194 protein-coding genes, 2 tRNA genes and 3 pseudogenes (2 of these 199 only partly in view) are annotated in these 230,686 nt (G+C 63.2%); 88 read left to right on the top strand and 111 right to left on the bottom strand.

Features of this window, described 5'->3' with window-relative positions:
* On the bottom strand, nt 1-313 hold the beginning of the coding sequence (locus N430_RS01610) for a 3-deoxy-7-phosphoheptulonate synthase (protein WP_110631655.1). Its footprint begins 764 nt before the window's first position; only the first 313 of its 1,077 coding nucleotides appear in the window; its start codon is at nt 311-313; its stop codon lies off the left edge, out of view.
* A 204-nt stretch (nt 314-517) separates the two neighbouring features.
* On the opposite strand from N430_RS01610, the gene N430_RS01605 reads away from it, so the two are divergent.
* The 3 genes from N430_RS01605 (at nt 518) to cysB (ending at nt 3,171) form a co-directional block, all read left to right on the top strand.
* A complete protein-coding gene (locus tag N430_RS01605) occupies nt 518-1,465 on the top strand; it encodes a putative 2-dehydropantoate 2-reductase (RefSeq protein ID WP_110631658.1) in 948 nt (315 codons plus the stop codon).
* Nucleotides 1,466-1,569: 104 nt separating this feature from the next.
* A complete protein-coding gene (locus N430_RS01600; RefSeq protein ID WP_110631661.1) occupies nt 1,570-2,067 on the top strand; it encodes a universal stress protein in 498 nt (165 codons plus the stop codon).
* Between the two features lie 129 nt (nt 2,068-2,196).
* Complete coding sequence (cysB, locus tag N430_RS01595; RefSeq protein ID WP_027593928.1) at nt 2,197-3,171, top strand: HTH-type transcriptional regulator CysB; 975 nt, start codon at nt 2,197-2,199, stop codon at nt 3,169-3,171.
* A 52-nt stretch (nt 3,172-3,223) separates the two neighbouring features.
* On the opposite strand, the gene N430_RS01590 is transcribed toward cysB, so the two are convergent.
* The 5 genes from N430_RS01590 to N430_RS01570 all read right to left on the bottom strand — a co-directional run bounded on the left by N430_RS01590 (nt 3,224) and on the right by N430_RS01570 (nt 8,568).
* Nucleotides 3,224-3,958, bottom strand: coding sequence for a phosphoadenylyl-sulfate reductase (locus N430_RS01590; RefSeq protein WP_110631664.1), 735 nt, complete (start codon nt 3,956-3,958; stop codon nt 3,224-3,226).
* Between the two features lie 90 nt (nt 3,959-4,048).
* Nucleotides 4,049-5,392, bottom strand: a complete 1,344-nt coding sequence (gene pabB, locus N430_RS01585; protein ID WP_110631667.1) for an aminodeoxychorismate synthase component I — start codon at nt 5,390-5,392, stop codon at nt 4,049-4,051.
* A 118-nt stretch (nt 5,393-5,510) separates the two neighbouring features.
* Complete coding sequence (locus N430_RS01580; RefSeq protein ID WP_079227226.1) at nt 5,511-6,491, bottom strand: alpha-L-glutamate ligase-like protein; 981 nt, start codon at nt 6,489-6,491, stop codon at nt 5,511-5,513.
* Nucleotides 6,491-8,026, bottom strand: a complete 1,536-nt coding sequence (locus N430_RS01575) for an inactive transglutaminase family protein (RefSeq protein ID WP_110631670.1) — start codon at nt 8,024-8,026, stop codon at nt 6,491-6,493. The genes N430_RS01580 and N430_RS01575 overlap by 1 nt, the downstream gene beginning before the upstream one ends.
* A 5-nt stretch (nt 8,027-8,031) precedes the next feature.
* A complete protein-coding gene (locus N430_RS01570) occupies nt 8,032-8,568 on the bottom strand; it encodes an ATP-dependent zinc protease (RefSeq protein ID WP_027919647.1) in 537 nt (178 codons plus the stop codon).
* 300 nt (nt 8,569-8,868) lie between these two features.
* Here N430_RS01570 and N430_RS01565 point away from each other — a divergent pair, with 300 nt between their 5' ends.
* The 6 genes from N430_RS01565 to prpD all read left to right on the top strand — a co-directional run bounded on the left by N430_RS01565 (nt 8,869) and on the right by prpD (nt 17,275).
* Nucleotides 8,869-9,585, top strand: a complete 717-nt coding sequence (locus N430_RS01565; protein WP_103448145.1) for a GntR family transcriptional regulator — start codon at nt 8,869-8,871, stop codon at nt 9,583-9,585.
* On the top strand, nt 9,582-10,472 hold the full coding sequence (gene prpB, locus N430_RS01560) for a methylisocitrate lyase (protein WP_027919649.1): 891 nt from the start codon (nt 9,582-9,584) through the stop codon (nt 10,470-10,472). The genes N430_RS01565 and prpB overlap by 4 nt, the downstream gene beginning before the upstream one ends.
* A gap of 62 nt (nt 10,473-10,534) precedes the next feature.
* Complete coding sequence (gene prpC / locus N430_RS01555) at nt 10,535-11,662, top strand: 2-methylcitrate synthase (protein ID WP_060483892.1); 1,128 nt, start codon at nt 10,535-10,537, stop codon at nt 11,660-11,662.
* Between the two features lie 165 nt (nt 11,663-11,827).
* Entirely contained in the window at nt 11,828-14,416 is a 2,589-nt protein-coding gene (gene acnD / locus N430_RS01550; protein WP_110631675.1) for a Fe/S-dependent 2-methylisocitrate dehydratase AcnD, read from the top strand.
* Nucleotides 14,417-14,429: 13 nt separating this feature from the next.
* The gene (gene prpF, locus N430_RS01545) at nt 14,430-15,620 is read left to right on the top strand and encodes a 2-methylaconitate cis-trans isomerase PrpF (protein WP_110631677.1); all 1,191 of its coding nucleotides are present in this window, start codon (nt 14,430-14,432) and stop codon (nt 15,618-15,620) included.
* A gap of 170 nt (nt 15,621-15,790) precedes the next feature.
* A complete protein-coding gene (prpD, locus tag N430_RS01540; RefSeq protein ID WP_110631680.1) occupies nt 15,791-17,275 on the top strand; it encodes a 2-methylcitrate dehydratase in 1,485 nt (494 codons plus the stop codon).
* A gap of 72 nt (nt 17,276-17,347) precedes the next feature.
* Here the strand turns inward: prpD and acnB are convergent, their stop codons facing one another.
* Nucleotides 17,348-19,957, bottom strand: a complete 2,610-nt coding sequence (gene acnB, locus N430_RS01535) for a bifunctional aconitate hydratase 2/2-methylisocitrate dehydratase (RefSeq protein ID WP_110631683.1) — start codon at nt 19,955-19,957, stop codon at nt 17,348-17,350.
* Between the two features lie 404 nt (nt 19,958-20,361).
* Between acnB and N430_RS01530 the strand changes: the two genes are divergently transcribed.
* Complete coding sequence (locus N430_RS01530; protein WP_165837331.1) at nt 20,362-20,829, top strand: DUF1289 domain-containing protein; 468 nt, start codon at nt 20,362-20,364, stop codon at nt 20,827-20,829.
* Nucleotides 20,830-20,903: 74 nt separating this feature from the next.
* Complete coding sequence (locus tag N430_RS01525) at nt 20,904-21,542, top strand: hypothetical protein (RefSeq protein ID WP_110631689.1); 639 nt, start codon at nt 20,904-20,906, stop codon at nt 21,540-21,542.
* 55 nt (nt 21,543-21,597) lie between these two features.
* Here the strand turns inward: N430_RS01525 and queD are convergent, their stop codons facing one another.
* Together queD and N430_RS01515 are read right to left on the bottom strand one after the other, a co-directional pair.
* Nucleotides 21,598-21,954, bottom strand: a complete 357-nt coding sequence (gene queD, locus N430_RS01520) for a 6-carboxytetrahydropterin synthase QueD (RefSeq protein ID WP_043202104.1) — start codon at nt 21,952-21,954, stop codon at nt 21,598-21,600.
* 51 nt (nt 21,955-22,005) lie between these two features.
* Complete coding sequence (locus tag N430_RS01515; protein ID WP_110631692.1) at nt 22,006-23,085, bottom strand: patatin-like phospholipase family protein; 1,080 nt, start codon at nt 23,083-23,085, stop codon at nt 22,006-22,008.
* A gap of 152 nt (nt 23,086-23,237) precedes the next feature.
* Here N430_RS01515 and N430_RS01510 point away from each other — a divergent pair, with 152 nt between their 5' ends.
* From N430_RS01510 to N430_RS01490, 5 genes are all read left to right on the top strand, one after another.
* Nucleotides 23,238-23,546, top strand: coding sequence for a PepSY domain-containing protein (locus N430_RS01510; protein WP_110631695.1), 309 nt, complete (start codon nt 23,238-23,240; stop codon nt 23,544-23,546).
* A complete protein-coding gene (locus N430_RS01505) occupies nt 23,546-23,860 on the top strand; it encodes a PepSY domain-containing protein (RefSeq protein ID WP_110631698.1) in 315 nt (104 codons plus the stop codon). Before N430_RS01510 ends, N430_RS01505 begins: the two co-directional genes overlap by 1 nt.
* A gap of 1 nt (nt 23,861) precedes the next feature.
* The gene (locus N430_RS01500) at nt 23,862-24,530 is read left to right on the top strand and encodes a response regulator transcription factor (RefSeq protein WP_110631701.1); all 669 of its coding nucleotides are present in this window, start codon (nt 23,862-23,864) and stop codon (nt 24,528-24,530) included.
* Nucleotides 24,527-25,846 carry a sensor histidine kinase gene (locus N430_RS01495; protein ID WP_110631704.1) on the top strand — a complete coding sequence of 440 codons (1,320 nt, stop codon included), beginning with the start codon at nt 24,527-24,529 and terminating at the stop codon, nt 25,844-25,846. Before N430_RS01500 ends, N430_RS01495 begins: the two co-directional genes overlap by 4 nt.
* A 259-nt stretch (nt 25,847-26,105) precedes the next feature.
* Nucleotides 26,106-27,263 carry an HPP family protein gene (locus tag N430_RS01490; RefSeq protein WP_110631707.1) on the top strand — a complete coding sequence of 386 codons (1,158 nt, stop codon included), beginning with the start codon at nt 26,106-26,108 and terminating at the stop codon, nt 27,261-27,263.
* Here the strand turns inward: N430_RS01490 and N430_RS01485 are convergent.
* The gene (locus N430_RS01485) at nt 27,237-28,103 is read right to left on the bottom strand and encodes a LysR family transcriptional regulator (RefSeq protein ID WP_110631710.1); all 867 of its coding nucleotides are present in this window, start codon (nt 28,101-28,103) and stop codon (nt 27,237-27,239) included. The two genes, N430_RS01490 and N430_RS01485, sit on opposite strands and share 27 nt — an antisense overlap.
* A gap of 174 nt (nt 28,104-28,277) precedes the next feature.
* On the opposite strand from N430_RS01485, the gene N430_RS01480 reads away from it, so the two are divergent.
* Complete coding sequence (locus tag N430_RS01480) at nt 28,278-30,173, top strand: propionyl-CoA synthetase (RefSeq protein WP_256592053.1); 1,896 nt, start codon at nt 28,278-28,280, stop codon at nt 30,171-30,173.
* Between the two features lie 95 nt (nt 30,174-30,268).
* On the opposite strand, the gene zapE is transcribed toward N430_RS01480, so the two are convergent.
* Together zapE and N430_RS01470 are read right to left on the bottom strand one after the other, a co-directional pair.
* Nucleotides 30,269-31,354: a cell division protein ZapE gene (gene zapE, locus N430_RS01475; RefSeq protein ID WP_110631716.1), complete on the bottom strand. Its 1,086-nt coding sequence runs from the start codon at nt 31,352-31,354 to the stop codon at nt 30,269-30,271.
* A gap of 106 nt (nt 31,355-31,460) precedes the next feature.
* The gene (locus N430_RS01470) at nt 31,461-31,703 is read right to left on the bottom strand and encodes a hypothetical protein (protein WP_110631719.1); all 243 of its coding nucleotides are present in this window, start codon (nt 31,701-31,703) and stop codon (nt 31,461-31,463) included.
* A gap of 270 nt (nt 31,704-31,973) precedes the next feature.
* On the opposite strand from N430_RS01470, the gene N430_RS01465 reads away from it, so the two are divergent.
* Nucleotides 31,974-32,048 (top strand) — tRNA-Gln (locus N430_RS01465).
* Between the two features lie 146 nt (nt 32,049-32,194).
* Here the strand turns inward: N430_RS01465 and N430_RS01460 are convergent.
* Genes N430_RS01460 through N430_RS01450 form a run of 3 tightly spaced genes read right to left on the bottom strand, consistent with a single transcriptional unit; the run spans nt 32,195 to nt 37,325 of the window.
* Nucleotides 32,195-34,582, bottom strand: coding sequence for a hybrid sensor histidine kinase/response regulator (locus tag N430_RS01460; RefSeq protein ID WP_110631722.1), 2,388 nt, complete (start codon nt 34,580-34,582; stop codon nt 32,195-32,197).
* Nucleotides 34,583-34,595: 13 nt separating this feature from the next.
* The gene (locus N430_RS01455; RefSeq protein ID WP_110631725.1) at nt 34,596-35,057 is read right to left on the bottom strand and encodes a response regulator; all 462 of its coding nucleotides are present in this window, start codon (nt 35,055-35,057) and stop codon (nt 34,596-34,598) included.
* Between the two features lie 15 nt (nt 35,058-35,072).
* Nucleotides 35,073-37,325, bottom strand: coding sequence for an ATP-binding protein (locus tag N430_RS01450; protein ID WP_256592008.1), 2,253 nt, complete (start codon nt 37,323-37,325; stop codon nt 35,073-35,075).
* Between the two features lie 267 nt (nt 37,326-37,592).
* Between N430_RS01450 and N430_RS01445 the strand changes: the two genes are divergently transcribed.
* From N430_RS01445 to N430_RS01415, 7 genes are all read left to right on the top strand, one after another.
* Nucleotides 37,593-38,120 carry a spore coat U domain-containing protein gene (locus N430_RS01445; protein WP_110631733.1) on the top strand — a complete coding sequence of 176 codons (528 nt, stop codon included), beginning with the start codon at nt 37,593-37,595 and terminating at the stop codon, nt 38,118-38,120.
* Nucleotides 38,121-38,140: 20 nt separating this feature from the next.
* Nucleotides 38,141-38,677 (top strand): spore coat U domain-containing protein, encoded by a 537-nt coding sequence (locus N430_RS01440; protein ID WP_110632526.1) that lies wholly within the window; start codon nt 38,141-38,143, stop codon nt 38,675-38,677.
* A 19-nt stretch (nt 38,678-38,696) separates the two neighbouring features.
* Nucleotides 38,697-39,230 (top strand): spore coat protein U domain-containing protein, encoded by a 534-nt coding sequence (locus N430_RS01435; protein ID WP_110631736.1) that lies wholly within the window; start codon nt 38,697-38,699, stop codon nt 39,228-39,230.
* Nucleotides 39,231-39,245: 15 nt separating this feature from the next.
* Nucleotides 39,246-39,749, top strand: coding sequence for a spore coat U domain-containing protein (locus N430_RS01430; protein ID WP_110632529.1), 504 nt, complete (start codon nt 39,246-39,248; stop codon nt 39,747-39,749).
* 40 nt (nt 39,750-39,789) lie between these two features.
* Nucleotides 39,790-40,566: a molecular chaperone gene (locus N430_RS01425; protein WP_110631739.1), complete on the top strand. Its 777-nt coding sequence runs from the start codon at nt 39,790-39,792 to the stop codon at nt 40,564-40,566.
* A 165-nt stretch (nt 40,567-40,731) separates the two neighbouring features.
* Nucleotides 40,732-42,972 (top strand): fimbria/pilus outer membrane usher protein, encoded by a 2,241-nt coding sequence (locus N430_RS01420; RefSeq protein ID WP_371922749.1) that lies wholly within the window; start codon nt 40,732-40,734, stop codon nt 42,970-42,972.
* The gene (locus N430_RS01415; protein ID WP_371922746.1) at nt 42,969-43,928 is read left to right on the top strand and encodes a spore coat protein U domain-containing protein; all 960 of its coding nucleotides are present in this window, start codon (nt 42,969-42,971) and stop codon (nt 43,926-43,928) included. Before N430_RS01420 ends, N430_RS01415 begins: the two co-directional genes overlap by 4 nt.
* Before the next feature lie 58 nt (nt 43,929-43,986).
* Here the strand turns inward: N430_RS01415 and N430_RS01410 are convergent, their stop codons facing one another.
* Nucleotides 43,987-45,135, bottom strand: coding sequence for a M14-type cytosolic carboxypeptidase (locus N430_RS01410; protein WP_110631748.1), 1,149 nt, complete (start codon nt 45,133-45,135; stop codon nt 43,987-43,989).
* 197 nt (nt 45,136-45,332) lie between these two features.
* Here N430_RS01410 and N430_RS01405 point away from each other — a divergent pair, with 197 nt between their 5' ends.
* On the top strand, nt 45,333-46,544 hold the full coding sequence (locus tag N430_RS01405; RefSeq protein WP_110631751.1) for an MFS transporter: 1,212 nt from the start codon (nt 45,333-45,335) through the stop codon (nt 46,542-46,544).
* A gap of 1 nt (nt 46,545) precedes the next feature.
* Here the strand turns inward: N430_RS01405 and N430_RS01400 are convergent, their stop codons facing one another.
* Both N430_RS01400 and N430_RS01395 read right to left on the bottom strand, forming a co-directional pair.
* Nucleotides 46,546-47,061 carry a DUF4880 domain-containing protein gene (locus N430_RS01400; RefSeq protein ID WP_110631754.1) on the bottom strand — a complete coding sequence of 172 codons (516 nt, stop codon included), beginning with the start codon at nt 47,059-47,061 and terminating at the stop codon, nt 46,546-46,548.
* Between the two features lie 431 nt (nt 47,062-47,492).
* Nucleotides 47,493-47,804 carry a DUF6124 family protein gene (locus N430_RS01395; RefSeq protein ID WP_110631757.1) on the bottom strand — a complete coding sequence of 104 codons (312 nt, stop codon included), beginning with the start codon at nt 47,802-47,804 and terminating at the stop codon, nt 47,493-47,495.
* 130 nt (nt 47,805-47,934) lie between these two features.
* Here N430_RS01395 and N430_RS01390 point away from each other — a divergent pair, with 130 nt between their 5' ends.
* Entirely contained in the window at nt 47,935-48,588 is a 654-nt protein-coding gene (locus N430_RS01390; protein ID WP_110632532.1) for a S24 family peptidase, read from the top strand.
* Nucleotides 48,589-48,725: 137 nt separating this feature from the next.
* Here the strand turns inward: N430_RS01390 and N430_RS01385 are convergent, their stop codons facing one another.
* The 4 genes from N430_RS01385 to N430_RS01370 are packed head-to-tail and all read right to left on the bottom strand — an operon-like array spanning nt 48,726 to nt 54,284.
* Nucleotides 48,726-50,678, bottom strand: coding sequence for an acetyl/propionyl/methylcrotonyl-CoA carboxylase subunit alpha (locus tag N430_RS01385; protein ID WP_110631760.1), 1,953 nt, complete (start codon nt 50,676-50,678; stop codon nt 48,726-48,728).
* The gene (locus N430_RS01380; protein WP_110631763.1) at nt 50,675-51,490 is read right to left on the bottom strand and encodes a gamma-carboxygeranoyl-CoA hydratase; all 816 of its coding nucleotides are present in this window, start codon (nt 51,488-51,490) and stop codon (nt 50,675-50,677) included. The genes N430_RS01385 and N430_RS01380 overlap by 4 nt, the downstream gene beginning before the upstream one ends.
* A gap of 3 nt (nt 51,491-51,493) precedes the next feature.
* Nucleotides 51,494-53,101, bottom strand: coding sequence for a carboxyl transferase domain-containing protein (locus tag N430_RS01375; protein WP_110631766.1), 1,608 nt, complete (start codon nt 53,099-53,101; stop codon nt 51,494-51,496).
* 19 nt (nt 53,102-53,120) lie between these two features.
* Entirely contained in the window at nt 53,121-54,284 is a 1,164-nt protein-coding gene (locus N430_RS01370; protein WP_110631769.1) for an isovaleryl-CoA dehydrogenase, read from the bottom strand.
* A 323-nt stretch (nt 54,285-54,607) separates the two neighbouring features.
* On the opposite strand from N430_RS01370, the gene N430_RS01360 reads away from it, so the two are divergent.
* A complete protein-coding gene (locus N430_RS01360) occupies nt 54,608-56,290 on the top strand; it encodes an AMP-binding protein (RefSeq protein ID WP_110631772.1) in 1,683 nt (560 codons plus the stop codon).
* 98 nt (nt 56,291-56,388) lie between these two features.
* Here N430_RS01360 and N430_RS01350 read toward each other — a convergent pair whose 3' ends face one another.
* Together N430_RS01350 and N430_RS29395 are read right to left on the bottom strand one after the other, a co-directional pair.
* On the bottom strand, nt 56,389-56,625 hold the full coding sequence (locus tag N430_RS01350) for a hypothetical protein (RefSeq protein WP_110631775.1): 237 nt from the start codon (nt 56,623-56,625) through the stop codon (nt 56,389-56,391).
* A 96-nt stretch (nt 56,626-56,721) separates the two neighbouring features.
* On the bottom strand, nt 56,722-56,883 hold the full coding sequence (locus N430_RS29395) for a hypothetical protein (RefSeq protein ID WP_165837328.1): 162 nt from the start codon (nt 56,881-56,883) through the stop codon (nt 56,722-56,724).
* A gap of 140 nt (nt 56,884-57,023) precedes the next feature.
* Here N430_RS29395 and N430_RS01345 point away from each other — a divergent pair, with 140 nt between their 5' ends.
* The 3 genes from N430_RS01345 (at nt 57,024) to glgB (ending at nt 64,757) form a co-directional block, all read left to right on the top strand.
* Nucleotides 57,024-59,042 (top strand): alpha-1,4-glucan--maltose-1-phosphate maltosyltransferase, encoded by a 2,019-nt coding sequence (locus tag N430_RS01345; protein WP_110631778.1) that lies wholly within the window; start codon nt 57,024-57,026, stop codon nt 59,040-59,042.
* A gap of 186 nt (nt 59,043-59,228) precedes the next feature.
* Nucleotides 59,229-62,546: a maltose alpha-D-glucosyltransferase gene (treS, locus tag N430_RS01340; RefSeq protein WP_110631782.1), complete on the top strand. Its 3,318-nt coding sequence runs from the start codon at nt 59,229-59,231 to the stop codon at nt 62,544-62,546.
* On the top strand, nt 62,547-64,757 hold the full coding sequence (gene glgB, locus N430_RS01335) for a 1,4-alpha-glucan branching protein GlgB (protein WP_110631785.1): 2,211 nt from the start codon (nt 62,547-62,549) through the stop codon (nt 64,755-64,757).
* A 139-nt stretch (nt 64,758-64,896) separates the two neighbouring features.
* On the opposite strand, the gene N430_RS01330 is transcribed toward glgB, so the two are convergent.
* Nucleotides 64,897-65,976 (bottom strand): autotransporter outer membrane beta-barrel domain-containing protein, encoded by a 1,080-nt coding sequence (locus tag N430_RS01330; protein WP_110631788.1) that lies wholly within the window; start codon nt 65,974-65,976, stop codon nt 64,897-64,899.
* Nucleotides 65,977-66,426: 450 nt separating this feature from the next.
* Here N430_RS01330 and N430_RS01325 point away from each other — a divergent pair, with 450 nt between their 5' ends.
* Nucleotides 66,427-67,422, top strand: a complete 996-nt coding sequence (locus tag N430_RS01325; RefSeq protein WP_110631791.1) for a hypothetical protein — start codon at nt 66,427-66,429, stop codon at nt 67,420-67,422.
* A 12-nt stretch (nt 67,423-67,434) separates the two neighbouring features.
* Here the strand turns inward: N430_RS01325 and N430_RS01320 are convergent, their stop codons facing one another.
* Nucleotides 67,435-68,229 (bottom strand): endonuclease/exonuclease/phosphatase family protein, encoded by a 795-nt coding sequence (locus N430_RS01320; RefSeq protein ID WP_110631794.1) that lies wholly within the window; start codon nt 68,227-68,229, stop codon nt 67,435-67,437.
* Nucleotides 68,230-68,286: 57 nt separating this feature from the next.
* Nucleotides 68,287-68,421, bottom strand: coding sequence for a hypothetical protein (locus N430_RS29615; protein WP_256592003.1), 135 nt, complete (start codon nt 68,419-68,421; stop codon nt 68,287-68,289).
* Between N430_RS29615 and N430_RS01315 the strand changes: the two genes are divergently transcribed.
* Both N430_RS01315 and N430_RS01310 read left to right on the top strand, forming a co-directional pair.
* Complete coding sequence (locus N430_RS01315; RefSeq protein WP_116583632.1) at nt 68,420-71,272, top strand: RHS repeat domain-containing protein; 2,853 nt, start codon at nt 68,420-68,422, stop codon at nt 71,270-71,272. The two genes, N430_RS29615 and N430_RS01315, sit on opposite strands and share 2 nt — an antisense overlap.
* Before the next feature lie 56 nt (nt 71,273-71,328).
* Nucleotides 71,329-74,190 carry an RHS repeat domain-containing protein gene (locus N430_RS01310; RefSeq protein WP_116583631.1) on the top strand — a complete coding sequence of 954 codons (2,862 nt, stop codon included), beginning with the start codon at nt 71,329-71,331 and terminating at the stop codon, nt 74,188-74,190.
* Nucleotides 74,191-74,331: 141 nt separating this feature from the next.
* Here N430_RS01310 and glgX read toward each other — a convergent pair whose 3' ends face one another.
* From glgX to N430_RS29390, 7 genes are all read right to left on the bottom strand, one after another.
* Nucleotides 74,332-76,485 carry a glycogen debranching protein GlgX gene (glgX, locus tag N430_RS01305; protein WP_110631801.1) on the bottom strand — a complete coding sequence of 718 codons (2,154 nt, stop codon included), beginning with the start codon at nt 76,483-76,485 and terminating at the stop codon, nt 74,332-74,334.
* 153 nt (nt 76,486-76,638) lie between these two features.
* Nucleotides 76,639-76,902: a DUF2934 domain-containing protein gene (locus N430_RS01300; RefSeq protein ID WP_371922745.1), complete on the bottom strand. Its 264-nt coding sequence runs from the start codon at nt 76,900-76,902 to the stop codon at nt 76,639-76,641.
* Between the two features lie 17 nt (nt 76,903-76,919).
* On the bottom strand, nt 76,920-79,694 hold the full coding sequence (locus N430_RS01295; RefSeq protein WP_110631807.1) for a malto-oligosyltrehalose synthase: 2,775 nt from the start codon (nt 79,692-79,694) through the stop codon (nt 76,920-76,922).
* On the bottom strand, nt 79,691-81,760 hold the full coding sequence (gene malQ, locus N430_RS01290; RefSeq protein ID WP_110631809.1) for a 4-alpha-glucanotransferase: 2,070 nt from the start codon (nt 81,758-81,760) through the stop codon (nt 79,691-79,693). The genes N430_RS01295 and malQ overlap by 4 nt, the downstream gene beginning before the upstream one ends.
* Entirely contained in the window at nt 81,757-83,499 is a 1,743-nt protein-coding gene (treZ, locus tag N430_RS01285; protein WP_110631812.1) for a malto-oligosyltrehalose trehalohydrolase, read from the bottom strand. Before treZ ends, malQ begins: the two co-directional genes overlap by 4 nt.
* Before the next feature lie 13 nt (nt 83,500-83,512).
* On the bottom strand, nt 83,513-85,072 hold the full coding sequence (glgA, locus tag N430_RS01280; RefSeq protein ID WP_110631815.1) for a glycogen synthase GlgA: 1,560 nt from the start codon (nt 85,070-85,072) through the stop codon (nt 83,513-83,515).
* Between the two features lie 523 nt (nt 85,073-85,595).
* Nucleotides 85,596-85,763, bottom strand: coding sequence for a DUF6026 family protein (locus N430_RS29390; RefSeq protein ID WP_165837327.1), 168 nt, complete (start codon nt 85,761-85,763; stop codon nt 85,596-85,598).
* Nucleotides 85,764-85,967: 204 nt separating this feature from the next.
* Between N430_RS29390 and gnd the strand changes: the two genes are divergently transcribed.
* The 7 genes from gnd to N430_RS01245 all read left to right on the top strand — a co-directional run bounded on the left by gnd (nt 85,968) and on the right by N430_RS01245 (nt 91,992).
* The gene (gnd, locus tag N430_RS01275) at nt 85,968-86,948 is read left to right on the top strand and encodes a phosphogluconate dehydrogenase (NAD(+)-dependent, decarboxylating) (protein ID WP_110631818.1); all 981 of its coding nucleotides are present in this window, start codon (nt 85,968-85,970) and stop codon (nt 86,946-86,948) included.
* Entirely contained in the window at nt 86,948-88,453 is a 1,506-nt protein-coding gene (gene zwf / locus N430_RS01270) for a glucose-6-phosphate dehydrogenase (protein ID WP_110631822.1), read from the top strand. Before gnd ends, zwf begins: the two co-directional genes overlap by 1 nt.
* An 18-nt stretch (nt 88,454-88,471) precedes the next feature.
* Nucleotides 88,472-90,268, top strand: a complete 1,797-nt coding sequence (locus tag N430_RS01265) for a glycoside hydrolase family 15 protein (protein WP_110631825.1) — start codon at nt 88,472-88,474, stop codon at nt 90,266-90,268.
* Between the two features lie 106 nt (nt 90,269-90,374).
* The gene (locus tag N430_RS01260) at nt 90,375-90,653 is read left to right on the top strand and encodes a type II toxin-antitoxin system RelE/ParE family toxin (RefSeq protein ID WP_110631828.1); all 279 of its coding nucleotides are present in this window, start codon (nt 90,375-90,377) and stop codon (nt 90,651-90,653) included.
* Nucleotides 90,654-90,668: 15 nt separating this feature from the next.
* On the top strand, nt 90,669-90,956 hold the full coding sequence (locus N430_RS01255; RefSeq protein ID WP_110631831.1) for a HigA family addiction module antitoxin: 288 nt from the start codon (nt 90,669-90,671) through the stop codon (nt 90,954-90,956).
* Between the two features lie 59 nt (nt 90,957-91,015).
* Nucleotides 91,016-91,372: a VOC family protein gene (locus N430_RS01250; RefSeq protein ID WP_110631834.1), complete on the top strand. Its 357-nt coding sequence runs from the start codon at nt 91,016-91,018 to the stop codon at nt 91,370-91,372.
* On the top strand, nt 91,372-91,992 hold the full coding sequence (locus N430_RS01245) for a TetR/AcrR family transcriptional regulator (protein WP_110632534.1): 621 nt from the start codon (nt 91,372-91,374) through the stop codon (nt 91,990-91,992). Before N430_RS01250 ends, N430_RS01245 begins: the two co-directional genes overlap by 1 nt.
* A gap of 164 nt (nt 91,993-92,156) precedes the next feature.
* On the opposite strand, the gene preA is transcribed toward N430_RS01245, so the two are convergent.
* The 3 genes from preA to hydA form a co-directional block, all read right to left on the bottom strand.
* Nucleotides 92,157-93,431, bottom strand: coding sequence for an NAD-dependent dihydropyrimidine dehydrogenase subunit PreA (gene preA / locus N430_RS01235; protein WP_110631841.1), 1,275 nt, complete (start codon nt 93,429-93,431; stop codon nt 92,157-92,159).
* Nucleotides 93,432-94,799 carry an NAD(P)-dependent oxidoreductase gene (locus N430_RS01230; protein ID WP_110631844.1) on the bottom strand — a complete coding sequence of 456 codons (1,368 nt, stop codon included), beginning with the start codon at nt 94,797-94,799 and terminating at the stop codon, nt 93,432-93,434. It lies immediately after the preceding gene.
* Between the two features lie 94 nt (nt 94,800-94,893).
* Nucleotides 94,894-96,333 carry a dihydropyrimidinase gene (gene hydA / locus N430_RS01225; RefSeq protein WP_110631847.1) on the bottom strand — a complete coding sequence of 480 codons (1,440 nt, stop codon included), beginning with the start codon at nt 96,331-96,333 and terminating at the stop codon, nt 94,894-94,896.
* Between the two features lie 618 nt (nt 96,334-96,951).
* Here hydA and N430_RS01220 point away from each other — a divergent pair.
* Both N430_RS01220 and N430_RS01215 read left to right on the top strand, forming a co-directional pair.
* Nucleotides 96,952-98,451 (top strand): NCS1 family nucleobase:cation symporter-1, encoded by a 1,500-nt coding sequence (locus N430_RS01220; protein ID WP_110631850.1) that lies wholly within the window; start codon nt 96,952-96,954, stop codon nt 98,449-98,451.
* An 11-nt stretch (nt 98,452-98,462) separates the two neighbouring features.
* Nucleotides 98,463-99,746: a Zn-dependent hydrolase gene (locus N430_RS01215; protein ID WP_110631854.1), complete on the top strand. Its 1,284-nt coding sequence runs from the start codon at nt 98,463-98,465 to the stop codon at nt 99,744-99,746.
* 114 nt (nt 99,747-99,860) lie between these two features.
* On the opposite strand, the gene N430_RS01205 is transcribed toward N430_RS01215, so the two are convergent.
* From N430_RS01205 to N430_RS01185, 3 genes are all read right to left on the bottom strand, one after another.
* Entirely contained in the window at nt 99,861-100,823 is a 963-nt protein-coding gene (locus N430_RS01205) for an MBL fold metallo-hydrolase (RefSeq protein ID WP_110631857.1), read from the bottom strand.
* A gap of 60 nt (nt 100,824-100,883) precedes the next feature.
* Nucleotides 100,884-101,447 (bottom strand): lipocalin family protein, encoded by a 564-nt coding sequence (locus N430_RS01200; RefSeq protein WP_110631860.1) that lies wholly within the window; start codon nt 101,445-101,447, stop codon nt 100,884-100,886.
* A gap of 427 nt (nt 101,448-101,874) precedes the next feature.
* Complete coding sequence (locus N430_RS01185) at nt 101,875-102,510, bottom strand: dihydrofolate reductase family protein (protein WP_110631866.1); 636 nt, start codon at nt 102,508-102,510, stop codon at nt 101,875-101,877.
* A gap of 162 nt (nt 102,511-102,672) precedes the next feature.
* Between N430_RS01185 and N430_RS01180 the strand changes: the two genes are divergently transcribed.
* Both N430_RS01180 and nudC read left to right on the top strand, forming a co-directional pair.
* Nucleotides 102,673-103,485 carry a crotonase/enoyl-CoA hydratase family protein gene (locus N430_RS01180; protein ID WP_110631869.1) on the top strand — a complete coding sequence of 271 codons (813 nt, stop codon included), beginning with the start codon at nt 102,673-102,675 and terminating at the stop codon, nt 103,483-103,485.
* A gap of 34 nt (nt 103,486-103,519) precedes the next feature.
* Nucleotides 103,520-104,350: an NAD(+) diphosphatase gene (gene nudC / locus N430_RS01175; RefSeq protein ID WP_110631874.1), complete on the top strand. Its 831-nt coding sequence runs from the start codon at nt 103,520-103,522 to the stop codon at nt 104,348-104,350.
* Here the strand turns inward: nudC and N430_RS01170 are convergent.
* The 5 genes from N430_RS01170 to N430_RS01150 all read right to left on the bottom strand — a co-directional run bounded on the left by N430_RS01170 (nt 104,318) and on the right by N430_RS01150 (nt 109,490).
* Nucleotides 104,318-105,097 carry a TSUP family transporter gene (locus tag N430_RS01170; RefSeq protein ID WP_110631877.1) on the bottom strand — a complete coding sequence of 260 codons (780 nt, stop codon included), beginning with the start codon at nt 105,095-105,097 and terminating at the stop codon, nt 104,318-104,320. The two genes, nudC and N430_RS01170, sit on opposite strands and share 33 nt — an antisense overlap.
* A 159-nt stretch (nt 105,098-105,256) precedes the next feature.
* Nucleotides 105,257-106,087, bottom strand: coding sequence for an alpha/beta fold hydrolase (locus N430_RS01165; protein ID WP_110631880.1), 831 nt, complete (start codon nt 106,085-106,087; stop codon nt 105,257-105,259).
* A gap of 207 nt (nt 106,088-106,294) precedes the next feature.
* The gene (locus N430_RS01160) at nt 106,295-107,647 is read right to left on the bottom strand and encodes a glutamine synthetase family protein (RefSeq protein ID WP_110631882.1); all 1,353 of its coding nucleotides are present in this window, start codon (nt 107,645-107,647) and stop codon (nt 106,295-106,297) included.
* A 9-nt stretch (nt 107,648-107,656) separates the two neighbouring features.
* Nucleotides 107,657-108,208: a helix-turn-helix domain-containing protein gene (locus tag N430_RS01155; RefSeq protein ID WP_103448078.1), complete on the bottom strand. Its 552-nt coding sequence runs from the start codon at nt 108,206-108,208 to the stop codon at nt 107,657-107,659.
* Nucleotides 108,201-109,490: an FAD-binding oxidoreductase gene (locus N430_RS01150; RefSeq protein WP_110631885.1), complete on the bottom strand. Its 1,290-nt coding sequence runs from the start codon at nt 109,488-109,490 to the stop codon at nt 108,201-108,203. Before N430_RS01150 ends, N430_RS01155 begins: the two co-directional genes overlap by 8 nt.
* A gap of 237 nt (nt 109,491-109,727) precedes the next feature.
* Between N430_RS01150 and N430_RS01145 the strand changes: the two genes are divergently transcribed.
* The 3 genes from N430_RS01145 to N430_RS01135 all read left to right on the top strand — a co-directional run bounded on the left by N430_RS01145 (nt 109,728) and on the right by N430_RS01135 (nt 112,915).
* The gene (locus tag N430_RS01145; RefSeq protein ID WP_110631888.1) at nt 109,728-110,615 is read left to right on the top strand and encodes a LysR substrate-binding domain-containing protein; all 888 of its coding nucleotides are present in this window, start codon (nt 109,728-109,730) and stop codon (nt 110,613-110,615) included.
* A 93-nt stretch (nt 110,616-110,708) separates the two neighbouring features.
* Entirely contained in the window at nt 110,709-111,818 is a 1,110-nt protein-coding gene (gene aguA / locus N430_RS01140) for an agmatine deiminase (protein ID WP_110631891.1), read from the top strand.
* Nucleotides 111,818-112,915 (top strand): extracellular solute-binding protein, encoded by a 1,098-nt coding sequence (locus tag N430_RS01135; protein ID WP_110631893.1) that lies wholly within the window; start codon nt 111,818-111,820, stop codon nt 112,913-112,915. The genes aguA and N430_RS01135 overlap by 1 nt, the downstream gene beginning before the upstream one ends.
* A 133-nt stretch (nt 112,916-113,048) precedes the next feature.
* On the opposite strand, the gene N430_RS01130 is transcribed toward N430_RS01135, so the two are convergent.
* From N430_RS01130 to N430_RS01095, 8 genes are all read right to left on the bottom strand, one after another.
* The gene (locus tag N430_RS01130) at nt 113,049-115,007 is read right to left on the bottom strand and encodes a DNA topoisomerase III (protein WP_110631896.1); all 1,959 of its coding nucleotides are present in this window, start codon (nt 115,005-115,007) and stop codon (nt 113,049-113,051) included.
* A 228-nt stretch (nt 115,008-115,235) separates the two neighbouring features.
* Entirely contained in the window at nt 115,236-115,664 is a 429-nt protein-coding gene (locus tag N430_RS01125) for a GNAT family N-acetyltransferase (RefSeq protein WP_110631898.1), read from the bottom strand.
* Nucleotides 115,657-116,823, bottom strand: a complete 1,167-nt coding sequence (locus N430_RS01120; RefSeq protein ID WP_103448072.1) for a cupin domain-containing protein — start codon at nt 116,821-116,823, stop codon at nt 115,657-115,659. Before N430_RS01120 ends, N430_RS01125 begins: the two co-directional genes overlap by 8 nt.
* A gap of 81 nt (nt 116,824-116,904) precedes the next feature.
* The gene (gene purB, locus N430_RS01115; protein ID WP_103448071.1) at nt 116,905-118,275 is read right to left on the bottom strand and encodes an adenylosuccinate lyase; all 1,371 of its coding nucleotides are present in this window, start codon (nt 118,273-118,275) and stop codon (nt 116,905-116,907) included.
* 216 nt (nt 118,276-118,491) lie between these two features.
* Entirely contained in the window at nt 118,492-119,118 is a 627-nt protein-coding gene (hflD, locus tag N430_RS01110) for a high frequency lysogenization protein HflD (protein ID WP_060511164.1), read from the bottom strand.
* Entirely contained in the window at nt 119,115-120,239 is a 1,125-nt protein-coding gene (mnmA, locus tag N430_RS01105) for a tRNA 2-thiouridine(34) synthase MnmA (protein ID WP_110631900.1), read from the bottom strand. The genes hflD and mnmA overlap by 4 nt, the downstream gene beginning before the upstream one ends.
* Nucleotides 120,240-120,298: 59 nt before the next feature.
* Complete coding sequence (locus tag N430_RS01100) at nt 120,299-120,739, bottom strand: NUDIX hydrolase (protein WP_110631903.1); 441 nt, start codon at nt 120,737-120,739, stop codon at nt 120,299-120,301.
* A gap of 204 nt (nt 120,740-120,943) precedes the next feature.
* Entirely contained in the window at nt 120,944-123,169 is a 2,226-nt protein-coding gene (locus N430_RS01095) for an NADP-dependent isocitrate dehydrogenase (protein WP_110631907.1), read from the bottom strand.
* Nucleotides 123,170-123,582: 413 nt separating this feature from the next.
* On the opposite strand from N430_RS01095, the gene icd reads away from it, so the two are divergent.
* On the top strand, nt 123,583-124,839 hold the full coding sequence (icd, locus tag N430_RS01090; RefSeq protein WP_110631910.1) for an NADP-dependent isocitrate dehydrogenase: 1,257 nt from the start codon (nt 123,583-123,585) through the stop codon (nt 124,837-124,839).
* 70 nt (nt 124,840-124,909) lie between these two features.
* Here icd and cspD read toward each other — a convergent pair whose 3' ends face one another.
* Nucleotides 124,910-125,176 (bottom strand): cold shock domain-containing protein CspD, encoded by a 267-nt coding sequence (gene cspD, locus N430_RS01085; RefSeq protein WP_110632537.1) that lies wholly within the window; start codon nt 125,174-125,176, stop codon nt 124,910-124,912.
* Nucleotides 125,177-125,406: 230 nt separating this feature from the next.
* Here cspD and clpS point away from each other — a divergent pair, with 230 nt between their 5' ends.
* Together clpS and clpA are read left to right on the top strand one after the other, a co-directional pair.
* Nucleotides 125,407-125,769, top strand: a complete 363-nt coding sequence (gene clpS / locus N430_RS01080; protein ID WP_016488124.1) for an ATP-dependent Clp protease adapter ClpS — start codon at nt 125,407-125,409, stop codon at nt 125,767-125,769.
* A gap of 30 nt (nt 125,770-125,799) precedes the next feature.
* Nucleotides 125,800-128,070, top strand: coding sequence for an ATP-dependent Clp protease ATP-binding subunit ClpA (gene clpA / locus N430_RS01075; protein ID WP_110631913.1), 2,271 nt, complete (start codon nt 125,800-125,802; stop codon nt 128,068-128,070).
* A 165-nt stretch (nt 128,071-128,235) separates the two neighbouring features.
* On the opposite strand, the gene infA is transcribed toward clpA, so the two are convergent.
* From infA to aat, 3 genes are all read right to left on the bottom strand, one after another.
* Entirely contained in the window at nt 128,236-128,454 is a 219-nt protein-coding gene (infA, locus tag N430_RS01070; protein WP_002553999.1) for a translation initiation factor IF-1, read from the bottom strand.
* Between the two features lie 101 nt (nt 128,455-128,555).
* Complete coding sequence (locus N430_RS01065) at nt 128,556-129,263, bottom strand: arginyltransferase (protein WP_054886817.1); 708 nt, start codon at nt 129,261-129,263, stop codon at nt 128,556-128,558.
* A gap of 56 nt (nt 129,264-129,319) precedes the next feature.
* A complete protein-coding gene (aat, locus tag N430_RS01060; protein WP_110631916.1) occupies nt 129,320-130,000 on the bottom strand; it encodes a leucyl/phenylalanyl-tRNA--protein transferase in 681 nt (226 codons plus the stop codon).
* A gap of 302 nt (nt 130,001-130,302) precedes the next feature.
* Between aat and N430_RS01055 the strand changes: the two genes are divergently transcribed.
* From N430_RS01055 to cysG, 6 genes are all read left to right on the top strand, one after another.
* Nucleotides 130,303-132,876 carry a DNA translocase FtsK gene (locus N430_RS01055; protein ID WP_371922748.1) on the top strand — a complete coding sequence of 858 codons (2,574 nt, stop codon included), beginning with the start codon at nt 130,303-130,305 and terminating at the stop codon, nt 132,874-132,876.
* A 62-nt stretch (nt 132,877-132,938) separates the two neighbouring features.
* Nucleotides 132,939-133,562 (top strand): outer membrane lipoprotein chaperone LolA, encoded by a 624-nt coding sequence (gene lolA, locus N430_RS01050; protein WP_060511141.1) that lies wholly within the window; start codon nt 132,939-132,941, stop codon nt 133,560-133,562.
* Between the two features lie 12 nt (nt 133,563-133,574).
* On the top strand, nt 133,575-134,900 hold the full coding sequence (locus tag N430_RS01045) for a replication-associated recombination protein A (RefSeq protein WP_110631922.1): 1,326 nt from the start codon (nt 133,575-133,577) through the stop codon (nt 134,898-134,900).
* Nucleotides 134,897-135,271, top strand: a complete 375-nt coding sequence (crcB, locus tag N430_RS01040; RefSeq protein ID WP_110631926.1) for a fluoride efflux transporter CrcB — start codon at nt 134,897-134,899, stop codon at nt 135,269-135,271. The genes N430_RS01045 and crcB overlap by 4 nt, the downstream gene beginning before the upstream one ends.
* A gap of 30 nt (nt 135,272-135,301) precedes the next feature.
* On the top strand, nt 135,302-136,582 hold the full coding sequence (serS, locus tag N430_RS01035; RefSeq protein WP_110631929.1) for a serine--tRNA ligase: 1,281 nt from the start codon (nt 135,302-135,304) through the stop codon (nt 136,580-136,582).
* Nucleotides 136,583-137,974, top strand: a complete 1,392-nt coding sequence (gene cysG, locus N430_RS01030; RefSeq protein WP_110631932.1) for a siroheme synthase CysG — start codon at nt 136,583-136,585, stop codon at nt 137,972-137,974.
* A gap of 133 nt (nt 137,975-138,107) precedes the next feature.
* On the opposite strand, the gene N430_RS01025 is transcribed toward cysG, so the two are convergent.
* From N430_RS01025 to N430_RS00990, 8 genes are all read right to left on the bottom strand, one after another.
* Nucleotides 138,108-139,067 (bottom strand): glutathione S-transferase family protein, encoded by a 960-nt coding sequence (locus N430_RS01025; RefSeq protein ID WP_110631935.1) that lies wholly within the window; start codon nt 139,065-139,067, stop codon nt 138,108-138,110.
* Between the two features lie 93 nt (nt 139,068-139,160).
* Nucleotides 139,161-140,165, bottom strand: coding sequence for a glycosyl transferase family protein (locus N430_RS01020; protein WP_110631939.1), 1,005 nt, complete (start codon nt 140,163-140,165; stop codon nt 139,161-139,163).
* Nucleotides 140,162-140,497, bottom strand: a complete 336-nt coding sequence (locus N430_RS01015) for a TusE/DsrC/DsvC family sulfur relay protein (RefSeq protein ID WP_110631942.1) — start codon at nt 140,495-140,497, stop codon at nt 140,162-140,164. The genes N430_RS01020 and N430_RS01015 overlap by 4 nt, the downstream gene beginning before the upstream one ends.
* Entirely contained in the window at nt 140,494-140,790 is a 297-nt protein-coding gene (gene tusB, locus N430_RS01010; RefSeq protein WP_110631945.1) for a sulfurtransferase complex subunit TusB, read from the bottom strand. The genes N430_RS01015 and tusB overlap by 4 nt, the downstream gene beginning before the upstream one ends.
* Nucleotides 140,790-141,149 carry a sulfurtransferase complex subunit TusC gene (gene tusC / locus N430_RS01005; RefSeq protein ID WP_110631948.1) on the bottom strand — a complete coding sequence of 120 codons (360 nt, stop codon included), beginning with the start codon at nt 141,147-141,149 and terminating at the stop codon, nt 140,790-140,792. The genes tusB and tusC overlap by 1 nt, the downstream gene beginning before the upstream one ends.
* Nucleotide 141,150: 1 nt before the next feature.
* Entirely contained in the window at nt 141,151-141,543 is a 393-nt protein-coding gene (gene tusD, locus N430_RS01000) for a sulfurtransferase complex subunit TusD (RefSeq protein ID WP_110631951.1), read from the bottom strand.
* 87 nt (nt 141,544-141,630) lie between these two features.
* A complete protein-coding gene (locus N430_RS00995; RefSeq protein ID WP_103448050.1) occupies nt 141,631-143,010 on the bottom strand; it encodes a nucleobase:cation symporter-2 family protein in 1,380 nt (459 codons plus the stop codon).
* A 180-nt stretch (nt 143,011-143,190) separates the two neighbouring features.
* Nucleotides 143,191-143,862, bottom strand: a complete 672-nt coding sequence (locus N430_RS00990; protein ID WP_060511118.1) for a Bax inhibitor-1/YccA family protein — start codon at nt 143,860-143,862, stop codon at nt 143,191-143,193.
* 132 nt (nt 143,863-143,994) lie between these two features.
* On the opposite strand from N430_RS00990, the gene N430_RS00985 reads away from it, so the two are divergent.
* Both N430_RS00985 and N430_RS29575 read left to right on the top strand, forming a co-directional pair.
* Nucleotides 143,995-144,082 (top strand) — tRNA-Ser (locus N430_RS00985).
* Nucleotides 144,083-144,304: 222 nt separating this feature from the next.
* A pseudogene (locus N430_RS29575) lies at nt 144,305-144,891 on the top strand (DNA adenine methylase); the annotation flags it as partial.
* 176 nt (nt 144,892-145,067) lie between these two features.
* Here N430_RS29575 and N430_RS00970 read toward each other — a convergent pair.
* The 11 genes from N430_RS00970 to N430_RS00920 all read right to left on the bottom strand — a co-directional run bounded on the left by N430_RS00970 (nt 145,068) and on the right by N430_RS00920 (nt 156,338).
* Nucleotides 145,068-147,059, bottom strand: a complete 1,992-nt coding sequence (locus N430_RS00970) for an acyltransferase family protein (RefSeq protein WP_110631957.1) — start codon at nt 147,057-147,059, stop codon at nt 145,068-145,070.
* Nucleotides 147,060-147,224: 165 nt separating this feature from the next.
* Entirely contained in the window at nt 147,225-148,361 is a 1,137-nt protein-coding gene (rffA, locus tag N430_RS00965; RefSeq protein ID WP_110631962.1) for a dTDP-4-amino-4,6-dideoxygalactose transaminase, read from the bottom strand.
* Between the two features lie 83 nt (nt 148,362-148,444).
* A complete protein-coding gene (locus N430_RS00960; RefSeq protein ID WP_110631994.1) occupies nt 148,445-149,311 on the bottom strand; it encodes a class I SAM-dependent methyltransferase in 867 nt (288 codons plus the stop codon).
* Nucleotides 149,304-149,672: a hypothetical protein gene (locus tag N430_RS00955; RefSeq protein ID WP_110631997.1), complete on the bottom strand. Its 369-nt coding sequence runs from the start codon at nt 149,670-149,672 to the stop codon at nt 149,304-149,306. Before N430_RS00955 ends, N430_RS00960 begins: the two co-directional genes overlap by 8 nt.
* Nucleotides 149,673-149,696: 24 nt before the next feature.
* Nucleotides 149,697-150,383 (bottom strand): formyltransferase family protein, encoded by a 687-nt coding sequence (locus tag N430_RS00950; RefSeq protein WP_110632000.1) that lies wholly within the window; start codon nt 150,381-150,383, stop codon nt 149,697-149,699.
* Nucleotides 150,380-151,309 carry a glycosyltransferase family 2 protein gene (locus tag N430_RS00945; protein WP_110632003.1) on the bottom strand — a complete coding sequence of 310 codons (930 nt, stop codon included), beginning with the start codon at nt 151,307-151,309 and terminating at the stop codon, nt 150,380-150,382. Before N430_RS00945 ends, N430_RS00950 begins: the two co-directional genes overlap by 4 nt.
* Nucleotides 151,306-151,995, bottom strand: coding sequence for a WbqC family protein (locus N430_RS00940; protein ID WP_110632540.1), 690 nt, complete (start codon nt 151,993-151,995; stop codon nt 151,306-151,308). Before N430_RS00940 ends, N430_RS00945 begins: the two co-directional genes overlap by 4 nt.
* Before the next feature lie 8 nt (nt 151,996-152,003).
* Nucleotides 152,004-153,269 (bottom strand): hypothetical protein, encoded by a 1,266-nt coding sequence (locus N430_RS00935; protein ID WP_110632006.1) that lies wholly within the window; start codon nt 153,267-153,269, stop codon nt 152,004-152,006.
* 969 nt (nt 153,270-154,238) lie between these two features.
* Nucleotides 154,239-155,525 carry a chloride channel protein gene (locus N430_RS00930; RefSeq protein WP_256592052.1) on the bottom strand — a complete coding sequence of 429 codons (1,287 nt, stop codon included), beginning with the start codon at nt 155,523-155,525 and terminating at the stop codon, nt 154,239-154,241.
* Between the two features lie 179 nt (nt 155,526-155,704).
* Nucleotides 155,705-155,968, bottom strand: coding sequence for a DUF3077 domain-containing protein (locus tag N430_RS00925; RefSeq protein WP_110632009.1), 264 nt, complete (start codon nt 155,966-155,968; stop codon nt 155,705-155,707).
* A 127-nt stretch (nt 155,969-156,095) separates the two neighbouring features.
* A complete protein-coding gene (locus N430_RS00920; protein WP_110632012.1) occupies nt 156,096-156,338 on the bottom strand; it encodes a hypothetical protein in 243 nt (80 codons plus the stop codon).
* 369 nt (nt 156,339-156,707) lie between these two features.
* Between N430_RS00920 and N430_RS00915 the strand changes: the two genes are divergently transcribed.
* Entirely contained in the window at nt 156,708-157,217 is a 510-nt protein-coding gene (locus N430_RS00915) for a hypothetical protein (RefSeq protein ID WP_110632015.1), read from the top strand.
* Between the two features lie 52 nt (nt 157,218-157,269).
* Here N430_RS00915 and N430_RS00910 read toward each other — a convergent pair whose 3' ends face one another.
* Complete coding sequence (locus N430_RS00910; RefSeq protein ID WP_110632547.1) at nt 157,270-157,524, bottom strand: hypothetical protein; 255 nt, start codon at nt 157,522-157,524, stop codon at nt 157,270-157,272.
* A 133-nt stretch (nt 157,525-157,657) separates the two neighbouring features.
* A complete protein-coding gene (locus tag N430_RS00905; protein ID WP_110632020.1) occupies nt 157,658-157,837 on the bottom strand; it encodes a hypothetical protein in 180 nt (59 codons plus the stop codon).
* 143 nt (nt 157,838-157,980) lie between these two features.
* Between N430_RS00905 and N430_RS00900 the strand changes: the two genes are divergently transcribed.
* Complete coding sequence (locus N430_RS00900) at nt 157,981-158,859, top strand: LysR substrate-binding domain-containing protein (protein WP_110632023.1); 879 nt, start codon at nt 157,981-157,983, stop codon at nt 158,857-158,859.
* A 153-nt stretch (nt 158,860-159,012) separates the two neighbouring features.
* Here the strand turns inward: N430_RS00900 and N430_RS00895 are convergent, their stop codons facing one another.
* Nucleotides 159,013-160,230 carry an amidohydrolase family protein gene (locus tag N430_RS00895; RefSeq protein WP_110632026.1) on the bottom strand — a complete coding sequence of 406 codons (1,218 nt, stop codon included), beginning with the start codon at nt 160,228-160,230 and terminating at the stop codon, nt 159,013-159,015.
* A gap of 285 nt (nt 160,231-160,515) precedes the next feature.
* On the opposite strand from N430_RS00895, the gene N430_RS00890 reads away from it, so the two are divergent.
* Together N430_RS00890 and N430_RS00885 are read left to right on the top strand one after the other, a co-directional pair.
* Nucleotides 160,516-161,670, top strand: coding sequence for an MFS transporter (locus N430_RS00890; RefSeq protein ID WP_110632029.1), 1,155 nt, complete (start codon nt 160,516-160,518; stop codon nt 161,668-161,670).
* 115 nt (nt 161,671-161,785) lie between these two features.
* Nucleotides 161,786-162,166, top strand: coding sequence for an NUDIX domain-containing protein (locus N430_RS00885; RefSeq protein ID WP_110632032.1), 381 nt, complete (start codon nt 161,786-161,788; stop codon nt 162,164-162,166).
* A 48-nt stretch (nt 162,167-162,214) separates the two neighbouring features.
* Here the strand turns inward: N430_RS00885 and N430_RS00880 are convergent, their stop codons facing one another.
* Entirely contained in the window at nt 162,215-162,400 is a 186-nt protein-coding gene (locus tag N430_RS00880) for a hypothetical protein (protein ID WP_110632035.1), read from the bottom strand.
* A gap of 340 nt (nt 162,401-162,740) precedes the next feature.
* On the opposite strand from N430_RS00880, the pseudogene N430_RS29875 reads away from it, so the two are divergent.
* Both N430_RS29875 and N430_RS00870 read left to right on the top strand, forming a co-directional pair.
* Nucleotides 162,741-162,836 (top strand): annotated as a pseudogene (locus N430_RS29875) (LysR family transcriptional regulator); the annotation flags it as partial.
* Between the two features lie 63 nt (nt 162,837-162,899).
* Nucleotides 162,900-167,225: an NEL-type E3 ubiquitin ligase domain-containing protein gene (locus N430_RS00870; protein WP_110632038.1), complete on the top strand. Its 4,326-nt coding sequence runs from the start codon at nt 162,900-162,902 to the stop codon at nt 167,223-167,225.
* 18 nt (nt 167,226-167,243) lie between these two features.
* Here the strand turns inward: N430_RS00870 and N430_RS00865 are convergent, their stop codons facing one another.
* From N430_RS00865 to N430_RS00855, 3 genes are all read right to left on the bottom strand, one after another.
* Nucleotides 167,244-168,017: a helix-turn-helix transcriptional regulator gene (locus tag N430_RS00865; protein ID WP_110632550.1), complete on the bottom strand. Its 774-nt coding sequence runs from the start codon at nt 168,015-168,017 to the stop codon at nt 167,244-167,246.
* A gap of 34 nt (nt 168,018-168,051) precedes the next feature.
* Nucleotides 168,052-169,287 (bottom strand): MFS transporter, encoded by a 1,236-nt coding sequence (locus N430_RS00860; protein WP_110632040.1) that lies wholly within the window; start codon nt 169,285-169,287, stop codon nt 168,052-168,054.
* 109 nt (nt 169,288-169,396) lie between these two features.
* A complete protein-coding gene (locus N430_RS00855; protein ID WP_110632043.1) occupies nt 169,397-170,446 on the bottom strand; it encodes an NAD(P)-dependent alcohol dehydrogenase in 1,050 nt (349 codons plus the stop codon).
* Nucleotides 170,447-170,741: 295 nt separating this feature from the next.
* Here N430_RS00855 and N430_RS00850 point away from each other — a divergent pair, with 295 nt between their 5' ends.
* Entirely contained in the window at nt 170,742-171,029 is a 288-nt protein-coding gene (locus tag N430_RS00850) for a DUF3303 domain-containing protein (protein WP_110632047.1), read from the top strand.
* 6 nt (nt 171,030-171,035) lie between these two features.
* On the opposite strand, the gene N430_RS00845 is transcribed toward N430_RS00850, so the two are convergent.
* Together N430_RS00845 and N430_RS00840 are read right to left on the bottom strand one after the other, a co-directional pair.
* Complete coding sequence (locus tag N430_RS00845; protein ID WP_110632050.1) at nt 171,036-171,275, bottom strand: hypothetical protein; 240 nt, start codon at nt 171,273-171,275, stop codon at nt 171,036-171,038.
* Nucleotides 171,268-172,047 (bottom strand): VacJ family lipoprotein, encoded by a 780-nt coding sequence (locus N430_RS00840; protein WP_110632055.1) that lies wholly within the window; start codon nt 172,045-172,047, stop codon nt 171,268-171,270. Before N430_RS00840 ends, N430_RS00845 begins: the two co-directional genes overlap by 8 nt.
* Before the next feature lie 167 nt (nt 172,048-172,214).
* Between N430_RS00840 and N430_RS00835 the strand changes: the two genes are divergently transcribed.
* Both N430_RS00835 and N430_RS00830 read left to right on the top strand, forming a co-directional pair.
* On the top strand, nt 172,215-172,925 hold the full coding sequence (locus N430_RS00835) for a response regulator (RefSeq protein WP_110632553.1): 711 nt from the start codon (nt 172,215-172,217) through the stop codon (nt 172,923-172,925).
* On the top strand, nt 172,922-174,277 hold the full coding sequence (locus N430_RS00830; protein WP_110632058.1) for an ATP-binding protein: 1,356 nt from the start codon (nt 172,922-172,924) through the stop codon (nt 174,275-174,277). The genes N430_RS00835 and N430_RS00830 overlap by 4 nt, the downstream gene beginning before the upstream one ends.
* On the opposite strand, the gene N430_RS00825 is transcribed toward N430_RS00830, so the two are convergent.
* Both N430_RS00825 and N430_RS00820 read right to left on the bottom strand, forming a co-directional pair.
* On the bottom strand, nt 174,278-174,742 hold the full coding sequence (locus tag N430_RS00825) for a DUF1348 family protein (RefSeq protein ID WP_110632061.1): 465 nt from the start codon (nt 174,740-174,742) through the stop codon (nt 174,278-174,280). It abuts the gene before it with no gap.
* A 178-nt stretch (nt 174,743-174,920) separates the two neighbouring features.
* Nucleotides 174,921-176,372 (bottom strand): carboxylesterase, encoded by a 1,452-nt coding sequence (locus tag N430_RS00820; RefSeq protein WP_110632064.1) that lies wholly within the window; start codon nt 176,370-176,372, stop codon nt 174,921-174,923.
* 80 nt (nt 176,373-176,452) lie between these two features.
* Here N430_RS00820 and N430_RS00815 point away from each other — a divergent pair, with 80 nt between their 5' ends.
* A complete protein-coding gene (locus tag N430_RS00815; RefSeq protein WP_110632067.1) occupies nt 176,453-176,926 on the top strand; it encodes a sn-glycerol-3-phosphate transporter in 474 nt (157 codons plus the stop codon).
* Between the two features lie 42 nt (nt 176,927-176,968).
* On the opposite strand, the gene dkgB is transcribed toward N430_RS00815, so the two are convergent.
* The 3 genes from dkgB to N430_RS00800 form a co-directional block, all read right to left on the bottom strand.
* The gene (dkgB, locus tag N430_RS00810; RefSeq protein ID WP_110632072.1) at nt 176,969-177,772 is read right to left on the bottom strand and encodes a 2,5-didehydrogluconate reductase DkgB; all 804 of its coding nucleotides are present in this window, start codon (nt 177,770-177,772) and stop codon (nt 176,969-176,971) included.
* A 234-nt stretch (nt 177,773-178,006) separates the two neighbouring features.
* Nucleotides 178,007-178,501 carry a DUF934 domain-containing protein gene (locus N430_RS00805; RefSeq protein ID WP_110632075.1) on the bottom strand — a complete coding sequence of 165 codons (495 nt, stop codon included), beginning with the start codon at nt 178,499-178,501 and terminating at the stop codon, nt 178,007-178,009.
* Nucleotides 178,485-180,137, bottom strand: a complete 1,653-nt coding sequence (locus N430_RS00800; protein ID WP_110632078.1) for a nitrite/sulfite reductase — start codon at nt 180,135-180,137, stop codon at nt 178,485-178,487. Before N430_RS00800 ends, N430_RS00805 begins: the two co-directional genes overlap by 17 nt.
* A 214-nt stretch (nt 180,138-180,351) precedes the next feature.
* On the opposite strand from N430_RS00800, the gene N430_RS00795 reads away from it, so the two are divergent.
* A complete protein-coding gene (locus N430_RS00795; RefSeq protein WP_110632081.1) occupies nt 180,352-181,428 on the top strand; it encodes an ABC transporter substrate-binding protein in 1,077 nt (358 codons plus the stop codon).
* Nucleotides 181,429-181,705: 277 nt separating this feature from the next.
* Here N430_RS00795 and N430_RS00790 read toward each other — a convergent pair whose 3' ends face one another.
* Both N430_RS00790 and metH read right to left on the bottom strand, forming a co-directional pair.
* Nucleotides 181,706-181,924, bottom strand: a complete 219-nt coding sequence (locus N430_RS00790) for a DUF2970 domain-containing protein (protein WP_110632084.1) — start codon at nt 181,922-181,924, stop codon at nt 181,706-181,708.
* Between the two features lie 170 nt (nt 181,925-182,094).
* Nucleotides 182,095-185,802, bottom strand: a complete 3,708-nt coding sequence (gene metH / locus N430_RS00785) for a methionine synthase (protein WP_110632087.1) — start codon at nt 185,800-185,802, stop codon at nt 182,095-182,097.
* Between the two features lie 189 nt (nt 185,803-185,991).
* Between metH and N430_RS00775 the strand changes: the two genes are divergently transcribed.
* The 5 genes from N430_RS00775 to N430_RS00755 all read left to right on the top strand — a co-directional run bounded on the left by N430_RS00775 (nt 185,992) and on the right by N430_RS00755 (nt 191,543).
* Complete coding sequence (locus tag N430_RS00775; RefSeq protein ID WP_110632092.1) at nt 185,992-188,292, top strand: fatty acid cis/trans isomerase; 2,301 nt, start codon at nt 185,992-185,994, stop codon at nt 188,290-188,292.
* 105 nt (nt 188,293-188,397) lie between these two features.
* Nucleotides 188,398-189,432, top strand: a complete 1,035-nt coding sequence (locus N430_RS00770; protein WP_110632095.1) for an acyltransferase — start codon at nt 188,398-188,400, stop codon at nt 189,430-189,432.
* A 58-nt stretch (nt 189,433-189,490) separates the two neighbouring features.
* Nucleotides 189,491-190,075, top strand: a complete 585-nt coding sequence (gene nfuA, locus N430_RS00765; protein ID WP_027919855.1) for a Fe-S biogenesis protein NfuA — start codon at nt 189,491-189,493, stop codon at nt 190,073-190,075.
* Nucleotides 190,076-190,451: 376 nt separating this feature from the next.
* The gene (locus N430_RS00760) at nt 190,452-191,060 is read left to right on the top strand and encodes an SCO family protein (protein ID WP_060511040.1); all 609 of its coding nucleotides are present in this window, start codon (nt 190,452-190,454) and stop codon (nt 191,058-191,060) included.
* Nucleotides 191,061-191,543 carry a copper chaperone PCu(A)C gene (locus N430_RS00755; RefSeq protein WP_110632098.1) on the top strand — a complete coding sequence of 161 codons (483 nt, stop codon included), beginning with the start codon at nt 191,061-191,063 and terminating at the stop codon, nt 191,541-191,543. It abuts the gene before it with no gap.
* A gap of 48 nt (nt 191,544-191,591) precedes the next feature.
* Here the strand turns inward: N430_RS00755 and N430_RS00750 are convergent, their stop codons facing one another.
* The 8 genes from N430_RS00750 to N430_RS00715 form a co-directional block, all read right to left on the bottom strand.
* Complete coding sequence (locus N430_RS00750) at nt 191,592-191,819, bottom strand: hypothetical protein (protein ID WP_027593874.1); 228 nt, start codon at nt 191,817-191,819, stop codon at nt 191,592-191,594.
* 73 nt (nt 191,820-191,892) lie between these two features.
* Nucleotides 191,893-192,726, bottom strand: coding sequence for an AraC family transcriptional regulator (locus N430_RS00745; protein WP_110632100.1), 834 nt, complete (start codon nt 192,724-192,726; stop codon nt 191,893-191,895).
* Entirely contained in the window at nt 192,723-193,037 is a 315-nt protein-coding gene (locus N430_RS00740; RefSeq protein ID WP_027919859.1) for an AzlD domain-containing protein, read from the bottom strand. The genes N430_RS00745 and N430_RS00740 overlap by 4 nt, the downstream gene beginning before the upstream one ends.
* Nucleotides 193,034-193,735 (bottom strand): AzlC family ABC transporter permease, encoded by a 702-nt coding sequence (locus N430_RS00735; RefSeq protein WP_110632103.1) that lies wholly within the window; start codon nt 193,733-193,735, stop codon nt 193,034-193,036. The genes N430_RS00740 and N430_RS00735 overlap by 4 nt, the downstream gene beginning before the upstream one ends.
* 90 nt (nt 193,736-193,825) lie before the next feature.
* Entirely contained in the window at nt 193,826-194,515 is a 690-nt protein-coding gene (locus N430_RS00730; protein WP_110632106.1) for a sel1 repeat family protein, read from the bottom strand.
* Nucleotides 194,516-194,672: 157 nt separating this feature from the next.
* Nucleotides 194,673-195,767, bottom strand: coding sequence for a hypothetical protein (locus tag N430_RS00725; protein ID WP_110632110.1), 1,095 nt, complete (start codon nt 195,765-195,767; stop codon nt 194,673-194,675).
* Nucleotides 195,768-195,806: 39 nt separating this feature from the next.
* A complete protein-coding gene (locus tag N430_RS00720; RefSeq protein WP_110632113.1) occupies nt 195,807-196,436 on the bottom strand; it encodes a LysE family translocator in 630 nt (209 codons plus the stop codon).
* Nucleotides 196,437-196,438: 2 nt separating this feature from the next.
* A complete protein-coding gene (locus tag N430_RS00715; protein WP_110632116.1) occupies nt 196,439-197,221 on the bottom strand; it encodes a YqcI/YcgG family protein in 783 nt (260 codons plus the stop codon).
* Between the two features lie 162 nt (nt 197,222-197,383).
* Here N430_RS00715 and N430_RS00710 point away from each other — a divergent pair, with 162 nt between their 5' ends.
* The 8 genes and pseudogenes from N430_RS00710 to N430_RS00675 all read left to right on the top strand — a co-directional run bounded on the left by N430_RS00710 (nt 197,384) and on the right by N430_RS00675 (nt 212,675).
* Complete coding sequence (locus tag N430_RS00710; protein WP_110632119.1) at nt 197,384-198,304, top strand: LysR substrate-binding domain-containing protein; 921 nt, start codon at nt 197,384-197,386, stop codon at nt 198,302-198,304.
* A 62-nt stretch (nt 198,305-198,366) separates the two neighbouring features.
* The gene (locus tag N430_RS00705; RefSeq protein ID WP_110632122.1) at nt 198,367-200,727 is read left to right on the top strand and encodes a DNA polymerase II; all 2,361 of its coding nucleotides are present in this window, start codon (nt 198,367-198,369) and stop codon (nt 200,725-200,727) included.
* A gap of 76 nt (nt 200,728-200,803) precedes the next feature.
* Nucleotides 200,804-205,261 carry an NEL-type E3 ubiquitin ligase domain-containing protein gene (locus N430_RS00700; protein ID WP_110632125.1) on the top strand — a complete coding sequence of 1,486 codons (4,458 nt, stop codon included), beginning with the start codon at nt 200,804-200,806 and terminating at the stop codon, nt 205,259-205,261.
* 100 nt (nt 205,262-205,361) lie between these two features.
* Nucleotides 205,362-209,864, top strand: coding sequence for an NEL-type E3 ubiquitin ligase domain-containing protein (locus N430_RS00695; RefSeq protein WP_110632128.1), 4,503 nt, complete (start codon nt 205,362-205,364; stop codon nt 209,862-209,864).
* 233 nt (nt 209,865-210,097) lie between these two features.
* Nucleotides 210,098-210,658 carry a DUF4174 domain-containing protein gene (locus N430_RS00690; protein ID WP_110632131.1) on the top strand — a complete coding sequence of 187 codons (561 nt, stop codon included), beginning with the start codon at nt 210,098-210,100 and terminating at the stop codon, nt 210,656-210,658.
* A gap of 121 nt (nt 210,659-210,779) precedes the next feature.
* Nucleotides 210,780-211,049 (top strand): annotated as a pseudogene (locus N430_RS00685) (hypothetical protein); the annotation flags it as partial.
* Between the two features lie 110 nt (nt 211,050-211,159).
* Nucleotides 211,160-211,996 (top strand): DUF692 domain-containing protein, encoded by an 837-nt coding sequence (locus tag N430_RS00680; RefSeq protein ID WP_178083362.1) that lies wholly within the window; start codon nt 211,160-211,162, stop codon nt 211,994-211,996.
* The gene (locus N430_RS00675) at nt 211,977-212,675 is read left to right on the top strand and encodes a DUF2063 domain-containing protein (protein ID WP_110632134.1); all 699 of its coding nucleotides are present in this window, start codon (nt 211,977-211,979) and stop codon (nt 212,673-212,675) included. The genes N430_RS00680 and N430_RS00675 overlap by 20 nt, the downstream gene beginning before the upstream one ends.
* 34 nt (nt 212,676-212,709) lie before the next feature.
* On the opposite strand, the gene N430_RS00670 is transcribed toward N430_RS00675, so the two are convergent.
* The 4 genes from N430_RS00670 to N430_RS00655 form a co-directional block, all read right to left on the bottom strand.
* A complete protein-coding gene (locus tag N430_RS00670; protein ID WP_110632137.1) occupies nt 212,710-213,198 on the bottom strand; it encodes a DoxX family protein in 489 nt (162 codons plus the stop codon).
* 15 nt (nt 213,199-213,213) lie between these two features.
* Nucleotides 213,214-213,834 (bottom strand): ferric reductase-like transmembrane domain-containing protein, encoded by a 621-nt coding sequence (locus tag N430_RS00665; protein ID WP_110632140.1) that lies wholly within the window; start codon nt 213,832-213,834, stop codon nt 213,214-213,216.
* A 144-nt stretch (nt 213,835-213,978) separates the two neighbouring features.
* Nucleotides 213,979-215,262: a HAMP domain-containing sensor histidine kinase gene (locus N430_RS00660; RefSeq protein WP_110632143.1), complete on the bottom strand. Its 1,284-nt coding sequence runs from the start codon at nt 215,260-215,262 to the stop codon at nt 213,979-213,981.
* Complete coding sequence (locus tag N430_RS00655) at nt 215,259-215,999, bottom strand: response regulator (protein ID WP_110632146.1); 741 nt, start codon at nt 215,997-215,999, stop codon at nt 215,259-215,261. The genes N430_RS00660 and N430_RS00655 overlap by 4 nt, the downstream gene beginning before the upstream one ends.
* A gap of 223 nt (nt 216,000-216,222) precedes the next feature.
* On the opposite strand from N430_RS00655, the gene N430_RS00650 reads away from it, so the two are divergent.
* Both N430_RS00650 and N430_RS00645 read left to right on the top strand, forming a co-directional pair.
* The gene (locus N430_RS00650) at nt 216,223-216,498 is read left to right on the top strand and encodes a DUF2790 domain-containing protein (protein ID WP_110632149.1); all 276 of its coding nucleotides are present in this window, start codon (nt 216,223-216,225) and stop codon (nt 216,496-216,498) included.
* Nucleotides 216,488-217,027 (top strand): thioredoxin family protein, encoded by a 540-nt coding sequence (locus tag N430_RS00645; RefSeq protein WP_110632152.1) that lies wholly within the window; start codon nt 216,488-216,490, stop codon nt 217,025-217,027. The genes N430_RS00650 and N430_RS00645 overlap by 11 nt, the downstream gene beginning before the upstream one ends.
* Nucleotides 217,028-217,141: 114 nt before the next feature.
* Here N430_RS00645 and N430_RS00635 read toward each other — a convergent pair whose 3' ends face one another.
* Together N430_RS00635 and aroQ are read right to left on the bottom strand one after the other, a co-directional pair.
* Entirely contained in the window at nt 217,142-217,990 is an 849-nt protein-coding gene (locus N430_RS00635) for a shikimate dehydrogenase (RefSeq protein WP_110632158.1), read from the bottom strand.
* Nucleotides 217,987-218,436, bottom strand: a complete 450-nt coding sequence (aroQ, locus tag N430_RS00630; RefSeq protein ID WP_110632559.1) for a type II 3-dehydroquinate dehydratase — start codon at nt 218,434-218,436, stop codon at nt 217,987-217,989. Before aroQ ends, N430_RS00635 begins: the two co-directional genes overlap by 4 nt.
* A 217-nt stretch (nt 218,437-218,653) precedes the next feature.
* On the opposite strand from aroQ, the gene N430_RS00625 reads away from it, so the two are divergent.
* From N430_RS00625 to N430_RS00615, 3 genes are read left to right on the top strand one after another with little or no spacing between them, the layout of a single operon-like run.
* Nucleotides 218,654-219,907: a TolC family protein gene (locus tag N430_RS00625; RefSeq protein WP_110632161.1), complete on the top strand. Its 1,254-nt coding sequence runs from the start codon at nt 218,654-218,656 to the stop codon at nt 219,905-219,907.
* A complete protein-coding gene (locus tag N430_RS00620) occupies nt 219,900-221,111 on the top strand; it encodes an efflux RND transporter periplasmic adaptor subunit (protein WP_110632164.1) in 1,212 nt (403 codons plus the stop codon). The genes N430_RS00625 and N430_RS00620 overlap by 8 nt, the downstream gene beginning before the upstream one ends.
* Nucleotides 221,112-221,127: 16 nt before the next feature.
* The gene (locus N430_RS00615) at nt 221,128-224,265 is read left to right on the top strand and encodes an efflux RND transporter permease subunit (RefSeq protein WP_110632166.1); all 3,138 of its coding nucleotides are present in this window, start codon (nt 221,128-221,130) and stop codon (nt 224,263-224,265) included.
* Between the two features lie 132 nt (nt 224,266-224,397).
* Here the strand turns inward: N430_RS00615 and N430_RS00610 are convergent, their stop codons facing one another.
* The 5 genes from N430_RS00610 to uvsE all read right to left on the bottom strand — a co-directional run.
* The gene (locus N430_RS00610) at nt 224,398-225,732 is read right to left on the bottom strand and encodes an MFS transporter (protein ID WP_110632169.1); all 1,335 of its coding nucleotides are present in this window, start codon (nt 225,730-225,732) and stop codon (nt 224,398-224,400) included.
* A gap of 383 nt (nt 225,733-226,115) precedes the next feature.
* Complete coding sequence (locus tag N430_RS00605; protein ID WP_110632173.1) at nt 226,116-228,266, bottom strand: TonB-dependent siderophore receptor; 2,151 nt, start codon at nt 228,264-228,266, stop codon at nt 226,116-226,118.
* A gap of 68 nt (nt 228,267-228,334) precedes the next feature.
* Nucleotides 228,335-228,745, bottom strand: a complete 411-nt coding sequence (locus N430_RS00600; RefSeq protein ID WP_110632177.1) for a DUF2946 domain-containing protein — start codon at nt 228,743-228,745, stop codon at nt 228,335-228,337.
* 64 nt (nt 228,746-228,809) lie between these two features.
* Complete coding sequence (locus tag N430_RS00595) at nt 228,810-229,586, bottom strand: ParA family protein (RefSeq protein ID WP_110632180.1); 777 nt, start codon at nt 229,584-229,586, stop codon at nt 228,810-228,812.
* A gap of 143 nt (nt 229,587-229,729) precedes the next feature.
* Nucleotides 229,730-230,686, bottom strand: partial view of a UV DNA damage repair endonuclease UvsE gene (uvsE, locus tag N430_RS00590; RefSeq protein ID WP_110632183.1) — the 3' portion only. The gene runs 63 nt beyond the window's last position; only the last 957 of its 1,020 coding nucleotides appear in the window; its start codon lies off the right edge, out of view; it ends in the stop codon at nt 229,730-229,732.

The raw sequence follows: 230,686 nt of genomic DNA, 5'->3' as shown, positions 1-230,686 counted from the left end.
AGCCAACGGTGGTGCGTGGCTTTTCAAAGTACACACGCATGACCAGGTACAGCGTATCGGAGACTTCTTCGGCCAGCACCTTGAGGCGTGCGGCGTATTCGTGGGCGGCCTTGATGTCATGGATGGAGCAGGGGCCGACCACCACGAACAGGCGATGATCCTTGCCGTCGAGAATATTGCGCACCACTTCGCGGCCGGCAGTCACGGTCTGCAGGGCCTTGGCGCTGAGGGGGATTTCCTTCTTGAGCTGATCGGGGGTGATCAAGGTCTCGTTGGAGGCAACGTTAAGGTCGTCGATCGGTAAATCAGCCATCGTGTTACTCGTCAGGTCACGGGTGCCGGCCGCCAGCAATCCCCGTGCGGCCCAGCAGCAATAATGTTCGCAGCGGGGAGCCGAACCTTAGCGCGTTACAGGGGGGCGCGACAATGGGATTCGCTACGTGTTGACACACTTGTGTCTGCCCAAGGCGGCCCTGAAGGGTGTAAAAAAGCGGATCAACCCATCAAGGAGATTTTCATGGCTTCTCGCAGTCCACGCATTGGCATCATTGGCAGCGGCGCTATCGGTGGCTTCTACGGCCTGATGCTGGCGCGCGCCGGTTTCGATGTGCATTTTCTGCTGCGCAGCGAATATGACGTGGTGCGCGAACACGGCCTGAAGCTCGAGCACGCCGTGCATGGCGCGTTGCAGATGCCGGTCAATGCCTACGCCAGCGCTGCCGACATGCCGCCCTGCGACTGGCTGCTGGTGGGCGCCAAGGCAACCAGCAACAGCGAGCTCGCACCGCTGATTGTCCAGGCTGCCGCCAGCGACGCCAAGGTGGTGGTGTTGCAGAACGGCCTTGGCGTCGAGGAGCAGATGCGGGCGGTCTTGCCAGGTAACCTGCATTTACTTGGAGGCCTGTGTTTCATCTGCGTCAATCGCCAGGCCCCAGGGGTGATTCGCCACCAGGCGCTGGGTGCGGTAAATCTCGGCTATCACAGCGGCCCGGCCGAAGATGGCGGTGCGGCCATCGTCGAGGAGGGTGCCGGGTTGTTTCGTGCGGCGGGCATTGACTCCCAGGCCATGGCCAATCTTGGCCAGGCGCGCTGGCAGAAACTGGTATGGAACGTGCCGTACAACGGCCTGTCGGTGTTGCTGGGGGCCAGTACCACGCCGCTGATGGCCGATGCCGACAGTCGCGAACTGATCCAGGCGCTAATGGCTGAAGTGGTGCAGGGTGCCGCCGCGTGCGGGCATGAGCTACCGGCGGGCTATGCCGAGCAGCTGTTCCGCATGACCGAACAGATGCCCGATTACTGGCCGAGCATGTACCACGACCATGCCCAGCAACGCCCGCTGGAACTGCAGGCGATCTATGCCGAGCCGATTGCCCGCGCGCAGGCAGCCGGCTGCAGCCTGCCGCGGATGCACATGCTGCATCAGGCCCTGGCCTTCATCGACCGCACCAACCGGGCTGGCTGAATCCTCTGCAGGCCGCATCAGCAGTGCGCCGGACGGCAAAGCGCGGGTCCGGCGCGCTGCTAAGCTGAAGCTTGCTCTGCCGCAACGGCAGTCGAGGAGGTCGAATGATCCGCTCCATGCTGTACGCCACCGACCTCGGTGTCTACGCACCTTTTGTCATGCAGCACGCCCTGACCCTGGCTCGCGCCTTCAGCGCAGAGCTCTACGTGATTCACGCGGTGGAGCCCATGGGGCAGTTCGCCGAGTCCCTGCTGCAGAGTTACCTCGATGAGCAGACCCTGGATGAATTGCACAGCGAAGGCGTCAACACGGTGATGGCCAATATCGAACAGCGGGTGCTGGAAAACTTTCGAGACGAATTGGGCGAGGATGCAGATCTGGCATTAATCAAGGCGGTAAGGGTGCGCCAGGGTGACCCGGCACAAGTCATCCTCGATCAGGCGCAGCGGCTGAGCGTCGACCTGTTGATCTTCGGCAGCCACACGGCCGGTGCCGGGGTGGATGTGCCGATTGGCCGGACAGCGGTGCGCTTGCTGCAACTGTCGCCGGTGCCGGTATACATGGTGCCGCTATCGCAGCACCTTGGACGTAGGAAATCGTGAAGCTGGCGGTAGTCCGTTTCGGAGGCGCGTGTAACAAAATAGTTCTAGTTTTATTTCGAGAACCACTAATATAGTTATATCTCGTCGCTGCCTGCTGCCGCTGACTTACCGCCGATTCGAGGGAAACCTATGAAGCTTCAACAACTGCGCTACATCTGGGAAGTGGCGCACCATGACCTCAACGTCTCCGCGACGGCGCAGAGCCTGTACACCTCGCAGCCGGGGATCAGCAAGCAGATCCGCCTGCTCGAGGACGAACTGGGTGTTGAAGTCTTTGCCCGCAGCGGCAAGCACCTGACCCGCGTAACTCCGGCCGGTGAGCGCATCATCAACACCGCTGGCGAGATCCTGCGCAAGGTCGAAAGCATCAAGCAGATCGCCCAGGAGTTCTCCAACGAGAAGAAGGGCACGCTGTCCATCGCCACCACCCACACCCAGGCACGCTATGCGCTGCCGCCGGTGATCAGCAGCTTCATCAAGCAGTACCCGGAAGTGGCCCTGCACATGCACCAGGGCTCGCCGATGCAGATCGCGGAAATGGCGGCCGACGGCACCGTCGATTTCGCCATCGCCACCGAGGCGCTGGAGCTGTTCGGCGACCTGATCATGATGCCGTGCTACAAGTGGAACCGTTGCGTGGTTGTGCCGCAAGGCCACCCGTTGACCAAGCTGCCAAAGCTGACCCTGGAAGCGGTCGCCGAGTACCCGATCGTCACCTACGTGTTCGGCTTCACCGGCCGTTCGAAGCTGGACGAAGCCTTCAACCACCGAGGCCTGACGCCAAAAGTGGTGTTCACTGCCGCTGACGCCGACGTCATCAAAACGTACGTGCGCCTGGGGTTGGGCGTGGGTATCGTGGCCAAGATGGCGGTCGACACCAAGCTCGACAGTGACCTGGTGGCATTGGATGCGAGCGAGCTGTTCGAAGCCAGCATCACCAAGATCGGCTTCCGTCGCGGCACCTTCCTGCGCGGCTTCATGTGCGACTTCATCGAGAAATTCGCACCGCACCTGACCCGTGAAGTGATGGCCAAGGCCATCCAGTGCCACAACAAGCAGGAGCTCGAAGAGCTGTTCGAAGGCGTCGAGCTGCCAGTGCACTGATTGGCAGAAATGAAAAAACCGGCCCTGGGGCCGGTTTTTGTTTGCCTGCGAATCAGGCCTTGCTGATCAGGTTGCCGGCGTGCAGCCCGCATTCCTTCTGGGTCGACTCTTCCCACCACCAGCGGCCTTCGCGTTCGTGCTGGTTCGGCAGCACCGGGCGCGTGCAAGGCTCGCAACCGATGCTGATGAAGCCGCGTTCGTGCAGGCTGTTGTACGGCAGTTCGAGCATGCGGATGTAACCCCACACTTCCTCGCTGGTCATCTGTGCCAGCGGGTTGAACTTGTACAGGGTGCGCTCGGGCGTGGAGAACGCGCCGTCGATTTCCAGCGCTGCCACCTGGCTGCGGGTGCCCGGGCTCTGGTCGCGGCGCTGGCCGGTGGCCCAGGCGCTGACGGTGGCGAGCTTGCGCCGCAGCGGTTCGATCTTGCGGATGCCGCAGCATTCGCCGTGGCCGTCCTTGTAGAAGCTGAACAGGCCCTTGTCCTTGACGAACGGGTCGAGCTTGGCGCGATCCGGGCTGAGGATTTCGATCGGCAGGTTGTATTGCTCACGCACCTGGTCGATGAAGCGGTAGGTCTCCGGGTGCAGGCGGCCGGTGTCGAGGCTGAACACCTTGACCTGCTTGTTCAGCTTCCAGGCCATGTCGACCAGCACCACATCCTCGGCGCCGCTGAAGGAGATCCACAGGTCATCGCCAAAGTGCTCGAAAGCGAGCTTGAGGATGTCCTGTGGGGACTTGTTGGCATAGGTCGCGGCCAGGGCGGCGACGTCGAAGGGTTGGCTCATCAGGCGGTTTCCATCTTGGCTATGGCGCTGTGCGCTCGTAATGGGGTGATGGTAACAAAAAATGGCGGGGTAGACGCCTGGCGATGAGCCTCAGAGGCTCTGCAGCGTTTCCATCAGCACCCGCACCTTGGCAATCGATTCTTCGTATTCGGCCTGCCAGTTCGAGTCGGCCACCACCGCGCCGCCGCCCCAGCAACTGACCTGGCCATCCTTGACCAGCAAGCTGCGGATGGCGATGGAGCTGTCCATCTCGCCGCGCACGTCCACGTACAGCAGCGAGCCGCAGTACAGTGCGCGGCGGGTCGGCTCCAGCTCGTCGATGATCTGCATGGCACGAATCTTCGGTGCGCCGGTGATCGAGCCGCCAGGAAAGCTGTCGCCGATCAGGTCCAGGGCGTCCTTGTCGCGGGCCAGCTGGCCGGTGACGCTGCTGACCAGGTGATGGACGTTGGGGTAGCTTTCCAGGCTGAACAGCTCCGGCACCTTTACCGAGCCGATTTCGCAGGTGCGCCCCAGGTCATTGCGCAGCAGGTCGACGATCATCAGGTTTTCCGAGCGGTCCTTGGCGCTGTGGCGCAGCTCTTCGGCATTGCGAGCATCCTCGACGGGGTCGGCCGAGCGCGGACGGGTGCCCTTGATCGGGCGGGTTTCCACCTGGCCCTGGCTGACACGGATGAAACGCTCCGGGGAGAAGCTCAGCAGTGCACTGCCGTCAGCCAGTTGCTGGTAGCCGGTGAATGGTGTCGGGCAGGCTGTGCGCAGGGCTTGGTAGGCGTGCCATGGGTCACCCTGGCAGGGTGCGCGGAAGCGTTGCGTGAGGTTGATCTGGTAGCAGTCACCGGCCTGGATGTAGCGCTGCACCTGGTCGAAGGCAGCCTTGTACTGTTCCGGATGCAGGTCGCCCTGCATCGGCGCGAGCAGTTGGAAATCGCCGCACGTCGAAGTGTCGACAGTTTCGAACAGAGCCGTCAGGTGCGCCTGCTCTTCAAGTGTCAGGCTTGGGTGGAACACCAGTTGGCTGGTGCCGAGCTGGTGGTCGGTCACTATTGCCCAGGCGTACAAGCCCAGCTGTGCATCGGGCAAACCCAGGTCGTCACTCGACAGATGCGGCAGCTGTTCCAGGCGGCGGCCGAAATCGTAGCTCAGGTAGCCGATCAGCCCGCCGGCGAAGGGCAGCTCGCTGCCGGCGGGCAGTTGTGCTTCACCCAATTGTGCCAGGCTGGCGCGCAGGCGTTCGAGGAAGGTGCGGCCATCCTCGTCGGGCAGGGCTTGCAGGTGCTGCACGGGCCAAGCGCTGAGCAGGTCGAAGCGACCACGTTCGGCACCGGGGCGGGCGCTGTCGAGCAGGATCGCGCCGGGGGCCTGGCGCAGGCGGGCGAAATAGGCAGCGGGGTCGGGCTGGTAGGGCAGGGGGTGAAGCGTACAGGTCGGCATCAGTGTGGACGGCGATGTAAAAGCGAGGAGGGCGATTGTAGACCTGTGTAGGAAAAGCGCCTAGCTTTGGGGCGACATTAAACATCCTGTTTGGCCCGCAAAGCGGGCCCTTGGGGCGTCAGCGCGGATGCACGTGCCCGAACAGGTTCTGGGTCACCCGCACACGCTGTTCGGCGTCTTCGGTGATCCCTTCCTTGGCCAGTGCTTCGATGTGCGCCTCGATGGCGTGGGTGCGCTGGGTCAGCCCGGTGTCGTTGGCGATCTGGATGTTCAGGCCGGGGCGGGCGTTGAGTTCGAGAATCAACGGCCCCTTGTCCTGGTCCAGCACCATGTCCACGCCGATATAGCCCAGCCCGCACAGCTCGTAGCAGCCGGCAGCGAGTTTCATGAAGCCGTCCCAGTTCGGCAGCTGTACACCGTCCACTGCGTTGGTGGTGTCCGGGTGCTTGCTGATGATGTTGTTCAGCCAGGTGCCGCGCAGGGTTACGCCGGTGGCCAGGTCCACGCCCACGCCAATGGCGCCCTGGTGCAGGTTGGCTTTTCCGCCGGACTGACGGGTCGGCAGGCGCAGCATGGCCATCACCGGGTAGCCCATCAGCACGATGATGCGGATGTCCGGCACGCCCTCGTAGCTGATGCTCTTGAAGATCTGGTCCGGGGTTACCCGGTATTCGATCAGCGCACGGTCACGGTGGCCGCCAAGCGAGTACAGGCCAGTGAGGATGCTCGACACCTGGTGCTCGATTTCCTCGTGGCTGATGATCTTGCCGGAAACCGTGCGATAACGGTCTTCGAAGCGGTCGGCGATCACCAGGATGCCGTCACCGCCAGCGCCCTGCGCCGGCTTGATGACGAAGTCGTTGCGCCCGCCGATGATCTCGTGAAGCTTCTCGATCTGCTTCTCGGTCTCGATGATGCCGTACATTTCCGGCACATGGATGCCGGCGGCCAGGGCGCGCTCCTTGGTGATGATCTTGTCGTCGACGATCGGGTACAGGCTGCGCTTGTTGTACTTCAGCACGTAGTCCGCGTTACGCCGGTTGATCCCCATGATGCCCCGGGCCTCCAGGGCTTTCCAGGTCTTGATCAGGCCAAACATCAGGCGTCAGCCTTCTTCAGGAATGCCTTGAAACGCACGAGCTCGGTCAGGCGGTAGCCGCGGTAGCGACCCATTGCCAGCATGAAGCCCACCAGGATCAGCAGCACGGCCGGGAAGGTGAAGACGAAGTACACCAGCTCCGGCACCATCATCAGCAGGTGCGCCAGGGAGGCGGCGAACAGGGTGCCGATCGCCACTTTCATGGCATGGCCACCGCCGCGCTCTTCCCAGGTGATCGACAGGCGTTCGATGGTCATGGTCAGGATCACCATCGGGAACAGCGCCACCGACAGGCCGCGCTCCAGGCCCAGCTTGTGGCTAAACAGGCTGATGGCGGCAATCAGGACCACGACGAAGGTCAGCACCACCGACAGGCGCGGCAGCATCTGCAGCTTCAGGTGTTCAAGGTACGAGCGTAGCGACAGGCCCAGCGCGGTGATCACCGTGAACAGCACGATACCGAAGCCCAGTTGGGTCTCGCGGAAGGCCAGGGCGATCAGCACCGGGGTGAAGGTACCCAGGGTCTGGATGCCGATCAGGTTACGCAGGATCAGGATCACCAGCACGCCGATCGGGATCATCACCATGATCATGAAGGTTTGCTGGGTCTGCAGTGGCAGGCCGTACAGCGAGTACTCGAGGAAGTCGGCGTCGGTGTTCTCGTCGGTCAGCTTGGCCAGGCGGATGGCGTTCATCTCGCTGTTGTTCATGCTGAAGGTGACGTTGGCCTTCTTGCCGCCATCGACGGTGATCAGGTTGTCGTCACCGGTCCACCACAGCAGGCGGTCGGCCGGCAGGCCCTGCTCGCCGGTATCCGGGTTGAAGTACAGCCAGTCGTTGCCGTTGAAGCTGCGCAGCCACAGTTCAGGCGTTTGCGGGGTGTCGGCCACCAGCCGGATGGTGTGGACCTTTTCCATCGGTACATGGGCGATCGACAGCAGCAGGTCGATGACCTGGGCCTTCTTCATCGGCGAGGTGTCGCCGGCCAGCAGCAGCTTGACGTTGTCGTCGTTGAGGTTGTTGACCCGCTTGATGGTCTCGCTGACAAAGGTTTCGACGTCGGCCGAGTGCTGGCGGATCGGTGCCATCAGGGCTTCGGCGGCGATCTTCTCCGGGCCGTCGATGGCCAGGCTGTCGCGGAAGGTCGGGCCCTTGATGGTGGATTTTTCATTGCTGTAGCGCTTGGTCAGCACCAGGCGGTAGTACAGGGTCTGGTTGCCGCTGACACGGCGTGCCGACCAGGTCACCTTGCGGTTGCCGTCGGCGCGGTTGACGCTCACCCCATAGTTGTTGGAGATGAAGCTCTCGTTGAGGCTGACGTAGTCGCGGTTCAGCGGCGGCACGAACATCTGGATCTTGACCGGGTCCTTGGAGCTGGCGACGAACTCGACCTTGGCGTCGATGTTCCACAGGTCGTCGGTCTCGTCTTCGGTCACCGGGATGCCGAGCACGAAGATCTGATAGGCCGTGACCGCCACGCCGAGCAGCACCAGCACGGTGATCAGGACTTTCAGATGGAGGGTAAGAGAGCGCATCGGGATTACTCTGCTTTGGGAGCGTCGGTGGCACAGGCAGGTTTGCCGGCCGCGTATTTAAGGCTTGGGTCGACCAGCGCGTCGAAGTGCTTGAGCGCCTCGGAGCCGATCAGCAGCGGGAACTGGAAGGCGCTGCGGTCGGTGAGGTTGACTTCGATGGTGCGCCGGGCCTGGCCCATGCAGATTTCAAGTTCGATGACCGGGCGGGCGGTGTAGGCCTTGCCGGATTCCGCATCATAGTCGCCGGCGCGGCGCTTGATCTTGCTCACGCGCGCCAGGGGGCGTTCGATGGGGTGCGAATGGGCGGCGTCGATGGCCAGGTAAAAGCGCACCCAGCTTTCGCCGTTGCGCTTGAAGCGTTTGATGTCGCGGGCACTGAGCGACGCGGTCTTGGCCCCGGTGTCCAGCTTGGCGGCCACTTCCAGGTCGAGGTCGCCGAGCCGGGCGTATTCGTTCAGACCGTACACGGTCTTGCCCGCCGCCTGGCCAAGGGCCGGCAGCAGGGTGAGGCATAACAGCAATAGTACGGGTGTAAGTCTCATAGTCCTGGCGCGGTGCTTAGCTGTGCAGTGTTCGGGGGTAAAGGTGACTGGCAACGACTGCGCAAGCTTCCTCGTTCATCTGTCAACAACATGAATTGATGACAAATACACTATCGATACCCCGTTGGAGGCGCGGCATTCTATCACGCCGACGTCTTGACGCCAGCGTGAAGCGATCTGACAACGCCATCACTGGGTAAGTTCGTTCTTAGACGATTGTCGACAATATTCATTTTTTCTTTGACTGTGCGCCTCTGATTCGCTAGTTTCTGCTCAAGCGATTAGCAAGGTGTCGACAATATGCTGGACCTCACCACCCCAAGCCCCGTCGAGTCAGACGAAACGGAAACCTTGTCCGAGAATGTCTTCAGGCGCATCCAGGCGGCGATCGTCAAGGGCGATATCGCCCCGGGCAGCAAGATCTCCGAGCCGGAGCTGGCGCGCACCTATGGCATCAGCCGCGGCCCGCTGCGCGAGGCCATCCATCGGCTGGAGGGCCAGCGCCTGCTGGTGCGCGTGCCGCATGTCGGCGCACGGGTGGTGTCGCTCAATCACGCCGAGCTGATCGAACTCTACGAAATCCGCGAATCGCTGGAAGGCATGGCCTGCCGCCTGGCGGCCGAGCGCATGAGCCAGGCCGACATCGATGAGCTGCGTCGGGTGCTCGATACCCATGAGCGCGATGCCGCTTTCCAGGCCGGGCTTGGCTATTACCAGCAGGAAGGCGACTACGACTTCCATTACCGGATCATCCAGGGCAGCGGCAACCAGACCCTGGTCAAGATGCTCTGCGGCGAGCTGTACCAACTGGTGCGCATGTACCGCATCCAGTTTTCCGCCACGCCCAACCGGCCGCGCCAGGCCTTTGCCGAACACCACCGCATTCTCGATGCCATCGCCGACCGTGACGGCGAACTGGCCGAACTCCTGATGCGCCGCCACATCGGCGCGTCCAAGCGCAACATCGAGCGTCACTACCTGGACGCCAACAACAACAGCCCACGAGGTGAGAAATGACTGTGAAGAGCACCCCCGGTCAGCGTTTCCGCGACGCCGTTGCCGCCGAACACCCCCTGCAAGTGGTCGGCGCGATCAACGCCAACCATGCGCTGCTGGCCAAGCGTGCCGGTTTCAAGGCCATCTACCTGTCCGGTGGCGGCGTTGCCGCTGGCTCCCTGGGCCTGCCTGACCTGGGCATCAGTGGCCTGGATGACGTACTGACCGATGTGCGCCGCATCACCGACGTCTGCGACGTGCCGCTGCTGGTGGATGTCGACACCGGTTTCGGTGCGTCGGCCTTCAACGTCGCCCGTACTGTGCGCTCGATGTGCAAGTTCGGTGCTGCGGCCATCCACATCGAGGACCAGGTCGGCGCCAAGCGCTGCGGCCATCGCCCGAACAAGGAGATCGTCACCCAGCAGGAGATGGTCGACCGCATCAAGGCAGCAGTGGACGCCCGCACCGATGACAGCTTCGTGATCATGGCGCGCACCGACGCCCTGGCGGTGGAAGGCCTGAACGCTGCCCTGGACCGTGCCGCTGCCTGCATCGAGGCGGGTGCCGACATGATCTTCCCGGAAGCCATCACCGAACTGTCGATGTACAAGACCTTCGCCGACCGGGTGCAGGCACCGATCCTGGCCAACATCACCGAGTTCGGCGCCACACCACTGTACACCACCGAAGAACTGGCCTCGGTCGACGTGTCGCTGGTGCTTTACCCGCTGTCGGCGTTCCGCGCCATGAACAAGGCGGCGGAAAACGTCTACACCGCATTGCGCCGCGACGGCACGCAGAAGAACGTGATCGACACCATGCAGACCCGCATGGAGCTCTACGATGCCATTGGTTACCACGCTTTCGAGCAGAGCCTCGACGCGCTGTTCGCGCAGAAGAAAGGTTGAGCGTACCGCTCCCGAATTAGCCAGATCGCTTCCTATAACAAATTCAAGAAAGGAGAAACACCATGGCCGAAGCAAAAGTACTCAGTGGCGCTGGCCTGCGCGGCCAGGTGGCCGGCCAGACCGCACTGTCGACCGTTGGCCAGGCCGGTGCAGGCCTGACCTATCGTGGCTACGACGTCCGTGACCTGGCCGCCGGTGCCGAATTCGAAGAAGTCGCCTACCTGCTGCTGTACGGCGAGCTGCCAAGCAAGGCCGAACTGGCCGACTACAAGCGCAAGCTCAAGGGCCTGCGTGACCTGCCGCAGGCGCTGAAGGAAGTGCTCGAGCGCATCCCGCGCGATGCCCACCCGATGGACGTGATGCGCACCGGTTGCTCGGTGCTGGGTACCCTGGAGCCCGAGCTGACCTTCGACGCCCAGCGCGAGAAGACCGACCGCCTGCTGGCGCTGTTCCCGGCGGTGATGTGCTACTGGTACCGCTTCACCCACCACGGCGTGCGCATCGACTGCACCAGCGACGAAGACACCCTCGGCGGCCACTTCCTGCACCTGCTGCACGGCAAGAAGCCGAGCGAGCTGCACGTCAAGGTGATGAACGTGTCGCTGATCCTCTACGCCGAGCACGAGTTCAACGCCTCGACCTTCACCGCACGGGTCTGCGCCTCGACCCTGTCCGACCTGTATTCCTGCGTCACTGCTGCCATCGGCTCGCTACGCGGCCCGCTGCACGGTGGTGCCAACGAAGCGGCGATGGAACTGATCGAGCGCTTCCAGAGCCCGCAGGAGGCCACCGCCGAACTGCTGCGCATGCTCGAGCGCAAGGACAAGATCATGGGCTTCGGCCACGCGATCTACAAAGAGTCCGACCCGCGTAACGAGGTGATCAAGGGTTGGTCGAAGCAGCTGGCCGACCAGGTGGGTGACACGGTCCTGTACCCGGTTTCCGAAGCCATCGACAAGACCATGTGGGAGCAGAAACGCCTGTTCCCCAACGCCGACTTCTACCATGCCTCGGCGTATCACTTCATGGGCATCCCGACCAAGCTGTTCACCCCGATCTTCGTCTGCTCGCGCCTGACCGGCTGGGCCGCGCACGTGTTCGAACAGCGCGCCAACAACCGCATCATCCGCCCGAGCGCCGAGTATGTCGGCGTCGAACAGCGCCAGTTCGTGCCGATCGAACAGCGCTGACTCATAAATCGCCGGGGCTGCTGCGCAGCCCTTTCGCGACGCAAGGCCGCTCCCACAGGTGCGGCGCAGTCCCTGTGGGAGCGGCCTTGCGTCGCGAAAGGGGCGCGCAGCGCCCCCCAGGGCCAGACCTGCACACCGAATACCGTGACCGAGCCTGATAACGATATGAACATTGCCTACCGCAAGAACCTGCCAGGCACAGCCCTGGACTACTTCGATGCCCGCGCTGCCGTCGAGGCCATCAAGCCCGGTGCCTACGACAGCCTGCCGTATACCTCCCGCGTGTTGGCCGAAAACCTGGTGCGCCGCTGCGACCCAGCCACCCTCGACGCCTCGCTGGGCCAGCTGATCGAGCGCAAGCGCGACCTCGACTTCCCCTGGTTCCCGGCTCGCGTGGTGTGCCATGACATCCTCGGCCAGACCGCCCTGGTCGACCTCGCCGGCTTGCGTGATGCCATCGCCGACAAGGGCGGTGACCCGGCCCAGGTCAACCCGGTGGTGCCGGTGCAACTGATTGTCGACCACTCCCTGGCCGTGGAGTGCGGTGGCTTCGACCCGCAGGCGTTCGAAAAGAACCGCGCCATCGAAGACCGCCGTAACGAAGACCGTTTCCATTTCATCAACTGGACCAAGAAGGCGTTCAAGAACGTCGACGTGATCCAGCCTGGCAACGGCATCATGCACCAGATCAACCTGGAGAAGATGTCGCCGGTCATCCACAGCGACCGCGGCGTGGCCTACCCGGACACCTGCGTCGGCACCGACAGCCACACCCCGCATGTCGACGCCCTGGGCGTGATCGCCATTGGGGTCGGCGGCCTGGAAGCTGAAAACGTCATGCTGGGCCGTGCCTCGTGGATGCGCCTGCCGGAAATTGTCGGCGTCGAGCTGACCGGCAAGCTGGCACCGAACATCACCGCCACCGACCTGGTGCTGGCCCTGACCGAATTCCTGCGCAAGCAGAAAGTGGTCGGCGCCTACCTCGAGTTCCATGGCGAAGGCGCCCGCGCCCTGACCCTGGGCGACCGCGCCACGATCTCCAACATGGCCCCGGAATACGGTGCCACCGCTGCGATGTTCGCCATCGACCAGCAGACCATCGACTACCTCAAGCTGACCGGCCGCGATGATCAGCAGGTGCAACTGGTGGAAACCTACGCCAAGGTCGCCGGCCTGTGGGCCGACAGCCTGGCCAAGGCCGAATACGAACGTACCCTGAGCTTCGACCTGTCGAGCGTGGTGCGCAACATGGCCGGCCCGTCCAACCCGCACGCCCGCGTCGCTACCAGCGACCTGGCAGCCAAGGGCATCGCCGATGCCTGGGAAGAAGTGCCGGGGCAGATGCCGGACGGTGCGGTGATCATCGCCGCCATCACCAGCTGCACCAACACCAGCAACCCGCGCAACGTGATTGCCGCCGGCCTGCTGGCGCGCAATGCCAATAAGCTCGGCCTCAACCGCAAGCCGTGGGTCAAGTCGTCGCTGGCACCCGGCTCCAAGGCCGTGCAGCTGTACCTGGAAGAAGCCGGGCTGGAAAAGGAACTGGAGCAACTGGGCTTCGGCATCGTCGCGTTCGCCTGCACCACCTGCAACGGCATGTCCGGCGCACTGGACCCGGTGATTCAGCAGGAAATCATCGACCGTGACCTGTACGCCACCGCCGTGCTGTCGGGCAACCGCAACTTCGACGGGCGTATCCACCCTTACGCCAAGCAGGCGTTCCTCGCCTCGCCGCCGCTGGTGGTGGCCTACGCGATTGCCGGCACCATCCGCTTCGACATCGAAAAGGACGTGCTGGGCGTGGTCGACGGCAAGGAAATCCGCCTCAAGGACATCTGGCCGAGCGACGAGGAAATCGACGCGGTCGTGCGTGCGGCGGTCAAGCCGGAGCAGTTCCGCAAGGTCTATATCCCGATGTTCGCCATCGAGGAAGACCGCGGGCCGAAAGTCGCGCCACTGTACGACTGGCGCCCGATGAGCACCTATATCCGCCGCCCGCCCTACTGGGAGGGCGCCCTGGCCGGCGAGCGTACCCTGCGCGGCATGCGCCCGCTGGCGGTACTGCCGGACAACATCACCACCGACCACCTGTCGCCGTCCAACGCCATCCTGCTGGACAGCGCCGCAGGTGAATACCTGGCGAAGATGGGCCTGCCGGAAGAGGACTTCAACTCCTACGCCACCCACCGTGGTGACCACCTGACCGCGCAGCGCGCCACCTTCGCCAACCCTAAGCTGTTCAACGAAATGGTGCGCAAGGACGACGGCAGCGTGAAGCAGGGCTCGCTGGCGCGCATCGAGCCGGAAGGCAAGGTGACCCGCATGTGGGAGGCCATCGAGACCTACATGGAGCGTAAGCAGCCGCTGATCATCGTCGCCGGTGGCGACTATGGCCAAGGCTCGTCCCGTGACTGGGCGGCCAAGGGCGTGCGCCTGGCCGGTGTCGAGGCGATCGTCGCCGAGGGCTTCGAGCGCATTCACCGCACCAACCTGGTGGGCATGGGCGTGTTGCCACTGGAGTTCAAGCCGGGCACCGACCGCAAGACCCTGGGCCTGGACGGCAGCGAGACCTATGACGTGCTCGGCGAGCGCAAGCCACGGGCGACGCTGACCCTGGTGGTGACGCGACGCAATGGCGAGCGTGTCGAGGTGCCGGTGACCTGCCGCCTGGACACTGCCGAGGAAGTGTCGATCTATGAGGCGGGCGGGGTGCTGCAGCGCTTTGCCCAGGACTTCCTCGAAGCGACCGCTTGAACAGGACTTGAACATGGCACATGTACCCCAAGTAAAAATTCCCGCCACCTACATCCGTGGTGGCACCAGCAAGGGCGTGTTCTTCCGCCTGCAGGACCTGCCGGAAACGGCTCAGGTCCCAGGCCCGGCCCGCGATGCCTTGCTGTTGCGGGTCATCGGCAGCCCCGACCCTTATGCCAAGCAGATCGACGGCATGGGCGGCGCCACTTCGAGCACCAGCAAGACGGTCATCCTGTCGAAGAGCATCAAGCCCGGGCACGATGTCGATTACCTGTTCGGCCAGGTCGCCATCGACAAGGCTTTCGTCGACTGGAGCGGCAACTGCGGCAACCTGTCTGCAGCGGTCGGCTCGTTCGCCATCAGCAACGGCCTGGTCGAGCCGGCGCGCATTCCGCGCAACGGCATCGCCACCGTGCGCATCTGGCAGGCCAACATCGGCAAGACCATCATTGCCCATGTGCCGATCACCGAAGGCGAAGTGCAGGAAACCGGCGACTTCGAGCTCGACGGCGTGACCTTCCCGGCCGCGGAAGTGCAGCTGGAGTTCCTTGACCCGGCCGCCGACGAGGATGGCGATGGTGGGGCGATGTTCCCCACCGGCAACCTGGTGGACGACCTGGAAGTGCCGGGTGTCGGCACCTTCAAGGCGACCTTGATCAACGCTGGCATCCCGACCGTGTTCGTCAATGCCGCCGATATCGGTTACACCGGTACCGAATTGCAGGATGCGATCAACGGCGACCCGCAGGCGCTGCAGCGTTTCGAGACCATCCGCGCCTACGGCGCCGTGCGCATGGGCCTGATCGAGCATGTCGACCAGGCTGCCGGGCGTCAGCACACGCCGAAGGTGGCTTTCGTTGCGCCGCCGAGCACCTACACTGCGTCCAGTGGCAAGGCGGTTGCGGCCGGTGACATCGACCTGCTGGTGCGTGCATTGTCCATGGGCAAGCTGCACCACGCGATGATGGGCACCGCAGCCGTGGCCATCGGCACCGCCGCGGCCATTCCGGGCACCTTGGTCAACCTCGCTGCGGGTGGGGGTGAGCGCAGTGCCGTGCGTTTCGGTCATCCGTCCGGCACTTTGAGGGTCGGGGCCGAGGCGCGCCAGGTGGATGGTGAATGGACGGTGACCAAGGCAATCATGAGCCGCAGTGCTCGCGTGCTGATGGAGGGCTGGGTTCGCGTGCCTGGCGATAGCTTCTAACGCACCAGTGGCGCTCGGCTTTAGTTGATGGGGCCGCTTTGCGGCCCTTCGCGGGCACGCCCGCTCCCACAGGTATTGCACGACTTTCAAGTTCAGTGTGATCCCTGTGGGAGCGGGCAAGCCCGCGAAGGGCTGCAACGCAGCCCCGGCAATTCTGAAGGGAGCTGGCTATGAGCGCCAACGTGGACCTGAACGACCGCCCGGACTACGACCGGGTGCTGCAAACCCTCGCCGACTACGCCCTCACATACCGGGTCGAATCCCCTGAAGCCCTGGACACCGCGCGCAACTGCCTGATGGACACCCTCGGCTGCGGCCTGCTGGCCCTGCGCTTCCCTGAATGCACCAAACTTCTCGGCCCGCTGGTGGAAGGCACCGTGGTGCCTAATGGCGCACGCGTTCCCGGTACCGCCTACCGCCTCGATCCGGTCAAGGCCGCCTGGGACATCGGCTGTACCGTGCGCTGGCTGGACTACAACGACACCTGGCTGGCCGCCGAGTGGGCGCACCCCTCGGACAACCTGGGCGGCATCCTGGCGGTTGCCGATCACCTGTCGCAGAAGCGCGTGGCCAGCGGCGAAACACCGCTGCTGATGCGTGACGTGCTCGAAGCCATGATCATGGCCCACGAGATCCAGGGTGTGCTGGCGCTTGAGAACTCCTTCAATCGGGTGGGCCTCGATCACGTGATACTGGTCAAGGTGGCCTCGACCGCCGTGTGCGCCAGGCTGATGGGTGCCAATCGCGAGCAGATGCTTTCTGCCTTGTCCCATGCCTTCGTCGATGGCCAGGCGCTGCGCACCTATCGCCATGCGCCCAATGCCGGCTCGCGCAAGTCCTGGGCGGCCGGCGACGCTTCCAGTCGCGGTGTGCGCCTGGCCGATATTGCCCTACGCGGCGAAATGGGCGTGCCTGGGGTGCTGACGGCGGCGCAGTGGGGGTTCCATGACGTCTCGTTCAGTCACACCAACAAGGACCTGGCGGTAAAGCCGGCCGGCCAGTATGAACTGCGACTGCCGCAACCCTTGGCCAGTTATGTGATGGAGAACGTGCTGTTCAAGGTCAGCTTCCCGGCCGAGTTCCACGCCCAGACGGCGTGCGAGGCGGCGGTCACCCTGCATCCGCTGGTGCGTAACCGCCTGCATGAGATCGACCGCATCGTCATTACCACCCAGGAGTCGGCGATCCGCATCATTTCCAAGCGCGGCCCGTTGGCCAACGCCGCTGACCGTGACCATTGCCTGCAATACATGGTGGCGGTGCCGCTGATCTTCGGTCACCTGGTGGCCGAGCATTATGAAGATGCCTTCCATGCCAACCACCCGAGCATCGATCGCCTGCGCGAGAAGATGGAGGTGGTTGAAGACCCGCGCTTCAGCCGCGAATACCTGGAGGCGGACAAGCGCTCGATTGCCAATGCCGTGCAGGTGTTCTTCAAGGATGGCAGCAGCACCGAGCAAGTGCTGGTGGAGTATCCGATCGGGCATCGGCGGCGGCGGGAAGAGGGGATACCGTTGCTGGAGGCGAAGTTCAGGGAAAACTTGGCGACGCGTTTTGTGCGACAGCGCTGTCAGCAGATCTTCGAGTTGTGCAAGGACCAGCAACAGCTGGAGCAGATGGCCGTGCACCAGTTTGTGGATCTGTTTGTGATCTGAGGCCGGCACAGGAGACATAAAAAAGCCCCGGCATTTCTGCCGGGGCTTTGTTTTACAGCCTACAACCGATGCTTACGCCTGAACCACCGGGATCTTGGCGTTGGCAGCCGCTTCACGGAACTCGGCGATCTGGTCGAAGCTCAGGTAGCGGTAGACGTCGGCAGCCATGCTGTCGATGTCCTTGGCGTACTGCATGTACTCTTCAACGGTCGGCAGCTTGCCGATGATCGAAGCGACCGCAGCCAGCTCGGCCGAGGCCAGGTACACGTTGGTGGCGTCGCCCAGACGGTTCGGGAAGTTACGGGTCGAAGTGGAAACCACGGTCGAACCGGTCTGCACACGTGCCTGGTTACCCATGCACAGCGAGCAGCCTGGCATTTCCATGCGCGCACCGGCTTTGCCGTAGATGCCGTAGTAGCCTTCTTCGGTCAGCTGGTGGGCGTCCATCTTGGTTGGCGGGGCCAGCCACAGACGGGTCGGGATACCGCCCTTGACCTTGTCCAGCAGCTTGCCGGCAGCGCGGAAGTGACCGATGTTGGTCATGCACGAACCGATGAACACTTCGTCGATCTTCTCGCCCTGTACCGAGGACAGCAGGCGGGCATCGTCCGGGTCGTTCGGCGCGCAGAGCACTGGCTCTTTCACGTCGGCCAGGTCGATTTCGATGATTTCGGCGTATTCGGCATCGGCGTCGGCCGACAGCAGCTCAGGCTTGGCCAGCCAGGCTTCCATGGCCTGGGCGCGACGCTCCAGGGTGCGGGCATCGCCGTAGCCTTCGCCGATCATCCAGCGCAGCAGGGTGATGTTGGACTGCAGGTACTCGGCGATGGCCTTTTCCGGCAGCTTGATGGTGCAGCCGGCAGCGGAACGCTCGGCCGAGGCGTCGGACAGCTCGAAGGCTTGCTCGACGGTCAGGTCGTCCAGGCCTTCGATTTCCAGGATGCGGCCGGAGAAGGCGTTTTTCTTGCCTTTCTTCTCGACGGTCAGCAGGCCCTTCTGGATGGCGTAGTAAGGGATGGCGTGGACCAGGTCACGCAGGGTGATGCCTGGCTGCAGTTTGCCCTTGAAGCGCACCAGGACCGACTCTGGCATGTCCAGCGGCATGACGCCGGTGGCGGCGGCGAAGGCCACCAGGCCGGAACCGGCCGGGAACGAGATGCCGATCGGGAAGCGGGTGTGCGAGTCACCACCGGTACCGACGGTGTCAGGCATCAGCATGCGGTTCAGCCAGCTGTGGATGATGCCGTCGCCTGGGCGCAGCGACACGCCGCCACGGGTGCGGATGAAGTCTGGCAGGGTGTGGTGGGTGTTGACGTCGATCGGCTTCGGATAGGCCGCGGTGTGGCAGAACGACTGCATCACCAGGTCAGCGGAGAAGCCCAGGCACGCCAGGTCTTTCAGCTCGTCGCGGGTCATCGGGCCAGTGGTGTCCTGGGAACCGACGGTGGTCATCTTCGGCTCGCAGTAGGCACCTGGGCGCACGCCCTGGCCTTCTGCCAGGCCGCAGGCACGGCCGACCATCTTCTGCGCCAGGGTGAAGCCCTTGCCGGTGTCGGCTGGCTGCTCTGGCTTCTTGAACAGGTCGGAAGCACCCAGGCCCAGTTCGGCACGGGCTTTTTCGGTCAGGCCACGGCCGACGATCAGCGGGATACGGCCGCCAGCGCGGACTTCGTCGAGCAGCACTTCGGTTTTCAGCGCGAACTCGGTTACCAGCTCGTCGCTGCCGTGACGGCGCACTTCACCTTTGAACGGGTAGACGTCGATGACGTCGCCCATGGCCAGGTTGGTGCAGTCGAATTCGATCGGCAGGGCGCCGGCGTCTTCCATGGTGTTGTAGAAGATCGGGGCGATCTTGGTGCCGAAGCAGAAGCCACCGGCGCGCTTGTTCGGCACGTACGGGATATCGTCGCCGAAGAACCACAGCACCGAGTTGGTGGCGGATTTACGCGAGGAACCGGTACCGACCACGTCACCGACGTAGGCCACCGGGAAGCCCTTGGCCTTGACTGCTTCGATCTGTGCCAGCGGGCCGACCGAGCCAGGCTGCGACGGCTCGATGCCGTCACGGGCCATTTTCAGCATGGCCAGGGCGTGCAGCGGGATGTCAGGGCGCGACCAGGCGTCCGGAGCAGGGGACAGGTCGTCGGTGTTGGTTTCGCCAGGCACCTTGAACACGGTCAGGGTGTACTTGTCGGCGATGGCCGGACGCGAGGTGAACCACTCGCCGGCAGCCCAGGAGTCCAGCACGGCCTTGGCGTGAACGTTGCCGGCCTTGGCCTTTTCGGCCACGTCGTGGAAGGCATCGAACATCAGCAGGGTGTGCTTGAGCTGTTCGGCCGCGACGGCGCCCAGTTCGGCGTCGTCGAGCAGCGCAACCAGCGTCTCGATGTTGTAGCCGCCCTGCATGGTGCCCAGCAGTTCAGCAGCGTGCTTGCGGTCGATCAGTGGCGACTTGGCTTCGCCCTTGGCCACGGCGGAGAGGAAAGCGGCCTTGACGTAGGCAGCTTCGTCGACCCCTGGCGGAACGCGGTTGGTGATCAGGTCTACGAGGAAGGCTTCTTCGCCGGCTGGCGGGTTTTTCAGCAGCTCGACCAGGCCTGCAGTTTGTTCGGCGTTCAGCGGCTGGGGCACGATACCCAGGGCGGCACGCTCTTCGATGTGTTTGCGGTAGGCTTCAAGCACAGTTATTACCCTCATCAGTGGTCCCTAAAGGGAGTCCGGGACGCTCATCCAGCATTCAATGCACCCATGCGCTGCCACGGCTTTGTGGGCCGCCCAGCCAGAGTCGCAGAGAATCCTTACAGAAGCTGCTTTCAAAGTTTTACGCCTGCAGAACGGGAGCTGATGAGGGCTGGCGCGGGCATGCGAGGGTTGCATGGCCCGGGCCAACGCCGTTCTACCGGATGAACTGTGCTCGTGACGCTTTGAAAACAGCTTCCAACGGACATTGTTGCCTTGAAAAGGCGGGATGATTCTACGGCAAAAAAAGCCCGAAGGTAAGGCAGCGATCATGACTTTAACGGGTGACCCTGGTTAGACAAAGGGCTAACATGACCCCGTGTTCCACCGCCAAGCCGTTGTTTTCAATGTCCAACCAGTCCATCAAGACCCCTTGCGTCGGCCTTTGCTCCACTGTCTACGGAGACACGGTTTGCCGTGGCTGCAAGCGTTTCCACCACGAAGTGATCAACTGGAACGGCTACGACGACGAGCAGAAGCGTGCCGTCTGGCTGCGCCTTGAGCAACTGTTGGTGCAGGTGATGATGGCCAAGCTGGAAGTGTTCGACAAAGGCCTGTTGCGCCAGCAACTGCAGCAACGCTCGATCCGCTTTGTCGAACAACAGTCGGAATACTGCTGGGCGTACCAGCTGATCGCCCGCGGTGCCCGCATGATCCGCGATCTGGAAGCCTACGGCATGGTGTTGTTGCCGGAGTTTCGCGACTGGGAACTGCCGCAGTTGCGCGATGCCATCGACCGCGAATTTTTCTTGTTGTCCGAAGCGCACTACCAGCGCTACATCGCACCGTCGTTCCTCCATCAAGGGATGGAGTGAGTTGCTTCCTGCTGCTTCATGTCTGCGTGGTTTCTTAACGTACCCGCTCCATTGGCCTGACGAGGAGCGTCAGCATGAGCGGCTACATCTACAACTCCAGAGACACTTTCCTGGCCCGATGCTGGTGGCAAGGCGCGGGGCATCGTATCCAGTCACAGGCCTGGGGCGACTCGAAACGCCACCTGGCGGCGATCTGGATCGAAACCGGTAGTCGGGGTAACCAGGGGCATTACGACGAATACCTGATGAGTGAAGAGGGCGGTGTACTGGAAAAACGCCCTGACCCGATAGACTTCCTTTCCCCGGATCAGCAGTACTTCGACCTGTTCTGGTTTGGTGCCTATACCAAAGGGAACGTCAGGCCAGGCGAGCGCCGTTACTACGAGATCAGGCCGGTAAACCGGTTGTGGGCGGTTGCCAATTGGGCAGTGGATTGCACGTCCTTCTCTGGCTACGTGGGTATGTGGAAGACCCAAGAAGAGCAAGGTGCCCCGCGCAAGCCGGAAGGGGCCCGGCTATGGACAATCGAAGGGCTGGCTGCAGAGTTGCAGCCAGGTACCCGGCAATTCAATCTGCAATTTGTGACGCCAACGGGGAAAAAGATAAGACGCCACCAAAGGTACAGCGATCGCTTTTTCAACACCGACAAAGGTGAGGACGGCTTCGTTGCGCTGGAAGAGCTGAGCATTCCCCACCAGATCGGTGAAATCTGAACGCTGCCGCCAGCCTGCATGCGTTGAATCATGGGGCTGGGCTTGGCAGCCTGGCTCAGTCGCCGGTGTATTCGCAGCCGCTGGTGCAGGTTTCGTGGATACGTACCTTTGAGAGCTCCGGCATCAGCGGTTTGACCTGTTCCCAGATCCACTTGGCGATCACTTCGCTGGTGGGGTTTTCCAGGCCTGGGATGTCGTTCAGGTAGTTGTGGTCCAGTTGCTCGTAGATCGGCTTGAAGATCGCCTTGACCTCGGCGAAGTCACGGATCCAGCCGGTGTGCGGATCGAGCGGGCCGGTCAGGTGCAGGCCGACCTTGAACGAGTGGCCGTGCAGGCGGCCGCACTTGTGCCCTTCAGGAACGTGGGGCAGGCGGTGGGCCGATTCGAATGTAAATTCCTTGAAGATTTCCACTGTCATAACTCTGTGTGAATCAATAATGCGCGCAGTCTACCAGCATGGCCGCTACAAGGCTTGCAGGCGTTCGTGCAACCGCCCGGTGGCGATCAGTTCGAGCAGTTCGTCACCTAGCCGCTGGCTTTCGGCAATGGCCTTGTACCAGTAACGCTTGCGGCTCGGCGCATCGCCCATGAAACGCTTGAAATCGTTGCGGTCGGGCAGCTTGCCGAAGGGCAGGGCGGCCAGGTACTGCGGCGATGGCGTCATCAGCAGCACGTTCTGCAGGCGTGTGGCATCGCCCTTGCGCCAGGGCAGCGCCTTGTCGAACCAGCCGGGCACCACTTTGTCGGTGAAGTGCGGGTACAGCACCAGGTCGTCGCCACGGTAGGGCAGGTCGAGGTGGTAGTCGAGCAGGCCGCCGTCGCGGTAGGTGCCAGCACCTGCACCTGGAATGTCACGTACACCTTCCATCACCATCGGGATCGAGCCCGAGGCGAGCAGGGCCTGGCGCAGGTTGTTCAAGTCCAGCGGCAGGCAGCGCGAGGGGAAATCGGTCAGCGCATCGAGCGGCGGCGCGCTGCGCTCATCATGCAGGATGATCCGTTCAAAATGCCGGGCCAGGCGCGAGCGCCCCAGCAGGTTGCTGGCAATCACCGAGCCCAGGCCCATGCCCAGGCGGCCACGGTGGTCGTGCGCGAGCTGGCCGTGGCTCTTCACCACCAGGATGTTCAGGCGGTAGTGCGGGTTCGCGAGGATCTGCCCGTCGCGGCCTTGCAGCAGGTCGTCAAGCATGCGCTGGCAACTGCGGCTGATCTCGGCGGGGGTGACGCCCTTGGCGAAGTCCTGTTCGGTATACAGCTCGCCCAGGCGGCGGATGCCGGCGACCGGGTCGTCGAGGCAGGCACTGGCGAAGCGCCAGGAGCCGATCGAGGCGCCGATCAGCGCGCGTTGTCGTGGTGCCGAAGGTAGCCATTCACCGAACAGTGCCAGGTCCAGGCCCTGGATGCCCAGGGGCTTTGGGCCACCTGCCGCGCCTGGCAGCACACCGACATCGCTTGCCTGCAGCCCCTTTTCGCGAATCTGGCATAGTGCGCGCTGGCCAGCCTTGAAGGTGAGTGCAGGGTATTTGATGTGAATGGCGCTCATGACGGATCTCGCAGGTGACAAGGCGGTCATTATAGGGGCTTGAAACCCTTGCAGCTGCGCTATCATGGCGCCAGCTGTTTTCAGGTTGAATTAAGGACCGCTGGTTAGTCTTAACCCCGTAGACAACTTGAACGTCGCTCAGGAGAGCCACCATGAAAACCTTGACTGCCCTGTTCACCGCCGCTGCCCTCGTCATGGGCGCCAATGCCGCTTTCGCCAAGGACGTCCAGCCTGACGAAGTGGTCAAATTGGTCAATGCCAAGACCATCAAGTCGCTGGATGAACTCAAGGCCACCGCCGTGGCCAAGCACCCAGGCGCCACTGTCAAAGATTCCGAGCTGGAAAACGAATACGGCCGCTACATCTACAAGGTCGAACTGCGCGACACGCAGAACGTCGAGTGGGATGTCGACCTGGATGCCAAGACCGGTGAAGTGCTGAAGGACGAGCGGGACAGCTGATGATCCACTTGCCCCGGCCGGCGCGATACCTGGCGCTGTCGTTGCTGGCCGTGTGCTCCCTGGCCGTTGCCCGCGACCTGGACCAGGATGAAGCCCTGAAACTGCGCCAGAAGGGCGTCATCCTGCCGCTCGAGCAATTGCTGGAAACCGCCCTGGGGCGTTACCCCGGGGCGCGCCTGCTGGAGGCCGAGCTGGAAGAAGACGACGGCCGCTACGAATATGAAGTCGAACTGCTGACCCAGGAAGGCGTGGTGCGCGAGATCAAGCTCGATGCCAGCAGCGGTGCCCTGCTCAAAGACGAGGAAGACGACTGACATGCGCCTGCTGCTTGTCGAAGACAACGTGCCCCTGGCCGACGAACTGACCACCAGCCTGCAGCGCCAGGGCTATGCCGTGGACTGGCTGGCCGATGGCCGCGATGCGGTGTACCAGGGCCAGAGCGAACCGTATGACCTGATCATCCTCGACCTCGGCCTGCCGGGTGTGCCGGGCCTGGAGGTGCTGGCACAGTGGCGTGCCGGCGGCCTGGTGACGCCGGTGCTGATCCTCACGGCGCGAGGCTCGTGGGCTGAACGGATCGAAGGCCTGAAAGCCGGGGCCGACGATTACCTGAGCAAGCCGTTCCACCCCGAGGAACTGCAGCTGCGCATTCAGGCGCTGCTGCGCCGTGCCCGCGGCCTGGCCAACCAGCCCACGCTGGAAGCTGCAGGCCTGCACCTGGATGAAAGCCGTCAGTGCGTAAGCCGCGACGGTGTCGACATCCAGCTCACCGCTGCGGAGTTCCGCCTGTTGCGCTACTTCATGCTGCACCCGCAGCAGATCCTGTCCAAGAGCCACCTGGCCGAGCACCTTTACGACGGCGAGACCGAGCGCGACTCCAATGTGCTGGAGGTGCACGTCAACCACCTGCGGCGCAAGCTTGGCCGCAGCGTCATCGAGACACGCCGCGGACAAGGCTACATCTATGCCGGGAGCAGCGGATGAAGTCGATCCAGGCGCGCCTGAGCCTGGGCCTGGTCGCCGTGCTGGTGGTGGTCGGGGTGGTGCTCGCGCAGCTGACCCTGTGGCTGTTCGAGGCAGGCTTGCAGCGCTACCTGGAAAACGGCCTGCGCAAGGAAAGCGAGAACCTGCTGGTGGCCTTGGTGCGCGGGCCGAATGGCCTGCAGCTGGATGAGCGGCGTATTTCCGCTGCCTATCAGCGGCCTTTTTCGGGTTACTACTTCCGTATCGATTTCGACCAGGGCACCTGGCGCTCGCGCTCGCTGTGGGACCTGGACATGCCCAGGCCGGCCGCGCCGGGGTTGTCCGACAGCCACGAGCTGGGTCCGGAAGGGCAGCAACTGCTGGCCTTGCGCGCCGATTACCGGCGCCTGGGCCAAGACATCTCGATCAGTGTGGCGCAGGATTACTCGCCAGTGCGTGATGGTTTCCGGCGTCTGCAGCAGATCGGCCTGGGCATGGGCCTGGTGGCGCTGCTGATCGTGCTGGTGTTGCAACGCATCACCGTCACCCGCTCGCTGCGCCCGCTGGAGCGTGCGCGCCAGCAGATCGCCCAGTTGCAGCAGGGCCAGCGTTCGCAGCTCGATGCCGAGGTGCCCAGCGAGCTGGCGCCGCTGGTGGACCAGATCAACCACTTGCTCAGTCATACCGAAGACAGCCTGCGCCGCTCGCGCAATGCCCTGGGCAACCTCGGCCACGCGCTGAAGACACCGCTGGCGGTGCTGCTCAGCCTGGCGTCCAGCGAGCGCTTGCAAGACCTGCCCGAAGTACAGGCGCAGCTGCGTGAACAGCTGGAGCAGATCCAGCAGCGCCTGGCCCGTGAGCTGAACCGCGCGCGCCTGACGGGCGATGCCTTGCCGGGGGCGCAGTTCGACTGTGATGCCGAGCTGCCGGGCTTGCTCGCGACCTTGGGCATGATCCATGGCGAGGGCTTGCTGCTTGAGCACGATGTAGCGCCGGGCCTGCTGCTGCCGTGGGATCGCGAAGACGTGCTGGAGCTGCTCGGCAACCTGCTGGACAACGCCTGCAAGTGGGCCGACAGCGAAGTGCGGCTGGGGATTGCGCAGGCGACCGAGGGCTATTGGTTGTGGGTCGATGATGACGGCCCCGGCATTCCGGAAAACCAGCGCCTGCAGGTGCTGGGGCGCGGCTCGCGGCTGGATGAACAGGTCGATGGGCATGGGCTGGGGCTGGGGATCGTGCGCGACATCGTCGAGGCGTGGGGCGGGCAGCTGGCGCTGCTGCAGAGCCCGATCGGCGGGTTGCGGGTGAGCATTGAATTGCCGCGCAAGGCTCGCTAGCGCCGGGGCCGCTTCGCGAAAGGGTCGCGAAGCGGCCCCCGTGGACAGATCAGCACTGCAAAAAAATTGCAGTACAGCCGCATTTTTTTGAATTAGCCCTATCTCCCCCCACCCGGCACAATCCCTCTCACGAAACCTTGCGGTTTCCATCTCTCCACGGACGGAGCCCCTTGTGCTATTGCATCCGCAATACGAGGCCCAGGCCACTTCGGCTGGGCTTTCTTTTTAATCAAAAAAACTACAGATCCCGATTACTTAAATGTCTGCCATGCGTTCCGAAAGTCGTCTGCAGCGGCTGTTGCCAGCGCCCCTGAATATCCCCCCCAAGCAATGGTTGCGTGCCGGTATCGGCGCATTGCTTGGCCTGTTTCTCGCCGGCTGGCTGACCAGCCTGGCCTATGGCCCGGGCATCGCCCTGCACCTGCTCGGCCCGTTGGCGGCTTCGGCGGTGCTGGTGTTCGCCGTGCATTCCGGGCCCTTGGCGCAGCCGTGGCCGGTACTCGGCAGTTATGCCCTGGCCGGTGCGGTCGGCCTGGCCATGCGCCAGGGCTTCGGCCCTGAACTGTGGGTGGCGGCCGTGGCCCTGGGCATTTCGATCCTGGTGATGTGCCTGCTGCGTTGCCTGCACCCGCCCGGTGGTGGTGTGGCGGTGAGCGCGGTATTGGCCGACCCTGGGCTGACGGCCATGGGCGATCACCTGCTTGAGCCGGTGTTGCTCAACGTATTGATCCTGGTGGCCGTGGCCGTGGTCTACAACCGCCTCACCGGCGTGCACTACCCGAAAGGCGTGGCGCCGCGCAAGGACTTGCACCACACCCACGACCCGCTGCCCAGCGAGCGCGTGGGCATCAGTGGTGCCGACCTGGATCAGGCCCTGGAAGAGTTGGGCGAAGTTGTCGACGTCACCCGCGACGAGCTGGAGCGCATCATCCTCGCCACCGAGCAGCACGCGCTGCAGCGCAGCCTCGGCGGCATCTCTGCCGGAGCTGTGATGTCCCGCGACGTGCAGTTCGCTACGCCCGACACCACCCTGGAACAGGCCTGGAAAATGCTCGCCGACCACCACCTGAAAACCCTGCCGGTGTTGCATCACGGCAAGCTGGTGGGCATGGTCAGCCTCAGTGACCTGGTGGGCCCGGCCATGCAGCGCGGCCGGTTCAGCTGGCGTGGCCTGTTCGGCCGCAAGGCGGTGCGCATGGAACAGGTGATGAGCCGGCGGGTGGTCAGCGTCAGCAGCCAGCACCCACTGGAGCGCCTGCTCCCGCTTTTGTGCGAGCAGGGTTTGCACTGCTTGCCGGTACTCGACGGCGAGCAGTTGGTTGGCGTGGTCACCCAGACCGACCTGATCGCCGGCCTCAAGCGCCAGTTGCTCAGTGCTGCCAGCGCTGCCTCAGATAACCGGGTCCCAGCGTTGTGACCAATCGCTGGCGCCGGCTGCCACCAGCCGGCGCAGCACTGCGAAGGCCTGCTGCAGCGCCTCGCTGTCGCGCTTGCGCGGGTAGACCAGGTAAGTCGGGTAGGTGAACTCCGGCGCTTGAGGCACCCGCTCGAACACGCCGCTCTCCAGGTAGGCCTGCACCACGCGGGTACGGAAATACCCGCTCCCCCCCTGGTCGAGGATGAACTGCAGGGCCAACGGCCCGAGGTTGAAGCTCAGCGCCGGGCGCGCGCAGTCGGGCAGGGCGGCGTCATGCTGGCGGCGGAAGGCTTCGCCCCAGTCGATGTAGATGTAAGGCTCGGGTTGATCGACCCGGCGCACGCGGATCAGCTTCTCTTCCATCAACTGCTCCACCTGCAGCCCTGGGCCGTAGGTCGGCTGGTACACCAGTGCAGCGTCGAGCAGGCCCATCTCCACCTTGCGCAACAGCGACTCGCCATCGCTCACCTCGCTGCGGATGGCATGGCTGGGCAGTTCGCGGTGCAGGGCGCCGACCCAGTCGAGCAACATCGGGTTGCCCAGGCTCACTTCCGCGCCCACATGCAGCACCTGCTGGCAGCCTTCGGGCAGTGGCAGGTCGCGGCGTGCCGCTTCCCAGGTCTGCACCAGCTGGTTGGCGTAGCTGACGAAGGCCTCACCGTCACTGGTCAGGCTGGCGCCGTTGCGGCTGCGCACGAACAGCTGGCAGCCCAGTTGCTGCTCCAGACGTTGCACACGGGCGGTGATGGCGGTCTGCGACACGAACAGGCGTTCGGCGGCGGCGACCAGGCTGCCGCAACGCACGATTTCCAGGAAGGTTCGGGCCTGATCGATGTCCATGGGCTGCTCTGTGGCGGGAAGGGCGGCCTATTCTAGAGGCTTTGCACTGTTGTGGGGCATTTTTGCCTTGTCTGCAAATTTGCAGGTCCGTTGTGACTTTAGTCCCATGGCGGCCCCGGTGTGGCGGGCCATACTCACTATTCGCCCTTCAATAACAACAAGTACCGGGTTTTCATCAACATGACCTACCAGCACAGCTACGCCCAATCCATTGCCGACCCTGCTGCCTTCTGGGCCGAACAGGCCGAATCCCTGGCCTGGTACCGCAAACCCTCGCTGACCTTGCAGGACAACCCCGACGGCACTCACCGCTGGTTCGCCGACGGCCGCCTGAACAGTTGCTACCTGGCCCTGGATCGGCAGATCGAACTGGGCCGTGGGGAACAGCTGGCGCTGATCTACGACTCCCCCGTGACCGGTGTGCAGCAGGCCTTCACTTACCACCAACTGCGCGACGAAGTGGCACGCCTGGCCGGCCTGCTGCGGCAGCTGGGCGTGGGCAAAGGCGACGGTGTGATCATCTACATGCCGATGGTGCCCCAAGCGGCCATGGCCATGCTCGCCTGCGCGCGGATCGGCGCGGTGCATTCGGTGGTGTTCGGCGGTTTTGCCGCCAACGAGCTGGCGCTGCGTATCGACGATGCCCGGCCGACGCTGTTGCTTACCGCGTCCTGTGGCCTGGAATTCGACCGGGTGATCGAGTACAAGCCGCTGGTCGATCGCGCCCTGCAGGTGGCCCGCCATCAACCGCGCAATGTGCTGGTGCTGCAGCGGCCCCAAGCCCGTGCGCAGCTGCAGGCAGGCCGTGACCTGGACTGGCAGCAGGCCTTGGCCAGTGCCGAGCCGGTGGCGCCCGTCGAGCTGGATGCCGGCGACCCGCTGTACATCATGTATACCTCAGGCACCACCGGCAAACCCAAGGGTATCGTCCGCGAAAACGGTGGCAACGCGGTCGCCCTTTGCTATGCGATGCGGCATATCTACGGCATGCAGGCTGGGGATGTGTGGTGGGGCATCTCCGATGTCGGCTGGGTGGTCGGCCATTCGTTGATCGTCTACGGGCCGCTGATGAGCGGCTGCACCACGGTGTTGTATGAGGGCAAGCCAATCCGCACGCCGGATGCCTCGGCGTACTGGCGGGTGGTCGAGCAGTACCAGGTCAGTGCCTTGTTCTGCGCACCGACCGCCATGCGTGCGATCCGCAAGGAAGACCCGGATGGCGAACGGATCCGCAAGCATGACCTGAGCTCGTTGCGCCAGTTGTTCCTGGCTGGGGAAAAACTCGATTCCAGCACCCATGAGTGGCTGGAGCGGGTCACCGGCAAACCGGTACACGACCACTGGTGGCAGACCGAAACTGGCTGGCCGGTCACCGCCCCTTGCGTGGGGCTGGAGGGCAGTGCGGCGCGGCCTGGATCGAGCAACCGCGCGGTGCCGGGTTATCACGTGCGCGTGCTGGATGATGACGGGCATCTGCTGGGCCCTGACCAGCAAGGCTCCATCGTCATCGCCCTGCCGCTGCCGCCGGGGTGCAGCCAGACCTTGTGGGGCGACCACGAGCGCTACCTGCAGGCATACCTGCAAACCTACCCGGGCTACTACCACACCGGTGACGGCGGTTACCTGGACGAGGATGGCTTTGTCTACATCATGGGCCGCACCGACGACGTGATAAACGTCTCCGGGCATCGGCTGTCCACCGGTGAGATGGAAGACCTGGTCGCCCGTCACCCGGCGGTGGCCGAGTGTGCGGTGATCGGTGTGCATGACGAGATCAAGGGCCAGGTACCGCTGGCGCTGGTGGTGCTCAAGGATGGCGAGGGCATTGCCGAGGCACAGCTGCTGGTGGAGCTGGTGGGCAGCGTGCGTGAGGAAATCGGCGCGCTGGCGTGCTTCAACCAGGTGCGGCTGGTGAAGCGTTTGCCCAAGACCCGCTCGGGGAAAATTTTGCGGGCGGTGCTGCGCAAGATTGCCGATGGGCAGGCGTATGTGCCGCCTTCGACCTTGGATGACCCGGCGGTGCTGGGGGAGATCGAGGCGGTGCTGGCGGATTTGCCCAGGGCTGGCTGATAGGTTGACCTGTTCCGGCTTCTTCGCGGCTAAAGCCGCTCCCACAGGTACAGCGCTAGCCCTGTAGGAGCGGCTTTAGCCGCGAAGAGGCCGGGTCAGGCAATAAAACTTTCGGGGCCAGCCTGATGCAGTTGCCCTAATCGGCTCCGTGTCCGCATCAGGTCAGCCAGCGGCCCGCCGAGGCTTTCTTCCAGTGGCCGCTTGCCGATCACGGTCACCTGCCGATCCTGGTCATACAGCACGTCCACCAGGTTGACGAAGCGCTGCTGCGCCGCCAGCGAACACTCCGCCAGATCATCCAGCCCATCGATGATCCACTCGTCGTACTGCCCGGCCAGCACCAGGTAGTCGATCACTGCCGTGGCCTTTTCGCACAAGTCGTCAAAGGCCAGCACCACCCGCCGGCCATCGATGGCCAGGGCACGCAGCGGGCGTTTGTTGACCTCCAGCACCACCGGTTGCTCATCCGGTACTTTCAGCGCCTGGCGCTGTGCCGCGTCCCCCGGCCACACATAGTGCCCCTGGGTGAAGCGCTGGTGCTCGCGGTTGGCCGGCAGGCTGCGAAAATCCGTATCGCCACCGACTTCAAGCACCTCCATCGAGCTGTTGATCAGGCGGATCACCGGCAGGAAGCGCTCGTGGTACAGCGGGTTGGGCAGCAACCCTTCAGGGGCGTAGTTGGAGGTCACCAGCAGGAAGATGCCACGGGCGAACAGGGCGTTGAACAGGCGTGTGAGCAACATGGCATCGCCGATGTCATGCACGTGGAATTCGTCAAAGCACAGTACCCGGCAGTCGCCCAGCAACTCGTCCAGGGTGGCGCCCAACGCATCGTCCAGCAGGCGGTGCTGGTGCATGCCCTGGTGCAGGCGGGCAAAAAAGTCATGGAAGTGCAGGCGCTTTTTGGCCTCGACCGGCGCAGCCTGGAAGAAGCCATCGAGCAGCCAGCTCTTGCCGCGGCCCACCGCGCCATACAGATAAAGGCAGCGTGGCTGGCCACCGTCGAGTTGGGCAAGTTGCAGGGCCATGCTGTGGATGACCCGGCGCTGGCCATCGCTGAGCTGGTAGCCGCGGCTGGCGGCCTTGTCTTCGAACCAGCTGAGCAGTTCGCTCTGTTGGGGCGCGGCGGTGCGCAGGCGCTGGCTGAGCTGGCGCAGCGGGGCAGGGATCCAGGCGGACAAGGCGAAGCCTCCTTGGGCAAATACGGGGCTGCGCGCAGCTTGCCCGAGGCGAGCGGTTTTGAGCAATACAAAAAGTGCCAGGCATCCATCGCCTGGCACGATGTTTTCAGGCCTTGCGCTCCAGCTGCCGCTCGATCATGTACTTCACGGTCAACCGGCGCTCTTTCAGATGGCGCAGGTCTTCATCGACGAAATTGCCAGCCGAAATCGATTCGGCAGCCAGCACCTGGTTGTCGATGTCCATGTACTCGTCAAGCAGGCGGTCCAGGGTCTTGTCCTGCTGGCGCCGCTGCTGGACGATTTCGCGCGGATAGTGCAGGTCCTGGTAGAGGTCGTGGGAAACGGGCATGGGGTCCTCCTTGGTCTATGCAGTTCGCTTATCTGATTGGAAGGGAGGAATGCGATTGTGTTGAAGCGCAGCGGTGGAAAAACGACGGGTGGTTGCTCGCACTGCCCGTGAAATCGGCTTGGGAGCACTAACTTGCTGTTTTAAAGCATTTTTTTTCGCATTAGGGGTTTACAGGCTGAATCTATGTGTTAAAGTGCCGCGCATTCCAAGACAACAACCCAGTTGTCACTCAGTTGGAATTGTCAGAGCAGCATCAGCTGCATCCGATACAGGGGCGTCGCCAAGCGGTAAGGCAGCAGGTTTTGATCCTGCCATGCGTTGGTTCGAATCCAGCCGCCCCTGCCATTTTCTCTCTTCAAATACCTATTTTTGATTCAGTGCAGACGACAGTCGGCGCTGGGTTTTGCTGTTTCTGTTTCATACGCCGGCCTCTTCGCGGGCGCGTCGGGGCGCCGAACCGCCGCGAAGAGGCCGGTGCAGGCAAAGCAAATCTAACCGGCCACCCGCAGCAGTTCATGCAGCACTCTGGCCAGCTCATCGGCCTGCACCGGCTTCTGCATCACCAGGCTCCCCGGCACTTCCAGCCCTTCCAGCTCCGCATACCCGGTCAGGAACACCACCGGCAACCGCGGATAGCGGTCGCGCGCCGCCAGGGCCAGTTGGCCGCCGTTGAATTCAGGCATGGCAAAGTCCGTCAGCAGCAGGTCGATATCGTCGTCCAGCAAGGCCAGCGCCTGCTCCCCGCTGTGTGCCTGGCGCACCTGGTAGCCATACTGGCGCAGTACGTCACCGAGCATGTCGCGCACCAGGTGATCGTCATCCACCAGTAGCACCGTGCGGTCTCGGCCACTGTCGTCGATCGCCAGGGTGGCGGTGGGCGCTACCGGGTCGATTGCCAGCGCCTGCTTCACCGCCGGCAAGTACACCGCCACCTGGGTGCCATGCCCAGGCTCGGTATCGATGCGCACGCCGCCGCCGGATTGCTTGGCAAAGCCGAACACCTGGGCCAGGCCCAGGCCGGAGCCCTTGCCGATGTCCTTGGTGGTGAAAAACGGCTCGAACACCTTGGCCAGCACTTCTTCGCTCATGCCGCAGCCGGTGTCACGGATGCTCAGCATCACGTACTCGCCGGGCTCCGGGTCTTCCGGGCGCTGCGGGCGCGTCTTGATCCGTGTATTGCGGGTCGACAGGGTCAGTTGGCCGCCTTCGGCCATGGCGTCGCGGGCGTTGATTGCCAGGTTGAGGATGATCATCTCGGTCTGGGTCGGATCGGTTAGCGCCTGCCACAGGCTGTGGTCCAGGTCCAGACGCACCCGGATGTTGCCGCCGAGGGTGCGGCGCAGCAGTTCTTCCAGGCCGGTGAGGGTGCGGTTCAGGTTTAGCGGCACCGGCTCCAGGCGCTGGCGGCGGGAGAAGGCAAGCAGTTGCGAGGTCAGCTTGGCGCCGCGGTCACCGGCTTCGCGGATATGCGTGAGGCGGCTGCGGGCCTTGTCCAGGTCGCCCTTGGCCAGGTCGCGCTCAAGGAAGCTGGCGCCGGTGAGAATGACCGTGAGCAGGTTGTTGAAGTCGTGGGCGACCCCGGCGGTGAGCTGGCCGACGGCCTCCAGCCGCTGCATCTGCTGCAGCGCCGCCTCGACGCGCTCGCGTTCGGTGATCTGTTCACGCAGGCGGGTATTGGCTTCGGCCAGGCCCAGGGCGGTTTCCCGCTCACTGGTGATGTCCCGCGCCACCACGTAGAGCAGGGTGTCTTCCGGTACCACCACCCAGGACAACCAGCGCAACTGGCCGCCGGCGTGCTGGATACGGCCGACGAAACGGGCGCTGGTACGGCCATGGGCGAGGGCGGCCAGCTCGGTGAGCAACGCCTCCTGATCCACCTCAGGCAGCAGGTGCAGCAGCGATGTCTGGCTCAGGCGCTCGCGGGAAAAGCCCAGACTCGCCTCCCAGGCCGGGTTGAGGGCCACCGGGGTCAGGTCCTTGTTGAGCACCGCCAGCAAGTCCTGGGACAGCTCCCAGGCGCGATCGCGCTCACGGGTACGGCGCTCGACCCGTTCGCCGAGCATTTCGTTGAGCTGCCTGAGCGCCTGGGTCGCCTGGCGCTGGGTATGGATGTCCTGCAGCACCCCGGAAAACCGCGTGCACTGGCCGTCGACGAACCGACACTGGCCACTGCTGAGCAGCCAGCGCGGTTCCAGGCCATTGGGCTGGGCAATGCGGAATTCGACCCGGTACAGGCCGTCACTGTCCGGGCGCATGGCCTGCTCCACGGCTTCGCGTACCTTGGCCTGATCGTCGGGGTAGATGCCGGCGTAGAACACCTCAAGGGTCATCTCGGTCTCGACCGGCAGGCCGAACAGGGTCTTGCAACGGTCGTCCCAGACCAGCTGGCCTTGTTGCGGCCGGAAGTCCCAGGTGCCCATGCCAGCGGCATCGATGGCAATGCGCGCGCGTGCCTCGACATCGGCCAGGGCTTCTTCGGCACGGCGCCGGCGCTGGCGTTCCTGCACTTCGGACAGGGCCCGGCGCACGGCCTTGGGCAGTAGCGGCAGGTTCTTCTTCAGTACGTAGTCGGTGGCGCCCAGGCGAATCATCTCTACCGCATGTTCTTCGCCATAGATGCCCGAGAGGAAAATGAACGGTGTGTCGGGCGCCAGGCGCTGGGCGATGGCCAGTACTTCGGTGCCGGAGGAACCGGGCAGCACGCAGTCGCACAGGATCAGGTCGAAACGGGTTTCAAGCAGGGCGTGTTCGACCCCGACATGGTCGAACATCAGTTGCGATTGCACGTGCAACCCGCTGCGCTCCAGGCGCATCAGGGTCAGCTCGGCGTCCATCGAGCTGTCTTCGACCATCAACAGTTTGAGCGGTGTCGGCAACATCTTTGCGGGGGCCTCAGTGGCTGCCACGGCGGTTCAGGCGCAGCGAGCCGGGTGGTGGTTCGTTGAGCACTGCCCAGAACACGCCCAGGTCGGAAATCGCCGCGACGAACTCCTTGAACTCCACGGGCTTGACCACATAGGCGTTGACCCCCAGCTCATAGGCACGCAGCAGGTCGGGCTCCTCCCGCGAGGAAGTCAGCATCACCGTGGGAATGCTGCGCAGCTCGGGCGTGGCACGCACCACCTTGAGCACTTCCAGGCCGTCGACCTTTGGCAGCTTCAGGTCCAGCAGCAGCACCGCCGGGTTGCCATCGGCACGCTCGCTGTAGGCGTTGCGGCGCAACAGGTAGTCGAGGGCATCGGCGCCGTCGCGCAGGACGATCACTTCGTTGGCCAGCTGGCTGCGCTCCAGGGCCAGCAGCGTCAGCTCCAGGTCTCGAGGGTTGTCTTCGACCAGCAGGATGGGCTTGAGCATGGTGATACGGGTACCTCAGGTAGTTGCCGGGTTGCGGGGCAGGGTGAAGTGGAAGCTGGCGCCTTGGTCGACCTGGCCTTCGGCCCAGACTCGCCCGTCATGGCGCTCGATGATCCGCCGCACGCTGGCCAGGCCGATCCCTGTGCCTTCGAAGTCTTCCATGCGGTGCAGGCGCTGGAACACCCCGAACAGCTTGTTGGCGTAGGCCATGTCGAAGCCTACACCATTGTCGCGGATGTAGATCTCCGTCTCGTCATGGCTTTGCCGGGCACCGACCGCGATGTGCGCGGGTTCACGGCCGCGGGTGTACTTGATGGCGTTGGCGATCAGGTTGTGCAAGGCCAGGTTGATGAATGCCGGGTCGGCGATCACCTTCGGCAACGGCGCGATATCCCAGACGATTTCGCGGCCTTCGTAATCCGGAGCCAGGTCCTGGCGGATGGTGTCGACCAGGGCGTTGAGGTCGACATCCGACAGGCGCAGGGCCGAGCGGCCCATCTGCGAGAAATTGAGCAGGTTGTCGACCAGGCTGCCAGCAAAGCGCGCCGCTTCCTCGATGTGTTGCAGGAAGCGTTTGCCACGCTCGCTCAGGCCCTGGCCCTCGATTTCGCCCAGCAGCTCGGTGTAGCCGGCAATGTGGCGCAACGGGGCACGCAGGTCGTGAGAGACACTGTAGGAGAAGGCTTCGAGTTCCTTGTTCGAGCGGCGCAGTTCGTTGGCCAGCTGCGCCAGCTCCTCGGCCTTGCGCAGCACGATACCCAGCACGGCCGTGCGCAATTCGAGCACGCCTTCGATGACCAGCGGGTCCCAAGGGTCGCAGTAGCCGCTGATCTGTTCCTGCCAGTGATCGAAGCTGTGCCGCGGGTTCAACGTACCCTGGGCGCCGATCTGCTTGTCGGGGCGCCCGGCCCAGTCGACCGTGCGCACTTGCTCGGGGCGGAACCATAGCAAGTAGTGCGAGTGGATCTGCGAGATGGCCACTGCCAGCACTCCGCCGGCGTGGGCTGCCAGCTCTGGCAGATCATCGATGTCACGGCGCAGGTTGTCGCTGTGGAATACCGTTTCCTCGCCGCGTTGCTCCAGCCAGTGCACCAGGGCCGTGACCTGCGCCGCAGGCGGGGTCTGGCCGATCAGGTCGCAGCGCTCGGCGGAGATGACCGCCGCGCCGCTGGCGCCGGCGAAGGCCAGCAGCACCTCGGGCAAGTCGCGCAGGCCATCGCTGACGCTATCGTGGTCGGCCATCGACGAGATCATGCGCACGATGTGCTGGCGCAGGTCGAGCAGTTGGCGGGTTCTGGCGTGGGACTCGCGGGTCTCGATCTGCAACGACAGCACGCTGGCCAGCAGTTCGCAGGCCGTGCGGGTACGGAACTCGACCGCACGCGGCTGGGCGTGGTGGCAGGAGATCAGGCCCCAGAGCTGGCCATCGACCACGATCGACAGCGACATCGACGCCAGGGTGCCCATGTTGCGCATGTACTGCAGGTGCACAGGCGACACGCTGCGCAGGGCGGCGAAACTCATGTCCAGCGGCTTGCCGGTGCGTGGATTGGTGGCCGGCAGCAAGGGGGATGCCTGGTAGTTGGCATCCTCGATCACGCGGATGCGGTTGACGCGGTACAGGTCGCGGGCCTGGCGCGGAATGTCTGCTGCGGGAAAGCGCAGGCCGAGGTAACGCGGGTAACCGGCGTCGGCCAGCTCGGCGAGCACCTGGCCATTGCCCTCGGCATCGAAGCGGTAGGCCTTGACCCGGCCAAAGCCGGTAATGCGCTTGACCTGTTGCACGCACTGCTGGAGCAACTCTTCGAGGCTGTCGGCGTTGTGCAGGCTGCTGACGAAACCGCGCACGATCGGGTAGTAGTCGCTCTGGCCGGCCAGGTCTGCAGGCAGGCGGAAGGGTTCGAATTCGGCGATCAGTACCTGGTCGTGACGATGGGTCAGCAGCCGCAGCGTGTCGCTGCAGGGCGCGCCTGGGCGCAAGCGCACGTCGCCGATATGGAAGGGGAAGGCCTCGTCGTCAGGCAGGCGCTGGAGCTGGGCGCGCAGGTCGAAGCTTTCGCTGACCACGTCGGCGAAGGTGCAGCCTATCAGCTCCCTGGCCGGTACACCCAACCAGCGTTCGATGTTCTCGCTGGCCTGGAGGATGCGCAGGTCGTGTTCATCCAGTACCAGCAGAAAGCCGTGCGGCTGAATGCTGCCGGGCAGCTGGATCGGCTCTTCTGCGCAGCGCTCCACGGCGGCGGCGAGGGCATCGTCTGCAGTCGTCAATGGAAAGGCTCCTGTGATGTTCTTCCATGCATGTCACCGGCTTCAGGTGCCGGCTATTGGCTAGCGGGCACCGTAGCAGAATGTCGACAGATTTGCCGGCCCATGGCCATTGGAGGCATGGGAGGCCCGCGGGTTCGCCTGGATCGGGAAATTTCTTCTCGACTCGCCAGCGCTTTGTCGTTAGCACAAAAGAATGGCACCCAGCCATCACGGTTCTGCCACCTGCTGCTACGCTCAAATTCATAATAGAGGAACAAGGAACATCCAGTGACGGAACGCTTTGTGGCCGCGCTGTTTGGCCTGTTGTTGAGCGGCAGTGCCGTAGCAGCGGACTTCCTGGTCGAGGTGCGGGTACTGGTGCAGCGTGGTTGCATGCTGATCACCCAGCAGCGTGACGCAGGTGCCCAAGCCCTGGGGCGGATCGACCTGGGTGCTACCGCTCGTCTGGACGGCCCGGATGCGCCATTGAGTGGCGTATTGCTCAGCCAGCGCCCGCCACGCCTTGAATGCAACCCCGACACGGCGTACCAGGTGCGCGTCGACGGTGGCCAGCACGGCGGCGTTGGCGAACTGCGCTTTCTCGCCAGCCACGACATCAAGGCCAAACCCATTCCCTATCGCCTGTTCCGTGATGCCGCCTGGCGCGAGCCCGTGGTGGTCGGCGAACCGCACGCCGCACGTGTGCCGGGCACCGGGTCGGTCGAGCTGCCGCTGTACGCCCGCATCGACAAGCTGGCCTGGGTGCCACGCGCCGGGCAGTACGGCGACCTGCTCAAAGTCACGGTCACCTGGTAGCGAGGCCCGCCATGCACACGTTGAACCGCACATCGATCCTCTTGCTCAGCCTTGGCCCGCTGTTGTTGCCCGGTGGCGCGGCGCATGGCACCACCACCGGTTTCATCCAGGCCCGCCTGGTGATCAGCGCCGCCTGCCAGATCAACAGTGGTGACCAGCCGCCGGCGACCCTGGGCAATCCGGGCCTGATGGATTTCGGCGAGCGCGGCCCGAACTGGGACGCGCCGCTGCGCAGCCGGGTCGACGAGGCGGGTGGCGAGGGCAGTTTGCAGATCAGTTGTACGCCCGAGGTGCGGGCATTCAATGTGCGCATCAATGGCGGCCTGAATGGCGACGATGGCGTGCGCCGGCTCAGCAACGGCCGCGAAATGATCCCCTATCAACTGGCGGTCGACCCGGGTGGCAACAGCCGCTACGGCATCGGCCAGGCCCGAGCCTTCACCATCAGCAGTTCCGCGCAGATCCCTATTCCCATCTACGGTGTGGTAGTGGCGCAACCGCGTGCGCTGCCGGCCGGGCTGTATCGCGACACCCTGAGAGTGACCCTGGACTGGTAAACGACGCAAGGAGACTCCGATGCGAACGACTTTCACCCGTTGCATGCTCGCCGGCCTCGGCCTGGCCATGGCAGCTCACGCCCAGGCCGCCACGGTGACCGGGACCATCACCTCGACCCTGACCCTGACCTCGGCATGCCAGGTCAATGGCGCTGGCGGCACCTCAGGGTTGAACTTCGGTGCCCTGAACTTCGGTACCCAGGAAGCCCTGTTCACCACGGCCAATGCCCAAGTACTGGGCGGTGGCGGTGGCGCCATGAGCATCCTCTGCTCGGCCGGCACGGTACCGGCGATCCGTGTGCGCGCCGGGTCCCACGATGGCCAGTCGACCGGCGGCACGCGTGCGCTGGCCGACGGCGCCGGCAATTTCGTGCCCTACGACTTCTACACCGATGCCGGGCGCACCACGCTGCTGGCCATTGACGGCACCATTACCTTGCCGACCAGTACCGGTGTGGCGCAGACCGTCAACCTGTATGGCCAGGCACGTGGCAAGGCGGGTCTGCCGGCCGGGACGTACACCGACACGGTGGCAGTCGAGCTATCGTTCTGAGCCATGTTCACCGCCATGCGCGCCTGGCTCACGGGTTGCCTGACGGGGCTGGGCTTGCTGCTGGCCGCGCCCCTGGATGCGGCGACCACCAGTACCTTCCAGGTGACCGCGCAGATCGTCGCCGGCTGCTTGGTGGTGGGCGGGGTGACCAGCTATGGCACGCTCGATTTCGGCACCCAGTCGGCGCTGTCCACCGGCATTCTCAGTACCTCGCTGGGCGGTACCACGGTGACCTTCCAGTGCACCCCCGGGGTGGCCATGAGCATGAGCCTGGACGGCGGCCAGAACAGCGCCAGTGGGACGCGCAATCTCAAACGCACGGGCGGCACCCAGGTGCTGGCCTACCAGTTGTACCAGGACGCGGCCTACAGCCAGGCCCTGGGCATCGGCCAGAGCGTGACGGTGAGCTACACCGACGCCACGGCCATCAAGTTGCCGGTGTATGGCCGTACCCAATTGCCTGGCACCTTGCCGGCCGGGACCTACACCGATGTGGTGCAAGTATCGGTGACCTGGTGAGCACACCAGCACCCAAGAAAAAGAGACCAAGGAGAGTGGCATGTGGGTAGGCGCGAAGTGGGCGCAAGGTGTGATCGGTCTGTTGTTGGTGGTGAGCCTGCCGGCGGGGGCGGCCACCTCGGTGCTGATCTGGCCGATCGACCCGGTGCTGGAGGCTGACCAGAAGGCCGGTGCCCTGTGGCTGGAAAACCGCGGCACGGCGCCGGCCAGCCTGCAGGTACGGGTGTTCGCCTGGCGCCAGGGTGACTATCAGGAACAGTTCCAGGCTCAGCGCGAAATCATCGGCAGCCCGCCCGTGGCAAACATCCCCCCGGGGCAAAAGCAGCTGATCCGCCTGACCCGCACGGGCAGCTCGCCAGCCGGGCAGGAGCAGGCCTACCGCATCATCATCGACGAGATCCCCTCGCCAATGCCCACCGATACCGCCAGCCAGGGCACCACGGCGGCGATCCGCCTGCAGATGCGCTATTCGGTGCCGTTGTTCGTCTATGGCGAAGGCTTGTGGGGCAAGCCCGACCCGCAAGGCAAGCGCAATGCCGATGGCGTCGGCAAGCCGCAGCTCAGCTGGCGCCCGGTGACGGTGCAGGGCAAACCCTATGTGGAAATGCGCAATACCGGCCCTGTGCATGCCCGCCTGACCGATGTGGTGGTGCAGCAGGGCGGCCAGGGCAAACCCTTGGCCGAAGGCCTGCTTGGCTATGTGCTGCCCGGTGCCAGCATGCGCTGGCCGGCGCCGGTGGTGCCGAACGCAGGCAGCGTGATCAAGGGGAGGGTGAACGGCCAGGAAGTGGCCGAAGCGATCCGGCAAGGGCAATGAGCCCGTTACTGAATGAAGGGCAAGGGCCATGGAGGACCCGGCAATGGTCGGAATCCGTGTGTGAGATGGCTGTCGCGGGCTTCGCGCCGCTGGTGCCTGGGGCTGACCCTGTTCGGCCCCTGCCTGGCGCTGGCCGACGACCTGCCGCCGCCGTCCAGCGAATCCATGGCCATCGCCGACGCCACGCTGTACCTCGACCTGCTGGTGAACCAGATGCCCAGGGCTGAACTGGTAGCGGTGCAGCAACGTGCCGGGCGCCTGTACCTGGACAGCGATGTGCTGCGCAACCTCGGCGTCCAGCTGCCGGGCGACCCGCAGGGTGAACTGGCGTTGGACGATGTGCCGGGCCTGCACAGCGATTACGACAGCCAGAACCAGCGCCTGCTGCTGCAAGTGCCGCCGGCCTGGCTGCCGGACCAGCAGGTCGGTGACCGCGGCCTGTACCCGGCCACTGAGGCGCGCAGCAGCTTCGGCGCCTTGTTCAACTACGACCTGTACCTCAACGACACCGACGATGGCGGTTCTTATCTGGCGGCCTGGAACGAACTGCGCCTGTTCGACAGCTGGGGCACGTTCTCGACCACCGGCCAGTGGCGCCAGTCCTTCAATGGCGCGCAGAGCGATGCCAACCGCCAGGGTTTCCTGCGCTACGACACCACCTGGCGTTTCACCGATGAACAGCGCCTGCTCACCTACGAGGCAGGCGACTTCGTGACCGGGGCCTTGCCCTGGACCAGCTCGGTGCGGGTGGGTGGCTTGCAGCTGTCGCGTGACTTTGGTGCCCGGCCGGACCTGGTGACCTATCCGTTGCCGGCCTTTGCCGGCGAAGCAGCAGTGCCGACCTCGCTGGACCTGTTCATCAATGGCTACAAGTCCAGCACCACCGAATTGCAGCCGGGCCCCTACACCCTGACCAACGTGCCGTTCATCAACGGTGCCGGCGAGGCTGTGGTGGTGACCACCGATGCCCTGGGCCGGCAGGTGTCGACTACCTTGCCGTTCTATGTCACCAGCAGCCTGTTGCAGAAAGGCCTGTCGGACTTCTCCGTGGCCGCCGGCAGCCTGCGCCGTGACTATGCCGTGGAAGATTTCGGCTACGGTACCGGTGTTGCCTCGGCCAGCCTGCGCCATGGCATCAGCGACAGTTTCACCCTGGAAACCCATGTTGAAACCGCGCAATCGCTGCTGCTCGGCGGCCTGGGCGGCAACATGCGCCTGGGTAACTTCGGTGTGCTCAATGCGGCCCTGGCGCAGAGCCAGTTCGAAGGCGAGAAGGGCCACCAGGTCGCCCTCGGCTACCAGTACAACAGCCAGCGCTTCGGCTTCAATTACCAGCGCCTGCAGCGCCATGGCGAGTATTCGGACCTGACCCGGGTCGACATCCCCGACATGCAACTGAGCCAGCGCAGCGAGCAGGTGACCCTGAGCGTCAACCTCGACCAGTACGGCAGCCTTGGCGCCGGCTATTTCGATGTGCGCGCCGGCGACGACACCCGTACCCGGCTGATCAACCTGAGCTGGAGCAAGCCGCTGTGGGGCAACAGCAGCCTTTACCTGTCGGCCAACCGCGAGGTCGGCGACAGCAACTGGGCGGTGCAGGCGCAGGTGGTGATTCCGTTCGACTTCGGCAGCACCCTGGCGGTGAGCACCGAACGCAGCAAGGACGGCGAGAGCCTGCAGCGGGTCAACTACAGCCGCGCCGTGCCGGTGGGCGGTGGCGTCGGCTACAACCTCGGCTACGCCAGCGGCAGCGACCGCGATGCCTATCGCCAGGCTGACGTCACCTGGCGCCTGCAGTCGGTGCAACTGCAGGCCGGTCTGTATGGCAGCAGCGGCGAGATGACTCGCTGGGCTGACGCCAGCGGTTCGCTGGTGTGGATGGATTCTGGCGTGTACGCCGCCAACCGCATCGATGATGCCTTCGTGGTGGTCAGCACCAGTGGCTACGCCGATGTGCCGGTGCGTTACGAGAACCAGGAAATCGGCCGCACCGACCGTAGCGGCCACCTGCTGGTGCCGTACAGCAGCGGCTACTACCGCGGCAAGTACGAGATCGACCCGATGAACCTGCCGCCCGATGTGCTGGCCGCCGAGGTGGAGCAACGGGTGGCGGTGCGCCGTGGCAGCGGCTACTTGCTGGAGTTCCCGCTCAAGCGCGTGCTGGCGGCGAGCATCGAGCTGGTCGACGCCAATCAGCAGCCGCTGAAACTGGGCAGCAAGGTCACTCATCAGGAAAGCGGTAGCCAGGCGGTGGTGGGCTGGGACGGGCTGGTGTACCTGGAAAACCTGGCGCCGCACAACCGCCTGCAAGTGACGGTGGAAGCAGGCGGGCAGTGCCAGGTGGCGTTCGATTTGCCTGAATCGTCAGGCTCGATCCCGTTGATTGGTCCGCTGGTATGTCGATGAAGCGCTGGTTGTGCAGCCTGCTACTGGTACCGGCAGGTCCCGCCTGGGCGCTGTGCTCGTCGGTGGCGACCACGCCCGCAGCGTTCGGCACCATCAACTCGACCTTGGTACGTACCACGGTACAGAGCGCTTCGAGCAGCAACTCCGGGCTGCAATGCACCGGTTCGCTGCTGAGCCTGCTGACCTCCACCGACCACTTCTACGCCACCATTACCTCGAGTACCAGCGGGCTGGTTGGCCCGACGGGCGACGTCATCCCCTATACCGTGTATGGCGACGCGACCACCAGCTACCCGATTGCCCGCGGTGTTGCCTATGACTTTGCCCGCACTGGCATCCTCGACTTGCTGGGATTGCTCGGCGGTACCACGCCCAAGGCGGTGCCGCTGTATTTCCGCACCCAGATCGGCAGCAATGTCGCGGCCGGGGTGTATACGGAAACGCTGAATGTGGCCTGGAGCTGGAATTACTGCTCCGGCATTGGCATTGGCGCCATCTGCCTGGGGCGTGATATCGGCAGTGGAACCCAGACACTGCTGGTGACGTTGACCGTGAGCAACGATTGCCAGATCACCACGCCCACCATCAGCTTCGGCAGTGCGCCGGTGGTGGCTGGGTTCGGTACGGTGAGCCAGAGCGTAAGCCTGTCGTGCACCAAGGGCAGTGCTTTCACGGTGGGTTTGAATGACGGGGAGAATGTGTCGGGCGGGCGGCGGCGGATGAAGTCCACGGCCGGTAACTATCTGGCCTATGACATTTTCAAGAGCGCCGGCACCGTGCGCTGGGGCTCGCTGAGCACGGCCCGGCGTTCCAGCAGCGATGCCGACGTGAACCCCGGTAATGGCACCGGCACCGGGAGCCAGGTGTTCAACTACAACGCCAAGGTCTATACCGACCAGGCCACACCACCGGCGGCCAGTTATCTCGACAATGTGATTCTGGATGTGCAGTTCTGAGGGGTGTAGTCCTGTACTGGCCCCTTCGCGGGCAAGCCCGCGAAGAGGCCGGTCCTGCTCAGCGCAGATCGTCGACCACTTTCAGCAATGTCTCCAGCACCGCCCCGGCCAACGCCTTGGACCGCGCCCCTGACCACTGGGCCACCGGCTCCGGCGCATCCTCATGGTCCTTGAACGGCATCTCCAGGGTCAGCGACAGGCAGTCATACGCCATCCCCACCGCATTGCACGCCAGCGTGGTATTCGCCTGCCCCGGCTCGTCCCGCGTGTAGCCATGCACCGTCTGGAAGTCCTGGGTCACGCTGCACAAGGTCGTGCGGAACTGCTCTTCCAGCTTGGCCAGTCGTGGCGTGTACCCCGGGTTACCCTCGCAGGCCGCGGTGAACACATGGGGGATTTCCTCATCCCCATGCACGTCGATGAACGCATCCACCCCGTACTGCTTCATCTGCGCCTGAGCAAAGAACACCTCCGGGCTGAACTCGACACTGGCATCCTGCCAGGCCCGGTTCAGGTCCTTGCCCTTGAAGTTGGTGCGCAGATGGCCGAGGAAGGCGCCATCCGGGTTCATGTTCGGGATGAGGTACAGGTCGGCCTTGGCCAGCAGTTGCTGCACCGTCGGGTCATTGCCTTGCAGCCGGTCGATCACCCCTTCCATGAACCACTCGGCCATGTGCTCGCCCGGGTGCTGCTGGGCAATCAGCCACAACTTGCGCTTGCCCGCCGCGCCGTCACCGGCACGCAGCAGCGGGATATCCCGGCCTTGCACGCTGCGGCCGTGGGCCAGCAGTTCGACGCCAGGGATTTGCTGGGCACGTTCGATCAGCTGGTTGTGGCGGGCGCGAGGGTAGGGCTCGAAATAGGCGAACCAGACTTGCTCCTGCTCGGCCTTCAGTTCGAAGTGCAGCGCCTTGCCATCGAACTGGCTAGGCACGCGGAACCAGGTCTGCTGGTCGTAGGAGGCCACGGCGTTGTAGCCGCTCCAGGCATTCTTGTAGGAAGACTCGCTGGCGTTGTCCAGGCTGAAGCGGTGGACCTGGCCCGGGGTGAGGCCGCTGACCTTGAAGTGGAACCACTGGAAGTGGCCGCTGTTCGTGTCCGGGCGGATGGCCAGGTGCACCTGGGCCGGGTTGCTGGCATCCAGGATCAGGATGTTGCCGGAATCGAAATCGCAGTCGATTTGCAGGGGGGACAGCGTCACGGTCATGGGCGGGCTCCTTGGGATTTGTTGTGGGGGTACTGTACACCGCTTGAGAGGACGTGTGCGGGTGAGTATCAGGCTCACGAAGCCAGAGGTGCTGGAACTTTCCTACAGATATTTAGGGATTTTCGCTCTGTATTTTGTCTTGTACATCTTGCTCGAATACATCCCAATTTATCTGTTTGAAATTGAGGGTTGGTTACATGGATAGGCAAGACGCTTCGCAGTCCACTAGTTGCTATGTTTTATTACTCTTTCTCATCAGCCTGCTGGGTGTATTTCCGCTAGATGTCATTTTGCCCTCTGTGCCTTCGCTCGCCCAGGACTTTGGTGTCGATGCACAGTACATTGCATATTCGATCAGCCTGTTCGCCATCGGTGTAGCCATTTCACAATCCTTCATCGGTCCGTTCTCCGACCGGATGGGTCGAAAACGTCTGCTGATTGCGGGTCTATTGGTTTCCATCGCAGGTGCGGCGGGATGCATAGTCACAACCAGTTACGAAGGCTTCATGGCTTTTCGTTTACTACAGGCGTTGGGCTGCGGGTGCTTCGTGCTTAGCCAAGCCTTGGTGCAGGATAAGTTCAGTGGTCAGCAGCGCAATGCGATGCGTATCCTGATGACCAGCGCAAGTGGCTTGTTTATTTCTTTATCGCCGCTTGCAGGCAGCGTGATCCAGCAGTATCTCGGGTGGGCAGGCAGCTTTCAGGTCTTTGTGGTGCTAGCCGTTATTGTGATGGTGCTTGCATTGAAGTTATTGCAAGAGAAACCGACATCACCTGGCAGTGCAGGTGTATTGAATAGTTATCAGGTTTTGCTCAAGGACCGCGTCTTTCTCGTCAGCTCGCTATTTTCTTGCTTGGCGTTCGCCTGCCATTTTTCATTTGTGGTCGTCTCGCCATTGTTGCTCATCGAGCACCTGGGCCTGACGGAGTTCGCCTTCTCCATGGTATTTCCCGGTTATGGGCTGGCGTACCTGATCAGCGGCTTCATCGCCAGCTGGCTGAATGGCCGCATGGGGATGCAGGCGCAGGTTGGTTGGGGGTTCGCACTCATCGGTCTGGCTGGGGTTGCGCTCTGCCTGGTTCTTACCCTGCATGAGCTCGAGGTTCTCAGTCTTCTGCTTCCATTGGTGCTCTGTACCATCGGTACAACCCTCGTTCGGCCAGCTGCAACAACTCATGCGCTGGGCCGGCACCCAGAGCGGGCAGGTGCAGCGGCTTCGCTCAACAATACGATGCTGTTTGCATTCGGTGGGGGCGCCAGCATGCTGGTGGCTTCGATCAGTGGCAGCTTGCCGATGAGTCTGGCGCTCGGCTTTATTGCTTCCAGCCTTGCAGGCTGGTATTTGCTCGTCTATCTGAAAGGTTTGAAGCGTAAAGCGCGGGTGGCTGCGGCCCCGGCGGCTATGTAAATCAGGCCCAATAGCCAAACAGCAGAACCGCCGCCACACCCAAACCAACCGCTACCGAACACCCACCCACCGAAATCGCCGCACGCCCTTGCCGATACCAGCCATCCTGCCCCAGCTCCCGCGCCGGGGCGAGCAGGCTGCGCCAGCGCAGCTCGGTGTCATGAAACGCCTGCAAATGCGCAGGTGCCGCATCCAGCCAGCGGCGAAAATCGATGCGCTCGCACGACGTCACGTCTGGGCTCTGCAACCGTACATACCATTGCCCGGCCACACTGGCCAACGCATCCCCGCGTGGTTGTACCACCTGCAGGGCCTGGTTCATGTTGCGTTCGATGCTGAGCAGCGGGAGGTCGAGGCGTTTGGCGATGCTGGCGAAGTCCAGCTGATCGAGGCGGTTGAGCAGGAACACTTGCTGCACGCGCCGGGGCAGGCGCTTGAGTGCGAACAGCAGCTCAGTCTCGGCAGCCTGCTCGCGGGAAGGCGTGGGATGCTCAAGGGGCAGCAGCAGACGGCTCATGGACAGCTCCTTGCTCGGGGTAGGGGTGGGGGCATCGTCCTTGATGCAGAAACAGCGTAGTCAAAACGAGATTGATTCTCAAGTGCTGATTCCGCAAAGATTTGTAATGAGCATTCACGCTCTGAAACACTTTTGCTATCATGCGCGCCATCAACGATCTTCATTAGCCTGAAGAGCCAAAAAAAATGACCCGGCAAAAAGCCGGGTCAAAAACCGTGATTAGCCTGATGAGGAGATAATCTGGAGCGACCTAAGCTCCGGGTTATCCAGCAGATCTCGCGATCAGCTGAGTGCAATAATAATCGTTATCATTTGCCAGTCAAATGATTTTTCAGTTATCCGGTGAAAAATTTTACCGGTGCACTGCCTCATCCCGGTAAACGGGGCCTTTCGCCGGTATCCGGCCATCACGTTTCTCCCTTCTTTTTTGCCTATAAGCCGTTCTGCAGGGCGCGTCTGTGCTCCAGCAGGGCTCTGGCCATGTCGATCATGTGCATCAGTGCGAACGTCAGCTCGCGGGTGCTGCCTTCCTGGTGGGTGGCGGTTTCGTGGGCAGTGGCGGCGGCGCAGCGCAGCAGCTCGATGGCGTGGTCCTGGGCCTGCTCGGCGGTGACGCCTTCGTGCAGGGTCCAGATCCGGTTATGCGCGCTGGGGCGTGTTGGGTTGGGGTTCAGGTAGTAATCGAGGGCGCGGCGGGCTGCTTCGCTGTCGAGATCTGTTACATCGTCTTTCGGTGCTTTCATCGCGGTACCTGCTGATTTCCCTTCAAACACAATGAATGTCGAGGATAGGTCAATCTGTACTATATATCTCGCCTGAGATAATTCAGGATGTGTATTGAAGCGGCTAGTACAGTCCGTATTGTTTGCGCTCATGGAAAATTGGAACGCATTTCTCAAGCGCTACAAGCGCGAACACAACCTCAGCCAGCTAAAGCTTGCGGAGCGCCTGGCCATGACCCAAGGCGGCGTCGGCCACTGGCTACGTGGAACCCGACGGCCGACGCTGGCGACCATCAATGAGAAGCTGGACAAGCTCGGGCTGGTGTACCTGGAGGCCCAGGTGATGGTGGTGGAGCGCGACATGGTGCGCGAACCTCAGGCTGCCTATGCTGCCGAGAGGCCTCTGTCTGCTGAGGCACTGCGCTATGCGAGCTTTCGTTTCCCGGTGCTGACGTGGGCTGATCTACAGGGGCCATTGCCAGATACCAGCGAAATCAGCGAGCAGACCGACTATATGCCGGCAGGTAATGCGTTCTGGCTGGCGGTGGAAAACGATTCGATGAATGCGGCCAGTGGTAAGAGTGTGCCGGAGGGTATGCGCATCTTGGTCGATACCGGGCTGCCAGCGGAGCCGGGCAGGTTGGTCATTGCTCGGCAGCCTGGGCGCTCGGCGGTTCTGAGGCAATTGATCGAGGAGGGCGGGGAGCGCATGTTGAAGCCGCTCAATACCCGTTATCCGACGGTCTTGTGCGAGGAATGCTGCGAGTTTCTCGGGGTAGTCGTGCGGGTGCACGGAGCCTTCTAGAGTGCCGGGGCTGCTGCGCAGCCCTTTCGCGACACAAGGCCGCTCCCACAGGGACCGCGCAAGTCTTGAACCTGGCGCTGAACCTGTGGGAGCGGCCTTGTGTCGCGAAAGGGCCGCAAAGCGGCCCCTTCTATGTCTCACTCGGTCAATTCGACCAGCACCGTCCCTTCGCTGACCATATCCCCTTCTTGGCAGAACAGCGCCTTCACTGTCCCACCATGGGGTGCACGAATGCTGTGCTCCATCTTCATGGCTTCCAGCACCACCAGTGCAGTTCCGGCCTCCACCACCTGCCCAGGCTCCACCAGCACCCGCACGATGCTGCCGTTCATCGGCGCACCGAGCCCGCCCTGATGGCAGTGGCTGGCCTCAGCCTCGGCGATCGGGTCGAAGGCTTCGACGGCATGCATTTCGCCGTCCCAGCGCAGGAACAGCGTGCCCTCGCGACGTACCGCCAGATAGCGACGACGGATACCGTCCTGGTCATGGCCCAGCTGTTCGCCTTCCAGCTGCCAGGTCGAAGCGGCGTTGTGCTCTAGGGCAACCGCCTGGCTTTCGCCACCACTGGCCAGATGCAGGCTGCTGCGCGCCGGCAGCCCCAGGCGCAGGCCATTGCGCTCGGCCCACGGTGAACGGCCATCGTCGGCCCGCTGGTGCGGCGCCTGGCCTTGCAGCCAGGCTTCTGCTGCGGCCTCCCAGAAGCCCGCAGGCAGCGACTGGGGGGCTGGCAGCAGCACGTCCTGATGCCGGGGAATGAAGCCGGTATCCAGTTCTGCGGCGGCAAAGGACGGGTGGGCCAGAATGCGCCGCAGGAAAGCAATGTTGGTCTTAAGCCCACCAATGGCGAATTCATCGAGCATGGCCAGCAAGCGCAGGCGCGCCTGCTCGCGGTCCTGGCCCCAGGCGATCAGTTTGCCCAGCATCGGGTCGTAGAACGGCGACACCACATCGCCTTCGCTGACTCCGCTGTCCACCCGGCGGCCTTCGCCCGGTGTCGACTCGCGGTACAGCGTCAGCGTGCCAGTGGCCGGCAGGAATTCATTGGCCGGATCTTCGGCATACAGCCGCACCTCGATGGCATGGCCGATCAGCGGCACCTGGTCCTGGGTGATCGGCAGCGGCTCACCGCAAGCCACGCGAATCTGCCAGGCCACCAGATCGAGGCCGGTGATGGCTTCGGTGACCGGGTGTTCGACCTGCAGGCGGGTGTTCATCTCCATGAAGAAGAACTCGCCACGAGCATCGAGCAGGAACTCGACGGTGCCGGCACCGACATAGCCAATGGCTTGGGCCGCACGCACCGCTGCTTCGCCCATGGCCCGACGCAGCTCAGGCGACAGGCCCGGCGCTGGCGCTTCCTCGACCACCTTCTGGTGCCGACGCTGGATCGAGCAGTCACGCTCGTTAAGGTACAGGCAGTTGCCGTGCTGGTCGGCGAACACCTGGATTTCCACATGGCGTGGCTTGAGCACGTACTTTTCCACCAGCATGCGCGCATCGCCGAACGACGACTGCGCCTCACGCTGGGCCGAGGCCAGGGCGTCGGCCAGTTGGCTTTCGTCCTCGACCACTTTCATGCCCTTGCCGCCACCCCCGGCGCTGGCCTTGAGCAGCACCGGGTAGCCGATGCGCTCGGCGGCGGCGCGGAAGGTATCCAGGTCTTGCGCTTCACCGTGGTAGCCGGGCACCAGCGGCACGCCGGCGTCTTCCATCAGGGCCTTGGCCGCCGACTTGCTGCCCATGGCATCGATGGCACTGGCCGGTGGGCCGAGGAAGATCAGCCCGGCCTGTTCGATGGCGCGGGCAAAACCCGCATTCTCGGACAGGAAGCCGTAGCCCGGGTGAATGGCCTGGGCGCCGCTGGCCTTGGCTGCGGCGAGGATCTTGTCGACCACCAGATAGCTATCGGCGGCCTTGCTCCCGCCGAGGTCGACGCGGATATCCGCTTCGCGGCTGTGGCGAGCGTCACGGTCGGTGGCGCTGTGCACGGCGACAGTGGTCAGGCCCATGGCCTTGGCGGTGCGCATCACCCGGCAGGCGATTTCGCCACGGTTGGCGACCAGCAGGGTGGTCAAAGCGGGGCGGCTCATGGGCGCGGCTCCTTCTTGTCGTCGGTTTGCCAGGCCGGGCGGCGTTTTTCCAGGAAGGCGCGCAAGCCCTCCTGGCCTTCGGCGCTGACCCGGATGCGGGCGATGGTGTTTTCACAGTAGCGGCGCAGGGCCGGGCTGAGTTCGCCATCGTCCACTTCGCGCAGCAGGTCCTTGGTGGCGCGCAGTGCTTGCGGGCTGTTCTGCAGCATATTGCTCACCCAGGCTTCGACCTGTGCATCCAGCTCGCTGGCCAGGTACACCTCGGCCAACAGGCCCAGCTCGCGGGCCCGCACGCCGCTGAAGCGCTCGGCGGTCAGGGCGTAGCGGCGCGCGGCGCGTTCGCCGATGGCCTTGACCACGAACGGGCTGATCACTGCCGGGGCCAGGCCGATGCGCACTTCCGACAGGCACAGCTGGGCGTCTTCGGCGCCGATGGCCATGTCACAGCAACTGATCAGGCCCAGCGCGCCACCAAAGGCCGCGCCTTGCACCACGGCCAGAGTCGGCGCCTTGAGGCGGTGCAGGGCGTACATCAGCTCGCCGAGCTCGCGTGCGTCATCCAGGTTGGTGTTGAAGTCCAGCTGCGCCGATTGCTGCATCCAGGCCAGGTCGGCACCGGCACTGAAGTGCCGGCCGCGGCCACGCAGCACCAGGAAACGCAGGCTGGCGTCTTCGGCCAGCTGGTCGAGGGCGACGATCAGCTCGCGGATCATCAGCGCGTTGAAGGCGTTGTTCTTGTCCTCGCGGCTCAGCCACAGGGTGGCGAAGCCACGTGGGTCGCGAATCACTTCGAGGGTGCTGAAATCGCTCATGGGTCACATCCGGAAAATGCCGAAGCGGCTCTGTTCGATCGGGGCGTTCAGCGCGGCGGACAACGCCAGGCCGAGCACATCGCGGGTTTGCGCCGGGTCGATGACACCGTCGTCCCACAGGCGGGCGCTGGAGTAGTAGGGGTGGCCCTGGTGCTCGTACTGGTCGAGGATCGGTTGCTTTAGCTTGGCCTCGTCTTCGGCGCTGAAGGCCTGGCCGCTGCGTTCGCTCTGCTCGCGCTTGACCTGGGCCAGCACCCCGGCGGCCTGCTCGGCGCCCATCACGCCGATGCGGGCGTTGGGCCACATCCACAGGAAGCGTGGGTCGTAGGCGCGGCCGCACATGCCGTAGTTGCCAGCGCCGAAGCTGCCACCGATGATCACCGTGAACTTCGGCACCTGGGCGCAGGCCACGGCGGTGACCAGCTTGGCGCCGTGCTTGGCGATACCGCCTTCTTCGTACTTCTTGCCGACCATGAAACCGGTGATGTTCTGCAGGAACAGCAGCGGGATGCCGCGCTGGCAGGCCAGTTCGATGAAGTGCGCGCCTTTTTGCGCGGCCTCGGCGAAGAGGATGCCGTTGTTGGCCAGGATCGCCACCGGGTAGCCGTGCAGGTGGGCGAAGCCGCACACCAGGGTGGTGCCGAACAGCGCCTTGAACTCATCGAACGCCGAGCCGTCGACCAGCCGCGCAATCACTTCGCGCACGTCGAACGGCTGCTTGGCATCGGCCGGCACCACGCCATACAGCTCGTCGGCGTTGTACAGCGGTGCCACCGGCGCCTGGCGCTGCAGCTTGCCGAGCTTGTGCCAGTTGAGGTTGGCCACGCTGCGCCGGGCGATGGCCAGGGCGTGCTCGTCGTTGTCGGCGTAGTGGTCGGCGACGCCGCTGGTACGGCAGTGCACGTCGGCGCCGCCGAGGTCTTCGGCGCTCACCACTTCACCGGTCGCCGCCTTCACCAGCGGCGGGCCGGCGAGGAAGATGGTCGCTTGCTGGCGGACCATGATCGCTTCGTCGGCCATGGCGGGCACATAGGCGCCGCCCGCGGTGCACGAGCCCATCACCACGGCGATCTGCGGGATGCCCAGGGCACTCATGTTGGCCTGGTTGAAGAAGATCCGCCCGAAGTGTTCGCGGTCAGGGAACACTTCATCCTGGCGTGGCAGGTTGGCGCCGCCGGAGTCCACCAGGTAGATGCACGGCAGGCGGTTCTGCAGGGCGATGGTCTGTGCGCGCAGGTGCTTCTTCACCGTCAGCGGGTAGTAGGAGCCGCCTTTGACCGTGGCGTCGTTGGCCACGATCATGCATTCCACGCCTTCGACGCGGCCGATGCCGGCGATCACGCCTGCGGCCGGCACGTCCTCGCCGTACACCTCATGGGCGGCCAGTTGGCCGATTTCGAGGAACGGCGAGCCCGGATCGAGCAGGCGGTCGATGCGCTCGCGCGGCAGCAGCTTGCCCCGCGAGGTGTGCCGCTCCTGTGCCTTGGGCCCGCCGCCCTGAGCCACCTGGGCGAGCAGGCCACGCAGGGCCTGGACTTGTTCGAGCATGGCCGCGCTGTTGTCGGCGAACTCCGCCGAACGCGGGTTGATCTGGGTGTGCAAGGTAGCCATGTGCGCCCGTCCCTTGTGCTCAGCGGGTTTCGTTGAACAGTTCGCGGCCGATCAGCATCCGGCGGATTTCGCTGGTGCCGGCACCGATCTCGTACAGCTTGGCGTCGCGCAGCAGGCGGCCAGCCGGGAATTCGTTGATGTAGCCGTTGCCGCCGAGGATCTGGATCGCTTCCAGGGCCATTTGCGTGGCGCGTTCGGCGGTGTAGAGGATCACCCCGGCGGCGTCCTTGCGGGTGGTCTCGCCACGGTCGCAGGCCTGGGCCACGGCATACAGGTAGGCGCGGCTGGCATTGAGCTGGGTGTACATGTCGGCGATCTTGCCCTGGATCAGCTGGAACTCACCGATGCTCTGGCCGAACTGCTTGCGGTCGTGGATGTACGGCACCACCAGGTCCATGCAGCTTTGCATGATGCCGGTCGGGCCGCCGGACAGCACCACGCGCTCGTAGTCCAGGCCACTCATCAGCACGCGCACGCCACCGTTCAGCTGGCCGAGGATGTTTTCTTCCGGCACTTCGACGCCGTCGAAGAACAGCTCGCAAGTGTTGGAGCCGCGCATGCCCAGCTTGTCGAACTTGTTGCTGCGGCTGAAGCCTTTCCAGTCACGTTCGACGATGAACGCGGTGATGCCGTGGGCGCCCTTGTCCAGGTCGGTCTTGGCGTAGATCACGTAGGTGTTGGCGTCGGGGCCGTTGGTGATCCAGGTCTTGCTGCCGTTGAGCACGTAGTGGTCGCCACGTTTTTCGGCGCGCAGTTTCATCGACACCACGTCGGAACCGGCGTTGGGCTCGCTCATGGCCAGGGCACCGATGTGCTCGCCGCTGATCAGCTTGGGCAGGTACTTGAGCTTCTGCTCGTGGGTGCCGTTGCGGTTGATCTGGTTGACGCAGAGGTTGGAGTGGGCGCCGTAGGAGAGGGCGACCGAGGCCGAGCCGCGGCTGATTTCTTCCATCGACACCACGTGGGCCAGGTAGCCCAGGCCGGCGCCGCCGTATTCTTCCGACACGGTGATACCCAGCAGCCCCATGTCGCCGAACTTGCGCCACATGTCGGCGGGGAACAGGTTGTCATGGTCGATCTGCGCGGCGCGCGGGGCCAGTTCGGCGGCAACGAAGGTGCGCACCTGGTCGCGGAGCATGTCGATGGTTTCGCCCAGGGCGAAGTTCAGGGTGGGGTAATGCATGCTGGGGCACCTTGTTGTTCTTGAAATATGGGTAACACCGTAGCTCAAGGATCCGGCACCGAACCCTGTGGGAGCGGGCTTGCCCGCGAATGTATCAGCAGGACCACCGTCATTGCCTGAGTGATCGCATTCGCGGGCAAGCCCGCTCCCACAGGGTTCGGCGTCAAGCCTGGGGTCGGTGTCGTTTGTCACCTTTACGTTAACGTAAACCTGCCTTCGGTCACTGTCAATCGGCTCATCACCTTTACGTAAACGTAAATCTGCGCCAGAGTATTCCCTGCTCGCTTCAGCCGTGCCCAGAACAACCACAAGAAGGGACACCCATGAGTCAACCAAGCTACACCCGCGGCCGTCAGGACCAACCGCTGCTGACCCTGACCATCGGCCAGGCCTTCGATGCCACCGTGGCTCGCTGTGCCGACGGCGAAGCGCTGGTGGTGCGCCACCAGGGCGTGCGCTACAGCTGGCGGCAGCTGGCCGAACAGGTCGACCTGCATGCCCGTGCCCTGATGGCCCTGGGCGTGAACACTGGCGACCGGGTCGGCATCTGGTCGCCCAACTGCGCCCAGTGGTGCATCCTGCAGCTGGCCAGCGCCAAGGTCGGCGCGATCCTGGTCAACATCAACCCGGCCTATCGCGTGGGTGAACTGGAGTACGTACTACGCCAGTCCGGCTGCCGCTGGCTGGTGTGTGCCGATGCCTTCAAGACCTCCGATTACCATGCCATGGTTCAGGAGCTGGTACCGGACTTGGCGACCACCACCCTCGGTGAGTTGGCCAGCGAACGCCTACCCGAACTGCGCGGGGTGATCAGCCTGGCGGCCAACCCGCCCAGCGGCTTCCTGCCCTGGCCGGCATTGGCCGAGCGGGCAGGGCAGGTCTCGACCGAAGCCTATGCGGCGCGTCAGCAGGGCCTGCAGTTTGACCAGCCGGTGAACATCCAGTACACCTCCGGCACCACCGGTGCGCCCAAGGGCGCCACGCTCAGCCACTACAACATCCTCAACAACGGCTTCATGGTCGGCGAAAGCCTGGGCCTGACCGAGCGTGACCGCATGGTGATCCCGGTGCCGCTGTACCACTGTTTCGGCATGGTCATGGCCAACCTCGGCTGCATCACCCACGGCAGCACCATGGTCTACCCCAACGATGCCTTCGACGCCGAACTCACCTTGCGCGCGGTGGCCGAGGAGCGTGCCAGCATCCTCTATGGCGTGCCGACCATGTTCATCGCCATGCTCGACCATCCGTCGCGCACGCAACTGGACCTGTCGACCTTGCGCAGCGGCATCATGGCCGGCGCCACCTGTCCGATCGAGGTCATGCGCCGGGTGATCGACCAGATGCACATGGCCGAAGTACAGATCGCCTATGGCATGACCGAGACCAGCCCGGTATCCCTGCAGACCGGCCCGGACGACGAACTGGAGTTGCGCGTGACCACCGTCGGCTGCACTCAGCCACAGTTGGAAACCAAGCTGGTGGACGCCGAAGGCTGCATCGTCGGCCGTGGCGAGATCGGCGAACTGTGCACCCGTGGCTACAGCGTGATGCTCGGCTACTGGGACAACCCCCAGGCCACGGCGGACGCCATCGACCCGGCCGGCTGGATGCACTCGGGCGATCTGGCAGTGATGGACGAGCAGGGCCATGTGCGCATCGTCGGGCGCAACAAGGACATGATCATTCGCGGCGGCGAGAACATCTATCCGCGGGAGTTGGAGGAGTTTTTCTACACCCATCCGGCGGTGGCCGATGCGCAGGTAGTCGGTATTCCGTGCAGCCGTTATGGCGAGGAGATCGTGGCCTGGATCAAGCTGCATCCGGGGCATAGCGCCACGGTCGAGGAATTGCAGGGCTGGTGCAAGGCGCGCATTGCGCACTTCAAGGTGCCGCGGCATTTCCGCTTCGTTGACGAGTTCCCGATGACGGTGACGGGGAAAGTGCAGAAGTTCAGGATGCGCGAGATCAGTGTGGCGGAAATTACCACTGCCACTGCCGGTTGATGTGTTGGCTTGTCCGGCCCTTTCGCGGGCACGCCCGCTCCCACAGGTACTGCGCGGTACCTGTGGGAGCGGGCGTGCCCGCGAAGAGGCCGGTAGGGTCAGCGCAGATCCATTGCCTTGCAAAGCCCCGCGGCAAGCTCGGCAACGGTCTGGTAATCACGGCGCAAGTGCACGCCGTAACGTGCCTCCAGCCCCATCAGCGCGAATTCGCATTTATCCCTGTCCTGATGCGCAAGCCAGGTTCCCAGCCACGGATCGACCACCCCGGCATCCTGCAAGTAGTCGATCACTTGTCGCTCGAATTCCATGCGCAGCCAACGGGTCGCGATATGCACGATAGGGGCTCCTTGGCATCAATAGGGAGCCCTCATCTTCAACACCGCCGGCAAACCGCGCTACTGGCAAAAATATCAGTCCGTCCTCGTCTACCCTTAAGCCTTCACCGGAGGTTCATCACTCGGCGGATCACCCACTGTCGGCGGCACGGTCGGCTTGATCGGCAACTCGTCCGGCTCTTGCTCCGGCACGGGCGGCGGCAAGCTTGGGTCGTCGATATTGGGATCGGGTGTTTCCGGTGGAATCGGGATGTTCATTGCCTGACCTCGCGTGGATGAATTGAAGAGGTGCTGCAGGCTCTGACCGCTGGCAGCTGCCGTTCGCTCAATTTTTTTGAACCCCATGCCTGTGCCCGGCTCTGAACCCTTACCGCCACCAGCCTGAGGGAGCAAGGTCGATGTCACGAAACGAGCCCTTTGAAAGCGTGCCCATGGCGAACGATCACCCGGACCAGGCCATCAGCCTGTCCCAGGCGCTGCTGGCCCCGCGCCTCGTGATCGAAGACACCCAACCCGTGCTCGAAGCCGGCACCTTCGCCGCCAAGACCGTCAGCGGCCAAGCGGTCGCAGTCAGCAGCAAGGTCTACGGCGACGGCCACGACCGCCTGGCGGTAATGCTCAACTGGCGCCAGGCCAACAGCCGCCGCTGGCACTGCGTACCGATGCAGTCGCCGGGCAACGACCTGTGGCTGGCCGAGTTCACCCCCACCGAACTGGGGCTGCACCTGTTCAGCATCGAGGCCTGGATCGACCCGTTCGCCACCTACTGTCACGACCTGGAGAAGAAGTACCACGCCGGGGTCGAGGTCAAGCTGGAGCTGGAAGAGGGCCGGCTGATGCTCGGCCAGGGTATCGACCTCAGCGAGGGCGCGCTGCGCGAAGAGATCAGTGCCCTGCAACAGCAGCTGGCTGCGCTCAAGGCCGATGACCAGGTGGCATTGTTGCTGCACCCCGACACTGCCCGGCTGATGGCCGAAGCCGAGCACCGCAGTTACCTGACCCGCAGTCGCGAATACCCCGTCGATGTCGACCGGCCGGCAGCGCTGTTCGCCAGCTGGTACGAGCTGTTCCCGCGCTCGGTCACCGACAGCCCCGAGCGCCACGGTACCTTCAACGACGTGCACGAACGCCTGCCGATGATCCGCGACATGGGCTTCGACGTGCTGTACTTCCCGCCGATCCACCCGATCGGCACCCAGCACCGCAAGGGCCGCAACAATGCTCTGCGCGCCGAGCCCGGCGACCCCGGCAGCCCTTATGCCATCGGTAGCCCCGAGGGTGGCCACGAGGCCATCCACCCGCAGCTTGGCACGCGTGAGGACTTCCGCCGGCTGGTCGCCGCCGCCGCCGAGCATGGCCTGGAAATCGCCCTGGACTTCGCCATCCAGTGCTCCCAGGACCACCCCTGGCTGAAGGAGCACCCCGGCTGGTTCAGCTGGCGCCCCGACGGCACCATTCGCTACGCCGAGAACCCGCCGAAGAAATACCAGGACATCGTCAACGTCGACTTCTACGCCGCCGACGCCGTACCGAGCCTGTGGCTGGCCCTGCGTGACGTGGTGGTCGGCTGGGTCGAAGAGGGCGTGAAGACCTTCCGCGTCGACAACCCGCACACCAAACCGCTGCCGTTCTGGCAATGGCTGATCGCCAATGTGCGCAGCCAGTACCCCGAGGTGATCTTCCTCGCCGAGGCCTTCACCAAGCCTGCGATGATGGCGCGCCTGGGCAAGGTGGGGTATGCGCAGAGCTACACCTACTTCACCTGGCGCAACAGCAAGCAGGAGCTGCGCGAATACTTCGAGGAACTCAACCAGCCGCCGTGGTGCCACTGCTACCGGCCGAACTTCTTCGTCAACACGCCAGACATCAACCCCTATTTCCTGCACACCTCGGGCCGCGCCGGGTTCCTCATCCGTGCCGCACTGGCGACCATGGGTTCGGGTTTGTGGGGCATGTATTCGGGCTTTGAACTGTGCGAAGGCACACCGCTGCCGGGCAAGGAGGAGTACCTGGATTCGGAGAAGTACGAGATCCGTCCGCGCGACTTCAACCAGCCCGGCAACATCGTCGCCGAGATTGCCCAGCTCAATCGCATCCGTCGGCAGAACCGGGCGTTGCAGACGCACCTGGGCGTGGCGTTCTTCAACTGCTGGAACGACAACATCCTGTACTTCGCCAAGCGCACGCCCGAGCGCGACAACTACATCCTGGTGGCAATCAGCCTCGACCCGCACAACGCTCAGGAGGCCAGTTTCGAGCTGCCGTTGTGGGAACTGGGGCTGGACGACAACGCCGACACCCTGGGCGAGGACCTGATGAACGGCCACCGCTGGACCTGGCATGGCAAGACCCAGTGGATGCGTATCGAGCCCTGGCACCAGCCGTTCGGCATCTGGCGCATCGAAAAGGCCCGTTAATGCAACGCGAATCTCTGTAGGAGCGGCCTTGTGTCGCGAAAGGGCTGCGAAGCGGCCCCAGGGTTTGCGTATCACACAAGATTGCCGGGGTCGCTCTGCGACCCTTTCCGACCGGTCCGGCGCCCCGGCAAGGCCGCTCCCACAGGAGATCGTGCAAGCCTTAGAGAGATCTGAAAGGAGTCACCCATGGCCAAGCGTTCCCGCCCGGCAGCCTTCATCGATGACCCGCTGTGGTACAAGGACGCCGTGATCTACCAGCTGCACATCAAGTCGTTCTTCGATGCCAACAACGACGGCATCGGCGATTTCGCCGGCCTGATCAGCAAGCTCGACTATATCGCCGAGCTCGGCGTCAACACCCTCTGGCTGCTGCCGTTCTACCCCTCGCCACGGCGCGACGACGGCTATGACATCGCCGAATACAAAGCCGTGCACCCGGACTACGGCAGCATGGCCGACGCCCGCCGCTTCATCGCCGAGGCGCACAAGCGCGGCCTGCGGGTGATCACCGAGCTGGTCATCAACCACACCAGCGACCAGCACCCGTGGTTCCAGCGCGCCCGCCACGCCAAACCCGGCAGCAAGGCGCGGGATTTCTACGTGTGGTCGGATGATGACCAGAAGTACGACGGCACACGGATCATCTTCCTCGACACCGAGAAGTCCAACTGGACCTGGGACCCGGTCGCCGGCCAGTACTTCTGGCACCGTTTCTACTCGCACCAGCCGGACCTCAATTTCGACAACCCGCAGGTGCTCAAGGCGGTGATCGGGGTGATGCGCTTCTGGCTCGACCTGGGCGTCGACGGCCTGCGCCTGGATGCCATCCCGTACCTGATCGAGCGCGACGGCACCAACAACGAGAACCTCCCCGAAACCCACACGGTGCTCAAGGCGATCCGCGCCGAGATCGACGCCAACTACCCCGACCGCATGCTGCTGGCCGAGGCCAATCAGTGGCCCGAAGACACCCGTCCATACTTCGGTGAAGGCGATGGCGACGAATGCCACATGGCCTTCCACTTCCCGCTGATGCCGCGCATGTACATGGCCCTGGCCATGGAAGACCGCTTCCCGATCACCGACATCCTGCGCCAGACCCCGGAAATCCCCGCCAACTGCCAGTGGGCGATCTTCCTGCGCAACCACGATGAGCTGACCCTGGAAATGGTCACCGACCGTGAGCGCGACTACCTGTGGAACTACTACGCCGAAGACCGCCGCGCACGTATCAACCTCGGCATCCGCCGGCGCCTGGCGCCGCTGTTGCAGCGTGATCGGCGGCGCATCGAACTGCTCACCAGCCTGCTGCTGTCGATGCCCGGCACGCCAACGCTGTACTACGGCGATGAACTGGGCATGGGCGACAACATCTACCTCGGCGACCGCGACGGCGTACGCACCCCGATGCAGTGGTCACCGGACCGCAACGGCGGTTTCTCCCGGGCCGACCCGCAACGCCTGGTGCTGCCGCCGATCATGGACCCGTTGTACGGCTATCAGACCGTCAACGTCGAAGCCCAGGCCCACGACCCTCACTCGCTGCTGAACTGGAATCGCCGCCTGCTGGCCGTGCGCAAGCAGCAGAAGGCCTTTGGCCGCGGCAGCCTGCGCACGCTGACGCCGAGCAACCGGCGCATCCTGGCGTATATCCGCGAATACACCGACGAAGGCGGCAACACCGAGGTGATACTCTGCGTCGCCAACGTCTCGCGTGCCGCCCAGGCTGCCGAGCTCGAACTGTCGCAATACGCTGACAAAGTGCCTGTGGAGATGCTCGGTGGCAGCGCCTTCCCGCCGATTGGCCAACTGCCGTTCCTGCTGACCTTGCCACCTTATGCCTTCTACTGGTTCCTGCTGGCTGCCCACGACCGCATGCCCAGCTGGCACATTCAAGCTACCGAGGGGTTGCCGGAATTGACCACGTTAGTACTGCGCAAACGCATGGAAGAACTGCTCGAATCCCCCTCCAGTGACACCCTGAACGACACGGTCCTGCCGCAATACCTGCCCAAGCGTCGTTGGTTCGCCGGCAAGGAAGGCCCGATCGACCAAGTGCGCCTGCGCTACGGCGTGCGCTTTGGCACCGCCACCACACCCGTGCTGCTCAGCGAGATCGAAGTGCTCAGCGACGGCGTGGCCACCCAGTACCAGCTGCCGTTCGGCCTGCTGCCGGAGGAGCAGATCAACACGGCGCTGCCGCAGCAGCTGGCGCTGTCGCGGGTACGCCGTGGCCGTCAGGTGGGCCTGATCACCGACGCCTTCGTCCTCGAACCTTTCATCCGTGCTGTGCTGCGCGCCTGTCAGGACGGCATGCACCTGCCTTGCGGCAACGGCCAGGGCGAGCTGCGCTTCGCGTGCACGGCCCAGTTGGCCGGCCTTGAACTGAACGACGAGAGCGAAGTGCGCTACCTCAGCGCCGAGCAGTCCAACAGCTCGGTGGTGATCGGCGACCGCGTGGTGCTCAAGCTGATTCGCCGGGTCAACCCGGGTATTCACCCCGAGCTGGAAATGAGCGCCTACCTCACCGACGCCGGCTTCACCAACATCTCGCCGCTGCTGGCCTGGGTCAGCCGCGTGGATGAGCAGGGCGCGCCGCACCTGTTGATGATCGCCCAGGGTTACCTGAGCAACCAGGGCGATGCCTGGGCCTGGACCCAGAATACCCTGGAGCGGGCCATCCGCGACGAGATGGAACCGAGCAGCACCGACCCTGAAGCACACACCGACGCGCTGGCCGAACTCAACGGCTTCGCTGCCTTGCTCGGCCAGCGCCTGGGCGAGATGCACCAGCTGCTGGCGGCACCGAGCAGCGATGAAGCCTTCCAGCCACGCCCCAGCAACGCCGACGACAGCCAGCGCTGGAGCGCGCAGATCAGCGCCGAACTGACCCACGCCCTCGACCTGCTGGCCCAGCACCGCGAACACCTCGACGCCGACAGCCAGGCCCTGGTCGATGACCTGCAACAACAGCGTGACGGCCTCGCCCAGCACATCGCCAGGCTCGCCCAGCAGGCCCAGGGCGGCCTGCTGATGCGCGTGCACGGCGACCTGCACCTGGGCCAGGTGCTGGTGGTGCAGGGCGATGCCTACCTGATCGATTTCGAGGGCGAACCGGCCCGCCCACTGGACGAACGCCGGGCCAAACACAGCCCGTACAAGGATGTCAGCGGCGTGTTGCGATCCTTCGACTATGCTGCTGCGATGATCTTGCGCAGCGCGTCTGCCGTGGACCTTTCCGACCCGGCGCGGCAAGCCCGGCAACGGGTTGCCCGGCAGTACCTGCACCAGTCGCGGCATGCCTTCGTCGAAGCCTATGGGCTGGCCACCGCCGCCATGCCCCACGCCTGGCAACAGGCCGAGGGTGAGCGCGCCGCACTGGAGTTGTTCTGCCTGGAAAAAGCCGCCTACGAAATCACATACGAAGCCGAGAACCGTCCGAGTTGGCTGGCCGTGCCCTTGCATGGCCTGCATGGACTGATCAGTACCTGGGGAGAGTCATAGATGAATGCAACCACGCGTGAAAACGGCGGCCTTCGGCAACGGGACCTGGATGCCCTGGCCCGCGCCGAGCACGCCGATCCATTTGCAGTGCTGGGCCCCCACGGTGACGGGCAGGGTGGCTTGCTCGTCCGTGCCTTCCTGCCCAATGCCCTGAACGTGCGGGTGCTGGCGCGCCACGATGGGCGCATCCTCGCCGAAATGGTGCAGGGCAGCCTGCCCGGCCTGTTCAGCGCGCACCTCGATGAGGCACAGCCGTACCTGCTGCACATCAGCTGGGCCGGTGGCGAGCAGGTGACCGAAGACCCCTACAGCTTCGGCCCGCAACTGGGCGACATGGACCTCTACCTGTTCGCCGAAGGCAACCACCGTGACCTGTCCGGGCGTTTCGGCGCCCAGCCGATCCAGGTCGAGGGTGTTGATGGCGTGTGCTTCTCGGTGTGGGCGCCGAATGCGCGGCGGGTGTCGGTGGTGGGTGACTTCAACAACTGGGACGGTCGCCGCCACCCCATGCGCCTGCGCCACAGTGCTGGCGTGTGGGAGCTGTTCGTGCCACGCCTGGGGGTGGGTGAAACCTACAAGTTCGAAGTGCTCGGCAAGGACGGCATACTGCCGCTGAAGGCCGACCCGCTGGCCCGCGCCACCGAGCTGCCGCCGAGCACCGCATCGAAGGTGGCCGCCGAACTGAGCCACGACTGGCAGGACCACGACTGGATGGAACATCGTGCCCAGCGCCACGCCTACAGCGCGCCGTTGTCGATCTACGAGCTGCACCCCGGCTCCTGGCAATGCGAGCTCGACGAGCTGGGTGAAGTGTCGCGCTACTACAACTGGCGTGAACTGGCTGAGCGCCTGGTGCCTTACGTGCAGCAGCTGGGCTTCACCCATATCGAGCTGCTGCCGATCATGGAACACCCGTTCGGTGGCTCGTGGGGTTACCAGCCGCTGTCGATGTTCGCGCCGACTTCGCGCTATGGCAGCCCTGAAGACTTCGCGGCATTCATCGATGCCTGCCACCAAGGTGGCATCGGCGTGATCCTCGACTGGGTGCCGGCGCATTTCCCCACCGACGAACACGGCCTGGCCCGGTTTGACGGTACCGCGCTGTACGAGTACGACAACCCGCTGGAAGGCTACCACCAGGACTGGAACACGCTGATCTACAACCTCGGCCGCAACGAGGTGCGTGGCTTCATGATGGCGTCGGCCTTGCACTGGCTCAAGCATTTCCACATCGACGGTTTGCGCGTCGATGCGGTGGCCTCGATGCTGTACCGCGACTACTCGCGCAAGGCCGGCGAATGGGTGCCCAACCGCCACGGCGGGCGGGAGAACCTCGAGGCCATCGACTTCATCCGCCACCTCAACGGCATCGCCGCCCACGAGGCGCCGGGCGCGCTGATCATCGCCGAAGAGTCCACTGCCTGGCCGGGCGTGAGCCAGCCGACCCAGCAGGGCGGCCTGGGCTTTGCCTACAAGTGGAACATGGGCTGGATGCACGACACCTTGCATTACATCCAGAACGACCCGGTGCACCGCACCTATCACCACAACGAGATGAGCTTCGGCCTGATCTACGCCTACTCCGAACATTTCATCCTGCCGATCTCCCATGACGAGGTGGTGCACGGCAAGCATTCGCTGATCGACAAGATGCCCGGCGACCGCTGGCAGAAGTTCGCCAACCTGCGCGCCTACCTGACCTTCATGTGGACCCACCCGGGCAAGAAGCTGCTGTTCATGGGCTGCGAGTTCGGCCAGTGGCGCGAGTGGAACCATGACCACCAGCTGGATTGGTACCTGCTGCAGTATCCCGAGCACCAGGGCGTGCAGCGCCTGGTCGGTGACCTCAACCGCCTGTACCGCGAGCTGCCGGCGCTGCACGAGCAGGACTGCCAGCCCCAGGGCTTCCAGTGGCTGATCGGCGATGACGCGCACAACAGCGTGTATGCCTGGTTGCGCTGGAGCAGCCAGGGCGAGCCGCTGCTGGTGGTGGCCAACTTCACCCCGGTGCCGCGCGAGGGCTACCGGATTGGCGTGCCGTTCGGGGAGCGTTGGCAGGAGTTGCTGAACAGCGATGCCGAGCTGTATGCCGGGTCGAACGTGGGCAATTTGGGGGCGGTGGTGAGTGATGAGATGGCCAGCCATGGGCAGCCATTGTCATTGGCCCTGAACCTGCCGCCGTTGGGTGTGCTTGTGATGAAGCCGGCTTGAGATTGCGGGGGCTGCTTCGCAGCCCTTTCCGACCGGTCCGGCGCTCCGGCAAGGCCGCTCCTACAAGGAAACGCGATCTCCTGTAGGAGCGGCCTTGTGTCGCGAAAGGGTCGCGAAGCGGCCCCAAATTGGCACAGGCCTACCACCGCATCCGCACTCCCAGACTGCCAATCAACCCATTAATATCGTTGCCATCCACATCACTGCTGTAATCGGCACTGACAAACAGCGCCACCGTCGGTGTCACCCGTGCCACCAAGCCCAAGCCCAACTCCACCGTGGTCGAATAGCGCGAGCTGGAGATCTTGTCGACCTGGTCCAGCTTCACATCGCTGGTATCGTTGAAGTCATACCAGACGTTGGTTCGTACATAGGGCTCGATCGGCATGCCTTTCACCTCGTAGCGCCCGGACAGTTTGGCCCCGACCCGGCCGCTCCAGCTGGGCTGGCTGTCGAAGGCCTGCAAGGTCTCTGCCTGCACCTGATTGCCCGGGAAGAACTGCTGGTTGATCAACTGCGCCTGAGGCTCGATCACCCAGCCACCCCCCAGGCCGATCGGGTAACCGCCTTCCACCGAAAAGGTCATCGCATGGCCGCTGTCATCCAGGCGCTGGCCGCTGTCGCCGCGGCCCATCACCTCGATGCGCGAGCCCATGGCCACGGCATCCAGGTGCCAGCCTTGCTCATGGGTCATGCTCCAGTACACCCCCAGGCTCTCGCCACTGAGGTTGACCGCGTTACGTTGCTTGTCCCCCAGCAACGGCCGCGCACCGCTGAGGCTGCTCTGCAGGTTGTTGTGCCCCACAAAAATCCCCGCACGGTGCACGTTGCCATCGGCGGTTTCACGCACGAACAAGTCCGGGCCGATCATCAGTTGCTGACTGGGCGCTTCCAGCTGGTCTGGTGCCCGCGCACCAGGTTGCGGTGTGGCGCCAGGGAAGAACTGCGCCCACTGGCCGCCCACCAGGTCAGGGGCTGGCAGGCTGTGCCGCTCGCCCATCTGCTCGCTGAAGGCGTTCAGCGCACCCATGTTCAGGCCGCTGGCGCTGACCGGGTCGAGCGACAACGTCGGCACCGTCGCTTGTTGCAGGTAGCTGGGGGACATCGGATCTTCCTGCAGTTCGAACGCGAAAGTTTCCACCGGGGTTGCCAGAAGCATCGACGTGGAAACCGCGTAGAAAATACGATCGAAGCGCAAGGGATTCGAGGTTGTTTTCATGGCGGATCTCCTCTGTTTTCTTGTTGTACAGCCCAAGGACCTGGCCTGCGTGTCACGAGCTGTACGGCAAAAACAGAGGGCGACCCAAACCAGCACGCCAGCTTTCGCAGGCGCGAGCAAAGGCGCGAGCTAGAGGCCCGGCGCGAGTTTTTACGTCTAGTGATACTGTTCAGCTAAGGAGAGACCGGCGCTTGCGTCAAGAAAGCGTGAACACGCTGTGTAAATACCGTGAGTTCCTTCAACTCATTGATTTCTAGTGTAATGACCTTGTTGATATGGGCCTTCGCTATTTGCCCGGTGAGGGCTATGCCGAATCATTGCTAACCGATCCGAAGGAGAGATTGGGGAGGGCAAGCTGTGACCTGATTCCAACTGATACCTGGACGTTCGCACTCGCAGGATGAAGGTCGGCTGCTCAGCCGGCCCTTCCCATAGCGACTGGAGAACGTCATGAAACACTATTTTCTACTGGCCTCGGCATTGATCCTGCCTGCCTTCCAGGCCCAGGCTTCCCACAGCGTCTGTGAATCGAATCTGGCTATTGGCGCCTGGAATATCGAATGGCTGGGTTCGGACGTGCGAAACAACCTGGGTCGCCAACTCCCGGCGGATATCGCGTCGTACATCCAGGCGTCCAGGGTCGATGTACTTGCCATGTCGGAGATTTCAGTTACCCGATCCAGCACGGGTGAGGCGGTCAATGCTCAGCTGGATGAAGCCTTCGCCTTGCTCAACAGCCAGGGAGCGGCGTGGCACTACAAACTGTTCGAAAAGCACCCGCTGGCGTCCAGGCAGAATGATCAGTGGACCGGATTGGCCTGGAACGGCAATCACGTGCAATTGACGGGAGGGCCGTGGAGCGTCGCAGGCAGTGACCAGCAGCGGCAAGTCGAGCTGATGGGGGCTGATTGGAAAAAGGTACCGCTCAATCGTACGCCGTACGCAGTGAAGCTGTCGGCAGGTCAGGGCAAAAGCGACTTCCTGTTCGTACCGCTGCATTTGAAGGCCAATGGCGGCAAGAACACCGAGGTGCAGCGCGAGCTTGAAGTTCATCTGATCCTCAAGGGCCTGGAAACCGTGCGCTCCCGGGAGGGAGAAGACGATGTCATCCTTATGGGCGACAGCAACATGCTCAGCACGAACGAGCCCGGTGCAAGGCTGCTTAAAAGCAAGGGCATGAGGGATTGCAACAGTTCGGAGCAGGCCACCTGGCTGACAACCGACGAGCGCTACACGGATGCGCCGTTCGACCGGATTTTCCTCATGAGCGATCAACCTGAAACGAGCGGGAGCTGTGTCATGGAGACTGCTGACCCCTCAATGGCCTTCGATGTCGTGGCACCCGGGGACTGGATTCCGGGCTTGAGCGCACAAGCGTTTCGTCAGCGACTCTCCGATCATCAGATGATTCGCACCTCGGTGTGCATCGGGCCCGATGACGATTGAGTGCTTGCGACACTACAGCCTGACCTCGACACTCAGCGGCAAATGGTCCGATAGATGCGTCCAAGGTTTGTGCCCCAGAATCTGCGGTGCATGGCTATCGGCGTTGCGCAGGTAAATGCGGTCCAGGCGCAGCAATGGCAGGCGGGCAGGGTAGGTGCGAGCGAGCAGACCATGGTGGCGCTCGAAGGCCTCGTGCAGGCCGCGCTGCAGGCGCAGGGTGCGGTTGCCGTGCTGCTGCCAGTCGTTGAAGTCGCCGGCGATGATCACCGGCGCATCAGCAGGCAACCCATCGAGCAACTGGCGCAGCAGCTGCAGCTGCTTCTGCCGGTGGCTTTCCAGCAGCGACAGGTGCACGCAGATGGCATGCACCTTGTGCTGGCCAGGGACGTCGAGGATGCAGTGCAGCAGGCCGCGGCGCTCGGGGCCGGTGATCGATACGTCGAGGTTGCGATGTTCGATGATCGGGTATTTGGACAGCAGCGCATTGCCGTGATGGCCGTCGGGGTAGACCGCATTGCGGCCATAGGCGAAGTCGCTCCACATGCTGTCGGCGAGGAATTCGTACTGCGAGGTCTGCGGCCAGCCGGGGTAGCGCGCGGCATGGCGGTCGTGGCTGCCGAGCACTTCCTGAAGGAACACGATATCGGCCTGGGTGCTGCGCACCGCCTCGCGCAGCTCAGGCAGGATGAAGCGCCGGTTGAAGGCGGTGAAGCCCTTGTGGGTGTTCACCGTCAGCACCCGCAACCGATGCACGGCGGGGGCCTGGCTAGTGCTGGCGAAACCTGGGCTGCCGGCTTCGAGGTTCACGGTGGCTCCTCATAGGCTGCTGGGGTTAATGCTGGGACAGGCCACGGGCAGGCGCGTTCACTCAACCTCGCGCAACCGCCTTGCATTGGCTACGCTGTCGGCAAGGGAGGCGTATGGCTGAAGTGTTGCAGAGCTTGCATTGATGCTTACCGAGCGGATCAGTGCACACATCACTTGAGCGATCTTGGCCATGGCTTCTTTCAATGCCCCTGCTTTGCACGCTGGCACTCCCAGATTGGCGGTACTTTGCGTGCGCGGTCTACCGGTACGCGAGGTCGACAGTTATCGTAACGATGCCGCAGACATCGTTGAATTGCACATCACCCGGCATCGGCACGATACCCGTGGCAACCTTGCACAAAGCCTTGATCCGCGTCTTGCCGAAACGGCTATCCCGAACTTTCGCTGGCACAGCGACCTGGCTGGGCGAACGCTGTACACCGAAAGTGTCGATGCCGGCTCGAGCGTGGCCCTGCCTGACGTGGCCGGGCGTCCGTTGCTGGCGGTCAGTGCGACTGGAGTCAGCCAAGCCTGCTTCCATGAAGCACCTTCGCTACCAGGCCGGCTGCTGGTCGTGACGGAGCAGGGCGCCGGAGAAGCGCTGCCGCGTGTTGCAGAGCGCTACCGCTGGGCGGGTTTAAGCCCAGCCGAGAAGAACCGCAACCTTGCCGGTCAGTGCGTGCGCCACTACGACACCGCAGGCCTCATCGAACTGCAAAACGTCGCGCTCAGCGGCTCAGCGCTGGCCCAGATTCGACGCGTGCTTGTAGGCGAAGACGAGGCGGACTGGGCGGGTGACGACGAGCAAGCATGGCAGACCACACTGGAGCCAGAGCGCTACGTGACGTTGCGTACGCTTGATGCCACGGGAGTCCAGTTGACCCTGACAGATGCGCGGGGCCACCAGCAGCGCCAAGCCTATGACGTTGCCGGGCAGTTGCAGGGCAGTTGGTTGACCCTGCAAGGCCAGGCAGAGCAGGTGATCGTTGCCTCCCAGCGCTATACGCCGGCGGGGCATAAGCAGCAGGAGGTCCATGGTAATGGAATGGTCACGTACTACGCCCTCGATCCAATGACCCAAAGGCTGACTGGCATCCGTGTGCAGCGCTCAGGCATAAGGACGCTGCAAGATCTGCACTATCGTTACGACCCGGTGGGCAATGTGCAGAGTGTGCGCAATGACGCCGAAGCCATCCGCTTCTGGCGCAATCAGAAGGTAACGGCAGAGAGTACCTTCACCTACGACAGCCTGTACCAGCTGGTGCAGGCAACGGGGCGGGAGATGGTCGGACGTGGTGCTCAGGGGCCACAGTTGCCTGATGTACTGGTTCCCTTGCCAACCGACGAGAGCGCCCTCACAAATTACACGCGCCGCTACAGCTACGACCGCGCAGGCAACCTCACCCAGATTCAACACAGCGCCCCGGCCAGCAACAACGCCTACACCACTCGAATGACCGTCTCCAACCGCAGCAACCGCGCGGTGCTGGCGCGTGAGGGCCTGTTGCCTGAGCAGGTGGATGAACTGTTCGATGCCGGTGGCCATCAACTGGAGCTGCTGGCCGGGCAGGATCTGCGCTGGAATGCGCGGGGTGAGTTGGCGCAGGTGAAACCGATCGAACGTGAGGCGGGCGTGGATGATCGCGAGTGGTACCGCTATGGCAGTGACGGGATGCGCCTGCTCAAGGTGAGCGAGCAGCAGGCGGTGAACCTGATACAGGCTCAGCGGGTGCTGTATCTGGACGGCCTGGAATTGCGCGACACCCATGAAACTAGCCGCCTGCATGTCATCAAGGTCGCAGCAGGGGGAGGCGCAGAAGTGCGGGTGCTGCACTGGGCCAGTGGCTTGCCGGAAGGCCAGGACAATGATCAGGTCCGCTACAGCTATCACAACCTCATCGGTAGCAGTGGGCTGGAGCTGGATGGGCAGGGAGCAGTGATTAGCCGAGAGGAATACTACCCGTTCGGCGGCACTTCCGTGTGGGCGGCCCGCAGCCAGATCGAAGCCGAATACAAGATCCTTCGTTACTCCGGGAAAGAGCGCGATGCGACAGGCCTGTACTACTACGGTTATCGCTATTACCAGCCTTGGGCTGGCCGTTGGTTGAGTGCGGACCCTGCGGGAACGACAGATGGGCTTAACGTGTTCAGGATGGTCAGGAATAATCCGCAAACATACCACGATCCTAAGGGGAGTAACTCAAGGGAGGGATTTATATTTACATTTTTCGAGGAAGGGGATGCTCTCTATCAAATTATAGGTGAGAATTATTCGCGCCAGTTGAAAGGCAAGCCGTTACGACCAGTTATTGCGCGTGATGATAAGGCGAAAGCCAAGTTGGAGAGCGCTGTTCATGCTGAGAAATTAAAGCTGTCGAATAAATTAAGTGAGATATGGGCGAGTTATAGGGTTGCACTGGCCAGGCAGAAAATGAGTTGGGCGGATTTGAAGGCGAGGTTGCCGCGGAAGTATAGTGATTTTAAAGCTGTTCGGGAAATAATTATTACGCGCTACCGTGTTTTGGGAGGCATTGAGATTCAAAGCAACGAAAATGGCCGTGCATTAGCTGCGCTTGAATCTCAGCGCTCAAAATTATATATAATCGGGCATGCGTTAGCAGGAGAAAACATAGTTACTGCTAGTGCAAGTGGCGCGGGTGGGGTCCTCGACACAATTCAGATTGCGCAGTTACTTGTGGAGGGCGGGCTGCCCAAGGACTTTCAGGATATTCGCGTTGCCGGGTGTGGCAGTGCAGACGCCATCCCTGCGGCTTCATTTGACCCTGCAGTGTTAGAGGGTGCCGCTACTCCTGTTATTGATACGTCGAAATTTTACTTGGGTATGAGTTGGGAGCAGATACCAGGAAAGAAACCTGTTGCCCTCTCACTTGCAGAAGGCATGAGGGCCAATGGATACATGCAGATGGGTGTGACTGGCTATCATGGCGACGGTTTGCGTGAGGGTAGAGAAGGGCACCATTTACGTATAATAGGCGACGCAGGTGATCAAAGAAGGCGGTCTTTGGTAAGTCGTAGATTCTGAGTGCGTGACCTATCGGGCAGATCAATGTATTCACACCCGTGAAATGGATTTCAGCCATGGCGATCTTCAACTCCTCTGCATTGCATGCAAGCACTCCCAGCCTGGTGGTGCTGTGTTCTCGCGGTTTGCCGGTGGGTGAGCTGGCGTGTTATCGGGCACAGACAACAGAAGCCGTTGAGCTGCGCATCACCCGGCATCGGCACGATACCCGTGGCAACCTTGCACAAAGCCTTGATCCGCGTCTTGCCGAAACGGCTATCCCGAACTTTCGCTGGCACAGCGACCTGGCTGGGCGAACGCTGTACACCGAAAGTGTCGATGCCGGCTCGAGCGTGGCCCTGCCTGACGTGGCCGGGCGTCCGTTGCTGGCGGTCAGTGCGACTGGAGTCAGCCAAGCCTGCTTCCATGAAGCACCTTCGCTACCAGGCCGGCTGCTGGTCGTGACGGAGCAGGGCGCCGGAGAAGCGCTGCCGCGTGCCGCAGAGCGCTACCGCTGGGCGGGTTTAAGCCCAGTCGAGAAGAACCGCAACCTTGCCGGTCAGTGCGTGCGCCACTACGACACCGCAGGCCTCATCGAACTGCAAAACGTCGCGCTCAGCGGCTCAGCGCTGGCCCAGATTCGACGCGTGCTTGTAGGCGAAGACGAGGCGGACTGGGCGGGTGACGACGAGCAAGCATGGCAGACCACACTGGAGCCAGAGCGCTACGTGACGTTGCGTACGCTTGATGCCACGGGAATCCAGTTGACCCTGACAGATGCGCGGGGCCACCAGCAGCGCCAGGCCTATGACGTTGCCGGGCAGTTGCAGGGCAGTTGGTTGACCCTGCAAGGCCAGGTTGAGCAGGTGATAGTTGCTTTCTTGCGTTTTTCGCCATCGGGACACAAGCAGCAGGAAGTCCATGGTAATGGGGTAATCACGGACTACCGCCTCGATCCAATGACGCAAAGGCTGACAGGCATTCGTGTGCAGCGCCCAGGCACGCGAACGTCCGCTGCCACAACGCTGCAGGACCTGCGCTACCGTTACGACCCAGTAGGAAATGTGCAGAGTGTGCGCAATGACGCCGAAGCTACCCGCTTCTGGCGCAATCAGAAGGTAGCGGCAGAAAGTACCTTCACCTACGACAGCCTGTACCAGCTGGTGCAGGCAACGGGGCGGGAGATGGTCGGACGTGGTGCTCAGGGGCCACAGCTGCCTGATGTACTGGTTCCCTTGCCAACCGACGAGAGCGCCCTCACAAATTACACGCGCCGCTACAGCTACGACCGCGCAGGTAACCTCACCCAGATTCAACACAGCGCCCCGGCCAGCAACAACGTCTACACCACTCGAATGACCGTCTCCAACCGCAGCAACCGCGCGGTGCTGGCGCGTGAGGGCCTATTGCCTGAGCAGGTGGATGAACTGTTCGATGCCGGTGGCCATCAACTGGAGCTGCTGGCCGGGCAGGATCTGCGCTGGAATGCGCGGGGTGAGTTGGCGCAGGTGAAACCGATCGAACGTGAGGCGGGCGTGGATGATCGCGAGTGGTACCGCTATGGCAGTGACGGGATGCGCCTGCTCAAGGTGAGCGAGCAGCAGGCTGCGGATGTCACTCATGCTCAGCGAGTGCTGTATCTGGATGCCCTAGAGTTGCGCGACACCGGCGAAGATACCCGCCTGCAAGTGATCAAGGTCGCAGCAGGGGGAGGCGCAGAAGTGCAGGTGCTGCACTGGGCAAGTGGCTTGCCGGCAGGCCTGGACAATGATCAGGTCCGCTACAGCTATCACAACCTCATCGGCAGCAGCGGGCTGGAACTGGATGGGCAGGGGACAGTGATTAGCCGGGAGGAATACTACCCGTTCGGCGGCACGTCCGTCTGGGCGGCGCGCAGCCAGATCGAAGCCGACTGCAAGACCCTTCGTTACTCCGGGAAAGAGCGCGATGCGACAGGCCTGTACTACTACGGTTATCGCTATTACCAGCCTTGGGTTGGGCGCTGGTTGAGTGTGGACCCGGCAGGGACAGTGGATGGGCTTAATCTGTATCGCATGGTTAGAAATAATCCACTGAAGCTATACGACCCAGACGGTATGAGTCCGATCGAAAAGGTGGGCTACATTTATACGTCGCTCACGAGCGGAGATATAGCGAGCTTGATTTCAGGCTACGCATTGACACGTTATCAAGCCGGGAAGGCAATGCGCTCCGTGATAGTTAACGATGATGATGCCAAAGCCGAGCTGCAGGAGCTAATGAGGGCTCATGCCGAAAAGATGAGAAGCATATTAGAGGCTCATGAGCGGGAGAAAAATGATTATATGCGGGAGACGGGTCTTTCGCTCGAGCAGATCAGGGCGGAAAATCCTCGGCAATTTGATGAGCTCAATCAGCAGTCGGTGGCTCTAGCAATGGAGGTTGAGTTGGTTGGCAAGCTTGAAGTGCTGAGCAATGACAAGACGGGAGTTTTGCGCAGTTTAGATTCGGGTGGTAGTAAGATATATATAGTTGGGCATGGCGCTGCGGGAATGGATTCGATTGCTGATTCTATTGATGGAGTTGGTAAGACGGTTTCAGCGGGTGAGTTAGCGAAGGTGTTGCATAGTCAGGGCTTGCCAAGAGAATACCAGGATATTCGCGTGCTCGCTTGTAATAGCGCAGATGTGCTGGCACCTAGTTCATTCGCGCCACGGGCATTACAACGAGCCTTTGATCCGCGCATTGATGTTTCGGCACTGACTCTGGATGTCGGATGGGAGCAGTTGCGTTCGTTTGCTCAGTCTCTTAGTCATGCGTTATGGTGGGAAGGATATCTCAGCTTGAAGGTTACTGGTTATCAAGGTGCAGGGGTGATTAGAAATATTGAAGGGTTCAACCAGCGGCGGGCCCTTTATGGCATGAAGCAGCAAAGCTCTCAGTTGGCACGAAAATTCTGAGGGGCGAGGCTGGACCATTGATAGTGTAAAGTGTCTGTCACCATTGAGTGTATGTTAAGAAACAGCCGGCGCCCTGTGGCAGAATTGCATGGCGCCGGTTGTTCGGATAGTTGTCTTGCTGCGATTCACTGAACCCTGGCTTTAGTCTTCCTCACGCAGCAACACCATCAACAACAACGACCGCCCCTTGACCTCGAAGGTGCTGTCGAACTGCAGGTGCTGAGGCTTGCGCATCTCCGGCCGGTCAGTGTCGATCAGGCAGCTCCAGTAGTCGCCTTCCGGCACGCTCGGTAGCTGGAACGGCACCACATCATGGTGCGCGTTGAAGATCAGCAGCATGGTCGCTTCAGACCCCGGTCGTGCGATGCCACTGACCTGGGCGCGGCCATCGATCAGCATGCCCAGGCAGCGCCCGTGCGGGTCTTCCCATTGCTCCACGCTCATCTCGCTGCCATCCGGCGCCAGCCAGGTCACGTCCTTGACCCCAATCGCCTCGTTGTAATCACCGACCAAAAAGCGCGAGCGACGCAACACCGGGTAGGCCAAGCGCAGGCGGGTCAGGCGCTTGACGAAGGCCAGCAGCTCTTCGCCGTCCTGGTCCAGGTCCCAGTTGACCCAGCCAATCTCGCTGTCCTGGCAGTAGGCATTGTTGTTGCCATGCTGGGTGCGGCTGAATTCGTCGCCGGCGACGATCATCGGCGTACCTTGGGCCAGCAGCAGGGTCGCGAAGTAGTTGCGCATCTGGCGCATGCGCAGGGCGTTGACCTGCGGGTCGTCGGTAGGGCCTTCCACACCGCAGTTCCACGACAGGTTGTTGTCGGTGCCGTCCTGATTGTTCTCGTCGTTGTCTTCGTTGTGCTTGCTGTTGTACGACACCAGGTCGCGCAAGGTGAAGCCATCGTGGGCGGTGATGAAGTTGACCGAGGAGTACGGCCGTCGCCCGCGGTTGTTGAACATGTCGCCCGAGGCGGTGATACGTGCGGCAAAGTCCGCCAGCTGGCCTTCGTCGCCTTTCCAGAAGGCGCGCGCCGTATCGCGGAAACGGTCGTTCCATTCAGCCCAGCCCGGCGCGAAGTTGCCGACCTGATAGCCACCTGGGCCGCAGTCCCAGGGTTCGGCGATCAGCTTGACCTGGCTGAGCATCGGGTCCTGGCGGCAGGCGACGAGGAAGCCGTGGCGCTCACTGTAGCCATCGTGATAGCGGCCGAGGATGGTCGCCAGGTCGAAGCGGAAACCGTCCACGCGCATTTCCCCGGCCCAGTAGCGCAGCGAGTCGGTGACCAGTTGCAGCACCCGCGGGTGGCTGAGGTCGAGGGTGTTGCCGGTGCCGGAATCGTTGATGTAGAAGCGCTTGTCGTCGGGCATCAGGCGGTAGTACGAGGCGTTGTCGATGCCACGCATGGATAGGGTCGGGCCACGCTCGTTGCCTTCGGCGGTGTGGTTGTAGACCACGTCGAGGATCACCTCCAGGCCGGCGTCGTGCAGGTGCGCGACCATCTCCTTGAACTCGGCGATCTTGCCGCTGGCCAGGTAGCGCGGGTGCGGCGCGAAGAAGGCGATGCTGTTGTAGCCCCAGTAGTTGTTCAGGCCCTTTTCCAGCAGGTGTTGGTCGTTGACGAAGGCGTGGATCGGCAGCAGCTCGATACTCGACACGCCCAGCTCCTTGATGTGCTTGAGCAGCTCGTCGTTGGCAAGGCCGGCGAAGGTGCCGCGGAGTTCTTCCGGCACCGCCGGATGGCGCATGCTGATGCCACGGGTGTGGGCCTCGTAGATGATCGTACGCTCCCAGGGTACCTGCACGGGTTGGTCGCGGCCCCAGGTGAAGGCCGGGTCGATGACCTTGCACTTGGGCACGAAGGGCGCGCTGTCGCGTTCGTCGAACGACAGGTCGCCATCGGGGTGGCCGATGGTGTAGCCGAACAGTGCCTCGGACCATTTCAGGCTGCCGACCAGCTGCTTGGCATAAGGGTCGATCAGCAATTTGTTGGGGTTGAAGCGGTGGCCGTTTTCCGGCTCGTAAGGGCCGTACACGCGGTAGCCGTAGACCAGCCCAGGATGAGCGTCAGGCAGGTAGCCGTGGTAGATCTCGTCGGTGTACTCGGGCAGTTCGATGCGCTCGATTTCCTGCTCGCCGGTGGAGTCGAACAGGCACAGTTCGACCTTGGTGGCATTGGCCGAGAACAGGGCAAAATTGACCCCCAGGCCGTCCCAGGTGGCGCCCAGGGGGAAGGGCAGGCCTTCGCGAATGCGCGACGGGGCGACGGAGCGGGTTTTCTTCGGGGTGCGCGGGCTCATGACGGTCCTCGATTGGCCGTGGTGGAGGGGATCTTGCGGGGACTTGTGCCGGCCTATTCGCGGACTAGCCCGCTCCCACAGGAATTGCACCGATTTCGAAGGCAGTGGAGAACCTGTGGGAGCGGGCTTGCCCGCGAAAGGGCCGGAACAGGCTTAACCGGCAGTCGGCTTTTTCACTGCTCTGGGCTTCTTGGCAGCAGGCGTTTTCGCCGCAGGCAGGGCAGTCACCTTGGGCTCAGCAGGCGCCTTGGGCTTGGCCGCTGCCCGCTTGCGAGGCGCCGCCTTGGGTGCCAGCGCCTCGGCTTCGGCAAGCTTGCGGGCCATGTCCCAATGGCGCTCCTCTTGCCCCTCCGGCTTACCTTCCGATTCCCAGATCTGGTAAGCGAACTCGCGTACTCGTTTTTCTTCGACACTCATCACGACGCTCCTGAATGCTATGCATGTTCAATCAACAGGTTGACCGGAAATTGCGACAGAACCGCGCTCAACATCAGCTCCTTTGTAGGGCTGACAGCGGCCGCACCGAAAAGTCCAGTCCAAGTGGCAGGCGACAAGGCAAACGGCAGGGTTACCCGGGTGTCGTCCCAGTTCTGTGCCGGGATCAACGGTGTAGTGGCGCCGCCCAGCAGGCCGCTGGCCAGGCGCGGGGCAATGATGATGGCGCGTTGCTCTTCGCCCAGACGGGCGAAAGCGATGACCTGGTCGGCATGCCGGCCCTGCACGTTCAACGGCAGGTAGGCACCCCGGCGGAACAGCTCGGCATGGGCCTGGCGGCAGTCCAGCACCCGGGCGATCAGGGCCTGCTTGATGCGGCCGTCGCGCCAGTGCGTGAGCAGCTCGCCAAGCGTGCTGGCATCGTCCAGGGTGCGGCGCCTGCAAGCGTAGTCCACGGCGCGGCGGTTGTCCGGGTCGACCAGGCTGAAATCCCAGTACTCATTGCCCTGGTACAGGTCGGGCACGCCCGGCACGGTCATGCGTAGCAGGCTCTGGACCAGGCCGTTGAGGGCGCCGGGGCAGGCGATCAGTTGTGCAGCATCGGCCATCGACTGGCGCAGTTGCTGGTTTTCCCGGTCCAGCAGCAAGCCGTCGACATAGGCGGCGCAGGCTGCTTCATAGGCCTCGTTCGGCGCGCTCCAGCTGCTGCGCAGCTTGGCTTCGCGCAGGGCCTTCTGCTGCCATTGGCGAATGCGTTCGGCGTACTGGCGCAATGCGTTGTCGTCGTGCAGGTCGAGGGTCAGTGGCCAGCTGCCCAGCAGCGTCTGCAACAGCAGCAGCTCGTCGCCGGGGCTGGGTGCCACGCCGTCGTCCAACTGCTCGCGCAGCGGTGCAGCCAGCTCGCGCCAGTGCTCCACGCGGCTGTCGAGCCAGGGCCCGCGCTCGCTCAGGACGGCCAGGCGTGCGCGGCTGTCTTCACCACGCTTGTGATCGTGGGTGGCGGTGGCCAGCAGGTTGTCGGGGAAGTCGCGCAGACGGCGCTGGGCCTCGTTGTGGAAATGCTCGGGGCCGGCGCTGAAGCGCTCGGCCTCGAAGCCGACGTCGTTGCGCGACAGCAGCCGTGCCGAGCGGTAGAAGGCGGTGTCCTCCACGGCCTTGGCGGCACTGGGGGCGGTGAGCTGCTGGAAGCGCACACAGGCATGGCGCAGGTGCTTGCGAGGCCGGCCGGGCGGCATCTGGCGCCAGGGTTGGCCACCGAGCCATTGTTCGAGCTGGTCGAGCAACGGCCAGTCGGCTTCGCCCAGATCCTGGCGGGCATTGGCCAAGGCCTGCTGGAAGAAACGTTCGTCCTCGGCCGGGCGCCCGCAGGCATTGAAGTAGGTGCGATACACCGGGTAATGCGCGACCAGCGCCTGCAGTGCGCGGCGGATCGCGCCGAGGGTCAGGTCGCGGGTCATCAGGTCGTCGCGGGCGACCTGCAGCAGGGCCTGGGCCACCGACTCGCAGTCGCCGGCCAGGCTTGCATTGAGCACAAGATGACGCGCCAGGCGCACTTCCTCGGGGAAGTCGGGGCGTTCGCTGACGGTGGCCCACAGCTCGGTCAGCGGTGCTTCGCCGGCCGGGTCGTGCTGCAGCAGCGAGACCTGGTTCATGAACTCGTAGCCGGTGGTGCCGTCGGTGAGCCAGTCGCGGTGCAGGTGCTCGTCGGCGCCGAGGATCTTTTCCACGTAGATCGGGAAGTGCTCCAGCGCGGCCTGCAACGGGCGCCTGGCGAGCAGGCTGTCGACCCGGCGACGCAGCTTGCGGCAGTAGCCGCGCGGGTCGGCCAGGCCATCGATATGGTCGATGCGCAGGCCGTCCACCAGGCCGCGTTCGATCAGTTCGAACAGCTTGGCGTGGGTGGCTTCGAACACTACGGCTCGCTCCACCCGCAGGCCGCCCAGTTCGTTGATGTCGAAGAAGCGCCGCCAGTTGATGTCATCGGCAGCGGTGCGCCAGCTGGCCAGGCGGTAGGTCTGGCGTTCGAGCAGCAGGTGAAGGCGCTTGAAGCCGTTTTCGCAGCGGCTGTCGAAAGCGATCAAGGCCGACTCCAGGTCTGCGCCTTCACCCACCAGGCGCGCCAGTTCGGCGTGCAGGGGCAGGGCGGCAGTCAGTGGCTCGGTGGCGTCGCGCAAAGCGGTGAAGTGCTCCGCCAGGGCCTTGAGTGCAGGCTCGGGGCTTTGCGCCAGGATCCAGCCATAGTCCAGCGGGCAGATCGGGAAACGGTGCTGATAGTGGGCGATCTGCAGCAAGCCCGATTGCTGGTCGAACTGCAGCGGGATCTCGCCGTTCTTCAGCGCCGCGCCGTAGTCGCTGCCGAGGAACGGCAACAGCAGCTGCCCGGCCAGCAACGGGTCGCTGGAGTGCCACTGGATGTCGAAGAACTCCGCGTAGGGGCTGCGCCGGCCCCAGGCCAGCAGGCTCTGCCACCAGGGGTTGTCGGCGCCGCCTACGGCCATGTGGTTGGACACGGTATCGAGGATCAGCCCCATGCCATGCTGGCGCAGCGCGGCCACCAGCCGTTGCAGCGCCGCCTCGCCGCCGAGCTCGGGGTTGACGCAGGTCGGGTCGACCACGTCGTAACCGTGGCGTGAGCCGGCGCGGGCCTTGAGGATGGGGGAGGCATACAGGTGGCTGATGCCCAGCTGAGCGAAATACGGCACCAGTGGCACGGCGTCATCGAGGCTGAAGTCGCTGTGAAATTGCAGGCGCAAGGTTGCAGTCAATGGCTTCATCGGTCCCGCTCCCAGGCTTGTTCGCGGGCCTGGGCCAGCAGTTCCAGGCGCCGTGCGGCGTCTTCGTCGTCGAGCAGTTCGCGCACCGGCGCAGCGAAGCGCCGGCGCCAGTTGGGGTGGCCGCTGGTAGTGCCGGGCAGGTTGGGTTGCTCGTCGCTGCCGAGCAGGTCTTCCAGCGGGATCAGCACCAATGGGGCGCGGGTATGGCCAACGTAGCGGATGGCGGCATCGATCAGCGCATCGTTGTCTGCTTGCGGGCCGTAGTTGGCTTCCAGGGTGCGGCGCAGGCCTTCGCACTCCTTCTGCCGCTCATGCCGCCAGTGCAGTTCGGTAGCGGCGTCGATCAGCTGCAGGCGCTGGCTCCAGTCGATGTCGCGGCTTTGCAGCCAGCCGGCCAGCGGCGCCAGGTCGTGGGTGCCGGTGGTGGCCAGGGCGTCGTCCGGCCAGTCGAGGATCGGCTTGAAGTGGCCGGGCTGGGTCTGCTCGAACGGCAGCACACGCATGCCCAGCACGGCCTTGGCCGCCAGCTGTTCGCGCAGGCCCTCGGGTACGGTGCCGAGGTCTTCGCCGAGAATGATCGCCTGGTGGCGCACCGACTCCAGGGCCAGCAGGCGCAGCAGGTCTTCCAGCGGGTAGTTGAGGTAGGCGCCTTCGGCGGGCTTGCAGCCACGGGGGATCAGCCACAGCCGGCGCAGGCCCATCACATGGTCGATGCGCAGGCCGCCGGCATGGGCCAGGTTGGCCCGCAGCATCTCGATGAAGGCACGGTAGCCGTTGCGCTTGAGGCCCTCGGGGGAGAAGGCGCAGATGCCCCAGTCCTGGCCCGAGCGGTTGAGGATGTCGGGCGGCGCGCCGACCTTGAGGTTGGCCAGCAGCTCGTCCTGGCGGCTCCAGGCCTGGCTGCCAGCGCCGTCTGCGCCCACCGCCAGGTCGGCGATCAGGCCAACCGCCATGCCGTTGCTGCGGGCGGCGTGCTGGGCACGTTGCAGGCTGCGTTCGGTCAGCCACTGGCAGAACGCGTGGAACTCGACCTTGGCCGGGTAGGCGTTGGCGAAGGCTTCGACTTCCGGGTGGTACGGGTCGTGCCAGGCGCTGGGCCAGTTGCGCCAGTCGGCGCCCAGGCCATGTTCGACAGCTTGCGCCTGCAGCACTTCGAAGCGGCAGTGATGCTCCAGGGCCTGGCCGCGGGCCTCACGGAAGCTGTCGAAGTCCTTGCGCAACGGGTGGTCGGCCTGGCTGAAATCCTGGTACAGCGCTTCGAGCAGGCGCCGGCGGGCGTCGGCGGCGCGCGGCCAGTCCACCAGTGGGCGCTGCTCCAGGTCTTCGAGCACTTGCTCCAGGCCACAGGCCTCGATCGCCATGCGCACGGCGCGCTCGCCCAGCAGCGCGGCGGGGCTGGCGTACAGGGTGTTGAGCAACAGGCGGCTGGACGGCGAGTAGGGGCTGTAGTGCTGCTGATCGACGGCCGAGAGCGCGTGGATCGGGCTGATCGCCAGGGCATCGGCGCCGCGCTCGGCGGCGCTGCGCGCCAGTTGTTCCAGGGCCAGGCAGTCGCCGTAGCCACCATCGCCACTGCGGCGCAGGCTGTAGAGCTGCACCGCCAGGCCCCAGCAGCGCGGCGGCGGTTCGGTGACGGCGTCAGCCAGGCTGTGGCAGCGCGGCGGTGCCACGGCGACGGTGAAGCTGCGGTCGTTGATCTGCAGCAGGTGATAGCCGACCGGCAGGCCGCCGGGCAGGTTGCCTTGGGCATCGAGGGTCAGGTACTGCAGGCGGTTGCTTTCCAGGGTACAGCGCACGGCGCTGCCCGGCGGGAAGTAGCGCCGCAGGGGCAGCGGCTGGTCAAGGTCGGCGGTGATCAGCGGGGGCAGGTGTTCGGCGTCTTCGGCGGCCTCCACGGCGCGCAGGCTGGCCTCGATGGCAGGCTCGTCGTCGGCGGGGTGGCCCAGGCCGTCGAGGACTTTGCGCAGGACTTCGTCACTGACCTGCTGCGGCCGGTTATTGGCGTCGATCCAGTCGCGGGCCAGCCCTACGCGGGCGGCCAGTCGGTGCAAGGCGGTTTCGCTCATGGGTGCTCCTGGCCAGGTGGAAGCAGGCTGACCACGCAGCTGTGGGCGGACAGCGCAGTATCTGGGTGGGTGGTGTCGCTGCTGTCGAACAGGCGCCGTTCTGCGCAGGGCAGTGCAACTGCCTGCGGCGTGGCGGCCAGGTTCAGGTCGATGCGTAGGGTGCTGCCATCGCCCAGGCGCCAGCGCGCGCTCAGGGCCTTGTCGCCGAGCACCTCGGCACCCAGTGCGCGGCTGCCGGGCAGGTGCGGGATGACATGGCGCCGACGCAGGTCGAGCAGTTGGTGGTACAGGCCATGCCAGCCGGCGATGACCTCCTTGTTTTGCGGGCGTGAGGCCTCGAAGGTCTGCTCGGCATTGGGGTCGGGTATGTGTTCGCGCTGCTCGGCGTCGGTGAACGCCTTGAAGTGGGCGAACTCGCCGCGGCGGCCCTCGCGCACGGCGTCTGCGAGGTCGTCGTGGAAGTCGGTGAAGAACAGGAACGGCCGGCAGCTGCCATCGTCATCGCCCATGAACAGCAACGGGATCATCGGCGCCAGCAGCAACAGGCCGGTGGCCGCACGCAACGCCGAGGGAGGGCAAAGGCGGGTCAGGCGTTCGCCCAGGGCGCGGTTGCCGATCTGGTCGTGGTTCTGCAGGAACAATACGAACGAAGAGGGCTCCAGGTGCCCGCTGGGCTCGCCGCGTGGTGTGCCGTGGCGGTTGGCCTGACCCTGGAACACGAAGCCTTCGGACAGGCAGCGGGCCAGCTTGTCGATGGGTTTTTCCTGATAGTCGGCGTAATACCCTTCCGTTTCACCGGTCAGCAGCACATGCAGGGCGTTGTGCCCATCGTCGTTCCACTGGGCATCGAAACCCTGCTCGAGCAGCGAGGCCTGGTTGTGCTCGTTCTCCAGCACCAGCCACACATGCCGGCCGGGCTCGACGGCGGCGCGCACCCGTTGCGCCAACTCGATCAGGAAGTCGGGTTGGTCGATGGCGTGCACCGCATCCAGGCGCAGGCCGTCGCAGCGGTAGTCGCACAGCCACATCAGGGCGTTCTGGATGAAGTACTCTCGCACCTCGCGGCGGCGAAAATCGATGGCCGCGCCCCAGGGCGTCTGGCGGTCTTCGCGAAAGAACGGGCTGGCGTACTGGTGCAGGTAATTACCGTCCGGGCCGAAGTGGTTGTAGACCACATCGACCATCACCATCAGCCCCAGGCCGTGGGCATGATCCACCAGCGCGCACAGCTGCTCGGGGCTGCCATAGCTGTGCTGCGGCGCATAGGGCAGTACGCCGTCGTAGCCCCAGTTGCGCTCACCGGGGAACTGGCCCAGCGGCATCAGCTCGATGGCGCTGATGCCCAGTTCGGCCAGCCTCGGCAGCTGCCGGGCGACGCCCGGGTAGCCTTCGAGCACGCCGACGTGCAGCTCCTGGATCACCGCTTCATGCCACGGCCGGCCTTGCCAAGGGTGCTGCCAGGCGTAGGCGCCGGTATCCACCACCTGGCTCGGCCCATGCACCCCTTCGGGCTGGTAGCGCGACGCCGGGTCGGCGACCTGCAGCTTGCCGTCGATGCGATAGTGATAGCGGTCGCCGGCCTGGCACGGGGCAACCCCCGTGTACCAGCCGTCGTCCTCGGGCAGCAGCTCGATGGCGGGCTGCTGCTCCAGTTCCAGGCTCACGCTGCGCGCATCGGGCGCCCACAGGGCGAAGCGCGCCGACGTGGCGTCCAGCAGGTGTGCGCCATGCCTGTGCATCTTCGACCCCCGCTCAGTAGTGGCTCAGGTGTGCCTGCTTGACCAGGTCCTCGTAGAGGCGCGCGTAGGGCTCCACTGCCTGGCACCAGTTGAACGGCTGGGTCATCGACAGGCAGCGCATGGCATTGAGCAGGTCCTTCTTGCTGTAGATATAGAAGGCCCGGCTCAGGGCTTCGCGGTAGCTGTCGACGGTCGACTCATCGAACAGGAAGCCGGTAACGCCGTTCTCGATGGTGTCGGCCAGGCCGCCAGTGTTGCGTGCCACCGGCAGCGAACCAAAGCGCTGGGCGTACATCTGGCTCAGGCCGCAAGGCTCGTAGCGCGAGGGCATCAGCAGGAAGTCGCTGCCGGCGAACATGCGCCGGGCGTCGGTTTCGTTGAAGCCGATGCGCACGCCGATGCGGCCTGGGTGACGCAGGGCCAGCTCACGCATGGCCTGCTCTTCTTCCGGCTCACCGCGGCCGATGATCGCGATCTGCCCGCCTTGCTCGACGATGTAGTCGGCAACGCCCAGGGTCAGGTCCAGGCCTTTCTGGTAGACCAGTCGCGAAACCACGGCGAACAGTGGCCCTTCGGACGGGTCCAGTTCGAACAGGTTGCGCACTTCGGCGGTGTTGCGTGCCTTGCCGTCCCAGTCGTTGATGCTGAAGTTGTGCTGCAGGTGCTGGTCGGTGGCCGAGTCCCAGCTTTCGTCGATGCCGTTGGGGATGCCGCCGAGCAGGCCTTGCTGGGCCTTGCTGGCCAGGAAGCCATCGAGCCCGCAGCCGAATTCCGGGGTGGTGATTTCCTGGGCGTAGGTGGCGCTGACCGTGGTGATGTGGCTGGAATAGGCCAGGCCCGCCTTGAGGAACGACAGCTTGCCGTAGAACTCCATGCCTTCCTGTTGCATGGCATGGTCGGGGATCGCCAGCTCCGGGCTGCAGCCGCGGCTGTAGACGCCTTGATACGCCAGGTTGTGAATGGTGAACAAGGTCGGCGTGTTCAGCCCACGCCAATGCATGTAGGCCGGCGCCAGGCCGGCGGGCCAGTCATGCGCATGCACCACTTCGGGCCTCCAGTGGATCTTGCCTTCGCCGGCCGCGATCTCGGCTGCAGCCAGGCCTAGGCGGGCGAAACGGATGTGGTTGTCGGGCCAGTCGCGGCCGTTGTTGGCACCATAGGGGGTGCCGTCGCGCTGGTACAGCTCTGGGCAGATCAGCACGTAGATAACCAGCCCGTCGGCCATGTCCATACGGCCGATCTTGCACGGTGGCAGGGCCGCGTGGCCGCCGAGTTCACCGACGATATGAATCGGGTTGTCGCTTTCCATCACCTGGCGGTAGCCGGGGATCAGCACCCGCACATCGTGCAGGTGCGCCAGCGCGCGGGGCAGCGCTGCAGACACGTCGCCGAGGCCGCCGGTCTTGACCAGGTCAGCGATTTCAGAGGTGACGAACAGGATCTTGCGCTTGTTCGGGTTGTGCTGACGCTGGGCGCCGGGTGCCGTGCCTGTCTTGGCGAAGTCCGGGGTGAGCGGCTCGCGGTTGTCCGGGTTGAATGAATCTACGTGAGGCTCGACAGCGGCACTGATCATACTTCTCTCCGTCCCTAAGTGTTGGCAGGGTGCTGGCACCCGTTGCGATCTTTCGTGTTGGTCTCTCTGAATTTTGTCGTTGCGTAAAGCGATCCATGCCCCGAAGTCGTGCGCGCAGACATAACGCGATCAGCATTCCGGCCGAAGGCGATTGGACTGGTTGGGGTAGGCGGGCCGTGCGAAGGAAGTCCTTTTGCGTTTGGCCTACTTAGTTGCTGACCCGCCACCATTTCCAAAAGTTCGACTTTTTTACGTCGCTCTTCCTCTGAGCAAATGGCGGGCCGAAACCTGAGTGTAGGAGAGCTGGAGATAAAAAGGTGACCCACTGGTCACTTTCGTTATGACCCGAGATAGACGCAAACGTTGGCGTGTGTGACCGGATATGAACAAGGCTGTTCGAGGGTGGGGCAGGGCTGATTTACGCGTGTGCCATCGGGTGGCCAGTCAGCGTTTCGTGCACCATGATGGGGCGGGATTGCAGCAGTGTGGGAGCGTGAAGCTCCCACCAGGGAAGGGGGGTGAATCAGAGGCTGACGGTTTTGCCGTCGCTACGCGCCTGTTCCAGCAACATGTGCAACTGAGCGACCTGCTGGCGCAGCTGGTCACGTTCGTCCTTCAGTTTACGCAGCTCATCGCGGCGCACGGAGACATAGAGGGTCTGGGTTGGAGTAGCAGGCATCAAGGTACCCATGAGCACACCTCGCGGTTTTGGCTGGTGACAGTTAAAGCGTAGACGCTTCACGCGGCGCGCATTCTGAATTCTTTCGCCGCTCATGGGAACTTTTTTGTTTAACGTTGTCACGCCGTTCGTCGCTGAACCCTCGGGCGTCGTGCTGGACTAATCTGAAAAGTTGAACTGTGTTTGTCATCCATTTCGAAAGGGGAGCATCGGCTCATGCAATTGGGAATCGTCGGGCTGGGCCGCATGGGCGGCAATATCGCAAGGCGGCTGATGCGCGCTGGCCACCAAACCGTGGTGCACGATCGTAACCGTGATGCCGTCGATACCTTGCATCGCGAGGGCGCCCAGGGTGCCCATGACCTCGGCGCGCTGGTGCAGAAGCTCAAGGCGCCACGCGCGGTGTGGGTGATGCTGCCAGCTGGCGAGCCTACCGAGCAGACCATCGCCCAGCTGGCCGAGCTGCTGGAGCCGGGCGATGCCATCATCGACGGCGGCAACACCTTCTATAAGGACGATATGCGCCGTGCGGCCGAGATGAGCAAGCGCGGCCTGCATTACCTGGACGTCGGTACCTCTGGCGGTGTCTGGGGCCTGGACCGTGGCTACTGCATGATGATCGGTGGCGAGAAGGAGGTCTTCGAGCGCCTGGAGCCGCTGTTCAAGGCGCTGGCACCGGGTGTCGGCGACATTCCGCGTACTCACGGCCGCAACGGTGAGCACCAGCGTGCCGAGCACGGCTACATCCATGCCGGCCCACCGGGCGCCGGGCATTACGTGAAGATGGTGCACAACGGCATCGAGTACGGCCTGATGCAGGCCTACGCCGAAGGCTTCGACCTGCTGCGCAGCAAGGGCGGCAACGAGCTGCCCGAAGACCAGCGCTTCGACCTGAACGTGGCCGAGATCGCCGAGGTCTGGCGCCGCGGCAGCGTGGTCACCTCCTGGCTGCTCGACCTCACCGCCGATGCGCTGGTGGCCGACCCGCAGCTGGCGCAGTTCAGTGGCTCGGTGTCCGACAGCGGCGAAGGCCGCTGGACCATCGACGCCGCCGTTGAACAGGCGGTGCCGGTGCCGGTGCTGTCCAGCGCGCTGTTTGCCCGCTTCCGCTCGCGTCAGCAGCAGGGCACCTATGGCGACAAGATCCTCTCCGCCATGCGCCTGGGCTTCGGTGGCCACGTCGAGAAAAAAGACTGATGACCAAACAGACCATTCCTGCTGCTCCGCCCTGCACGCTGTTCCTGTTTGGCGCCAACGGTGACCTGGTCAAGCGCCTGCTGATGCCGGCGCTTTACAACCTCAGCCGTGACGGGTTGCTGGACCGCAACCTGCGCATCGTTGGCGTCGACCACAACCCGGCCACGGCCGATGAATTCGCCGGGCGCCTGCATGCCTTCATGCAGGAACGCGACAAAGGCGGCGAGGGCGCTGCCAAGTGCCTGGACGAAAAGCTCTGGGCACGGCTGGCCAAGCGTCTGGACTATCAGACCGGCGACTTCCTCGACCCGGCGACCTATGCGGCGTTGGCCAAGCGCATCGAAAAAACCAGCCACGGCAACGCCATCTTCTACCTGGCCACTTCGCCGCGCTTCTTCCCCGAGGTGGCTCAACGCCTGGGCGAAGCCGGCCTGCTCGACGAGTCTGCCGGCGGCTTCCGGCGTGTGGTGGTGGAAAAGCCCTTCGGCACCGACCTGGCCAGTGCCGAGGCGCTCAATGCCTGCCTGCTGAAGGTGATGAGCGAGCGGCAGATCTACCGCATCGACCATTACCTGGGCAAGGAAACGGTGCAGAACATTCTGGTCAGCCGTTTCTCCAACGGCCTGTTCGAGTCGTTCTGGAACAACCACTACATCGACCATGTGCAGATCACCGCTGCCGAGACGGTCGGTGTCGAGACCCGCGGCGCGTTCTATGACACCACCGGTGCCCTGCGTGACATGGTACCCAACCACCTGTTCCAGCTGCTGGCCATGGTAGCCATGGAGCCACCGGCGGCGTTTGGCGCCGATGCCGTGCGCGGCGAGAAGGCCAAGGTGATCGGTGCCATCCGCCCCTGGTCGGCGAAGATGGCCCTGAAGAACTCGGTGCGTGGCCAATACGTGGCGGGCAGGCAGGGCCGCAAGCCGCTGCCGGGGTATCGCCAGGAAAACAACGTCGCAGCCGACAGCCAGACCGAAACCTACGTGGCGCTCAAGGTGATGATCGACAACTGGCGCTGGGCCGGGGTGCCGTTCTACTTGCGTACCGGCAAGCGCATGAGCGTGCGCGACACTGAGATCGCCATCTGCTTCAAGCCGGCGCCCTACGCGCAGTTTCGCGAGTCGGAGCTGGAGCGGCCCAAGCCTAACTACCTGAAGATCCAGATCCAGCCCAACGAAGGCATGTGGTTCGACCTGCAGGCCAAGCGGCCAGGGCCGGAGCTGGTGATGGAGAACATCGAGCTGGGCTTTGCCTACAAGGATTTCTTCAAGATGACCCCGGCTACGGGTTACGAAACGCTGATCTATGACTGCCTGACTGGCGATCAGACCCTGTTCCAGCGGGCCGACAACATCGAGAACGGCTGGCGCGCGGTACAGCCATTCCTCGATGCCTGGGCCCAGGGCGGCGAGGTGCATGAGTACCCGGCAGGGCAGGATGGCCCCGAAGAAGGTAATGAACTGCTGACCCGCGACAAGCGCGAGTGGCACAAACTGGGGTGACAGCATAAAGGAGGTGCAATGCCCGCCCACATCGAAGACTACGCCCTGCTCGGCAACTGCCGCAGCGCCGCCCTGGTCAGCCGCGACGGCTCGATCGACTGGCTATGCCTGCCGCGCTTCGACGCCCCGGCCGTGTTCGCAGCGCTGCTGGGCAACGAGGAGAACGGCCGCTGGCGCCTGGCGCCCAGTGACTCCGTCGAGCACTGCAGCCGCCAGTACCTGGGCGACACCCTGGTGCTGGAAACCACCTGGGTCACCGCCAGCGGCCGTGCCCGAGTGCTCGATTTCATGCCGCTGGACGAGGTCAACTCGGTGGTGCGCATCGTCGAGGGGCTGTCGGGCGAGACCAACTTTGAAATGGACCTGGTGCTGCGCTTCGACTACGGCCGCAGCGTGCCGTGGGTTGAAAAAATAGACCCGCTGACCCTGAGCGCGGTGGCCGGCCCCGATCGTGTGATCCTGCGCAGCAGCGTGGTACCCCACGGCCTCGACCACCACACCGTCGCCCGTTTTCGCGTGGGTGCCGGCGAGCGGCAGATCTTCAGCCTCCGTCACCAGCCCTCGCACTTGCCGGTGCAGCCCGACTGCGACATCGACCAGGCGCTGCAACACACCCTCACGCACTGGCAGGCATTTGCCGACCGATGCCCTGAGGTGGGTCCCTACACCGCCCTGGTGCGCCGCTCGCTGCTCACCCTCAAGGCCATGACCTACGCGCCCACCGGCGGCATCGTCGCAGCGGTCACCACCTCGCTGCCCGAACGCATCGGCCACGAGCGCAACTGGGACTACCGCTTCTGCTGGCTGCGCGACGCCACCATGACCTTGCTGGCGTTCATGAACCTCGGCTATTTCGACGAAGCCCAGGCCTGGCGCGAATGGCTGCTGCGCTCAGTGGCCGGCAACCCTGAACAGATGCAGATCATGTATGGCCTGGCGGGCGAGCGCGACCTCACCGAGTACACCTTGCCCTGGCTGGCCGGCTACGAACACTCGCAGCCGGTGCGGGTCGGCAATGCCGCGTCGGACCAGGTGCAGCTGGACATCTATGGCGAACTGGCCGATGCCATGACCCAGGCGATCAAGGGCGGCCTGCCGCGCCACCCACGCAGTGCGGCGATCTCGCGGCTGATCCTGCCCTATGTCGAGCGCATCTGGCGTGACCCGGACGAAGGCATCTGGGAAGTGCGCGGTGGTCGCCAGCACTTCGTTCATTCCAAGGTCATGGCTTGGGTCGCCTTCGACCGTGCGGCGGGGCTGGCCGACACCACCGAGGAAGGCCGCGAGCAGGGTCGCCACTACCGGCAGGTGGCAGACGAGATTCATCGGGAGGTCTGCGCGCACGGGCTCGATGCCAGCGGCCAGTACTTCGTCCAGGCCTACGGTTCGAGCGAGATGGATGCCAGCCTGTTGCAGATCGCCCTGACCGGCTTCCTGCCGGCCAAGGACCCACGCTTTCAGCGCACCTTGGCGCAGATCGAGCAGCGCCTGCTGAAGAACGGCCTGCTGCTGCGCTATGACAGCGACAGCTGCAGCGACGGGCTGACGCCGGGGGAGGGCACGTTCCTGGTGTGCTCGTTCTGGCTGGCCGATGTGTACGTGCTGCTGGGGCGCGAGGCCGAGGCCCAGGGGCTGTACGAAAAGCTCACCGGGCTGTGCAACGACGTCGGCCTGCTGGCCGAGCAGTACGACCCTGCCGGCAAGCGCATGCTCGGCAACTTCCCCCAGGCGTTCAGCCATATCGGCATCATCAACACGGCGCTGAACCTGCACCGGGCAGAGTGTCCCGTGCGTGATCGGGCGCGTTGTGGTTAGGGATCAATTTAGTGTGTGACGCATTGCGTCACACATGATATTTTGCTTCGTGTGATGCATGGGGTCACACTCTGGCTGTCTCCCAAATGGACACGGCGAGCTATCCATGATCATCAGTTTTCGACATAAGGGACTGCGACTCTTCTACGAAACGGGTAACACCCGGGGTATTCAGGCCACTCACGCAAAACGCTTGAAGCGGCAGCTGCAGTTTCTCGACCGCGCCATCGTCGCGCAGGACTTGAGCCTGCCAGGCTGGCAACTGCATCCGCTCAAGGGCGAGCTTTCGGGCTTCTGGTCAGTGAGTGTTTCCGGTAACTGGAGGTTGATCTTTCGTTTCGTGGGTTCGGATGTCGAATTGGTCGATTACCTTGATTATCACTAAACAGGAGGGCTGATCATGCCTTTGCACAATCCGCCGCATCCCGGCGAAACCTTGCGTGATGATGTCTTGCCAGCGCTTGGCCTGACGGTGAAGGCCTTCGCAGCGCATCTGGGTTTTTCTCGAGAAGCGCTTTCGCGGGTACTGCATGGCCGCGCGGCCATGTCTCCAGACCTGGCGCTGCGCCTGGAAATGGCAGGTATCAGCACTGCACGGCTGTGGCTGGCCATTCAGGCCGACTATGACATCTGGCAGGCTCGCCATCGCCGTCAGCCTGTCATCACGCGGTTATATCAGGCGGCCTGATTCAATCGGGTGAAAGTACCGGAGTAGACTAAGGCAACCCCATTCGGCAAGGAGCACGCATGAGCGTTCGCGGCCACGATCGGCAGATCGACAACATCGAGTTCAACGTCAGCGACATCGCACGGAGCAAGGCTTTCTATGGCAGCGTGTTCGGCTGGCGCTTCACCGACTACGGGCCGGCTTACACCGAGTTCAGCGATGGCCGCTTGACCGGCGGTTTCACCACCGGCGAAGCGGTGCGGCCGGGCGGGCCACTGGTGATCCTGTATGCGGACGACCTGGAAGCCACGCTACAGCGGGTCGAGGCGGCCGGGGCAAGCATCAGTCGGGCGACCTTTGCCTTTCCGGGGGGCCGCCGTTTTCACTTCATTGACCCGGACGGGTATGAACTGGCTGTGTGGACGGCCCAAGCCTGATGGCCAACCACAAGATCGAAATCCGCCGTCGCAATATCGAGAAAATCCTCATCGCCGCGGAAAAGGTGTTCGCCGAAAAGGGCTATGGCGCCACCTCGATGGGCGATATCGCCGAACAGGCCGAACTGCCGCGCTCCAACCTGCATTACTACTTCAGCACCAAGGACGAGTTGTTCCGCGCAGTGCTGCAAGACTTGCTGGATGTGTGGAAGCAGGACGCGCTGTGTTTCGAGAACTTCGATGACCCGCGGGTGGTGCTGACCAGCTACATCCGCGCCAAGATGGGCCATTCGCGGTCACGGCCGCTGGGTTCGAAGATCTGGGCCGAGGAGATGCTGCATGGGGCACCGGTGCTGGGGGTGAACCTCAGTGAGAGCCTGGTGCCCTGGGCGAAGCTCAAGGAAGACAAGATCCGTCGTTGGGTGGCGGAGGGGCGCATCCTGCCGGTGGAACCTTCGGCGCTGCTCTACATGATCTGGGCGTCGACACAGCACTATGCCGATTTTGGTTATCAGGTGACGTTGTTGAACGAAGGCGAGCCATTGTCGGACATGGCGTTCGAGAGTGCGGTGCAGACGGTGACCTGCGTGATCTTGCGTGGGATCGGGCTGGAGCCCTGAACCGGCTTGCGGGCTGACGCGGTCCTTTGTGGGAGCGGCCTTGTGTCGCGAAAGGGCCGCAGAGCGGCCCCGGCAATTTGTGCGATATCGCTGAAACCTTGGGGCCGCGTTGCGGCCCTTTCGCGACACAAGGCCGCTCCCACAAGGTCAGGCAGCAAGTTGACTCAGCTGGCCTCACAGTAGGGGTTGCGCGGATCCTGGGTCCAGTTCAGGTAAGGCTTGCCGGTATCCTGCGCCACCATCTCGATGCAGTTCTCCACCGGGCAGGTGATCTGGCACAGGTTGCAGCCCACACATTCGTCCTCGATCACGCTGTAGGCATGGGTCCCGTCAGCCTTGAGGGTGCTGGCAATCGCCTGGTGCGAAGTATCCTCACAGGCAATATGGCAACGCCCGCAACCAATGCAGGCATCCTGGTCGATATGCGCCACCGACTTGTAGTTGATGTCCAGGTACTTCCAGTCGGTGGTATGCCCCACGGCCTGCCCGCGGAACGCTTCGAGGTTGCGGTGGCCGTGCTGGTCCATCCAGCGTGCCAGGCCATCCTTCATGTCTTCGACAATGCGGAAGCCATGCAGCATCGCCGCCGTGCACACCTGCACCGCACCGCTGCCCAAGGCGATGAACTCGGCAGCATCACGCCAGTTGCCGATCCCGCCGATGCCGCAGATCGGCAGGCCGCGGGTTTCCGGGTCGCGAGCGATTTCGGCAACCATGTTCAGGGCGATCGGCTTGACTGCCGAGCCGCAGTAACCACCGTGGGTGCTCTGGTCGCCAACGATGGGGTGGGCGACCATGCGGTCGAGGTCGACGCTGGTGATCGAGTTGATGGTATTGATCAGCGACACCGCATCCGCGCCACCGCGATGGGCCGCCCGGGCCGACTGGCGAATGTCGGTGATGTTCGGTGTGAGCTTGACGATCACCGGCAGCGAGCAGTGCGTCTTGCACCAGCGGGTGACCATCTCCACGTACTCCGGCACCTGGCCGACCGCCGCCCCCATGCCGCGCTCAGGCATGCCGTGCGGGCAACCGAAGTTCAACTCGATGCCATCGGCGCCGGTGGCCTCCACCAGTGGCAGGATGAACTTCCACGACGCTTCCACGCACGGCACCATCAGCGACACGACCAATGCGCGGTCGGGCCAGTCCTTCTTCACCTGGGTGATTTCCCGCAGGTTGATCTCCAGCGAGCGGTCGGTGATCAGCTCGATGTTGTTGATGCCCTGCACCTGGCGGTTGGGGCCGTAGTGCGCGGAATACCGTGACGACACGTTGACCGCTGCCGGGTCCTCGCCCAGGGTCTTCCAGACCACGCCACCCCAGCCGGCCTCGAAGGCACGGACCACGTTGTAGGCCTTGTCGGTCGGCGGCGCGGAGGCCAGCCAGAAGGGGTTGGGCGCCTTGATACCGGCGAATTCGATGGACAGGTCGGCCATTTACGCTGCCTCCACGTTGAGCATGAGTTGGGCATGGATGGCTTCGGCGGCCAGCTTGCCGTGTTGCACGGCCTGGACGGTGAGGTCCTGGCCCAGGGCGGTGCAGTCGCCACCGGCGTACACGCCCGGGAGGCTGGTGCGCATGTACTCGTCGACGCGGATACGCTCGCCATCACGCGCCAGTTGCGCGGCGGCCGGGTCGCCGAGGCTGGCATCGTCGAAGCGTTGGCCGATGGCTTTGAAGATGGCGTCGGCGGCCAGCTCGAACGTTTCGCCCGTGTCGCGCAGGCGGCCGTCGGCCAGTTCGGTGCGCATGAAGCGCATGCCGCGCACACGACCGTCGTCATCGAGCAGCACAGCGTCGGGGCGGGCCCAGGTGTGCAGGCGTACCTGGTTGGCCTTGGCGATGTCCTGCTCATGGCCGGTGGCGCCCATGTCGGCGTGGCCACGGCGGTACACCAGGTTGACGTCGCGGGCACCCAGGCGGCTCATCTGCACGGCCATGTCGATGGCGGTGTTGCCGGCACCGATCACCAGGCAGCGGTCGGCCAGTGGCAGCTGCGCAAGGTCGTCGGCCTGGCGCAGTTCGCGGATGTACGCGGTAGCGGCGAGCAGGCCGGGGGCTTCTTCGTCTGGGAGGCCGAGCTGGCGCACGGCGTTCAGGCCGAGGCCGAGGAACACCGCGTCGAACTGGTCGCGCAATTCGCCGAGGCCGAGGTTGGCGCCCAGGCGCTGGCCGTGACGGATCTCGATGCCACCGATGCCGAGCAGGAACTCCACCTCGCGCTGAGCGTAGTCATCCACCAGTTTGTAGCGGGCGATGCCGTACTCGTTGAGGCCGCCGGCTTTCTCGCTGGCCTCGAACACCACCACGTCATGGCCATGCATGGCCAGGCGATGGGCGCACGACAGCCCGGCAGGGCCGGCACCGACCACGGCGATGCGCTTGCCAGTGGCGGGTGAGCGCTTGAACGGGTGCTCGCTGAAGTCGGCATTGTCCAAGGCGTAGCGCTGCAACTGGCCGATCAGCACCGGGGCGCATTCCTGGGCGTTGTTACGCACGCAGGCTTGTTGGCAGAGGATTTCGGTGGGGCACACGCGGGCGCAGCTGCCACCGAGGATATTGGCCGACAGGATGCGTTCGGCGGCGCCTTGCAGGTTCTCGTCGCTGATGCGGTGGATGAACGACGGGATGTCGATTTCGCTCGGGCAGGCGTTCACGCACGGGGCGTCGTAGCAGTACAGGCAGCGGGCACTCTCGACGGCAGCCTGGCGGGCGGTGAGCGGCGGGGCCAGGTCGGTGAAGCGCTCGGCCAGTTGGTCGCTGCCGGCACGCGGGCGCGGCAAATGGTTCAGGGCATCGATCACGGTTGTAGCCTCTCTTTTCTTTTTTGGTTGTGGCAGTCAACGGCAATACGGCGCCGCCCGGCCTCTGAGGGCCGGTACGGCAATGCGGGTCAGGTCAGCGCTGAACGGGTGTCGGGCGCTGTTGCTCGGCGCGTCGGCCCAGCACCTCGTACACCGAGGGGTAGGCCGGGCGCTCCACGTATCGACCAGCGCCAGGCTCGGCGCGCAGGTCGCCATCGGCCCAGAGCACCTTGCCCTGGCTGATGGTGTGGCTGGGGATGCCGCGTACGCTGCGGCCTTCGAAGATGTTGAAGTCGACCCGCTGGTGGTGGGTCTGGGCGGAAATGGTGCGTGTGCCCTGCGGGTCCCATAGCACCAGGTCGGCGTCGGCGCCGACGCGGATGGCGCCCTTGCGCGGGAACAGGTTGAAGATCTTCGCGGTGTTGGTCGAGGTCAGCGCGACGAACTCGTGCATCGACAGGCGCCCGCTGTTGACCCCGGCGTCCCACAGCACGGCCATGCGGTCCTCGATGCCGGCAGTGCCATTGGGGATGCGGCTGAAGTCGTTGCGGCCCATGGCCTTCTGTTCGGCGCAGAAGCAGCAGTGGTCGGTGGCGGTGGTGTGCAGGTTGCCCGATTGCAGGCCGCGCCACAGCGCCTCCTGGTGCTCGCGCGGGCGGAACGGCGGGCTCATCACGTAACCGGCGGCGGTTGCCCAGTCCGGGTGGCGGTAGACGCTGTCGTCGATCAGCAGGTGGCCCGGCAGCACTTCGCCGTACACCGGCTGGCCCTTGGCCCGGGCGTAGGTGATTTCGTCCAGCGCTTCACGGCTGGAGATGTGCACCACGTACAACGGCGTGCCGATGGTCTCGGCAATGCGGATGGCGCGGCTGGCGGCTTCGCCTTCGACTTGTGAAGGGCGCGACAGCGGGTGCGCCTCAGGCCCGGTCAGGCCTTGGGCCAGCAACTTTTGTTGCAGGTGATAGACCAGCTCGCCGTTCTCGGCATGCACGGTAGGCACGGCGCCCAACTGCAGGCAGCGCTCGAAGCTGGCCACCAGGGTGTCGTCGGCCGCCATGATGGCGTTTTTGTAGGCCATGAAATGCTTGAAGCTGTTGACCCCATGTTTGCTCACCAGCTCGCCCATTTCTTCGGCGACCTGCTCGCTCCACCAGGTGATGGCGACATGGAAACCATAGTCGGACGCACTTTTCTGCGCCCAGCCGCGCCAGGTGTGGAAGGCCTCCAGCAGCGACTGCTGCGGGTTGGGGATGACGAAGTCGATGATCGAGGTGGTGCCACCGGCCAGCCCTGCGGCGGTGCCGCTGAAGAAGTCCTCGCTGGCGACCGTACCCATGAAGGGCAACTGCATGTGGGTGTGCGGGTCGATGCCGCCGGGCATCAGGTACTGGCCGCTGCCGTCGAGGATCTCACAGTCGGTAGGGGCTTCGAGGTCTTTGCCGATGGCGCGGATCTGGCCATCGACACACAAGACATCGGCGGGATAGCTCTCTTCATGGGTAACCACGGTGGCGCCACGGATCAACAGGGACATGCCGTCTTCCTCGCAGGCTGACCGGTCTGTGCCGGTTCTTGAAATTGTTATGTGTCAGTGGCTGGAGGATAGGTGTTAATCCTGTCAGGCCTGACAAGATTGGAATTTAGATGCAGATTCAGGATTGTTCAAGAAAATAATTTATATGCTTATAGCGCTAATAACTTACTGATAATTAACGATTAATTGTCTTGATTACCAAAATGGTGAGGCCTTTCACCATTTTGACGCACTTGACAAGAAGCCAAATTGGTCAAGATTTTCCATGCAAAATCAGCTGCTTGATTCCTGGCTTCGAGGCGCAGGCCGCGCCGTTGAAAAACCAGGCTGCACCAGTTTGAAACCTGTTGCAGGGGCCAAGGCTGGCCCAAGGTGGCGCAAGCGGCAGGCGAGGGGATAACCGTGCCCGCGCCTGCCGCGCAACAATGCTTTGCAGATCAGTTGATTACCTCCGGTCGGCGGCGGCCGGCCGGGTAGGCGCAAGCCAACCCGGCACGCTATTTGAGTACGGCCACAACCGCCAGGCCGGACCGGAGGAGCAGTACTGGTGGTGTGTGTACTCCGGCCATCGCGTTAGCCCGATGAGCAAACAACTAGAAGAAATCTGGAGAAGGCCCCATGCAACAGAGCAGATCGGAAGTGATCGAGCAGGCAGGCCTGTTCGAGCTGTCCGCAGGCAGTGACGTCCTCGACAGCCCGCGCTACAACCACGACATCGCACCGACCAAGGTGCACCAGCGCACCTGGAACAAATGGCACATCACCGCGCTGTGGGTGGGCATGTCCATCTGCGTGCCCACCTACACCCTCGGTGGCGTGCTCACGGCCTACTTCGGCCTGAGCGTGGGCGAGGCACTGCTGGCGATCCTGCTGGCCAACCTCATCGTGCTGATCCCGCTGACCCTCAACGCCTTCCCCGGCACCAAGTACGGCATCCCGTTCCCGGTGCTGCTGCGCTCGTCGTTCGGCATCCTCGGCTCCAACGTGCCGTGCCTGATCCGCGCGGTGGTGGCCTGCGGCTGGTTCGGCATCCAGACCATGTTCGGTGGCCTGGCCATCCACCTGTTCCTTGGCTCGATCTTCGACAGCTGGAAGGCGCTGGAAGGTACCGGCGAGGTAATCGGATTCATGATCTTCTGGGCGCTGAACCTGTGGGTCGTGCTGCGTGGTGCCGAGTCGATCAAGTGGCTGGAAACACTGTCGGCACCGCTGCTGGTGGCGGTCGGTTTCGGCCTGCTGTTCTGGGCCTTGCCGCACATGTCGATGAGCGAACTGCTGGCGCAGCCGCCCAAGCGCCCGGAAGGGGCCAGCGTGGTCGGTTACTTCTGCGCCGGGCTCACGGCCATGGTCGGCTTCTGGGCCACCTTGTCGCTGAACATTCCCGACTTCAGCCGCTATGCCAAGAGCCAGAAGGACCAGATTCTCGGGCAGATCTTCGGCCTGCCGCTGACCATGTTCCTGTTCGCTTCGCTGGGGGTGGTGATGACCGCTGCCTCGGCGTCGCTGGTGGGGGAAACGGTGTCCGACCCGGTCAGCCTGATCGGCAAGATCCACAGCCCTGGCTGGGTGGCGCTGGCCATGGCGCTGATCGTGATCGCCACGCTGTCGACCAACACCGCCGCCAACATCGTTTCGCCGACCAACGACTTCCAGAACATCGCCCCGCGCCTGATCGGGCGCAGCCGCGCCGTGTGGCTGACCGGCTTCATCGGCCTGGCGCTGATGAGCCACGAACTGCTGAAGAAGCTTGGCTGGATCGTTTCCGACCTGAGCCTGGAGAGCGTCTATTCCAACTGGTTGCTGGGCTACTCCAGCCTGCTCGGGCCGATCGCCGGGATCATGGTGGTGGACTACTTCCTGGTCCGCCGCCAGCGCCTGGACCTGGCCGGGCTGTACCGCGACGACGTGTACCCGGCGTGGAACTGGGCGGGCTTCGCCGCCTTCGCCTTGCCGGTGGCGCTGACCGTGCTGGCCATCGGCAACAGCAGTTTCAGCTGGTTCTACGACTATGGCTGGTTCACCGGTTCGCTGCTGGGCGGGGCGCTGTACTACGCCCTGGGCGGCATGGCGGTGCGCGGGCCGGCGATCGCGCCAGTACAAACCAATAAAAATGCCTGAGGAGAAACACCATGATCCCATCCCAGCATGTTCTGAAATCCACCGAACGCCACGTCGACAGCGCACGTCTGTGGCAGTCGCTGATGGACCTTGCCCGCCTCGGCGCCACGGCCAAGGGCGGCGTGTGCCGGCTGGCACTGACCGACCTCGATCGCCAGGCGCGCGACCTGTTTGTTCAGTGGACGGAGGCCGCCGGTTGCACCGTCAGTGTCGACGCGGTGGGCAACATCTTCGCCCGCCGCCCCGGGCGTAACCCCAAACTGCCACCGGTGATGACCGGCAGCCATATCGACACCCAGCCAACCGGCGGCAAGTTCGATGGCTGTTTCGGCGTGATGGCCGGGCTGGAAGTGCTGCGTACCCTCAACGACCTGGGCATCGAGACCGAGGCACCGCTGGAAGTGGTGGTGTGGACCAACGAAGAAGGTTCACGCTTCGCCCCCTGCATGATGGGCTCGGGTGTGTTCGCCGGCAAATTCACCCTGGAAGAAACCCTGGCCAAGCGTGATGCCCAGGGCGTGTCGGTCGGCGAGGCGCTGAACGCCATCGGCTATGCCGGCCAGCGCGCGGTGCTCGGCCACCCGGTCGGTGCCTATTTCGAAGCGCATATCGAACAGGGCCCGATCCTCGAGGACCAGGCCAAGACCATCGGCGTGGTGCTCGGTGCCCTGGGGCAGAAATGGTTCGACCTGACCCTGCGCGGCGTCGAAGCCCATGCCGGGCCGACGCCGATGCACCTGCGCAAGGACGCCCTGGTAGGCGCCGCGGCCGTGGTCGAAGCGGTCAACCGCACCGCCCACGCGCACCAGCCCCACGCCTGCGGCACGGTCGGGTGCCTGCAGGCCTATCCCGGCTCGCGCAACGTGATCCCGGGCGAGGTGCGCATGACCCTGGACTTTCGTCACCTGGAGGGCGACCAGCTGGATGCGATGATCGCTGATGTGCGTGCGGTGATCGAGACGACCTGTGCCAAGCATGGCCTGAGCCATGAGCTGGTCCCCACGGCAGACTTCCCGGCGCTGTACTTCGACCGCGGTTGCGTCGATGCCGTACGCCAGTCGGCGCAAGCGCTGGGGTTGCCGCACATGGACATCGTCAGCGGGGCAGGGCATGACGCGATCTTCCTCGCCGAACTGGGGCCGGCGGGGATGATCTTCGTGCCTTGCGAGAATGGCATCAGCCATAACGAGATCGAGAACGCCACGCCGGAAGATCTTGCAGCAGGTTGCGCGGTGTTGCTGCGGGCAATGCTGGCGGCATCGGAGGCGATCGCCAGGGGGCGCCTGGCGGCATAGCAACGCGCTGAAAGGGGCCGCTTTGCGGCCCATTCGCGGGCCCGCCCGCTCCCACAGTGACCGCACATGCCTCAAGGCTTGCGCTAAACCTGTGGGAGCGGCGGTGCGGCGATCTCAAGACTGAACGGCGACCAGGCATCCATCACGGTCGATATGGTAACGCTGCAGATCCTGCGCCAAGGTCAGGTGCCCACTGTAGTGTGCCAACGCCTCATCCCGCACATCATCGATGCACGGGCTGCGCATCGGGTCCCCCTGGTACCGCGCACTGAAATGCGTCAGCACCAGATTGCGCACCCCCGCCGCTTCAGCGAACTGCGCCACCGCCGCCGCCGTACTGTGGCCAAACGCATTGCCGCTGCGCTCGACAATGGGTTGGGTATAGGTCGCCTCATGCACCAGCACATCCGCGTCCCTGGCAACTTCGGCGAGCAATGCCGGGCTGTCGTTATCGCCACAGACGATCACCCGCCGCGGCGGCCGCGAGGCTTTCAGGTAGTCACGCGGCTCTAGCCGCTTTCCGTCCAGCTCGACCACCAGGCCCTTGGCCAGGTCACCCCACAACGGCCCACGCGGGATCCCTTCGGCCTCCAGCCGCTGAATGTCCAGGCGTGGTTCAGGGTTCAGTTCGGTGAACACGAAGCCAACGCTCGGCACCCGGTGCGACAGCTGCACGGTACTGACCTGTATGTGCTCGCTCTGCCACTGCCCCAGTCCCTCGACCGGCAACAGGCGCAGTTCGAACGGCAGGTAGGTTTCGCTGGCCGCCAGGCTCAGGCGCACCCAGTCCTGCAAGGCGGCGGGCAGGATCAGGTCGAGCGGCTCACTGCGCCCGCCCATCCCGGCACTGGCCAGCAGCCCCGGCAGGCCGAGGCAATGGTCGCCATGCACATGGGTGATGAAGATGCCGCGCAAGTCGCGTACCGAGAGCGCACTGCGCAGCAACTGGTGCTGGGTGCCTTCGCCGCAATCGACCAGGTACCAGTGCTTGCCGCTGGCTTCGATGACAGCGGTGGCGCTGACGTTGCGGGCTTTGGTGGGCACCCCGGAGGAGGTGCCCAGAAACTGCAGGTCCAATGTTTCGCTCCATGCGTGGGGGAGCCACACCTTAGACCGATTGCTGCAGGGCGTCGATGCTCATGGCACGGCGGGGGCGTCCTGACGCCAGATCAGCTTGCTGGTGTCGTAACCCTGCTTGTGGGCAATCGCCAGCAATTGGTCACGGGTCTGGTCGGTGATCGCCGGCGTGCGCGACAGCAGCCACAGGTATTCGCGGTTGGGGTGGCCGACCAGCGCCACGCGGTAGTCCTTGTCGTGGTACAGCACCCAGTACTCGCCCTTGGTCATTTCTGGCGCCAGGCGGCTGAACCAGTTGTCGAAACGTACCCAGAGCTTGTCGGTCCTGCCCGGTACCTGGGCCTCGGCGATGCCGCGGGCTTCGTTCCATGTGCCGTCTTTTTCCTTGCAGCGGTTGGTCACGTCGATGCGGCCATCCTCGCGCAGGCCGTAATGGGCTTCGGACTGCACGCAGTTGCGCTGGAAGAACATCGGCAGGCGCGCCAGCTCGTACCAGGTGCCCTGGTAGCGCTGCAGGTCGACCTGTTCGGTGGTCGGCGGGGAGCGGTGATCGTCGTTGGAACCGACGCAGCCCATCAGGGCCAGGGTCATGCAGGAAAGCACAAGGGCCGTGCGCATCGCCATGGTAAACCTCCTGTCAGCGAGTGTGGGGCTCACACTTGGTTCGATGCGGGCAGGGGTTAAAAGTTGTATCGGTTCTTCCTGGCTTGAGTTATGTGGCGCCTGTGAGATCGAGCGCCGCCCGCGCGGCGCATCGCGGGCAAGCCCGCTCCCACATCTGTTTCGGGCCAGTCTTTCCTGTCAAGCCAACAGGGACCGCCTTGTTTGTTACCTTCAATATCAAGGTGGACACCACCGCTTATCATCGGCCTTCAGCCATGCACCACTGCTTAAAATCGGCCTTCAGTCATGCACCAAGGCGGTCCCTGTTGGCGGCACAGGAGAGATTGGCCCGAAACAGATGTGGGAGCGGGCTTGCCCGCGATGCGCCGCGCGGGCGGCGCTCGATCTCACAGGCGCTACAAATCTGTCGGCAGGCACCTGTCAGCCCTCACCCTTTCTCCGGCGGCAAATCAAACGACCCGGTCTCAACATCGCCCACACGCACATAACGGGCAATGATCACGCCCTTGGGCGTCACCTGAGAATGCTCCAGTTTGAAAACCCCAGGTGCTGCATCATCACCAAACAGCCGCTTGCCATGCCCCAGCAACACGGGGTGGGTGAGCAACTGAAGCTCGTCGACCAGCCCGGCGGCGAGCAGTTGTTGCACCACATCAGCACTGCCCTGAGTGAGCAGATCGGCGCCGTTCTGCTGCTTGAGTGCCCGTACCGCCGCAACAATATCCGCGCCCAGCGCATGGCTGTTATGCCAATCAAGGCTGCTTGGATCATGGGTGGCGACATGCTTAGCCACGCTGTTGAACAGGTTGGCGATGGAGAATTCTTCGGTATCGTCTTTCACCTTCGGCCAGTAGCCGGCAAAGATGTCGTAGGTGCGCCGGCCCAGCAGCAATTCGAAAGGTTGGCTGAACAGCGCCTGCATGGCCTGGCCGAACACTTCCTCGGCATGTGGCACGAGCCAACCGCCAAAGGTGAAACCGCCACTGGTGTCTTCCTGTGGCCCGCCGGGGGCCTGCATGACGCCGTCGAGGCTGACGAAGGCGGCTACGATGAGTTTGCGCATGGGGGCTCTCCTGAAGGGCCTGTCGAGGGTGATGATTCACTCATGGTCGAATGGCACGCGGCAATTTCGACAGGGCAGGCAGTCCCGTTTTTGGCACAAGCACGGTCACCTGCCTGGGTTACCATCCACGGCGTGAACCCTATCCCCACAGGAGTGCCGCCCGTGACCGAATACACCGCGTTCAAGGTCGAACTGACCGACAACATCGCCCATGTGCAGATCAATCGCCCGGAAAAGATCAACGCGATGAACGCGGCCTTCTGGGCGGAAATCGTCGACATCTTCCAATGGATCGACGACACCGATGCCGTGCGCGCGGTGGTGATCAGCGGTGCCGGCAAGCATTTCTCCGCCGGTATCGACCTGATGATGCTGGCCTCGCTGGCCGGGCAGATGGGCAAGGATGTCGGCCGCAACGCACGCTTCCTGCGCAAGACCATCCAGCGCCTGCAGGCCTCCTTCAATGCCGTGGACAACTGCCGCAAGCCGGTGCTGGCGGCGGTGCAGGGCTACTGCATTGGTGGCGCCATCGACCTGATCTCCGCCTGCGACATGCGCTACTGCAGCCGCGATGCGCAATTCTCGATCAAGGAAATCGACATGGGCATGGCCGCCGATGTCGGCACCTTGCAACGTTTGCCACGTATCATCGGCGACGGCATGATGCGTGAGCTGGCCTTCACCGGGCGCAACGTGGAAGCCGATGAGGCGCTGCGCATCGGCCTGGTCAACCGGGTCTATGATGATCAGGCCGCGCTGCTCGACGGGGTCTTTGCCATTGCCCGCGAGATTGCCGCAAAATCGCCGATCGCCGTGGCCGGCACCAAGGAGATGCTCAGCTACATGCGTGACCATCGCATCGACGATGGCCTGGACTACATCGCCACCTGGAACGCCGCGATGCTGCAGTCCGAAGACCTGCGCGTGGCCGTGGCGGCGCACATGAGCAAACAGAAACCGACGTTCGCCGACTGACCGGGCCGGGGGACGCAGCAAAGGAACCCCCGACATGTCAGCTCGCTGGACTACCGCAGTACTCGACCCACAGATCACCGGGGGGCTGGCCGTGGCCCGCAGCCCGGAAGGGTTCCTGGTGGACGCCAACGGCGCGCTGTTCCCCCGCGACTGGCTCAAGCGCCAGGACCTCGACGTGCTGTGCGAACACGGCATCGGCCACTTCGACGGCGAGCCGGTATTCCTGCTGGAGTTGCGCAGCGCGGTCGAGGTGCCTGGCTGCAGCTGGCGCGGGCTGCGCGCGTTCATGCTGGAAGGCGACTTCGATACCTACAAGGTACTCGGCTATGCCGCGCAGATCGGCACCTGGGCCCGCGAGCACCGCTTCTGCGGCAGCTGCGGCCAGGCGATGACGCAGATCCGCTGGGAGCGGGCGATGTACTGCCAGCCCTGCGACCTGCGCAGCTACCCGCGCATTTCGCCGAGCATGATTGTGCTGGTGACCCGTGGCGACGAGATCCTGCTGGCCCGTTCGCCGCGCTTCGTCACGGGGGTGTACAGCACCCTGGCGGGCTTTGCCGAACCGGGCGAATCCGCCGAGGACTGCCTGGTGCGCGAGGTGCGCGAAGAGGTGGCGGTGGAGGTGCGCAACATCCAGTACGTCGGCAGCCAATGCTGGCCGTTCCCGCACTCGATGATGCTGGGCTTCCATGCTGAATATGCGGGTGGCGAGATCGTCATGCAGCCGGACGAGATCGAGGATGCCAAGTGGTTCAGCGTCCATGACCTGCCGCCACTGCCGGCCGGGCGGTCCATCGCCCGGTATCTGATCGACCTTTATGTCGCGCGGCGCTTAGCTCTGCCCGAACCAGTGCTGCCACGCTAGGCGCACGGTCAACGCCAGCACCACGGTGATGAACACTGGGCGGATGAACTTGCTGCCGCCACTGATCGCCGTGCGTGCGCCGAAGAAGGCGCCAACCATCACCGACAGGCCCATGCACAGGCCGACGATGTAATCCACCTGCCCGGAAATGATGAACACTGTCAGCGCCGCGATGTTGCTGACGAAGTTCATGCTGCGCGCCACGCCGCTGGCGCGGACCAGGTCGATGGGGTAGAGCAGCAGCGTGCTCACGGTCCAGAACGCCCCGGTGCCGGGGCCGGCCACACCGTCGTAGAAACCGAGGGTGAAGCCTTGGGGGAACTGCCATTTCTTCTTGATCGGCGCATCGGCGTCCAGTGGTGCCTTGGGCGTGCCGCCGAACAGCAGGTAGATGCCACAGGCGAAGACGATCACCGGCAGCATCTTGTTCAGCCACTCGGCTGGCATGTAGTGGGCCACCACCGCACCGATCGAGGCGCCGACCAGCGTTGCGAACAGGGCCGGGCGCCATTGTGCCGGGTGGAACAGCTTGCGCTTGTAATAGGTGAAGCCAGCGGTGGCTGAGCCGAAGGTCGAACTGAGCTTGTTGGTGCCGAGCACCAGGTGCGGCGGCATGCCGGCGGTGAGCAGCGCCGGGGTGGTCAGCAGGCCGCCGCCACCGGCAATGGCATCGATGAAACCGGCGACGAAGGCGACCAGGGCGAGGATCAGCAGGGTGAGCGGTTCTACGGTGAGTTCAAAGGGCATGGGTGTCTGGCAGGCAGGGGGCAGGGCGTGCGGCAAATGGCCGCGCTGGAAGGGAGACATGGTAAGCCTGGGCGCAAACGGTTGCCAGTGCCGGCCTCTGTGGGAGCGGGCATGTCGGGGCGCCGAACCGCCGCGAAGAGGCCGGTACAGCAAACCCTATCAACTCTGGATGAAGGCCAGCAAATCCGCGTTGATCACATCGGCATGGGTAGTCGGCATGCCATGGGGGTAGCCCTTGTAAGTCTTCAAGGTGCCATTGGGCAGCAACTTGGCCGACAACGGCCCGGAATTCTCGTAGGGCACTATCTGGTCATCATCCCCATGCATCACCAGCACCGGCTGCTTGATGCCCTTGAGATCTTCAGTGAAATCAGTCTGCGAGAACGCCACGATGCCGTCGAAATGCGCCTTGGCGCTGCCGATCATGCCCTGGCGCCACCAGTTGCCGATGATGCCTTCCGACGCTTGCACACCCGGCCGGTTGTAGCCATAGAACGGCCCGGTCGGCACATCACGATAGAACTGCGCGCGGTTGCTGGCGACCTGGGCCTGGAAACCATCGAACACCGACTTGGGCAGGCCGCCGGGGTTGGCCGGTGTCTGCACCATTAGCGGTGGCACGGCGGCGATCAGCACGGCCTTGGCCACCGGGTCACCAGGGTGCCGAGCCATGTAGCGCACCACCTCGCCGCCACCGGTCGAGTGGCCGACATGCACCGCGCCCTGGGTGCCGAGGTGCGCGACCACGGCGGCGACATCGTCGGCATAGTGGTCCATGTCGTGGCCGTCCCATACCTGGCTGGAGCGCCCGTGGCCGCGGCGGTCATGGGCGACCACGCGAAAGCCCTTGGCCAGGAAGAACAGCATCTGCGCGTCCCAGTCGTCAGCGCTGAGCGGCCAGCCGTGGTGGAAGTGGATGACCGGCGCATCGCGCGGGCCCCAGTCCTTGTAGAAGATCTGAACGCCATCCTTCGTGGTTACGTAGCTCATGGTCGTGTCTCCTCAGTGCAGGAACCGAAGTGAGCTATTGAGAATAGGAGGGATTTCGTTCGGTGTTGGAATTTGTGGTGGCAGTACAGGCCTCTTCGCGGGTAAACCCGCTCCCACAGGTCCTGCACTTGCCTTGAGGGCTATGCAGTACCTGTGGGAGCGGCGGTGCGGCGATCCGATTTACCCGCGAAGAAGCCAACATCTATGTCACATGAACCAGCGATACTCCCGCGCGCTGACTTCCTGCATGAACGCCAGATGGTCCTGGCGCTTGTTCTCGCAATACACCATTACGAACTCTTCCCCCAGCCCTTCGTTCACCGCCGGGTGGCTGCGCATGGCCGCGACCGCGCCGAGCATGTCCTTGGGGAAGTCGATCCCGCTGCTGCGATCTTCATTCAGCGGCGCAATCGGTTCCTGCCCGGCATCCAGCCCATGCTCCATGCCACACAGGATCGCCGCCAGCACCAGATACGGGTTGGCATCCGCCCCCGCCAGCCGGTGCTCGATACGCAGGTTGCGGGCATCCGACTCGGGAATGCGAATGCACGCATCGCGGTCTTCGAAGCCCCAACTGGCGCGGCTGGCAGCATTGACCATGGCGCCATAGCGGCGGAACGCATTGTGGTTGGCGGCGAAGATCGGCATGCAGTGCGGCAGCAGGGCCAGGCAGCCGGCCACGGCATGGCGCAGCGGGCGTTGCTGGTCGGCGGCCAGCAGGTTGTTGCCGGCCTGGTCGTACAGGCTCACATGCACATGCATGCCGCTGCCCGGTGCCTGCAGGTAGGGCTTGCTCATGAACGAGGCGCGCAGCCCGTGCTTGAGCGCGACACAGCGGGTGCTGCGGCAGAACAGGGCGGCCCAGTCGGCGGCTTGCAGGCCATCGTCGCAGTGGCCGAAGTTGATTTCGAACTGGCCGGGGCCCAGTTCGGCGGTGATGACGTTGGCATCCACACCTTGGGCATTGGCGGTATCGACCAAATCGTGCAGCACCTCGCTGAAGCGCGACAGCCGTTCGATGTGCATGTTGGGCTGGTCGTCCGGGTCATCGCTGAGCGGGTCGCGTGGGAACTGTGGCAGGCCTTGCTTGAGCGCGCGGTCGAACAGGTAGAACTCCAGCTCGAACGCTACCACCGGGCGAATGCCGCGTCGTTCCAGGCGCTGCAGCACACGGGCGAGCACCTCGCGGGGTTCGAACTCGATCGGCGCGGCAGTGCCGTCGGAGCTGATCAGCATCTGCCCCAGTGGCTCGCGCTCCCAGGTCACCGGCTTGAGCGTGCCAGGGATCAGGCGGCGGATGGCATCCGGGTCGCCGTCGTTGAAGCAGTAGTCGCCAATCGGGAACAGCCCACCTTGTACCCCCAGTAGTACGCAGTTCTGCGGCAGTTTCAGCGGGCTGCCGGCGGCGACTTTTTCCAGCATGTCGATGGGGTAGCGCTTGCCATAGAAGTGCCCGGGGATGTCCAGGCTGAGCAGGTCGACATGGCTGACATCGGGGTAGCGGGCACGGAACGCGCGGACTTCACTGAGCAGATCGGGAAAGCCTGTTGTTAGGGTCATGCTGTGCTCTCATCGGAAAACCCAGAGGACGCGGGTCGTCTGGTCGGTCAGGTTGGCGTAGCGGAAATGGCGGTTGGGCGGCAGCTGGAAGCTGTCGTTGGGCGCGAGGGTCACGGCTTGCTCGTCGTCTGCCAGCCAGAGGGTCAGTTCACCTTCGAGGACGAAACCGCCTTGCTCGGAGCTGTCGTTGAGGTGCCCCTCGCCACTGCTGGCGCCGGGCGCCAGGTGGCTTTCGAGCATGGCGAAACGGCCGTTGAGGGTGGGCGAGACCAGCACGTCGCTGATGCCTTCGGCGTAGTAGATGGTGCGCCGCTCGCCGGGGCGGGTGACCCAGTCCAGCGCCGGTGGCTGGCTGGCCTGGTAGAAGTAGGTGGTCGGCACCTGCAGGGCTTCACTGATCGCCGTGAGGTCGGCCACGGTCGGCTGAGACAGCCCGCGTTCGACCTGGGACAGAAAGCCCAGCGAGCGTTTGACCTTGCCCGCCAGTTCATCGAGGGTCAGCCCGCGGTGCTTGCGCAGGTCGCGGATCAGCAGGGCCAGGCCCTGGGCGTCTTCAGACATGATCGCGCATCCTGTACCAGGCCTTGGCCGCCGCCTCCAGCGGTGCGGCCAGCAGGTCACCGCCGGGGAAGCGGCCATTGTCGATGCCCTGGTACAAGGCCAGCAGGTCGTCGTCGCCGAGGATGGCATCGCTGACCGCCCGCGCGGCAGCCAGGGTCGGCAGCACGCCGTGGCCGGAGAAGCCTTGCAGCCAGTAGCGCTGGCCCTCGCGGCCGACGTCCGGGGTGCGCTGGATGCTGCAATCGATGTGGCCGCCCCAGGCATAGTCGATGGCCACCCCGGCCAGCTGCGGGAACACCCGCTCCAGGTAGGGGCGGGTGGCGCTGGCGACGTCCTTGGGGATGCCGCCCAGGTAGGTGCAGCCACCACCGAACAACAAGCGGTGGTCGGGGGTGAGGCGGAAGTAGTCGGGCACGAACTGGTTGTCGATCACGCAGCTGTTGCGCGGCAGCAGCGAGCGGGCGAACTCGGCATCCAGCGGCGCGGTGGCCACCTGGTACGAGCCGACCGGCAGTAGCCGGCGCGACAAGCTGCGGTCGAGGCGGTCGATGTAGGCGTTGCAGGCCAGTACCAGCACCCCGCAGCGTACCTCGCCATGCTCGGTGCGGGCCACGTAGCCGTTGGCGCTGGATTGATAGCCGAGCACCTGGCTCTGCTCGAAGATGCGCCCGCCATGGGCTTCGATCGTGGCGGCCAGGCCCTGGGCCAGCTTCAGCGGGTTGAGGTGCGCGCCCCTGGCGTCGTACAGCGCGGCCTGGTAGCGCGGGCTGTCGATCCATTGCGGCAGCTCGTCGCGACCGATCAGGCGCAGGGCGTCGTAGCCCCATTTGTGCTCGGCATCATGCAGGGCTTCTTCGAGCATCTTTATCCGCCGGGGCAGCACGGCAGTCCACAGGCTGCCAAGCCGGTAGTCGATGTCGAAGCCATGGCGCAGTGGCAACTCGCGCATCTCGTCGGCGGCCCAGCACATGCTGTTCCACAGGCGCCGGGTGCGCTCCACGCCCAGCGCTTTCTCCAAGGGCGGCATGTCGCACGACCAGCCCAGCAGGGCCTGGCCACCGTTGCGCCCGGAGGCGGCCCAGGCGACCCGGCTGGCTTCGAGCAGGGTGACGCGCTTGCCGGCCAGGGTCAGGCGCAGGGCGGTGTGCAGGCCACTGAAGCCGGCGCCGATGATCAGCACATCGGTGTCGTGCGGGCCTTGCAGGGTGGGGCGCAGGGGGATGCTGGCGGGGTAGGTCTGGGCGTAGTAGCTGGCGACGTGCTGGGCGGATTGCTTGAACATGCCTTGGCCTCGTGAAATTTATTGTGATTATTTTCATGAAAATTTAGCAGGTAATTTTCATGGCGCCAGACCGTTCGTCTTCCTGAAGAGTTGGTTATATGATCCGGGGTCTGCTGCGCAGCCCTTTCGCGACACAAGGCCGCTCCCACATTGATCGGCGTTCACAGGCCTTTGTGGGAGCGGCCTTGCGTCGCGAAAGGGCCGCAAAGCGGCCCCCGAGGCCCTGAAGGAAAAACAATGCGCCGCCTGCCTTCCCTGACTGCCCTGCGCACTTTCGAATGCGCAGCCCGCCATGGCCATTTCGGCCGCGCTGCCGCCGAGCTGTGCGTCACCGACAGTGCCGTCAGCCACCAGATTCGCCAGCTCGAAGAGCAGCTCGGTGTCGCCCTGTTCGAACGTGTCGGCCGCCAGGTGCGCCCCAGTGCCGAAGCCGAACGCCTGCTGCATCACCTGCAACAGGCCTTCGAGCTGATCGGCAAGGCCTGTGACGAGCTGCGCGACCCGGCCTCGCAAGCGGTGCTGCGGGTCGCGGTGACGGCGGAGCTGGCGCAAAAGTGGCTAGTCGCGCGCCTGGCCGATTTCAGCAGCCGTTACCCGCACATCACCCTGCACCTGCACGATCAGCCGATCGATGCCGGCGCCCCGGCGCTGGACGTCGACCTGGCCATTACCTACGGCACCAGCGCCCTCGACGCCAGCACCCACTTCGTCCGGCCGCTGCCGCTGTTGCAGTTCTTCCCCGTCTGCAGCCCGGGCCTGTTCAACCAGGGCGGCCTCAAGCGCCCGCGTGACCTGGTGCGCCACTGCCTGCTGCACGACGATCAGGATGGCCGCACCTGGACCACCTGGTTGGCCACCCACGCCGAGGACGCCTTGCCCACCCGCCAGCTGTATTTCCCCCATGCTGCGCTGGCGCTGGAGGCCGCGTTGCTGGGGCAGGGTGTGGCCATGGGCGACAACCTGACCTGCCAGGCCGACCTGCAGAGCGGCCGGCTGGTGCGCCCGTTCAGTGCCAGCGTGACGGCCCAGGGGCAGTACGCGCTGGTGTGCGAGCGACTGCGGCTGGAGCGGGCGCCGGTGGCCGACTTCATCGAATGGTTCATCGAACAGCTGGGCGATAGCTGAATTGAATTCAGCTATCGCTGAGTTTTCATCGTTGGATGCCGCAAGCGGGGCGGCGTAGCGTGCAGCCATCACTCACCGACACGAGGTTGACCCATGGCACGTTCGCTCACCACCACTCCCAAGGCCGATGGTTTCCGCCTGCCCGGCGAATTCGAGCGCAAGGCCGGCTGCTGGCTCGGCTGGCCTGAGCGCCCGGATGTCTGGCGCAACGGTGCAAAGCCTGCGCAGAAAGTCTGGGTCGAGATTGTCAGCGCGATCGCCTCCAGCGAGCCGGTCACGGTCTGCGCCTCCGCTGCCCAGTACGCCAATGCCCGGCGCCTGCTGCCGCCGCAGGTGCGGGTGGTGGAGATGACCTGCAACGACACCTGGTTTCGCGACAGCGGTGCCTGCTTTGTGGTCAATGACAACAGTGGTGAAGTGCGTGGCGTCGACTTCGAGTTCAACGCTTACGGCGGGCTCGATGGCGGCCTCTACTACCCCTGGGACAAGGACGACCAGATCGCCCAGAAGATCCTCGAGATCGAAGGCCTGGACCGCTACCGTGCGCCACTGATCGCCGAGCTTGGCGGCATCCAGAGTGACGGACAGGGCAGCCTGCTGACCACCGAGCAGTGCCTGCTCAACCGCAACCGAAATGCTCACCTGGGCAAGGCCGAGGTGACCCGTCGCCTGGAAGACTACCTGGGGGCCGAGCAGGTGATCTGGCTGCCGCGTGGCTGCAAGTTCGACGAAACCGATGGCCACGTCGACGACCTGGCCTGCTTCGTACGCCCCGGTGAAGTGGTGCTGCAATGGACCGACAACCGTGACGACCCGCAGTGGGAAATCTACCAGGAGGCCTACGACATCCTGCGCAGCACCCGCGATGCCCGTGGCCGTGAACTGAAAGTGCACAAGCTGCCACAGCCCGACGTGCTGCAATGGACAGCCGAAGAGGCCGCTGGGCTGGACCAGGTCGAAGGCACTCATCTGCGCGAGGCAGGCACCCAGATTTGTGCTTCGTACATCAACTACTACGCGGGCAACTCGGCCATCGTCGTGCCGCTGTTTGGCGACCGCAATGACGCCATTGCCCAAGCGACCCTGGCGGAGCTGTTCCCCGATCACCGCATCATCGGTATCGAGAACTCCCGCGAAATCCTGCTCGGTGGTGGCAACGTCGCCTGCATCACCATGCCGCAATACGCTGGAGGCCGCCGCTGATGAAGCTGAGCGCACTCACCCTTGCGCTCGCCCTGGGCTACGCCGCCTCGGCGGCCCAGGCTGCCGACGCACAACAGCCGACCGTCAACCTGTACATCTGGGGCGAGTACCTTGCCCCAGATACCTTGACCCAGTTCGAGAAGGAAACCGGCATCCGCGTGGTCGCCGACCATTTCGATTCGCTGGAAACCGCCGAGACCAAGCTGTTGACCGGAGGCAGTGGCTACGATGTGGTGCTCACCGCCGGCCAGCACCTGAGCCGGGCCATTGCCAGCGGCGCGCTGCAGCCGCTGGACAAAGCCCGGGTGCCGCACCTGGCAGGGGTGGGTGAAGAGTTTCGCCAGCACATGGCGTTGTTCGACCCAGGCAACCGCTATGCCGGGACCTATGCCTGGGGCACCACCGGGGTGGGTTACCAGCAGCAGGCGGTGACGGCGCGCATGGGCGATGCACCGCTGGACAGCTGGGCGATGCTGTTCGACCCGCAGGTGGTGGCGAAATTCGCCGACTGCGGGGTGAGCCTGCTCAACGATCCCAATGAAGTGTTCGCCGCGGTGATGCGCTACATGGGCCTGGACATCAACCAGCAGCGCCTTGAGGACCTGAAGGCGGCCGAGGTGCAACTGCGCAAGGTGCGCCCGTACATTCGCTACTTCGACAATGACCGCAACATCAACGACCTGGCCAATGGCGAAACCTGCGTGGCCATGTCGTGGAACGGCAACGTGGCTATCGCCGAGGGGCAGGCGCAGCAGGCGGGTAAGGCGTTTGAGCTGGACTACAGTATTCCCAAGGAAGGCACGTTGATCTGGCTGGATGCGCTGGTGGTGCCCAAGGACGCGCCGCACCCGGATGCGGCGTGGAAACTGGTGGATTACCTGATGCGGCCGGATGTGATTGCGCCGATTACCGACACCATTCATTACGCCAATGCGATCACGGCAGCGGATGGGCTGGTGGATGCACAGATCAGAAATGCACCAGGGACCTATCCGCCGGCCGAGGTGCGGGCGCGGTTGTATGGCAAGAATGACAACGGCAAAGCCTTCAACCGCGAATTGACCCGGGCATTCAGCCGGTTGAAGAGTGGGACCTAGCTTGTGATTTGTGTTGCCTGTACCGGCCTCTTCGCGGCTAAAGCCGCTCCCACAGGGGTTGAGCAGGTCCCGAGGGCGGCGCGATCCCTGTGGGAGCGGCTTTAGCCGCGAAGAGGCCGGTACAAGCGCTGCATCAGCTGGAGGCCTTGCGCCGTGGCTGCCGCGGCTTGCTGGCAGCTGGCTTGCCATTAGCCGCCTTGCCTTTACTGGTACTGCGCCGCTTTTTCTTCCACGGCGCCGCCTTGCCCACTGCCGGCCCGGTAATAGTCATGCGCATCCCGCGGCAACGCTCCACCAACTTGCCCATCCACGCCGACTGCCGGGCAACGAACTCTTCCAGGCTCATCTCGCCGCTCTGCACCATGTCCAGCGCCTGCTCCCAGATCGCCGTGGTGCCAGGGTCGGCAATGGCGCGGGGCACGGCGTCGATCAGGCTGAATGCGGCCGGGGTGGCGGACAGGGCCTTGCCGTTCTTGACGAGGTAGCCGCGGTCAAGCAGGCCCTGGATGATGCTGGCTCGAGTGGCCTCGGTGCCGATGCCGGTGGTTTCCTTGAGCTTCTGTTTCAGCCTTGGGTCATCCACCAGCTTGGCGACGTTCTTCATCGCCTTGATCAGGTCGCCTTCGGTGAACGGTTTGGGCGGCTGGGTCCATAGGTCTTTCAGTTGCAAAGCCTGCACATTGCAGTCCTGGCCCTCACAGAGGGTTGGCAGCACCTGGGCTGGCTGGGCCTCGCGGCCCTTGGCCGGGGTCAGTGCCTCGGGCAGGGCGCGGCGCCAGCCGGGTTCGACGATTTGCTTGCCGACGGCGCGCAGGGCATGGCCGGCGCAGTCGAATTCGGCCTGGGTGCGGTCGTACTCATGGTTTGGCAGGAACTGCGCCAGGTAGCGGGCACGGATCAGCGTGTAGACCGCCTTGTGCTTGGCCGGCAGGCGGGCCGGGTCGCTGGCGGCTGCCGTGGGGATGATGCCGTGGTGGGCGCTGACCTTGGCGTCGTTCCAGGCGCGTGAGCGGCGCTGCGGCTCCAGGTGCGCTTGCAGCGGCGCCAGGCTGGCGTCGGCCCTTTGCAACGCGGCGAGGATGGCTGGCGCCTCGCCGTGCTGGCTGACCGGCAGGTAACCGCAGTCGCTGCGCGGGTAGGTGATCAGCTTGTGGGTTTCGTACAGCGCCTGGGCGATGTCGAGGGTTTCCTGGGCGCCGAGGCCGAACTTTTTCGAGCACAGCTCCTGCAGGGTGCCGAGGTCGAAGGGCAGCGGTGCAGCCTCGCGCACGCGCTCGGTGGCAACCTTGAGTACCCGCGCCGTACCTGCATTGCTCATGTCGGCAGCGGCCTGCTGGGCCAGTGCCTGGTTGAGGCAGCGACCCTGGTCGTCGCAGGTGTCTTCCGGTGCGCGCCACTGGGCGTTGAAAACCTGGCCCGCGCTTTCCAGCTGGACATCGATGGCCCAGAACGGCACCGGCACGAAGTCCGCGATGCTGCGGTCGCGGTCCACCACCAGGCGCAGGGTCGGGGTTTGTACCCGCCCCACCGGCAGCACGCCCTGGTAGCCGGACTGGCGGCCGAGCAGGGTGAACAGCCGGCTCATGTTCATGCCGATCAGCCAGTCGGCGCGGGAGCGGCCCAGGGCCGAGTGGTAGAGGTTGAAGGTTTCCTGGCCGGGCAACAGGCGCGCCAGGGCCTTGCGGATCGAGGCGTCATCCAGGGCCGACAGCCACAGGCGCTGGATCGGGCCACGGTAGCGACAGTGTTCGACCAGCTCGCGGGCAATCATTTCGCCTTCGCGGTCGGCGTCGGTGGCGATCACCAGTTCGCGCGCTTCGCCGAGCAGGCGCTTGACCGCCTTGAACTGGCTGGCGGTCTTGGGCTTGACCAGCATCTTCCACTTTTCCGGGATGATTGGCAGGTCGGCGAGGTTCCAGCGCTTGTAGCGGTCGTCGTAGCTGTCGGGCGGGGCGGTTTCCAGCAGGTGGCCGATGCACCAGGTCACGCAGACGTCGGTGCCTTGCCAGCAGCCGTCGGCCTTGCGGTTGGCACCGAGCACCTTGGCGATGTCTTTGGCCTGGGAGGGTTTTTCGCAGAGGAACAGGCGCATGGCCGGGAACGCTTCATCGGGAGTGATGGGCACTAGGATGCGCAAGCGGGGGCGCGGAGGCAAGTTTTATCTGGATGGATGTACAGGTTTTTGTGAGGGGGAGTGTCTTTACCTGTGCTGGCCTCTTCGCGGGCAAGCCCACTCCCACAGGAACCGCACAGATTCTGCAAGCTGTGCAGTACCTGTGGGAGTGGGCGTGCCCGCGAAGAGGTCAGTGCAGGTTAAAGATCAGGCGCGCGAGTCGCGCACCATGTCCACATGCGGAATGCCGGCTTCGAGGAATTCCTCGCTGACTACGCGAAAGCCCAGGCGCTCGTAGAACGGCGTGGCATGAACCTGGGCACTGAGCATCTGTTGCTTCAGGTCACGGTTCTGCGCTTCGACGATCACTGCATTCATCAGCGCATCGCCGACCTTCAGGCCACGCCAGTCCTTGAGCACCGAAACCCGGCCGATGGTGCCGTCGGGCAGCAGGCGGGCAGTGCCGATCGGGTAGTCGCCTTCCAGCGCCAGGAAGTGTGCGGCGCTTGGATCGTCCGAGTCCCACTCCAGCTCTGGCGGTACATGCTGCTCGGCAATGAACACGGCTTCGCGGATACGGCGGATATCAGCGTTGTCCTTGTGCCAGTCGGCAAGGCGCACACGAATCTTATTCATTGGCGAATCCCAGGCTTCCTTGTTTGATCAGCTGCTGTACCAGCATAAGGCCATCTTCATCCTGCAACCACTGCTCAAGGTTGTCGATGTGTAACGCGTCGGCCGAGCACACCAGCTTCAGCAGTTCGCGCAGCTTGGCTGGCAGGGGGCAGCTGCGGCCGCTGGCGAACAGCATCAGATCGTCGCCGAGTTCGGACCAGGCCATGCGCGCGCTTGGGTTGCGAATCAGGATGGCGCCGTCTTCCAGGGCCTCGATCAGTTCGTCTTCGTCCATTTCTTCACCGACCACCTGCTCCGGGTAGCGCGGCTCGGTCATGAACTGGCCGAACCAGGTCAGCAACAGGTCCTTGTCGTTGGTGTGCTTGTCGATCAGCGCCTTGAGGCGGTCGAGGGCGTCGTGCTGGATCTGGTGCGGGTCGCTGGCAGGTTGCGCGTCGGCGTCGCTGTAACGCTCTTCTTCTGGCAGGAACTGGCCGAGGAAGTCGGTGAAGTGGGTCAGCACTTCGGCGGCGCTTGGGGCGCGGAAGCCGACCGAGTAGGTCAGGCAGTTGTCCACGGCAACGCCGTAGTGGGCCAGGCGCGGTGGCAGGTAGAGCATGTCGCCCGGCTCCAGGGTCCACTCGTCGCTCTGTTCGAATTCGGCGAGGATGCGCAGGTCGGCGTGCTCCAGCAGCGGGCTGTCGCTGTTGCACATCTGGCCGACTTTCCAGTTGCGCTCGCCGTGGCCTTGCAGCAGGAACACGTCGTAGTTGTCGAAGTGCGGACCGACGCTGCCGCCCGGGGTGGCGAAGCTGATCATCACGTCATCGATACGCCAGCTTGGCAGGAAGCGGAAGTGCTCCAGCAGCTCGGCGACTTCCGGGACGAACTGGTCGACGGCCTGCACCAGCAGGGTCCAGTCCTGTTCCGGCAGCTCGGCGAAGGTGTCTTCGGTGAACGGGCCGCGGCGCAGTTCCCACGGGTGGGCGCCGTGTTCGAGGACGATACGCGACTCGACTTCCTCTTCCAGGGCCAGGCCGGCCAGCTCGTCGGGGTCGATCGGGCTTTCGAAGTCCGGGAAGGCCTGGCGCACCAGCAGTGGCTTCTTCTGCCAGTAGTCGCGCATGAATTCGCGGGCCGAGATGCCGCCGAGCAGCTGCAGTGGAGTATCAGGATTCATGTTCAACCTATTGAAAAAACGTAATTTTCGTCCGGGAATAAAAACGCCCGGCCAGGCCGGGCGTTGAACGCGACGGTCAGCTTAGATGCGTTTGGCCTGGGCTGCCGCGTTACCGATGTAGGTAGCGGGGGTCAGCAGCTTCAGTTCGGCCTTGGCGTCGGCCGGCATGTCGAGGCCGTCGATGAAGGTCAGCAGCGCTTCTGGCGTGATGCCCTTGCCACGGGTCAGCTCCTTGAGCTTCTCGTAGGGGTTCTCGATGTTGAAGCGGCGCATCACGGTCTGGATCGGCTCGGCGAGGACTTCCCAGCAGGCGTCCAGGTCGGCGGCGATGCGAGCTTCGTTGACTTCCAGCTTGCCGATGCCTTTCAGGCTGGCTTCGTAGGCGATGACGCTGTGGGCAAAGCCCACGCCCAGGTTGCGCAGCACGGTGGAGTCGGTCAGGTCACGCTGCCAGCGCGAGATCGGCAGCTTGCTGGCCAGGTGCTGGAACAGTGCGTTGGCGATGCCCAGGTTGCCTTCGGAGTTTTCGAAGTCGATCGGGTTGACCTTGTGCGGCATGGTCGACGAGCCGATTTCGCCAGCAACGGTCTTCTGCTTGAAGTAGCCCAGCGAGATGTAGCCCCAGACGTCGCGGTCGAAGTCGATGAGGATGGTGTTGAAGCGGGCGATCGCGTCGAACAGCTCGGCGATGTAGTCGTGCGGCTCGATCTGGGTGGTGTACGGGTTGAACTGCAGGCCCAGTTCGTCTTCGATGAAGGCGCGGGCGTTCTGCTCCCAGTCGATCTGCGAGTAGGCCGAGAGGTGAGCGTTGTAGTTGCCCACGGCGCCGTTGATCTTGCCCAGCAGCGGCACGGCAGCGACCTGGGCGATCTGGCGCTCCAGGCGGTACACGACGTTGGCCAGCTCTTTGCCCAAGGTGGTCGGCGAAGCCGGCTGGCCGTGGGTGCGCGAGAGCATCGGCACGTCGGCGTGGGCGTGGGCCAGGGCGCGGATGGCGTCGGCGATCTGGCGCATCAGCGGCAGCAGCACGTCGTCACGGCCAGCGCGCAGCATCAGGGCGTGGGACAGGTTGTTGATGTCCTCGCTGGTGCAGGCGAAGTGGATGAACTCGCTGACCTTGGCCAGCTCAGGCAGCTTGGCGGCCTGCTCCTTGAGGAGGTATTCGATCGCCTTGACGTCGTGGTTGGTGGTGCGCTCGATTTCCTTGACGCGTTCGGCGTGTTCGAGCTTGAAGTCGGTGGCCAGGCTGTCCAGCAGGGCGTTTGCTTCGGCGGAGAACGCCGGCACTTCGCCGATCTGCGGGTGGGCGGCCAGGCGCTGCAGCCAGCGCACTTCGACCAGGGCGCGGAAACGGATCAGGCCGAATTCGCTGAAAATGGGGCGCAAGGCCTGGGTTTTGCCGGCGTAACGGCCGTCTACAGGGGAAACCGCAGTGAGCGAAGAAAGCTGCATGGGGTGTTCTCGGACAGTCAGGCTTTTGGAAGGGCGCATATCATACATGAAAAATGCGCCTGGGTCGGGTGGCTGACCAAAGGTCGGCCCAATTTGAATCTGCTGCCAGGCCCTGTGGGAGCGGGCGAGCCCGCGAACACCGGCGTAGCCGGTGCCATCCACCGAGTCGCCTGCTTCGCGGGCACGCCCGCTCCCACAAAGAGCCAGCTCAGCCCTTCAGTTGGGGCTGCGCATCATGTCGTACAGTTCGTTGAGCAGCTTGCGCCGGCTGAACACCAGCTGCCAGCGGTGCCCGCCCAGTTGGCGCCACAGGCGCGCGGCGCGGATGCCGGCGAGCAGCAGGGCGCGGATCTTCGAGGCGTTGCTGGCCTGTTGCAGGAAGCGCATGTCGCCGTGCACCTGGATGCGCTGGCGCAAGGTACTCAGGGTGTCCTGGTACAAGGCTCCGCTGGAAGCAATGACATTTTCGTGAACCAGGCCGAAATGGTCGGCCTGGGACTGAATTTGTGGCAGGCGGTTGCCGATGGTGTCGAGCAGGTCGCCGCGCTTGTTCAGCTGACGTTCCAGGCCGAGCATCGACAGGGCGTAGCGCAGTGGTTCGCGCTGCAGGCTGCTGGGATCGCGTTCGAGGGCGCCGACCAGGGCACGATAACCGTCACGCAGGTTGAGGTCGTCGCCGCCGAACACCTCCAGCGTATCCTTGGGGTCACGTACCAGCAGGCTGCCAAGCATGCAGCCGATATTGGCTTCGCTGGCCTGGCCGGTGCGGGCGATGCGGTCGACCAGCACGGCGGCCTGGAACACGCCGCCCAGGGCAATCAGCTGCTCCTGCAGGTTGCTCATGCGCGCGGGCTCCACGGCTCGGCGGTTTCGATCACGCCGCCGCCCAGGCATACCTCGCCGTCATAGAACACCACCGACTGGCCCGGGGTCACGGCGCGCTGCGGCTCGTCGAACGCGGCGCGGTAGCCGGTTTCGGTCAGCTCCAGGGTGCACTGCTGGTCGCTCTGGCGGTAGCGCACCTTGGCGGTCAGCTGGCGCGGGCTGCTCAGGTCGATCGGGTTGACCCAGAAGATTTCCGAGGCGAGCAGGGCGCGGGAGAACAGCCATGGGTGTTCGTTGCCCTGGCCGACCACCAGCACGTTGCGGGTCAGGTCCTTGTGCAGCACATACCACGGCTCGTCACCGGCGTCCTTCAGGCCGCCGATGCCCAGGCCCTGGCGCTGGCCGATGGTGTGGTACATCAGGCCGTGGTGGCGGCCGATCACTTCACCTTCGGTGGTTTCGATGTTGCCCGGCTGGGCCGGCAGGTACTGCTTGAGGAAGTCGCTGAAGCGACGCTCGCCGATGAAGCAGATCCCGGTGGAATCCTTCTTCTTGGCGGTGGCCAGGCCGTGTTTTTCGGCGATGGCGCGCACTTCAGGCTTTTCCAGTTCGCCGACCGGGAACAGGGTGCGGGCAATCTCTTTACCACCGACGGCGTGCAGGAAGTAGCTCTGGTCCTTGTTCGGGTCCAGGCCCTTGAGCAGCTCGGTCAGATCGCCGGTGTCGCGGCGGCGCACGTAGTGGCCGGTGGCGATCAGGTCGGCGCCCAGCGACAGGGCGTAGTCGAGGAACGCCTTGAACTTGATTTCGCGGTTGCAGAGGATGTCCGGGTTGGGCGTGCGGCCGGCCTTGTACTCCTCGAGGAAGTGCTCGAACACGTTGTCCCAGTATTCGGCGGCGAAGTTGGCGGTGTGCAGCTTGATGCCGATGCGGTCGCACACGGCCTGGGCGTCGGCCAGGTCTTCACGGGCGGTGCAGTATTCGGTGCCGTCGTCTTCTTCCCAGTTCTTCATGAACAGCCCTTCCACCTGGTAGCCCTGCTCCATGAGCAGAAGGGCGGAGACGGAAGAGTCCACGCCGCCGGACATGCCGACGATGACGCGGGTCTTGGCGGGGTCTTTGAGTGCTGGGCTGGTCATGGGTACCGGTGTGTATCAAGGGGGAAAAACGCCGATTCTATCAAAACCGGCGCCGCGCGTCAGTCACGCAGCAAGTCGAGGCTGTGCAGCGGGCCAGCGAGGTAGTCGTCGAGGCAGCGCGGGACGAGTTCGCTGCGCCAGCGGCTGGGGTCGGCCAGCAGTTCTTCGCGGGTCAGCCATACGGCACGGACGATGTCGCTGTCCAGGGCCAGGTCGGCATGGTGGCGCACGGGGCGGGCGGCGAAGCAGATGCGCTGGTAGGTCACGCCGTTGCTCGGGGCGGTATAGAGGTAGATGCCGACCACGCCGGTGAGCTCGACTTCCCAGGCGGTTTCTTCCAGGGTTTCGCGCAGGGCGGCCTGGGGCAGGGTCTCGTTGGGTTCGAGGTGGCCGGCGGGCTGGTTGAAGACGTGCTGGTTGGCCTTGAATTCTTCGACGAAGAGGAACTTGCCTTCGTGTTCGACGATGGTGGCGACGGTGATGTGGGGTTGCCAGGTCATTTGCGGGTCCCTTTTAGATTGCCGGGACCGCTTTGCGGTCCATCGCAGGCAAGCCAGCTCCCACAGGTACCGTGTAAGGCTTGAGCCTTGTGCAGTACCTGTGGGAGCGGGCTTGCCCGCGAAGGGCTGCAAAGCAGCCCCAATGTCCAGAAAGCACAAACCCCGGTGCGTGGCCGGGGTTTGTGCTGTTACTTCAAGCGAACCTTACAGGGCGGCAATGGCGCTGTTCAGGGTCTGGCTTGGGCGCATCACCTTGGCGGTCAGCGCGGCATCCGGAGCGTAGTAGCCACCGATGTCGGCTGGCTTGCCCTGAACGGCGTTGAGCTCGGCGACGATGGTCTCCTCGTTCTCGGTCAGGGTCTTGGCCAGTGGGGCGAAGCGGGCCTGCAGGGCGGCGTCGTCGTTCTGGGCAGCCAGGGCCTGGGCCCAGTACAGGGTCAGGTAGAAGTGGCTGCCGCGGTTGTCGATACCACCGACTTTGCGCGAAGGCGACTTGTTGGTGTCGAGGAACTTGCCGGTAGCCTGGTCCAGGGTGTTGGCCAGGACCTTGGCGCGCGGGTTGTCGTAGGTGTTGCCCAGGTGCTCCAGGGAAGCGGCCAGGGCCAGGAATTCACCCAGCGAGTCCCAACGCAGGAAGTTCTCTTCCACCAGCTGCTGCACGTGCTTCGGCGCCGAACCACCGGCGCCGGTTTCGAACAGGCCACCGCCGTTCATCAGCGGCACGATCGACAGCATCTTGGCGCTGGTGCCCAGTTCCATGATCGGGAACAGGTCGGTCAGGTAGTCGCGCAGCACGTTGCCGGTCACAGAGATGGTGTCCTTGCCTTCGCGGATGCGAGTCAGGGAGAACTTGATCGCGTCGACCGGTGCCAGAACACGGATGTCCAGGCCGGCGGTGTCGTGATCCTTCAGGTACTTTTGTACCTTCTCGATCATCACGCCGTCGTGGGCGCGGGCCGGGTCCAGCCAGAACACCGCCGGGGTGTTGCTCAGGCGGGCACGGTTGACGGCCAGCTTGACCCAGTCCTGGATCGGCGCGTCTTTGGTCTGGCACATGCGGAAGATGTCACCGGCTTCGACGTTCTGTTCCAGAACGACCTTGCCCTGGCCATCGACTACACGGACAACGCCGTCGGCCTGGATCTGGAAGGTCTTGTCGTGGGAACCGTACTCTTCGGCCTTCTGGGCCATCAGGCCGACGTTCGGCACGCTGCCCATGGTGGTCGGGTCGAAGGCGCCGTTGGCCTTGCAGTCTTCGATGGTGGCCTGGTAGATGCCGGCGTAGCAACGGTCCGGGATGATCGCCTTGGCATCCTGCAGTTCACCGACGGTGTTCCACATCTTGCCCGAGTCACGGATCATTGCTGGCATCGAGGCGTCGACGATGACGTCGCTCGGCACGTGCAGGTTGGTGATGCCCTTGTCGGAGTTGACCATGGCCAGCGCTGGGCGCTCGGCGTACAGGGCCTGGATGTCGGCTTCGATCTCGGCCTGCTTGTCAGCTGGCAGGTCCTTGATGCGGGCGTACAGGTCGCCGATGCCGTTGTTGGCGTTGAAGCCCACTTCAGCCAGGGCTGCAGCGTGCTTGGCCAGCACGTCATTGTAGAACTCTTCGACGATGACGCCGAACATGATCGGGTCGGAGACCTTCATCATGGTGGCTTTAAGGTGCACCGACAGCAGCACGCCGGAGGCCTTGGCATCGGCGATCTGCTCGGCGATGAAGGCTTTCAGGGCCTTGCGGCTCATGGTGGCGCAGTCGACGATTTCGGCGGCTTTGACGGCGGTCTTGGCTTTCAGCACGGTGGTGCTGCCATCTTTGCCGACCAGCTCGATGCGCAGGCTGTCGTCAGCCTCGATCAGTGCGGCTTTTTCGCTGCCGTAGAAGTCGCCGTTGTTCATGTGGGCAACGTGCGACTGCGAGTCGGCGGCCCAGGCGCCCATCTTGTGCGGGTGCTTGCGGGCGTAGTTCTTGACCGACAGCGGTGCGCGGCGGTCGGAGTTGCCTTCGCGCAGCACCGGGTTCACGGCCGAGCCTTTGATGCGGTCGTAGCGGGCGCGGGATTCTTTCTCGGCCTCGGTGGACGGCTCGTCGGCGTAGTCAGGGATGTTGAAGCCCTTGCCTTGCAGTTCCTTGATCGCGGCCTTGAGCTGCGGTACCGAGGCGCTGATGTTCGGCAGCTTGATGATGTTGGCTTCAGGGGTGGTAGCCAGCTGGCCCAGTTCCGCCAGGTGATCGCCTACTTGCTTCTCTGCGCCCAGTTGCTCCGGGAAGGCGGCAAGGATACGGCCAGCCAGGGAGATGTCGCGAGTTTCGACGGCGATGTCAGCGGAAGCGGTGAAAGCTTCGACGATCGGCAGCAGCGAGTAGGTGGCGAGGGCGGGGGCTTCGTCGGTGAAGGTATAGATGATCTTGGAACGGGTGGGCATGCGGGTTAACTCTCTGTGTGCTGAGCGTGCTCGAGTCTCGTGTTGCGCAGGGTAGGCGCATCGCCCTGGCAACGCCATGAGCGGAAAGTCGAGAGGCTGCGAGCGGTGATGGTGGATGCATCAGTCGAGCGTCAATGCTGAGCTGCGGTAACAGCCCAGACTTTGCGGCCATTCATGGCCAAGGGCGGTCCGCATTTTCCTGGGATTCGCCCCGATGACCCTTCGGTCGCGGCGGAGTATACCAAACCATTTGGGCTAATCAGCAAGGCCAAGTGACATCGGTGCCATTTATAAGACCAAAGACGTAGGGGCAATGTGGTGAATTGCCGCACCGCTTGCAGGTCGACGGATGTGGTTTAGGCTCATTGCATCGCATGATGTCCAATCACACCCGACAGCGGAGTAGTGCAAGCATGGGATACCAGAAAATCAAGGTTCCGACCGACGGCACCAAGATCACCGTCAATGCAGACCATTCGCTCAATGTGCCTGACAACCCGATCATTCCTTATATAGAAGGCGACGGGATTGGCGTCGATGTCTCGCCCGTGATGATCAAGGTGGTCGATGCCGCCGTGCAGAAGGCCTACGGCGGCAAGCGCAAGATCGCCTGGATGGAGGTGTATGCCGGCGAGAAGGCCACCCAGGTGTATGACCAGGACACCTGGCTGCCCCAGGAAACCCTGGATGCGGTGAAAGACTATGTGGTCTCGATCAAGGGGCCGTTGACCACGCCGGTCGGCGGCGGCATCCGTTCGCTCAACGTGGCCCTGCGCCAGCAGCTTGACCTGTATGTGTGCCTGCGCCCGGTGCTGTGGTTCCAGGGCGTGCCAAGCCCGGTGAAAAAGCCCGGCGATGTCGACATGGTGATCTTCCGCGAGAATTCCGAGGACATCTATGCCGGTATCGAGTGGAAGGCCGGTTCGCCTGAAGCGAACAAGGTGATCAAATTCCTCAAGGAGGAAATGGGCGTCACCAAGATCCGCTTCGACCAGGACTGCGGCATCGGCGTCAAGCCGGTCTCCCGCGAGGGTACCAAGCGCCTGGTGCGCAAGGCCCTGCAGTACGTGGTGGACAACGACCGCGAGTCGCTGACCCTGGTGCACAAGGGCAACATCATGAAGTTCACCGAAGGTGCCTTCAAGGACTGGGGCTATGAAGTGGCTCGCGACGAGTTCGGCGCCGAGCTGCTCGATGGCGGCCCGTGGATGAAGTTCAAGAACCCCAAGAGTGGCCGTGAAGTCATCGTCAAGGATGCCATCGCCGACGCCATGCTCCAGCAGATTCTGCTGCGCCCGGCCGAGTACGACGTGATCGCCACCCTCAACCTGAACGGTGACTACCTGTCCGATGCCTTGGCGGCGGAGGTGGGTGGTATCGGCATCGCGCCGGGTGCCAACCTGTCCGACACCGTGGCCATGTTCGAGGCCACCCATGGCACCGCGCCGAAGTACGCCGGGCAGGACAAGGTCAACCCGGGTTCGGTGATTCTCTCGGCGGAGATGATGCTGCGGCACATGGGCTGGACTGAAGCGGCTGACCTGATCATCAAGGGCACCAATGGTGCGATTGCAGCCAAGACCGTGACTTATGACTTCGAGCGCTTGATGGACGGCGCTACGTTGGTGGGCAGCTCGGGCTTTGGTGATGCGATGATCAAACATATGTAAGGCAATAGAAAACCGGCCGCTTCCGTTAAAGAAGCGGCCGGTTTTTTCGTATACCGGCAGAGGGCAGGGGTCAGACTTGCACGGTTACGCCCTCGGACTGGCCTGCAGCGCTGGCCGTGGTGGCAGCAACAGCGGCGGCGTCCCTGATATTGACCGCATGCAGGCCCTTGGGGCCCTGAATGATCTCGAATATCACGGATTGGCCGGCCTTGAGCGTCTTGTATCCGTCCATCTGCACCGCTGAATAGTGCGCGAACAGATCCTCGGTTTTACCCTCCTCATTGACGAATCCGTAGCCCTTGGCATTGTTGAACCACTTGACTTTACCGCTTGCCATCCCTATGTCCCTCTGCAAAGGACTCCATCACTGGAGTATCATCCACTTCATCCGCATACGAACCATGCGAAAAATCTGGTTGACTGCGCGGATCTTTATCGACCACGGTGGGTTCTTATTGGTTGTAACACCGTTTTGCCGATAGTCAAGGTCAGGTGGCGCGTGCGCCAGCGGCCGCCAATGCAGTCAACCCACAACCTTAACCTGACGCTCATGATGAAATTCTTTCCATGCATGCACCCAGTGAGATTCGACTAACATTCAATCAGGATCGCCCGCAAACGAATGAGGACGACGGCTCAGGGCTTGCGGTACAGGAAGCCAAGCCGATCCTGCAGGCGCCACCGATGTACAAGGTGGTTTTATTCAACGATGACTACACGCCGATGGATTTCGTCGTCGAAGTGCTCGAAACGTTCTTCAGTCTGAACCGCGAGCTGGCGACCAAGATCATGCTGACCGTCCATACCGAAGGGCGGGCAGTGTGCGGATTGTTTACCCGTGACATCGCCGAAACAAAGGCCATGCAGGTCAACCAATACGCCAGGGAAAGCCAGCATCCGCTACTCTGTGAAATCGAGAAGGACGGTTAATCGCCGACCACTTGGGTATGAGGTGAAGCTATGTTAAACCGCGAGCTCGAAGTCACCCTCAATCTTGCCTTCAAGGAGGCTCGTTCGAAGCGTCATGAGTTCATGACCGTCGAACATCTGCTGCTGGCACTCCTTGACAATGAGGCTGCTGCGACCGTTCTGCGCGCCTGTGGCGCCAATCTCGACAAACTCAAGCACGACCTGCAAGAGTTCATCGACTCCACTACACCCCTGATCCCCGTCAACGACGAAGACCGCGAAACCCAGCCGACCCTGGGCTTCCAGCGTGTGCTGCAACGTGCCGTGTTCCACGTGCAGAGTTCCGGCAAGCGCGAAGTCACCGGTGCCAATGTGCTGGTAGCAATCTTCAGCGAACAGGAAAGCCAGGCTGTGTTCCTGCTGAAACAGCAGAGCGTGGCCCGTATCGACGTGGTCAACTACATCGCCCACGGCATCTCCAAGGTGCCGGGCCATGGTTCGCATTCCGAAAGCGACCAGGAAATGCAGGACGACGAGGGTGGCGAAACCTCCTCTTCGAGCAACCCGCTGGACGCCTACGCCAGCAACCTGAACGAGCTGGCCCGTGCCGGCCGTATCGACCCGCTGGTGGGCCGCGAGCTCGAAGTCGAGCGTGTTGCGCAGATTCTGGCCCGTCGACGCAAGAACAACCCGCTGCTGGTCGGTGAGGCCGGCGTCGGCAAGACTGCCATCGCCGAAGGCCTGGCCAAGCGTATCGTCGATGGCCAGGTGCCTGACCTGCTGGCGCAGAGCGTGGTCTATTCGCTGGACCTCGGTGCGCTGCTGGCCGGTACCAAATACCGCGGTGATTTCGAAAAGCGCTTCAAGGCGCTGCTCGGTGAGCTGAAGAAGCGCCCGCAGGCGATTCTGTTCATCGATGAAATCCACACCATCATCGGTGCCGGTGCGGCGTCGGGCGGGGTGATGGATGCGTCCAACCTGCTCAAGCCGTTGCTGTCGTCCGGTGAAATCCGTTGCATTGGTTCGACCACCTTCCAGGAATTCCGCGGCATCTTCGAGAAGGACCGTGCCCTGGCGCGACGCTTCCAGAAGGTCGATGTCAGCGAGCCATCGGTGGAAGACACCGTTGGTATCCTGCGTGGGTTGAAAGGCCGCTTCGAGAGCCACCACAACATCGAGTACAGCGACGAAGCCCTGCGCGCCGCCGCCGAACTGGCCTCGCGCTACATCAATGACCGGCACATGCCGGACAAGGCCATCGACGTGATTGACGAGGCGGGTGCCTATCAGCGCCTGCAGCCCGAAGCCAATCGGGTCAAGCGCATCGATGTGCCGCAGGTCGAGGACATTGTCGCCAAGATCGCGCGGATTCCGCCGAAGCATGTCACCAGTTCCGACAAGGAGCTGCTGCGTAACCTCGAGCGCGACCTGAAACTGACCGTGTTCGGTCAGGACCAGGCCATCGACTCGCTGGCCACCGCCATCAAGCTGTCCCGGGCGGGCCTCAAGTCGCCGGACAAGCCGGTCGGTTCGTTCCTGTTCGCTGGCCCAACCGGTGTGGGCAAGACCGAAGCGGCGCGGCAGCTGGCCAAGGCGCTGGGCGTCGAGCTGGTGCGCTTCGACATGTCCGAGTACATGGAGCGCCACACCGTGTCGCGCCTGATCGGTGCGCCGCCTGGCTACGTTGGTTTCGACCAGGGCGGCCTGCTGACCGAGGCGATCACCAAGCAACCGCACTGCGTGCTGCTGCTCGACGAAATCGAGAAGGCCCACCCGGAAGTCTTCAACCTGCTGCTGCAGGTGATGGACCACGGGACCCTGACCGACAACAACGGGCGCAAGGCCGACTTCCGTAACGTGATCCTGATCATGACCACCAACGCCGGTGCCGAAACCGCCGCGCGGGCCTCGATCGGCTTCACCCATCAGGACCACGCGTCCGATGCCATGGAAGTCATCCGCAAGAGCTTCACGCCGGAGTTCCGCAACCGTCTGGACACCATCATCCAGTTCGGCCGCCTGAGCACCGAGACGATCAAGAGCATCGTCGACAAGTTCCTCATCGAACTGCAGGCGCAGCTGGAAGACAAGCGTGTGCTGCTGGAAGTCAGCGATGCCGCCCGCGGCTGGCTGGCGGTGTCCGGCTACGACGTGCAGATGGGCGCGCGGCCGATGGCGCGGCTTATCCAGGACAAGATCAAGCGGCCATTGGCCGAGGAGATCCTGTTTGGCGAGCTGGCCGAGCACGGTGGCGTGGTGCACGTCGACCTGCGCGATGGCGAACTGGTGTTCGACTTCGAGACCACGGCTGAGGTTGCGTGACAGTGGGGCCGCTTTGCGGCCCATCGCGAGCTACGCTCGCTCCTACAGGGGATGCGTAACCCCGTAGGAGCGAGCGTAGCTCGCGATGGGCTGCGGAGCAGCCCCCTGCAATCTCAAAGGCACAAAAAAGCCCGGCACATGGCCGGGCTTTTTCATGGCTAGAGCTTAGCGCGCACGGTAAGTGATGCGGCCCTTGCTCAGGTCGTAAGGCGTCAGTTCGACGCGGACCTTGTCGCCAGTGAGAATACGGATGTAGTTCTTGCGCATCTTTCCGGAGATGTGCGCGGTTACGACGTGCCCGTTTTCCAACTCCACGCGGAACATGGTGTTGGGCAGGGTGTCGACGACAGTACCTTCCATTTCGAAGCTGTCTTCTTTCGACATGCAGTAGAGCCCTCGGATCCAGTGTTGGCCCGACGCATAACCGCACCGGGCAAAAAAGTGGCGTGGATTATGCCCGAAAACTGTGTGTCAAGCCAATGCTTTCAGTTGAGGGTGACCCAGCGCTGGTTTATCAACAGCTCGATAGGCCGATACTGCGTCTTGTAGTTCATTTTCTTGCAGTTCTTGATCCAGTAACCCAGGTACACCGCCTCCAGGTCCTGGCGCAGGGCTTCGGTGATTTGCCAGAGGATGGCAAAGCGGCCGAGGCTGCGGCGTTCTTCTTCAGGCTCGTAGAACGTGTATACCGCCGACAGGCCGTTGGGCAGCAGGTCGCAGACGGCGACTGCCAGCAGGCGGCCTTCCAGGCGGAACTCGTAGAACCAGCAGAACGGCAGGTCGCGGACCAGGAAGGTGGAAAACTGGTCGCGGCTCGGCGGGTACATGTCGCCATCGGCGTGACGGGTTTCGATGTAGCGCCGGTACAGGTCGAAATATTCTTCCTTGAACGCCGGGCGGGCGGCCGTCACGGTCAGGTCGGCGTTGCGCTTGAGAATGCGCCGCTGCTGGCGGTTGGGGATGAAGCGCGCGGCGGGGATTCGCGCCGGTACGCAGGCATTGCAGTTCTGGCAATGCGGGCGGTACAAGTGGTCACCACTGCGGCGAAAGCCCATTTCCGACAGGTCGGCATACACATGCACGTCCATCGGCTGGCTGGGGTCGAGGAACAGCGTGGTGGCCTGTTCGTCCGGCAGGTAGCTGCAGGAGTGGGGTTGAGTGGCATAGAACTTCAACCGCGCCAACTCTGTCATGATCAACCCCCTCGGTGAGACTTTGCTTTAAGTGTAAGCCAGCTGGCAGAACTCGCCTAGCAAACCCAGGTGGCACTGTTGGGCTGGTCGAGGTGGCGCGCCAGGTAGTCGGCGAAGCGGGCGCGGCTGATGGCACGGGCACCAAGGCTGTGCAGGTGGTTGGTTGGCATCTGGCAGTCGATCAGCACAAAGCCGGCCTGGCGCAAATGTTCGACCAGCGTCACGAAGCCGACCTTGGAGGCATTATCGGCGCGGCTGAACATCGATTCGCCGAAGAACAGCTGGCCGATCGCCAGGCCGTACAGGCCACCGACCAGCTCGCCGTCCTCGCGCACTTCCACCGAGTGGGCGATGCCGCGCCGGTGCAGTTCGCAGTAGGCATTGCGCATGGTGTCGGTAATCCAGGTGCCGTCGGCGTAGTCGCGTGGGGCCGCGCAGGCGGCAATCACCGCCGGGAAGTCGCTGTCGAAGCTGACCTGGTAGCGGCCCTGGCGCATCAGCTTGGCCAGCGAGCGTGAGACGTGCAGCTCGTCCGGGAACAGCACCGTACGTGGGTCGGGCGACCACCAGAGGATCGGCTGGCCGTCCTGGTACCAGGGGAAGCAGCCATGCCGGTAGGCTTGCTCCAGGCGCTCGGGGCTCAGGTCGCCGCCAGCGGCGAGCAAACCGTTGGGGTCGTGCAGGGCCTTTTCCAGGGGCGGGAAGGTCAGCGAGTCGCGGGTCAGCCAGGTGAGCATGGTCTATCGTGCGGTGGGGGAGGGGAGAGGGCAGCATGGCGCGCAGGGCTTGCGGGGTCAATGCTGGCAGGGTCATGAGTCATTGGCGGGCAGCGGAATAGGCAATTTCCTACACATTCATGAAAGCATAGGCACCATCCGCTACATTTGCTGTCACACCTGTGCAAAAACACAGCATAAGCCTTTGTCACAAAAGAAAATGCATGCTCAAATTGCACCTATACGAAAGTCGCCCCCACGCGAGAGCCATACGGCGTGCCGTCATGGCGGCTGGCGGGCAGTAATGTTAAAAGTAGTGGTTCATTGGCCAGACACCGGCCGATCACTACTGGACGCGCAGCACGCGCAGGAATAGACGCGTTTTGAAGAAATCCACCGCAACTCCAGCTCCCTTGCCCGTGCCCCTGTGGCGCCAGCAGCTGCATTACCGCCTCAAGGAAGGTGCGTTGATCGCTGTCGGCGCCCTGTGCCTGTACCTGTGGATGGCACTGCTGACCTACGACACGTCGGACCCGGGCTTCAGCCACACCAGCAACATCGACCAGGTGCAGAACGCCGCCGGGCGTGCCGGTGCGTACTTCGCCGACATCCTGTTCATGGTGCTCGGCTACTTCGCCTACATCTTCCCGCTGCTGCTGGCGATCAAGACCTGGCAGATCTTCCGCGAGCGCCATCAGCCGTGGCAGTGGAGCGGCTGGCTGTTCTCCTGGCGGTTGATCGGCCTGGTGTTCCTGGTGCTGTCGGGCGCGGCCCTGGCGCATATCCATTTCCACCCGCCGGCGAGCCTGCCGTTTTCTGCGGGCGGTGCGCTGGGCGAAAGCCTCGGCGACCTGGCGCGCAACCTGCTGAACGTGCAGGGCAGCACGCTGATGTTCATTGCCCTGTTCCTGTTCGGCCTGACCGTGTTCACCGACTTGTCGTGGTTCAAGGTGATGGACATGACCGGCAAGATCACCCTCGACCTGTTCGAACTGGTGCAGGGCGCGGCCAGCCGCTGGTGGGAAGCCCGCAACGAGCGCAAGCGCCTGGAAGCGCAACTGCGTGAAGTTGACGAGCCGGTGTTCGACCTGGGGCCGAAGGCCACCGACAAGCGCGAGCCGGCCAAGCCGGCACTGCGCGAGCGCATTTTCAAGCGTGAAGAGGCGCCGGCCCAGCCTGTTGTACCACGCGAGCCGACCCTTGCCCGTGAACCCGTCGTGCGCAGTGAACCGACCCTCGCCCGTGAACCTGTCGTGCCGCGTGAGCCCGTGGTCCCGCGCGAGCAGCCGCCTGTAGTGGCCCCGACCATCGTGCCACCGGCCGCGGCCAGGGCGCCGGAGCCGAGCAAGCGGGTGATGAAGGAAAAACAGGCGCCGCTGTTCGTCGACAGCGCCGTGGAAGGTACCTTGCCGTCGATTTCCATCCTCGACCCGGCCGAACAGAAGAAGATCGAGTATTCGCCAGAGTCCCTGGCCGGTGTCGGTCAGTTGCTGGAAATCAAGCTCAAAGAATTCGGCGTGGAAGTCTCGGTGGACTCCATCCACCCAGGCCCGGTGATTACCCGTTACGAAATCCAGCCGGCCGCTGGCGTCAAGGTCAGCCGCATCGCCAACCTGGCCAAGGACCTGGCGCGATCGCTGGCGGTGACCAGTGTGCGGGTGGTCGAGGTGATTCCCGGCAAGACCACCGTGGGTATCGAGATCCCCAACGAAAACCGGCAGATGGTGCGCTTCTCGGAAGTGCTGGCCACACCGCAGTACGACGAGCAGAAATCGCCGGTCACCCTGGCCCTGGGCCACGACATCGGCGGCAAGCCGGTGATCACCGACCTGGCCAAGATGCCGCACCTGCTGGTAGCCGGTACCACCGGTTCCGGTAAGTCGGTGGGTGTCAACGCGATGATCCTGTCGATCCTGTTCAAGTCCAGCCCGGAAGACGCGCGGCTGATCATGATCGACCCGAAAATGCTCGAACTGTCGATCTACGAGGGCATTCCGCACCTGCTGTGCCCGGTGGTCACCGACATGAAGGACGCCGCCAACGCCCTGCGCTGGAGCGTGGCCGAGATGGAGCGGCGCTACAAGCTGATGGCGGCCATGGGCGTGCGTAACCTGGCTGGCTTCAACCGCAAGATCAAGGACGCCCAGGAAGCCGGCGAGATCATCCATGACCCGCTGTACCGCCGCGAGAGCATGGATGACGAGCCGCCAGCGCTGAAGACCCTGCCGACCATCGTCGTGGTGGTCGACGAATTCGCCGACATGATGATGATCGTCGGCAAGAAGGTCGAAGAGCTGATCGCCCGTATCGCCCAGAAGGCGCGGGCCGCCGGTATCCACCTGATCCTCGCCACCCAGCGCCCGTCGGTGGACGTGATCACCGGCCTGATCAAGGCCAACATCCCGACCCGCATGGCGTTCCAGGTGTCGAGCAAGATCGACTCGCGGACCATCATCGACCAGGGCGGCGCCGAACAGCTGCTGGGCCACGGTGACATGCTGTACATGCCGCCGGGCACCAGCCTGCCGATCCGTGTCCACGGTGCATTCGTTTCCGACGATGAAGTGCACCGCACGGTCGAGGCGTGGAAGCTGCGTGGCGCACCGGACTACAACGACGACATCCTCAATGGCGTCGAAGAGGCCGGCAGCGGCTTCGATGGCGGCGGCGGTGGTGGCGATGGTGACGATGCCGAAACCGATGCCCTGTATGATGAGGCCGTGCAGTTCGTGCTGGAAAGCCGCCGCGCTTCCATCTCGGCGGTGCAGCGCAAGCTGAAGATCGGCTACAACCGCGCTGCGCGGATGATCGAGTCGATGGAAATGGCCGGCGTGGTCACCCCGATGAACAGCAACGGCTCGCGGGAAGTGATTGCCCCGGGCGGCCCGCGCGACTGATGAACACCTTGCCGGGCGCCAACGGTGGCGCCCGGCCTTTTCAATGCTCAATGAGGATTCCCATGCGCGCGATTCGCATGCTGTTGGTTTCTGCCCTGACCCTGGGCTCGGTTACTGCTTATGCCGGTGAGCAAGACGTACAACGCCTGACCCAGCTGTTGGAAAAATCCCAGACCATCGAGGCCAACTTCTCCCAGCTGACCCTGGACGCCGGCGGCACCAGCCTGCAGGAAACGTCCGGCAAGATGACCGTGAAGCGCCCGGGCCTGTTCTACTGGCACACCAATGCGCCGCAGGAGCAGGTGGTGGTGTCCGACGGCAAGAACGTCACCCTGTGGGACCCGGACCTGGAACAGGCGACCATCAAGAAGCTCGACCAGCGCCTGAACCAGACCCCGGCATTGCTGCTGTCTGGTGACGTGTCGAAGATCAGCCAGAGCTTCGACATCACCTCCAAGGAGCAGGGCGACGTGATGGACTTCACCCTCAAGCCGAAGACCAAGGACACCTTGTTCGACTCGCTGCGCGTGTCGTTCCGCAAGGGCCTGATCAATGACATGCAGCTGATCGACAGCGTCGGCCAGCGCACCAACATCCTGTTCAATGGCGTCAAGGCCAACCAGGCGGTGCCGGACAGCCAGTTCAAGTTCGACATCCCCAAAGGCGCCGACGTCATCAAGGAGTAAGCAGAGCTCGCCATGGACCTGTTTCGAAGCGAACCCGTCGCCCAACCTCTGGCGGCCCGCCTGCGCCCGTCCAACCTGGACGAGTACGTCGGTCAGGAACACCTGCTGGCGCGCGGCAAACCGTTGCGCGAGGCGCTGGAGCAGGGTGCGCTGCACTCGATGATCTTCTGGGGCCCGCCCGGGGTAGGCAAGACCACCCTGGCGCGGCTGCTGGCGCAGTTCTGCGATGCGCACTTCGAGACGGTGTCGGCGGTGCTGGCCGGGGTCAAGGAGATCCGCCAGGCCGTCGAAGTGGCCAAGCAGCAGGCCGGCCAGTATGGCCGGCGCACCATCCTGTTCGTCGACGAAGTGCACCGCTTCAACAAGTCCCAGCAGGATGCCTTCCTGCCCTATGTGGAAGACGGCACGCTGCTGTTCATCGGTGCCACCACCGAGAACCCGTCGTTCGAACTGAACAACGCCTTGCTGTCGCGGGCGCGGGTGTATGTGCTCAAGAGCCTGGACGAAGCGGCGCTGCGCAAGCTGGTCAACCGTGCGCTGACCGAGGAGCGGGGCTTGGGCAAGCGCAACCTGCGTGTGGGTGACGACGCCTTCAAGATGCTCATGGCCGCCGCCGATGGCGATGGCCGGCGCATGCTCAACTTCCTTGAGAATGCCTCGGACCTTGCCGAAGATGGCAGCGAGATCGACGTCGAGATGCTGCAAAGCCTGCTCGGCGACAGCCGTCGGCGCTTCGACAAGGGCGGCGAGGCGTTCTACGACCAGATTTCCGCGCTGCACAAGTCGGTGCGCGGTTCCAATCCCGATGGTGCCCTGTACTGGTTCGCACGCATGCTCGACGGCGGCTGCGACCCGCTGTACATCGCCCGCCGCGTGGTGCGCATGGCCAGCGAGGATATCGGTAACGCCGACCCGCGCGCCCTGAGCCTGTGCCTGGCCGCCTGGGACGTGCAAGAGCGCCTGGGCAGCCCCGAAGGCGAGTTGGCGGTGGCCCAGGCCATCACCTACATCGCCTGTGCGCCGAAAAGCAATGCGGTATACGTGGGCTTCAAGACCGCGTTGCGCGAGGCCGCCGAACATGGCTCGCTGGAAGTGCCACTGCACCTGCGCAATGCCCCGACCAAGCTGATGAAGCAACTCGGCTACGGCGAAGAGTACCGCTACGCCCACGACGAGCCCGATGCCTACGCTGCCGGCGAAGATTACTTCCCGGAAGAACTCGAGCCGCGCCAGTATTACCAGCCCGTGCCGCGAGGCCTGGAGCTGAAGATCGGCGAGAAGCTGCGCCACCTGGCCGACCTCGACCGCAACAGCCCCCGTCAACGGAGAAAACCGTGATTGCACTGATTGCCGCCGTCAGCGCGGGCGGTATTGCCGGTACCTTGATGCGCTTCGCCACCACCAACTGGGTCGCGGCCCACTGGCCACGGCACTTCTATCTCGGTACGCTGGCGGTCAACCTGGTCGGCTGCCTGCTGATCGGCCTGCTCTATGGCCTGTTCCTGCACAAGCCGCTGGTGCCGGTCGAACTGCGCGCCGGCCTGATCGTCGGCTTCCTTGGCGGCCTGACGACCTTTTCCTCCTTCTCGCTCGATACCGTGCGCCTGATCGAAAGTGGGCAAGTGCCCCTCGCCTTGGGCTATACCAGTATCAGCGTGGTGGGCGGGCTCCTGGCCACCTGGGCCGGCCTGTCCCTGACCCGATTCTGAACCAACACCTACCTATAACGAGAGAACGATATGCTCGATTCCAAACTGTTACGCGGCCAACTTCAGGAAGTGGCGGATCGCCTGGCCTCCCGTGGCTTCAGCCTGGATGTCGCGCGCATCGAATCACTGGAAGAGCGCCGCAAGGCGGTGCAGACCCGCACCGAGCAGCTGCAGGCCGAGCGTAACGCCCGTTCCAAGTCGATCGGCCAGGCCAAGGCCAAGGGCGAGGACATCGCCCCGCTGATGGCTGACGTCGAGCGCATGGCCAACGAACTGGCTGCCGGCAAGGTCGAGCTGGACGGTATCCAGGCCGAGCTGGACGGCATTCTGCTGACCATTCCCAACCTGCCGGACGCCAGCGTACCGGTCGGTGCCAGCGAAGACGACAACGTCGAAGTGCGCCGCTGGGGCACCCCGGCCGCCTTCGATTTCGAGATCAAGGACCACGTCGCCCTGGGCGAAGTCAGCGGTGGCCTGGACTTCGAAGCTGCGGCCAAGCTGTCCGGCGCGCGTTTTGCCGTGCTGCGTGGGCCGATCGCCCGCCTGCACCGTGCACTGGCGCAGTTCATGATCAACCTGCACACCGGCGAGCACGGTTACGAGGAGCACTACACCCCGTACCTGGTCCAGGCCCCGGCCTTGCAGGGCACCGGCCAGCTGCCGAAGTTCGAGGAAGACCTGTTCAAGATCACCCGCGAAGGCGAAGCCGACTTCTACCTGATCCCGACGGCCGAAGTGTCGCTGACCAACCTGGTCGCCGACCAGATCCTCGACGCCAAGCAACTGCCGTTGAAACTGGTTGCCCACACCCCGTGCTTCCGCAGCGAAGCCGGCGCGTCCGGCCGTGACACCCGTGGCATGATCCGCCAGCACCAGTTCGACAAGGTCGAGATGGTCCAGGTGGTCGAGCCGTCCAAGTCGATGGAAGCCCTGGAAGGCCTGACCGCCAACGCCGAGCGCGTACTGCAGCTGCTGGAGCTGCCATACCGCGTACTGGCCCTGTGCACCGGCGACATGGGCTTCGGCGCCGTGAAGACCTACGACCTGGAAGTGTGGGTGCCGAGCCAGGACAAGTACCGCGAAATCAGCTCCTGCTCCAACTGTGGTGACTTCCAGGCGCGCCGCATGCAGGCCCGCTGGCGCAACCCGGAAACCGGCAAGCCTGAGCTGGTGCACACCCTCAACGGCTCCGGCCTGGCCGTAGGCCGTACCCTGGTAGCCGTGCTGGAAAACTACCAGCAGGCCGACGGTTCGATCCGCGTACCGGACGTGCTCAAGCCTTACATGGGCGGCGTCGAGGTCATCCGCTAAATGGATTACCTGCCGCTGTTCCACAAGCTGCAGGGCGGCCGGGTTCTGGTCGTCGGCGGCGGTGAGATCGCCTTGCGCAAGGCGCGCCTGCTGGCTGATGCCGGCGCCGCGCTGCGCGTGGTGGCGCCGGATGTCGACGGCCAGCTGGCCGCGTTGGCCCGGGAAGGTGGCGGTGACGTGCTGGTGCGTGGCTATCAGGCGGCCGATCTGGTCGGCTGCCGGCTGGTGATCGCGGCCACCGACGACCCTGGGCTCAACGCCCAGGTGTCGGCCGATGCGCAGGCGTTGAGCCTGCCAGTCAACGTGGTGGATGCGCCGGCCCTGTGCACGGTGATCTTCCCGGCCATCGTCGACCGTTCGCCGTTGGTGATTGCGGTGTCCAGTGGCGGTGACGCCCCGGTGCTGGCGCGGTTGATCCGCGCCAAGCTGGAGGCCTGGATTCCGTCGGCCTATGGCGAACTGGCCGGGCTGGCTGCGCGGTTCCGGCACAAGGTCAAATCCTTGTACCCGGACGTCAATCAGCGCCGTGGCTTCTGGGAAACCGTGTTCCAGGGCCCGATTGCCGAGCGCCAGCTGGCCGGGCAGGGCGCCGAGGCCGAGCGCCTGTTGCAGGCGATGGTCGACGGTGCGCCGGTGCAGCAGGGCGGTGAGGTGTATCTGGTGGGGGCGGGGCCGGGTGATCCGGACTTGCTGACCTTCCGTGCCTTGCGCCTGATGCAGCAGGCCGACGTGGTGCTATACGACCGCCTGGTGGCACCCGCCATCATCGAGATGTGCCGGCGTGATGCCGAGCGCATCTACGTTGGCAAGCGCCGCGCCGACCATGCCGTGCCGCAGGACCAGATCAACCGCCTGCTGGTCGACCTCGCCCAGCAGGGCAAGCGTGTGTTGCGCCTCAAGGGCGGCGACCCGTTCATCTTCGGCCGGGGTGGCGAAGAGATCGAGGAGCTGGCCGAGCACGGCATTCCGTTCCAGGTGGTACCGGGGATTACCGCGGCCAGTGGTTGCTCCGCCTATGGCGGCATTCCGCTGACTCACCGTGACTATGCCCAGTCGGTGCGTTTCGTTACCGGCCACCTCAAGGATGGCACCAGCAACCTGCCGTGGGATGACCTGGTGGCGCCGGCCCAGACCCTGGTGTTCTACATGGGGTTGGTGGGGTTGCCGACCATCTGTGCCGAGCTGATTCGCCATGGGCGAGCGGCGAGTACGCCGGCGGCACTGGTGCAGCAGGGCACTACGCGCAATCAGCGGGTGTTCACCGGTACCCTGGCGGATTTGCCGGAGCTGGTGGCACGGCATGAAGTGCATGCGCCGACCCTGGTGATTGTCGGGGAAGTGGTGCAACTGCGCGACAAGCTGGCTTGGTTCGAAGGTTCGCAACAAGACTGATGTGGCTGGGGCTGCTTTGCAGCCCTTCGCGGGCAAGCCCGCTCCCACAGGTGCTGCACAAGGTTCACTGCCTGTGCTGTACCTGTGGGAGCGGGCTTGCCCGCGAATGGGCCGCCAGGCGGCCCCAGCTATTTCAAGCCTGGTAGATCCCTTTGCCCGCCAACCGCTCCCGATCATGGGGCTGGTTGAAGTCTTGCAGCGGCCCCTTGGGCACGATCCCGTTCGGGTTGATGGTCTTGTGGCTCATGTAGTAGTGCTTCTGGATATGCTCCATATCCACCGTCCCAGCGACCCCCGGCCACTGGTACAGCTCGCGCAGCCAGTTGGACAGGTTGTGGTAGTCGCTCAGCCGGCGCAGGTTGCACTTGAAGTGCCCGTGGTACACCGCATCGAAGCGCACCAAGGTAGTGAACAGGCGCACATCGGCCTCGGTCAGGTACTCGCCGGCCAGGTAACGATTGCGGCCCAGCAACTCTTCTAAATAATCCAGCTCGTTGAATACGTCATCGAACGCCGCCTCGTAGGCATCCTGGGTGGTGGCGAAGCCTGCACGGTACACGCCGTTGTTCACCGCCGGGTAGATGCGTTCGTTCAGTGCCTCGATAGTCGGGCGCAGTGGCTCGGGGTACAGGTCCAGGGTATTGCCGCTCAGCTCGTTGAACGCGCTGTTGAAGATGCGGATGATCTCCGACGACTCGTTGTTGACGATGCGCTTCTCTTTCTTGTCCCACAGCACGGGCACGGTCACGCGGCCGGTGTAATGCGGGTCGTCCTGGGTGTAGCGCTGGTGCATATACTGCAGGGCATCGAGGTGGTCGCCGGTGGAGCCTTGTTGCTGGTCGAAGGTCCAGCCATGGTCCTGCATCAGCCAGCTCACCACGGATACGTCGATCAGCGGCTCCAGGCCTTTGAGGGCGCGGAAGATCAGGGTGCGGTGGGCCCATGGGCAGGCGAGCGAAACGTACAGGTGATAGCGGCCGGCTTCCGGAGCGGGCAGCTGATTGCGACGCTGGGCGTTTTCGCGCTTGAAGGTGCCGTCCTTGCCGTTTTCATACCACTGGTCGTGCCAGCGGCCGTCGATCAAAAGGCCCATGGTGAGCTCCTCGGAAACAAAGTTGTTTGTCGTTGGAGCCCAGTCTAGGGCAAATAGTTCGAATAACTAGCGCAAAGACCGCACCCTTATCATCTATTTATTCGATTGGTTACGTGCGGCCCAATAACCACGTGCGGTAGCAAAAGCTTGTTCGCGATCCTGGCCCAGACCACGCAGCGCCAGGGCCATGGTTGCCACCACGGCCATTTCGCCGTAGCTGTCTTCGGCCTCGCCACGCCAGACCGCCAGTAGCTGCTCGGGCTGCAGGCTCGGTGGTTTTACATGGCGGCGTTCGCTCAGCGCCGGCCACTCCTCGTCCCAGGCTTCGCCTGCACTGGTGCCGTAGAGGTGGCTGATGACATCTGGGTTGACCTCGATCTCACCGCCATCGCCCTTGATCACCACGGCATGGTCGCCGAGCAGGCGGCTGGCTTCACGGTGCACCGCCTGGTAGCCGGGGTGGAAGATGCTCTGCAGGCCGCAGCGTGCGCCCAATGGGTTCAACACCCGTGCCAGGGAATGGATAGGCGAACGCAGGCCCAGCGTGTTGCGCAGATCGATCATCCGCTGCAGTTGCGGTGCCCAGTCGTGCAGCGGGGCGAAGGCCAGGCGCTGCTGGTCGAGGGCCTGGCTGACCGCAGGCCAGTCACGGCACAGCGGGATCTCCAGCAGCGCCAGCAGCTGTTCGGTGTACATGCGCCCGGCGGTGTGCGCGCCGCCGCCGTGCATGAGGATGCGCAGGCCGTTGGCTGCCAGGCACTTGGCGCTGAGCAGGTACCAGGGCAGGTGGCGCTTCTTGCCGGCGTAAGTCGGCCAGTCGATGTCCACGGCGATGTTCGGCGCATGCAGGTGGGTACGCAGGGCTTCGGTGAACCCGGCGAGCTCCTCGGCGCTTTCTTCCTTGTGCCGCAGCAGCATCAGGAAGGCACCCAGCTGGGTGTCTTCGACCTTGCCTTCGAGCAGCAGGGTCATGGCGGCGCGGGCTTCTTCGCGGGTCAGGCCGCGGGCACCGCGCTTGCCTTTGCCAAGGATGCGCACGAATTCGGCGAACGGGTGTTCGGCCGGGGTTTCCAGGGTCAGCGGGCGGGCGTCGGTCATATGCAATTGGTCGGCTTGGGCAGGCCCGCCAGCTTGGCGGCGAGTTTGGCGGGGGTGCCGTTGAACAGGCGGTTGAGGTGCGGGCTGTTGCCCTTCTCCGTGCCCAGCTTGAGCGCGGTGTACTTGATCAGCGGGCGGGTGGCCGGCGACAGCTGGTACTCGTTGTAGAACTGACGCAGCAGGTCGAGGATTTCCCAGTGGTCGGCGGTCAGGGCGATGCTTTCGCGCTCGGCCAGCGCCTCGGCGACCGGGCGCGACCAGTCTTGCAGGTCGACCAGGAACCCGTCCTTGTCCAGGGCGATGGCGCGATCGCCAACGTTCAGCGTACTCATAGCCAGCTGTTGACCTTGTCGTAGTGCAGCGAAAGCTCGACAAAGGCCTGGTAGTCCACGGCCTTGGCCAGCGTGCTGCTGATGGCACGGGCCTGCAGGTCTTCGTCGAGGGCGAACAGGCGTTGTGCCAGGTTGGCTGCCTGCAGCTGACGTTGAGTGTCACTGCCGTCGCGCAGGGAATAGACCGCATCGCCGCACAGCAGCACGCCGTCGTCAGCGCCCAGCAGGCGCAGGCAGCTGTCCAGGCGCTCGTCGCCGAACGGGGAGTGGGATAACACGTGCAGGGTTGGCATCAGAGCGTCACCACTTGGTCGAAACGGGCAATCAGGGCTTGCAAGGCTTTGTCGTCCAGCACTTCCACCGGCAGCTCGAGGGCATCGGCGGCCAGGCCACGGCGCGTCAGACTGTGCTGGCAGGCGAACAGCTCTTCGACGCCGAACATCGGCAGCGCCTGCAGGTTGGCGGCGAGGTTCTTCTGCTCCACGGCGGTCGGTTGCTGGCCGGGCGCTAGCTGGAACACGCCGTCATCGAGGAACAGCATGGCCAGCGGCAGATCGAAGGCGCCGCCGGCCAGGGCGATATCCAGCGCCTCCCGGGCGGACGGGCCGTTCCACGGTGCCTGGCGGCTGATGATCAACATGGATTTGGCCATTTCAGTCGCCTCCGAAGCAGACCAGGCGGTCGGCCGTTTGTGCAGCTTCATGCAGCTGGCCAAGACCAGACAGCTCCCACGGCTTGGGCAGGTTCACCGCCGGGCGCTGGTAGCGGCTGGCTTCGGCTTCATCGAGCACGCCACGGCGCAGGGCAGCGGCGATGCACACCACCGCGTCCAGCCGGTTGATCTCGATGAAGGCCCGCCACTGGGCGGCGATGTCCTGTTCATCCTGGGGCGTGACCACGTTGGCCGAGGCGCTGTGCACCCCGTCCTGATAGAAGAACAGCCGGGCAATCTCATGCCCGCCAGCCAGCGCCGCCTCGGCGAAGCGCAAGGCGCGGCGCGAGGAGGGCGCATGGGCCGGGGAAAAAACCGCGATTGCGAATTTCATGGGCAACTCGTGCAAAGGAATGCCGCCATGATAAAGCAAAAAGCCCGCGCAAGTGGGCGCGGGCTTTGTCGGCAGGGCAGGCGCGGATCAGGCGTTTTCCTTGCTCTCCGGCAGGAACCAGTTCAGCACCAAGGCGCAGATACCACCGGTAGCCACCCCCGATTCCAGCACATTACGAATTGCCGCTGGCATGTGCGCCAGGAACTCCGGCACCTGAGCCACACCCAGACCCAGCGCCAGCGACACGGCGATGATCAGCAGGGCACGACGGTCCAGGCGAGTACTGGCCAGGATATTGATGCCCGATGCGGCAACCGCGCCGAACATCACCATGGCCGCGCCACCCAGCACCGGCTCAGGCACAGCCTGAATCACACCGGCCACGCTCGGGAACAGGCCCAGCAGCACCAGCATGACGGCAATCCAGATACCGATATGGCGGCTGGCAATACCGGTCAGCTGAATCACCCCGTTGTTCTGGGCGAAGATCGAACTCGGGAAGGTGTTGAACAGGCCGGCCAGCAGCGAGTTGGCACCGTTGACCAGCACGCCGCCCTTGATGCGCGACATCCACAGCGGGCCTTCGACCGGCTGGCGCGAGACCTTGCTGGTGGCGGTTACATCACCGATGGCTTCCAGCGAAGTCACTAGGTAGATCACCAGCATCGGGATGAACAGTGCCCAGGAGAAGCCCAGGCCGAAGTGCAGCGGCGTCGGCACCTGGAACAGCGCAGCTTCGTGCATGCCGGTGAAGTCCAGGCGGCCGAGGTAACCCGCCAGGGCGTAGCCGACTGCCAGCGCGATAACGATGGCACAACTGCGCATCCACACCACCGGGATGCGGTTGAGGATCACGATCACCGCCAGCACGGCGCCCGACAGCAGCAGGTTTTCGCCGTTGGCAAAGGTACCATTGGCCATGGCGCCGAAGCCGCCACCCATGCTGATCAGGCCGACCTTGATCAAGGTCAGGCCGATCATCAGTACGACGATACCGGTCACCAGCGGGGTGATCAGGCGTTTGACGAACGGCAGGATGCGCGACACGCCCATTTCGACGAACGAGCCCGCAATCACCACACCGAAGATCGCCGCCATCACGCTTTCGACCGGCGTACCCTGCTTGACCATCAGCGCGCCACCGGCAATCAGCGGCCCGACGAAGTTGAAGCTGGTGCCCTGCACGATCAGCAGCCCGGCACCGAATGGACCGAAGCGCTTGCACTGGACGAAGGTGGCAATGCCGGAGATCACCAGCGACATGGAGACGATGAGGTTGGTATCGCGAGCCGAAACGCCCAATGCCTGGCAGATCAGCAGGCCAGGGGTGACGATTGGCACGATGATCGCCAGCAGATGCTGCAGCGCTGCCAGCAGGCCGATCAACAGCCGTGGCTTGTCCTCAAGGCCAAGTACCAGTTCGTTGGCAGGCGCCGTGGCGCCCGGGCTGTGTTCGTGTGAGCTCATCGCTGAAGCTGCCCCGGAAGAAAAAAGGAGCGCATTCTACGGGCAGAAGTGCGATTGCGGTAGGGGAATGCACGATACCGGCAAGATCGGCGATCATTTGCACAATTATCTGACTTTTAAGTCAAAGAATGGGCGCAAAAAAAGCCCGCCGAAGCGGGCTCTTCTGTAAAGCCAACCCAATCAGTCGTCGCGGCCCATGATGCCGAACAGCTGCAGCAGGCTGATGAACAGGTTGTAGATCGATACATACAGGCTGATGGTCGCCATGATGTAGTTGCGCTCACCGCCATGAATGATCGCGCTGGTCTGGAACAGGATGCAGACCGACGAGAACAGTACGAAGCCAGCGCTGATCGCCAGTTGCAGGCCGCTGATCTGGAAGAAGAAGCTCGCAACCACCGCGCCCAGCAGCACAAAGAAGCCAGCAGTGATGAAGCCGCTGAGGAAGCTCATGTCCTTGCGGGTGATCAGCACATAGGCCGACAGACCACCGAACACCAGCGCGGTCATGGCGAAGGCCGAGCTGACCACTTCGGCGCCACCGGCCATGCCCAGGTAACGGTTGAGGATCGGGCCGAGGATAAAGCCCATGAAGCCGGTGAGGGCGAAGGTGGACACCAGGCCCCAGACCGAATCACGCAGTTTGTTGGTCAGGAAGAACAGACCGTAGAAGCCGATCAGCACGACGAAGACGTTCGGGTAACCGACGCGCATCTGCTGGGCGACGAAGGCCATGACACCGCTGAAGGCGAGGGTGAGTGCCAGCAGGCTGTACGTGTTGCGCAGGACCTTGCTGACCTCCTGCTGCTCGGCTTGCTGGCCGTGGTGTACGGCGTAATCCTGTTCGCGCATGGCGACACTCCTTATGGATCCATGGTTTTGGACGTTCAGATGCAAGCAGTCTAACAGAGGCTTCGCAACCCGCGACACAGAGAGTTTGACAGCGTGTTTCATTACGGTATTATGGCGGCCGCAAAACGAGCTGGAAGCGTGGCCGAGTGGTTTAAGGCAACGGTCTTGAAAACCGTCGATGGGCAACTATCCTAGAGTTCGAATCTCTACGCTTCCGCCACTAATTCTTATTAAAGCCCTGATTTTTTCGGGGTTTTTTTATGCCTGCAGTATCTCAGCTCATCCTCCAGCCCATCCTTTGGCCTCTGGCTTTCGGTGGATTTCTGCAGAATTTCCGCTGAACGGCGACCCTTCACCCTGGGCGTCTTATTGCTTTCGAGGAGCCTCTCAAGCGGAAGCTGTCTCAGTTTGCCTCCCCGAAAATCTGCAGCATTTTCTGAGAGGTCTCGTGCGCCAGTTCAAGTGGGCGTTCAGCTCCCGCCAGATCTTCGAGTGGCAGAAGATCACGCGCCCCGAGGCCCTCACTGATATCCAGCGCGCCGCCCGCTTCTTCTACCTGCAGCATCACGCCTTCGGCGGCAAGGTCACCGGGCAGACGTTCGGTACCACCACCACCGGACCGGCCATCAACCTGCTGCGCATAGAGAAGAGCCTGTCCGCCGCCTGGCAACGCCTCGCCGGCACCTACGTGGAGAACCTGTCCTGGCTCGCCTGCGCCGAGCTCTACGATCAAGCGCACACGTTCTTCTACATGGCCCCCCTTACTGGCAGACCGCCGGCTATGGTGTCGACTTCCCCTTCGAGGAGTATCAGCGCATGGCCGACTTCATACGCCGGTGCAAGGGTAAGGTGATGGTCAGCATCAACGACCACCCGGACATTTGGCGTGCCTTCGATGGCTTCCACTTCGAGTGCCTGGATATTCGCCACAGCAACACAAACCAGCGCCAAGGCAAGGCGGAGGTGACTGGAGAACTGGTGATCATAAACTGGAGTCGCCATCTAAACAAAAAGGCGCCAAAACCCTGATGCTTCGAGGCTTGGACGCCTTTTTCCGTTCCTAATGCAGCACAATTGGTGTGTGTAGAGAAACTTCGTTGCCTACACATTCCATCAATTGAGTGATGATCCAATGAGAAGCGCATAGCGGCTACTGCATGCCGCATCTCCAAGACCGTTAGATTGAGAGCGTTGCATCTCGTTAGTCAGTCGTGTGATTGGGCGGAGCTCCTAGGCTGTAGTGCTTGATGCATATGTCTCGATATGAAGAGGGAGGCATCCGTGGTCGGATGCCCGTAGTCCCAGCTGGTCAGCTTTGATGCATCATCGGTGATATGAGTGAGGCAGCCATCGCTGTTGCAGAGGATGTCGAAAACGGACGCATACGAGGCGCCTGAATTCTCAACTGCCTCCCTCAAGTCTCCCTCCATATCTCTGACAGCCTGATTCAAGCCTGAGGTGAGGCGGCTGGGTATTTGATGTCTTGGGAAATCGCTTTCCCAGCTTTTGTATACGAGCTTCGAAAGGACATCCAGCCATTCTGGTGCCGGGCCGAGAACGATGATCCTCGATACACCCGCAGATGAAATCGCCTTGATCGTTCGAGTAAGCTTCGCCTGGTCTTCCGATCCTGCTGCCCAGTTTGCGCGATAGCGGCCCCATGCTCCGAACAACACAACGGTCCGCGGCTTGATGCTCCCCAGTTTATCCAGGATGTACTGGTTGCTCTGCTGGCAGAGGGAATCACCAAAGTTCAAGATGGGCGGGCAGGCGCTTCTGGTTGCCTGCAGAATCGACTCCGAAGCACCTATGTCTGCAACGATCCCGGGGTAAAGACGGGCAGCATGGGAGTCGCCCCACACCAGAATGCCTTCGCCCTGACGGTTACCCGATAGGCATTTGGGTGCAAATCCGTCGTATGGATCGGTCATTGACAGCCAGCATTCTGGATAGCGAGCATCGGTCGTGAAATCGTATTTAAAATCTGCGATTGCTTGAATCTCAGCCGGGAAACGAGACGGTAGTCCATCCGACTTGAATGTCGCAAACCCGGTTATTCCAACTCCAGCCAGCGCGATCGACAGGAAACCAACTGAGGCGCGCGGATTTAGCTTGCTGCGTATCGGTTTCTCAACGAAGCGGTAGGTCAACCAAGCCAAGATAACGCTTGCGATAACTGCGGCGATCCTCACGGGTGTAGACGGCGTGGCGCTGTCCATCATTCTGGTGAAACTCAGGAGCGGCCAGTGCCAAAGGTACAGCGGGAAGCTGATCAGGCCGAACCAAACCATGATCCTGCTAGAAAGAAGGGTTTTATTAATCCAAGAAAACGGCCCCGCTGCGATGATAAGAGCGGCCCCGACTGTTGGCAGGATTGCCCACCAGCCAGGGAATTGATCATCCTTGGTTGTCAGCGCAATTGCTGTCACGATCAGCATCATGCCGAGCAGGGAAAGAAAGTTTTGGAGCAATGGTCGCACCTCGTCACGGTGCAGGCGCAGCGACTTCGCAGGGTTCATCATGACAAGAGCCAGCAGCGAGCCAACAAGCAGCTCCCAGAACCGTGTTTGTGGTGAGTAGAAGGTAGAAACTTTGTCTGAACCCACACCGATTATGTTGAGGGCAAAGGAAACACCGCCCGCAATGAGTATCAGAACAAGAGGGCTCAACCTGCTCCGCCAAGCGGCCCAGACTACGAGCGGCCAGATTAGGTAAAATTGCTCCTCAATTCCGAGTGACCAGAGGTGCAGCAGCGGTTTCGTTTCGGCGCTATTGTCGAAATAGCCAGACTCGCCCAGTAACACAAAGTTGGAAATAAATGCAGAGCCCCCAGCGATGTGCTTCCCCAGTTGTGAGTATTCGTCAACCATAAGGCTGAACCAGCCGAAGGCCCACGCGGCCGAAAGCACCAGCAGAAGCGCCGGGAATATTCGGTTCACCCTTCTGCTATAGAAATCCAGAAAACCGAAGCTTCCTCTTTCAAGACTTCCGAAGATGATGCTTGATATCAAAAATCCAGAAATCACGAAAAAGACATCTACGCCGACAAACCCACCCTGCATCCATGACGGAAATGCGTGGAAAAATACAACCGACAGCACTGCGACAGCCCTTAGCCCGTCAATGTCAGGCCGATACTTCGGATGGGCCGACAGCGTGCTAGAGATCTGCAGCCCAGTCTCGGTAAAAAGGGTCATGTTTGAGTTTGATCCGTTTTTCTGAACCGTTCTTCTTAATGGTGAGCATCTTAACAGTGCTGCCAAGGCTTCCAGCCACCAAACGGGCATTTTTTGCCTTCACAGATTCCGGAGCTTGACTTTGGGAGGATGGATTTTAACTCCGGCGCCACGCACCGCCCGCAGTCAGCGCGTCGCGCGCTCAAGTGCATACATGACTTGGGCTTGCTGCTCGGCTGAGATGCCCACCCATAGCGGCAAGCGTATCAGCCGGGACGACTGATTAAGGGTTACGTCTAGCGCTCCATGCGTCCGCCCGTGCCTCCGTCCTGCAGGCGAGTCGTGCAAGGGAACATAGTGAAACACAGCCTGAACACCTTGCTGTTTGAGGCTATCGAGCACAGCTTGGCGGTTAAGTTCGGGGGCCAGCAAAACGTAGTACATGTGCGCATTGTGCTGGCAGTCGGCCGGTATGATAGGACGGCGGATCGCCCCGTATTTTTCTAGAGACTGCAGTGAGGCGTGATATTGCTCCCAGGTGGCCAGTCGCTCATTGGTGATTGATTGGGCTTCCTGCAGTTGCGCCCAGAGGAAGGCGGCAGTGATCTCTCCGGGTAGAAATGAGGAGCCCACTTCTTGCCAGGTGTACTTGTCGACTTCACCACGGAAAAAACGGCTGCGATCAGTGCCCTTCTCGCGGATGATTTCCGCTCGCAGCGCTGATGCTTGTGAGTTCACCAACAAGGCGCCGCCTTCGCCACAGATGACATTTTTGGTTTCGTGGAAGCTGAAGGCTCCAAAGTCACCGATGGAGCCCAGCGCGCGCCCCTTGTAGTTGGCCATCACGCCTTGAGCCGCATCCTCGACAACTTTCAGGCCGTGCCGCGCAGCGATGCTCATTAGGGTGTCCATTTCGCATGCAACACCCGCGTAGTGCACCGGGACGATAGCGCGGGTCCTGGCCGTGATTGCTTCTTCTACAAGGGACTCATCGAGATTGAGTGTGTCTTCTCGGATGTCGACAAAGACGGGCACGGCACCACGCAGCACGAAAGCATTTGCAGTCGAGACAAAAGTAAAAGAGGGAAGTATCACTTCGTCCCCTGGTTGCAGTTCCAGTAACAAAGCCGCCATTTCCAGGGCCGCTGTACAGGAGTGCGTCAACAATGCCTTGTTAGTGCCTGTCTGCGTCTCTAGCCATTGATGGCAACGCTTAGTGAAGCCACCATCGCCGGCGAGTTTGTTGTTGAATTTAGCCTCGGCAATATAAAACAGTTCCTTACCTGTCATGTACGGGCTATTGAATGGAATGATGTCGGCCATGGCTACCCTTGATTGTAAATTAATAAGTGAGGCAGTAAGCACTCAGACATCTGATTGATGCTGCCACGTGATACTAGTCATTGTTAGTGTCTACGGATTCGGCAGTCTATAATCGGTTGCATAGTGGCGGGAATGAGCATCAAAAGCTTGTGCAGGCGCAACGCCACCATCCGTTTGATCATGGCGCAAACAAGCGGGGAGCGTCGACGGGCGAATAGCGGATCCTTCAGTACCCGTTCGAACGCGTCTACCAGCATGCGGCGATCAAAAGTTGCCTGCATCTGTCTCGAGCGGCGAGCAATGCCAGCAACCTGTGGGACGGTGATCCAGTTGAGTGACTGCCATGTTCCCGCAGGGTCGGTCACCCGAGTACTGTTGAAAATTCGAGCACCCAGCATTTTCTCGGTCAGTTTCTTGGAAAATAGCGTGGGCAGGTTGAAGTGGGGCTCGTAGGGGAACAGGTAGTTAGCACAGGTGAAGCGATAGATCCCGCCGAGCTTGAGGCTATCTGTGATGCGTTCGAGCGAGATGCTGATATCGTCCACGTGTTCCATCACATTAACTGAAAACCCATAACTGAACGTGGCGGGTTGATGCAATTCCTCTGCACGCATCGAGCATAGCTTCGGTGCAAATCCGCCTTCTTCAGCGCTCTGCAGAACTGCCGCACGCATCCGCTCGAAATGCGTGAATCCGGTGCCGGTCGGTTCCAGTGCTGTAACCTCATAGCCTTCCTTTGTCAGTTGGCTGCTGAGAAGCATCGCGCCGGCGCCTACTTCCAGAATGGCACTGCCAAGGGGAAGTCGCTCCAGATCGGAAGCAATGAGGCGCCGGCCGAACATTGCTTCTTCCGCGTACGTGTCGAACAGTGTCTGGGCCTCTTCATCGGGCATGCGTGTGCGCAGCTCGGCGAACCACAGCTGCATGCTTTTGAGCGCTGAATCAAGCATCGGCTGACACCCCGAGCAGAATGCCTGCCAAAATTAGCAGTGCAGCGATGATCTTGATCAAGCTCACTGTTTCACCGAGGATCAGGAAGCTGCCCAGCAACACCAGCAGGAAAGTGCTGCCTATGTAGATGGGAAAAGCGACAGCGAGTGGCAGGCGTGCCACCACGAACAGCCATACGAACGATGCCAGCAAGGCGGCAGCATATGCCGACATCAGGATGGGGTCTTTCAAGAAAGCCAGCAAGCGACCGAGCAAACTGTCGGCTGACTCCCCTGCGCCGGCCTGGGTGCGCCACTTCACGATCAATTGACTGTAACTCACCAGCAAGGTGACCGGCAGGATGGCTAGATAATAGTTCATGAATGGCTTTCCGAAGCGCGGTCCTCAACGAGCGGGACTGGGGTAGTCAGCAATGCGTTGCCACATGTCGTCATCTATGGGTCCTTGATCAAAGGCCAAGCCTGGATTGCTCAGGACAGTACGACCATGGACGAGGTGAGTGCCACAGTATCTGACTGGCGATCCCGTGTGTAAAAGAATCGCATTGAGCAAGCACAGACAACCTGTGCGAAATACAGTGTCCATGACCGATGGCAGTGTGTCGCCCTGCTGCAGCGGGATAGCAGATTGCACCAATGGAGGGCCTGTATCAACGCCGAAATCGACCAGGTGAGCGGTTGTTCCGATAAAAAGGCTGCCCGCCTGCAGTGCGGCTTCGACCGGCTTGGTCCCGATCATCGCTCCATAGGCCGGTAACAAGGAGTAGTGCAGATTGAGTAGACGTTTGGCAAAGGCTTGAACGACTGCAGGGTGGATAATGCGATGAACATTGGTGATGATGATATCGACGGATGCGGCTTCTAGCAGTCGTAGCAGTGATGCTTGCCCGGGTTCGGTGAAATCAATGATTTCGTTGGGCAGCTGGTTTTCGCACGCAAAGCGGTTTGCGAGGCACTCTCGGTCGGTAACTACCATGACCAACCGGGCAGGCAGCAAGCCGAGCCGAATGACCTCGGCGATAAAGCGAAGGTTGCCACCGCCGCCGGAACAAAGGAAAGCGATCCTGATCATTCCTTTTTCCTTTGATAAACCTGCCGAATGATGGAATACGGGCGTTGCTTCACCTCGGAAAATATCTTGGATAAATAGATGCCGATGATGCCCACCGACGATATCAACATCCCCCCGATTAGCCAGATGGATGCCATTAAAGAGGTCCATCCACTCAGTGTGCGGCTGAAGAACAACCAGTTGAGCACCAGGTATACATTGGCCGCCAGTGCCAATACCGATATGAATGCCCCAATGTAAAAAATTGCAGTCAGTGGTTTGTTGGAGAACGATGTAATCGAGTTAACCAGAAGCGCTATTTTATGCCGCAAAGTATATGTGGATGTTCCGCGGCTGAGTTTGTGGACTACGAACGGTTCTTGAACGAACCCGGTGATATGCCAGAGACCGGCCATGAATACTTCGCGTTCTTCATGTCGTACCAAAGCATCGACATAACGACGAGTCATCAACCGGGAGGTCGTGATGTTGGGGGTAAGGGACATGTCAGTGAGCGCATTGAACAGGCTCCAGAACCAGTTCCCGCTCCACTGTTCAAACAGGCCCCCCTTGCGGCTCTCCTGCACGCCATAGATGACGTCTGCCTGTCTGTCTGTCAGCGCTTGGGCAAAAGCGGCCAGCCACTCAGGGTGCTCTTCCAGATCGCTATCAATGAGGTAGACGAGGTCCGCCGAGCTATGCGCCAGTCCGGTCATCATTGCCTTGTGGTGGCCAAAATTGCGCGATAGGTCCAGCAACACAACATGAGGGTCATGCTCGGCCAGCGCCATCGCCACTTCCAGCGAATCGTCAGGAGACCCGTCGTTGACAAGGATCAGTTCATAGTCATCGCCGGCAAATTCGGCTGCCGCAGCGCTAGCGCGACGGTGAAACTCTGCCAAATGGGGCGAAGATTTGTACAGGGTGGATACGATGGCAAGCTTCATTTGTGCACATGCTTCATGTATGCAGCGGTTTCTGATCCGCAATTGAACAGCAAGTCAAGAATGCTGACCTCATGCACGAAATCCCCCCACAGCTGAGGATATGGGGGATAGCCAGCGTAATCGAAGTAGGTCACCGTTATACCCTCCTGGGCAAATAATCCTTCGTCAATGTAACTGCGTGCCGCCCCCCCTGTCACATATTCGGTAGCCCCGGCCTGTTTGCACAGATTGACCAGCTTCTCGCTTTTTCCTCCCTCCAATACGTAATCCGTGGAGCGCCTCAGGCGGGTGGAGATGCCCAGAAACGTGCATATCCCCTCTAGCAGAGATTGGTTGACGTCCGACAGATTGTTCAGGGCGTTTGCATAGAGGGGTTCCAACCACGCGGCGATTTCGTCGAAGCAAGGGCTTCGACGATAGTTGGCTTCCAGCGTGCTCCAGTGTTTGGCCGCCCACCGAGGGTCATTGATGGAGACGTCGCAAATACGACGATGTATATCAGCGCCTACCGGGATGCTCAACCAGTGTAGGCCTTGAGGCGTCTTTATCTTGTTGCGATTACGCCAGTCATTTTTCGTGTACTGCATTTCATCGTAGTAGATGAACTCGTCCACACGGGCCATCAGGTCCACATAGCCCTTCCAGGGAATGTAGTTCGACTGCAGAATTGCGATTGACTTATTCATGGTTCTAACTATCCCGCCCTGCTGCCAAGCATGCCCCATGCGGGGTAATAGCAATCGGTGCAATGGCCCGCTTGGGCGATTTTGGTCAGGTTGAACTGGATCAGGAAGGCAAATAGTAACAACCACAACACAAAATGCTTGGCGAATACCGCTCGCGTAGCGAAATTGATCGCCACCCAACTGACCAAGGGTCCAATCAGCAATGCGTCATACAAATAGGGGTGAATGGATACCGCCTGAGGCCAGAACAGCAACATCAGAAGATAGACTGAGAATGCGTACGGTATGCCTTGCATGCCATCCGACTGGCCCGGCGGCGGCAGGATTGCCCCCGATACTCGCCAGCAACAGGCGAATTGCAGTAACAGTACTGTCGCAGGGAGCGCAATCATGTACCAAGGGCGATTGAATTGCGGCGCTACCACGGAGTCGATGAAGTTGCCAAAGAAGCGCATGTCTCCATCCAGGCCGGAGCGAAACAGCCACGTGCTGTTCTGGCTTGAGAAACCCAGGACCTTGGCCACCAGAACAGGTTGCAGGTAAGCGGCGACGGAAACCGCCATGAGCACCCCGCAGACTTTGAGTCTGTGTCTGTCGCTAGGATTGACCAGCAGTGTCATTGCCAGCATGAACATGCTAAACAACGCACCCGCCATCGGCATGACCAGGCAAAGCGACAGGGCGCAGATCCAGAATGTTTTGCCTTTAGCGTCGTCCCGCTCAAGCAGAATGCTGGTCATCAGCAATACAGGGAAGACGAAGACAAAGCCATTGTCGACATTGAACTTTCCGAGCGAAATCCAGAAATTTGGAAGGGTCAGGAAATACAGCAGGGCAGCTAATACCAGCAAGTAATTACGCCCATCATTGCTGATTGCGAGCTGACGTCGGATCGTGAACCACATCGCGCCCAGCGAAGCGAGCATGGCCAAGATAGCTGCTGTTGTTCGCGGGGGCAGGGAGGGCACCCACTCTTGCAACAGGAAAAGGCCCCGCATGAAGATGAGGTAAAGAGTAGAGTGGTTGGCGTATGCCTCATGCTGGGCGTAAGCGTCGGGGTTTAGGAAAGTCAGGAAACCATGTTCGAACCAAGGCATTCTGCCCCAAACAGGAAAGGTGTAATCCCTCAAGCGCTCTGGGGCTGCGTCGAACCGGTCGACCATGGCATGGAAGCCCAGGTGATAGACGAGTACCAACCCGAGTAAAAGGGTCAAGAAAAATGTAACGTCAAGGCATATGCGCTTTGAAAATGGGGAGAGTGCAAGATCTTTCATGGAAGATAAGAACGCGTCCTTAGTTTTTTTCGATCATACACGGGTTTCTCAACTTCCAATAAGGGGTTGGCAGGCGCTGTGGTACGCATGCCGCCTGTTCAAGTACACCGAGCCAGAGCCGAACAACTCAATTTCACGAGATCCTGCGGCCGGCCAAGAAGTAAGGGGGAGGAGGGGCAGAACGCCGGGGGAGGGTGCTTTTGCTGCTTAAAACTGCGCTGTAGCTTCTCGGTTCCACTGGGCGAAAGTCGCCCCAACTCGCCAATGCATGACAGACAGCCTCGACGCATAGGCCGTTGAGGGCGCGGCCTCCGGTCGATTTTTCACACTACTGCTGCATTACTGGCAGTTGCGCACGTGGAAGAGGTTATAGCCGATGATCTCGGCGCGCCTAGCGTACCGCTCGATGTCCCTGGCCCGATAGCGCTCGTGCCCTGGGAGCCGCTCGGCTTTCACGTTGGGTATTGCCTCGAAGAGCTCCTCGAAAGCGATGCTGTATCGTGCTCTGCAAACGACGCCTGCAAGGCATGGTGAAAGAGCTGCTCATTCTCCGGGTGCTTCGTGTGCCAGGTGCTCAGGCGGAGCCACTGAGACAGAGATTACTCCAGAGCCTTGAGATCATTCCGCACTTCCTGGGGAGCTTGTAGCAGCGGGTGGTTCCGTCAAACTGCTTGAAAATTACAGCAAAAACCGATTCCAAAACCGAAACGGCGACCCTTAAAGTATGCGGCTTGTAGCTGTGTCGTTTCGTCTTTGTTTTGGAATCGATTTCGGCTTTGCGCCCGCATGGATAGGGCACTTGTACCACGGTCTTGAAAACCGTCGATGCGCAACTATCCTAGAGTTCGAATCTCTACGCTTCCGCCACTAATTCTTATTAAAGCCCTGATTTTTCAGGGTTTTTTTATGCCTCTAGTATCTCGACCCATCTGTTAGCCAGGTGATTCAGAGATCTGGCGCATGCAAACCTTATCGTGCTGTTGGCGAGCCTTCCAGCTGCTTGGTTATATTGTGTGCCAAGGCGTGATAGAGCGAGACCGGCGCGATCCATCCGGAGACGGACGACGCAATGAGGCCTGCTGCGAGAAGCGGAATGGCCAAGTCAGGGCTGTGGGACAGCTCAAGTACAATCACTGAGCCGGTCAATGGCGATCGAGTCACGCCGCCAAGGTAGGCCCCCATTCCGAGCAGCGCGCCTGTCTGAACATCGAAGCCTGGAATGAATGACAGCAGCGGTGACAAGGCTGCACCTACGCTCAAGGATGGGGAAAACAAGCCGCCGGGGATACCCGCCAGGTACGAGACAACGTTGGCCAGGAATTTCCAAACAAGGAAGGCCTGGTCTGTTACCGGTTGGCCTTCGAGCAAGCTGCGCGTCTCTTCATATCCAGTGCCAAAAACATGGTTGCCTGATAGCAAACCCAGTACAGCCAACACCATGCCGCAACCTGCGGCGAAGCGCACTGGCCATCGCGAACGAACTGCACATAGCTTACCTATCAAACCGCGATCGGAAGGCAGGACCAGTCTCACGTAAACGCCACCCAGCAGGCCACCGAGCACTCCGAATGCGGGCACGGCGGTCCACTGCCAACCTTGCGGAAGCTGGGCTCCGATCTCGCCAAAGTAGGAGTAGTGGCCCAACAACCCGAGCGTCACCATGCCCCCAATCACGACCGCGGTCAGCAAGAGCCCGCTGAACCGTTGTTCAAAGGTACGGCTGAGCTCTTCGATCGCGAACACGATGCCCGCTAATGGTGTATTGAACGCTGCTGCGATCCCTGCCGCACCACCAGCCAGAATCAGCCCGGAAACAGTGCGTCGACCGTGTAGACCGAGCCGGGTACCGAAGGCGTAGATAACCGCAGCGCCAACGTGCACGGTAGGCCCTTCACGGCCTACCGAGCCTCCCACCAGCAGTGCACCGACAGTCAGCACCATCCTTGCTGCTGCGACGGGCACGGCCAGCACCTGGCGCCGGAAGCTGCGGGAGGGAAACTCCAGAGCAGCAATGACTTGCGGAATGCCGCTACCTTTTGCCTGGCTAAACCAGCGATGGCTTAGCCAGGCAAGTAATGCAAAGCCTGCAGGTGTGATAAGGAAAGGTGCCCAGTGATAGTGCTCGGTAGCGGCTTCGAACAGCGCGTATGCGTGGTCTGCCGACCAGGCAAATGCCAGTGCTACCAGCCCCACCAGAAGCGCGCCGACCCAGAATGCGACGCGCTGACGCCACCTGCGCCATCCACCATAAACGATACGACCCGTTTCTTTGGCGGGAGGTTGGGCAGGAGGGGTATCGGGGTCGGTGGACTGCAAAGGAGACACTCCGGGATCTGTAGTCGCGGATTATGCCCTATTGGGCAAGCGACGTATGAGGCTGTTTCCCTGACAGGTTTGGCTTTTCGGGCGCCTTTCGAGAACAGGCTGAATAGCCTTCATTGCATCATGCCCAACTCAGCATCATCCATCAGCGCCTTGGCCAACGCACTCAGGTAATGCGCAGCCCAGATCATCATCGGCTTCTCATCCATCAAGCCGACAATCGTCAATTCCCGCACATACCCCATCAATTCCGAAGCCTGCTCCCGAGCACTTCTGCAAGGAATGCCCGCTTCGATGCGAAACAGCGGATGTGTGTGGTTCTCACCCTGGAAGAAAATGGTTTTGCCGACGGTGAATTTGGTGTCGTCTGTCGTCATTATTGTTCCCTCAATATTTTCGCCGCCTGGGCTGGCCTAATCGCCGGCAAGCCAGCTCCCGCAGAAGTCGCACAAGCTTCAGACATGCTGGTGTCAGGCCCAGCCCAGGCAACACATGGTTGTCGGCTTAGTGCAGCGTTCGCGGCTCGGTCGGCATCTGTACTTGAATCAATGCCGTTTCAAGCAACAGCCGCAGCGACTCAAGTTCATGTGTCGACGCCATCATCAATGCTGCCGCTGGTGACTTGGGCTGTAGCAGCATCGCCTGATGCGATACAGCTAGCGCACAAAGTGCGTAGTCCGCAGCCTGGATCAGGGTGTCTTCGAGGGAGTGAAATGTATGGGGTGGATCGGGAACTATTTTCAGCATTAGTCAATTCCTCATCGGTGCCGCGACCTGTCTCCCGTCAAGAAGAGGGTGGCGGCTGTACGTGGGTTGACGGACCGGTGGAATTGACAAGTTCCGGCGCACGCGGGCGTGCCCGCACGTACAGCCACCATAAAAATGAAAGCCGTATGTCAAAACCGTCGCGGCCCGTCAAAGCCGTGTCGCTGATATGCAGCGACAGGCCGAGACTAGAGACCCATCAGGCCCCTCGCAACGGAAAATAGGCGGCAGGAGTATCTTTCAGAAACAGACTACAAGAAAGGGAACAATTCCGACTTTTCGACACATTTTAAGATATTTACGACCACCCATTACGCACAAAAAGGCTTGCTTAAAGCCACCAGGATTGAAATGAAAAAGTACCTCACCCTAGCAATCGCATTGCTGGCCCCGCTGCTGCTCTCTGCCTGCTCCACAACCGGCACAGCAAAGCCCCCCAGCGAAACAGCCATCACAACGCCCAAATACCTGAAAAGTGACCTCTACGGCCTCTGGTACTCCAACGCCGATGACGGCACCTCACAGGCACTGGCACTGTTGCTGCTCAAGGCAGACGGTTCAGCCGCCGATTTCCTGATCCTCAACGAAAAAGACTCAATGCAGAAGATCGTGCAGCAGTCGTCCTGGTCGTACGACGCTGAACGCAATGTCTTCGAGCAAACAGTCAACGAAGTGTCCATCCAGAAGGGCAAGGCGGCCGCAGAGGTTACTCATCCCCACGAAGTCATCCGGGCATCGGTGGAGTTGGTAAAGCTGGATAACAAGGTGATAGGCATCAAATTCAAGCGGGAAGATGGCGAGGTGACCAGCTACCTCAAAGGCAGCGCCGCCATGCTCGAAAAGCTCAAGCACATCCAGTAAGCGCGCTGCCCCATGCTGAAACGAAAAGCCCGCCGAAGCGGGCTGTTTTCATTCACGATTGCATGACTGGACATTCCACCCGCAAGAAGGGGAAAAGTTCGTCTGGATTTCGGCATTCATCGTTCAGCTTGGCGCGTGCCGCTTCGGCAAGCGACCGGGTTGAGTAGCTCGGCTTCAAGCGCAGTTTTTCTTGATTGTCGTAAATGTCGAAACCACCCGAAACCGTAGCGGCGTAGAAGCGCGCCCCCGATTGGAAGGATTCCTTTTTGATCGGTACAGCTGGAACGATAACAAATCTTGTTTGCATGATCCGTGCCTCCCCAGACAGTGACTTTAGTATTAGCCTGAGGTGTGAAGGCATCAATATGACTCATCGAGACGATTCAATGGCGCGTCGTGTCAGTGCTGTCAGGCAACCGTTTGCGTCCAGAGCGGCTGTGTCAGCGTTCAGCTTTCTGCCGCTGCAAGCGCTGGATACGGTTGACCGCGATCTGCACGCAGGCGGCCACGACGCAGAGCAAACCGACTTTCCAGCTACCCTCAAGGCCAACATGCTCGGCCAGTTTCCCCGCGATGATCACGCACACGAAGATGGCCACAGGTAAGATCAGTTTGTTCATCAGGTCTTCCAGGGAGAGGCAAAGAAAGGCGCCAGTCTACTTCACTGGGCTTGCCCCGTGACAACGGACACCAATAAGCGCTTCCCCGTGGTCCAGCTTCAGGCATCATGCTCCCAGCCCCACTCGAAAGCCGACTTCTGCCAATGACTGACAGCACCAAACCCAACCGCGCCATCTACGACCTGGACATGCTCCGCGCCGTGGTCATGGTGGCCGACTGCGGCAGCTTCACCACCGCCGCCGCACGCCTGCATTCCACCCAGTCCACGGTCAGCCAGAAGGTGCGCCGGCTGGAGGAAATGGTCGGCCACCAGCTGCTCGACCGCAGCAACCGCGAGGTGCACCCCACCGACGCCGGGGAAACCCTGCTGCGCTACGCACGGCACCTGCTATCAGTAAGCAACCAGCTAAGTGAAGCGATGTCGGGCGGGGTCTCGGTCACGGTGCGCATCGGCCTGCCGGATGATTTTGTCGCGGGCAAGACGATGCAGGCGCTGGCGGCGTTCAACCGGCTCAACCCGACGGTGAAGCTGGAGATCACCGGTGGCCTGAGCCGCGACCTGATGAGCACCTACGACCGCGGTGAGCTGGACCTGGTGCTGGTCAAGCAGCGGCGCCACAGCCGCGAGGCCAATGCCTGCCAGCCGGAGCGCATCGAGTGGATCGACAGCGCGCAGTATCCGAGCTTTGCCCAGGACCCGATCCCGCTGGTGACCTTTCCGCCGCGTGGCCTGTACCGCGATGACATGATCAGCGCGGTCGAGGCCATGGGCCGCACGTGGCGCATTGGCTTTACCAGTTCGAGCCTGGCGGGTATCCAGGCGGCGGTGGCCAATGGGTTGGGGGTCAGCCTGCTGCCGTCGCGGGTGGTGACGGCCGGGCATCGCGTGCTGGGGGCGGAGGAGGGGTTCAAGCCGATTCGGGTGTTCGAGGCAGCGATCTTCCATCGGCCTACGGCGGATCCGATGGTCAAGGAGCTGGCCGAGATACTGATTGGCATTTTGCGGGCGGAGGCTGAGTAGAGACCACGCTTGCTTGTAGGAGCGGCCTTGTGTCGCGAAAGGGCTGCGCAGCAGCCCCGGCAATTCATGCTTCTGCGCTGAGATCCTGGGGCTGCTGCGCAGCCCTTTCGCGACACAAGGCCGCTCCTACAAGAGATCGCGTCAACGAGATGATTAGCGACGCAGTTCCGCAGCAAACTGCGCAGCCTTCAACTGCAACTGCGCAGGCCCGCCCCAGAACGCGCCATGGCGCACGATCACCCGTTCGTGGATGGCTGCCGCCACCGCCGCCGCCGCATTCGGTGCCTTGAACAGGATGAAGCTGGCTTCGTTGCCCACCTTCAACCCGTAATCCTGCTTGCCCATCACTCCGGCACCGGCCACGGTCGCCATCTCCAGCGCGACCCGCAGTTCCTCGTCGGTATTGAACCCGGAGCGGTAGCTGACCAGCATCGCCCGTTGCAGCATGTCGCCGTTGCCATAGGGCCACCAGGCGTCCTGGATATTGTCGTTGCCGGTGAACACCCGCACGCCACCGGCACGCAGGCGCAGCACGGGCGGGAAGGCGTGCTCGCCGGGGGCGTTGGTCATGATCGACACGCCAGCAGCAGCCAGCACTTCGGCAGTGCGGTCAACCACGGCGTCACTGACATCACCCAGGCCATAGGCGTGGCTGACCGCCACCAGGCCTTGCATGCCCAGTGCCTGGGTACGGGCGGCGATGCGCTCGAGCTGGGCGATGCAGATGTCAGCCGGTTCGTGGAGGTGGATATCGACCTTCACACCATGCCGGTCGGCAATGCCGAACACGATATCCAGCTGGGCTTCGGCATCGCCGTCCAAGGTGCTCGGGTCGATGCCGCCAACCACCTGCACGCCCTCGCGCACGGCGGCTTCCATTACCTCGGCAGTGCCGGGGCAGGTCACCACGCCGGCTTGCGGGAACGCCACCAACTCGATGTCGATCAGGTCTTTCCACTTGTCGCGGGCTTCGAGGATGGCGCGCAGGTGGGTCAGGCCGGTGCTGGCGTCGACGTCGACATGGCAACGCATGGCCAGGGTGCCGAACGAGGCGGCCTGGCGCATCAGCGCGTCGGCGCGCTCGACGATCGGCGGGGCGCTGGCGAGCTCGCGCTTTTCCACGGCCAGGCGTTCGCGCAGGCTGGCGACGGGCTGGTGCGGGCGCCAGCGGTCGCCGACGAAGCTCTTGTCCAGGTGGATGTGGCCATCGACGAAGCCTGGCAGCACCAGCAGGCCTTCGAGGTCGATGGTCTCGCCAGCGGCGGTGCTGGCGCGTTGCGGGCCGATGTGGCTGATGCGGCCATTGCTTACGGCGATGTTCAGGGGTTGGCCATCGGCGTCGATGGCATTGATGAACTCACGGTCGTTCATGATGGGGGCCTTTAATTCCGAGGCTTGAGTACCGTCATACGGTAGGGATGATCCAGCCCCCTCACAAATTAATTATCAGGATCGACCACAGTGCATTTCTTGATGCAAGCAAGGGCCGTTGGCCTGCATTAAAAAGTCCACTGAAGTCGATTCCGATAATTAACTTTCAAAGCCTTCGGACTCGGCCCAGGATTGACCGCGTGACCGGCCCGGCCGCCTGATACGGCGCTTTCAGGGCTGCTCAACACCCCACAATAAAAACAAATGCCGTGTCGGAGTCCTCCCATGATCAATGATTCCAAGCTGCTGCGTGCCGCCTTGATTTTCATTGCCTGTACTTCATTCATCGTCTGTGGCGTGCAACCCATTTTCATGGGTTTGGTCACCGAGCAACTGAGCCTCTCGCTCGACCAGCAGGGCTGGGTGGTGTCGGTCGAGATGATCGGCATGACCCTGGGCACCTTGCTGTGCCCGATCCTGATGAAGCGCCACGGTGGGCGCAGCCTGTGCCTGGTGGTTGGTGCGTTGTGCGTGGCCTTGAGCATCGCCACTGCCTTCGCCAGCACCAATGCGGTGTTGCTGATCGTGCGCCTGGCGGCCGGCACCTGCGCCGGGCTGGTGTATGCCTATGCGGTGTCGACGCTGGGTCGCCTGCCCAACCAGGACCGTTCGTTCGGGCTGATGCTGTTGTTGCAGACGCCTGAGTACTCGCTGTTTTCCGCAGCCTTGCCGATGCTTGCCGCGCAGAGCGGGACTGTGACCGCCTTGTGCGCATTCGGCCTGTGGTACCTGCTGATCTGTGGCGCCAGCCTGGTGTTGCCGCGTCGCCCGGCAGTATCGCTGGCAAGCGGCGAAGGCTCGCCCGCCCAGGGTGGTTCGGCGCGCACCGGGCGCACGGCATTGGTGGGCATGCTGTTCATGCAGATCGCCATCTATTGCGTATGGGGCTTTATCGACCAGTTGGCGCGTGACCAGGGCATCGACGGTGTCGATATCGGCTGGGCATTCGGCCTGTCGGCCATCGGCGGTCTGCCTGGGGCAGGGCTGCCAAGCCTGCTGGGGGCGCGGGTCAACCGTCAGCTGATGATCGCCGTGGGGCTGGTTGCGGTGTTCATCTCCATTGCCATGCTCACCGGTCACACCCGCACACCGATGCAGCTGTTCGTCGCGCTGCTGCTGATCAACTTTGGCTGGGTGCTGTCGCTGTCGTACTACATGGCGCTGATCACCACCAATGACCCGACCGGCAAGCTCACGCCGCTGGTCAGCATCACCTTGATGGGCGCTGCGGCGGTGACTCCGGCGCTGATCGCCCTGCTGGTGGAGGGCTCCAACCAGCAGCTGATCTTCCTGCTGGGCACTGCGGCACTGGTGGTCGCCTTCGCCGTGACCTGCCTGGGGGCGGGGACCCGACCGATGCGCAGCAAGACAGCAGTCTGAACTACCTCGCGCCGGTGATGGTCATTCAATCGACACATTACCGCCCTACAGTCGGGACAGGAGCCTTGCACGGCTCCTGTCCGGTCAACCGAATGGGATCGCGCGCATGAAGGCAATGGACACGGCTACAGCCAGACGCAAGGGCATCAAGCTTCGCGCCACGGTGATCTACCGCAAGGATGGCGAGGTGCTGTTCGTACGCAAGCGCAACGCCAAATGGAACCTGCCGGGTGGCACGGTGGAGCGCGATGAAACGCCGCTGGAAGCGGCCCATCGCGAGATGGTCGAGGAGACCGGCCTGGCCTTCGACGAGTTGCGCTACATCACCGAGTTCAGGGAGGACAAGGTCATCCACTACCTGTTCGAAGCCCGCAAGACCGCATCCAAGCCGCGCCCCTGCAATGAAATCGAGGCCTGCCGCTGGATCAAGCCAAAGGCGGTATCGAAGCGCCGGGTTCGGCGCCCGATCAAGACCTTGCTCAAGCGCTGCGCATGAGTTGAAGCACTCGCAAAAACGCCCCGCGCTGACGGGGCGTTTGCTTTTCTACTGCAGCGTCGGTGGTTTGGCCGCTGCAGGTAATGCGGCCACTACTGCTTCTATCCGCGCAATTTCTCGCCTCAGCCGCTCAGCTTCTTCCTGCTTGCCTTCGGCCTTCAATCGGTCCCGCTCTCGGCGCAGATTGAGCAAGTTTTTCTGCAAGGCCAGGCCAGATTTATTGTATTGATCCATGTTTCTCTCGTGGCATTGGCATCCGTGCCGTTGTAAGAAAAATGGACCGTATCAGTGACAAAATCTTGCGGGAACTGGGGTTTCATACAGGAAAGTGCCGATACCGCGATTTTGCCTACCGGGTTCGGAAGAAACGTCCTACAAATTCGCCGTCCAGCTGTTTCAATTCATGTGCATCGAAACACCGCCAAATACCCGTATTTGCTGAGCTTTTCAGCGCAGTGGCCATGCCATGGGGCGGGCAGGGCAGCCAAGGCGTTTTTCTCCATGGTTGCAACGTTATGTAGCAATTGTCAGTCCGTCACCACCCCTTGCCGACTTGCTGGTTGGCCTCCAGGTAGCGATGCATGTCCTGTATGCGCCGGACCGGCGCCTGACGCCCAAGCTACGCAGTTTTCCGGACTTCGCCCGGGAGGCGTTCGGCGCCAAGCAGTAAGTACCACAAAGCGCCCTGGCCGCTGCGCTGTGATCCGAGCTTTGCACACTGCAGAGGTCGACCATGGCAAACACACCTATCGCTGAACACTCCATCGACGCACTGATCGCCAGCCGCCTGCCAGGCTGGCTGAAGCAGGCGCCTGTTGCGCGGTTGCACGAGCTGAATCACTGCCTGCAACTGCAGCAGGATGTCCAGCACCAGCTGCAGGCACTGTTCCGTGGCCTGACGCCACTGGATAGCTTTGCCGAAGCATTGCTGGCGCCGGCATTGGCCGAGCGCCTGAAGCGCCCTGTGGCTGTCCGCCAGGCCATGTTCGACTTGCGTTGGTTGCAACGCTATCCCGTAGCCCGTCCGGAAATACCGATCAGCGTCCGAATTCACCATTTTCGTAACAGCCTGTTGGCTGCGGCTTTGCACAATTTCAGCTATTCCGAAACCTTGCCTCTAGGGCTGGCTGAGGGCACGCGCGTACTGGATGAGCAAGGGCAGCCCCTGCCGCTATCGGCCCAGGCGTTTGCTGAACTCTGCCGCACGCTGGACGTGGGTGGCCAGTACCAGGCCTACCTCAAGCGTCAGCTGACGCCTCCCGGAACGGCCGGCGAGGCCATCGCGGATTTGCTGGAGCGGGGCCAGCGCTATGCGCTGGAGGCTGCGGTACGCCTGGCGGCGCTGCGCGGCGAGATCGACGAGCAGGTTTCTCTGCGCTGCCTTGCAGCCATCAGGGCCGACAAAGGCAAGGCCGATGGCGCGCAGCCCATGGGCCTGCGGCTGTTGGGCAAGCGTGTCAATGGCGTGGTGGCCTTCGAGGTGAGTGGTGAAGGCCCGTTGCCAGCGGCGCAATCTGGCGTACTGTGCTGGATACCCAATGACCCGCAGGGGGCGGTGAGCTGGCACACGTCCTGGACTGCGCTGTTCGACAGGCTGGGCAGGCGCATGCGTTTGCCTGACTACCCAGCATTCTTTCAGCGCTTCATCAGCGAACGAGACCGTGAGGCGTTCTCCCGTGCGCTGGCCAGTGCCATGTCCGCCAGGGGCGCGCAGGTGGAGCTCGATGGCCGCTGGCAGGCAATTGACGAGCCGTTGTACCTGCACCTGCGCAAGCGCCTGCTGGATGTTCTGTTCGATGATGCCCAGGTGCTTGGTATGCCGACCGAGGCCATCGATGAAGCCGAGCGTATCCGGCGCTTGCAGTTCTACCTCGGTGCAGGGCTAGACCTGTTGGGGCTGGCGAGTTTCTACGTGCCGGGCCTGGGCGTGGCGATTCTCGGCATTGCCGCATTGCAGGTGGTGGATGACTTGTACGAGGGTTACAACGATTGGGCGTTGGGCGATCGCCAGGGCGCGCTGGAGCATCTGCTGAGCGTGGCGGTCAACGTCACGCAAACGGTGCTCACTGCGGGTACGGGCGTATTGGAGGCGCGGCTGTTGCAGCGTTCGGCATTTGTCGATGGGCTGGCCCCCGTGGCCACGGCCGAGGGGCAGCGCAAACTGCTCGACCCCAAACTGGGGGCTTACGCGTTGGTGGAAAGCGAAACGGCCATTGGCCAACATGCGACCTTTGATGGCCAGGCGCGCCTGGGAACTCATCAGGCTGTCTATCAGGTGGAGGGTGATCCGGACGAGCAATCACTGCAAATACGTCATCCCCACCGTAACGATGCCTACTCGCCAACTTTGCGGCGCCTGGACGCCGGGCGCTGGCGGCACGAGTTCGAGTTGCCCCAGACCTGGCAGGGTAGCGAACTTGTGCGACGCATGAGCAGCACGCTGGCCGATGTCGATGAACAGACCGCGCGTGAGGTGTTGCTGGCCACTGACTTCAGTGCTGACCAGCTGCGCCTGCTGCACCTGAACGAGGAGAGCGCTCCGGCGCGTCTGCTCGATGCCGTGCAACGTCATCGATTGCATGAGCGCTACCCGAGAATTCGCGGGGACGCGTTCGAGCAGCATGTTGCCGAGCGGCAAGTGCAACCAGGGCCCGCGCCCCAGCTGTTACGTCGTGATTTTCCGGGGCTGACGGTACGCAGCGCGCAGCAGATCGTCGACCAGGCGGACGAACTGCTGGTCGAGCGCATGCTCGGCGAGCAGCGGGTGCCGTTACAGCTGGCCGAGCAGGCCTGGTGGTCGGTCCGTGAAAGCAGGCTGGACCGTGCCTGTGCCGGGTTGGCGCAGGCTGCGGCGATCAACGCCGACACTGAGCGGCTGGCGTTCGGATTGCTCGGCCAATGGCTGTCATGGCCGGAGTCGGTGCGGGTGGAACTGCGTGAAGGGGACTCGTTTACGCCTGCGCAGATGGGGGGGCAAGCAGCAAGTGAGGTGCGTGTGATCGCCAAGGGGCCGTCGGGCTATGAGGCCCGGGACAGCTCGGGTAAACCACTGGCCAATGCCACGCCGAACGACGACTTGATGCAGGCGTTGTGGTTGCAGCTCGATACAGCGCAGCGCCAGGCGCTTGGAGAAGCCGGCACCAGCGCCGAAAGGTTGGCACAAGGGCTGGCACAGCGTGCTTGCGACCGGCGCCAGACGTTGGCTGAGTTGCTTGGCATGGCACCGCCCGGTGGCCGCGTGCGCCTGCCCAGGCGCCTGGCGGACGGGCGCCTTGGCTATCCGCTGAGCGGGCGCGGTGAAAGTAGCGCGGCATCCCTGCGCTACGCGTTGCTGCGCTTGTTCCCGAGCTTCAGCGACGCCCAGGTCGAGGAGTTTCTGGCTTCGTCGAGCCGGCACGGCATGACGCCCTGGCATCGATACTTCCTGCTCCAGGAAGAGTTTCGTCAGTTGGAGAACGCCCTGGATACCTGGCGACGTGAGTCTGCCAGCCGCGTGCAGGCCCTGCGTCGAGGCTGGGTAGCACGCCGGATTCGCCAGGCTTGGCAACGCAGGGGCCACGCGGACCACAGCGGCCATCAACTGCGCATCCACGGTTGGCGGGTCGGCGCGCTGCCCAGGCTTCCAGAACGGGTCGACTTCGGTCACGTGACGCACTTGAGCCTGAACCACATGGGCCTGCTGCACATCGAAGAGAGCTTCCTGCAGCGCTTTACCGGCGTGCTGCGTCTTGACTTGCAAGACAATGTGCTGACCGCATTGCCTAATGGCCTTGAGCACCTGGCCGAGCTCAGGGAGCTACAGCTGGGGCAAAACCACATCCTGCTGACGGCCAGCGATGCCATGCGGATCAATACCCTGCAGCGCTTGCATACGCTTGGCCTGGACGGCAACCTGATTGGCCGTGTGCCTGAGGTCAGTGCGTTATGGCGCCTGCGCAGCGTGCATCTGCGCGCTACGGGGCTGCGCGAGTTGCCTCAAACGCTGCTCGCCTCATCCTCGCTGACGTTCATCGACCTGCGGGATAACCAGATAAGCGAAGTGTCGGACGCCGCGCTCGAACTGCTGCGCCAGGACCCGCGACGTCTGTACTTGCACGATAACCCGCTGTCCGTGCAGGCGGTCAGGCGAATCCGCACCTTGCTGGCAGACGTGGACAGTGACCTGCTGCCTGTACGCAGGCACGAGCACGGCCTGGAGGATGAACGCCTGCGCTGGCTTGAAGGGATAGACCTGGTGGAGCAGCCGCGGCGGCTGGCGCAATGGGACCGGCTGGCCGCCGAGGACGGGGCGCAGGACCTGTTCCGTTTCTTCGCGGACTTTTCCCGTTCACGGGACTTCACCCGTCAGCCTCAGGAAATGTGTCGCAGGGCGTGGGCGGTGATCGAAGCCTGCGAGCTGAACAGTGAGGTCCGCGAGGCCGTGTTCCAGCAAGCGGCCGGGCCGCGCAGCTGCGCCGACCAGATGCTGCTGATCTTCAGTGCCCTGGAGGTGAGGACGTTGGCGGCACAGCGTGCGGCAGGGCTGGAAGGGGTGTATGCGATGCGCCCACTGTTGCGTCTGGGACGTGAGCTGTTCCGACTGGACCAGGTCGACCGTATTGCATCGCGGCATATCCAGCAGATGCGTGAAGGCGACCCTTACCTGCCGGTGGATGATGTGGAGGTGCACCTGGCCTATCGGGTTGGCCTGGCCAACAACCTGTCACTGCCCGGGCAACCCTCGCATATGAATTATGCGAATGTCAGTGGCGTGCACGCCAGCGATCTTGAAGCCGCCGAGCGTGAAGTCCGGGGCGCGCAGACGCACGATGCGCTCAGTCGCTCGCTGGCCGAGCGAGATTTTTGGCAGAGCTACCTGCGGACGTTGCATGCCGACTGGTTCGAGAACATGGACGAGCCGTTTCACACCCGCCTGGATGCGCTGTACGAGCAGCGGCAGCAGATGAGCGACCAGGACTATCGCGCAGCCGTCGAGGTAGTGCAAAACGAGCGGATGTTGGCGGAGCGGGCACTGGTGTTTCAGTTGACCCGCCAGGCTTATGATCGCCATCCAAGTTGAGCCCATGCCGCAACAGGCCTACTTGAAGAACTGGCTAGGCGTGGTGCCGAACTGGCGCTTGAACATGCTGGCGAATGCGCTGGGGCTGTCATAGCCCAGCGTGCCTGCAACATCGATGATGCGCTCGCCCAGGGCGATGCGCTCCAGCGCCTGCATCAGCCGCGCCTGCTGGCGCCACTGGCCGAAGGTCATGCCGGTTTCCTTGCGGAACAGGCGCTGGATGGTTTTCTCGTCGACGCCCAGGTGCGTGCCCCAGTCGGCCAGGGTCGAGGTGTCGTGTGGCCGCTCGTGGAGGGTCGCGCAGATGGTCCGCAAGCGTTTGTCGCGGGGTTGCAGCAGCTTCAGCGGCAAGGTTGGCAGCACGCAGATCTCGTCGAGGATCAGGCGCATGATCCGCGCCTCACGCGAGTCCTCGACAAACGGCCCGGCAAAGTCGACCGACGCTTTGATCAGTTCGCTGAGCAGCGGTGAAATGCTGATGGCCTTGCTTGCCAGCGGCAGCTCGAGTGCCGCATCGGGGCGCACGAACACGCTGCGCATCTTTACCTCACCGACACAGCGGATGGCATGCACCTGGCCGCTGGGCATCCAGATACCCCGACTGGGGGGCACGGTCCAACGCTCGGCCTCGGACTCGACCAGCATCAGCCCCTTGATGGCGTAGATCAGTTGGTGCTTGGCGTGCGAGTGGGGAGCGATGTACCAGTCAGGCGGGTAGTCGGTTGCCCGGCTGCCCACCTCCCAGGTCCATTCATCGACCTCCAACAGCAGTTCGTGCTGGGGTTTGACCATGATGTTCTCGTCCAGTCCAACAAGCGCGGCCATCTTAGCAGCAGCGAGTAGGCCGCGCCTTCGAACGGGTCGCCGGCAGCAGTGCGGTGGCCAGGCCCAGCAGCGGCAGGAACGAGATCACCTGGTACACCCACTCGATGCCGTGCAGGTCGGCCAGCTCGCCAAGGCCCGCAGCACCGATGCCACTGATGCCGAACATCAGGCCGAACATCACCCCCGACACCATGCCGACGCGGCCTGGCACGGCTTCCTGGGCGTACACCACCAGCGCGGCGAAGGCCGACGACATCACCAGGCCGATGGCCACTGCCAGCACGGCGGTCCAGGCCAGGTTGGCGTAGGGCAGGGCGAGGGCGAACGGCGCCACGCCGAGGAACGAGATCCAGATCACCGCCTTGCGCCCGATGCGGTCACCCACCGGCCCGCCAGCAAAGGTGCCCAGGGCCACGGCGGCGAGGAACACGAACAGGTACAGCTGGCTTTGTTGCACGCTCAGGCCGAAGTGCTCGATCAGGTAGAAGGTGAAGTAGTTGGTGAACGACGCGATGTAGACGAACTTGGCGAACATCAGCACGGCGATCACGCCCACGGCGCGCCACATGGCACCTTTCGAAAGCCCTGGCGCCTGTTGCCCGGCCAGGCCTTTGAGTTGGGTCTGGCCGTGGCGGATGGTCCAGCCAGTGACGCGCAGCAGCACGAAGATGGCCAAGGCGGCAGCCAGCATGAACCAGGCAATGGCCGGCTGGCCGTGGGGGATGACGATGGCGGCGGTCAGCAGCGGGCCGATGGCGGAACCTGTGTTGCCGCCGACCTGAAAGGTCGACTGCGCAGTGCCGAAGCGCCCGCCGGAGGCCATGCGCGCCACCCGCGAGGCTTCCGGGTGGAAGGTCGCTGAACCGATGCCCACCACCGCGGCGGCGAACAACAGCATTTCGTAACTACTGGCGAAAGCCAGCAGGGCGATGCCGACCAGGGTAAACAGCATGCCGGTGGGCAGCAGGTAGGGCATGGGGCGCTTGTCGGTGTACATGCCGACCCAGGGCTGCAGCAGCGAGGCGGTGACCTGGTAGATCAGGGCGATCCAGCCGATCTGGGCGAAACTCAGCGAGAAGTCGCTCTTGAGCATCGGGTAGATCGACGGCAGCACGGCCTGGATCAGGTCGTTGAGCAGGTGGGCGAAGGCGGCGGCACCGACGATGCGGACCAAAAAGCCCTGGGGTTGGTCGGCGGTGCTGGCGGGCGGGGCCAAGGTGGCGGAAGGCGTGGTCATGGGCGAGGCTCTTTTTCGAGTGATGGCAAGGCATTGCCCGATGGAGGTTATCCAGCCGGACAATGCCTGTCTCACGTCGAACAGGCACTCACTGTCGCGATTCGGACATTCAGTCGGCCAGGGTGGCGTTGTCGATCACGAAGCGGTATTTCACATCGCCCTTGAGCATGCGCTCGTAGCTTTCGTTGATCTGATCGGCGCGGATCAGTTCGATATCGGCGACGATGCCGTGCTCTGCGCAGAAGTCGAGCATTTCCTGGGTTTCGGCGATGCCGCCGATCATCGAGCCGGCAATCGCCCGGCGCTTCATGATCAGGTTGAACACGTTCGGCGAGGGGTGTGCCGTGGCTGGCGCGCCGACCAGGCCGAGGGTGCCGTCGCGTTTGAGCAGGACCAGGAATGCATCCAGCTCGTGCGGTGCCGCCACGGTGTTGAGGATGAAGTCGAACGACAGATGGTGCCGTGCCATCGCCTCGGCATCGCGTGATACCACGACTTCATCGGCGCCCAGCGCCAAGGCCGCTTCGCGCTTGGACTCGGAGGTGGTGAAGGCGACCACGTGCGCACCCATGGCATGGGCCAGCTTGATGCCCATGTGGCCAAGCCCGCCGATGCCGACCACGCCGACTTTCTTGCCCGGCCCGGCGCCCCAATGGCGCAGGGGCGAATAGGTGGTGATGCCGGCGCACAGCAGCGGGGCCACGGCTGCGAGCTGGGCCTGCGGATGGTTCACGCGCAGCACGTAACGCTGGTGGACCACGATCTGCTGCGAGTAGCCGCCGAGGGTCCAGCCTGGTTCGTCGGGGGTGGGGAAGTTGTAGGTGCCGATCATGCCGTTGCAGTAGTTCTCAAGGCCTGCCTCGCAGTCGGCGCAGTGCTTGCAGCTGTCGACGATGCAGCCCACGCCGACCAGGTCGCCGGGCTTGAAGCCAGTGACTTGGGCGCCGACCGCCGTGACCCGGCCAACGATTTCGTGGCCCGGTACGCAGGGGAACTGGGTACCCTCCCATTCGGAGCGCACCTGGTGCAGGTCGGAATGGCAGATGCCGCAGTAGTCGATGGCGATCTGAACATCATCGGCACCGGGGGCGCGGCGGGTAATGCGGATCGGCTCCAGGGGGCGGTCGCTGGCGTGGGCGCCGTAGGCAATGACGTGCATGGGAGTGTCCTCGTGTGCGGGGGGCGGGATGTGCAGCATGTCCGACCAATTCCGCTCAGGGGTAACTCGATCCGGCCGACGGATTGCCTGATTCTGCTGCTACCTGTACCGGCCTCTTCGCGGCGGTTCGGCGCCCCGACATGCCCGCGAAGAGGCCGGTACAGATTCCGATGATCAGGCAGGCAATCGGCTGTTCATCCTGCTATGCCTAAACATGGCGCATTCACCCGCCTCAGGCCCCGGCGCCCCCGGGGCGGGTGTCTGGCACAGGTGCCGAGCAACTGGGAGGTGCCACATGCTTTTCATCATTCAATGGAGCATTGCCCCGGAAAACCGCAACGCCGTCATGGCCCGCTTCGCCAAGACCGGCGGCCTGCCGCCCGCCGAGCTGAAGGTGCATGGCCGTTGGCACGCAGTAGGCGAGCTGCAGGGTTTTGCCGTGGTCGAAAGCAATGACCTGCAACCTGTATTGCATTGGACGATGGACTGGAGCGACCTGGCGCACATGCAGGTCAGCCCGGCGATGACCGATGCGGAGCTGGCCCCGATACTGGTGGCTGCAGTGAGCAAGATGACGCACTGAGTGGCATCATCTCGATGGCTGGGGTGCCGTGCCTTCCCTGGCCATCCACTTCAACAGTGTGGCGATCGGTACGCGGCGATGCACCTCGTGACGCTGGGTATCGCCACTCTCGCCATAACGTTCCCGATAACGGCTGACGATCAGCTCGCGCCCATCCTCCGAGACGCGGGCTTCGAGTTCGTGCAACAGCACCGGCTGCTCGGTCCCGCACTCCACGCGGCGGAACAGTGACACCGCATCATTCACTTGCAGGCCCTCCCTGGCACTGGTCCGGGCGCTTGCCTGGCGCGCCGAGCTGGCCTTCGACCACCCGGTTGGCGCGCTGTTGCGCGGTGAAATCGCGCACGGCCTGGTAGTAATCAGGCTGCGTGCGCAGTTTGTCGGTCACCGGTAACGCCTGCGCCCGACCATCCACCATGCCGCCGGCCAGGGCCACGGTGCTCAGGGTCTCGACCGTATCGCTGTTGTCGCCGAACGGGTCCACTGCCAGGCTCAGGACCCGGCCAGTCGCATCGCGCAGGTTGTGCGAGCCCAGCAGCGGCAATTCGACGATCGGGCCGTCGGCGATGTTCCACACGGCGAAGGTCTGGCCGAAGTCCGACTCATGGCGGGCAAGCCCCATCTTCCCGGAAACATCGATCAGGCCGGCCACGCCGAGGGTGGTGTTGAAGATGAAGCGGCTCAGGCTGGTCATCGCCCGCTCGCCATTGCCTTGCAGCAGATCGTTGGCGAACACCTTTGGCTCACCGAAGTTGGTTGCGAAGTTATGTACACCTTGCTGGGCAAAGTTCGGCAAGGCGGTATAGCCACGGGCGACCGGCGCTAGCAGGTAGTCGTCGACGCTGCGGTTGAATGCGAACACGGCGCGGTTGGCAGGTTCGGCCGGGTCGCTAATTTGATAGGCGACCGGTCCGCAAGCCGTGGCCGGCGGGCGCTGGCTGCAGCCGCTGGCGGCAAGCAGTGACAAGGCCAGGACCGTATTGCGGGCAGATATCCAGGCAGCAGAAGGATTTTGCATGGGCACATTCCTGTGAAGAAGTGGCGCCGATGCTGCGGGGGATTGATTGCCTGGGAATGTCTGAAATATCTCGCGTCTGACACTTTGTTTCCGGGTTGAAATATATGACGGCAGCCCGCTGATGGCCTTACAGTAGACGGTAATTGCCTTTGTTTTCGGTGCCTGTTTTGAGCCATTTGCTGATTGTCGACGATGATGTCGAAGTACTCGATCTGCTCCAGAAGTTTCTCCGCCAGCATGGCTACGAGGTCGACGTGGCCCGCGATGGCAAAGGGCTATGGCAAGCCCTGGAACGACGGGTGCCAGACCTTGTCATTCTCGACGTGATGCTGCCGGGTGACAGTGGCCTGGTGCTGTGCCAACGACTGCGTGCCGAGCACAAGGTGGCGGTGATCATGCTCACGGCCATGGCCGAGTTGAGCGATCGCGTGGTCGGCCTGGAGCTGGGCGCCGATGATTACCTGACCAAGCCCTTCGCCGCCCGTGAGCTGCTGGCGCGGGTACGGGCGGTGTTGCGCCGTGTGGGTGAAATGGTGGAAGGCGCAGCTGACAACCCGCGCACGCTGCTGGAGTTTTCCGGCTGGCAACTGGATGTGGTGCGCCGTGAACTGCGTTCGCCGGAGCAGGTGATGATCCCGCTGTCCAACGGTGAGTTCGAGCTGTTGCTGGTGTTCGCCGAGCACCCCCGGCGAGTACTCAGCCGCCAGCAGTTGCTCGACCTGGCCCGGGGTGAGTCCTACGAGGCCTATGACCGCAGTATCGACGTACAGGTCAGCCGGCTGCGGCGCAAGCTGGAGAGCGAAGCAGCCGCCGAACCGCTGATCCGTACCCTGCGCAATGTCGGTTACCTGTTCACTGCCACCGTGGTCAAGCGATGAGGTTGTTGGCCAGACTGCGCAAGGCCCTGCCGCGGCCCCGCATCACCATCGCCCGCTGGATTGCCCTGACCACCCTGACGGCGATGTTCATCCTGTTGCTGCTCAAGGGTCTGTTCAGTCTGTTGCTGAGCGTGTGGGCGCAGCCGCCGTTGCTGGAAAGCGGGGTGATCGAGAAGGTCGCCACCGTCACCCGCATCCTCGATGCTGCGCCCGAGGCGCAGCGCGCCAACATTGCCAGCGCGGCAGGGGATGGCTCTTACTCCGTGCAGTGGTTGCGCAGCCATGATGAAGCCGGTATGCCTGAACTGGTCGATGCCGAGTTTCGCAAGGGCACGCCAACCCTGCGTGCCTTGTTGAAGCGGCCCGATGCACGAATCGAGGCCTTCGAGCCATCTGACCTGCTGGAGTATGAACCGGCGCGCGGCTACGCCCTGATGATCGAGCTGAGTGACAGGAGCTGGGTGTTGTACCGCGCCACGGACCGCAGCTGGGGCCTGGACGAACTGCCACGCAACCTGATCATCCTTACCTTGATGCTGCTTTCCAGCCTGGTGGTCGCGCTGTTCGCTACACGCTATCTGGCCCATCCTCTGGAGCGCTTCGCTGAAGGCGCACGGCGTTTCGGCAAGGACTTCAACGCGCCGCCGATCCCGGTGGTCGGCCCCCATGACCTGCGCCAGGCCATCCTCGCCTTCAATGCCACCCAGGCACAGCTCAAGCACTTCTTGAATGATCGCACGCAGATGCTGGCGGCGATTTCCCACGACCTGCGCGCGCCCTTGACGCGCATGCGACTGCGCGGCGAGTTCATCGAGGACGGCGAATTGCAGGCCAAGCTGTTCAAGGATGTCGACGAAATGCAGGCCATGGTCGATGCCGCACTGGAGTTCTTCCGCGACGATGCGCGGCTTGAACAGACCACGGCGTTCGACCTGGCCGAGATGCTGCAAACGGTGGTGGACGACTTCAAGGACGCCGGTATCAAGGTTGCCCTCGATACTCCGCGGCGCTGCGTTTACGTGGGGCGGCCGGTGGGTATCAAACGGGTGCTGGTGAACCTGGTCGATAATGCGGTCAAGTATGGCCTGGCGCCTGAGCTGCGGCTGGCGGTCACTGCCGAGCAACTGGAAATCACCGTGCTGGATCGCGGGCCGGGTATCGCGCCCGAATTGCAGGAGCGCGTGTTCGCGCCGTTTTTCCGCATCGAAGGTTCGCGCAATCGTGACACCGGTGGTGTCGGGCTCGGCTTGCCGGCGGTACGCGCGATCGTGCTGGAACAGGGCGGCAGCGTGACCTTGGCCAATCGCCCGGGCGGCGGGCTGGAGGTCAAGGTCAGCTTGCCGGTGGGCTGATCAGAGCCCCAGGTCGCTCAGGCCCGGATGATCATCCGGCCGCCGGCCCAGCGGCCAGTGGAACTTGCGCTCTGCTTCGCTGATAGGGTGTTCATTGATGCTGGAAAAGCGGTTTTGCATCAGGCCATCTTCGGCGAACTCCCAGTTCTCGTTGCCGTAGGCACGGAACCACTGGCCGCTGTCGTCGTGGTATTCGTAGGCATAGCGCACGGCGATGCGGTTACCGCTGAAGGCCCACAGTTCCTTGATCAGGCGGTATTCCAGTTCGTGGTTCCACTTGCGGGTCAGAAACGCCTCGACCTCGGCGCGGCCACGGGGGAATTCGACGCGGTTGCGCCAGGCGGTGTCGACGGTATAGGCCAGAGCCACTTTTGCAGCGTCGCGGCTGTTCCAGCCATCTTCGGCGAGGCGGACTTTCTGGATGGCGGATTCGTGGGTGAACGGGGGCAGTGGTGGGCGGGACATCGGGGTGGCTCCTCGGGAGTGGTTGGCAGGGAGTAGCGTAGTACTCGCTGGCTTGGCCGAGAATCCGTGCGGTTGGCATTTCATTGTTGCGCTTGGTGGAATAGTGGCGCCTTCAAGATCGAGCGCCGCCCGCGCGGCTCTCGATCTCACAGGCGCAAAAAGCCTCAATCCAGGCGCCTCAGCGCAACCGCAACTGCTCATCCAGCCCTTCCAGCATCACCTTGAAAAACGGATTCGAAGTCGCCCGCGAAAAGCTCCCCGCATCCACGATCAACGCTCCACGTTCCCCGCGCATGTTCAAGTTGCCCAGGTTCACCCCGTAATTCTCCTGGCCATCAGGCTGTTGCCCATACAGCGAATCGTCGATGGGAAAGGGCAGTGCCACATGGGACAGCGAGATCAGGCTGGGCGGATACACCGCATCCAGCATCTGCTCGTCAGCCGCGGTTGCCAGGGCCGCGAAGTGTGTCGACTTGAGCTGCGCATTGCCCGGGCCTCGGGTCGCAATCAAGGTGCGCGCATAGGGGCGGGCCTGTGCGGCGAACATCCTGTCGCGCAGGGCCGCTACCGACGGCCTGAGCATGTCGTCGATACCCAGCGAGGCATTGGTGTCGAACACCACGAGCGCACTGCCATTGGCGGGCAGACGGTCGTAGAGGTCGGTCTGGATGGCTTCGGTGCTGACCGTGCCATCAACCAATGATTGGTAGGTGAGAACCGGTGGCAGTGTGGCCAGTCGCTGCGGTGCGCGGGTTTGCGCGACCAGCTGTTGGCGCACGGCTTCGGTCAGTTCGTAGGACTGGCGCGCGGCATTGACCGGGAACGAGTTGTACTTGAAGGGGTTGAACTCAGGCAGGACGCTCAGCCAGGCGGCCTTGGCGAACGCCGGGAACAACGCTGGCAGGCCGGCGATGCCGGCAAAGCGGGCAAAGCGGCTGACGCCGATCATGGGCGAGATCAGCACCAGATGTGTAGGCCTGGCCAGGTGCGGGTCCTCCAGCGCGTCGAGGCTGTATTTGACGGCCAGTGCGCCGCCATTGGAGAAACCGACGATGTACAGCGGGGTGCCTGCGGGGGCGCGGTGGGTCGCTTCGCGCACGGCCAGGCGGGTGGTGGCCATCCAGTCTTCCCAGTGGGCCGCGGTGAGGCCTGCCGGGACCGTGCCATGCCCGGGCAGGCGCGGGGCCACCACCACATAGCCCAGGTCCTGAAAATGCCGAGCGAAGTGGCGCAGGCTGTACGGCGAGTCGGTCAGGCCATGCAGCAGCACCACCGCGCCCTTGGCGGTCTGCCTGGGTTCGGCAATGTAGGAACGGTTCCAGTCATGGCTGAGATTGCCCGGAAACACCCGGCTGGTGGCCACGAAGCGGTTGTAGGCGGACGGCAGCTCGCTGGCCAGCTGCTCGCGCATTTCGCGGTTGACCTGGTTGAACACACGTTGCTCGGCAGCGAGGTAATCGCCCCAGCTGGCGTGGTCGATGTCGCTGGCTGGCATCTCGTCCGGCACGTAGGTGTGCCACGGCTCCAGCTGGAAATCGGCAATCGCGGTGATCCGCAAGGCGAACAGCGCAGTACCCAGCAGGGCCAGTACCACGAGTACTACAGCCACCAGCAAACGGCGTATCGGCATGGTTCCTCCCTGGACCTTTCCTATGGCGCGATCGGGCGGGCCCGGCTAGTGTCACTGGATTGTCCAGCGAGGCATCGAGCATGAACAGGACGTCAATTACAGCGATCGGGCTGCTGGCAGTGAGTCTGGCCGCAATTGCCGAAGAAGGCGAGCGCGAGGGGGACTATTGGTACGTGCAGACCAGCGCCTATACCAAGCACTGGACCCACGACCCTGAGCACAACAACCACCAGGAACTGATCGGCATCGAGCGCATCTACACAGACGGCCTGCTGTGGGGCGCGGCGACCTTCAAGAACTCGTTCTCCCAGCGCTCCTACTACGCCTATCTGGGCAAGGTCTGGGAGCACGAGCGCTATCCCGTGTATGCCAAGCTGAGCGCCGGCCTGATCGAGGGCTACAAGGGCGAATATGACGACAAGATCCCGTTGAATCACTTCGGCGTTGCACCAGTGATCATTCCGTCGTTCGGCGTGCATTGGGGGCCGGTAGGGGCCGAGTTCGTGGTGCTGGGTGGGGCGGCGGGGATGATCAACGTGGGGTTGAGGTTCTGAGCAGGGCCATGGGGGCTGCAAGGCAGCCCCGCTATCAATGCCTCAGTCCCAGGCCGGGGCCAGGTTGGCGGGGCTGACTTCCCGGCCATTGCGTTCGAGCGTGGCAATGCGCGCCATGTCGTCGGCATCCAGGCGCAGGCTCTGGGCAAGCAAGTTGCTGGCCAGGTTCTCGCGCTTGGTCGAGGAGGGGATCACCGCGTAACCCAGCTGCAGGGCCCAGGCCAGGGCAACTTGGGCGACCGTGGCCTTGTGCTTGCTGGCGATCTCGGTCAACACCGGGTCTTTCAGGACCTTGCCGTAGGCCAGGGTCATGTACGAGGTGACGGTGATGCCCTGTTCCTTGAGGAAGGCCGTCAGCTTGCTGTTCTGCAGGTACGGGCTGAGCTCGATCTGGTTGGTGGCGATTTCGCCTTTGCCAACCACGGCGATGGCTTGTCTGGTCAACTCGATGTTGAAGTTGGACACGCCAATCTGGCGAGTCAGGCCCAGCTTCTTGGCCTCAGCCAGGGCCGTCATGTATTCGGTCAGTTCAACGCCGTTGCCCGGGGCCGGCCAATGGATCAGCAGCAGGTCGACATGGTCGGTGCGCAGTTTCTGCAGGCTGTCGCGCAGACTGGGGATGAGCTTGTCTGCGGCGTAGTTATCAACCCAGATCTTGGTGGTGATGAACAGCTCGCTGCGTGGCACGCCGCTCTCGGCGATGGCTTGGCCGACCTCGGTTTCGTTCTGGTAGATCTGCGCGGTGTCGATGACCCGGTAACCTAGTTCCAGCGCCGATTTGACCGAATCGATGACGGTTTGGCCGGTCAGGCGGAAAGTGCCGAGGCCAAAGGATGGAATGCTCATGGGTCTGCTCCTGGTAAGTGAATGGCGAACCGACTGAGCCTAGTCGCTCAGCATTGCTCGATCTTCGAATAGGGGGCAGTCTGCGGGTTTGCCGAGGATTGATTAAGGCAGGGCAGGGCCAAGGTCATTTGACCTGAAGTCACGAATCGGCGGCGCGACCGTGATTCAGGTAAAACCATGACGCAAATGAAACGGCCCGCCAAAAGGCGGGCCGTGGGGCATTGCGAGTGACGATCAGCGGCGGCGGAACAGCGGCAGCGGCTCGTCGGTGGCACCCTGGTAGGTCACCGAGAAATCCTTCAGGCTCTGCAGCGCGTCTTCCGGGTCCTTGTCGGCACGGATGGCGAACGCGTCGAAGCCGCAGCGGGCCATGAAGAACAGCTGGTCGCGCAGCACGTCGCCGATGGCGCGCAGCTCGCCCTTGTAGCCAAAGCGGTCACGCAGCAGGCGCGCATTGGAGTAGCTGCGCCCGTCGGTGAAGGCCGGGAAGTTCAGGGCGATGACCTGGAAGTGCTGCACGTCGTCGCCGATTTCTTCTGCTTCCTGGTCGCTGTCCAGCCATACACCCAGGCCGCCGTCGCGGGCCTTGAGCACGTGGGCATGGTCGCGCCACATCTGCAGCGGGACGATGTAGTCGTCGCAGTTGGTCAGCTCGTCGAACGAGAAGTCCTTGGGCAGCAGGTGCCAGGTTTCGTCGACGATCTGGTTGTTCTTAATGATTCGCTGCATAGACGCGTTCCTTGAAGGGGTCGATGCCGATACGCTGGTAGGTGTCGATGAAACGCTCTTCCTCGGTACGTCGTTCGACGTACACGGCGATCAGCTTCTCGATCACATCGGCCATGTCATCCTGGGCGAAGGACGGGCCGAGGATCTTGCCCAGGCTCGCGTCGCGCGCGGCGTTACCGCCCAGCGATACCTGGTAGAACTCCTCGCCCTTCTTGTCCACCCCGAGGATGCCGATGTGGCCGACGTGGTGGTGGCCACAGGCGTTCATGCAGCCAGAGATGTTCAGGTCGATCTCGCCGATGTCGAACAGGTAGTCCAGGTCGTCGAAACGGCGCTGGATGGATTCGGCGATCGGGATCGACTTGGCGTTGGCCAGCGAGCAGTAGTCACCACCCGGGCAGCAGATGATGTCGGTCAGCAGGCCGATGTTCGGCGTGGCGAAGCCGCCCTCGCGCAGTTCCATCCACAGCGCGTGCAGCTGGCGCTGCTCGACGTCGGCGAGGATGATGTTCTGCTCGTGGGAGGTGCGCAGGAAGCCGAAGCTGTAGCGCTCGGCGAGGTCGGCCACGGCGTCCAGCTGCTTGTCGGTCAGGTCGCCAGGGGCAACGCCAGTCGGCTTGAGCGACAGGGTCACGGCCACGTAGCCAGGGCGCTTGTGGGCGCGGGTGTTGCGCGAGCGCCAGCGGGCGAAACCTGGGAATTCGGCGTCCTGGGCGCTGTAGTCGACGTTGTCGAGGGCCAGGTACTCAGGGTCGACGAAGTGGCGCGAGACGCGCTGCACTTCTTCCTCGGTCAGGGTGGTGCTGCCGCCACGCAGGTGGGCCATTTCGGCCTCGACCTTCTCGGCGAACACTTCCGGGGTCAGTGCCTTGACCAGGATCTTGATCCGCGCCTTGTACTTGTTGTCACGGCGACCGTAACGGTTGTACACGCGCAGGATGGCGTCGAGGTAGCTGATCAGGTCCTGCCACGGCAGGAACTCGTTGATGAACGAGCCGACCACCGGGGTACGGCCCAGGCCGCCACCGACCAGCACACGGAAGCCCAGCTCGCCAGCGGCGTTGCGCACCGGCTCCAGGCCGATGTCGTGCACTTCGATGGCGGCGCGGTCTTCCTTCGAGCCGTTGATGGCAATCTTGAACTTGCGCGGCAGGTAGGCGAATTCCGGGTGGAACGTGGTCCACTGGCGGACGATTTCGCACCATGGGCGTGGGTCGACCAGTTCATCCGCGGCAACACCGGCGAACTGGTCGGTGGTGGTGTTGCGCAGGCAGTTGCCGCTGGTCTGGATCGCGTGCATCTGCACGGTGGCCAGCTCGGCAAGGATGTCCGGGATGTCTTCCAGCGCCGGCCAGTTGTACTGCACGTTCTGGCGGGTGGAAATGTGGGCATAGCCCTTGTCGTAGTCGCGGGCGATCTTGGCCAGGGTGCGAACCTGGTTGGCGTTCAGCTGGCCGTACGGCACGGCGACACGCAGCATCGGCGCGAAACGTTGGATATAGAGGCCGTTCTGCAGGCGCAGAGGGCGGAATTCTTCTTCGCTCAGCTCACCGGCCAGGTAGCGGCGGGTCTGATCACGGAACTGCTTGACGCGGTCCTCGATGATCCGCTGATCGTACTCGTCGTATACGTACATAAAAGTCCTGTCTCAGGCTGCATGCAGCTATTCGCGCGCACGGCCGCGCACTCCGGTTCGGAGCCGGGGAACGATAGCAGGTTGGGTTTATGCGCTAAAGTGATGTTTTTGCATATGAAAAGAACCAAACGAACTAAGTGAGACTGACTGGCATTTGTTACCCCAGAGTGCAACGCGTTTATACTCGTTGGTTTGTTTCAAAGGGTGTATCCGCATGCTCAAGGCGCTTTGCCAAGGCTTGTGCCTGAGCCTGCCCCTGGCAGCTTCCGCTCAAGCCGCTTCGGTGGTGTTTCTCAATCCTGGCCAGTCGGACGAAACGTTCTGGACCAGCTACTCGCGTTTCATGCAGGCCGCTGCAGATGAGCTGGGCATGTCGCTGCGGGTGGAGTACAGCGAGCGCGATGCAGCGTTGGCGATGAGCCAGGCGCGGGCCATTCTCAAGGGGCCGCAGCGGCCGGACTACCTGGTGCTGGTCAATGAACAGTACGTGGCGCCGGAGATCATTCGTCTGTCCCAGGGCACCGGGGTCAAGCTGTTCCTGGTCAACAACGGCCTCACCGCCAGCCAAGCCAGAAGCATTCAGGCCCAGCCCGATCGATACGGGCAGATACTCGGCACCCTGACCGCCAATGATGAGCAGGCGGGCTTTCGCATGCTGCACGAGATGGTCGCCTTGCTGCCGCGTGACAACGAGCCGATCGACCTGGTGGCCTTTGCGGGAGTCAAGACCACTCCGGCCTCTCAGTTGCGCGAGGAGGGCATGCGTCAGGCGTTGGCCGACTTTCCCCAGGTGCGCCTGCGCCAGGTGGTATATGGCGCCTGGAACCGCGAGCGCGCCTATGAGCAGGCGCAGCAATTGCTGCAGCGTTACCCGAAGACCCGGCTCGTGTGGGCAGCCAATGACCAGATGGCCCTCGGTGCCATGCAGGCGTTCGAAGAAGCCGGGCGCAAGCCGGGGCGCGATGTGATGTTCGGCGCCATCAACAGCTCGCCAGAAGCCTTGCGTGCGCGTATCGAGGGGCGCCTGGGCGTGTTGATGGGCGGGCACACCACGCTGGGCGGCTGGGCCATGGTGCTGTTGCACGACGATGCGCAGGGGCTGGAGGTGAATCGCGACGGCAAGCGTGAACACATTCTGCCGGTGTTGCAGTCGATCGATCAGGCCAGGGCCAGGCGCTGGCTGAAGCTGTTGGAACGCGATGACTACGGCGTCGATTTCCAGCATTACAGCGCCGAAGGGCGCCCGCCGAGCTACCAGTACCCGTTTCTGACGTCCCCCGTCGATTTTTGAAAGACCTTGCTTGAGAGAAGGGCATTGCTCGTCTTAACTGCTGGTGGTGAAGTGCATTCCCATAACCACTACAAGAGGCAATGCAATGGGAAACTCTACCAAAGTCCGCAAAGCTGACAGCAGTGTCGATGCCTGGGCGATCCTCTGCCTGATCGTCCTGGTGGTGGTCACTGCCGTGTATTGGGTCAGCCACCAGTGACTTGAATCTCAAGACCGTGATGCCGCCAGAACGCCTGCGGGAGGGAAACCCGCAGGCGTTTTACTTTTTATGAAGCGCTCAGTGGGCAGTGAGGTGCAGCGCCAGTTTCACCAGGCCGATCAGCACCGCGATGAATACCAGGGTGAACAGGGTGCCCATCACGATGAAATGGCTGGCCTTGCCGTGGGTGAAGTCGCGGGCGCGGTTCTTGCCGCTCTGCACGCCGAAGGCGGCGGCGAGGATGCTGTGCAGCATCTGCCAGAAGGTTGGGGGTTTGCCCTGGCTGGAATCGTCCATGGTGGCTCCTGAAGAATCAGAGGCAATCAGGGACAGTGTAGGCAATGGGTGAGAGGTTGCCTGTGCCGGCCTCTTCGCGGGCACGCCCGCTCCCACAGGTGCTGCGCAAGCCGTGAGTCCGGTGCGGTCCCTGTGGGAGCGGGCTAGCCCGCGAAGAAGCCAGTGCGGTCTTAGCTGTCGTAGCCCAGATTCGGCGCCAGCCAACGCTCGCTCACGCTGATGTCCTGCCCCTTGCGCGCGCTGTAACGCTCGATCTGGTCCTTGTCGACCTTGCCCACGGCAAAGTACTGCGCCTGCGGGTGGGCAAAGTACCAGCCGCTGACCGCCGCCGCCGGGAACATCGCGAAGTGCTCGGTCAGGAACACGCCGCTCGGCCCGGTTTCGCCGATGGCGGTGCCATCGAGCAGGCGGAACAGGGTTTCCTTCTCGGTATGGTCCGGGCAGGCCGGGTAGCCCGGGGCAGGGCGGATGCCGCTGTACTGCTCCTTGATCAGCGCCTCGTTGTCCAGCTGCTCGTCGCGGGCATAGCCCCAGTGCTCTTTGCGCACCTGTTCGTGCAGCCACTCGGCACAGGCCTCGGCCAGGCGGTCGGCCAGGGCCTTGACCATGATCGAGCTGTAGTCGTCGCCCTTGTCCTGGTAAGCCTTGGCCACTTCCTCGGCACCGATGCCGGCGGTGGTGATGAAGCCGCCGACGTAGTCGGTGACGCCACTGGCCTTCGGCGCGACGAAGTCGGCCAGGGACAGGTTCGGCTTGCCATCGGGTTTGATGGTCTGCTGACGCAGGTGATGCAGGGTGGCCAGGGCCTGGCCGTCTTCACCGTAGACTTCGATGTCGTCATCGGCGACCTGGTTGGCCGGCCAGAAGCCGAACACCGCACGGGCACTGATCAGTTTCTCGTCGATCAGCTTGTCGAGCATCTCGCGGGCATCCTTGTACAGCGCGGTGGCGGCTTCGCCGACCACTTCGTCGGTGAGGATGCGCGGGAACTTGCCGGCCAGGTCCCAGGAGATGAAGAACGGGGTCCAGTCGATGTATTCGGCCAGGGTGCGCAGGTCGATGTCTTCCAGCACCTTGACGCCGGTGAAGGAGGGCACAGCAGGCTGGTAGCCGGCCCAGTCGTACTGTGGCTTGGTGGCGATGGCCTGGGCATAGCTCAGGCGCTCGGTGCGGGCGCTGCGGTTGGCGGTGCGCTCGCGCACTTCCACGTAGTCCTGGCGGGTCTTCTCGACGAAGCCGGGCTTGAGTTCCTTGGACAGCAGCTGGGTGGCCACACCCACCGCACGCGAAGCGTCGGTGACGTAGACCACGGCGTCGTTGCTGTACTTGGGTTCGATCTTGACCGCAGTGTGTGCCTTGGAGGTGGTGGCACCACCGATCATCAGCGGCAGGTGGAAGTCCTGGCGCTGCATTTCGCGGGCGACGTGGACCATCTCGTCCAGCGACGGGGTGATCAGGCCGGACAGGCCGATGATGTCGCACTTCTGCTCGCGGGCGGTCTGCAGGATCTTCTCGGCCGGCACCATCACGCCAAGGTCGACGATGTCGTAGCCGTTGCAGCCCAGTACCACGCCGACGATGTTCTTGCCGATGTCGTGCACGTCACCCTTGACCGTGGCCATGAGGATCTTGCCCTTGGCTTCCGGCTTGTCGCCTTTCTCGGCTTCGATGAACGGGATCAAATGGGCCACGGCCTGCTTCATTACCCGGGCCGACTTGACTACTTGCGGCAGGAACATCTTGCCGGCGCCGAACAGGTCACCGACCACGTTCATGCCATTCATCAGCGGGCCTTCGATGACTTCGATCGGGCGTGCGCACTGCTGGCGGCATTCTTCGGTGTCTTCGATGATGAAGGCGGTGATGCCCTTGACCAGCGCGTGCTCCAGGCGCTTTTCAACGGGCAGCGAACGCCACTCTTCGTTTTCCACTTCCTTGGTTGCGCCGCCGCCCTTGTAGTCGTCGGCAATCGCCAGCAGGGCGTCGGTGCCATGCGGGGTGCGGTTGAGCACCACGTCCTCGACCTTCTCGCGCAGCGCGGCCGGGATCTCGTCGTAGATCTCCAGCTGGCCGGCGTTGACGATGCCCATGGTCAGGCCATTCTGGATCGCGTGGTAGAGGAAGACCGAGTGGATCGCCTCACGCACCGGGTTGTTGCCGCGGAACGAGAACGACACGTTGGACACGCCGCCCGAGCTCAGCGCGTGGGGCAGGTGATCGCGGATGTAGGCACAGGCCTCGATGAAATCGACGGCGTAGTTGTTATGCTCTTCGATGCCGGTGGCGACGGCGAAGATGTTCGGGTCGAAGATGATGTCTTCCGGCGGGAAGCCCACTTCATTGACCAGGATGTCGTAGCTGCGCTGGCAGATTTCCTTCTTGCGCGCTGCGGTGTCGGCCTGGCCGACCTCGTCGAAGGCCATCACCACCACGGCGGCGCCGTAGCGCTTGCACAGGCGGGCGTGGTGCTTGAACTGCTCGACGCCTTCCTTCATGGAGATCGAGTTGACGATGCCCTTGCCCTGGATGCACTTCAGGCCCGCTTCGATCACTTCCCACTTGGAGGAGTCGATCATGATCGGCACGCGGGAGATGTCCGGCTCACCAGCAATCAGGTTGAGGAAACGGACCATGGCGGCCTGGGAATCGAGCATCCCTTCGTCCATGTTGATGTCGATCACCTGGGCGCCGGCCTCGACCTGCTGCAGGGCGACTTCCAGGGCTTCGGTGTAGTTCTCTTCACGGATCAGCCGGGCGAACTTGGCGGAGCCGGTGATGTTGGTGCGCTCGCCGACGTTGACGAACAGCGACTGGCGGTCGATGGTGAACGGCTCCAGGCCCGACAGGCGGCAGGCCTTGGCAATTTCCGGGATCTCGCGCGGCTTGTACTTGGCCACGGCTTCGGCGATGGCCTGGATGTGGCCCGGGGTGGTGCCGCAGCAACCGCCGATGATGTTGAGGAAGCCGCTGGCGGCAAATTCCTCGACCACCGCGGCCATCTCGGCCGGGGTTTCGTCGTATTCCCCGAAGGCATTCGGCAGGCCGGCGTTGGGGTGGGCGGAGACGTGGGTGTCGGCCTTGGTCGCCAGCTCTTCCAGGTACGGGCGCAGGTCCTTGGCGCCGAGGGCGCAGTTCAGGCCCACGGAAATCGGCTTGGCGTGGCGCACCGAGTTCCAGAACGCTTCGGTGGTCTGGCCCGACAGGGTACGGCCGGAGGCGTCGGTGATGGTGCCGGAGATCATGATCGGCAGTTCGACGTTGTCGTCCTCGAACACCTGCTGCACGGCGAAGATCGCCGCCTTGGCGTTGAGGGTGTCGAAGATGGTCTCGATCAGGATCAGGTCGGCGCCGCCCTCGATCAGGCCGCGGGTGGCCTCGATGTAGTTTTCCACCAGCTCGTCGAAGGTGACGTTGCGGTAGCCGGGGTCGTTGACGTCCGGGGAGATCGAGCAGGTGCGGCTGGTCGGGCCGAGCACGCCGGCGACGAAGCGCGGCTTGTCCGGGGTTTCCAGGGTCTTGGCATCGGCCACCTGGCGGGCGATGCGCGCACCTTCGACGTTCAGCTCGTAGACCAGCGATTCCATGCCGTAGTCGGCCTGGGAGATCTGCGTGGCGTTGAAGGTGTTGGTTTCGAGGATATCGGCGCCGGCATCCAGGTAGGCTTTCTCGATCGCGGCGATCACGTCCGGGCGGCTGAGCAGCAGCAGGTCGTTGTTGCCTTTCACGTCGCTTGGCCAATCGGCGAAGCGCGTGCCACGATAGTCGTGTTCCTCGAGGCGATAGCTTTGGATCATAGTACCCATGCCGCCGTCGAGGATCAGGATGCGCTCTTTGAGTGCGTGCTGGAGTGCTTGGAGACGAGCGCTGCGGTCGGACATAGGAACTACCTGGTCGGGCAAATATCAGAAGGTGCCGAATCATAACAAAGCTGCGCGGTTTTTAGGCGTATTGCCCATTTGCATGAATTCTGTTCATGTTGGGCTGGCGTTGTGCAAGCTATGCATACAGAGCACCCAAGGACGACCAGGCAAATCGTGATGGCTTTCAATACCCAGGACTTTCCGCACATGGTGCATCGTATCCTTGTCAGCGTCTTCGCCCTGCTCATCAGCAGCGTGGCGTTCGGACAGGCCCCCCAATCGAGCCCGGTCATTTCCTACACCCGGGATATCCAGCCGATCTTCACCGAGAAATGCGTGGCCTGCCACGCCTGCAACGACGCCGCCTGCCAGCTCAAGCTGGAAAGCCCCGAAGGCGCGGTGCGCGGTGCCACCAAGGTGCCGGTGTACCAGGGCGAACGGAGCAAGGCCGTGCCCCCCACGCGGTTGTTCTACGACGCCCACAGTGAAGATGCATGGCGCAAGAAGGGCTTCTATTCGGTGCTCGACAACCAGGGCAGCCAGGCGGCGCTGATGGCGCGCATGCTCGAGCTGGGGCACAAGACCCCGCTCACGCCCAACGCCAAGCTGCCCGAGGAGATTGTCCTGGGGCTCAACCGCAATAACATGTGTCCGCTGCCCGAAGAGTTCGACGCCTATGCCGGTGCCCACCCCAAGGAGGGCATGCCACTGGCGGTCACCGGCCTGACCGACAAGGAATACGACACGATGCGCCGCTGGCTGGCCGCCGGTGCGCCGGTCGAGTACCAGCCGATCCAGCCAAGCGCAGCCGAGGCCAGGCAGATCGCCGACTGGGAAGAGCTGCTCAACCGCCCGGGCTCCACCGAGGCGCTGGTCGCCCGCTGGCTGTACGAGCACCTGTTCCTGGCGCACATCTACTTCGTTGGTGGCGAGCAGGGCCACTTCTTCCAGTGGGTACGCTCGCGCACGCCAAGCGGCAAGCCGGTCGACATCATCGCCACGCGCCGCCCCAACGACCCGCCAGGCACCGACTTCTATTACCGGCTGATCCCGGTGCAGGGCGTGATCGTGCACAAGACCCACATCACCTACCCGATGGGGCCGCAAAAGCTCAAGCGCGTGAAGCAGCTGTTCTACGCCGGCGACTGGCATGCCAGTGCGCTGCCAGGCTACGGCCCACGCCACCGGGCCAACCCGTTCGAAACCTTCGAGGCGATCCCGGCGGTGGCGCGCTACCAGTTCATGCTGGATAACGCCGAGTACTTCGTGCGCACCTTCATTCGTGGGCCGGTGTGCCGTGGGCAGATCGCCACCGATGTGATCCGCGACAATTTCTGGGCGCTGTTCCAGGAGCCGGCCCACGACCGCTACATCACCGATGCCAAGTACCGCGGCGAAGCCACGCCGCTGCTCGCCATGCCAGGCCAGATCGATGACGTCGGCAGCGTGCTGAACCTGTGGCACGCCTACCGCGACAAGCGCAACGATTACGAGAAACTGCGCCGCGAGGCCTATGCCGAAATGCCGGCGCCGGGCTGGGCAACCCTGTGGGCTGGCAACGACAACGCACTGCTGAGCATCTTCCGCCACTTCGACAGCGCCTCGGTGACCAAGGGCCTGATCGGCGATGTGCCGCTGACCGTGTGGCTGTTCGACTACCCGTTGTTCGAGCGCACCTACTACCAGCTGGCGGTCAACTTCGATGTGTACGGCAACGTCTCGCACCAGTTGCAGACGCGCCTGTACTTCGACCTGATCCGCAACGGTGCCGAGGTCAACTTCCTGCGCCTGATGCCGGCCGACCAGCGTGGCAAGATCCTCGGCAGCTGGTACCAGAACAGCGGCAAGGTGAAGATGTGGCTGGACTACGAAGACATCGACACCGATACGCCGAGCGGCATCAAGCTCGACCCGCGCGACCCCAAGCGCGACTTCGGCCTGAAACTGCTGCAGCGCACCGGTAGCCTGAACGCCGCGCCAGACCCGATCAACCGCTGCACCGGCGCCTATTGCTCGCGGCCGCAGATGAACGAGGAGTTCCGCAACGTCGAGCAGTCGCTCAGCCGCCTGGTGTCGCGCCCGGCCGCCGGCCTGAAGGTGATCAGCCAGCTGCCCGAGGCGACCATGCTGCGCATCGAAGGCGAGGGCGGCCAGCGCCAGGTCTACAGCCTGCTGCGCAACCGCGCGCACAGCAACGTGGCGTTCCTGCTCGGTGAGGCGTACCGCTACCAGCCAGGGCTGGACACCCTGACGCTGTACCCGGGCGTGCTCAGCAGCTACCCGAACTTCATCTTCAACATCCCGGCCAAGGATGTGCCGGAGTTCGTCGAGGACATGGAGTACGCCAAGGATGACCCGGCGAAGTTCGAGCGCATCGTCATGCGCTGGGGCGTGCGCCGCAGCCACCCGGAGTTCTGGCGCTACTTCCATGACCTCAGCACCTACATCAAGGAAACCGATCCAGTGGAGGACGGGGTGCTGGACATGAATCGCTACGAGAACCTCTGATCGGGTCGGTTGACCTTTGCCAATACGCTGCGGTCGGAAACGGTAGGTGGCCCGGGGGCTGATATAGCCTCCGGGCCTCAATGCACCGGCAATCGCAGGTATTCCATGCTGTATTCGCTTCAGGCACTGCGGGCGTTCGCCGCCTGGGTGGTGGTCTGCCACCACTTCATGCAGATCTTCTTCGACTTCCATGCCACCGGCCCCATTGGCCAGCTGCTCACCGACCGCGGCGCCGTAGGCGTCGACATCTTCTTCGTCATCAGCGGGCTGGTGATCTACCTGTCGACCCGAGACAAACCCATCGAACCGCGGCAGTTCCTGCTCAACCGGGCCCTGCGCATCGTCCCCGCCTACTGGTTCTACACTGGGTTGATGGCGGCGCTGCTGCTGGCGTTCAGCCAGTGGATGCCGCACCAGGCCTTCAACTGGCATCACCTGCTGTTGTCGCTGCTGTTCATCCCGGCAGAAAACCCCGGAGGTTACGGTCTGTATCCGACCCTGAACGTGGGCTGGACGCTGAATTTCGAGATGTTCTTCTACCTGTTGTTCGGCTTGGCTTTCCTCGTGCGCCAGCGCCACCACCTGCTGCTGGTGACCGCTGCATTGCTGCTGGTCAGTGAAGTGCTCGGCCGCATGGGCGTGCTCAGCCGCTTCTACAACAACGACATCATCTACGAATTCCTGCTGGGCATCGGCCTGGGCGTGATCCAGCGTCGCGGGCTGATCCGCGAGGGCCTGTGGCTGCCACTGGCGGTGCTGGCCGTGGCGGGCTACGCGATTTATCACCTGGACGCTTCGCAGCGCCTGCTGCACTGGGGCGTGCCAAGCGCCATGATCGTGCTGGCGTTCATCGCCCTGGAGCCGTACTTCAAGGGCAACCGCCTGCTCAAGGCGCTGGGTGATTGCTCCTATTCGGTGTACCTGATCCACGTGCTGGTGCTGTATGCCGGCTGGTTCGCCGCCCAGCGCCTGCACTTGAACCCGTACCTGGTATTCGCCGTGTGCGTGCCGTCCATTGGACTAATGTCGTGGTTCAGCTACCAGTGGCTGGAGCGCGGCCTGTACCGGCGGATGCAGGCCTGGCTGGCGGCGCCACGGGAGCAAACTCACGAATTTGCGCTTTCCCGAGTCAAATACTAGGACTTTGTACAAAGGCCAGGTTGGCGTACACTTGGCCGCAAGTCTGTGAGGAACTTCCATGAGCGCTATAACCATTACTGACGCCGCCCATGATTACCTGGCCGATCTGCTCTCCAAGCAGAACACGCCTGGCATTGGCATCCGTATTTTCATCACCCAGCCGGGCACCCAGTACGCCGAGACCTGCATCGCCTACTGCAAGCCGGGCGAAGAGAAGCCCGACGACGAGCCGGTCGGCCTGAAGAGTTTCACCGCCTACCTCGACGCGGTCAGCGTGCCGTTCCTGGAAGACGCGCTGGTCGACTACGCCACCGACCGCATGGGTGGCCAGCTGACCATCAAGGCGCCGAACGCCAAGGTGCCGATGGTCAACGAAGACAGCCCGATCAACGAGCGTATCAACTACTACCTGCAGACCGAGATCAATCCGGGCCTGGCCAGCCACGGCGGCCAGGTGAGCCTGGTGGACGTGGTCGACGACGGCATCGCCGTGCTGCAGTTCGGTGGCGGCTGCCAGGGCTGCGGCCAGGCCGACGTGACCCTCAAGGAAGGCATCGAGCGCACCCTGCTCGAGCGCATTCCAGAGCTCAAGGGCGTGCGTGACGTGACTGACCACACCCAGAAAGAGAACGCCTACTACTGAGTTGGTTGTTGCTGCGGCCTTGTTGTGGGAGCGGCCTTGCGTCGCGAAAGGGCTGCGCAGCAGCCCCAGGATTTCGGCAGCAACGCACGAATTGCTGGGGCCGCGAGGCGGCCCTTTCGCGACGCAAGGCCGCTCCCACATTGATCGCGCACTTCTGCCAGCGTTGTGAAAGGCAGTTGTTCTTCAGGGTCAAGGCCTAGCAACAAAGTGTTACGGTTTCAACCCCTGCGACAACAGGCCGCAGCCCATGTTTAAAGGGCTGCGGGCCATCACCGCCTTGGTCGGGTAGAAGCCCACGGGGTGTCATGCCAGAATGCCCCGGTTTTTCGGCCGGCCCGTCCCGAGGGCCGGCACCTTCCCTGTAAAGGATGGTTCAATGAATGATCAGTTTACCCGGCGCGCGGTTGTCGCCGGGATGGGCGTTCTCGGGCTCGGCCTGCTGGCAGGCTGCAACCCGGCCCGGGGGCTCGAGTTCAAGTACGGCAAGAACATGAGCAACGAGATCCTTGGGCGCAAGTTCAGCCTCAAGGACCCCCAGGGCAATGTTCGCACCCTGTCGAGCTTCTACGGCAGCATGCCGATGATCTTCTTCGGTTTCACCCAGTGCCCGGCCGTCTGCCCGACCACCCTGGCGCGTGCGGCACAGATCAAGAAGCTGCTCAGGGGCCGCGACCGCGAGATCTTCCAGGTGGTGTTCATCACCCTGGACCCGGAGCGCGACACCCCCGAGGTGCTCGATGCCTACGTCAAGGCCTTCGACCCGTCGTTCACCGCCCTGACCGGCACCCCGGAAGAAATCGCCGCGGTGGCCAAGGAGTTCAAGGTGTTCTACGAAAAGGTCCCGGCCGGTGACACGTACACCATCTCTCACTCGTCCACCAGCTACGTCTACGATACACGTGGCACCCTGCGCCTGAGCCTGGGCCATTCGCTGAATGCCAAGGAATGCGCTGAAGACCTGGCTACCCTGATGGAGATCTGCTGAATGTCGATGCAACCAATCAAGCGCGGCCTGGCCGCTCTGGTACTGATGGGCCTGGCCCTGCCGGCCCTGGCGCAGACCGCCGTGAGTGACGCCTGGGTACGCGCCAGCGTGCCGCACCAGCCGTCCACTGGCGCCTTCATGACCCTGACCGCCAGCACCGACAGCAAGCTGGTCGGCGTGGCTTCGCCAGTGGCCAAGACCGTGCAGGTGCACGAAATGACCATGAACGGCGACGTGATGGGCATGAAAGAAGTGAAGGCCGTGGAACTGCCAGCGGGCAAGCCGGTAAGCCTGGATCCCAATGGCTACCACGTGATGCTGATGGGCCTGACCCAGCAGGTTAAAGAAGGCGAGAAGGTACCGCTGACCCTGACCATCGAAGATGCCAAGGGCGCCAAGGAAACCGTCGAGGTTCAGGCAGAAGTGCGCCCACTCAACGCCGAGGCTGGCGGCGGGCATGACCACATGCACATGAACCACTGACCAACGAAAGGGCCGCATCAGCGGCCCTTTTTCATTGTGCTGCGCGCTTCAGCTACGGAAGCGTGGCAGCGGCCTGTCGAGGGTCAGCGAGGTCAGCGTCTTGCGGACCTGGGCCTCATCGGCCTCCAGCGCTTTCAGGCTGGCGCGGATCTTGCCGGCAGCGGGCACATCGCCCTGGCGGTCGATCCAGTCGGCAATTTCCTTGCAGGCACTGCTCAGGCAGGCTTGGCGCTGGTTCATCAGCGATATCAGGGTGGTGAGCTCTCTTTCGGACATGACAGATCCTCCGTTCTGCTCTGTCAGTGTAGCAGTGGCTGGCCGGCTTGCCTGAGGCCTGGCGTCGCAGGCGCTAGCTGTGCAGGCAGGCGCTGCGATAGGCGCCCGGCGTCACGCCAAAGGCCTGCTTGAACTGCCGGCTCAAATGGCTCTGGTCGGCAAAACCGAGAGTGAACGCCACGTCAGAGGCTGCCAGACCGCTTTTCAGAAATTCCCGTGCCCGCGCCAGGCGCCGCTGCTTCAGCCAGGCATGCGGCGGCAGGCCGGTGGCCTGGCGAAACACCCGGGCAAAGTGGAACGGCGATAGATTGACCGCAGTGGCCAGGGCTTCCAGCGACGGCGGGTCCGCCAATTGGCTTTCCAGCAGCTCCCGTGCACGCGCTACCGCCAGCGGTTCGTTGCCGGGGGCCGTGGGTTCGGGGCAGTGGCCGTGGCGCTGCACCAGTGCCAGCACCGCCTGGCGCCAGGCGGTCTGTTGCTCCAGGGCGCTGGCGCCGGCTTCCGACAACTGATGCAACTGGCTGAAGGCCCGGGCCAGGGCCGGGTCCTGGATCACGCTGTCCTTGAAGCGGGGCATGCCGTGCTGGCCCAGTTCCAGTTCGTCCAGCACGCCAGTCACCCGTTCATGCTCCGGATAGAAACCCCGGTAGCGCCAGCCGGCTTCGTGGGCGGTGGCGCCGGTGTGCAGTTCGTCCGGGTTGATCAGCACCATGCTGCCGACCGGCGCCAGGTGCTCGCTGCCGCGGTGCCAGAAGCGCTGCGCGCCCGACTCGATCACGGTGAATACATAGCCTTCATGCACATGCGGGGCGAAGCGCTGCTGGAAGTAACGCGCGTGCAGCATCTCGACGTCGCCGAGGGCAGGCGCCTGCCAAAGGTGGGTCTGTTCGCGCAGGGGCGTGCTCATGCCAGCCAGCTGCGCAGCAGGAAGAAGATCAACATGCTCACCAGCATGCTCAGCAATACGCTGCGGGTCAACAGTACCAGCGCAACGGCTACCAGCGCGCCGAGCAGGTAGGGGTTGAGCGGGCTCAGGTCGAGCTGGTGGCCGGGCAGGAAGATGATCGGCCCACAGATCGCCGTGAGCATGCCGGGCACGGCAAAGCCGAGGAACTGCCGGGCGTTCGAGCTCAGGCGCAAGGGCAGGCGCGGTTCCAGGAAGGCGTAGCGGTTGAGGAATACCACGGCGCCCATGGCGAAGATCAGCAGCCAGATCATGGGCGGCCTCCGGTGAATTTCTGGCAGACGAAGCCGGCAGCCATGCCCAGAAGGCCGGCGGCGACCAAGGCGGTTTCCCAGTGCCAGTAGCTGAACAGCACCGAGCAGAACAGCGACACCGCCACGCACACCACGGTGGCCAGGTTGCGCACGAGTGGCGCGATCAGCGCGACGAAGGTGGCGACGATGGAAAAGTCCAGGCCGAGCTGGTCGAGGTGCGGGATATTCTGGCCCAGCACGATGCCGGCCAGGGTGAACAGGTTCCACGCGACGTAGAAGGTCAGGCCCACGCCCAGGGCGTACCAGCGGTTGAACTGCTGCTGGTCGTAGTGGCTGGTGAGGGCGAAGAATTCGTCGGTGAGCAGAAAACCCAGGCCCAGTCGCCAGCGCAACGGCTGGTTGGACAGCACCGGACGCATGGACAGGCCATAGAGCAGGTGCTGGGACGTCAGCAGCAGGGTCGTGAGCAGGATCGACAGCAGGTTAGCGCCGCCCTTGAGCATGCCGATGGCAACCAGTTGCGCGGCTCCGGCGAAGACGATCGCCGACAGGCCCTGGCCTTGCCAGGCGCTGAGATTGGCCTCGATGGCCATGGACCCGGCGAGCAAGCCCCAGGGGGCGACGGCCAGGGACAGCGGCAGGATGGCGATGGCGCCGTGCAGGAAGGCTTGGCGGGCGATGGGGGGACTGCTGGGCATGATGGCTGCGACACATTTTGCTTGGCAGGGCAGCATGACAGAGCGGTGGGGCGGGTGGCTTGAACGATCTTGCTTGTTTGCTGCGGGTAATTATCGCTTGGTCAGCCGTTGCTGCGCCGCCACGCAGCCATTGATGTCCACGGCCCTCTGCAGCAGTGCCTGGCGATGCTGCGGATCGAGGTCACTGAGCAGTCGGTAGACTTCGGCCTGGTAGTCGCGTTGGCGCCCCCACTGCATCTGCAACCCCTGCGGGTGGCTGCGGCTGCAGGCCAGGCGTGCGGCTGGCTGCGGGTAGTACGGCGCGTACAGGGTCGCCATGCTCGGGATCGCTTCGAGGGCTTCGCGGTAGGACGGGCTGGCGTTGTAGGGGGAGCACCAGGTGGCGATCGCTGTTGCCGGTGGTGCGAAGCCTTGCTTGAGGCTGGCTTCCAGCAGCGGGCAGGCGGCATCGGCGATCTGTGCGGCAGGCAGGTAGGTGGTGTAGTACAGCGCCAGGCGATACTGCGCCACCGGGTGGCCAAGCTCCACCGACTTTTTCAACAGGGCTACGGCGGTCGGCAGAGTGTGTGCCATCGCCCGGCCCTGGCGGTTGAGCTCCGGGTCGACGCCCATGGCGGTGCGCAGGGTGCTGCTGTCGTCCTGGTTGTCGGCCTGCTCCAGCAGCGGCAGCGCCTGGCGGTAAAGCAGGTCGGCATGCGGGTCGATGCGTACTTCGAGCGCGTTGGCGGCAACCGGGGCCAGTGCGATGAACAGTGCCGGTGCCAGGGCTACGCGGCTCACAGGCGTACCCCGTGCAACCAGCGGGAGTGGCAGGCAGCCAGGTAAGGGTGGGCGGTTTGATGAGTGATCACAACTGCGCGTACGCCTCGGGCGAATCGGAACGACGGGCTATTCTAGCCAAGCGCGGGCCGAAACCGAAACCCCGACGGTCAGTCTGTCAGACCAGCTTGATCGGTGTGACCTTGCGTTGGGCGTGTCGTTCCTGGGCCAGGCCCAGTTTGGCAGTGATCACCTTGGCCAGGGCATTGTTGCCCAGGTCGTTCAGATGCAGGCGGTCGACGAACAGATCGGCACCGAATACCAGCGAGCTGCTGAGCATGCTGTTCATGTCGTAGCAGGGCACAGGGTCTGCCTGGCTCTTGATGCGGCGGAAGAACGCCATGTGCAACTGGCTGTCGAACGCACCGTCGAGCAGGCGATCGAAATTTCCCGGGTGTTGCTTGAGGGCGGCCAGCATCGCCTGTTCACCCGCCGGCAAGGTTTCCCGGCACCAGGGCAGCAGGGGCTGGAGGATGAAGGTCAGGGTGGCGTGGCTGTCAGCCAGCAGGCGCTCCCATTGGCGCAAGGTGCGGCCGATGCTGTCGGCCGCCCGGGCCAGGCGTTCTTCCGGGGCGGACAGCGACCAGTTGGGGACAGGTTCGTGACGCCGCGGTGCCAGTGCCTGACCCAGGCGCTGCCACAACGACTCGCGGCGAGCCGGGCCAACAGGCGGCATGCCCTCGTTGAAACTGTTCAGGTAAGCCTGGTGAGCCTTGGCCTGTTGGGGGTCGTGCGGGCCGGCCAAGACTTCGCCGAGGGCTTCATGGGCCAAGGTGTTGAGGCCGCTGAGCAGCACCACATGGCCCACTTCGCCCAGGCGGTGCTGGTGGGTCAGGAACAGCAGCAGTTCCTGGCTGGCATTGAGCCCGCAGCCGGCAAGGGTCAGCCATACCTCACCGGTCAGCATCGACAGGTGCGAGGCCACCGTATGTTCATCGGAGCTGGCGCCGATCCCCAGGGCGGTCGAACCGCCGACCAGCAGGTTGATGCGGGGTGCACTGCCGCGTTCGGCGGCCGAGAAGCGCTTGCCGGCGCAGTGGCTGTAGCGCAGGCCAAAGGCATCGGTGTTGATGGTACCGGAGCGGTATCCGCTTTCATGCACATGCAGGGTGTGCGGTGCGCGGCGGTTGCCCAGCAGCAGAAAACGCTGGTAGTCGTGATGCAGTGACGAAGCGAGGCCCAGGGCGTGCGTGGCGGTTACGGACCGTGTCATGGGCGCTCCTTCTCGGCTGGCGTGCGGCGGTGCAGGGCTTCAGCCCGCCAGTTCCTTGAGGTTATAGGCCAGGCCACCGACGGCGATCAGCAGCAGGACGACCCCCGAGGCCAGGGAAATCAGGCGATTGCTGCGCTGCGAGGTGATCTTGCCGATGGCGAAGATGTACAGGCTGAGCACGGCGAAATCGATCAGTACCCACAGCAGCGACAGCACCACCATGCTCTTGCCGAACGATTCGGTGATCTGGATGAACTGCGGGAAGAAGGCGATGAAGAAGATGATGTCCTTCGGGTTGGATATGCCCACCATGAAGCCTTGCCACAAACCCCCGCGGCCGGGCTTGGCCGGCTGCAGTTCGGCCTCGTCGGCGACAGGCGCCTGCAGGCACTCGCGCAAGGTGCTCACGGCGATGTAGCCGATGAACAGGCAGCCCAGCAGGCTCATGCCGCTGAGCCATGCCTTGTCGATGGCCGCGCTGGTGAGGATGACCCAGGCGGCGGCGCCAATCAGCACCAGTGACGCCCAGTTGGTGCCGACGGCGGTGAACATGGCCTTGCGCGAGCCGGAGGCGGCAGCGGTGTTGACGATCAGCGCCACCACCGGGCCGGGGGTGGCGATCAATAGCAGCACGGTGAGTGCGTAAGTCAGTGTCAGTGCGGTATTCACGGTCAGTTCTCGATCAGAATGTCGGGTGTCGCGTGGGCGTGGGCATGAAAGGGGCAGCGCGACGGATTGAGCGAGCCTGCTTCCTGCAGTTGGTACTGCTTCCATTCGAAGTTGTCTTCCTGGCCAAAGAAGCCCAGGGTTTCGGGCATGACCCCGTCGTTGTAGTGGCGCACGCGATCACGAATGCGGGCACGAATGCGTTGCCCGCTTTCGGTGCTGGCGTTGGCCACTTCGTCGAAGTTCTCCCGTGGGTTGATGACGAAGGTGATGTGCGGGCCGAGGTTGCGGCTTTTCATTTGCTGGTGGCCGGGGAAATTCATGTTGATGAACAGCGGCATGCCGGCGTAGCAGAACGACCAGGCGTTGTCGTCCGGGTCGGTGGGAACCGCTTGCGGCCACGGGTGCGGGTCACGGGCATGAACCCCGCGCAGTACTTTCCAGGCCAGCGCCTGTTGCTCGGCCAGGGTGCTGTCGGCGGCTGTTTGCAGAAACACCACCAGCGGGCTGCCGATACGTTGCTTGATCGGCACAGGGGCTATGGTGCGTACATATTCGGCCAGGCCCTGGGCGATATCATCGGCCAGTTGTTCGGCGCGGGCGAAGAGGATGTGGCAGGATGCGCCGGCTACCGCCTTGCGCCCGAACAGGCACGGAAAGTCGGGGTTGGCGAGTACACTGCGAAAATGTTCTAAGGTTTGGTGCGTCCAGTGCTGATTGTTCCGTACATGTTCATCGGCCAGCTCTAGCGCATCCAGGCGATAGCAGTTTCCATAAACCGTAAACATGATTTCCCCAGGAGATTTAATTTAAGAGAGAGTTCCACTCACATGCAGGCAGGTTGGATACTTATCTTTGTTATTTACCTGCATTTTCTGAGACGATCTTCACGTTGTAAAACGCGTGGAACTATGACCTACTATTAGTCTCACTCATGCTTCGAGGGCATCATGTCGGAACGGATTCAAGCGTTGCACGCCCTGCGTGCGTTCGAGGTGGCCTCGCGCTACGGCTCGTTTACCCGGGCTGCTGAAGAGCTGGCCCTTACCCAAGGGGCGGTCAGCCATCACATCAAGACGCTCGAATCCATGTTCGGTTGCGACCTCTTCGAGCGACGCGGCCCCAAGCTGAGCCTCACCGAGCATGGCCGGGTGCTGGCCCAAGAGCTGAAAGTCGGCTTCAAGATCATCGAAAACGCCTGTGCATTGCTGCGCCAAGACCGCTACGGGCTGCGTCTGAAAGCCCCCTCGACACTGACCGTGCGCTGGCTGCTGCGGGCGTTGGACGGTTTCAAGAAGCTCGAAGACAACTGCAGCGTGCAGCTGTCGAGCGTGTGGATGGACATTGACTCGGTGGACTTCTACTCCGAGCCCTATGACTGCGCCATCCTCCTGGCCAACGGCCGTTTCCCGGCCGATGTCGAGAGCGTCAAGCTGTTCGATGAATGGCTGATCCCGGTGTGCCACCCTGACTACATGGCACAGGTGCAACCCGAACTGGCCGACCTGCGCCAGTGTGAGTTCCTCCACCCATCACCGGACCGCCGCGACTGGCGACGCTGGCTGGCGCGCATGGATGCGCTGGACATCAGCATCGACCAGGGCCAGGTGTTCGACACCCTCGACCAGGGCATTTCGGCCGCACAGCAGGGCCTGGGGATTTCGGTGGTCGATCTGGTGCTGGCCAGTGCCGACCTCGCGGCCGGGCGCCTGGTGACGCCGTTCAAGCATGCGGTATCGACCGGTGACGGGTACTACATGACCTGGCTCAAGAGCAGCCCCAAGGCACGACAGATGCACAAGCTGCGCGACTTCCTGCTCGGCCAGGTGCCGCCGCTCAGCTACAAGGACATCAACTACCTGTACGGCTGAGCGTGGCTACGTGGCGGGGGCGTAATCGCGTAGAATCGTCGTTTTCAACAGAGGTCGACGCGGTGGAGTTGCAGCAGGGCTTTGTCCTGACTCGGCATTGGCATGACACGCCCGATGGCACCTGCGTGGAGTTCTGGCTGGCCACTGATGCCGGGCCACGGTTGTTGCGTCTGGCGCCGCAGGAATCGGTTGCCTTCATCCCGCAGGCGCAGGCCGAGCACGCCCGGGTATTGCTGGCCAAGGAGCAGGGCGCACATCTCAAGCCATTGCGCTTGAAGGACTTCGACCAGCGCCCGATGCTTGGCCTCTACACCCGTCAGCACCGCCAGCTGATGCAGCTGGAGCAACGCCTGCGCACGGCTGGCATCGACGTCTTCGAGGCCGATATCCGCCCGCCTGAGCGCTACCTGATGGAGCGTTTCATCACCGCGCCGGTGCAGTTCACCGGCCAGCGGGACGAGCAGGGGGTGTACTGTGAGGCCCAGCTCAAGCCGCTGCCAGGCTATCGCCCGACCTTGCGCCTGGCCTCGCTGGACATCGAGACCAGCGAGCGCGGAGAGCTGTACAGCATCGCCCTGGAAGGCTGCGGCCAGCGCCAGGTGTACATGCTCGGGCCGGCCAATGGCGATGCCACTGGCGTGGATTTCGACTTGCGCTATTGCGCTGACCGCGCCGAGCTGCTGACCTGCCTCAACCAGTGGATGGCCGAGCATGACCCGGATGCGATCATCGGTTGGAACTTGATCCAGTTCGACCTGCGCCTGCTGCATGAACACGCCAAGCTGCTGCAAGTGCCACTGGCGCTGGGGCGCAACGGCGCGCCAATGACCTTGCGCAGCCATGCCGGCGGTGGCCATGTATTCGCCGATGCTCCAGGGCGCCTGCTGATCGACGGCATCGAGTCGCTGCGTTCGGCGACCTGGAGCTTCCCTTCGTTCAGCCTGGAAAGCGTTGCCCAGACCCTGCTCGGCGAGGGCAAAGCCATCGACACCCCTTACCAGCGCATGGACGAGATCAACCGCCGTTTCGCCGAGGACAAGCCCGCACTCGCCCGTTACAACCTGAAGGACTGTGAGCTGGTCACCCGCATTTTCGCTCACACCCGGCTGCTCGACTTTCTGTTGGAGCGTTCGTCGGTCACCGGCCTGGCGGTGGACCGCAGCGGCGGTTCGGTTGCCGCATTCTGCCACCTGTATATCCCGCACATGCATCGTATGGGTTTTGTCGCGCCGAGCCTTGGCAGTCGTCCGGACGAGGCCAGCCCCGGTGGCTTTGTCATGGATTCACGCCCGGGGCTGTACGACTCGGTGCTGGTGCTGGATTACAAGAGCCTGTACCCGTCGATTATCCGCACCTTCCTGATCGACCCGGTGGGCCTGGTAGAAGGCTTGCGCCTGCCCGATGACGAGCATTCGGTGGAAGGCTTTCGCGGCGGGCGCTTCTCGCGCACCCAGCATTGCCTGCCCGCCATCGTCGAGCGTGTGTGGCAAGGCAGGGAGGCGGCCAAGCGCGAGGGCAACGCGCCGTTGTCGCAGGCCCTCAAGATCATCATGAACGCCTTCTACGGCGTGCTGGGCTCCAGTGGCTGCCGCTTCTTCGACCCGCGTCTGGCGTCGTCGATCACGGTGCGCGGCCACCAGATCATGCGCCAGACCCGCGCTCTGATCGAAGCACGGGGCTTCGACGTCATCTATGGCGATACCGACTCCACCTTCGTCTGGCTCAAAGGCGCGCACGCCGAGGAGGCTGCGGCGCGGATCGGGCGCGATCTGGTGGCCCAGGTCAACCAATGGTGGCGCGAGCACCTGCGCACCACCCTGAATCTTGAAAGCGCGTTGGAATTGCAGTTCGAGGTGCATTACCGGCGCTTTCTGATGCCCACCATCCGCGGTACGGACGAAGGCAGCAAAAAGCGTTACGCCGGCCTGGTGCAGCGTGTCGATGGCAGCGAAGAGATGGTGTACAAGGGCCTGGAGTCGGTACGCACCGACTGGTCGCCACTGGCCCGCCGCTTCCAGCAGGAACTGTACGGGCGGATTTTCCGTGGCCAGCCTTATCGCGACTATCTGCGGGAGTACGTGCGTCAGACCCTCGCCGGTGAACTGGATGAGCTGCTGGTCTATCGCAAGCGCCTGCGCAGGCCGCTGGCCGACTACCAGCGCAATGTGCCACCGCACGTACGGGCCGCGCGGCTGGCAGATGAGTTCAACGTTCGGGTCGGCCGCCCGCGGCAATACCAGCGCGGTGGCTGGATCAGCTACCTGATCACCACTGCCGGCCCCGAGCCGCTGGAGAACCTGCAGGCGCCTGTCGATTACGAGCATTATCTGAGCCGCCAGCTGCAGCCTGTGGCGGATGCCATCCTGCCCTTCGTCGGCGATGATTTCAGTGCCCTGACCGACCGTCAGCTGCTGCTTTTCTGATCCCGGGGTAGTTATCTAGCCCTTGCTGCGCGATACCGGACATTAGCTTCGCACTTCCCGACTCAGGAGGTGCATCATGCAACCCCGCGCAAACCCGGTTCAAAAGCACGATGCCCAGGTGGCGGTCGAGCAAGCGTTTCAGGATGACATGATCGTCCGCCGCTTACCCGCCTGGATCCGCAAGTTGCGGCTGTCCGAGCCGGCCGTGGATCGACCATTGACGGCCGAGCAACTGGTGAAAGTGTTCGAGGCGTTAAGAACCAGCTATGTCAGTCGCCAGCGTCTTCGCCACGAGATAGGGCGGATCGAGCACATTCATCAATTTTGCAGGCCGCTCCTGCAGCGTGCGCTCAACGGTTCGCAAGACGTGGACACGCTGTTCTATCGACATTTCTACTTCACCGTTTCGCCGAAGCCTGTGTGGGCCAGCGGGCGTACACCGCAACAAGACAAGAACAGCTACGACATCCCTTTGCTCGATGCGGCACTGGCCAATTTCACCGAGGACGAATCCAGGGTCGGCGCTATGCCTCGTGATAATTGCCTGGTGCAGAGCGACGGCAGCACAGTCACCTCGCTGTCGGCCTCGGCCTTCGCCAAGCGCTGTCGGCAGTTGGACCTGGGCAGGCGTTATCAGGCGCATCTTGACTCGATCCTGGACAGCCCGGTCACGGCAGCCTCCGGATTCAAGTCTTCCTGCAAGGCCCTGCAAGTCGCCTCGATGCTGCTTGAGGCCTGCAAGGCCAGGACGGAAGGAATCCTGACGGCGCAAGAGCTGGTCTTGATCCTTGACCTGTGCCGCGACGCCAGGCCAGGCATGCTTGGCGGCAAGCCAGTGATTGCCAAGCAACTGAGCATTTATGGTTGCAAGGTCGAACAGGTGGTCGTGCTCGACCAGATCACTACCACGTTTGGCTTCCTGTCCAGCCAGCGTGTGCTGGTTTACATCCCCGGTGACCCAGTCAGCGCCTGGAACGCGGCAGCCGATCTCGACACCTTCATTCGACGGACGCTGGGCAAGCGCCTGGGTAATGAGCCCTACCAGCGCTTCTTCGCACGCTTCATCCGTCGCCGTGACAGCGACGCGTTCTTTGCCAGGGTGGCCAGTGAGCTGACGGATGTCGCCGCATGGACCTCCCGCGACATGGATCAGCACATGGCGGCCTACCACCTGCCGCTGTTCGATCACCTGGCCCAGGCGCGGGTAGACCAGATCAAGGATGATGCAGCAGTCATTGCCGTACCGGTCAGGGACATCGACAGCGCGGTCCACCAGGCCAGGCATGATCGCCTGGTGTCTGCGGCATGGGCCATCGCTAACGTGGCGGGCCTGTTCGTGCCCGGCCTCGGGCTCATCCTCGGCGGCGTCATGGTCTGGGACATGCTCAAGGACGTCTTCCATGCCGTGGAGGACTGGCGTGAAGGCGACATCGATGCGGCGCTCGACCATCTGCTGAGGGTTGCCGAAAGCGTGGTCACGGTCGGCATCACCGCAGTGGGGGCAGCGGCGGTGGCGCGTGAATGGCACCAGGTTGATGAGCTGGCGACCGCTCGCTTGGAAGACGGCAGCGAGAAGCTCTGGCGGTTCGACCTCACCCCCTTTCGCAGCGCGGCGCCACCCGTTCAGGCACTGGCCGATGCCGAAGGCATTTACCGTTTGCAGGGGCGTTGCTGGGTGAACATGGAGGGCCACTTCTATGAGGTGGTGCAGCAGGCCGACGAGCAGTGGCAGATTGTGCCGAAGCAGGGGCATGGCCCACAGCTTCGGCATAACGGTGCCGGTGCCTGGCGGGTCTGGTGCGAGCAACCGATCGAGTGGGAAGCGCCGCGCGCCCTGTTTCGTCGCCTGGGTGGCGGGTTCCGCGCGCTTGAGGATGAGCAGGTCGACCAGGTACTTGTCATCCATGGCCTGGATGCCAGCCATCTGCGCGGCTTGCACATCTGTGGCCAGGCGCCGGATGCCTGCCTGATTGATACCGTAAGCCGGGTAGAGGTGCTGAACCGCATCCTGGCGCTGGTCACACACCTGCGCTCAGGCACAGAACCGGAGGATTCGGCACTGCTGGCCAAGGTCCGTCAGTGGGCAGGCACGCAGGCCCTGACGGACGCCCAGCTGGCCGAGCGGGTCTGGCGTCGTCGGCGATCATTGTTCCAGCAGCTTTACTATGAGCAGTACCCCGTGACGACCACCACGCACGTATTGCAGCGAGACTTTGCCAGCCTTCATCGCCTGGCGGCCGAAGCCCTGCTGAATACGGTCGACAGCGCAGGGCTGAACGTCGCCGCAGCGTCCATGGTCAAGCGCATCCGTTGTATTCGGGTGTACGAAGCATTGCTGTTCGATACCCCGCAGAATCTCGACCTGGCCCGTGTCGTGCTGAAATTGCTTGAACACATGCCCGGGGCCACCAATGGCCCACGATGGCAACTGTTCGATGGCGACGTGGCAGAACCGTTGTGGAACAGTAGGGGTACGGGAGAGAGCCGGCGTATTCGTTTTCTGGCAGGCCAATTCCAATGCAGCGATGAGCAGGGCAATACGCTGGGCGAGCCGGGTGAGTTGTTCCAGCAGCTGGCTGGCGGTTATAGCACGGTGCAACAAGACGCACTCATCACTGGCAAGCCGTTCGCGCTGCATCTGCGCGCCTATATGGCACGGCGTGTCGCTCAGCGACGTGAGTTGATCGGCGAGTTGCTGGATATTGCCAGCCCGGGCGATACCTTTCTGGCGCCACAGCGGCTGCTCAATGGCCGGATCGGTTATCCCTTGAGTGGCTGGCGGCAACGCGCGCTTGCGGGCCGGGTCGGGGCAAGGAATCTCGCTGCGCAGCTACGGGACCTGTACCCAGGCTTCGATGATGAGCAGGTCGAACAATGGCTGGCGCACCTGCGTGTGCTCCAGCGTGATCCTGCCAGTGAACTGCTCGCCCTCAAGGGGCAACTCAAGGCCTTGCGCAAACGCCTGGCCAGTTGGCAGACCGCGACCATCAAGCTCTGGTTCTGGCCCGCCCGCCGCCAGTTTGCAAGGGGACTGATCGATTGCTGGCGCTACCTGGTGCCACAACAAACCCTGACGCTTGAAGAAGCTCGAGGCTATCTACTCAGCAGTTATGGCAGTGATCTGGATGAACTGCCGCCCATTCCAGCAGGCGTCAGTTTCTCCCATGTAGCGGATATCGCCCTGCGCTCGTTGCAGATACGCCGTGCGCCAGAGGCGTTCTTGCGCGCATTCGATGGGTTGAGGTCACTGAGTATTACCAATTGTCGCTTGCGCAGCCTGCCGTTGACCCCGGCACTGGCCGCGCGGCTGAACATCCTCGATGTGTCCGGCAACCAGATTCACCTGGAGGCCGAGGATGTCGACTTGCTCGTCGGCTGCAGGCAGCTGGTCTACCTGAACCTCTCGCATAACCCCTTGCAACGCGCGTTTTCCATAACCGGGATGCCCGGCCTCAATGCCTTGATGCTGCGCAACACGCAGCTGACGCAAATGCCGGCAGGCGTAATGGAATCCAGCAACCTGCATACGCTGGATGTGGGTGATAACCATATCCGGACGCTGCCATTTGCATTTTATCGGTCGAGGCTGTGGCGCTCCGGGCGGGTCAGGCTCAGCGATAATCCGTTGCTGGACGCGCAGGATGTCTGGGGGGAAGCCGTGAATGACCAGGTGCCGGTCAAGCAACGCTGGATCGATCTGGTGGCGACAGATCAGCGTGACCGCATGGCCAACACTTGGGGCAGGCTCTACGGCGACAGCGCCTCGAAAGATTTCTTCCACTTGCTGGAACGGCTGACCACCTCGGCGGATTTCCAGAGTGAGTTCTTGTCGCGCTACCTGGCCTTGCGTGTGCTGCGCATGCTGGAATACATGGCTGAGCGGCCGGCATTGCAAACCGAGCTCTATGGGCACGCGCTGACTGAGCACTGCCAGGATAATGCCACGCTGCGGTTCAGTGACCTTGAGGTACGTGTCAACCAGTGGAAAGCGTTGCACAACGACGTCCTCGGTGACCAGGAGCGGGTGCTGTTGCATCTGGGGGCTCAGTGCTGGCGCCTGGAAATGCTCGACGATGTAGGTGGCTGGCATGCGATACGCATGGGCCGGCCTGACGAGTCGCTGGAATTCGCGCTGTCGTATCGCCTGAGCCTGGTTGATGAACTCGATCTGCCCATCGAGCATGACGAGATGCTCAACCCTGGTGTGGCCAACCTGTCGGCGGTGGACCGGCATGCGGCTGTGCGTGCTGTCAGGGCTGTGCAGTCCCGGGATGTGCTGGTGGATTATCTGTCGACCACACGCTTCTGGAGGGAATACCTGGCCGGCATGTATCCCGGACGGCTCGAGGTTCCGCAGGCGCTGCATGATGAGCTGGAGGCGCTGGTCGAAGGCAATGCGTCACCTGCTGCAATCAATCGCCTGCAGGACCGTGTGCGCCAGCGAGAGATCAACGTGTACAGGCAGCTCACCCGTGAGGCGGTGGACAGGCATCTGATGGCCGTGTTGCTGGTGCCGGTCTTGCCATGGCATTGAAACGGCGCGCCAGGGCCGGGGCATAGGTGGTAGCCACATAGGCGCCGCAGGGCGGCGCCCGGCGATAGCCTCGAGGTTTCACCACTCGGGGCTATTCACCATGGGCACATCCGAACACACACATGATCGCCTGGAGCAGGCTGAGCAGGACAGGATCATCGCCGCACGCCTGCCAGGCTGGATGCTTGCCGCCAGTGCCGGGCATGCAGCGGTGCTGCGAGAGGCACTCAACGGCAGCCTGGACTGCCGTTACCGCCTCGCTGCGTTGCTGCGACGCATCGAAGGGGTAGAGCAGTTCACTGCGCCTATTCTGCAAAAGGCGCTGCGGGAGCGTTGCAACATCGCACAGGAACTGGGCCAGCTGTGGTTTCGCGCCGCCTTTGAACGCCCACTGAGCACCTATGCCCCCATCCGGGTGCCCTTGAGTGAAAAAGTCTACTACCAGATTCCGTTGCTCGAAGCGGCACTGAGGAATTTCACCCAGGACGAGACCCAGGCGCGAGGACAAGCCCCTGGCAACGGTATCTTCGATAACGCTGGCGCCCGGCTTGACCTGCTCAGTGCGACGCGATTCGCTGCCCTGGTACGTGAACTGGACCTGGGGGAGCGTTACCAGGCGCATCTGCAGGCCCGGCTCGGGACTGCTGAAGCCCAGGCGCTGCTTGCCGAGAACATGCGCCATACCTTGTTGCTCGATGCTTTCAAGGCACGCCACGACAGCGTGCTGAGCGAAGCCGAACTGGAATTGGTGATCGGTTTGTGGCGAAAAGGCTGGTTGCCTCAACTGAATGACTCGCGTGTCGTTGGCAAGCGCCTGGAGGTCCTGGGCTGCCCATTGCAGCAGATTGTCGTGCTGGATGTGCGCGATGAGACCTTCGCCCCGATCTACACCTCGAGCCAACGCGTGCTGGTGTACATACCGGGTGATCCCCATGGCCCGTGGAGCGCGCATGATGATCTGCATCGGTTCGCCCGAAGCATCCTCGGGCAACGGCTGCGCAATGGCGACTACCGAGATTTCTTTGCGCGCTTCGTGCGCCGTCGCGATAGCCAGTCGTTTTTCTCCCAGGTCATCGCTGGCTACGCCGACCTGCCGGTCTGGGCCAACATCGATCTGCAGGAGCGCATGCATTCGGTCGGCGGCTATCTGTTCAAGGACTTCGCTGCCATGCGCACGGCTCAGATCAAAGACGATGCGGCACTGGTTGCCACACCCGTAGCGAAGCTGGACCGCGAGCTCCAGGCGGCCCATGACCAGTACCTGGCCAATCTGGGCGTAACACTGCTGAGTGCAGCCAGCCTGTACGTCCCTGTATTAGGGCTGGCGCTGCTGGCCATGGTCGCCTGGCGCTGGCTGGGCGAGGTATTCGAGGCAGTTGAGTCCTGGCGTGAGGGCGAGACCCGCGAAGCACTGGAACATGTGACCCAGGTGCTCATCGAGGTCGCGCTGGTAGCCGCCACGGCGGCGGCTGGCAACGCGGCGCAGCGTGTGTGGACGCGCTCGGCGCTGGTCGATGGCCTGTCGCAGGCACGCCTGGAAGACGGAACGCAACGGTTGTGGAACGCCGACCTGTCGGCGTTTCGCAGCGAGTTGCCGGTTGCGGCGACCAGCGATGAACAAGGGGTCTGGCGCCACGGCGGGCAGGCCTGGATTGCCATGGACGGCCACCATTATCGGGCTGTACAGCGAGCAACCGATGGGCACTGGCAACTACTGCCGCGTGATGGCCACGGTCCGTTGCTGCTGCACAACGGCGCAGGTGCATGGCGCTTGTGGAGCGAGCAACCGATGCAGTGGCAAGGCCGTGGCTATCTGTTCAGGCGGCTGGGTGGCCAGATGGCCAGGCTCGACGACGAGCAGATCGCAGAGGTGCTGGCGATACACAGCCTGGAGGAGGGACACTTGCGCGCCCTTCACGTGCTGGGGCAGGCACCTGAGCCTCAACTGCTCGATAGTGTTCAGCGGGTATTGCTCGATCAGCGTATTCGCCGGTTGGTCAAGCGGTTGCGCTCGGGGCTGGCGCCAGAGGATGACAGGGCCGCGCTTGAGCAGGCGCGCAACCTGGAAGGAAGCCAGGGGCTCAGTGACCAGGACTTGGCCGAGTTGGTCTGGAAACAGCGACGGATTCTGTTTCAGCGGCTCTATGCCGCTGAAGGTTTTCACAGTGACCGTGAAGTGCAAGCATTGCAGCGCCAGTTCCCCAGCCTGCATGGGTATGCCGCACGGGCGCTGCTCGCTCAGGCCAGCAGCGCAGACCGCATGCGTCTGCTTGCCAGCGACCGAGTACCGTTGGGCCTCGCCGAGGCCGCCAGGCGTATGCTCGTGCCGGTTCGCATGGTACGGGTGTTCGAGTCCTTGCTATGGGACACGCCACAAAACCTCGACCTGGCCCGGGTTACGCTCGGCATGCTCAAGCATCTGCCTGGCGCTGGGCAGGGCGTGCGTTGGAGCCTGTTCGAGGGTGATGCTGGCGCGCGGGCCCTGGCCACCTCAGAGGAGGGGGCACATGCCTGCGGGCTGGTTCACCGCAACGGCACCTTCCAGCGCACCGATGCCCAGGGCGATGCTGTCGGCGAGGCGGGCGAGCTGTTCGAGGTCATGACAGGCGCCTATACCGGCGATCAACGCGGCGCCCTGCAGATTGGCGAGCCCTTTGCACATAACCTTCGGGTGATGGTCACCCGGCTGGCGCAAGCAAGGCGTGAGGAAGTCGAGCAGTTGTTGAACCCTGTGCGTGCAGGTGGCCTGCGCCTGCCGTGGCGGCTGGACGATGGCCGGATAGGTTATCCGTTGAGCGGTCGCACCCCGGGTTCTTCGTCTTCCAGCTACCGGCCTGGGCCTTTCCTGCGGCGTGTACGCTACCTTTACCCGGCCTTTACCGATGAGGAGGTCTTCGCCTGGATCGAGCAGGCACGTGCTTCTGCAATCGGCCTGGAGCGCACGCTGCAGCAGTTCGAACGAGAGTTCGAGGCGCTCAACAGGCAGTTGCGCAGGTGGGTGCACGAAGCGGCCAGTCGCCGGGAACGGGAGGACCGGCGCAGGCTGAGAAGGGCGCTGCGCGGCTGTTGGCAACGTGCTTACGATGAGGGCATGCAGGCTGAAGGCACCAACACGGTGTACCGTTGGGAGATTGCCAGCTCTCGTAGTCTTCCCGAGTTCCCCGAGCCGATCGTCTTCGATCACGTTCGCGTCTTGACCTTGCGCAACATGCAAATCGAGCGCTTGCCCGAAAGCTTCCTGCGTGCCTTCCCCAATGTCCGCGCGGTTGAAATGCCCTATAACCGCCTGGAGCGCGTTCCGCAGGCGCTGCTGGGCATGCCCGACCTGCAGTCACTGGACCTGCGCGCAAACCGTGTCAGCCTGGACCCTGGCCAGGCGACGATACTCGCCAGTTGCCCGTACCTGACGCAGGTGAACCTTTCGCACAACCCGCTGGGGCGGGCATTCTCGCTGACCGGGTTACCCCGGCTGCGCGAACTGTACCTGGCCGGCACCGGCCTGCGCGAGTTGCCCTATGGGTTGATGGAGAGTCCTTTGCTGATGACTGTCGACCTACGTGACAACCTGCTCACAAGCATGCCTGAGGGTTTTTACCAAAGTCGGTTGTGGATCGAAGGCAATGTGCAGTTGAGCGGTAATCCGCTTTCAGAGTCAGAGTCCTTGCGTCTTCGTCATGCTTTGCAGGCAGTGGCCGAGGTGCCTGAGGATGAAGAAGCGGCACCGGTGTCTGCCCGGCTACGTTGGATGGATGCCGGCGGCGCGCAGCTGCGCACCGAGCTGGACAGGTATTGGCGAGCGCTGGAAGCATTGCCGAATGCGCTCGAATTCTTCACCTTGATCGAGCGCCTGATGGAAACGGCCGACTTTCAGCATGCGACCGGCGCGCGCTTCCTGGCCAGCCGAGTGCTGGAGATGATGCGTGCCATGACCCAGTCGGCCGAGCTGTGCCAGGAGCTGTTCAGCAATGCGGCGCAATTGACCTGCCAGGACAGCGTCGCCCTGCGTTTCAGCGATCTAGAACTGCGGCTGTTGGTCTGGCGTGCCCAGGCGCAGGCCACCACCGGTGGTGACGAGCGGGTACTGCTGCGGTTGGGGCGGCGGCTGTGGCGGCTTGAAGAGCTTGACCGGATTGCCTTGCGGGATATTCAGGAGCGTCAGTTCGGTGGCAGCGACCCGGACCAGATTGAAGTGGTCCTGGCCTATCGCGTTGCTTTGCGCGAAGCGCTGGACCTTCCCTTACAGACCCAGGGCATGTCGTTCCGGCCCGTCGCGGGTGTTGATGCAAGGCGAATAGCACGTGCACGCAACCTGGTACTGCGGCATGAAACCGGTGAGCAACTGGCCGCCGCGCTGATCGAACGAGCGTTCTGGCAAAGCCATTTGCGTAACGCCTACCCGGCACGTTTCGATGCCCTCAATGCACCGTTTCACGAGCGCCTCGAAATTATGCAGGCTGACAGCACTACACCAGAGGCGCAACGCGTAGCGCAAATCAACACGCTCGCCAGCGAGCAGCGGCTAGCCGAGCGCGACCTGATGCATACGCTGACACTTGAGGCTCTGGATGCGAACAGTGAACAGGAGGTCATTTACGTTCGCTGATCGCGTCATCCCGACCAGCGCCTGCCCCGTTGGCCGTCATGGGCGTGGATGTCTCAATGGACTATGCTCAAGTTCGGGCACTGGCATTTTTCGGCGTGTCAGGCGCCCTTGTCGCGACACGCCAAGTTACTTTTGCGTAAGCCCTCTGGCAGTCCAGTTGGTTTAGGCTCGCACGTCGGATCTTTCTCCATGATCTGTAGTCTTTGGTTTATCGAGAGAATAAGGAGATATGCATGCTCGTCCGGTCACTGACCCTCGCCACCTTGCTCGCTGTTGCCGGCCCGTTGTTCGCTGCCGACAGTGATGCGCCGCTGGCCAAGGAACTGGGCAAGGCCAGGCCATTGGTCGTCATCGCGCCGAGCAGTGCCGACCCCACCCTGCGCGGTTTGAACGAGGCACTCAAGGACCCTGCTACCCAGGCGGGTTTCAAGGAGCGCAACCTGGTGCTGTTCAGCGTTGCCCAGATGATGGGCAAGCGTGAGGACAAGAATCTCGAACAACAGACCACGATGGCCCTGATTCGCGAACTCAAGCTGGGCGCCAGCAAGGGCACCAAGGTGATTCTGGTAGGCCTGGATGGCGAGCGTCATGTGCTCAAGGATGATGAGTCCAACGAGAAGATCGATCCGCAAGTAATCTTCAAGGCCGTCGATGAGCTTCCAGCGAGTGAAAAAGCGGCGGTTGCTCCTGAACCCGTGGCGGCAGCTGCGCCTGAGCCCAAGGCCAAGGCCAAGGACAGCAAGCCGGCGAAACCCGCCAAACCTGCCGCGCCTCCCAAACCACTGGACGATTGAGCGGCGGCAACCTTTCCGCACGGTTGGTTGTGTCCTACATGGACAGCCGAATCAGACGATATCGGTCAATCTGTCGGCGCGATTTAATGGCTCCACTTCCTGACCAGAGTGGAGCTTCATCATGACGCAAGCAATTGACAAACTCGGGCTGCTCGGCGCTGCGCTTGTCGGCAGCATGGCCATTGGCAGCCAGGCCTTCGCTGTGGAGCCTCTGCCCGAGGGCTATCAGTTAGCTTCGGCCAAGGCCCAAGGCGAGGGCAAGTGCGGAGAAGGCAAGTGCGGAGGCACTGGCAAGGCCGTCCAAAGCGAAGGCAAGTGCGGTGAAGGCAAATGCGGTGGCACCAGCAAGGCCGACCAAAGCGAAGGCAAGTGTGGTGAAGGCAAGTGCGGTGGCAGTGGCAGCCACGGCGAGAGTCAGGCCTGAATCGATTCCTTGAGAAATGTGACAACGCCCCGCCTGCTGGTCAGGCGGGGCGTTGTGCTTGTTATGGAGGCTCAATGATGATGACCACACCCATGCTCGCCGGTCTTGGCTTGCGTCGCAGCCTGATGCCCGAACTGCTTGCTCTGGATCCGGGCACAGTGGATTTTCTGGAGTGCGCTCCGGAAAACTGGATCGGTGTCGGTGGCGCCTATGGCCAGGGCCTGGTGCAGCTCGCCGAGCGCTTTCCCCTGGCCTGCCACGGCCTGTCGCTGTCGCTGGGGGGCAGCTTGCCGCTGGATCGCGAACTGCTCGAGCAGATCCGGCAGTTCCTCGACCGCTATCAGGTACGCCATTACAGCGAGCACCTGAGTTACTGCAGCGATGATGGTCTTCTCTATGACCTGCTGCCGTTGCCCTTCACCGAGGCGGCGGTACGGCACGTGAGTGCGCGTATTCGCCAGGCGCAGGATGTGTTGCAACGGCGAATCGCCATCGAGAACATCAGCTACTACGTCGCCCCCTGCCAGGCGATGAGTGAACTGGAGTTCATCTGCGCGGTGCTCGACGAAGCGGACTGCGAGCTGCTGCTGGACGTCAACAATGTTTACGTCAATGCCTTTAACCACGGGTATGACGCGCAGGCATTTCTGCTGGGGCTTCCGGTAACGCGGGTTACCGGCATGCACCTGGCAGGGCACCATGACGAGGCGCCCGATCTCAAGGTCGACACGCACGGAGCGGTGGTCAAGCCGCAGGTCTGGTCACTGTTCGCCAGCGCCTGCGAACGTTTTGGCATACAGCCCACGGTGCTTGAACGCGACTTCAATTACCCGGTCATGGGCGAGCTGCTTGCAGAAGTAGCGCACATTCGTACCGTGCAGCGGGAGGTGGTGCATGCACGGTGTATTGCGTGAACAGCAATTCCGTCTGGCGCGTCACCTGCGAGACCCTGAGCGCCATGGGCCACCTGCAGGGCTCGAAGATCGCCGCCTGAGGCTATACAGGGAATTGTTCTACGGCAATATCGAGGCCCTGTTGGCGGGAAGTTTCCCAGTGCTTCGCACCTCGTTGGGTGATCAGCGTTGGCATGCGCGAGTGCATGATTTTTATGCCAGTTACCGCTGCCGCTCGCCGTTGTTTACCAAGGTTGCGGATGCCTTTGTCGATTATCTGCAGGGCATCGAGCCCGACACGCCCTGGCAGCGCGAGCTGGCCCACTATGAGCTGATCGAATCGCAGTTGTACCTGAGTGATGCCAAGGATCCTGACCATGATCCCCACGGCGACTTGCTGCGAGGTGAGCCGTTGTTGTCGAGCACGGCACGTGTTCTGGCCTACCGTTGGCCGGTGGAGCGCATCGGTCCGGCGTACCAACCGCTTGAGGCGCCTGCTCTGCCCACATTGCTGCTGGTCTATCGCGATGCCGCATTGCAGGTGCGTTTCGCCCGGCTTTCGCCCATGGCCTACCGTTTGCTGACGCAAGTCAGGGGCAATGGGCGGGAGCGGTTGCAGGCGCTGGCTGCGGATCAGCAGGAGGGCTTGGCGCTGCTCGAAAGCCTGCGTGAGCAAGGTGTCGTCATCGGCACGCGATGACACGAAAGGGGCTGCCTGGCAGCCCCTTTGCTCCTTACCCCAATACGCGGTTCCTGATCCAGTTATCCAGGCTCAAGCGCCCCGAGCCTTTGAGTAGCAGCGGCAGCAGAGCGACCAGATAAATGAGCGGCAGCTTGAAGTTGCCGAAACCCTGGTCGGTGATGGCATAACCCTGGGCCAGTTCTGCCAGGCTCGACCAGTGATTGGGCCAATGCACCGCAGCAATCGCCACCACGGTCACCACCATCAGTCCAGCCGATGCCAGCCGCGTGCCGAGGCCAAGCAACAGCAGCAGGGGCAGCAGCAGTTCCGCCCACATCGACAACTGCCAGTTGAATTCTGCTGGCAGCACATTGAAAGGGAACGGGAAATTCGCCTGCAGATCGCCGAACCAGTTGCTGCCGTTGAATTTCTCCCAGCCGGACTCGAAGAACTCCCAAGCCAGGAACAGCCGCAGCGGCAGGTCGGCGCTCCAGCTGCCAAAGCGATCGAAGGTGGTGAGGGTGCGGGTCAGTGTGGTCATGGAGATCATCTCGTTTCAGGAAAGGGCAGAAGCCGTGCGGCGTTGCTGCCGGGCCAGCTTGGCGGTGAGCTTGAAGGCGATGGCGCTGAACATCAGGGCGAAGGCCAGCGGGTACCAGCCGCCCATGGGGATGCGGTTGTAAAAGGACAGGCAGAACACTCCGGCCAGCACCCACATGCCGGTGCTGTGCAGGGCTTGCCAGGCTCGGCCGCCGAGCAGGCGCATCGGTGCCTTGAACGAGGTCACGCTGAGCAGTAGCAGGAACAGGTAACCGATGCTGCCTGGCAGGCTCGAGGTGACCGTGCGTCCGGCCCAGAACAGCTCAGGGAATTGCTGGGCGTAGCGGTAGATCAGCAGCCCATGCACAGTATGTGAAAAGGCAAAGGCCAAGCCCACGTAACGCCGCTCGCGGAGCAACCAGCGGCTGCCGCTGCCAGGCAGCAAGGTGACCAGTGACGAGGCCAGAAAGGCCAGCAGGAACAGTGCGAATGAGCTGCGTGCGGTGGCGCGAATGGCACTGCGCAGGCTATCCGCACCGGGCGGATAGCTGAGCAGGACCAAGGCGGTCATGAACAAGGTCAGGCCAGCAAGGGCGTAGAACAGCCTCCAGCCGGAGGGCAGGGTGAGCGGCTTCATGGGTGAGATCTCCCGGCGTGTCATTGGGTGAACGGGAGTGTGGGGGGGATGGGTATCTGCAGTGTGTCGGTGAATACGGCTTTGTGTATCGGACTGTAGTGATCGGGGCTGTAGGGCGACCTGCCAGGGCCGCCGCTTCGATTGCTACAGCTCGATCTGGGCGCACAACCCGCCGCTCTTTCGGTTACTCAAGGTCAGCTTGCCGCCCATGGCCTGGGTCAGTTGATGGGCGATGGCCAGCCCGAGGCCAGTACCGCCAGTACTGCGATTGCGGGAGCTTTCCACCCTGTAGAACGGTTTGAGGACTTCGTCCAGCTCTTCGGCGGGGATCCCAGGGCCCTCATCGAGCACCCGAATGAGCGTCTTGCCTCGCTCGCGGCTGACCTCGAGCTGTGCCTTGCCGGAAAATTTGAGGGCGTTGTCCACCAGGTTCACCAGTACCCGACGCAGTGCGTGCGGTCGGGTTTCCAGCAGGCTGCCGTTATTGCCCTGGCGCTCCACCTTGGCGCCGCTGTCCTGATAGTCGAACACCAGGCTGTCGAGAAAGGCATCGAGGTTGATGCGGCACGGCGCCTCAGTGTTGATGTCCATGCTGCGAGCATAGGCCACGCCTTCGCGGACCAGGTGCTCCATGGCATCCAGGTCATGCCAGAGTTTGTCCTTCTCGACACCATCGTCCATGACCTCGACCCGCAGTTTCATGCGCGTGATCGGTGTTTGCAGGTCGTGGGATATGGCAGCCAGCAATTGCATGCGTTCTTTCAGGTAGGCGGCGATGCGTGCTTGCAGGGCATTGAACGCCACGGCGGCGTACTTGACCTCGCGCGGGCCGCTTTCATCCAGCAGCACGCCGGGCTTGTCCGGGTCGAGGTCGTCCACGGCCTGGGCCAGGCGGGTCAGTGGGCCGATGGCCAGGCGCACCGCCAGCCAGGTGCAGAACAGCAGCACACCGAGCTGGATCAGCAGCACCAGCGGCAGCCAGCCCGCCACCGGTACTGGCGTTGGCGTGACATCGATGGTCAGCGGCGAGCCATCAGACAGGTGCAAGTGCACCTGGAAGTGCTGTTGCGGTCCGGGAATATCCTTGAATTTCAGCTGGTAGTGCTCGCCGATGGCCTTGATGATCGATTCGGCAGCCATGGGCGGTTCGTCGCTGGCCATCGGCGTGCCGGCCTGGCCCTGATCCAGGCGGTAGCGGTAGGTATGGCGCTCCAGGCGCGGCAGCCAGCTGGCTCGCTCGGCCGCCGGCAGGCGCTCGAGGATCGCCATCGAGGTGGCGACATCCTGCTCCAGATGGCTGAGCATCATCGAACGGCTGCTGACATAGCGCTCATAGGCTTGCAGGCTGAACGACAGCCCATAGGCCAGCACCAGCCCGGTGATGAAGATCAGCGCCAGGCGCGAGGCAAGGGTGCGCGGCCATTTCATACGGGTGACTCGAGCAATTGCACGGCCAGCGAGAACACATAGCCCTCGCTGCGCACGGTCTTGATGCAGCTTGGCTCGCGGGCATCGTCGCCCAGGCGTTGGCGCAGGCGGCTGACCAGCAGGTCGATGGAGCGGTCGAAGATGTCTGCTTCGCGGCCTTGGGTCAGGTTGAGCAACTGTTCGCGGCTGAGTACCCGCTGCGGGTGGTCGAGGAATACCCGCAACAGGCGGTATTCGGCACCGCTGAGTGCTACCAGGGTGCCCTCGTTGTCCAGCAGGTGACGGGCGGTGGTATCCAGGCGCCATTGGCCGAAGGCCAGCAGCCGGCTGCTTTCGCTGATGGTCAGGTTGGGCGGCAGCATGCGCGTGCGGCGCAGCACGGCATTGATGCGCGCCAGCAGTTCGCGGGCGGAGAACGGTTTGGTCAGGTAGTCGTCGGCGCCCATTTCCAGGCCGATGATGCGGTCGGTCTCATCGTTGCGCGCGGTCAACATCAATACCGGTGTGTTGCGGTGTTTGCCGGCACGCAGTTCGCGGCAAAGCAGCAAGCCGTCGTCGCCGGGCATCATGATGTCGAGAACGATCAGGTCGACGCTGTTGGCTTCCAGGAAAGCGCGCATCTGCCGGCCGTCGGCGACGATGCTGGTGCGCAAACCGTTCTTTTTCAGGTAATTGCCGACCAGCTCGCGGATCTCACGGTCGTCGTCGACGATCAGGATGTGATCGACATGTTCCATTCGCGGCATTCCTGTTCAAGGGAGAGTGGGCGCAGTGTACCGAGCACATGATGGCTTGCCTGCGGGGTTTTGTATTGCAGTGTATCTGGCCTGTGTACAGATACAGGAAGAAGCAGATCACAGCATCAGGCGACACATGCGAGATACCTGGCGGACGTGAAATGGCTCTCGACCGGGGAGCACAGATCCCCACCCCCTGAAAGTGTTGCCAAGGAGAGATGCCATGAACTTCAAGACTATTGCCAGCGCCAGCCTGTTCGCCGTGCTCAGCCTCGGTGCCGTTGCCGCCAATGCCAGCTCCACCTCGATGAACGACGCCAGCGTCATGCAGTACCGCTATGGTGACCAGCTGGATGTGAAGCGGGTGCTGTCGGTGAAGGATGATCAGAGCAATGCCTGCGGTCCGGTCAACACGCGCATGGATTACCTGAACTCGAAAGGCCAGCGCGAGAGTGTTGAGTACCGTACCTACGCCACGAGCGGTTGCCATGACAACTGATCGCCGGCTGTTGTTGAAAGTGGGGGGCGTGGCCTTGGCGCTGGTTGGCCTGGGCCTCGCGGGTGGGCAACTGATGGCTCGCGATAACTATGGCGCCATGCCGTCACTGGCTGGCGCCAGCCAATGGCTCAATTCACCACCATTGGACGCCCCGGCGCTCAAGGGCAAGGTGGTGCTGGTGGACTTCTGGACCTGGGACTGCATCAACTGCCAGCGTAGCCTGCCGCACGTCAACGACTGGGCCCGGCGCTATGCCGACCAGGGCCTGGTGGTGGTGGGGGTGCATACGCCGGAGTACGACTACGAGCATGATGTGGGGCAGTTGAAGAGCAAGGTGGCCAGCCTGGGTATCGCGTATCCGGTGGCGGTGGATAACGACTATCAGGTGTGGAATGCCTGGGGTAACCAGTTCTGGCCAGCGCATTACTTTGTCGATCGGCAGGGGCAGGTGCGGCATGTGCACTTTGGTGAAGGCGACTATGCCGGGCAGGAGAAAGTCATACAGGCGCTGTTGGATGAAAAAGGGTAAAGCTGTGCTGGCCTCTTCGCGGGCAAGCCCGCTCCCACAGGTACGGCGCCAACCTCAATGGCTGCGCTGTATCTGTGGGAGCGGGCGTGCCCGCGAAGAAGGCGCTGCGGTCTGTCAGGTAAAGCTGGCGAAATGCGCCTGCATCCGCTCGGCATCCGCCTGTTTGCCACTGAACAGCTCGAACGCCTTCACTGCCTGGAATACCGCCATGTTGCTGCCATCCAGCGTGCGGCAACCCAGCGCCCGTGCGGCTTTCAGCAGCTCGGTCTCCAGCGGGAAATAGATGATTTCCGCCACCCACAAGCGTGGGTGCAACAGCTCCACGGGCAGTGGCGTGCCTGGCAACTTGGCCATGCCCACTGGCGTGGTGTTGACCAGACCATCGGCCTCGGCCACCTCGACCGCCAGGTCCGTTCCAAGTACCGCGCGACCTTGGCCGAAATGGCTGTTGAGGTTGTCCACTAGCGCCTGGGCACGCGCCGCATCCACTTCGAACAGCACCAGTTGCTTGACCCCTTCGCTGAGCAGTGCATGGGCCACCGCCGAACCGGCGCCGCCAGCGCCCAGCTGCACCACACGGCGGCGTGACACATCCGGCAGGCCACGGCGCAGGCCCTCGGCAAAGCCCAGGCAGTCGGTGTTGTGGCCGACCCGCTTGCCATCCTTGAGCACCACGGTGTTCACCGCGCCAATACCGCGGGCCTCGTCCGACAGCTCATCGAGCAGCGGCAGGATCGCCTGCTTGAACGGGTAGGTGATGTTGAGCCCGGTGAAACCGGTGTGCTGGGCGGCATCGAGCAGCTGCGCCAGGGCGCTGTCTTCCAGCTGGAGCTGGTCGGCGTCGATCAGGCGATAGAGGTAGCGCAGGTGTTGGGCATCACCTTCGTGCTCGTGCAGGGCAGGGGTGCGCGACAGTTGGATGCCACGGCCGATCAGGCCGGCAAGAATGGCGGGCTGGCTCATGCGCGCAGCTCCTGAAGCATCTCGGCAAAGTGGCTCAGGGCCATGCGGTAACCGTGGCTGCCCAGGCCGCAAATCACGCCGACGGCAATCGACGAAACGAACGACAGGTGACGGAACGGCTCGCGCTTGTGCACGTTGGACAGGTGCACTTCGATGACCGGCAGTTCGCTGGCCACCAGGGCGTCGCGAATCGCTACCGACGTGTGGGTCCAGGCGCCGGGGTTGATCACGATACCGGCGCAGCGACCGCGGGCGGCGTGGATCCAGTCGATCAGTTCGCCTTCGTGGTTGGTCTGGCGGAATTCGATTTCCAGGCCGTGGGCATGGGCAGTGTCGGCGCAACCCTGAGCCAGGTCGGCGAGGGTTTCGTGGCCATACTGGGTGGGCTCACGGGTCCCCAGCATGTTCAGGTTGGGGCCGTTGAGCACGAGAATAAGGGGCTTCATGGCGAGCATCGCTTTGTTGTTGTTGAATGCCTCTATGTTTGTACCGGGTGGTTAATTTCGTCAATTGGATCAGGTGTCGCAGCTAGGCAAAGTGGGCGATTATCGGACTTGCTCGAGCAGACCGCCGGATTACGGAATTGTAATGTTCACGCCACCGCCTCGATAACCAGCTCTCCTTACAGTCCCTCGCCAATGCTTGTCGACGAGGACGCCCGAAGTGCCCACCCCCCGCAAGATCGCCTTGCTCAGCCTGTTGCTGGCGGCCACCGCCAGCGCCCAGGCCGGGCCAGGCATGAGCCTGCCCGAAGCGCTGAGCGCCGCCTTCGCCAACAACCCTGAACTGGCCGCGGCCGGTCGCGAAATCGGTATTGCCGAGGGCGAGCGGCGCCAGGCCGGGCTGATCCCCAACCCTGAACTGGCTTGGGAAATGGAGGACACCCGCCGCGATACCAGCACCAGCACCGTCACCCTCAGCCAGCCACTGGAACTGGGCGGCAAGCGCGGTGCGCGCATTGCCGTGGCCGGCGCTGGCCAGGCCATTGCCCAACTGGACCTTGAACGCCAGCGCAATGGCCTGCGCGCCGATGTGGTCCAGGCGTATCACGCCGCCCTGCGTGCGCAGACTGGCGTGGAACTGGCGCAGCAGTCGCAGGCGCTGACCGAGCGTGGCCTGCGGGTGGTACAGGGCCGGGTCACGGCTGGCCAGTCGTCACCGGTGGAGGCCACCCGTGCCCAGGTGCAACTGGCCCAGGCCCAGGCTGAAGTGCGTCGCGCCGAAACCCAGCGCACGGTGGCCTACCAGGCCCTGGCGCGGCTGACCGGCAGTCCGTTGGCGACCTTCGACACCTTGTCGACGGCCAGCCTGTCGCCCGGCGCTGCACCTTCCGCCGATACCCTGCTCGGTCAGGTCGAACGGACGGTCGAATGGCGCCTGGCCGCCGCCCAGGTCGAGCGCGGCGAAGCCTCGCTGGGCTCGGAAAAGGCCCTGCGCATTCCAAACCTCACCGTCAGCATCGGCAGCCAGTACAGCCGCGAGGACCGTGAGCGGGTCAATGTGGTCGGGCTGTCGATGCCCTTGCCGTTGTTCGACCGCAACCAAGGCAACGTGCTGGCCGCCGCCCGCCGCGCCGACCAGGCCCGCGACCTGCGCAACGCGGTGGAACTGCGCCTGCGCAGCGAAACCCGCAGCGCCGTCGATCAGTGGCGTACGGCGATGCAGGAGGTGCAGGCCTACGACCGCACCATCCTGCCGTCGGCGCAGCAGGCCGTGGACACCGCCACCCGAGGCTTCGAGATGGGCAAGTTCGCCTTCCTCGACGTGCTCGACGCCCAGCGCACCTTGATCGACGCGCGTGGGCTGTACCTCGAGGCCTTGGCTGCGGCAACCGACGCACGGGCACAGGTCGAGCGGATCTACGGCGATCTGGACGGTTTGAGCAATATTTCGAGCAGCAGGAGCAACAATGACTAACCCCCGCAAACTCGCCCTCCTGGCCGCTGCCATTGCCGCTCTCGGCATGGGTGGCCTGGCCTGGACCGGCAACCTTGGCCAGGCCAGCAGAGGCCAAACCAGCGCAGCAGAGCCCCGGCACGACGATCATGGCGAAGACAGCCACGGCCACGCCGAAGAGGCAGGTGAAAAGCATCAGGAAAAGGAAGGTGAACTGCACCTGTCGATCGCTCAGATCGAGTCAGCCGGCATTCAGTTGGCCGCCGCCGCCCCTCGCGAACTGGGCACCGCCATCAGCTTCCCCGGCGAGATCCGTTTCGATGAAGACCGCACCGCCCATGTGGTACCGCGGGTGCCGGGGGTGGTCGAGGCGGTGCAGGCCGAGCTTGGCCAGGCGGTCAAGCGCGGTCAGGTGCTGGCGGTGATCGCCAGCCAGCAGATCTCTGACCTGCGCAGCGAGCAGCAGGCCGCCCAGCGGCGCCTTGAACTGGCGCGCCTGACCTTCCAGCGCGAGCAGCAACTGTGGCAGGAGCGCATCAGCGCCGAGCAGGACTACCTGCAGGCGCGCCAGGCACTGCAAGAGGCCGAGATCGCGCTGGCCAATGCCAGGCAGAAGGTGGCTGCGGTCGGCCCGGCCGGTGCCGGTAACCGCTACGAACTGCGCGCCCCCTTCGATGCCGTGGTGGTGGAAAAGCACCTGACCGTGGGCGAAGTGGTCGACGAGACCAGCAATGCCTTTACCTTGTCCGACTTGAGCCGGGTCTGGGCCACCTTCGCCGTCGCACCCCGCGACCTGGCCCGGGTTACCAGCGGGCGCAGCGTCACCGTCAGCGCCCCGGACCTGGGCGCCGAAGTCGAGGGCAAGGTCAACTACGTCGGCAGCCTGCTCGGCGAGCAGAACCGCGCCGCCACCGTACGCGCCACCCTGGCCAACCCCAATGGGGTTTGGCGCCCCGGGCTGTTCGTCAACATCGCGGTCAATGTCGAGCGTTTCAATGCCGCCGTCGTCGTGCCCGAGAGCGCATTGCAGAGCTGGGAGGAACAGACCGTGGTGTTCGCTCGCACCGACCAAGGTTTCGAGGCCCGCCCGGTGAAGACCGGCCGCCGCGACGCCGGCCAGGTGGAAATCACCTCGGGCCTGGCCGCCGGTACTCAGGTGGCTGCTGCTGGCAGCTTCGTCCTCAAGTCCGAGCTCGGCAAGGCTTCTGCCGAGCACAGCCATTGATTGCGGGGACGCTTGCATGTTCGAACGCCTGATCCAATTCGCCATCGAGCAGCGCCTGGTGGTGATGCTCGCCGTGGTGCTGATGGCTGCCGTGGGCATCCACAGCTACCAGAAACTGCCGATCGACGCGGTGCCTGATATCACCAACGTCCAGGTGCAGGTCAATACCGCAGCGCCGGGCTATTCGCCGCTGGAGACCGAGCAGCGCATCACTTTCGCCATCGAGACCGCCATGGCGGGCCTGCCGGGCCTGAAACAGACCCGCTCGTTGTCGCGCTCGGGGCTGTCGCAGGTGACGGTGATCTTCGACGATGGCACCGATATCTTCTTCGCCCGGCAACTGGTCAACGAGCGCCTGCAGGTGGCCCGCGAGCAGTTGCCCGAGGGCATCGAGGCCGGCATGGGGCCGATCTCCACGGGCTTGGGGGAAATCTTCCTGTGGACCGTGGAGGCCGAACAGGGCGCGCTCAAGGACGACGGCACGCCTTACACGGCGACCGACCTGCGGGTGATCCAGGACTGGATCATCAAGCCGCAGCTGCGCAATGTGCCTGGTGTCGCCGAGGTCAACAGCATCGGCGGCCACGCCAAGCAATACCTGATCGCCCCCGAGCCCAAGCGGCTGGCGGCCTACAAGCTCACCCTCAACGATCTGATCGCGGCGCTGGAACGCAACAATGCCAACGTCGGCGCTGGCTACATCGAGCGCAACGGCGAACAGTTGCTGATCCGCGCGCCGGGTCAGGTGGCCTCGGCCGAGGATATCGCCAACATCGTCATCTCCAGCGTCGACGGCACGCCGATCCGCGTCAGCCATGTCGCCCAGGTCGGCCTGGGCGAAGAGCTGCGCTCCGGCGCGGCCACCGAGAACGGCCGCGAAGTGGTGCTGGGTACGGTGTTCATGTTGATTGGCGAGAACAGCCGCACGGTGTCCCAGGCGGTGGCGGCCAAGCTCGCCGAGATCAACCGCAACCTGCCCAAGGGCGTGGTCGCGGTGACGGTCTACGACCGCACCAACCTGGTGGAAAAGGCAATCGCCACGGTGAAGAAGAATCTGGTGGAAGGCGCGATCCTGGTGATTGCCGTGCTGTTCCTGTTCCTCGGTAACATCCGCGCCGCGCTGATCACGGCCATGGTCATCCCGCTGTCGATGCTGTTCACCTTCACCGGCATGTTCAGCAACAAGGTCAGCGCCAACTTGATGAGCCTCGGCGCCCTGGACTTCGGCATCATTGTCGATGGTGCAGTGGTGATCGTCGAAAACGCCATCCGTCGCCTGGCCCATGCCCAGCAGCGCCATGGCCGCATGCTGACCCGTACCGAACGCTTCCACGAAGTGTTCGCTGCCGCCCGCGAGGCGCGCCGGCCGCTGATCTACGGGCAACTGATCATCATGGTGGTGTACCTGCCGATCTTTGCCCTGACCGGGGTCGAGGGCAAGATGTTCCACCCGATGGCCTTCACCGTGGTGATGGCACTGCTGGGCGCGATGATCCTTTCGGTGACCTTCGTGCCGGCAGCCATCGCGCTGTTCGTCACCGGCAAGGTCAAGGAAGAAGAGGGCGTGGTCATGCGCACCGCTCGCCAGCGTTATGCGCCGGTACTCGATTGGGTGCTGGGAAGGCGCAAGCTGGCGTTCGCCGCCGCCGCGGGCCTGGTGCTGCTGTCCGGGGTGGTGGCCAGCCGCATGGGCAGCGAGTTCATCCCCAGCCTCAGCGAGGGCGACTTCGCCTTGCAGGCGCTGCGCGTGCCAGGCACCAGCCTGTCGCAATCGGTGGACATGCAGCAGCGCCTGGAGCAGGCGATCATCGCCCAGGTGCCGGAGGTGGAGCGGGTGTTTGCCCGTACCGGCACTGCCGAGATCGCTTCCGACCCGATGCCGCCGAACATCTCTGATGCCTATGTGATGCTGCGCCCGCGTGAGCAGTGGGTCGACCCCGGCAAGCCCCGCGAGGAACTGATTGCCGAGGTCCAGCGCGCTGCTGCCAGCGTGCCGGGCAGCAACTACGAGCTGTCGCAGCCGATCCAGCTGCGTTTCAACGAGTTGATTTCCGGTGTGCGCAGCGATGTGGCGGTGAAGGTATTCGGTGATGACATGGATGTGCTCAACCGCACCGCCGCGCAGATCGCCAGCAGCTTGCAACAGGTGCCAGGTGCCTCGGAAGTGAAGGTCGAGCAGACCACCGGCCTGCCGGTGCTGACCATCGACATCGACCGCGACAAGGCCGCGCGCCATGGCCTGAATGTAGGTGACGTGCAGGACGCCATTGCCATTGCCGTTGGCGGGCGCACGGCGGGCACGTTGTATGAGGGCGATCGTCGCTTCGACATGGTGGTGCGCCTGTCCGAAAACCTGCGTACCGATGTCGAAGGTCTGGGCAGCCTGTTGATTCCGGTACCTGCCAGTGCCGCAGCCGGTGCGGCACAGATCGGCTTCATCCCGCTGTCGCAGGTGGCCACGTTGAACCTGCAACTGGGGCCGAACCAGATCGGCCGCGAGGATGGCAAGCGCGTGGTGGTGGTCAGTGCCAACGTGCGTGGGCGTGACCTGGGCTCGTTCGTCGAGCAGGCCGAACAGACGTTGCTCGAGCAGGTGCAGATCCCGCCGGGTTACTGGACCCGCTGGGGCGGCCAGTTCGAGCAGTTGCAGTCGGCGGCCGAGCGCCTGCGGGTGGTGGTGCCGGTAGCGCTGTTGCTGGTGATGGCCTTGCTGCTGATGATGTTCAACAACCTCAAGGACGGCCTGCTGGTGTTCACCGGAATTCCGTTTGCCTTGACCGGCGGGGTGCTGGCGCTGTGGCTGCGGGATATCCCGCTGTCGATTTCCGCAGGGGTGGGCTTCATTGCCCTGTCGGGTGTGGCGGTGCTCAATGGCCTGGTGATGATTGCCTTCATCCGCAGCCTGCGAGAGGAAGGGCGCAATTTACGTGCGGCGGTCGAGGAGGGGGCATTGACGCGCTTGCGGCCGGTGTTGATGACCGCGTTGGTGGCGTCGTTGGGGTTCATTCCAATGGCCTTGGCTACAGGGACCGGGGCCGAGGTGCAGCGGCCGCTGGCGACGGTAGTGATTGGCGGGATTCTGTCCTCCACGGCGCTGACGCTGTTGGTGTTGCCGGCCTTGTATCAATGGGCATACAGGCGCGAAGAGGATTGAGATCGCCGGGGCCGCTTTGCGGCCCATCGCAGGCAAGCCAGCTCCCACAGGTACAGCGCAAGCCTCCGGTCCTGTGGAGATCCTGTGGGAGCTGGCTTGCCTGCGATGGGCTGCAAAGCAGCCCCAAGGGCCTCAATTCGAAGTGCGAACTGCCGGGTTCACATCAACCCCCGCTTCATCATGCAACGATATCCGCGAAGTCTCCGGCAACGCCAACCCCCCCACCAGCGCCACCAGCGCAATCACCACCAGGTAGAACGCCGGCGCCAGGCTGCTGCCGGTCTGCCCGATCAACCAGGTCGCCACCAGCGGCGCAGTCCCACCAAACAAGGTGTAGGCGACGTTGTAGGTAATCGCCGAAGCGGTATAGCGGGTACGGGTCGGGAAACTCTCCGACAGCAACGCCGCCGTTACCACGCCACTGCACAGCGCCCCCACCGCCAGCAGGATCACCCCCAGCAGCGCCCCCGACATCGAGCCGGAACTGGCCAGCCAGTAAGCGGGGAACACACAGACCATCACCCACAGGCAGGTAAAACCAATGGTCTTGCGCCGCCCGACCCGGTCCGAAAAGGCCCCGGCCAGCGGGCAACCGACGGCCGCGAACAGCAACGCCACGGTAGTCACCAACAGCGACTGGGCACGGGTCAGGTTGCCGACCAGTTGCAGGTAGGTGGCGAAGTAAGTGGTGAACATGTAGAACGACAACGCCGTCAGCGAGATGAACATGCCCAGGTTGCGAATCGCCCGGCCGTGGTGGCGCAGGGTCTCCTTGAGTGGCGAATGTTCATGTTCCTTGCCCTGGGCGACGGCCTCGCGAAATGCCGGGGTTTCCTCCATGCGCCAGCGCAGGTACAAGCCCACCAGCCCCAGCGGCGCCGCCACCAGGAACGGGATGCGCCAGCCCCATGCGGTCATGGCCTCGGCCGACAGGCTGGCTTCCAGGCCATAGGCGATCACCGCTGCACAGGCAAAGGCGGAGAAGGTCGACACCGGCACGAAACTGCCATAGAACGCACGTTTGTTTTGTGGCGCATGCTCCATCAGGTAGGCGCAGGCGCCGGCGTATTCACCGCCGGCCGAGAAGCCCTGCAGGCAACGCGCCAAGGTCAGCAGCGCCGGTGCCGCAAGGCCGATGCTGGCGTAGGTCGGCAGCAGGCCGATCAAGGTGGTGGAGCCGGCCATCAGCAGGATGGTCAGCGACAGGATGCGCTTGCGCCCCAGGCGGTCGCCAAGCGCGCCGAACACGATGCCGCCGAGTGGGCGCAGGGCGAAGGCCACGGCAAACACGGCGAAGGTCTTGAGCAGGGCGACGCTGGCATCTTCGCTGGCGAAGAACTGGCTGGCGATCAGCGTGGCGAGGAAGCCATAGACGGCGAAGTCGAACCATTCGACGAAGTTGCCGATGGCCGAGGCGGCGATGACCCTGCGCAGGGTGGCGGGGGATACCTCATGCGATGCAGACATACGGAAGCTCTCCGGTTTCCATAGGCAGCCTGGATGAATGTGGCGCGCTCAGGCGCGCCATCGTTGTTATCAGGGCCAGTAGACCGAGGAGCGCGGTGGGGCGCTTCGTTCAGGGCGACATCGGGATATCTGTTTCGACCGCAGGCGGTTATTGCCGGCCGACTCGCCACGGCGCGTATTCCAGCTCGCTGTAGCTATTGGCCATGCCGTGCATGTCTGCCGAAAACAAAGGAACCACCTTGACTTGCCTGAGCCGGAGCGTCATGTGCCGGCGTGGATGAGGGTGCACATTATCACTGAAGGCGATCTAGGAAATGAGTGATTGGTGGGTAGGAGATTTCTTTAAGTCTGTGCCGGTGCGTTAGCCGGCACAGACTCAAGCGTCAGAAGCGCAAGTCCAGCGCCACCTCGAACGTGCGCGGTGCCCCCATGTAGTACTGCAGCCCATAGGCCTGCTTGGCATACACCTCATCGGTCAGGTTGCGCACCCGCCCGGTGATCGTGGTGTGTTCATCCAGCCGATAGCGGGCAAAGGTGCCGAACAAGGTATAGGCCGGCGCCTTGAGGGTGTTGGCGTTGTCGGCGTACACCGAGCCGACATAGCGCGCATCCACCCCCGCCGACCAGGCCGAGGTGAAGCTGTAGGTCAGCCACAGGTTGGCGACATTGGCCGGCACGTTGACCGGGGCATTGCCCTTGCGCGATACCGACACGCCGTTGACCGCTTCATTGAACTCATCGTATTGCGCATCGACATAGGCGTAGTTGCCCTCGGCCAGCAACTTTGGCGTGACCTGCAGCCGCCCGGACAGCTCGATCCCGCGGGACGTCTGCTGCCCGGCCTGGACGGTCAGGTTGGGGTTGCTCGAATCGCGCACTGCAAAGTCCTTGCGCACGATCTGGTACAAGGCCACGGTCGCCGCGCCGCGCCCTTCGAGGAAGTCGAACTTGCTGCCCGCTTCCCATTGCTCGCCCTTGGACAGGTCGAAGGTGCCGACGTTGGCGTAGGTGGCCGCCGCCAGCGAACCGGCTGGCAGGTCGGCGGCGGTGCTGTACTGGGCGTAGAGGCTGGCCGACGGCGTCAGTTCGTAGGTCAGGCCGATGCGCCCGGACAGCGGTTCCCAGCGCCGCTCGAAGTACGCTGGCGAGGTCGGTGTCACCGCGCCGTAGTTGGTTACCTCCATGTCCAGATAGTCGTAGCGCAGGGCTGTGAGCAAGGCCAGGCGCTCGGTCAGTTGCAGGCGGTTTTCGGCGAACACGGCGCGGTTGCTGGTGACATGCCGGCGTTGCTTGGTCAGCCCGGCGTTCACCCCGGGGATGTCGTAGAAACTGCCCGGGTCGAAGTGGTCCGGGTCGACCACATCGGTCCAGCTCCCGGACGTCGGGTACACGGTCTGGCGCATGTGCGAGTAGTCCAGGCCCAGTGACCACTGGCTGGCCAGGCCGAACAGCTGGTTGTCGTGGCGCAGTTCGATGCGGTCGCCCAGCACGCTCTGTTCATGGCGCTGCAGGTAAGGGCTGCCACGCTGCACATTGCCGTCGCCGGTGTAGCTGTAGCGCTCTACGTTGCGGTAATCGCGCTGGGCGCTGTAGTGGTACAGGGTGTTGTGCAGGCTGGTGCTGTCGTTGACCTGGTAATCGAGCATCGAGCGCAGCCAGCGCACCCGCTGCTCGTAGCGGCCATCGGCGACGTTGTAGTTCTCGAAGCGGCGGCTGTTGTCGATCTTCAGGGTGCTGCGCCCCGGCAGGATCGGCGCGCCCCAGTAGGGGCTGTCCTCGCGGTCCTCCTGGTATTCCAGCGCCAGGGTGTGGGTCAGGTCGGGCGTCAGGTCGCTGAGCAGGGAAAACGCCAGGCTGTCGGTCTTGCGCTGGTTACGGTCGATGTAGCCATTGCTGCCGGTGTGGCTGAAGTCCAGGCGCATGAAATGGCGGGCATCGGCCGGGTTGCTGGCCAGTGCCTGATTGATCCCGAAGGCCACTTCCGAGTCGTCGTAGCTGCCGTAGCGCACGCGGCCGTGGATGATCTGCTGGTCACGGCTGGCGGTCTTGCTGATGTAGTTGATCGAGCCGCCCACGGCGCCTGCGCCATGCAGGAAGGACGACGGCCCGCCAAGCAGCTCGACGCGGTCCAGCACCCAGGCGTCCACCGGCCGGGTGGCGCTGCTGTAGCCGAGGTTGATGCCGTTGTAGAGCTGGGTCACCTGGTTCTGGGTGAAGCCGCGGTAGCTGACGAAACCGCCATAGCCGGGGTTGGCCGATGCGTTCACGCCCGTCATGGCGTTGATCACATCCTGGCTGTCCTTGGCGCCGCGTTCTTCGATGATGCGCCGGTCCGATACGCTGACCGACGCGGGGGTTTCCCGTGCGGTGAGGCCCAGCCGCGAGCCGGTGCTGATCGGCTCGTCCAGTTGCACGCCGGAAGGCGCATCGCGCTCACCGTCGATGGTGGTGGCGTTGAGTTCGACGGCGGCATCGTCCGCCCAGGCAAAGGTGCAGGTGCCCATGAGGAGCACCAGGGAGGTATTGCGGAGCATGTTGTTATGTCTTCCACGCAAAGGTCATGGCTGACGGCGAGCGCGCAGGCAGGCGCACCCGGCTGAAGTCAGGCGATCTGAGTAACGGCTGCGGGGAAGACGGCAGGGGGAGCGCGGGGGGTAAGGGCAGGGCGTTGGTAACGGGGCGGTGGTTGCGCCCAGCTGCGCACGACGATGGGCGAGGTGGCAGTGGCGTGTGCAGGGCTGAACGACCAGCTGTTGCTGACCAGCGGCACCGCCAGGCCGAACGAGGAGCACACCGGGCAGTCGAGCTGGGCCATGTGCTGGTCGCCACCGGCGCCGTCGAGGTCGATGGCCACGCCGTGCTCGCTGTTGATCGAGCAGAAACCACCTTCCAGGCCGGCCAGGCGCAGGCCGCCCATCTGGCCGTGATGCAGGCCACACAGCAACAGGCTGAAGAGGACGCTGGCATAGAGCGTCCAGGCAGTCAGCGTGCGAGTGTGCCGGGTGATTTTCATGGCGGCGAATCTATCACCCGGACGAACGGCAGGGTAGTGCCTGGCTGTGGCGTGTTGTCGCAGTTCAGGCGGCGCGTTCGAGCACGTCCAGCAGCTCGATGAACTCCTGCGTCAACTTGTGGCGGGGCGCCATGTGCACCAGCGGCACCGAAACCTGGTGCGATTCGCGCATCTTTATCGAGCTGCTGAGGTACACCGGCAGTACCGGCATGCCTTCGGCGCGCAACTGATCGACCAGGGTCTGGTGCAGCGCGGTGCGCCCGGCGAACTGGTTGACCACCACGCCTTCCACCTGCAGCGCCGGGTTGTGGTCCTGGCGCAGTTCCTCGACTTCGGCCATGACGCTGAGCAGCGCCTGGCGCGAGAAGCTGTCGCAGTCGAACGGGATCAGCAGGCGTTCGGCGGCCACCAGGGCGCTGAAGGTATAGAAGTTCAGCGCAGGCGGAGTGTCGATGTAGATCCGCTCATAGTCCTCGCCCAGCTCCACCAGCAGCTTGCGCAGCTTGTTGATCTTGTACTTGCTCTCCAGCTTGCTCTGCAGGTCGCTAAGGTCAGGGCTGGCGGTCACCAGGTGCAGGTTGTCGTAGCGGGTTTCGGTGATCGCCACGCGGTGCTTCTTGCCGGAGGCGGTGACCGGCGAGAGGGTCTGGCGGAAGAAGTCGGCGATGCCGGCGGGGATGGCGTCGTCGGTCAGCCCGGTGAGGTAATAGGTGGCGTTGGCCTGCGGGTCGAGGTCGACCAGTAACGTGCGATAGCCTTCGGCGGCGCTGGCCGCGGCGAGGTTGCAGGCGATGCTCGATTTGCCCACGCCACCTTTCTGATTGAAAACCACACGACGCATGAGACGTTCATCCATGAAGAGAGAAAATGTCAGGTTGGGGTCAATCCTATGACTGAAACACGACAGATTTATGACAACTCTTGAAACAATAGTTAAGTTCATCTTTTTCGAAGCTCAAGCGGTCTGTTGCGGTGTTTTTGCGGTCATGGCCGCTCGACATATCGCCGGTAGAAATCCAGAGTGGCCAGGTTCTTGTCCTTGGCCTCGAACATGATGTCGAAGCGGTCGATGAACTGCAGGGCGTAGCGGTTGGTCCAGTCGTTCCACATCTGCGCGCTGTGCTGATACAGGTCACGCTTGTTCACCTTCTCCAGCAACGCCGGGATGGTCAGCTTGCTGTCAGCGTCGAAGCCCAGTGCCAGCAAGCGCTCCGGCGGCTGTGAGTAGTGCATGGTCGGCCGCACACCTCGCCAACTGTCAATGATCCGCGCCACGCGCGGGTCGTGGGGGGCGATGTAGTCGCCCTCGTGGATCCAGCAGTGGTGAATGTCCAGCACCACCGGCGCAAGGTCGGCCAGTGCCAGGCAGTCGTCGACGCCATAGGTCTTCTCATCGTTCTCGAAGGTGATCACGTTGCGCGCCACCTGCGACAACCTTGGCCACACCTGGCGCACACCAGCCGCGCCCAGGCGCCCGGCGATATGCACATTGCACTTGAAGTCCTGAAAGCGCTGGCCGAAGCCCATCATGCGGATCATGTCGGCGTGGTATTCGAATTCGGCCAGGCTGTTCTCCACCACCTCGGGGCGGTCCGAGCCGAGCACGCAGTATTGGCCGGGGTGAAAAGACAGGCGCAGATCCTGGTCGCGGGCCAGCGAGCCGATGGCGGCGAAGCGTTCGGCCATCAAGGCCTGGAACTCGGTGTCGCGATAGATCGGCCCTACGCTGGGGTGGCTGTAGAGCGGCAGCAGGTCGCTGCTCAGGCGCACCATGCGCAGCATCGGCGGCAGTTCACTGACGTAGGCCAGCAGGCGCAATTGGGCGTCGAGGTTGTGCTGCACCAGCTCGAGCAGCTTCGCTCGGGCTGCTTCCTGGGTGGCACCGGACAGCCATCGCAGCGTGGTGGTGCGCGGGTTGAAGGCGCGCTCGATGGTCTCCAG

Source organism: Pseudomonas sp. CC120222-01a, from assembly GCF_003097235.1.
In the GTDB taxonomy this organism is placed as follows: Bacteria; Pseudomonadota; Gammaproteobacteria; order Pseudomonadales; family Pseudomonadaceae; genus Aquipseudomonas.
Note: the sequence above shows the minus strand (reverse complement) of the source record. Positions and strands in the feature narration are given on the sequence as shown.

What these genes read in the sequence shown, in the direction of transcription:
- N430_RS01490 (WP_110631707.1), top strand. Translation starts at nt 26,106, where the DNA reads ATGTCTGCCATGCGTTCCGAAAGTCGTCTGCAGCGGCTGTTGCCAGCG.
- N430_RS00745 (WP_110632100.1), bottom strand. Translation starts at nt 192,726, where the DNA reads ATGAGCACGCCCCTGCGCGAACAGACCCACCTTTGGCAGGCGCCTGCC.
- N430_RS01455 (WP_110631725.1), bottom strand. Translation starts at nt 35,057, where the DNA reads ATGCTCAAGCCCATCCTGCTGGTCGAAGACAACCCTCGAGACCTGGAG.
- hydA (WP_110631847.1), bottom strand. Translation starts at nt 96,333, where the DNA reads ATGTCCCTGTTGATCCGTGGCGCCACCGTGGTTACCCATGAAGAGAGC.
- N430_RS00645 (WP_110632152.1), top strand. Translation starts at nt 216,488, where the DNA reads ATGACAACTGATCGCCGGCTGTTGTTGAAAGTGGGGGGCGTGGCCTTG.
- treS (WP_110631782.1), top strand. Translation starts at nt 59,229, where the DNA reads ATGGCCAAGCGTTCCCGCCCGGCAGCCTTCATCGATGACCCGCTGTGG.
- N430_RS00860 (WP_110632040.1), bottom strand. Translation starts at nt 169,287, where the DNA reads ATGACCACGCCTTCCGCCACCTTGGCCCCGCCCGCCAGCACCGCCGAC.
- N430_RS00670 (WP_110632137.1), bottom strand. Translation starts at nt 213,198, where the DNA reads ATGACCACACTGACCCGCACCCTCACCACCTTCGATCGCTTTGGCAGC.
- N430_RS00710 (WP_110632119.1), top strand. Translation starts at nt 197,384, where the DNA reads ATGTCGGAACGGATTCAAGCGTTGCACGCCCTGCGTGCGTTCGAGGTG.
- aat (WP_110631916.1), bottom strand. Translation starts at nt 130,000, where the DNA reads ATGCTCACCTGGCTGACCCGCGACTCGCTGACCTTCCCGCCCCTGGAA.
- N430_RS00950 (WP_110632000.1), bottom strand. Translation starts at nt 150,383, where the DNA reads ATGATCAGGATCGCTTTCCTTTGTTCCGGCGGCGGTGGCAACCTTCGC.
- malQ (WP_110631809.1), bottom strand. Translation starts at nt 81,760, where the DNA reads ATGAGCGAAACCGCCTTGCACCGACTGGCCGCCCGCGTAGGGCTGGCC.
- N430_RS00840 (WP_110632055.1), bottom strand. Translation starts at nt 172,047, where the DNA reads ATGCAAAATCCTTCTGCTGCCTGGATATCTGCCCGCAATACGGTCCTG.
- N430_RS01590 (WP_110631664.1), bottom strand. Translation starts at nt 3,958, where the DNA reads ATGAGCCAACCCTTCGACGTCGCCGCCCTGGCCGCGACCTATGCCAAC.
- N430_RS29390 (WP_165837327.1), bottom strand. Translation starts at nt 85,763, where the DNA reads ATGGGTACCTTGATGCCTGCTACTCCAACCCAGACCCTCTATGTCTCC.
- N430_RS00610 (WP_110632169.1), bottom strand. Translation starts at nt 225,732, where the DNA reads ATGTCTGCATCGCATGAGGTATCCCCCGCCACCCTGCGCAGGGTCATC.
- N430_RS01025 (WP_110631935.1), bottom strand. Translation starts at nt 139,067, where the DNA reads ATGGGCCTTTTGATCGACGGCCGCTGGCACGACCAGTGGTATGAAAAC.
- clpS (WP_016488124.1), top strand. Translation starts at nt 125,407, where the DNA reads ATGCATGCACCCAGTGAGATTCGACTAACATTCAATCAGGATCGCCCG.
- N430_RS01515 (WP_110631692.1), bottom strand. Translation starts at nt 23,085, where the DNA reads ATGAGCGCCATTCACATCAAATACCCTGCACTCACCTTCAAGGCTGGC.
- N430_RS00735 (WP_110632103.1), bottom strand. Translation starts at nt 193,735, where the DNA reads ATGCCCAGCAGTCCCCCCATCGCCCGCCAAGCCTTCCTGCACGGCGCC.
- clpA (WP_110631913.1), top strand. Translation starts at nt 125,800, where the DNA reads ATGTTAAACCGCGAGCTCGAAGTCACCCTCAATCTTGCCTTCAAGGAG.
- N430_RS01345 (WP_110631778.1), top strand. Translation starts at nt 57,024, where the DNA reads ATGTCACGAAACGAGCCCTTTGAAAGCGTGCCCATGGCGAACGATCAC.
- N430_RS00915 (WP_110632015.1), top strand. Translation starts at nt 156,708, where the DNA reads ATGAAAAAGTACCTCACCCTAGCAATCGCATTGCTGGCCCCGCTGCTG.
- N430_RS00660 (WP_110632143.1), bottom strand. Translation starts at nt 215,262, where the DNA reads ATGAAATGGCCGCGCACCCTTGCCTCGCGCCTGGCGCTGATCTTCATC.
- N430_RS01485 (WP_110631710.1), bottom strand. Translation starts at nt 28,103, where the DNA reads ATGGACATCGATCAGGCCCGAACCTTCCTGGAAATCGTGCGTTGCGGC.
- N430_RS01600 (WP_110631661.1), top strand. Translation starts at nt 1,570, where the DNA reads ATGATCCGCTCCATGCTGTACGCCACCGACCTCGGTGTCTACGCACCT.
- N430_RS01425 (WP_110631739.1), top strand. Translation starts at nt 39,790, where the DNA reads ATGTGGGTAGGCGCGAAGTGGGCGCAAGGTGTGATCGGTCTGTTGTTG.
- tusC (WP_110631948.1), bottom strand. Translation starts at nt 141,149, where the DNA reads ATGGCCAAATCCATGTTGATCATCAGCCGCCAGGCACCGTGGAACGGC.
- N430_RS01500 (WP_110631701.1), top strand. Translation starts at nt 23,862, where the DNA reads ATGCGCCTGCTGCTTGTCGAAGACAACGTGCCCCTGGCCGACGAACTG.
- N430_RS01385 (WP_110631760.1), bottom strand. Translation starts at nt 50,678, where the DNA reads ATGAGCCGCCCCGCTTTGACCACCCTGCTGGTCGCCAACCGTGGCGAA.
- N430_RS01460 (WP_110631722.1), bottom strand. Translation starts at nt 34,582, where the DNA reads ATGTTGCCGACACCGCTCAAACTGTTGATGGTCGAAGACAGCTCGATG.
- N430_RS00595 (WP_110632180.1), bottom strand. Translation starts at nt 229,586, where the DNA reads ATGCGTCGTGTGGTTTTCAATCAGAAAGGTGGCGTGGGCAAATCGAGC.
- cysB (WP_027593928.1), top strand. Translation starts at nt 2,197, where the DNA reads ATGAAGCTTCAACAACTGCGCTACATCTGGGAAGTGGCGCACCATGAC.
- N430_RS01125 (WP_110631898.1), bottom strand. Translation starts at nt 115,664, where the DNA reads ATGAATAAGATTCGTGTGCGCCTTGCCGACTGGCACAAGGACAACGCT.
- N430_RS01265 (WP_110631825.1), top strand. Translation starts at nt 88,472, where the DNA reads ATGCCCGCCCACATCGAAGACTACGCCCTGCTCGGCAACTGCCGCAGC.
- lolA (WP_060511141.1), top strand. Translation starts at nt 132,939, where the DNA reads ATGCGCGCGATTCGCATGCTGTTGGTTTCTGCCCTGACCCTGGGCTCG.
- N430_RS00945 (WP_110632003.1), bottom strand. Translation starts at nt 151,309, where the DNA reads ATGAAGCTTGCCATCGTATCCACCCTGTACAAATCTTCGCCCCATTTG.
- N430_RS01430 (WP_110632529.1), top strand. Translation starts at nt 39,246, where the DNA reads ATGCGCGCCTGGCTCACGGGTTGCCTGACGGGGCTGGGCTTGCTGCTG.
- N430_RS01530 (WP_165837331.1), top strand. Translation starts at nt 20,362, where the DNA reads ATGTCCAACCAGTCCATCAAGACCCCTTGCGTCGGCCTTTGCTCCACT.
- N430_RS00805 (WP_110632075.1), bottom strand. Translation starts at nt 178,501, where the DNA reads ATGCAGCGAATCATTAAGAACAACCAGATCGTCGACGAAACCTGGCAC.
- glgX (WP_110631801.1), bottom strand. Translation starts at nt 76,485, where the DNA reads ATGAGCCCGCGCACCCCGAAGAAAACCCGCTCCGTCGCCCCGTCGCGC.
- N430_RS01200 (WP_110631860.1), bottom strand. Translation starts at nt 101,447, where the DNA reads ATGGCGATGCGCACGGCCCTTGTGCTTTCCTGCATGACCCTGGCCCTG.
- N430_RS01575 (WP_110631670.1), bottom strand. Translation starts at nt 8,026, where the DNA reads ATGCGCTCTCTTACCCTCCATCTGAAAGTCCTGATCACCGTGCTGGTG.
- cspD (WP_110632537.1), bottom strand. Translation starts at nt 125,176, where the DNA reads ATGGCAAGCGGTAAAGTCAAGTGGTTCAACAATGCCAAGGGCTACGGA.
- N430_RS01525 (WP_110631689.1), top strand. Translation starts at nt 20,904, where the DNA reads ATGAGCGGCTACATCTACAACTCCAGAGACACTTTCCTGGCCCGATGC.
- preA (WP_110631841.1), bottom strand. Translation starts at nt 93,431, where the DNA reads ATGGCCGACCTGTCCATCGAATTCGCCGGTATCAAGGCGCCCAACCCC.
- cysG (WP_110631932.1), top strand. Translation starts at nt 136,583, where the DNA reads ATGGATTACCTGCCGCTGTTCCACAAGCTGCAGGGCGGCCGGGTTCTG.
- infA (WP_002553999.1), bottom strand. Translation starts at nt 128,454, where the DNA reads ATGTCGAAAGAAGACAGCTTCGAAATGGAAGGTACTGTCGTCGACACC.
- N430_RS00650 (WP_110632149.1), top strand. Translation starts at nt 216,223, where the DNA reads ATGAACTTCAAGACTATTGCCAGCGCCAGCCTGTTCGCCGTGCTCAGC.
- N430_RS00880 (WP_110632035.1), bottom strand. Translation starts at nt 162,400, where the DNA reads ATGGATCAATACAATAAATCTGGCCTGGCCTTGCAGAAAAACTTGCTC.
- N430_RS01150 (WP_110631885.1), bottom strand. Translation starts at nt 109,490, where the DNA reads ATGTTCAAGCAATCCGCCCAGCACGTCGCCAGCTACTACGCCCAGACC.
- N430_RS00800 (WP_110632078.1), bottom strand. Translation starts at nt 180,137, where the DNA reads ATGTACGTATACGACGAGTACGATCAGCGGATCATCGAGGACCGCGTC.
- N430_RS01295 (WP_110631807.1), bottom strand. Translation starts at nt 79,694, where the DNA reads ATGAAGCCATTGACTGCAACCTTGCGCCTGCAATTTCACAGCGACTTC.
- pabB (WP_110631667.1), bottom strand. Translation starts at nt 5,392, where the DNA reads ATGCCGACCTGTACGCTTCACCCCCTGCCCTACCAGCCCGACCCCGCT.
- N430_RS01145 (WP_110631888.1), top strand. Translation starts at nt 109,728, where the DNA reads ATGCGCCGCCTGCCTTCCCTGACTGCCCTGCGCACTTTCGAATGCGCA.
- N430_RS00665 (WP_110632140.1), bottom strand. Translation starts at nt 213,834, where the DNA reads ATGAAGCCGCTCACCCTGCCCTCCGGCTGGAGGCTGTTCTACGCCCTT.
- N430_RS01420 (WP_371922749.1), top strand. Translation starts at nt 40,732, where the DNA reads ATGGCCATCGCCGACGCCACGCTGTACCTCGACCTGCTGGTGAACCAG.
- N430_RS01310 (WP_116583631.1), top strand. Translation starts at nt 71,329, where the DNA reads ATGGCGATCTTCAACTCCTCTGCATTGCATGCAAGCACTCCCAGCCTG.
- dkgB (WP_110632072.1), bottom strand. Translation starts at nt 177,772, where the DNA reads ATGAGCATTCCATCCTTTGGCCTCGGCACTTTCCGCCTGACCGGCCAA.
- metH (WP_110632087.1), bottom strand. Translation starts at nt 185,802, where the DNA reads ATGTCCGACCGCAGCGCTCGTCTCCAAGCACTCCAGCACGCACTCAAA.
- N430_RS00775 (WP_110632092.1), top strand. Translation starts at nt 185,992, where the DNA reads ATGGTGCATCGTATCCTTGTCAGCGTCTTCGCCCTGCTCATCAGCAGC.
- N430_RS01390 (WP_110632532.1), top strand. Translation starts at nt 47,935, where the DNA reads ATGGAAAATTGGAACGCATTTCTCAAGCGCTACAAGCGCGAACACAAC.
- icd (WP_110631910.1), top strand. Translation starts at nt 123,583, where the DNA reads ATGGGATACCAGAAAATCAAGGTTCCGACCGACGGCACCAAGATCACC.
- N430_RS00815 (WP_110632067.1), top strand. Translation starts at nt 176,453, where the DNA reads ATGAACAGGACGTCAATTACAGCGATCGGGCTGCTGGCAGTGAGTCTG.
- N430_RS00655 (WP_110632146.1), bottom strand. Translation starts at nt 215,999, where the DNA reads ATGGAACATGTCGATCACATCCTGATCGTCGACGACGACCGTGAGATC.
- N430_RS01605 (WP_110631658.1), top strand. Translation starts at nt 518, where the DNA reads ATGGCTTCTCGCAGTCCACGCATTGGCATCATTGGCAGCGGCGCTATC.
- N430_RS00865 (WP_110632550.1), bottom strand. Translation starts at nt 168,017, where the DNA reads ATGGTCAAACCCCAGCACGAACTGCTGTTGGAGGTCGATGAATGGACC.
- nfuA (WP_027919855.1), top strand. Translation starts at nt 189,491, where the DNA reads ATGAGCGCTATAACCATTACTGACGCCGCCCATGATTACCTGGCCGAT.
- N430_RS01470 (WP_110631719.1), bottom strand. Translation starts at nt 31,703, where the DNA reads ATGCCCGTTTCCCACGACCTCTACCAGGACCTGCACTATCCGCGCGAA.
- N430_RS01435 (WP_110631736.1), top strand. Translation starts at nt 38,697, where the DNA reads ATGCGAACGACTTTCACCCGTTGCATGCTCGCCGGCCTCGGCCTGGCC.
- N430_RS00900 (WP_110632023.1), top strand. Translation starts at nt 157,981, where the DNA reads ATGACTGACAGCACCAAACCCAACCGCGCCATCTACGACCTGGACATG.
- aguA (WP_110631891.1), top strand. Translation starts at nt 110,709, where the DNA reads ATGGCACGTTCGCTCACCACCACTCCCAAGGCCGATGGTTTCCGCCTG.
- treZ (WP_110631812.1), bottom strand. Translation starts at nt 83,499, where the DNA reads ATGCACAGGCATGGCGCACACCTGCTGGACGCCACGTCGGCGCGCTTC.
- N430_RS01120 (WP_103448072.1), bottom strand. Translation starts at nt 116,823, where the DNA reads ATGAATCCTGATACTCCACTGCAGCTGCTCGGCGGCATCTCGGCCCGC.
- N430_RS01185 (WP_110631866.1), bottom strand. Translation starts at nt 102,510, where the DNA reads ATGCGCAAACTCATCGTAGCCGCCTTCGTCAGCCTCGACGGCGTCATG.
- N430_RS00960 (WP_110631994.1), bottom strand. Translation starts at nt 149,311, where the DNA reads ATGCTTGATTCAGCGCTCAAAAGCATGCAGCTGTGGTTCGCCGAGCTG.
- N430_RS01160 (WP_110631882.1), bottom strand. Translation starts at nt 107,647, where the DNA reads ATGACCCTAACAACAGGCTTTCCCGATCTGCTCAGTGAAGTCCGCGCG.
- N430_RS00895 (WP_110632026.1), bottom strand. Translation starts at nt 160,230, where the DNA reads ATGAACGACCGTGAGTTCATCAATGCCATCGACGCCGATGGCCAACCC.
- N430_RS01405 (WP_110631751.1), top strand. Translation starts at nt 45,333, where the DNA reads ATGGATAGGCAAGACGCTTCGCAGTCCACTAGTTGCTATGTTTTATTA.
- N430_RS00695 (WP_110632128.1), top strand. Translation starts at nt 205,362, where the DNA reads ATGGGCACATCCGAACACACACATGATCGCCTGGAGCAGGCTGAGCAG.
- N430_RS00740 (WP_027919859.1), bottom strand. Translation starts at nt 193,037, where the DNA reads ATGATCTGGCTGCTGATCTTCGCCATGGGCGCCGTGGTATTCCTCAAC.
- N430_RS01260 (WP_110631828.1), top strand. Translation starts at nt 90,375, where the DNA reads ATGATCATCAGTTTTCGACATAAGGGACTGCGACTCTTCTACGAAACG.
- tusD (WP_110631951.1), bottom strand. Translation starts at nt 141,543, where the DNA reads ATGAAATTCGCAATCGCGGTTTTTTCCCCGGCCCATGCGCCCTCCTCG.
- N430_RS00790 (WP_110632084.1), bottom strand. Translation starts at nt 181,924, where the DNA reads ATGGACGATTCCAGCCAGGGCAAACCCCCAACCTTCTGGCAGATGCTG.
- N430_RS01495 (WP_110631704.1), top strand. Translation starts at nt 24,527, where the DNA reads ATGAAGTCGATCCAGGCGCGCCTGAGCCTGGGCCTGGTCGCCGTGCTG.
- prpB (WP_027919649.1), top strand. Translation starts at nt 9,582, where the DNA reads ATGACTGTGAAGAGCACCCCCGGTCAGCGTTTCCGCGACGCCGTTGCC.
- N430_RS01300 (WP_371922745.1), bottom strand. Translation starts at nt 76,902, where the DNA reads ATGAGTGTCGAAGAAAAACGAGTACGCGAGTTCGCTTACCAGATCTGG.
- N430_RS01155 (WP_103448078.1), bottom strand. Translation starts at nt 108,208, where the DNA reads ATGTCTGAAGACGCCCAGGGCCTGGCCCTGCTGATCCGCGACCTGCGC.
- purB (WP_103448071.1), bottom strand. Translation starts at nt 118,275, where the DNA reads ATGCAGCTTTCTTCGCTCACTGCGGTTTCCCCTGTAGACGGCCGTTAC.
- N430_RS01245 (WP_110632534.1), top strand. Translation starts at nt 91,372, where the DNA reads ATGGCCAACCACAAGATCGAAATCCGCCGTCGCAATATCGAGAAAATC.
- N430_RS00890 (WP_110632029.1), top strand. Translation starts at nt 160,516, where the DNA reads ATGATCAATGATTCCAAGCTGCTGCGTGCCGCCTTGATTTTCATTGCC.
- N430_RS00700 (WP_110632125.1), top strand. Translation starts at nt 200,804, where the DNA reads ATGCAACCCCGCGCAAACCCGGTTCAAAAGCACGATGCCCAGGTGGCG.
- N430_RS00870 (WP_110632038.1), top strand. Translation starts at nt 162,900, where the DNA reads ATGGCAAACACACCTATCGCTGAACACTCCATCGACGCACTGATCGCC.
- nudC (WP_110631874.1), top strand. Translation starts at nt 103,520, where the DNA reads ATGTCAGCTCGCTGGACTACCGCAGTACTCGACCCACAGATCACCGGG.
- N430_RS01165 (WP_110631880.1), bottom strand. Translation starts at nt 106,087, where the DNA reads ATGAGCTACGTAACCACGAAGGATGGCGTTCAGATCTTCTACAAGGAC.
- N430_RS01410 (WP_110631748.1), bottom strand. Translation starts at nt 45,135, where the DNA reads ATGACCGTGACGCTGTCCCCCCTGCAAATCGACTGCGATTTCGATTCC.
- N430_RS01415 (WP_371922746.1), top strand. Translation starts at nt 42,969, where the DNA reads ATGAAGCGCTGGTTGTGCAGCCTGCTACTGGTACCGGCAGGTCCCGCC.
- N430_RS01015 (WP_110631942.1), bottom strand. Translation starts at nt 140,497, where the DNA reads ATGAGTACGCTGAACGTTGGCGATCGCGCCATCGCCCTGGACAAGGAC.
- N430_RS29395 (WP_165837328.1), bottom strand. Translation starts at nt 56,883, where the DNA reads ATGAACATCCCGATTCCACCGGAAACACCCGATCCCAATATCGACGAC.
- N430_RS01045 (WP_110631922.1), top strand. Translation starts at nt 133,575, where the DNA reads ATGGACCTGTTTCGAAGCGAACCCGTCGCCCAACCTCTGGCGGCCCGC.
- N430_RS01250 (WP_110631834.1), top strand. Translation starts at nt 91,016, where the DNA reads ATGAGCGTTCGCGGCCACGATCGGCAGATCGACAACATCGAGTTCAAC.
- N430_RS01400 (WP_110631754.1), bottom strand. Translation starts at nt 47,061, where the DNA reads ATGAGCCGTCTGCTGCTGCCCCTTGAGCATCCCACGCCTTCCCGCGAG.
- N430_RS01510 (WP_110631695.1), top strand. Translation starts at nt 23,238, where the DNA reads ATGAAAACCTTGACTGCCCTGTTCACCGCCGCTGCCCTCGTCATGGGC.
- N430_RS01170 (WP_110631877.1), bottom strand. Translation starts at nt 105,097, where the DNA reads ATGCCCTTTGAACTCACCGTAGAACCGCTCACCCTGCTGATCCTCGCC.
- N430_RS00760 (WP_060511040.1), top strand. Translation starts at nt 190,452, where the DNA reads ATGAATGATCAGTTTACCCGGCGCGCGGTTGTCGCCGGGATGGGCGTT.
- N430_RS00770 (WP_110632095.1), top strand. Translation starts at nt 188,398, where the DNA reads ATGCTGTATTCGCTTCAGGCACTGCGGGCGTTCGCCGCCTGGGTGGTG.
- N430_RS01505 (WP_110631698.1), top strand. Translation starts at nt 23,546, where the DNA reads ATGATCCACTTGCCCCGGCCGGCGCGATACCTGGCGCTGTCGTTGCTG.
- prpD (WP_110631680.1), top strand. Translation starts at nt 15,791, where the DNA reads ATGAGCGCCAACGTGGACCTGAACGACCGCCCGGACTACGACCGGGTG.
- hflD (WP_060511164.1), bottom strand. Translation starts at nt 119,118, where the DNA reads ATGAGCAACCTGCAGGAGCAGCTGATTGCCCTGGGCGGCGTGTTCCAG.
- rffA (WP_110631962.1), bottom strand. Translation starts at nt 148,361, where the DNA reads ATGGCCGACATCATTCCATTCAATAGCCCGTACATGACAGGTAAGGAA.
- N430_RS01020 (WP_110631939.1), bottom strand. Translation starts at nt 140,165, where the DNA reads ATGACCGACGCCCGCCCGCTGACCCTGGAAACCCCGGCCGAACACCCG.
- tusB (WP_110631945.1), bottom strand. Translation starts at nt 140,790, where the DNA reads ATGCCAACCCTGCACGTGTTATCCCACTCCCCGTTCGGCGACGAGCGC.
- N430_RS00955 (WP_110631997.1), bottom strand. Translation starts at nt 149,672, where the DNA reads ATGAACTATTATCTAGCCATCCTGCCGGTCACCTTGCTGGTGAGTTAC.
- N430_RS01330 (WP_110631788.1), bottom strand. Translation starts at nt 65,976, where the DNA reads ATGAAAACAACCTCGAATCCCTTGCGCTTCGATCGTATTTTCTACGCG.
- N430_RS01375 (WP_110631766.1), bottom strand. Translation starts at nt 53,101, where the DNA reads ATGGCTACCTTGCACACCCAGATCAACCCGCGTTCGGCGGAGTTCGCC.
- N430_RS00755 (WP_110632098.1), top strand. Translation starts at nt 191,061, where the DNA reads ATGTCGATGCAACCAATCAAGCGCGGCCTGGCCGCTCTGGTACTGATG.
- N430_RS01100 (WP_110631903.1), bottom strand. Translation starts at nt 120,739, where the DNA reads ATGACCTGGCAACCCCACATCACCGTCGCCACCATCGTCGAACACGAA.
- glgB (WP_110631785.1), top strand. Translation starts at nt 62,547, where the DNA reads ATGAATGCAACCACGCGTGAAAACGGCGGCCTTCGGCAACGGGACCTG.
- N430_RS00940 (WP_110632540.1), bottom strand. Translation starts at nt 151,995, where the DNA reads ATGAATAAGTCAATCGCAATTCTGCAGTCGAACTACATTCCCTGGAAG.
- N430_RS01370 (WP_110631769.1), bottom strand. Translation starts at nt 54,284, where the DNA reads ATGCATTACCCCACCCTGAACTTCGCCCTGGGCGAAACCATCGACATG.
- N430_RS01095 (WP_110631907.1), bottom strand. Translation starts at nt 123,169, where the DNA reads ATGCCCACCCGTTCCAAGATCATCTATACCTTCACCGACGAAGCCCCC.
- N430_RS01135 (WP_110631893.1), top strand. Translation starts at nt 111,818, where the DNA reads ATGAAGCTGAGCGCACTCACCCTTGCGCTCGCCCTGGGCTACGCCGCC.
- serS (WP_110631929.1), top strand. Translation starts at nt 135,302, where the DNA reads ATGCTCGATTCCAAACTGTTACGCGGCCAACTTCAGGAAGTGGCGGAT.
- N430_RS00750 (WP_027593874.1), bottom strand. Translation starts at nt 191,819, where the DNA reads ATGTCCGAAAGAGAGCTCACCACCCTGATATCGCTGATGAACCAGCGC.
- N430_RS00680 (WP_178083362.1), top strand. Translation starts at nt 211,160, where the DNA reads ATGATGACCACACCCATGCTCGCCGGTCTTGGCTTGCGTCGCAGCCTG.
- prpC (WP_060483892.1), top strand. Translation starts at nt 10,535, where the DNA reads ATGGCCGAAGCAAAAGTACTCAGTGGCGCTGGCCTGCGCGGCCAGGTG.
- N430_RS00935 (WP_110632006.1), bottom strand. Translation starts at nt 153,269, where the DNA reads ATGAAAGATCTTGCACTCTCCCCATTTTCAAAGCGCATATGCCTTGAC.
- mnmA (WP_110631900.1), bottom strand. Translation starts at nt 120,239, where the DNA reads ATGACCAGCCCAGCACTCAAAGACCCCGCCAAGACCCGCGTCATCGTC.
- N430_RS01380 (WP_110631763.1), bottom strand. Translation starts at nt 51,490, where the DNA reads ATGAGCGATTTCAGCACCCTCGAAGTGATTCGCGACCCACGTGGCTTC.
- N430_RS00970 (WP_110631957.1), bottom strand. Translation starts at nt 147,059, where the DNA reads ATGACCCTTTTTACCGAGACTGGGCTGCAGATCTCTAGCACGCTGTCG.
- glgA (WP_110631815.1), bottom strand. Translation starts at nt 85,072, where the DNA reads ATGATCAGTGCCGCTGTCGAGCCTCACGTAGATTCATTCAACCCGGAC.
- aroQ (WP_110632559.1), bottom strand. Translation starts at nt 218,436, where the DNA reads ATGAAGCCCCTTATTCTCGTGCTCAACGGCCCCAACCTGAACATGCTG.
- N430_RS00715 (WP_110632116.1), bottom strand. Translation starts at nt 197,221, where the DNA reads ATGTTTACGGTTTATGGAAACTGCTATCGCCTGGATGCGCTAGAGCTG.
- N430_RS00925 (WP_110632009.1), bottom strand. Translation starts at nt 155,968, where the DNA reads ATGACGACAGACGACACCAAATTCACCGTCGGCAAAACCATTTTCTTC.
- acnD (WP_110631675.1), top strand. Translation starts at nt 11,828, where the DNA reads ATGAACATTGCCTACCGCAAGAACCTGCCAGGCACAGCCCTGGACTAC.
- gnd (WP_110631818.1), top strand. Translation starts at nt 85,968, where the DNA reads ATGCAATTGGGAATCGTCGGGCTGGGCCGCATGGGCGGCAATATCGCA.
- N430_RS00830 (WP_110632058.1), top strand. Translation starts at nt 172,922, where the DNA reads ATGAGGTTGTTGGCCAGACTGCGCAAGGCCCTGCCGCGGCCCCGCATC.
- N430_RS01255 (WP_110631831.1), top strand. Translation starts at nt 90,669, where the DNA reads ATGCCTTTGCACAATCCGCCGCATCCCGGCGAAACCTTGCGTGATGAT.
- N430_RS00850 (WP_110632047.1), top strand. Translation starts at nt 170,742, where the DNA reads ATGCTTTTCATCATTCAATGGAGCATTGCCCCGGAAAACCGCAACGCC.
- N430_RS00605 (WP_110632173.1), bottom strand. Translation starts at nt 228,266, where the DNA reads ATGCTCCGCAATACCTCCCTGGTGCTCCTCATGGGCACCTGCACCTTT.
- N430_RS00620 (WP_110632164.1), top strand. Translation starts at nt 219,900, where the DNA reads ATGACTAACCCCCGCAAACTCGCCCTCCTGGCCGCTGCCATTGCCGCT.
- N430_RS01215 (WP_110631854.1), top strand. Translation starts at nt 98,463, where the DNA reads ATGATCCCATCCCAGCATGTTCTGAAATCCACCGAACGCCACGTCGAC.
- N430_RS00675 (WP_110632134.1), top strand. Translation starts at nt 211,977, where the DNA reads ATGCACGGTGTATTGCGTGAACAGCAATTCCGTCTGGCGCGTCACCTG.
- N430_RS00795 (WP_110632081.1), top strand. Translation starts at nt 180,352, where the DNA reads ATGCTCAAGGCGCTTTGCCAAGGCTTGTGCCTGAGCCTGCCCCTGGCA.
- N430_RS00825 (WP_110632061.1), bottom strand. Translation starts at nt 174,742, where the DNA reads ATGTCCCGCCCACCACTGCCCCCGTTCACCCACGAATCCGCCATCCAG.
- N430_RS01065 (WP_054886817.1), bottom strand. Translation starts at nt 129,263, where the DNA reads ATGACAGAGTTGGCGCGGTTGAAGTTCTATGCCACTCAACCCCACTCC.
- zwf (WP_110631822.1), top strand. Translation starts at nt 86,948, where the DNA reads ATGACCAAACAGACCATTCCTGCTGCTCCGCCCTGCACGCTGTTCCTG.
- N430_RS00885 (WP_110632032.1), top strand. Translation starts at nt 161,786, where the DNA reads ATGGACACGGCTACAGCCAGACGCAAGGGCATCAAGCTTCGCGCCACG.
- N430_RS00600 (WP_110632177.1), bottom strand. Translation starts at nt 228,745, where the DNA reads ATGAAAATCACCCGGCACACTCGCACGCTGACTGCCTGGACGCTCTAT.
- N430_RS01395 (WP_110631757.1), bottom strand. Translation starts at nt 47,804, where the DNA reads ATGAAAGCACCGAAAGACGATGTAACAGATCTCGACAGCGAAGCAGCC.
- N430_RS00990 (WP_060511118.1), bottom strand. Translation starts at nt 143,862, where the DNA reads ATGCGCGAACAGGATTACGCCGTACACCACGGCCAGCAAGCCGAGCAG.
- N430_RS01570 (WP_027919647.1), bottom strand. Translation starts at nt 8,568, where the DNA reads ATGAGACTTACACCCGTACTATTGCTGTTATGCCTCACCCTGCTGCCG.
- N430_RS00855 (WP_110632043.1), bottom strand. Translation starts at nt 170,446, where the DNA reads ATGCACGTCATTGCCTACGGCGCCCACGCCAGCGACCGCCCCCTGGAG.
- prpF (WP_110631677.1), top strand. Translation starts at nt 14,430, where the DNA reads ATGGCACATGTACCCCAAGTAAAAATTCCCGCCACCTACATCCGTGGT.
- N430_RS01325 (WP_110631791.1), top strand. Translation starts at nt 66,427, where the DNA reads ATGAAACACTATTTTCTACTGGCCTCGGCATTGATCCTGCCTGCCTTC.
- N430_RS00995 (WP_103448050.1), bottom strand. Translation starts at nt 143,010, where the DNA reads ATGAGCTCACACGAACACAGCCCGGGCGCCACGGCGCCTGCCAACGAA.
- N430_RS00725 (WP_110632110.1), bottom strand. Translation starts at nt 195,767, where the DNA reads ATGACACGGTCCGTAACCGCCACGCACGCCCTGGGCCTCGCTTCGTCA.
- N430_RS29615 (WP_256592003.1), bottom strand. Translation starts at nt 68,421, where the DNA reads ATGGCCAAGATCGCTCAAGTGATGTGTGCACTGATCCGCTCGGTAAGC.
- N430_RS01315 (WP_116583632.1), top strand. Translation starts at nt 68,420, where the DNA reads ATGGCTTCTTTCAATGCCCCTGCTTTGCACGCTGGCACTCCCAGATTG.
- N430_RS01130 (WP_110631896.1), bottom strand. Translation starts at nt 115,007, where the DNA reads ATGCGCCTGTTCCTCTGCGAAAAACCCTCCCAGGCCAAAGACATCGCC.
- N430_RS00905 (WP_110632020.1), bottom strand. Translation starts at nt 157,837, where the DNA reads ATGAACAAACTGATCTTACCTGTGGCCATCTTCGTGTGCGTGATCATC.
- N430_RS00635 (WP_110632158.1), bottom strand. Translation starts at nt 217,990, where the DNA reads ATGAGCCAGCCCGCCATTCTTGCCGGCCTGATCGGCCGTGGCATCCAA.
- N430_RS01220 (WP_110631850.1), top strand. Translation starts at nt 96,952, where the DNA reads ATGCAACAGAGCAGATCGGAAGTGATCGAGCAGGCAGGCCTGTTCGAG.
- N430_RS01580 (WP_079227226.1), bottom strand. Translation starts at nt 6,491, where the DNA reads ATGTTTGGCCTGATCAAGACCTGGAAAGCCCTGGAGGCCCGGGGCATC.
- N430_RS00820 (WP_110632064.1), bottom strand. Translation starts at nt 176,372, where the DNA reads ATGCCGATACGCCGTTTGCTGGTGGCTGTAGTACTCGTGGTACTGGCC.
- N430_RS00615 (WP_110632166.1), top strand. Translation starts at nt 221,128, where the DNA reads ATGTTCGAACGCCTGATCCAATTCGCCATCGAGCAGCGCCTGGTGGTG.
- N430_RS01360 (WP_110631772.1), top strand. Translation starts at nt 54,608, where the DNA reads ATGAGTCAACCAAGCTACACCCGCGGCCGTCAGGACCAACCGCTGCTG.
- N430_RS00690 (WP_110632131.1), top strand. Translation starts at nt 210,098, where the DNA reads ATGCTCGTCCGGTCACTGACCCTCGCCACCTTGCTCGCTGTTGCCGGC.
- N430_RS01565 (WP_103448145.1), top strand. Translation starts at nt 8,869, where the DNA reads ATGCTGGACCTCACCACCCCAAGCCCCGTCGAGTCAGACGAAACGGAA.
- N430_RS00920 (WP_110632012.1), bottom strand. Translation starts at nt 156,338, where the DNA reads ATGCTGAAAATAGTTCCCGATCCACCCCATACATTTCACTCCCTCGAA.
- N430_RS00910 (WP_110632547.1), bottom strand. Translation starts at nt 157,524, where the DNA reads ATGCAAACAAGATTTGTTATCGTTCCAGCTGTACCGATCAAAAAGGAA.